Here is a 226,882-nt window from a genome sequence, read left to right as displayed (position 1 = left end):
GGGGGGGGCCCGGGGCCCCCCCTGGGGGGGGGCCCCCGGCGGGCGCCCCGCCCCCCCCACGACCGCATGCTCGGCGGGGGCCGGTGTCAGGCTGCTGGGACGTTTGCCACGCCGTCCGGGAGGAGGCGGCGGCCCAGGATCTTGTTCGAGTAGCCCGTGCGGTCCAGGTACGGGGTGATGCCGCCCAGGTGGAAGCCCCAGCCGGAGCCGAGGATCATGCACAGGTCGATCTGCGACGGGCCCGCGACCACGCCCTCGTCGAGCATGAGCCCGATCTCGTGGGTGAGCGCCGTGAGCACCGCGTCGAGGACGCCGGCCTCGTCCAGGGCCCCCTCGCCGCCGGCGGTCCCGTCGCCGAAGACGGCCTGGACCGCCGGGTCGACGGGCCTGGGCATGCCCTTGGGCGCGTCGAGCACGACGGGGACCTGCTCGTCGACGATGCGCTGCAGCCCGCCGGAGACCGGGAACCGGTCGCCGAGATCCTCGCGCAGCGACGTGAGCACGTGCAGGCCGACGGCCGGGCCGACGAGGTCGAGCAGCGCGAAGGGCGGCATGGGCAGCCCGAGCGGCGCGACGGCGCGGTCCGCGAACTCGACCGGCGTGCCGTTCTCGACCGCCTCCATGATCGTGCCCATGAGCAGGATGAGCAGCCGGTTGACGACGAACCCGGGGCGGTCGGCCGCGAGCACCGCGGTCTTGCGCAGCTTCTTCGTCATGGCGAACGCCGTGGCGAGCGCGGCGTCGTCCGTCTTCGTGGTCCGGATGATCTCGACCAGCGGCATCTGCGCGACCGGGTTGAAGAAGTGCATCCCGACGACGCGCTCGGGGTGCGCCAGGTCGGCCGCCATCTCGGTGACCGACAACGCGGAGGTGTTCGTGAGCAGCACTGCCTCGGGGGAGAGGATGCTCTCGAGCTCGGCGAACACCTTCTTCTTGAGGGGCAGGAGCTCGGTCACGGCCTCGATGACGACGTCGCACGCCGCGAGGTCCCCGATCTCGGTCGTGCCGTGCACCGACCCGACGATGCGCGCCGCGACGTCGCGCGACATGCGGCCGGTCCGTACGAGCTTCTCGACGGTCGAACGCACGTAGCCCAGGCCCTTGTCCACCCGCTCCGCGTCGAGGTCGCGCATGACGACCGGCACCTGGAGCCGCTGGGCGAACAGGAGGGCGATCTGCGCGGCCATGAGGCCGGCGCCGACGATCCCGACGCGGGTCACCGGACGCGCGAGCTTCGCGTCCGGGGCGCCCTGGGGACGCTTGCCCTTCGACACGAGCTGGAACGCGTACACGCTCGCGCGCATCTCGTCGCTCATGATGAGGTCCGCGAGAGCGTCGTCCTCGGCGACGAACGCGTCGGCCTTCGATGCCGTGCGTGCGGCGGCGATCAGGTCGAGCGCGCGGTACGGGGCCGGTCGCGATCCCGCGACGACCGCGTCGAGGCGTTCGCGCGTCGCCGCCACGACCGCGTCCCAGACCGGCTGCGGGTCGAGCTCGCGGCGCTCCACCACGACCTCGCCGCGCAGGACCGACTCCGCCCAGCGGATCGAGGACTCGAGGTAGTCGGGAGCGTCGAACAGGGCGTCGACGAGGCCGATCTCGTAGGCCTCCTTGGCTGTGAACGGCTTGTTCGCCGCCGGACGGGTGAGGATCACGTCCATGGCCTTCTCGACCCCGATCAGTCGCGGCACGAGGTACGCGCCGCCCCACCCGGGGACGAGACCGAGGCCGGTCTCGGGCAGGGCGAGCGCGCCGGCGTCGGACGCCACGGTGCGGTAGTCGCAGCTGAGCGCGATCTCGAGGCCGCCACCGAGCGCGAGGCCGTTGACGAACGCGAACGTCGGGACGCCGGTCTTCTCGCGCAGGTCGCCGAGGATCGTGTACGCGGCGTGCCCGGCTCGGCCGAGACCGAGCGCGTCGTCGCGCGTCGCGACCGCCGCGGCCTGGGTCAGGTCGGCACCGGCCGCGAGGAAGTACGGCTTGCCGGTGACCGCGACCGCGACGATCTCGCCGTCCGCCGCGCGGCGCTCGACGCCCTCCAGCGCGGTGCGCAGCTCGGCCAGTCCCCGCGGACCGAGCGTCGTCGGCTTGGTGTGGTCCAGGCCGTTGTCGAGCGTGATCAGCGCGAGCGTGCCCGTCCCGCCGGGCAGCACGACGTCGCGCACGAGGGAGTGCGTGACGCGCTCGCCGTGCGCCGGGGCGGAGTCGCCGCCGTCCGACGACGTGGTGACGGGTGCGATGGTCTGGTCGGTCTTCGTGGTGTTCTCGCTCACGATCAGTTCTCCCCGTCGGTCGCGGTGGACGTGTCGGCGCTGGTGTGGCCGGAGTAGTCGGCGTGGTGCGGGTTCTCCCAGACGACCGTGCCGCCCATGCCGAGACCCACGCACATCGTCGTCAGGCCGTAGCGGACCTCCGGGTGCTGGGCGAACTGGCGTGCGAGCTGGGTCATGAGGCGCACGCCCGACGACGCGAGGGGGTGGCCCATGGCGATCGCCCCGCCGTACTGGTTGATCCGTTCGTCGTCGTCGGCGAGGCCGAAGTGGTCGCAGAACGCGAGCACCTGGACGGCGAACGCCTCGTTGATCTCGAACAGGCCGATGTCGTCGATCGTCAGTCCGGCGGACTCGAGCGCGCGCTCGGTCGCCGGCACCGGGCCGAATCCCATGATCTCGGGGTCCACGCCCGCGTACGAGAACGCCACGAGGCGCATCCGCACGGGCAGGCCGAGCTCGTCCGCCACGTCGCCCGCCGCGAGGAGGCACGCGGTCGCGCCGTCGGTCAACGGGGAGGCGTTGCCCGCCGTGACCCTCCCGCCCGGACGGAACGGGGTCTTGAGGTCGCGGATCGCGTCGAGGGTGGTGCCGGGGCGCGGCAGCTCGTCGGCGGTGGCCAGGCCCCAGCCGAGCTCGGTCGACCGGGTCGCGATCGGTACGAGGTCGGGGGAGACGTCGCCGTTCGCCAGGGCCTTGGCGTACTTGGCCTGGCTCGCGACACCGTACGCGTCCGCCCGCTCCTTGGTCAGGTGCGGGTACCGGTCGTGCAGGTTCTCGGCGGTCGCGCCCATGACGAGCGCGGAGGAGTCGACGAGCTTCTCCGCGACGAACCGCGGGTTGGGATCCGCTCCCTCGCCCATGGGGTGGTGCCCCATGTGCTCGACGCCACCCGCGACGACCACGTCCTGCGCGCCGACGGCGACGTTCGCGGCGGTCGTGGTCACGGCGGTCATCGCACCCGCGCACATCCGGTCGATCGCGAACCCGGGGACCGACTTCGGCAGTCCCGCGAGCACCGCGACGCTGCGGCCGAGCGTGAGGCCCTGGTCCCCCGTCTGGGTGGTCGCGGCGAGAGCCAGCTCGTCGATGCGCTCGACGGGCAGCTCGGGCCGACGGCGCAGGAGCTCGCGGATCGTCTTGACCGCGAGGTCGTCGGCGCGGGTCTGTGCGTAGATCCCGTCCGGGCGTGCCTTGCCGAACGGGCTGCGGACCCCTTCGACGAAGACGACGTCGCGGACCGGTCGGTGGCGCGAGGCCTGGGTGCGAGGTGCGGGGGTCGTCGGTGCGGGCGCGCCGGCGGCGGCACGCGTGACGGGGTCGGCCACGGTCATGGCATCTCCATCCGTTCGGGGGCCCGGCCCGGTGGCCGGGTGCAGATGGTCGGGACGGCGGCGTCCGGAGCGGTGCCGCTCAGGGGATACACGCTACCGCGGGTACCAGGAACATGCTACGACACGAAGAGACCCGGTATCGCCGCGTGGCGATACCGGGTCTCAGGTGGAGGGTGAGGACGACTCAGCGACCGCCACGCAGTCGGCGCACGACCTTCTTCGCGGTGGGCAGGCCCTTGTTCCAGGCCGAGTACCACACCGAGAACGGCACGTCGATGCTGCCGACGAGCTCGTCCTCGTGGCTCGCGAAGCCGCGCTTGAACGTCGAGATCCCGTCGTTGAGGAGCCCGTTCACGTCGTAGCGCACCACACCGCGGTCACGCATCGACCGCATGGCGTGCCACTTGAGACCGTAGTTGGCCCGCAGCCGCTGCCCGTCGTCGTCCATCCCGCCGTACAGCTCGAACGAGGTGCGCGCCGACGCGGCGAACCACACGAAGGCCACGGGCCGGTCGTGCGGGCCGTCCTCGACCGTGCGGGCGAACGCGGCGAAGACGGGGGAGTGCTCCCCGAGCTCCGAGGCGACCAGGCGGTAGTAGTCGTCCCCGTGCAGCCCGAACCCGGCGCGCTCGGCCGTCGCGCGGTAGATCGCCAGGCACGCGTCGAGCTCGTCCGCCGTCGTCACCGGGCGGAACTCGAGGTCCTCGCGCTGGGACTTGCGCACGTACTGGCGGGTCTTCTTCGCCATGTCCGCCATGAGCGCGTCGTCGTCCTTGCGCAGGTCGAGGATGAGCGTCGTCGGGTACAGGACCGGGTTGACGGCCGGGCGCGAGTCGGGGACGTGCAGGGCCGTGCCCGCGTCCCAGTCCGGCTCGAGCGTGACGCCGACGCCGCCGACGTTCTCGCGGCACCACGTCACGACCGCGTTCGTCACGGCCGAGCGCACCGCGTCGTCGGTCGTCCCGTCCGCGTCACCGCGGACGACGGGTCCCCGGGGCACGTAGCTCAGCGCCTTGAACTGCGCCGGTAGGGGCCGGGCGAGGACCTGGGCGAGGCCCACGAGAGCGCCGTCCGCCGCGACGACACGTAGCCGGTGCGGTCGCCACGAGCCGGCGCCCTTGACCTCTCCCCAGCCCCAGAGCTGCAGCGGGTGGCCGCCGAGGTCGAGCACGTCCGCGTCCCAGGCCTCGCGGTCGGTGACGGTCCGGATCGTCAGGTTCGTCTGGTGCACGGCGACGACCCTACCGGTCGACGGCGGCCGCGAACGCTGCTGCGAGACGGTCGGCCAGCAGGTCCACCTGCCACGGCCGGGCGCCGCGACCACGCAGGAAGCTGCCGATGCCCGCGGCGTCGGCAGGCACGGGCGGGGACCAGCACAGGCGCCGCAGCGCGTCCGGCTGGAGGAGGTTCTCCACGGGAGTGCCGACCTCCTGGGACAGCTCCTGCACGACGGCGCGGGCGCCCTCGAGCCGCGCGGCGGCGGCCGGGTCGCGGTCGGGCCAGGCGCGCGGGGGCGGGGGCGCGTCGGTGCGCGGTCCGCGCAGCGTCGGCACGGATCCGGCAGGCAGTGCCAGCGCCTCGTCGATCGCGCGCTGCCAGTACGCGGCGCGGCGACGGGTGCCCTTGCCAGCGAAGGCGGGGACGAGGAGGAGCTGTCCGACGGTGCGAGGGAGGGCGTCGGCCGCGGCGACGATCGCACGGTCCGGGAGCACGCGCCCGGGTGCGATGTCCCGGGCTCGGGCGTTCGCGTCACGCGCTTCCCACAGGCTGCGCACCACGGCGAGCTTGCGCTGGTCGCGCAGCGCGTGCGCCCCGGACGTGCGCCGCCAGGGCTCGACCCGAGGCGCGGGGGGCGGCGCCGTCCGCACGGCCTCGAACTCCTGGGCGGCCCACTCCGCCTTTCCTGCCTCCTCGAGGCGCCGGGCGAGGATCTCGCGGAGCGGGATCAGCACCTCCACGTCCAGGGCGGCGTAGCGCAGCCAGGCAGCGGGCAGCGGTCGCGTCGACCAGTCGACGGCCGAGTGCTCCTTCGCGAGTCCCAGCCCCAGCAGCTCGGCGACCACGGCTGCCAGGCCCACGCGCTCCAGCCCGAGGAGCCGGGCCGCGAGCTCCGTGTCGAAGACGCTCGCGGGCACGATGCCCTGCTCGGCCAGCCCGGGCAGGTCCTGCGACGCCGCGTGCAGCACCCACACCGCGTCGCCGACCGCACGTCGCAGCGGGGACAGGTCCGGCACGCCCACGGGATCGATCAGCGCGGTCCCGGCACCCTCGCGCCGGACCTGGACGAGGTACGTGCGCTGGCCGTACCGGTAGCCCGACGCGCGCTCCGCGTCCGCGGCGACGGGGCCACGGCCCGCGGCGAAGGCGTCCACGACGCGCGCGAAGGCGGCATCGGTGTCCACGACGGGCCCGACGCCGTCGGAGGGCTCGGTGAGCGGGACGACGTCCTCGCGCTCCGAGGTCGTCGGGGTCTCGTCGAGAGGAGCCTTGTCCGCGGGGGACGGTGCGGGAGCTGCGGCCGGACTCATGAGCCCACGGTAGGGCGTCGGGCGGGCAGCGCGGTGACCCCGTCCGGGAGCGGGGGGAGACCCGCGGCCGTGCACAGCAGGACGGACCACGCCGCCAGGTGCGCACCGAGGTCGGTGGAGTCCGCGGTCCACGACGCCCGGATCTCGAGCTCGACGTCGTCACGTCGTCCTGCGAGGGCGCCGAAGCTCTGCGAGACGGTCCGGGTCACTGTGCCGCCCTCGGCGTGGGTCGACGCGCCCGCGTCGTGGACGGCCTCGTCGAGCCAGCTCCACGCCACGCGGGCGAGCATCTCCTCGTCGGCCATCTCCGGCTCGAGGGTCGCACGGACCAGCGTGACCACGCGGAAGCGGCCCTGCCAGGCCTCTTGGCCGCCCTGGTCGTACAGGAGGACGAACCGGCCCGACGCGAGCTCCGGGTCGCCGTCGCCCTGCCCGCCGACCTCGCCCGTGAGCGCGGCCGAGAACGGCGCCACGCGACGCGGTGCCGGGACCTCCTGCAGGCGCACCTCGGGCCGGACGCGCTGCGCCCCGATCGAGTCGAGCGCCGCGCGGAACTCGGCCGGGACGTCCGTCGTGCGCGCGCTGGTCACCCGACCACCGTACGAGCGTCGGCAGCGGCAACCGCGCAAGCGGGGTCGGGCGCGTCGAGCCGTCACCGAATCGTGACCGCATGGTGGCCACGTCGGGGGTCCGCCGGGGCGCACGACTAGGCTGTGCGTGTACCCGTACCGATCCTCGAGGAGCAGGCAGACAGATGGCAGCACGCGCACAGATCGGCGTCACCGGACTCGCGGTCATGGGCCGCAACCTCGCACGAAACTTCGCTCGGCACGGCTACACCGTCGCGGTGCACAACCGCACGTACGCGAAGACGGAGTCGCTGATCGCCGAGGCCGGTCACGAGGGCGACTTCGTCCCCTCGGAGTCGACCGCAGACTTCGTCGCCTCGCTCGAGCGCCCGCGCAAGGTGGTCGTCATGGTCAAGGCCGGCGCCGCGACCGACGCGGTCATCGACGAGCTCGTGCCGCTGCTGGAGGAGGGCGACATCGTCGTCGACGCCGGCAACGCGCACTTCCCGGACACGATCCGGCGCGAGCGTGCGCTGCGCGAGCACGGACTGCACTTCGTCGGCTCGGGCGTCTCCGGCGGCGAGGAGGGCGCCCTCAACGGCCCGTCGATCATGCCCGGTGGCACGCGCGAGTCGTACGCGAGCCTCGGCCCGATCCTCGAGGACATCTCGGCGAAGGTCGACGGCACGCCCTGCTGCACGTACATCGGGCCGGACGGCGCGGGCCACTTCGTCAAGATGGTCCACAACGGCATCGAGTACGCCGACATGCAGCTCATCGCCGAGGCGTACGACCTGCTCAAGCAGGGGCTGGGTGCCTCCGCCGCGGAGATCGGGAAGATCTTCGAGGAGTGGAACACGGGCGACCTCGAGTCGTTCCTCATCGAGATCACGGCCGACGTGCTGCAGCACGTCGACGCCGAGACCGGTCAGGCGTTCGTCGACGTCGTGCTCGACCAGGCGGAGCAGAAGGGCACCGGCCGCTGGACGGTGCAGAACGGGCTCGACCTGGGGGTGCCGATCACCGGCATCGCCGAGGCCACCTTCGCCCGCGCGTTGTCCGGGTCCGTGCCGCAGCGCGAGGCCGGGCGCGCGGCGCTCCCCGCCGAGACCCAGGGCTGGGACGTCAAGGACCGGGCCGCGTTCGTCGAGGACGTGCGGCTCGCGCTCTACGCCTCGAAGGTCGTCGCGTACTCGCAGGGCTTCGACCAGATCGCCGCGGCGTCGGCCGAGTTCGGGTGGGACATCGACCGCGGCGCGATGGCGCGCATCTGGCGGGGCGGCTGCATCATCCGTGCCCGGTTCCTCAACCGCATCACCGAGGCGTACGAACGCGACGCGCAGCTCCCGCTGCTGCTCGCCGACGAGTACTTCACCGGTGCGGTCGGCAACGGGCTCGCCGCGTGGCGCCGCGTCGTCGCCGGCGCGGCGCAGAACGGAGTCCCGACGCCCGCGTTCTCGTCCTCGCTCGCCTACTACGACGGTGTGCGCGCCGAGCGGCTTCCCGCGGCGCTCGTCCAGGCGCAGCGCGACTTCTTCGGTGCCCACACCTACCGTCGGGTCGACAAGCCCGGCGTGTTCCACACCGAGTGGTCGGCCGACCGGAGCGAGACGCGCGAAGGCGACGCGTGAGCCGACGCGTCCTGCGCCCGGCCGTCGTCCACCCGATCATCCTGGGTGGCGACGCCGGCGCGTACAGCCTCGCGCGTGCGTTCCACGAGGCGTACGGGGTGCGCTCGACGGTCGTCTCGATCGTCTCGACCCGCAACATGCGGTACTCGACGATCCTGACGAACGTCGTCGAGCCCGCGCTCGACGACCCCGACGTGATGGTCCGCACGATCCGGGAGGCCGCGGCACGGAGCAAGGCTCCCGCGATGGTCGTCACGTGCACCGACTGGTACGTCCGTGCGCTCGCCCAGCACCGGGACCGGATCGAGGACGTGGCGGTCGTGCCGTACACGGACGTCGAGCTGCTCGACCGCGTGATGGACAAGGAGCGGTTCTCCCGGCTGTGCGTCGAGCTCGGTGTGCCGCACCCCCGCACGGTGGTGCGGCACGGCGGCGACGAGGTGGGGGAGCTCGACCTCCGGTTCCCGATCATCGCCAAGCCGGGGGACAACGTCGCGTGGCACCACACGCAGTTCGCGGGCAAGCGCAAGGTCCACGAGCTCGCGGACCGCGACCAGCTCGCCCGGCTGCTGCGGACGGCCGGCGAGGCGGGCTACCGGGGCGCGTTCGTCGTCCAGGAGTTCGTGCCCGGCAACGACTCCCAGATGCGCATCATGACGACCTTCTGCGACCAGGAAGGTCAGGTCCGGATGGCGCACGGCGGGCACGTGCTGATCGAGGAGCACACACCCGGGACCCTGGGGAACCCCGCCGCGATCCTCACCGGACCGCTGCCCCAGATCGAGGCGGACGCACGTCGGCTCGTGGAGCACCTCGGCTGGACGGGGTTCGCGAACTTCGACATCAAGGTCGACCCCCGCGACGGCACGGGTCACTTCTTCGAGCTCAACCCGCGCACGGGCCGCTCGAACCAGTACCTGACCGCGAGCGGGATCAACCCGGCCATGTACTGGGTGGGCGAGCACCTGCAGGGCGGGCGTGTGCCGGATCCCCGCCGGGTGTCGGTGCTCTACCGGATCGTGCCCGGGTTCCTGCTCCGACGCTACCTGCGTGCGGCCACGGACCCGGCCCTCGCTCGGCGGGTGCGCAAGGTCCGGCGCGTGACGCACCCGCTCAAGTACAGCGCGGACCGCTCGGTGCGCAGGGACCTGTGGGTCCGGCTCTCGGAGCTCAAGCAGGTGCGCAAGTTCTCCCGCTACTACCCGGTCTCGGCCGCGCGGCGCGCCGCTCACGCGCAGACCGCGGCCGCCACCACCGCAGCCGGCGCGAGCGACCGTGGTTGACGACCGGTCGGACCGTCGCGAGCGACCGCCGGTCGGGGTGATCGGAGGAGTCGGTCCGCTCGCGACCGCCTACTTCCTGCAGCTGGTCGTCGGGCTCACCGAGGCCGAGCGGGACCAGGACCACCTCGACATGGTCGTCCTCAACCACGCGACGATCCCGGACCGGACGGAGTTCGTCCTCGGCCGGTCCGACGAGGATCCCGGACCCGTGCTCGCGCGGGACGCACGGCGCCTCGAGGCGTTCGGCGTCTCGTTCCTCGTCATGCCGTGCAACACGGCGCACTACTTCACGCAGCAGGTGCTCGATGCCGTCGACGTGCCGTTCCTGTCGATCATCGACACGACCGTGGCGGCCGCGCGCCGACGCGTCCCGGGCCTCGCGGCGGTGGGTCTGCTCGCGACCGCGGGGACGGCGGCGTCCGGCGTCTACCAGGACGCGTTCGCCGCGCACGACGTCACGACGCTCGTGCCGGACGAGGACGACCAGGCGCTCGTGACCCGGATCATCTACGAGCAGGTCAAGGCCGGCCGGCCCGTCGACCTCGAGACGTTCCGTGCCGTCGCGGGGCGTCTCGTCCAGCGGGGAGCGGGGGTCGTCGTGCTGGGGTGCACCGAGCTCTCCGTGGTCGCGGTCGACCACGGGCTCCTCGCGGAACCGGTCTACCTGGACTCGATGGACCAGCTCGCGCGCGCGACCATCCGCCGCGCGGGCCACCGCGTGCGCGGCTGACGTCAGCCGAGCTCGCTGGTGCCCGAGTAGAGGTGCAGCACGGGAACGTGCAGCTCGTCGCGGGCACGCGACGCCCAGTCGGTGTGGAACGTGTCCTCGACCGCGTGCGGGTAGGTCACCACGACGACCTCGCGCGCGGAGTCCGTCGCGACCGCGGCGCGCAGCGCGGGCAGCGGGTCGTCCTGCGTCACCACGCCGTCCGCCTCGCGGCCCGCGTCGCGCAGCTCGCGGACGCTGTGCTCGAGCTGCTCCGCAGCCGTGTCGTGCGCCTGCTTCGGGTTCGGCTCGCGCCGCAGTACCTCGTCCCACGCGTCCTTGAGCTCACCCACGCTGAGGTGGTCGATGATGCTCGTCAGCACGTTCTGCTCGGTGTCCGCGGGAACCAGCACGCGGTAGGCGAGCGTCTCGCCCTCGTGCAGCGCCAGGATGTGCTGGATGTCGGCGGGGTTGAGCGTGTCTTCGGTCAGGACGAGGATCGTGTCGGTCACGCAGGTCAGCCTAGCGGCACGAGCCAGCGCGCGAGGGTCGTCCCGGCGGGAGAGCCCGGGCGGTCCTGCGGGCCGTGCAGCAGGTGCGCCAGACGCGCACCGTGCGGGTGCGCCGGCCCGGGCCGCCCTGCCCGACCGCCCGGTCGGTCGGGGTCGGATCCCGCGACGATGCGTCCTGGACCCCTCCCGACGACGGTCGGGCTCGTCGTCACGCAGAGCTCGTCGACGAGGTCATCGCGCAGCAGGGCACCCAGGAGCGTCGGTCCGCCCTCGGCGAGCACGCGCGTGAGCCCGCGGCGCGCCAGCGCGGCGAGCGCCCCGGCGAGGTCGACGGCACCGTCGTCGTCGGCGACCAGGACGCGGTCCGCGGGCAGGACGGCACGTGCGGCGTCGGCACCCGCCCTGCCGGTCAGCAGGAACGGCGGCCGGTCCGCGGCCACCAGGGCGGCGGGCACGCTGCCCGTCCGGGACACGAGGGCGAGCTCGAGCGGTGCGTCGCGCAGGTGGTCGAGGCCGCGCGGTCGGTCCAGCGCCGTGTAGCCCTCGGCCCGCGCCGTGCCGGCACCGACGACGACGACGTCGGCGAGAGCGCGCAGCACCCGGAAGACGCGCCAGTCCGCGTCGTCGTTGATCGAACCCGAGCGGTGGTCCGCTCCCCACGCGGCGCCGTCGACGCTCGCGACCATGTTGGCCCGGACCATCACCGGGCCGCGGCCCGACGCGGGGTAGGCGTACAGCGCAGCGAGAGCCTCCTCGCGTCGATCCGGGTCGATCCGGCGCGGGGCGGGGAGCAGGACGTCGAGCGGTGGCAGGTCGTCCCGCCCTGCCGGGGACGCCGGTCCGGCGGGAGGTTGCGTGGCAGAGGTCACAGCCGCCACCGTAACGGCAGGCGTAGGCTGGCTCCTCGTGACATCCGCGCCCGCAGCCGTCGGTTCCCTCGCGGCCGCCGTGCCCCACGTGCCGCCCGCACGCCTGCTCGCCGACCTCCTGCCGCCACGGCACTTCGCCGACGCCCGCTTCTCGACCTACCGCGCGAGCCCGCAGCACCCGAGCCAGGCCGCGACCGTCGCCCGGCTCGAGGAGGTCGCGGCAGTGATCGCGAAGCCGGTGCGCAAGGGGTTGTTCGCGCGCCGGACGTCAGCGCCGGCGGTCTACATGGACGGTGGGTTCGGAGTCGGCAAGACCCACCTGCTGACGTCCCTCGCCCACGCCGTCGGGCTGGACGTGAGCGCCTACGGGACCTTCGTGGAGTACACGAACCTGGTGGGCGCGCTCGGATTCCGGGCCACGGTCGACGCGCTCGCGTCGAAGAAGCTCGTGTGCATCGACGAGTTCGAGCTCGACGACCCGGGCGACACCGTGCTCATGTCGCGTCTCCTGCGTGAGCTCGCGGACCACGGCGTGGCGCTCGCCGCGACGTCGAACACCCTGCCCGACGCGCTCGGCGAGGGGCGGTTCGCGGCCGAGGACTTCCTGCGCGAGATCCAGGCCCTCGCGGACCGCTTCGAGGTCCTGCGCGTCGACGGAGAGGACTACCGGCACCGGGCGGTCGTCACCGACTCCGCGCCCCTGCCCGGGTCCGCGATCCGTGCGGCCGCGGGCTCCGTACCGGGAGCGACGCTCGACGCGTTCGACGACGTGCTCACCCACCTCGCTCGCGTGCACCCGAGCCGCTACGGCGCGATGCTCGACGGCGTCGAGCTCGTCGCGCTCACGGGGGTGCACCCGGTCGCCGAGCAGGCCACCGCGCTGCGCCTCGTCGTCCTGGTCGATCGTCTCTACGACCGTGACGTGCCCGTCCTGCTCGCCGGCGGGGGTGAGCACGGTCTCTTCACGGACGAGATGCTGGCCGGCGGATACCGGAAGAAGTACTACCGGGCGCTGTCCCGCCTCGGTGCGCTCGCCGAGGACGGTCGCGCACTCGTCGGCTGAGCGTGCGGGCTCAGGTGGCCGCGAGCCTCCGCTTCTCGACCTCGACGTCGAACGTCGCCGGAGGCCAGCCCAGGTCGAGCCGTCGCAACGCGTCGAGCAGCAGCTCGCTGACGGCGAGACGAGCGAACCACTTGCGGTCCGCCGGCACGACGTGCCAGGGCGCGACCTCGGTGTTCGTCCGGTCCAGCATCGCCTGGTACGCGTCCTGGTAGTGCGGCCACAGCGAGCGCGCGTCGACGTCGTTCGGGTCGTACTTCCAGAACTTGTCCGGGCGATCCAGCCGTTCTGCCAGGCGCTCGCGCTGCTCCTCGTAGGAGACCATGAGCGCCACCTTCACGATCGGCGTGCCGGACGCGACGATCTTCTCCTCGAACCGGTTGATCTCGTCGTACCGCTTCTCCCACGTCTCGGGCGGTACGAGGTTCTCGACGCGGGCGACGAGCACGTCCTCGTAGTGCGAACGGTCGAACACACCGATGTAGCCCGGCCGGGGCAGGGAACGGCGCACGCGCCACAGGAAGTGGTGGCGGCGCTCCTCGGCGGTCGGCGCCGCGAACGAGCGGTGCGCGACCCCCTGCGGGTCGACGAGGCCCACGACGTGGCGCACGATCCCGCCCTTGCCGGCGGTGTCCATGCCCTGCAGCACGAGCAGCACCGAGCGCGAGCCGCCGCAGCGGCCCTCGGCGAAGAGCCGCTCCTGCAGCTCCGACAGCTCCGCGCCGTGCGCGGCGACCGCGGCCCTGCCCGACGACTTGTCCCCGGTGAAGCCGGGCGTCGACCGGCGGTCGAACGACGCGACGTCGAACCCGTCCGGGACGCGGAGTACCTGCGCAGCAGGCGACGCCCATCCGGGCGAGCCGGCGCCCCCCGCACTCGTCGCCTTCTTCGCCGGCCTGCTCTTCCTCTTCTTCGCGCTGTGGGAGGCCATGGGCGTGAGCCTAGTCAGCGCCAGGCGAGGACCGCGACAGAACGCGCCGGGAGCTCGACCGACCGACCGTGCACGGTCGTGCGCTCGTCCCACGCCGCGACCAGCCGCGGCGTACCGCCCAGGTCGAGCCGGACGGTGCGGTCGACCGCGCCCAGGTTCACGGCCACCGCGACCGTGCGCCGGTCGACGACGAACGCCGGTCCGTCGCCGGGGCCGTCGACGCGATGCTCCTCCGCGGCGGCGTCGTCGCCGGGCCCGCCCGGACCGTGCACGCGCACGAGGGACAGGTCCCCGGACCGTACGTCCGGGCGCGACCGCAGCGCGATCAGCGTGCGGTACCACTCCAGCAGCCGTGCGTGCTCGCCGACGTGACGCTGCGACCGGTCGAGGACGCTCGCGTCCCGCGTGGCGCGGTCCTGCGGGTCCGGGACGGCGTCGCCCCCGTCCCACCCGTGCCCCCCGAACTCGGCGGCCCTCCCCTCGCGGATCGCCTGGGCGAGGTCCGGGTCGTCGTGGTCCGTGAAGTACTGCCACGGCGTGGAGGTGCCCCACTCCTCGCCCATGAAGAGCATGGGCGTGAACGGAGAGGCGAGCACCAGCGCGGCCGCGATCGCGAGACCTCCGGCGTCGAGCGTGGCCGACGGCCGGTCGCCCCGGGCGCGGTTGCCGACCTGGTCGTGGTTCTGCGTGCACACGACGAACGCGTGGCCGTCGGTCCCGGGCGGCACCGGTCGGCCCCAGTCCCGGGCGCGGAACGTCGACCAGGTGCCGTCGTGGACGAACGCTCCCGTCAGCGCCTTGCGCAGGACCGCGACCGAGCCGAAGTCCACGTAGTACGCGTGGCGCTCGCCGGTGAGCAGCGCGTGCACGGCGTGGTGGACGTCGTCCGCCCACTGGGCGTGCATGCCACGGCCGCCGACCTCGGCGTCCGTGATCGTCGTGGGGTCGTTCTCGTCGGACTCCGCCACGAGCGTCAACGGGCGCGCCAGCTCCTCCTCGAGCCGGGCGACCGCACGCGACAGCTCGACGAGCAGGTGCGTGGGCGAGTCGTCGACGAGCGCGTGGACGGCGTCGAGGCGCAGCGCGTCGACGTGGAAGTCGGTGAACCAGCGCAGCGCGTTGCACAGGATCCACTCGCGGACCTCGCGGTTGCCCGAGCGGTCGAGGTTGACCGCCGACCCCCACGGCGTGGAGTGGGCGTCGGTGAAGTACGGGCCGAACTCCGGCAGGTAGTTCCCGGAGGGGCCGAGGTGGTTGTGGACGACGTCGAGCACCACGGCCAGACCGCGAGCGTGCGCGGCGTCGACGAACCGCTGCAGGGCGCGTGGCCCCCCGTAGGGCTCGTGCACCGCGTACAGGTGGACCCCGTCGTAGCCCCAGCCCCACGTCCCGCCGAACGCGGCCACCGGCATGAGCTCGACCGCGCCCACACCGAGATCGGCGAGCTCGTCGAGGCGCTCGATCGCGGCGTCCAGCGTGCCCTGGTCGGTGAAGGTCCCCACGTGCAGCTCGTAGAGGACCTCGCCGCGCACGTCCCGTCCTGCCCACGCGGCGTCGGACCACGCGAAGGCCGGGTCGAACGTGCGGCTCGGCCCGTGCACGCCGTAGGGCTGGCGCGGGCTGCGCGGGTCGGGCCGTCCGGGTCCGCCGTCGATCGAGTAGCCGTAGTCCGTCCCGGGCTCGAGCTCGTGGTCGTACCCCCACCAGCCCGGCACGTGCGCGCCGACGAGCCGCAGCCCTTCGCGCCGGGAGCCGTCGAACGTCGCGGACCCCTGCTCGGGCAGCAGGAGGTCCACCGTGCGGGCGGCCGGCGCCCACACGACGGGGCGCGGGCCGGGCACGGGGATCTCGGGTGTGCCCTGGGGCTCGGGTGCCTGCGTCATGCGACGGTTCCTTCGGCTGTGGACGGTCCGGTCGTGGCGGATGTCGTGGACGTCGCGGCGGCGGGGCCGGGGACGAGCAGCGCGACGGGCAGGTCGGCGAGCAGGTCGGCGAGAGCGACGGTGCCCGCCGGGTGGTCGCGTCCGGTGAGGAGGTCGTGCCAGCCGACGGACGGGCCGGGGGAGGGGAGCGCGACGACGTGGTCGCGCCAGCCGCCGAGACGGCGCACGGTGCCGTGCAGGCGCGTCGCGATCGTCACGACGCGCGGGACCCCCGCGGCCGTGCGCGTGAAGGCCAGCGCGCACGGGGAGGAGACGGCGACGGGGACGTACCCCGCGTCCGGTCCGACGAAGGCCTCGGGCGCGCTGCGCCGCAGCCGCAGCGCGCTCGTGGTGACGAGCAGCTTCTCGTCCGCGAGCGTGCGCGCACCGGCTCCCTCGTCGAGGCGCTGGAGCCGGTCGCCGAGGACGTCCACGGCGACCGGGCGGCGGTTGTCCGGGTCGACGAGGGTGGGGCAGTAGGTCTCGCTGCCCTGGTAGACGTCGGCGACGCCCGGCGCCGTGAGCTGGGCGAGCTTGATGCCCAGGCTCGCGGCCCGCAGCTCCTCGGCATGGTCGCGCGACCAGGCGTCGAACGCCGCGAGGACCGAGGGGTCCGCGAGAGCGCGGCGTGCGAGCTCGGACACCGCCTGCTCGTAGGCGTCGTCCGGGGCGGTCCACGACGTCGCCACCTTCGCCTCCCGCAGCGCCTTGCGCAGGTAGTCGACGAGCCGTTCCGGGTCGACGGCGCGCTGGCCCGGCCCCGGTGCGCCCGTCTCTCCGCCGCTGCCCGTACCACCGGCAGGGTGCGGCAACCACGTGCCCGCCACCGTCTGCCAGAGCAGGTTCTCGGCCAGGCCGTCGACGAGAGCGCTGCGATAGGACGCGCTCGCGGCACGGACCTCGCCCACGAGCGCCGCCCACCCCGTCGCGTCCTCCGAGAGCACACCGAGGGCCGCGCGGGTGTCCTCGCCGCGCTTCGTGTCGTGCGTGGACCCCGCGGTGAGCGCGAGCGGGCTCAGCCGGGAGCAGCGCTGGGCGAACGCGTGCCAGTCGTGCAGGCCGAGGCTGAAGTGGTCGGGCTCGCCACCGACCTCGCACAGGCTCGAGAGCTCCGTCCAGCGGTAGAACGCCGTGTCCTCCACGCCCTTCGCGGTCACGGCGCCGCACACCTGCTGGAACCGTACGACGAGCTCGTCGCGGCGTGGTTCGCGCCGTCGCCCGGCGCTGCCGACCTCGCGGCCCAGCACCAGGTCGACGACGACGTCCAACGTCTCGCCGCGCTGTGCGTCGAGCCGGGCGCGGGCGCGGTCGGCGGCGTCGTGCACGGCCCGGACGGCCTCGTGGCGCGGTGCGACGCCCGGCTCGACGTACGCGCGGTACCGGTCGAACGCGACGAGCAGCTCCCGCAGGCACTGGTGCAGTCCCCGCCACGTGTGGTCGCGCAGGCGCGGGTCGTCGTGGCAGACGGCGGCCGCGAGGTCCGTCAGCCGGTGCACCTCCGCGTAGAGCGGCCCCTCGACGACCTCGCGCTTCGCGTCCTCCACGACCCCCGCGAGCCCGTCCACCGACGGGCCGACGAGGCGCGTCATGACACCGTCGAGCCCTGCTCGCCCGCCCGCGTCGACGAAGAGCTGCTGGAGGCGCCACGCGACGTCGTACCCGGTCGTGCCCACCGTGGCCCAGTCGGACGGCAGCTGCTCGTCGCCGGCGAGGATCTTCTCGACCACGACCCACGCGTGGTCCGTGCGGTCCGCGAGCCGCTCCAGGTACTGCGCCGGGTCGGCGAGACCGTCCGGGTGGTCGATCCGCAGCCCGTCCACGATCCCGGTGCGGACGAGGTCGAGCACGAGGGCGTGCGTCGCCTCGAACACGGCCTCGTCCTCCACGCGGAGCGCGACGAGGGTCCCGACGTCGAAGAAGCGCCGGTAGTTCAGCTCTTCGTCGCCGACCCGCCAGTACGCGAGGCGGTAGTGCTGCCGTTCGACGAGCTCGGCGAGCGGCAGGTCCTGCGTGCCCTCGCGCACCGGGAAGACGTGGTCGTAGTACCGCAGGACGGCCGTCGTGGCACCCGGTCCCCGCTCGTCCCCGGGCACCTCGATCTCGTCGAGGACGAGCTCGCCCGCGGCGAGCGCGTCACCGAGCCGCATCCCGAGCACCGGCATGAGGACCGCGCCCTCGCCCGCGGTCCAGTCGACGTCGAACCACGACGCGTAGGGCGAGGAGGCGCCCTGCGCGAGCACCGACCAGAGCGCGCGGTTGTGCCACGCCGGGGTCGGTACCGCCATGTGGTTCGGCACCACGTCGAGGACGATCCCCAGCCCCGCCTCGTGCGCGCGCCCGGCGAGGGCCTCGAGGCCCGCCCTGCCCCCGAGCTCGGCGCTGACCCGTGCGTGGTCGACCACGTCGTACCCGTGCGTCGAGCCCGGGGCCGCCTGCAGCACGGGGGAGAGGTAGAGGTGCGTCGCACCGAGCGCGGCGAGGTAGTCGACCTGACGTGCGGCGTCGTCGAACGTCAGGTCGGGCCCGAGCTGGAGGCGGTAGGTGGAGACCGGTGTCTCGCGCGTCCGGGTCATCGCAGCGGCGGGCGAGTCAGGACGATCACGCTGCGGCCGGTCACCGTGATGGTGTCGCCCGGCAGGAGCGAGTCGCCGAGGTTCGTCGTGCTGTCGGTGTCGAGCACCACGGACCACTCCCTGCCGTAGCCGGCGGGAGGGATCGTGAAGTCGAGCACGTCGTGGTGCGCGTTGAGCATGAGGAGGAACGAGTCGTCGACGATCGGCTCGCCACGCCGGTCGGGCTCCGGGATCGCGTCACCGTTGAGGAAGACCATGACCGATCGGGCGTAGGAGTGGTCCCAGTCCTCGGCGTCCATCCGCGAGCCCGTGATGTCGAGCCACTCGATGTCCGGCAGGTGCTCGGGGTCGGACGCGGTGTCGCTGTCTCCGCGGCCCGCGAAGAAGCGCCTGCGGTGCAGGACCGGGTGGTCCCGGCGCAACCAGACGACGCGGCGGGCGAAGTCGAGCAGCGCACGGCGTTCCGCCGCGCTCGGGTCGAGGGTCGTGTCGTCGTCGTCGTCGTCATCGGACGCGGCGTCGTCCGGCTCCGTGGGCGCGGGGTCGTCGTCCAGCACGCCGCGCCAGTCCATCCACGTGATCTCGTCGTCCTGGCAGTAGCCGTTGTTGTTGCCGCGCTGGGTGCGCGCGATCTCGTCCCCGTGCGCCAGCATGGGCACACCCTGCGAGAGCAGGAGCGTCGTGAGGAGGTTGCGGCGCTGGCGGGCGCGCAGGGCGAGGACCTCGGGGTCGTCCGTCGGGCCCTCGACGCCCGAGTTCCACGAGCGGTTGTGGTTCTCGCCGTCGTTGTTGTCCTCGCCGTTCGCCTCGTTGTGCTTGTCGTTGTACGAGACGAGGTCGTTGAGCGTGAACCCGTCGTGGGCGGTGACGAAGTTGATGGAGGCGATGGGCTTGCGGCCCGAGTGCTCGTAGAGGTCCGACGAGCCGGTGAGCCGGCTCGCGAACTCGGGCAGGGTCGAGGGCTCGCCGCGCCAGAAGTCGCGCACGGTGTCGCGGTAGGCGCCGTTCCACTCGGTCCACAGCGGGGGGAAGCCGCCCACCTGGTACCCGCCCGAGCCGAGGTCCCACGGCTCGGCGATGAGCTTGACCTGGGAGATGACCGGGTCCTGCTGGACGATGTCGAAGAACGCCGAGAGGCGGTCCACCTCGTGGAACTGGCGTGCGAGGGTCGCCGCGAGGTCGAAGCGGAACCCGTCGACGTGCATCTCCGTCACCCAGTACCGCAGCGAGTCCATGATGAGCTGGAGCACGTGCGGCGAACGCATGAGGAGCGAGTTGCCGGTCCCCGTGGTGTCGAAGTAGTGCGCCTCGTCCCCGTCGACCAGCCGGTAGTAGGCCTTGTTGTCGATGCCGCGGAAGCTCAGCGTGGGGCCCAGGTGGTTGCCCTCGGCCGTGTGGTTGTACACGACGTCGAGGATCACCTCGATGCCTGCCTCGTGCAGCGCCTTGACCAGTGACTTGAACTCCATGACCTGCTGCCCGCGCGTGCCGTAGGCGGCGTAGCCGTTGTGCGGGGCGAAGAACCCGATGGTGTTGTAGCCCCAGTAGTTCGACAGCCCCTTGGCGACGAGGGTCGGGTCGTTCACGAACTGGTGCACCGGCATGAGCTCGACGGCCGTGACGCCCAAGGTGACGAGGTGCTCGATCACCGACGGGTGGGCCATGCCGGCGTACGTGCCGCGCAGCTCGGCGGGTACGTCGGGGTGACGCATGGTCATGCCCTTGACGTGCGCCTCGTAGATCACGCTGTCGTGGTAGTCGCGGTTCGGCGGGCGGTCGTGGCCCCAGTCGAAGAAGGGGTTGACCACCACGGAGACCATCGTGTGGTCCGCGGAGTCGTCGTCGTTGAGCGAGGCGGTGGACGGGTCGTCCGTCGTGGACGCTGCCCCGTCGCCGTCCTCGTGCGCGTCGCCCTCGGAGCGGTCCGCGTCCTCCGGGTGGTCGAACCGGTACGAGAAGAGGGCCTCGTCGCCGTCGATCTGCCCCTCGATCGCCTTGGCGTACGGGTCGAGGAGGAGCTTCGCCGGGTTGCACCGGTGGCCGTTCGCCGGGTCGTAGGGGCCGTGCACGCGGTAGCCGTACCGGGTGCCGGGGCCCTTGCCGGGGACGTAGACGTGCCAGACGTGCGCGTCGACCTCCTCGACCTCGATCCGCCGCTCCGTGCCGTCGTCGCGCAGGAGGCACAGCTCGACGCGGTCGGCGACCTCCGAGAAGAGGGCGAAGTTGGTACCGGTGCCGTCGTACGTCGCGCCGAGCGGATAGGAATGGCCGGGCCAGGTCTGCATGTGACTGAGGATTTCATGGTCCGCGGGCCGCTGTCGCCGCAGGAGCACGCACCGCTGCGCAGAACCGACCCTCGGGGCAGCCGATCCCTGTAATAGTGTGCCAAGCGGAGACGGTCCCGGGCGTGCAAGTCACGCTCGTGACTGGTAGACCCGTGCCATGAGCACCGACGACCCTGCGCAGAGAGATGACCTCAACGAGTCCGACATCGCCTCGGCCCGGTTGTCGCCGCCCACGAGGCATGTGGACCGGCATGGTGACGGGGACGGCGCGGAGCAGGGCGACGAGCACGGTGACGGGCACGGTGACGGGCACGGCGACGTCCTGACCGGTGGCGATGCGAAGCGGGCGCCGCACTCGCTGTCCGAGGCGGAGCGCCGGCCCATGACCGGCGACTCGTCGGGCACCTCGTGGGACGACCCGGACGAGCTCTAGGCCCGGAGCGGGCCGGCAGGCTCAGCGCAGCGGCGCCCTTCCGCCCGGCCCGGGCGGGACGAGACGAGGCATCCCGGCGGGCGCGACCGCACTGAGCGCCAGGTAGCGGGCCTCGGCCCGGTGCAGGCGGATGTGCTCGTCCACGGTCCAGTCCGGACCGTTGGTCAGGACCATGCCGCACGAGCAGTCGATGCGCACGCCTCCGTGCCCGTCCTCGTGGAGCTGGCCGATCGTGGCGTGCGCGGCGCGCGCGACCGACTTGGCGCGGCGCATGGTGGCGCTCACCGGTGGCGCCCCGCTCGTCGGGCCGGCGGCGTTCGGGGACTCGGGTGCTCGGGGTTCCACGGCGACCAGCCTAGGGTCGGTGGCGGTGGTGGAGCACCGGGAGCGCCGTCACGCAGGTCCCGTGGCCTCGACCAGCGCGGCGAGCAGACCGGGGCCGTGCCGCTCGAGCTTCACGGCGCCGACGCCGCTGATGCCGCCGAGCGCGTCGAGCGACGTCGGGCGCCGCGCGGCGACCTCTCGCAAGGTCGCGTCGTGGAACACGACGTAAGCCGGCACGCCCTGCTCCTTCGCGACCAGGGCCCGCCACGACCGCAGTGCCTCGAACACCGCGGCACCCTCGACGGACAGCTCGGCCGCGGCGGACGAGCGTGCGCGAGGAGCACGTGTCCTGGCCACCGTGCTGGACTCGCGGCGCAGGCGGACCTGCCGCTCGCCCCGCAGGACGGACGCGCTGTCTGCCGTGAGGCGCAGCGTGCCGTAGCCGTCGGTGTCGACGCCGAGGAGCTCCGCCGCGAGGAGCTGGCGCGCGACGCCCCGCCACGCGCCGTCGGACAGGTCCGTGCCCACGCCGAACGTGCTCAGCGACGTGTGGCCCAGCTGCGTGACCCGCGGGGTCGCCTTTCCCCGCAGGATGTCGACCAGGTGTCCGACGCCGTATCGCTGCCCGCGCTGATCGAGGCGCACGACGGTCGACAGGAGCTTCTGCGCCGCGACCGTGCCGTCCCAGGACTCCGGCGGGGTCAGGCACGTGTCGCAGTTGCCGCACGGCTGCGAGGCCTGACCGAAGTAGTTGAGCAGCTGGACGCGGCGGCACCCGACGGTCTCGCACAGCGCCAGCATCGCGTCGAGGTGCGCGGTCAGGCGGCGCTTGTGCGCGGCGTCGCCCTCGGAGGTGTCGATCATGCGCCGCTGCTGGACGACGTCCGCCAGGCCGTAGGCGAGCCACGCGGTCGACGCCAGCCCGTCGCGCCCCGCGCGACCTGTCTCCTGGTAGTAGCCCTCGACCGACTTGGGCAGGTCGAGGTGCGCGACGAACCGGACGTCCGGCTTGTCGATCCCCATGCCGAACGCGATCGTCGCGACCATCACGACGCCCTCCTCGCGCAGGAACCGGGACTGGTTGCGGGCGCGCACCTGCCGGTCGAGGCCGGCGTGGTAAGGAAGGGCCGTGACCCCGCGCTCGACGAGGAACTGGGCGGTCTGCTCGACCGAGCTCCGTGACAGGCAGTAGACGATGCCCGCGTCGCCCTCGTGCTCGGTCCGCAGGAGGTCGAGGAGCTGCTCGCGGGGCTTGTCCTTGGGGGCGATCCGGTACTGGATGTTGGGCCGGTCGAAGCTGGCGACGAAGTGCCGCGCGTCCTCGAGCTGCAACCGCTCGGCGATCTCGGCGTGGGTCTGGTCGGTCGCCGTGGCCGTCAGCGCGACCCGCGGGACCTCGGGCCAGCGTTCGTGCAGCATCGACAGCCGGAGGTAGTCCGGGCGGAAGTCGTGCCCCCACTGCGAGACGCAGTGCGCCTCGTCGATCGCGAACAACGCGACCGTGCCGCGGTCGAGCAGCTCGACGGTCTCGCGCACCCGCAACCGCTCGGGCGCCAGGTAGAGGAGGTCGAGCTCGCCCGCCAGGTACGCGTCCTCGACGGCACGACGCTGATGGGGCTGCTGCGTCGAGTTCAGGAACCCCGCCCGCACGCCGAGCGCCGAGAGCGCGTCCACCTGGTCCTGCATGAGGGCGATGAGAGGTGACACGACGACCCCGGTGCCCTCCCGGACGAGCGCCGGCACCTGGTAGCACAGCGACTTCCCACCCCCTGTGGGCATGAGGACGAGCGCGTCGCCGCCGCGGACGACGGTCTCGACGACGTCTGCCTGCTCGCCGCGGAAGGCGTCGTACCCCCAGACGTCGTGCAGCACGGCCGAGGCCGCCGCGACCGCAGCCTCGGGTGCGAGGACCTGCGCGACGGCGCGCGGGACGTCGGGTCGCGGTGGCAGCGCAGGCCGGTCGCGCGGCGGTGCGGAGGACGGTTCGGGCTCAGGGGGCGGGGCCTGGCCGAACGGGTCGAGAGGGTCGAACGGCGGTTCGTCGTACGCGGGGTCGAACGGGGGCAGGTCGTCGTCCGGTCCAGAGGTCACGCGATCAGACTACGAGGCGGGACCGACGTCGTCGGTCCCTCGTGGACCGTGCGGGCAGGGAGCGGACCGGGACCCGGGGCGGACCGTTCTAGACGGACCCGGCGGTCTCGTGCTCGTGCGCGATCCCGAGGGCGTGCGCGCGCTCGTGCTCGCGCTCCGCCGCCTCGCGCGCGGCGATGCGCGCCCGCACCTCCTCGCGACGCAGCGGCGGGACCGTCGTCGGGGGCTGACGACGCTCGGGCAGCTCGCCGAGCAGGCGGGCCACGATCGCGGCGACCTCGTCCACGGCGCGCTCGAAGGGCTCCTGCGTCGCGGTGCTCGTCCTCTGGATCCCGGTGACCTTGCGGACGAACTGGCGGGCGGCGGCCTCGACCTCCTCCTCGGTGGCGGGAGGCTGCAGGCCGCGCAGGGTCGTGATGTTCCGGCACATGCTCCGACCGTACGCCGGGCCGCGCCGCCTCGGGAAGGTCCGGCGCGGCAGACTACGACCGTGGACCCGCTCGCCCGACTCCTCGCCGACCCGCCCGAGCTGCCGGTCGGGCAGCACCTCGACGAGGTGCTCGCGGCCGTGCGCGCGGCCGGGGCCGTCGTCGTGCAGGCACCGCCCGGCACGGGCAAGACGACGCTCGTCCCGCCGGCGCTCGCGGCCGCGCTGGAGGGGCGCGTCGTCGTCACCCAGCCGCGCCGGATCGCCGCGCGGGCCGCGGCGCGGCGCCTCGCGTCGTTGCTCGGCGAGGAGCTCGGCGGCACCGTCGGGTACACCGTGCGGGGAGAGTCGCGGACGTCGCGGCGCACCCGGGTGGAGATCGTCACGACGGGCACGCTCGTGCGCAGGCTCCAGCGCGATCCCGAGCTGCCGGGCGTGGCCGGGGTCGTCCTGGACGAGGTGCACGAGCGGCACCTGGACGACGACCTCGCGCTCGCGCTGCTCGCCGACGTGCGCGAGAACCTGCGCGACGACCTCGCGGTCGTCGCGATGTCCGCCACGGTGGAGGCCGACCGGACCGCGACGGCTCTCGGCGGGAGCACCGGAGCGGGCGGACCACGGGTGCCGGTGGTGCGGGTCGAGGGCGGGCTCCATCCCGTCGACGTCGTGTGGTGCCCCGCACCCGGGGCGCGCACCGACGCGCGGGGCACGTCGTCGGCGTTGCTCGACCACGTGGTCGCGACCGTGCGCCGCGCCCTGGGCGAGCGCGCGGGCGACCTCCTGGTGTTCGTCCCGGGTGCGCGCGAGGTGGACATCGTGTCGCGCCGTCTCGCCAGCGTGGACGCCGACGTGCGTCCGCTGCACGGTCGGCTCCCGCCACGCGAGCAGGACCGCGCGCTCGAGGTGGGCCCGCGGCGCCGGGTGGTGGTCTCGACGGCGGTCGCGGAGTCGTCGCTCACGGTGCCGGGCGTGCGGGTCGTCGTCGACGCCGGGTTGGCGCGCGAGCCGCGGACCGACGTGCGCCGCGGGCTGCCGGGCCTGGTGACGGTCTCCGTCAGCCGGGCGGGAGCGGAGCAGCGCGCGGGACGTGCCGGGCGCGAGGGGCCGGGGGCCGTGTACCGGTGCTGGTCCGAGGGCGACCACGCGCGCCTCGCGCGGCATCCCGAGCCCGAGATCCGCACCGCGGACCTCACCGGGTTCGCGCTCGAGCTCGCGTGCTGGGGTAGTCCCGACGGCACCGGGCTGGCGCTCCTGGACCCGCCGCCGGAGGCCGCCTACGCCGCGGCACGCGCGGTGCTGCACGGGCTGGGCGCCGTCGGCCCCGCCGGTGTCACGGCGCTCGGACGCCGCATCGCGGCCGTGCCCGCCGACCCACGTCGCGCGCGCGCCCTGCTCGACGCCGTCCCCGAGGTCGGCCCGCGGCGCGCGGCCGAGGTGGTGGCGCTGCTGTCGGAGGACGTGCGCGTACCGGGCGCGGACCTGCCCGCCGCGCTGCGAGCGGTGCGCCGCGGCGGGCCCGGCACCGGTGCATGGGCGGCGCAGCGCGACCGGCTGGAGCGCGTCGCGCGCGACGTCGCGGGAGCGGCCGCGAGACCGACGACGGGGCCCACCGCGGGGGAGCGACCGACGGACGACGCCGCCGTCGGGCACGTCGTCGCGCTCGCGCACCCGGACCGCCTCGCCCGCCTGCGGCCCGGCGGCGAGACGTACCTGCTGGTCTCGGGGGCGGGTGCGCGGCTGCCCCCGGGCTCGCCGCTGCAGGGGACGCCGTGGCTCGCGGTCGCGGACGTGGACCGCGCGGCGGGCCGGGCCGACGCCGTCGTGCGGTCCGCCGCACCGGTCGACGAGGCGACGGCGCGCGCCGCCGCGGTGGCCGAGCTGCGCACGTCCGGCGTCGCGGAGTGGTCGGGCGGGCGCGTGCGCGCCGCCCGGGTGACGTCGCTCGGCGCGATCGAGCTCGCGCGCGAACCGTGGCGGGGACCGCCCGGGGACGTGGTGGCGGCGGCCGTGCGCGACGGGCTGCGCCGGGACGGGATCGCGAGCCTGGCGTGGTCCGACGCCGCGACCCGGCTGCGCGACCGCCTCCGGTTCCTGCACGGCGCGCTGGGGGAGCCGTGGCCCGACGTCGGCGACGGCGCGCTGCTGGACGGTCTCGACGCCTGGCTGGGACCCGACCTGCCCGCCGTCGCGCGGGGTCGGGGCGTGGAGCTCGCCGGCGCGCTGCGCCGGCTCCTGCCGTGGCCCGAGGCCGCGCGGCTCGACGCGCTCGCGCCTGAGCGGCTCGAGGTCCCGAGCGGGTCCCGGGTGGCGGTGAGCTACGCCGAGGACCAGCCGGTGCTCGCGGTGCGCCTGCAGGAGACGTTCGGCTGGACCCGCACGCCCCGGGTCGCGGACGGGCGCGTCCCGGTGCTGCTCCACCTGCTCTCGCCGGCCGGTCGTCCGGCCGCGGTCACCGCCGACCTGGCGTCGTTCTGGGTGCAGGGCTACCCGCAGGTGCGCGCGGAGCTGCGCGGCCGGTACCCCAAGCACGCGTGGCCGCAGGACCCCACGACGGCCGAGCCGCTGCGGGGCACGCCGAGGCCGCGGCGTCGCGACTGACGGTCAGGCGAACCGGGCGGAGATCGCGACCGACTCGTCGACGTCGAGCCGGACGTCCGCGAGGCGGAGGCCTGGAGGCAGCTCGGCCGCGAGGTCGACCGTCCGGCCGCGCGCCTCGTCGACGTGGTTTCGCGCCACGAGCAGGGCCGCGGCCACGACCGGGTTCCGGCTCGTCAGGCTCAGCTCGCGCACGGTGAGGACCAGGTGCTCGTCGACGTCGACGGCGATCCGTGCCCGGATGCTCGCGGAGAGGATCCTCTTGCGCACGCGCGCGAAGCCGCCGGCGGTGGCGGCACGCGGACCGGCGGAGTCGACCTGGACGTCGAACGACGTGAGCACGAGCCCGCCGGTCTCCTGCAGGGTCTTCTCGATCAGCCGGCGCGCCGCCGCGATCAGGTCCCGCTGCGGCGCGGTGACACGCACGAACCCGCGGACGAGCTCACCCGACCCCGTCGCCCCGGGGTCCACGAGCTCGACGCCGAGCGACCCGTCCGCGCCCTCGACCCAGCGGAACCGGACGTCGTCGGCGTCGACCACGACATCCACGGGGACGCCCTCGACCGTGACGGGGTGCGCCTCGATGCGCAGGTGGCGGAGCGTGCCGTCCTCGCGCCGGGCGGCGGGATCGATGAGGTCACCCACGGGCACGGGCGGGAGCGTCGTCTCGGTGGGCCGGCCGCCGCCGGACGTGGTCCGCACGACCAGCCCGGAGAGGTCGACGTCGAGCGCAGGGACGTCCGGACCGTCCACCGTCGCGTGCACGCGCAGCCGCTCGACGTGCGCGACGTCGGGATGGGCGTGCTCGACGAACGCGTCGCGCAGACGCACGGCCAGCTCCGGGCCGGTCGAGGGCCGGGGCGCGCGGCCCAGGGGAAGGACGTCTGTCCCGTCGTCGGTGGGGACGTCGGTCGCGGTGCCCTCGGCGGGTCGTTCGTCGGCCATGCCGGGGAGACTAGCGGACGGCTCGGCGTGCCGGCCGGCGACGACGAAGGCCGCCCCGGGACGGCGTCCGGAGCGGCCTCGGGCCGTGCTGGTGGGCGATACTGGGATCGAACCAGTGACCTCTTCCGTGTCAGGGAAGCGCGCTACCGCTGCGCCAATCGCCCGTGGTGCTGATGCTGCTCGCGAGGTGGAGATGGGATTCGAACCCACGTATACGGCTTTGCAGGCCGCTGCCTCGCCACTCGGCCACTCCACCACGAGACCGTCGCCCTGACCGCTCCCGCAGGAGACGGCCGGGGCGAGATCTTCGAGCGGATGACGGGATTCGAACCCGCGACCCTCACCTTGGCAAGGTGATGCTCTACCAGCTGAGCTACATCCGCGCGGCCAGCACTGAGGCTCGATCGACGTGTGTCGGGAACCCCGGCGTCCCGGCGCGTGGAACATACTAGCCGACTTCCGGTGCGGACCGGGCATGCGTCCGGGAGCGCGAGAGGCCGCCCCGGAGTGCTCCGGGGCGGCCTCTCGCTCAGTGCTGGTGGGCGATACTGGGATCGAACCAGTGACCTCTTCCGTGTCAGGGAAGCGCGCTACCGCTGCGCCAATCGCCCGAGGGTGGTGCTGATGCTGCTCGCGAGGTGGAGATGGGATTCGAACCCACGTATACGGCTTTGCAGGCCGCTGCCTCGCCTCTCGGCCACTCCACCGCGACCGGACCGTGGTGGGTCCGAGGATCCACCAGAGTACGGCTCCGAGCGGATGACGGGATTCGAACCCGCGACCCTCACCTTGGCAAGGTGATGCTCTACCAGCTGAGCTACATCCGCGCGACCAGGACTCGTCGTGGACCCCCGAATGCGCATTCGTGGTGTCCCCGGCGTTCCGGCGCGTCCCAGACATTAGCCGACGGTCGCGCCCGCCGTCCAACCGGCGTGCGCCGGGTCGGTAGCGTGGAGCCGTGCCCCGACCAGGAACGACGCGATCGCGCCCCGGAGTGGCCCGGTTCGGCGGTCGCGCCGCCCGTGGAGCCGTCGAGTGCGTCGACCTGTACCGCGAGCCGGAACGGCTCGTCGGCGACGGGCCCTGGTTCGTCGTCGTCGACTTCGACGACCCTGCGCGCGGGGGGCGGGCGCGGGCGTGGCGGTTCGAGGAGCGGGTGGACGTCTCCGAGCCGCCCGACGACGGCCCCGCGGGCTGGCAGGGCCCGTCGCCCGACGCGTGGTCGAGCTCGCTCGACCGGTCCGCCTACGAGGCCGCGGTCCGCGAGGTCCGGGCCCGCGTGCACGAGGGGGACGTCTACCAGGCCAACGTCTGCCGCGTCCTGTCCGCCCCGCTCGACCCTCCCGGGAGCGAGCCCGACGCGCCGGCGCTCGCGCGGCGTCTGGCCAGCGGAAACCCCGCGCCCCACGCGGGCGTGCTGCACGTGCCCGCGGGCACCGGGGTCGACCCCGTGTGGGTGGTCAGCGCGTCACCCGAGCTGTTCGTGCGGCTGGAGGGCGGGGTCCTCACGTCCGGCCCGATCAAGGGCACGTCTCTCGACGCGGCCGGTCTGGGCGCGAAGGACCGTGCGGAGAACGTCATGATCACCGACCTCGTGCGCAACGACCTGCAGCGGGTGTGCATACCCGGGACGGTCGAGGTCACCGACCTCCTCGCGGTCGAGGAGCACCCCGGTCTGGTGCACCTGGTCAGCCGCGTCGCCGGTCGGGTGCTGCCCGACGTCCTCGCCGCACCGGACCGCTGGGCGCGCCTGCTGGGTGCGACGTTCCCACCGGCCTCGGTCTCGGGCGCGCCCAAGTCGTCCGCGCTGCAGATCATCTCCGCGCTGGAGACCGCCCCGCGTGGCCCGTACTGCGGGGCGATCGGGTGGGTCGACGGGGACGAGGCAGAGCTCGCCGTCGGGATCCGGACGTTCTGGTGGTCGGACGGCGTCCTGCGGTTCGGCACCGGCGCGGGGATCACGTGGGGGAGCGAGCCCGCGCGCGAGTGGGAGGAGACCGAGCTCAAGGCGCACCGGCTCGTCGGGCTGGCGTCGGGCAGACTGGACCCATGAGCGAACCGAGTGCGGGCTCCGAGCACGCCGCGCCGCCCGAGAACCTCGTCGTGTGGGCGGACGGCCGCCTCGTCGGGCCGGGCGACGCGAGCCTCAGCGCCGTCGACCACGGGATCACCGTCGGGGACGGCGTGTTCGAGACCTGCGCCGTCTTCGACGACCACGCGTTCGCGCTCACCCGCCACCTGCGCCGGCTCGCGCGGTCGGCGGCCGGCCTAGGACTCGAGGCGCCGGACGAGGTGCTCGTGCGCGACGGCGTCGCGCAGGTCCTCGCGGAGGCGCGCACCCGGGCCGACGCCGGGGGCGGAGAGGTCGGCCGCCTGCGGATCACCGTCACGGCGGGCATCGGGCCGCTCGGGTCCGGCCGGACGCCCGGCGCGCAGACCGTGGTCGTCGCGGCGGGACCGGCGAAGATCGTGGCGCACGGACGCGCCGTGCGGTCCCCGTGGACGCGCAACGAGCGCTCGGCCGTCGCCGGGCTCAAGACGACGTCGTACGCCGAGAACGTCGTCGCGCTCGCCGACGCCGTGGCGAAGGACGGCGACGAGGCCCTCCTCGCGAACACCGCGGGCGAGCTGTGCGAGGGGACCGGCGCCAACGTGTTCGTCGAGCGCGCCGACGAGCTCGTCACGCCGCTCCTGTCGTCCGGGTGCCTCGCCGGCATCACGCGCGAGCTGCTGCTGGAGTGGGCGGACGAGGAGGGCCTGCCCGTGCGCGAGGCGCGCCCCGGAGAGCTGCCGTTCGGCGTGCTCGACGAGGTGACCGAGGGTCGCGCGAACCTCCTGCTCACCGGGTCCGTGCGCAACGTCCAACCCGTGACCTGGCTCGACGGCGTCGCCCTCCAGGCCGGGACTGTCTCGCTCGCCGCGCGCGAGCTGTTCGAGCGCCACCGCCGGGAGCGCCTGGACCCGTGAGCCGGGCCGTCGACGACCACGTCGGGCCGCCGGAGGCGCGAGAGCGCGCGGGTTTCTCGTTCCGGTCCGGTTCAGGCTAGTATCGTCCACGCACTCGGGCGATTGGCGCAGTGGTAGCGCGCTTCGTTCACACCGAAGAGGTCACTGGTTCGAACCCAGTATCGCCCACCGAGCATCACCGCAGGTAGGAGGCCGTTTCCGCAGCAGCGGGAACGGCCTCGTCCGTCTCCCGAGCGTGGCGGACATCTCCGCCAGCCTCCTTGCCGGCCTCCGCGACGCGGCCCCTGCTGGACCACCGGCCTGGGCCGGACCACGTGCTACGCGTGCTCGCCCCGGTCATCGGTGTGAGGGTGTCTGCCATGACGTCGGAGCGCACCGCGACCGAGGGCGACGTATCCGACGTCGTGCCCGGTCGCGACGACCGTGGGGCGCCCGAGTACCGGGACGTCGTCGTCCGGGTCGACGTCGGCGACCTGCGCACCGTCCTCGTGCTGGCTGGCACGGTCCTGCTGGGCCTGCTGCTGTCCGCCGTCGCGGACCGCACGTCGGTCGGCATCGCGCTCGACGCGCGCGAGGTCGCCGGTCACGTGCCGTCCCTGGTCTCGCTCGTGCTGGCCCTCGTGGCCGAGTCCGTCGTTCTGGTCAGCGCGGTGGTGACCCCGGTGGTCCTCGCGGTCCGAGGCCGGGTGCGGCTGCTCCTCACCGGGGCGCTGGCGATCGTCGCCGCCCTCGCGGCCTTCTCCCTCGTGCACGGGGCCGTGCTCTCCCGGCACGCGGCGCCCGACGTCGGGAACCTCTACCCAGACCTGGGCGACGTCGGTCCGGGCCTCGGCTCGGTCGCGGGGCTCGCGGCGGTGCTCGCGGCGCTGCGCCCGGCCCGGAGCTGGGCCAGGGCCTGGTGGTCGCTCGTCGCCCTGCTCGTCGTCCTGGATGCGATCCTGCGGCCGTCGGGTCCCCTCGACGCCGTGCTCGCCGTCGGCGTCGGTGGACTGGTCGGGCTGCTCGTCACCGTGGCCGTCGGTCGCACGCGCCGCGAGCTGACCGCGGAAGGCGTGCGCGTCGCGCTGGGGGCGGGCGGGCTCCAGGTCACCGACGTGCGTGCTCCCGCCGCGGGCGCCCACCACGGCACCTTCGAGGCGCGGACGCCCGGTGGGCCCGTCGTCGTCACGGTGACGGACCGCCGGTCCTGGCAGCGCGAGCGGGTCGGTCTCGCCTACCGCCGGCTGCGGCTGCGCACCGGGGTCGACGAGGAGGGTTCGGCGTCCCCGACGCGTGCGGTGGCGCTCGAGGCGCTGCTGCGCCTGCTCGCCTCGACGCACGACGCGCACGTGCCCGCGGTCCGTGCCGTGGTGCGCGCACCCGAGGGAGAGGCGCTGCTGGCCTGCGACCTGGTCGACGGTCGCCCGCTGGACGCCGTCGACCCGGCGGAGCTGACCGACGACGTGCTCCGCGCGGCCTGGGTCGAGGTCGCGCGCCTGCGCGAGGCGCGGGTGGCGCACCGGGAGCTCACGCTGCGCCATCTCCTCCTCGCACCGGACGGCACGGTGTGGGTGACCGACCTCGAGCACGTCGAGCCCGGCGCGCCGGACGCCGTGCTCGCGGGGGACGTCGCCGAGCTGCTTGCCGCGACGAGCGCGGTCGTCGGACCAGGGCGTGCGGTCACCGCCGCACAGGCCGTCCTCGGCCCTGCTCCGCTCGCGGCTGCGGTGGGGCGGCTGGTGCCCGCCGCGCTCACCGCGGCGACCCGGGCGCTGCTCAAGAAGACCGGGACCACGCTGGAGACCGTGGCCGCCGAGACGTGCCGCGCGACCGGGGTGGCACGACCCGCCTACGAGAAGATCGAACGATTCAAGCCACGGACCCTGGTGGCGGCAGCCATGCTGGTCGTGGCCGTCTACCTCCTCGCGCCCCAGCTCGCGGACCTCCCGAGCCTCGTCGACGCCGTCCGTGACGTGGACCCGGTCTGGCTGATCCCGGTCCTCCTCGCCTCCGCCGCCACCTATCTGGGTGCCGCGCTCGGACTGGCAGGGGGGACGCCCGGACGGGTACCCGTGGGGCAGGCCTCTGCCGTCGCGCTGGCGGCGTCCTTCGTGGCGACGTTCGCCCCGCCCGGTGTCGGACAGGTCGGCCTCAACGTCCGGTACCTGCAGCGACGCGGGTTCGCCACACCGGTCGCGGTGTCCGCGTCGGCCGCCAAGGAAGCGGCCGTGCTGTGCGTGCACCTCACCCTGCTCGTGACCTTCGCGCTGTGGGCCGGCAGCACCGACGCGCTGACCCGCGAGCTCGACAGCCTCCCGTCGGGCCGAACGCTGGCGATCGTCGGTGCGGGCCTCGTCGTGGTCGTCGGCGTCGTGCTCCTCCTGCCGGCCGTGCGCCGGCTCGTCCGCCGGACCGTCGTGCCGGCGGTCCGGTCGTCCGTCACCGCGATGCACGACGTCGTGTCGAGCCCGGCGAAGATGGTGGCGCTCCTCGGCGGAGTCGTCCTGCTCCCGCTCGGCTACGCCGTGTGCCTGTACTTCTCGGTGCGGGCGTTCGGCGGGGACACGACGTTCGTGGCCGTCGCCCTCGTCTCCCTCACCGCGGGACCGTCGCCACCGCGGCGCCGGTGCCGGGAGGCGTCGGCGCGGTGGAGGCGGTGCTCGTCGCGTCGCTGACCGGCGTCGGGCTGGACGCCACGACCGCGCTCGCGGCGGTCGTGCTGTACCGGCTCGCGACGTTCTGGCTCCCGATCGCGCCGGGTGCCGTCGCGTTCCGGTCGCTCACGCGCCGCGAGGTGCTCTAGCCGAGCGTGCGGCGCACGGACGACCCGGCACAGCGGCACTGCGTGCGACGTCCCGGCCGCGCACCTACGGTCGTCCCCAGGGTCGGACGGACCGACCGGACGCCCGACAGAAGGAGCGCCGTGGCCTACCGCGAGGACGAGCGCACGCTGAGCGCCCCGGACGACTGGTCCGTGCCGGACCCCGGGCTCGAGGGGACGACCATCGTGCGCCCTGAGCCGGTGCACCTCGACGCCCTCTACTACGACACCGCGGACCTGCGGCTGCTCGCGCGGGGTGTCACGCTGCGGCGTCGGACGGGTGGTGCGGACGCGGGCTGGCACCTCAAGCTGCCCGCACCCGGCGACGCACGGGACGAGATCCGACGCGCGCTCGGCGACGACGACGCAGAGCTCCCTGCGACTCTCCGCGACGCCCCGGTCCCACCGGCCGGGCTCGTGGGTCTCGTGGTGGGGGTGACCCGGAACGAGCCTCTCGTGCCCGTCGGACGGATCCGCACGGTGCGCTCCCTCGTCGTGCTGCACGGGGGACCGGCCGACGGTACCGACAGCGGGGAGCAGGGCCCGGCGCTCGTCGAGATCGCGGACGACCGGGTCTCCACGGAACGGCTGGCCGTACCCGCCGGCCACGCGGGGGGCGACGAGGCCCCGGCCGGTTCGGCGGGCGGACGCGCCGACGCGTGGCGCGAGATCGAGGTGGAGCTCCTGCCCACCGGTCCCACGGACAGGCACGGCGACGGGGACGGGGGGAGGCTGCTCGACGACGTCGTCGACGTGCTCGTCGCGTCGGGGGCGCGCCTCGAACGGAGCAGCCCGAAGCTCGCCCGCGCGCTCGCGGTCGCGACCGCAGAGCGTGGCGACGGGCCGGGAGACGTCCCGGCCGCGCGCGACGACGCGACGGCGGGTGACGTCGTCGTGCACCACCTGCGCGAGCAGGTCGACGCTCTGCTCCGCTGGGACCCCGAGGTGCGCCGGGACACTCGCGACGCGGTGCACAAGTCCCGCGTCGCCGCGCGCCGCCTGCGCAGCGCGCTCGCCACCTTCCGGCCGCTGCTCGACCGCGACGTCACCGAGCCCGTGCGCGCCGAGCTGCGGTGGTGGGGGCAGGTGCTCGGCGAGGCGCGCGACGCCGAGGTGGCGCGCGACCGCGTCCGGGTGGTCCTCGACGGCACGCCGGACGAGCTGGTCGTCGGGCCGGTGCGGGCGCGCGTCGTCGACGAGCTCGACGCGCGCTACCGGGACACGCAGCGGGCCGCCGTCGAGCAGATGGGTCAGGAGCGCTACCTCGCCCTCCTCGACGCGCTGGTCGTGCTCGCGGGCGACCCGCCGCTGTCCGCAAGCACGGCCGACCCGGCCGACCCGGCTCGGACCGTCCTGCCGCCGCTGGCCCGCAAGGCCTGGAAGCGCGCGCGCCGCCGCGCGCGCGCCGCCGACGCGGCCACGGGGGAGCGGCGCGACGAGCTGCTGCACGACGTGCGCAAGGCCGCGAAGCGGGCCCGGTACGCGGGCGAGGCGATGGCCCCGGCCCTGGGCGAGGACGCGGCCCGCTTCGCGTGCCGGTTCGAGACGGTGCAGGACGCGCTCGGGGAGCACCACGACGCCGTCGGGCTCGCCGGCACGCTGCGCCGGCTCGGGATGCAGGCCAACCTGCGGCGGGAGAACGGGTTCAGCTACGGACTGCTCGTCGGCGTCGAACGGCAGCGCGCGCAGTCGGCGCTCGAGGACTACGAGACGGCCTGGGAGAGGGCGGGCCGCAGACGTGTCAGACGTTGGACGTCGTCCTGAACCTCGTCGCGCGTCCCCGGAGCCACCGCCGTAGCGTGGGGACGGCGGGACGCCCGTCCCGCTGGAGTGCGACGGACAGGAGTTGTCATGTCGGAGCAGGCAGGTGGCGACAGCGGTCTCGGCGGCCTCGTCGACAAGGCGAAGGACCTCGCGAGCGACGAGCGCATCGACCAGGTCGCGGGTGCGATCAAGGGCGTGGCACCGGACTCGGTCGACGAGCAGGTGGACGCGCTCGCAGACAAGGCGAAGCAGGCCAACGACCGGTAGCCCGACACCGCAGGGACGCGACCGGGTCCGGTTCGTCCCGCGGCCTCGGGTCGGTACGATCAAGGGGCGCCGTCGACGACGGCGCCCCTGCGCGCGCCCGCGGCACCCGCCCCGGTCGGCCAGGACTGCAGATCGAGGGCGCCGTCACGGCGTCCCTCCCACCCGCGAGGAGCACCCTGTGTCGGACGTCGTCCAGCCGCCAGCCACCACCGTCCCCGAGTCCGGGACCGTCACGGTGGAGACGGCCACGACGGGCACCGAGCTGTTCGCCGGTCGCCGCGAGGTCGTCGTCGTGCGCGTGGACGGCGTGCTCAAGGACCTCGACACCGTGCTCGCGCCGGGGGACGTCGTCGAGCCGGTGACCATCGACTCCGCCGACGGGCTCGCCGTGCTGCGCCACTCGGCCGCGCACGTGCTCGCCCAGGCGGTGCAGCAGATCAACCCCGCGGCCAGGCTCGGGATCGGTCCGCCCATCACCGACGGCTTCTACTACGACTTCGACGTCGAGACGCCTTTCACGCCCGAGGACCTCAAGGCGCTCGACAAGGCGATGGCACGCATCATCAAGGAGGGGCAGACCTTCCGACGCCGCGTCGTCACCGAGGACGAGGCGCGCGCCGAGCTCGCGGACGAGCCCTACAAGCTCGAGCTCATCGGGCTCAAGGGACCTGGCGTCGCGGACGCCGCAGAGGGTGCGGCGGTAGAGGTCGGTGGCAGCGAGCTGACGATCTACGACAACGTGCGCGGCGCCGGTCGCGAGAGCGAGACCGTGGTGTGGAAAGACCTGTGCCGTGGTCCGCACCTGCCCACGACGCGACTGATCGGCAACGGTGTGCAGCTCATGCGCTCCGCCGCGGCGTACTGGCGCGGGTCGGAGAAGAACCCGCAGCTGCAGCGCGTCTACGGCACCGCGTGGCCCAGCAAGGACGAGCTCAGGTCCTACCTCGAGCGGCTCGCCGAGGCCGAGCGCCGCGACCACCGCCGGCTCGGCAACGAGCTCGACCTGTTCTCGTTCCCCGACGAGATCGGCTCCGGTCTCGCCGTCTTCCATCCCAAGGGCGCCACCGTGCGCATGGAGATGGAGGCGTACTCGCGCAAGCGGCACGTCGAGGCCGGGTACTCGTTCGTCAACAGCCCGCACATCACCAAGGCCAAGCTGTTCCAGGTCTCGGGTCACCTCGACTGGTACTCCGAGGGCATGTACCCCCCGATGCACCTCGACGAGGAGGTCGACGACGACGGCAACGTCAAGCGGGCGGGCCAGGACTACTACCTCAAGCCCATGAACTGCCCGATGCACAACCTCATCTTCGACGCGCGCGGCCGCTCCTACCGCGAGCTGCCGCTGCGTCTGTTCGAGTTCGGGACCGTCTACCGGTACGAGAAGTCCGGCGTCGTGCACGGGCTCACCCGCGCTCGCGGCTTCACCCAGGACGACGCGCACATCTACTGCACGCGCGAGCAGATGCGCGACGAGCTGACCTCGCTGCTGGGGTTCGTGCTCGACCTGCTCAAGGACTACGGGCTCGACGACTTCTACCTCGAGCTCTCCACGCGCGACCCGGAGAAGTCGGTCGGCGAGGACGCGGCGTGGGAGGAGGCGACCCGCACCCTCGAGGAGGTCGCCACGGCGTCGGGCCTCGACCTCGTGCCCGACCCGGGTGGCGCCGCGTTCTACGGACCGAAGATCTCGGTCCAGGCGAAGGACGCGATCGGTCGCACCTGGCAGATGTCGACGATCCAGCTCGACTTCAACCTGCCCGAGAAGTTCGACCTCGAGTACACGGCGGCCGACGGGTCGCGCCAACGCCCCGTCATGATCCACCGTGCGCTGTTCGGTTCGATCGAGCGGTTCTTCGCGGTGCTCCTCGAGCACTACGCGGGCGCGTTCCCGGCCTGGCTCGCCCCCGTCCAGGTCGTCGCGGTGCCGGTCGCGGAGCCGTTCAACGACTACCTCGCCGACGTCGTCGCGCAGCTCGCGGCCCAGGGCATCCGGGCCGAGGTGGACTACTCGGACGACCGGTTCGGCAAGAAGATCCGCAACGCGAGCACGCAGAAGGTGCCGTTCGTGCTCATCGCGGGCGGTGAGGACGCCGAGGCCGGCGCCGTGTCGTTCCGGTACCGCGACGGACGCCAGGACAACGGCGTGCCGGTCGCGGAGGCGATCGAACGCATCGTCGCGGCAGTCCGCGACCGCGTGCAGGTCTGACACGACGGTGCGCGACGAAGCCGCCACCAGCGCGTCCGACGGTCCGGCGCCCGACCCCACGGTCGAGGCGCCGGACGCCCACCCGCGCTTCGACGACGGGCTGGACCGTCTGTGGACCCCGCACCGCATGGTGTACATCGGCGGGAAGGACAAGCCGGCCGACGACACCACCGGCCAGTGCCCCTTCTGCCGTGCTCCGTCGATGTCGGACGAGGACGGTCTGATCGTCGCGCGCGGCGACACCGCGTACGTCGTGCTCAACCTCTACCCGTACAACCCGGGACATCTCATGGTCGTCCCGTACCGCCACGTGTCGGACTACACGGAGCTCAGCGAGACGGAGACGGTCGAGGTGGCGCACCTGACGCAGACCGCGATGCGCGTCGTGCGCGCGGTGTCGGGACCGGACGGGTTCAACCTCGGCATGAACCAGGGGACCGTCGCGGGCGCCGGCATCGCCGCGCACCTGCACCAGCACGTCGTCCCGCGCTGGTCCGGGGACGCGAACTTCCTGCCGATCGTCGCCCAGACCAAGGCCGTGCCGGAGCTCCTCGCGGACACCCGGTCGAAGCTCGCGGCCGCGTGGCCGCGGCCGGCGGAGGGGCACGCCTGATGTTCGGTCGCCTGCGAGCCCTGACGACGGCCCTGTTCACCCCGCTCGCCGCACTGCTCCTCCGGCTGGGCGTCAGCCCCGACGCGGTGACGATCACGGGCACGCTCGGGGTCGTCGTCGGCGCGCTGTGGCTCTTCCCGACGGGGCACCTGTTCGCCGGGACCATGGTCGTCATGGTCTTCGCGTTCTCCGACGTGCTCGACGGGGTGATGGCGCGCCGCGCGGGCCGGTCCGGGCCCTGGGGCGCGTTCCTGGACTCGACCCTCGACCGGATCGCCGACGCGGCGGTCTTCGTCGGCCTCACCCTGTGGTTCGTCCACGCCGACGACCCGCGGCTGACCGGCGGCACGGCGGCGTGGGGGACCGGTGCCGCGCTCGCCTGCCTCGCTCTCGGCGCGGTCGTGCCCTACGCGAGGGCGCGGGCGGAGAGCGTCGGGATGACGGCGAACGTGGGCATCGCCGAGCGCGCCGACCGGCTCGTGGTGGCGCTGGTCGCCGCCGGGCTCGTCGGCCTCGGGGTCGTCCCCGTCGTCCTCGTCGTCGTGCTCACCCTGCTCGCCGTCGCGAGCGCCGTCACGGTCGTGCAGCGGATGGCGGTCGTGCGGCGTCAGGCGCTGGCGCAGCTACCGGGACCCGGAGCACCCGGGGGCGACCCGGGCGGCTCCTCCGACACGACGGAAGGGACACGCTGAGGATGGGGCTCGACACCGGCAAGGCGTTCACGTTCGCGTGGCGCAACGCGCGCAGGGTGCCCGACCCGCTGCTGCGCGGGCTGTTCACCGCGGTCGCGGACGTGGCGTGGCTCGTGCACGGTGGCGGCGTCCGCCAGCTCGAGGCGAACCTCGCCCGGGTACGACCCGGGCTACGACCACGGGAGCTGCGCAGGCTCTCGCGCGCAGGGATGCGCTCGTACATGCGCTACTACCGCGAGGCGTTCACGCTCCCGGCCGCGACGCCCGAGCAGATCGCGGCCCGGGTACGCGTGGAGGGCGAGGCGGACCTCCGCGAGCACCTCCGCGGCGGCCGCAGCCCCGTCCTCGCGCTGTCCCACCAGGGCAACTGGGACCTCGCGGGCGCGTACGCGACGCGCCACCTCGCACCCGTCCTGACCGTCGCCGAACGGCTCGAGCCGGAAGAGCTCTTCCAGGAGTTCCTCGCGTTCCGGACCTCGATCGGGCTCGAGATCCTCGCCCTCGGCGACGGCGACGTGTTCCGCGACCTCGTGCGCGGGGCGAGCCGTCCGGGGAGGATGATCCCGCTCCTCGCCGACCGTGACCTCACCGCGCGCGGCGTCGAGGTCGACCTCTTCGGCACGCGCGCCCGCGTCGCCGCGGGCCCGGCGGCGCTCGCCGTGAGCACGGGGACGCCGCTCCTGCCCGTGGGGATCCACTACGAACGGCTGCGCGGTGCCCGACGCCGCGCCGCCGGCACGACCTGGGGCATCGTCATCCGGTTCTTCCCCCGGATCGAGATCCCCGCGGGGGTCACGCGGTCCGAGCGGGTCGCCGCCGCGACCCAGGGCTGGGTCGAGGTGCTGAGCGGAGCGATCCGCGAGCACCCCGAGGACTGGCACATGCTGCAGAAGGTCTTCGTCGAGGATCTCGATCCGGCCCGCTACGCCCGCACGCGCTCGGTCGCCGGCGAGGCCGCGAGAGCGACGCCCGACCACCCGGAGCCGGTCGCATGAGCCTGCGGGTCGGTATCGTCTGCCCCTACTCGTTCGACGCGCCCGGCGGTGTCCAGTTCCACGTGCGCGACCTCGCGGAGGCGCTCCTCGCCCAGGGCCACCACGTGTCGGTCCTGGCACCCGCGGACGACGACACCCCGGTCCCGGACTACTTCGTGTCCGCCGGGAGCGCGGTCCCCGTGCGCTACAACGGCTCCGTCGCCCGGGTCGCGTTCGGCCCGCGGATCGCCGGGCGGGTCCGGCGCTGGCTCGAGGCCGGCCGCTTCGACGTGCTGCACCTGCACGAGGCCGTGAACCCGTCGGTGTCGATGGTGGCGCTGTGGATCGCGCAGGGCCCGATCGTCGCGACGTTCCACACCTCGATCGTGCGCTCGCGCGCGCTGCAGGTCGCCTACCCGCTCGTGCGCCAGTCGCTGGAGAAGATCGGTGCGCGGATCGCGGTCTCCGAGGACGCGCGCCGCACGCTCGTCGAGCACATGGGCGGGGACGCGGTCGTCATCCCGAACGGCGTCTACGTCGACACGTTCGCCGGGGCTGCGCCGGACGCGCGCTGGCAGGGCAGCGCCGAGGCGCCGACCATCGCGTTCCTCGGCCGTCTCGACGAGCCGCGCAAGGGCCTGCCCGTGCTCACCGCCGCGATCCCGCGCATCCTCGAGCAGGTCCCCGGCGCGCGGTTCCTCGTGGCCGGGCGCGGCGACGACGGCCGGGAGGAGGCGATCGCCGCCCTCGGCGAGCACGCTGCCTCGGTCGAGTTCCTCGGCGGGGTGAGCGACGAGGAGAAGGCGAGCCTGCTCGCCTCGGTGGACCTGTACGTGGCGCCCCAGACCGGGGGCGAGAGCTTCGGCATCGTGCTCGTCGAGGCGATGAGCGCGGGCGCGTGCGTCGTCGCGAGCGACCTGGGTGCGTTCCGGCGGGTCGTCGACGACGGTGCGGCCGGTGCGCTCTTCCCGGTCGGCGACGGCGCTGCGCTGGCGCGCACCGTCCTGGACCTGCTGGCCGACCGCGCGCGCCGCGACGAGTACCGAGCCCGTGCCGCCGAGTTCGTGCGCCGCTTCGACTGGTCCTCGGTGACCGCGGAGATCCTCGCCGTCTACGAGACGGTGCTGGCGGCGTCGGAGGCGGTCATCCCGGTCCACGAGGACCCGCGGGCGAACCGGGGACGCCGGCTCGGCCGCGTGCGTGTCCCGCGGGGCGCGGGTGCCGACGAGGACGTCCGCGCATGAGCTGGTCGGAGATCGCGATCGTCGTCGTCGCTGTCCTGGCCGTGGCCGGCTGGGCGCTGTGGGTCGCCGCCTCGCGCCTGGACCGGCTGCACCGCAAGGTGATGGCTTCACGCCTCGCGCTCGACGCGCAGCTCGTCCGGCGTGCCTCCGCCGCCGTCGACCTCGCGGCCTGCGGGGAGCTCGACCCTGCGAGCTCGGTGCTCCTCGCCGAGGCTGCGCACGCCGTGCTCGACGACGACGCCGACGCGCGCCGGCTCGCGCAGAGCGTCCCCGGCCTCGTCGACCCGAAGGGCCGACCTGCGCGTCTGCTCCTCGGCGGGATGGCGCCGTCGCGTGCCCTCGCCGAGTCGGACCTGTCCGCGACCCTGCGTTCGGCCCTCGAGGATCCCGACGACGTCGCGGACCTGCGCGGCACCGACTCCGGCGACGAGCTCCTGGCCAACCTCGCCTCGGCGTGGTACCGCGGCCAGCTCGCCCGCAGGTTCCACAACGAGGCTGTCGCCCAGGCGCAGTGGGTGCGGCACAAGTGGTGGGTGCGGCTGTCGCGGCTCGCCGGCCACGCGCCCATGCCGACGACCGTCGAGATCGACGACGCCTGGCCGCCCGGGCTCGGGAGGCCTGCCGAGCTCGCGGCCGGGCAGGCCTGACCGACCTCCGCCCGGTAGTCCTCGCGGCACTAGGATGAGATGCGGCGCGCACGGTCGTGCGCGCTCCTGATCCGAGAGTGCGAGGTACCGGTGACCAACGTGTCCGACCAGAACGTCCCTGCCGAGAACGCCACCGCGGGCACCCCGACGACGTCGGAGCGTGCCGACCGCGCGGCCGTGGGCACCGCGAAGGTCAAGCGCGGCATGGCCGAGATGCTCAAGGGCGGCGTCATCATGGACGTGGTCACGGCGGACCAGGCCAAGATCGCCGAGGACGCCGGCGCCGTCGCGGTGATGGCGCTCGAGCGAGTCCCGGCGGACATCCGCGCCCAGGGCGGCGTCTCGCGCATGTCCGACCCCGACATGATCGACGGCATCATCGAGGCGGTGTCCATCCCGGTGATGGCGAAGGCTCGCATCGGTCACTTCGTCGAGGCCCAGGTGCTGCAGTCCCTCGGGGTGGACTACGTCGACGAGTCCGAGGTCCTGACGCCGGCCGACTACGCGAACCACATCGACAAGTGGCAGTTCACCGTGCCGTTCGTGTGCGGGGCGACCAACCTCGGCGAGGCTCTGCGTCGGATCACCGAGGGCGCCGCGATGATCCGGTCCAAGGGCGAGGCGGGCACGGGCGACGTCTCCAACGCGACGACGCACATGCGCACGATCCGCGGCGAGATCCGCAGGCTCACCTCGCTCCCCGAGGACGAGCTGTTCGTCGCGGCGAAGGAGCTCCAGGCGCCGTACGAGCTCGTCAAGGAGGTCGCCGCGGCCGGCCGGCTCCCCGTCGTGATGTTCACGGCCGGCGGCATCGCGACACCGGCCGACGCGGCGATGATGATGCAGCTCGGCGCGGAGGGCGTGTTCGTGGGTTCCGGCATCTTCAAGTCGGGGAACCCGGCGCAGCGGGCCGCGGCGATCGTCAAGGCGACGACGTTCTACGACGACCCGGACGTGCTCGCGAAGGTCTCGCGCGGGCTGGGCGAGGCGATGGTCGGCATCAACGTCGACGACATCCCCGTCCCGCACCGGCTCGCCGAGCGCGGCTGGTGAGGTGAGCGACCGGACGTCCGCGCCGTCGTCCCTGGGCCCCGACTGGGTGCCCGGGGGCGACGGTCTGTACTTCCGGCGCGGCGCGCGCGTCCTGCTGCTCGACGACGCGGACCGGCTCCTGCTCGTGCGCGGGCACGACGTGGACCAGCCCGAGCGCACCTGGTGGTTCACGGTGGGTGGCGGGATCGAGGCGGGGGAGTCCGACGTGGCGGCGGCGCTGCGCGAGCTGGCCGAGGAGACGGGCATCGCTCTCGCTCCCGCGGACCTCGTGGGACCCGTCCTCACCCGCAGCGCCGTCTTCGACTTCTTCCGGCAGTCCTGCCGTCAGGACGAGGTGTTCTTCCTCGCCCGGCTCCACGGCACGCACGGCGGCGAGCAGGGGCTGAGTCGTGCGGGCTGGACCGACGTCGAGCACGAGGTCGTCGACGAGATGCGGTGGTGGTCCCTCGACGCGTTGCGCGAGGTGCAGATCGAGGTGTTCCCCGCCGGGCTCCCCGAGCTCGTGGAGCCGCTGCTCGGCGGGTGGGACGGTGTCGTGCGGTCGCTGGGCGAGGCGCGAGAGTGAGGGTTCACGGATCCCTGCCGCCGCCGGACGACTCAGTCTCGCGACGTGGCCGGGGCGAGGCGTGGCGTCGCGGTCGTCCCGGTCGACGCGGCGTGCCCGGCTGACGGGCCGGGCCCGGGAGGAGCGGCGAGCGCCGCCAGCACGGTGCGATGGGTGAGCCACCCGACGAGGTGGTCCTCGTCGTCGACGACCGCGCCGCCGTCGTCGTCCGGATGCCGGCGCAGGGCGTCCAGACCCTCGCGCAGGGTCGCGCCGCGCGAGACGCGCGCGACGTCGTCGAGAACCGTCGCGACCGTCGCGCGGTCCACCTCGTCGTCGAGCTCCAGCTCCTGCGCCGCGAGATCCGCACGGAGCTGGCCGAGCAGGCGCCCGTCGCGGCCGACGACGGGCAGCGCCGACCGTCCGCCCGCGAGGAGGGTGCGGACGGCCGCGGCGAGGTCGTCGTCGGGGCCCACCGGTGCGGGGGCCGGTCGCATGACGTCCGAGACCCGCACGTCGCCGAGGACCCGGTCCGCGGGGTGCTGGTCGAGCGCGATCCCGCGGCGGTGCAGCTTGAGCGTGTAGACGGTGTCGACCGAGAGCAGCCGGCTGGTTCCGGTCGCCAGCACCACGGCGAGCATGAGGGGCAGGATGATCGTGTACTCGCCGGTGAGCTCGAACAGCATGACGACGGCCGTGATGGGTGCCCGTGCCGTCCCCGCGAACACCGCGCCCATCCCGACGACGGCGAACGCCCCGGGAGACGGGACGAGCCCGGGAGCGACGAGCTGGGCGGCCTGGCCCACCGCGGCACCGAGCATCGCTCCGATGAAGAGCGACGGGGCGAACACCCCGCCGGAGCCGCCGATGCCGAGCGTGAGGCTCGTCGCGACGACCTTGCCGGCAAGGAGCAGCACGAGCATCCCGACGACGAAGGACCCGTGCATGGCCCCGGACAGCACCGGGTAGCCGACCCCGTAGAGCTGCGGCAGCGCCAGGAGCAGCAGCCCGAGCAGCAGGCCCCCGACTGCGGGCCGTGCCCACTCGGGGCCGCGCCAGATCGCGTCGCACAGGTCCTCGAACCAGTACAGGATCCGCACGAACCCGATGCCGACGACACCGGCCAGCACGCCGAGCACGGCGAACAGCAGATACGTCAGGGGGTCGTCGACCGTGAAGGCCGGCAGGTCGAGGAACGACTCGTCGCCGATGATCGCGCGAGCGACCACGGACGCGGTGACCGACGAGAGGACGACGAGACCGAACGCGCGGGCGGAGAAGTCGCGCAGGATGAGCTCGAGCGCGAACAGCACTCCGGCGACCGGCGCGTTGAAGGTCGCGGCGATGCCCGCCGCGCCACCCGCGGCGACCAGGGTGCGGAGCCGGTCGGCCGGCATGCGGGCGAGCTGTCCGACCGAGGAGCCGAGGGCGGAGCCGATCTGCACGATCGGCCCCTCGCGCCCGACGCTCCCGCCGGAACCGATGCACACCGCGGAGGCGAACGCCTTGACGGCAGCGACCCGCGGACGGATCCGCCCGCCGTGGTGCGCGACGGCGAGCATGACCTCCGGGACGCCGTGCCCTCGCGCCTCGCGGGCCCAGCGGTAGACGACGGGGCCGTAGACCAGGCCGCCGACGGCGGGGACCAGGACGATGAACCACGGGCCGAGCCACGGGACGCCCGCATGGCCGGGATGGGTACCGATGCCGGTGGCCGCGAGATCCGTCGTGCCCGTGAAGAGCAGGGTGGCGTGGGTGATGAGCCAGCGGAAGCCGACGGCGCACACGCCCGTCACTGCCCCGACGACGACCGAGAGCACCACCGCGGCGCCGGTGCCCGTGCGCGCGTCGTCGAGCAGGTGGTCCCGGGCGCGACGCAGCGCGAGGAGTGTAGGCATACAACGAGTGTAGGGGTGCAGCGGCAGTGACCGTGCCTCCGGATGGATAGGCTGGGGGCATGGACGAGGACGTGCGCGCCACCCGGTCGCCGTGCGACGCGCAGCCCGACGAGGTGTCCGCCACGACCGTGCTGCACGCCTCCCGCGGGCTGCTCGGGGTCATCGCGCGGTCCGTCGCCGAGGCGCTCGACGAGGTGTCGCTGCCCCAGCTGAGGGTGCTCGTCCTCCTGTGCTCCGCCGGACCGCTGCGCCAGGGCGCGGTCGCCGAGCACCTGGGGGTGCACCCGTCCACGTTCTCGCGCAACGCGGAGCGGCTCGTCGCCGGAGGATGGGTTCGCCGCGCGGACGACCCGCAACGCAGGCACGGGGTCCGCCTCGAGGTCACCGAGCAGGGGCGCGCGCTCGTCGAGCGGGTCAGCGCGCGGCGACGCGACGCGATCGCCGAGGTGCTGGCGCGCGTGCCGCAGGAGCGGCGTCGGGCCATGGCCGACATGTTCGAGGAGTTCAGCCTCGCCGCGGGCGAGCCCGACCCGAGGGACATGCAGACCCTGGCCCTGTGAGCTCGCTGCCGGGTCGCGGCCCGAGCCGTCGGGCGACGACAGGTCAGCGGCGCCCGACGACGCGCCAGACGATGCCCCCGAGGAGCAGCCCGAAGCCGACCATGCCACCGCCGACCGCCACGAACCACAGCAGGATCGTCCCGCCGATCGTCGCGAAGAAGCTCCCGAACCGCCAGCCCTCGGTCACCACGAAGCTCCCGGATCCCGACGCCGTCGGAGCGGCGACCGAGACGCTGCACGTGCCGTCGTCCGGCGCCGTCACCTGCGCGACCGTCGTGGCCGAGTAGGTGCCCGCACCCGACGACCCGGAGACCGCGGCAGCAGAGACGGCGACCTCGACGCCGTCGCACGCGACCGTGACGTCCTCCCGGTCGAACGCCGCACCGCCCGGGCTCGTCACGGACCAGACCGCGTACGGCTCGCCGCCGGTGACCTCGACCTCGACCTCGCCGGGCACCGGCCCGGCGGCGAGCGCCTCGGAACCGGGTGCGCCGTCGCCGTCGATCACGCCCGTGGGGAGCGCGCGCCAGAAGAGCGTGCCGGCGACCACCCCTGCGGCAAGGGCGACGACGAGCAGGGCCGCGCCCACCCAGATCAGCACGGTCGCACCCCGGGGTGCGCGTCGCGGGCCGGCCGCGGGCTCGGGACGGTAGGGATCGGCGGGTCGAGCCACGTCCGCGAGGCTAGCAAGAAGGGGCCTCCGAGAGTCGCACGTATGATCTCCCCTCGTGACGACCACGATCGGAGTCCTCGCGCTGCAGGGAGACGTGCGCGAGCACCGCGCCGCGCTCGAGTCGGCCGGCGCCCGGACCACGGCGGTACGACGCCCCGAGGAGCTCGCCGCGCTCGACGGTCTCGTGCTGCCGGGCGGGGAGTCCACGACCATCGACAAGCTGCTGCACGTCTTCGAGCTCGCCGCGCCGCTGCGTGACCGGATCGCCGCGGGCCTGCCCGTGTACGGGTCGTGCGCGGGGATGATCCTGCTCGCCGACCGGATCCTGGACGGGACCGCCGACCAGCGGACCCTCGGGGGCCTCGACGTGACGGTCCGCCGCAACGCGTTCGGACGTCAGGTCGACTCGTTCGAGACCGACCTCGCGTTCGACGGGATCCGGTCGGCGCCGACGCCCCACGCGGTCCCGTCCGTGCACGCCGTCTTCATCCGGGCGCCCTGGGTCGAGGACACGGGACCGCAGGTCCGCGTGCTGGCCCGGATACCCGCGGCGGGCACACCGGGGATACCGGAAGCGGCCGCCGGTAGGATCGTCGCAGTCCAGCAGGGATCGCTGCTCGCCACCTCGTTCCACCCGGAGATCTCCGGGGACGCGCGGGTGCACGAGCTGTTCGTCAAGATCGCGAAGGGGTAAGAACGCATGTCAGGGCACTCCAAGTGGGCCACGACCAAGCACAAGAAGGCGGCCATCGACGCCAAGCGTGGCAAGCTCTTCGCAAAGCTGATCAAGAACATCGAGGTCGCCGCGCGGACCGGTGGCGGTGACCTCGCGGGGAACCCGACGCTCTTCGACGCCGTGCAGAAGGCCAAGAAGTCGTCCGTCCCCAACGACAACATCGATCGCGCGGTCAAGCGCGGCTCCGGCGAGGGCGCGGACGCCGTCGACTACCAGACGATCATGTACGAGGGCTACGGCACCAACGGTATCGCCGTGCTCGTCGAGTGCCTCACCGACAACAAGAACCGGGCGGCGGCGGAGGTGCGGACCGCGTTCACGCGCAACGGCGGCAACCTCGCGGACCCGGGCTCCGTGTCCTACCTGTTCTCCCGCAAGGGACTCGTCGTCGTGCCCAAGGCCGACGGCGTGACCGAGGACGACGTCATGCTCGCGGCGCTCGACGCGGGGGCGGAGGACGTCACCGACCAGGGCGAGGTCGTCGAGGTCCTGTGCGAGGCGACGGACCTCGTCGCCGTGCGCACCGCGATCCAGGAGGCGGGCATCGAGTACGACTCCGCCGACTCGATCTGGCACCCGTCCCTGCAGGTCGAGGTCGACGCCGACGGCGCCCGCAAGATCCTGCGCCTCATCGACGCGCTCGAGGACAGCGACGACGTGCAGAACGTCTACGCGAACTTCGACGCGTCGGACGAGGTCATGGCGGAGCTCGAGAACGACGAGTAGCTGGTCGCCTGAGGCTGTCGGTCGGCAGTCGCCGGGGCGTGGAGCGGGACGAGCCGGTGCGCGGTCTTCCATCCGCGCCGCTCGTTCCTCGCGGCGCTCCCGCCAGGCCCACCACGACCGCGCACCGGCTCGTCCCGCTCCACTCGGTCGGGCGCGTGTCCTTGCCGCGTGGCGTGGAAGCTCTCTCGTTCCTCGCGTGAAATGGTGAGGGTGTGCGCGTGCTCGGAGTGGACCCTGGACTGACCCGGTGCGGTGTGGGGGTCGTCGACTCGCTGCCGGGGCGTCGTGCGGAGATGGTGGCCGTGGGCGTGCTCCGGACGGAGCCGGAGGTCAGCGTGGACCTGCGGCTGCTGCGGATCTCCGAGCGGCTCGACGCGTGGCTCGACGAGCACGTGCCCGACGTCGTCGCGGTCGAGCGCGTGTTCGCCCAGCACAACGTGGGGACCGTCATGGGGACCGCCCAGGTCGCGGGGCTCGCGATGGTCGCGGCCGCACGGCGGGGCGTCCCTGTCGCGCTGCACACGCCGAGCGAGGTCAAGGCCGCGGTGACCGGGAGCGGTCGCGCGGGCAAGGAGCAGGTGCAGCGCATGGTCACGAGCATCCTGCGGCTCGCCGAGGCACCGCGGCCCGCGGACGCCGCCGACGCGCTGGCGCTGGCGATCTGCCACCTGTGGCGTCCCTCCGGCGCGCTGCAGGGCGGGGAGCGTCACGAGCTGACGCCGGCCCAGCGTGCGTGGGCAGCGGCCGAGGCCACGGCGCGCCGCGGTCGCGGGTAGGACGTGTCGGGTCCCGTGGCTAGAGTGGGTCGTCGTACACCTGTTCGCACCCGTCGATCGGAGAGCACCGCGTGATCGCATCGCTGAGCGGGACCGTGACGAGCGTCCAGCTCGACCGCGCCGTCCTCGACGTCGCCGGGGTCGGGTACCTCGTCCACGCCACCCCCGCGACGTTGTCGACGCTGCACGTGGGGGAGACGGCCCGGGTGGCGACCACCCTCGTCGTGCGCGAGGACGCGATGACGCTCTTCGGGTTCGTCGACGACGACGAGCGCGCGGTCTTCGAGCGCGTCCAGACGGTGAGCGGGGTCGGCCCGCGGCTCGCACTGGCCATGCTGGCCGTGCACACCCCTGACGCCCTGCGCCGTGCCGTGGCGGGCGAGGACATCGCGGCCTTGATGCGGGTACCGGGGATCGGGCGCAAGGGTGCGCAGCGCATCGCTCTCGAGCTCGGTGACAAGCTGGGGGTGCCGGCGGGTGCGCCTGCGGCGGCCGACGGCAACGGCCGAGGGGACGCTCCGGCCGCCGAGGACCGGAGCGAGCAGGTCGTCGAGGCCCTCGTCGGGCTCGGCTGGAACCCGAAGGCGGCGCAGGACGCGCTCGCCACGGTCCTGCGGGAGGCGGGGGTCGACTCCGTCGAGACGAGCGAGGTCGCGGGTGCGCTGCGCGCGGCGCTGCGTGTCCTCGGCGGACCCAGGAGCTGACGCGTGGGTGACTTCGACCGGGTCGGGATCGACGGCGGTGCCGCGGACGGCACGGACTTCTCCGCCGAGTTCGCCTCCGAGCGCATCGTGGCGGCGGGTGCGGACGAGCTCGAGCGGGCCGCCGAGGCCGCGCTGCGACCGCGGCGGCTCGACGAGTTCGTCGGGCAGTCGGTGGTGCGCGACCAGCTGTCGCTGGTCCTGCAGGCGGCGCTCGCGCGCGGCAACGCCCCGGAGCACGTCCTGCTGTCCGGCCCGCCCGGACTGGGGAAGACGACGCTCGCGATGATCATCGCGAGCGAGCTCGGCGCGTCGCTGCGCGTCACCTCCGGTCCGGCGATCCAGCACGCGGGTGACCTCGCTGCCGTCCTGTCGTCGCTCGAGGAGGGCGAGGTCTTGTTCATCGACGAGATCCACCGCCTGGCCCGGCCCGCGGAAGAGCTGCTCTACATGGCGATGGAGGACTTCCGGGTCGACGTCGTGGTGGGCAAGGGCGCGGGCGCGAGCGCCATCCCGCTCAGCCTCCCGCCCTTCACCGCCGTCGGTGCGACGACCCGTGCCGGGCTGCTGCCCGCGCCGCTGCGCGACCGGTTCGGCTTCACCGGGCACCTCGACTTCTACTCGGCGGACGAGCTGGAGCGTGTCCTGGTGCGCTCCGCCGGGCTCCTCGGGGTCGTGCTCGATCCCGACGCGGCGAGCGAGATCGCCGGACGGTCGCGTGGCACGCCACGCATCGCGAACCGGCTCCTGCGCCGTGTGCGGGACTGGGCACAGGTGCGCGGCGACGGCGGCCTCGACCTGCGCGCTGCCAGGGCCGCGCTCGAGGTCTACGAGGTCGACCCGATCGGGCTGGACCGGCTCGACCGGGCGGTCCTCACGGCGCTCTGCACGAGGTTCGCCGGAGGGCCGGTGGGGCTGGCCACGCTGGCCGTCACCGTGGGCGAGGAGTCCGAGACGGTCGAGACGGTGGCCGAACCGTACCTCGTGCGCGAGGGGCTGCTCGGGCGGACGCCGCGCGGCCGCGTCGCGACCCCCGCGGCATGGGCGCACCTCGGGCTCACCCCGCCCCGGGCGGAAGGCACGTTGTTCGACGGTTGAGAGGCGCTCCGTGGTCCCCGTCACAGAGCACCGCCGACAGGCCCTAGACTGGTGCAAATCCGAGCGGGCGGAACTCCGCGGCGAGATGGCTCGTTGGTGAACCGTGCGCGCACCCCTAGACTGCCGCGCAGATCCCGCACAGAACAGGACACGTGAGACCTCGTCATGGACTTCAGCTTCATCCTCATCCTCGTGCTCGCCGCCGGCGCGATGTTCCTCATGACCAACCGCACCCGCAAGCAGCAGCGTGAGGCGCAGAACTTCCGCTCGCTCCTCGCGCCGGGCCAGGAGGTCATGACCGGGTCCGGCATGTTCGGCACCATCGTCGAGGTCGACGAGGAGGCGGACATCATCACGATCGAGTCCACGCCCGGTGTCCAGTCGCGGTGGTTGCGGGCCGCGATCGCCAAGCGCGTCGACGAGCCCGTCGAGGAGACCGAGGAGGGTGACCTCGAAGCCACGGGCGACGAGGCCACGACCTCCGCCTACGGGTCCGCGGCGAGCATCTCCTCCGGCACCTCGGACGGTGCCGAGGACGTCGTGGTCCCCGACGACCTGTCCGGCCTGAGCGACGACGCCGGGAAGGGCGACGAGCGCGACGGGAGCGGTCGACGGGACGAGGGCACCGACAGCACGAAGTGACCATCCGTCGGCCGCACGAGGTCGACGACTGACGCGGACAGCAAGGCAGCTGCCCCCGCACGCGCACGAGAAGAGACGGACAGTTGGCCACCACCACACGACGAGCGAGGCCCGTACGGACCCTCGTCACCCTGGGCATCCTCATCATCGTCCTCTTCGGGGCCCTCTTCGCAGGGACGAAGCTCGACCCGAAGACCGAGGACAACCCCGAGGGTGCGAGTCTCACGCCGGGACTGGCGCTCGACCTCGAGGGCGGCACGCAGATCGTGCTCAAGCCCGTCACGACGGACGACTCCGAGGTCACGACCGAGACGATCAACCAGGCGATCCAGGTCATACGCCAGCGGATCGACGCCCAGGGCGTCTCCGAGGCCGAGATCACGCGCCAGGGACAGCAGAACATCGTCGTCGGGATCCCCGGACAGCCGAGCCAGGAGACGATCGACCTCGTCAGCACGTCGGCGCAGATGCGGTTCCGTCCGGTCCTGACCGTCGGCGCGCCGACGGCCACCGCGGCGGAGTCGGACGACGAGTCGGCGGACGCGACCGAGGAGTCGGCGGACGCGACCGAGGAGTCGGCCGACGCGACCGAGGAGTCGGCCGACGCGACCGAGGAGTCGGCCGACGCCACGGACGAGTCTGGCGAGCCCACGGACGAGACCACGACGGACGACGCGACCGAGGGCGGCGACAACGCTGCGGCCGCTCCCGAGAACCCGAGCGACCTGGCGCAGATCACGCCGGAGCTCCAGGAGCAGTTCGACGCGCTCGACTGCACGCTCCCGGAGAACCGCGTCGGGGGCGACAGCGGTCCGACCGACAGCCCCTTCGTGTCGTGCTCGGAGGACGGCCTCGCCAAGTACATCCTCGGTCCGGTCGAGATCGAGGGAACCGACATCTCGAACGCGAGCTCGGGGCTCCGGGTCGGCCCGAACGGTGCGGTCACCAACGAGTGGGTCGTCAACATCGAGTTCGACGGTCAGGGCACGGCGGCGTTCCGCGACGTCACGACCCGCCTGGTCTCCCTGCCGAGCCCGCAGAACCAGTTCGCGATGGTCCTCGACGGGCTCGTGATCTCCGCTCCCGTGGCGAACGACCCGATCCCGGACGGCAAGGCCGAGATCTCGGGAAGCTTCACCCGGGAGTCCGCCGCGACGCTCGCCAACCAGCTGAACTTCGGTTCGCTGCCGCTGACGTTCGACGTGCAGAGCCAGGAGCAGATCTCGGCGACGCTCGGGTCGGACCAGCTGCAGAAGGGTCTGCTCGCCGGCGCCATCGGTCTGCTCCTCGTGGTCATGTACTCGCTCGTCCAGTACCGGGTGCTCGGTCTCGTCACGGTCGCGTCCCTGGTGATCGCGGGCCTGGTGACCTTCGGCGTGATCGACGTGCTCTCGTGGGCCATCGGGTACCGGCTCTCCCTCGCCGGTGTCGCCGGCCTCATCGTCGCGATCGGCATCACCGCGGACTCGTTCATCGTGTACTTCGAACGCATCCGCGACGAGCTGCGTGACGGACGAACCCTCGACCAGGCCGTGGACAAGGGCTGGGAGCGTGCGCGCCGGACGATCCTGGCGTCCGACGCCGTCAACTTCGTCGCGGCGATCGTGCTCTACTACCTGGCCGTCGGCGGGGTGCGCGGGTTCGCCTTCACGCTCGGCCTGACGACCCTCGTCGACCTCGTCGTCGTCTTCCTGTTCACCCACCCGCTCATGAAGCTCCTCGCCCGCACGAAGTTCTTCGCGAACGGACATGCGGCGTCGGGTCTCGACCCGCGCCGACTCGGGGTGGAGAGCCTGCGCTACGCCGGCCGCGGTCGCGTCACGACGGGCGCGCCGTCGCGCTCTGCGACAGCCACGTCCGAGGTCGACGCGCTCGACGACAGCGGCCTCGGCACGCAGGCGTCGCCGGGCGATGCCCCGACGGCACCGGTCCGGGAGACCGTCGGCGCGAGCGTCGGAGCGAGCGGGGACGGTCCGCGCATGACGATCGCAGAGCGTCGTGCCGCTCAGCAGCGGGCAGCGGCAGCGGAGCCACCCCCGGACACGGACGACATCGCGGACGCGCCAGCCGCCGACGGCGAGAACGAGGAGAAGCGCTGATGGCCATCGGTTTCGCCCAGTGGGGCAACGATCTCTACACCGGACGCCGCTCCTACAACATCGTGGGGAACCGCAAGCGGTACTTCGTCGCGGCGATCGTCGCGGTGGTGCTGTCGCTCGGGATCATCGGGCTGCGGGTCGCCGGCGACGGGCTCAACCTCGGCATCGAGTTCCGGGGCGGGTCGGAGTTCACGGTCTCGGGCGCGAGCGACGCGGACGAGCAGGTGGCGGTCGACGCGGTCGCGCAGATCGCGCCCGAGGAGGTCCCGCGCGTCTCCGTCGTGGGGACCGAGGGCGTGCGCGTCCAGACCGCGCAGCTCAGCCAGGACCAGGTGCAGGAGGTCCGTTCCGCCCTCGCCGACGCCTATTCCGTCCCCGTGGACGACGTCACGAGCTCGTACATCGGCCCGTCGTGGGGACAGGACGTCTCGCAGAAGGCGGCGCTGGGACTCCTGGTCTTCCTCGTCCTGGTGAGCCTCGTCATGACGATCTACTTCCGCAACTGGCGCATGGCGGCGGCTGCGGTCATCGCGCTCTTCCACGACCTCGTGCTCACGATCGGCATCTACGCCCTGATCGGCTGGGAGATCACCCCCGCCACCGTCATCGGTCTGCTGACGATCCTCGCCTACTCGATCTACGACACCGTCGTGGTGTTCGACAAGGTCCGCGAGAACACCGCGGGCGTCGTGAACCAGACCCGCAGCACGTACGCCGAGCGAGCGAACCTCGCGGTCAACCAGACGATGGTCCGCTCGATCAACACCTCGGTCGTCGCGCTGCTGCCGGTCGCGTCGATCCTCTTCATCGGCGCCTTCCTGCTGGGTGCCGGGACGCTGCGCGACATCTCGCTCGCGCTGTTCGTCGGCATGGCGGTCGGCGCGTACTCGTCGATCTTCCTCGCCACGCCGCTCGAGGTCACGTTCCGCGAGCGGGAGGCCGCCATCCGGGAGCACACGGCCAAGGTCACCGAGCAGCGCGCCGCACGCCTCGCCGAGGTGGGGGACGCGGGTACCGAGGACGCAGTCCTGGCCGCTGCCGGTGTCGCCGAGGGTCACCGCCAGCTGCAGCCGGGCTCGCACCAGGGTGCGGCGGCGCAGCCGCGCCGCAAGCGCTCCTCCCGGTGATCGACCGGTGAGCGAGTCACGGTCGGCCGAGGCCGGGTGGCTCGTCCCCGAGACCGACGGCGTCCGCGCCGTCGGTCTCGGTGCGCTCGACCCGGCGCAGACGGAGCGTCTGCTGGCCCTCGTGCGCGCCGTGCCGGACTACCCGGTCGCGGGAGTCACGTTCCGCGACATCACCGGGCTCCTCGCGGACGGCGTCGCGTTCGGCCACGTCGTGGCGGAGCTCGCCCGTGCGGCGCAGGGCTGGGGCGGGATCGACCTGGTCGCGGGGATGGAGGCGCGCGGGTTCCTGCTGGGCGCACCGATCGCGACGAGCCTGGGCGTGGGTTTCCTCCCGCTGCGCAAGGCGGGAAAGCTCCCACCACCCACGGAGTCCGTGAGCTATGACCTCGAGTACGGCACCGCTGCCCTCGAGCTGCGGTCGGGAACACTTCCGGTGGGTGCGCGTGTTCTCGTGGTGGACGACGTGCTCGCCACCGGTGGCACGGCGGCCGCAGGAGTCGACCTGGTCGAACGCTCCGGTGGCGTCGTGGTCGGCCTGGCGTTCCTCATGGAGCTCGCCGACCTGGGCGGACGGGCACGGCTCGCAGGCCGCGAGGTCGCCACGCTCCTGCACGTGGAGTCGTAGGATTGCCTCTCGGCCGGAGCACCGGCCGTCGCACGGCCAGGGGCACGAACGTGAGGGAGGCGCGCATGAGTGAGGACACGCGGGCACCGCGCGCGCCCAAGGACCCGGACGCGGTGAACCAGCGGACACCAGGACCGCAGCCGAACCCGACGCGTGGGGTGCGCTCGCGCCTGGCGCGCTTCGGCGCGCGGCCGGCCGGCAGCCCCGCTCTCGAGCCGGTGCTGCAAGCCGTGCGGACCCAGCACCCCAGGTCCGACCTCACGGTCCTGGAACGGGCCTACGAGACCGCCGAGCGAGCGCACCGCGGTCAGCTGCGCAAGAGCGGCGACCCGTACATCACGCACCCGGTCGCGGTCGCGACCATCCTCGCCGAGCTGGGCTTCGACGGCTCCACGCTCGCTGCGGCGCTCCTGCACGACACGGTCGAGGACACCGAGTTCTCTCTCGACCAGCTGCGCGGCGAGTACGGCGACGAGGTCGCCATGCTCGTCGACGGGGTGACGAAGCTCGACAAGGTGACCTACGGGGACGCGGCACAGGCGGAGACCGTGCGCAAGATGGTCGTCGCGATGGCGCGCGACATCCGGGTCCTGGTCATCAAGCTCGCCGACCGGCTGCACAACGCGCGGACGTGGAAGTATGTCTCGTCGTCGTCCGCCGAGCGCAAGGCCCGCGAGACCCTGGAGATCTACGCCCCGCTCGCGCACCGGCTCGGGATGAACACGATCAAGTGGGAGCTCGAGGACCTGTCGTTCCAGGCCCTGTACCCGAAGGTGTACGACGAGATCGTGCACCTGGTGGCGGAGCGCGCACCCGCACGCGAGGAGTACCTCGCGGTGGTGCGTGACCAGGTCACCGCGGACCTGCGGACCGCCAAGATCAAGGCGGCGGTGACGGGGCGGCCCAAGCACTACTACTCGATCTACCAGAAGATGATCGTCCGCGGCCACGACTTCGCCGAGATCTACGACCTCGTCGGTGCGCGCGTCCTGGTGGACTCCGTCCGCGACTGCTACGCCGCCCTGGGCGCGCTGCACGCGAGGTGGAACCCGGTCCCCGGGCGGTTCAAGGACTACATCGCGATGCCCAAGTTCAACATGTACCAGTCGTTGCACACGACGGTCATCGGACCGGGCGGCAAGCCGGTGGAGATCCAGATCCGCACGCACGAGATGCACCGTCGTGCCGAGTACGGGGTCGCCGCGCACTGGAAGTACAAGGAGACCGCGAAGCAGGGCACCCGGTCGGACAAGGTCGACCCGGCCGCGAGCGACATGAAGTGGTTGCGTCAGCTCGTGGACTGGCAGCGGGAGACGGCCGACCCCGCGGAGTTCCTCGACTCGTTGCGCTTCGAGATCGGCGGGGCCGAGGTCTACGTCTTCACGCCCAAGGGCGACGTCATGGCGTTGCCAGCGGGCTCCACCCCCGTGGACTTCGCCTACTCGGTGCACACCGAGGTCGGTCACCGGACGATGGGCGCGCGTGTCAACGGACGTCTGGTCCCGCTCGACTCGACGCTCGAGACGGGTGACGTGGTCGACGTGCTGACCTCGAAGTCCGAGACCGCGGGGCCCAGCCACGACTGGCTGGCGTTCGTGAAGTCCCCGCGTGCGCGGAACAAGATCCGCCAGTGGTTCTCCAAGGAGCGTCGCGAGGAGGCCGTCGAGCACGGCAAGGACGCGATCGCGAAGGCGATGCGCAAGCAGAACCTGCCGATCCAGCGACTCCTGTCGCACGAGGGGCTGGTCGCGCTCGCCAACGAGATGCGGTTCGACGACGTCACGGCGCTCTACGTCGCGATCGGCGAGGGGCAGACGTCGGCTGCGAACGTCGTCTCGAAGCTCGTGCAGTCCATGGGCGGCGACGAGGGGACCGTCGAGGACGTCGCCGAGACGGCTCGCCCGGGGCAGACCGCCCGGCGGGTCCGCACGGGCGACCCCGGGGTCATGGTCAAGGGCGTCGACGACATCTGGGTCAAGCTCGCCAAGTGCTGCACCCCGGTGCCGGGCGACGAGATCATCGGGTTCGTCACACGCGGTCAGGGCGTGAGCGTGCACCGCGTGGACTGCGGGAACGTCGTCGGCCTGCGCAACCAGCCCGAGCGGATCGTCGACGTCTCCTGGACGGCGGGCAACAACACGATGTTCCTGGTCCAGATCCAGGTCGAGGCGCTCGACCGCTCCAGGCTGCTGTCCGACGTGACGCGGGTGCTCTCCGACTACCACGTGAACATCCTGTCCGCCAGCGTCTCGACCTCGAACGACCGCGTCGCGCTGTCGAGGTTCGTGTTCGAGATGGCCGAGCCCGGGCACCTCGCCCAGGTGCTCAACGCGGTGCGCAAGGTCGACGGGGTCTTCGACGTGTACCGCCTGACCGGGTCGCGCGAGGAGCACCACCCGGCGCTCTCGGTCTGAGGCCGCCCGCCGTCGGTGTCGGCGGTCGTTCGCGCGCCGCAGGAGCCGGTGGCAGCATCGGAGCCATGGACCTGCCCGTCATGCCGCCGCTGCTGCCGATGCTCGCCAGGCCCGCCCCGGAAGTGCCGGAACCGGACGCCACGGCCGCCGGGTACGTGTACGAGCCGAAGTGGGACGGCTTCCGGGCGATCGTCTACCGCGACGGTGCCGAGGTCCGCATCGACAGCCGCAACGCGCGACCGATGGAGCGCTACTTCCCGGAGGTCGTCGACGCGGTGCGCGCGGCGCTCCCGGAGCGGTGCGTGGTCGACGGCGAGATCGTCCTCGCACAGGACGGTCGCCTCGAGTTCGAGGTGCTGAGCCAACGGATCCACCCCGCCGCGTCGCGGGTGCGTCTGCTCGCCGAGCAGACGCCCGCGAGCCTCGTCGTCTTCGACGTCCTGGCGCTCGGGGACGACGACCTGACCGCGCTGCCCCTCGGGCGCCGTCAGGAGGTGCTCGACGGGCTCGGCCTCGACGGGCCGCAGGTCCACGCGACACCGCGCACGCGTGACGTCGGACTCGCACGGCAGTGGTTCGACCAGTTCGAGGGTGCCGGGCTCGACGGTGTGGTCGCCAAGCCTCTCGACGGGACCTACCAGGCGAACAAGCGCGCGATGCTCAAGATCAAGCACGGGCGGGAGGCGGACGTCGTCCTCGCGGGGTACCGGCTCCACAAGTCGTCGACCGTCGCGCAGCCGCTGGTCGGCTCGCTCCTCCTCGGCCTGCACGACGACGAGGGCCGGCTCCAGTTCGTCGGCGTCGCGGCGTCCTTCCCCATGGCGCGCCGTGCCGAGCTCGTCGCCGAGCTCGCACCGCTCGTCGTCGAGCCGGGGACCTCGCAGGCCGACGACCACCCCTGGTCCGGGTGGGAGAACCCCGCCGGTGAGCGGATGCCCGGCGCGGTGTCCCGGTGGAGCGCGGGAAAGGACCTGTCGTTCACACCGCTGCGGCCCGAGCGTGTCCTCGAGGTCGCGTACGACCACATGGAGGGCGCACGGTTCCGGCACACCGCGCGGTTCCGCCGCTGGCGCGACGACCGGGATCCGGCGTCGTGCACGTACGCCCAGCTCGACGAGCCCGTGCGCTACGACCTCGGGGGGATCCTGCCCGGTGCACCCGGCGTCGCCTGATCCGGCCACGCCGCTCGACCAGCCCCGCGATCGCGGGAACCCACACCGTCAGTCCGTGGGCCGGTCCTTGTCGCGCGAGGGCTGCACGCGCTTCGGCTCACCCGGCATCTTCGGGTACTCCGGGGGGTACGGCAGGTCCCCGAGCCCGTGGTCGGCCTCGTCCTGCCGAGAGAGCTCGAGCGCGGGCTCGAGCGAGGCGCCGGGCTCGGTGCGGTCGGCGCGGAGCGGGGCGAACAGGTCGCCCACCGTGGAGTACCGCGCCGGCATCGTCAGGACGTCGAAGTCGTCCGGGTGGACGTCGGCCAGCTCGTCCCAGCGCAGGGGGGCGGAGACGGTCGCCCGGTCGTTCGCCCGGATGGAGTAGGCGGAGGCGATGGTGCGGTCGCGTGCCATCTGGTTGTAGTCGACGAAGATCTTCGAACCTCGCTCCTCCTTCCACCACTTCGTGGTGACCTGGTCGGGCAGGCGTCGTTCGAGCTCGCGCCCGATCGCGATCGTCGCCCGACGCGCGGCGACGAAGTCCCACTCCGGGGCGACGGGCACGAACACGTGGATGCCGCGTCCCCCGGAGGTCTTGGGGTACCCCGGGAGGCCGAGCTCGTCGAGCAGCTCGTGCAGGTGGGGCGCGACCCGTGCCGCGTCCTCGAAGTCCGTGCCGGGCTGCGGGTCGAGGTCGATGCGCAGCTGGTCGACGGCTTCCACGTCGCGACCGAGCACGGGCCACGGGTGGAACGTGAGGGTACCGAGGTTGGCCGCCCACGCGACGACGGCGAGCTCGCTCGGGCACACCTCGTCCGCGGTGCGTCCGCTGGGGAACGCGATGCGCGCCGTGCGCACGTAGTCCGGTGCACCCCGAGGTATGCGCTTCTGGTAGAACGCGTCACCGCTGTTGTCCGTGCGCGTGCTCATGCGCGCGCCGGGGAACAGACCCTTCGGCCACCGCTCGAGCGTCGTCGGCCGGTGGAGCAGCGCCCCGAGGATCCCGTCCCCGACGGACAGGAAGTACCGCACGACGTCCAGCTTGGTCAGGTCCCGGGTCGGGAACACGACCCGGTCCGGGCTCGTCACGCGGACGGTGCGGCCCTCGACCTCGAGCTCCACGGGCGGGGTCTTCGCACTGGCCATACGCGCCAACCTAGACCGACTCCGTCCCCTCTGCGAGCAGGCGGGTCAGAACCCCTCGTGCCGCGTCGCGTCCCTGCCACCGGTAGCGGAGCTCGAGCGTACGCAGCGCGAGACCGACGTCGAGGCGGCAGGTCCTCCGCAGCCCGCGCAACGCCGGCAGCGCCGCGTCGCGACGGACGCGGCTCGCGATGTCGATCGCGGTGCGCTGGACACCGGTGACCTGGACCCCGGCGACGAGCACGGTCTCGTCGGCGAGGACGGTGGCCTGTCGCGGCGCGCGACCGCTCACGGGAGGAGGCCGGTGCATCCCGGGCGGGTACAGCACGTCCAGGGACGACGGGGCGCGGGTCCCGGCGAGCACCCACGCCGCACCGAGGCCTCCGAGCACCGTGCGTCGTGGGACGAGGTCGCGCACGGCGAGGGCACGCAGGGTGGACGTCACGGGGACCGCGGACGTCGTGGCCACCTCGCCCCACAGCCGCACGAGCGCACCCTCGTGCTGCAGGGTCTGGAACGCGGCGGCCCCGCCCACGTCTCGCGGGTGCACGAGCAGACCCACCTCCGGGACACCGGGGTCGAGGAGCCGCGCGAGCGGCGGGTACGACGCCGGGGGGTCGGGGCGCGCTCGTGCCGTGTCGGCGGGGGCGGTGGTGGCGGTGCTCACCCGCACACCGTGCCGCATCGCGGTGCGCACGCGAAAGGGGCCGCCGCTCGCCTGTGGACGAGCTGCGGCCCCCGGTCCGGGGCGGACGTCAGGTCAGCCGCGCGCGTCGTGCGCGGCGCGCTCGACCTGTTCGAGCCACGACCGACGTGCCGCCAGCGCGGTCTCGAGGTCCGAGACCGCACGCTCGTCACCCGCGTCCCGGGCGGTCCGCAGCTCTGCCTCGAGGTCGGCGATCGCCGACTCGAGCTGGGCGGCGGCACCCTCCGCGCGAGCGCGCGTCTCCGGGTTGGACCGTGACCACTGCGACTCCTCGGCGTCGCGGACGGCGTTCTCGACGGCGCGCAGGCGACCCTCGACCCGCTGCAGGTCGCCGCGCGGGACCTTTCCCGCGGCCTCCCAGCGGTCCTGGATGTCGCGGAGCGCGGATCGCGCCGCGCCCAGGTCCTTGACCGGGACCAGGGCCTCGGCCTGGGCGAGGATCTTCTCCTTCACCTCCAGGTTGGCGGCGTACTCGGCGTCCGTCGCGGCGTTCGCCGCGTCCCGGGCCTGGAAGAACGTGTCCTGGGCCGAGCGGAACCGGGCCCACAACGCGTCGTCGTCCTTGCGGTTCGCCCGCCCCGCGGCCTTCCAGCGGGCCATGAGGTCGCGGTAGGCGCCGGACGTGGGCCCCCACTCCGTGCTCGAGGTCAGCGCCTCCGCCTCGGCGACGAGCTGCTCCTTCTCGACCTTCGCCGAGGCGTTGCGCTGCTCGAGCTCGGCGAAGAAGTGGCGCCGCTCCCGGTCGAACGCGGTGCGAGCGTGGCTGAACCGCTTCCACAGCGCCTCCTCGCTCGTCCGGTCGACGCGGGGTCCCTGCCGCTGTGCCTCCTTCCACCTCGCGAGGAGGGAACGCAGCTCCTCGCCGGCCGGACGCCACTGCATGCGAGCCGGGTCGGTCGCGGCGATCGCCTCGGCAGCGACCACGATCTCGGTGCGTGCCTCCAGAGCCGACGCCTTGGCGGCGGCGCGCTCGGCCTCGAGCTGCGCACGCCGGCCGGCGGCCGCCTCACCGAGCGAGGTCACCCTGCCTCGCAGGGCGTCCAGGTCGCCGACGGCCGCAGGCTCGGCGGTCTCCTGGGCGAGCCGTGCGAGGGTCTGGTCGATCTCCTTGACGGAGAGGTCCGTGCTCGTCAGGCGCGTCTCGAAGAGCGCGACCTTCGCCTGCAGGTCGAGAAAGCGACGGACGTACAAGGTCAGCGCCTCGTGCGTCTCGACGCCGGGGAACTGGCCGACGACCCGCTCGCCCGAGCTCTCGCGCACGAACACGTTGCCCTCGTCGTCGACGCGACCGAACCCTTCGGCGGCCTTCGCCGCGGCGGAGTCGTCGGCCAGGGCAGGGACGTCCGGTGTCGTCGGCACGGTGGGGGCGGTCGCCGTCCCGCCGGACGGCGCCGGCTTGCGCGGCGGGTGCGGGATCGCGGCCGGGGTGGGGCGCGGGCCCGGACGGGGTGCAGGCCGCGGTGCCGGTGCCGGGGACTGCGCCTGCGCACCGGGCTCCGTCTCCGGATCCGCCGCGGCGGTCTCCTTCGGCTCCGTCTCCGGCTCGGCAGCTGCGGTCTCCTCCGGCTCCGCCTCCGCGGTCGGCTCCGGCGCGGCCTGCGTGCCCGCCGCGTCCGGCTCGAGAATCTCCGGCGCGGCAGGCTCCGGCGCGGCAGGCCCGGGCACGGCGGGAGAGCTCGCCGGGTCGGCGGTGTCCGCGGTGTCCGCGGCGTCGGCATCGGTGGTGGAGGCGGTGCCGGTCGGCTCGACGTCCGTGGCTCCGGTGTCGGCGGACTCGTCGACGGTGCTCGTCGTCGCGGTCTCCGGTGTCGCCTCCTCGGTGGTCGCGACCCGTTCGGCCTCGCCCGACTCGGCCCGCGGTGCAGCGGGCTCGTCGGCCACCTGCGCCTGCGCCTGGTTCTCGGCGTTCTCGCTCACTGGGTCTCAACTCCTTCGATGGTGACCGGGGTGGCGGGGGAGCCGTCGCCGGCCCCGTCCGTCGTCCCCGCGTCAGCGACTGCCTGGACGGTGTCCAGGCCGGACGTGATGGTGCCGAGCACCGTGTATCCACCCGCCGCGTCGGACGGGATGGTCGAGTCCTCGTAGACGAGGAAGAACTGGGACCCCATCGACTCGGCGTTGCCGCCCTGGCGCGCCATGGCGACGGTCCCGGCCGGGTACACGTCGTCGGACGGTGCGTTCTCGATCGGGCCGAACGAGTAGCCGGGGCCTCCCGTGCCCGTGCCGGTCGGGTCGCCGCACTGGAGCACGTAGATGCCGGACGTCGTCAGGCGGTGGCACGAGGTCCCGTCGAAGTAGCCCGCCTCGGCGAGCGAGACGAAGCTCGCGACGGCCTGCGGAGCGGCCGCGCCGTCGAGCGTGAGGTCGATCTCGCCCACGCTCGTGGACAGCATCGCGTCCCAGTCCCGCCCCTCGGCGGCGGAGGCGGGGGGCAGCGTGTACCCGCCCGTCGGGTCAGCGGGGTCCTCGCCGGCGCCGGTGGTCGTGTCCGACCCGCCCGACGGCGAGCCGCCCGGGTCGGTGTCGGACTGCGACGCGGACAGCGCCCACCACACGACGAGCGCGACGAGGGCGGCCGCGCCGACGACGCCCGCGACCGTCCAGGCACGCTGGCGCCTGGCACGCAGCCCGGCCTGGTGGGCGGCCCACTTCTCCTGGCGCCGGCGCTCGGTCTCGCGCTCCTGCTTCTTCGTCGGCAACTCTGCTCCCTCGTCGTGCGCCGTCCTGGCGCGCACAGCGGACCAAGATGGTGACCCGGTCGGTACCGGACAGTCTAGGCATCGAGAGCCGCACCGCCCCGCGGATCTGCGCCTCGCAGGTCACGTTCCGGTATCGACAGGCGCCCCGATAGGCTCCCGGTCATGACCGTGCACCTCGTCGTCGCGTCCGTCTTCGGCACGAACTGCGCGGTGCTCGTCGCCCCCGACCGACAGTGCGTGGTGGTCGACGCCGGCGCCGGTGTGGCGGACGCGGTGCTCGAGCTGGTGGAGCAGCACGGCCTGGAACCGCGGGCGGTGCTCGCGACGCACGGGCACGTGGACCACACGTGGGACGCGGCGGTCCTGTGCGAACGTCTCGACGTGCCGTTCGTCCTGCACGCGGCCGACGCGTACCGGCTCGCCGACCCGTTCGGGACGATCGAGCACCGTGCGCCCGGACAGCGGGACGCGTCCGACGCGCTGGTCTCGGGCCCGCTCGGCGCCGCGCTGCGCGAAGCCGGAGCGCGTCCGCAGGACTATCGCGAGCCCGGCGTCGTCGAGACGTTCGACCTCGGACCGGGCCAGCGGCACGAGCTCGCGTGGGGCGGCCTGCGCCTCACCGCCGTCGGGGCGCCGGGGCACACCCAGGGGTCGACGCTCTACCTGCACGGGACGCCCGGCGCCGGGCTCGTGCTCAGCGGTGACGTCCTGTTCGCGGGGTCCGTCGGGCGCACCGACCTGCCCGGCGGGGACGGCGCGACGATGGCCCGGACCCTGCGGGACGTCGTCGGGCGCCTCGATCCGGGCTGGGACGTGCTCCCGGGGCACGGGCCCGCGACCACGATCGCGCACGAGCGCACGTCCAACCCGTTCCTCCTGCCGGCCTGAGCACGAGGGCGCGCCCGCTCCCGATTGCCCGTCCGGGCGTGGCGTCTGGAAGGATCGGGTCCCATGGCCAGGCCCACACCTCTCTCCGGATTCCCCGAATGGCTGCCCGACGGACGGATCGTCGAGCAGCACGTCCTCGACACGCTGCGCCGGACCTTCGAGCTTCACGGGTTCGGCGGGATCGAGACGCGGGCCGTCGAGCCGCTCGAGCAGCTCCTGCGCAAGGGCGAGACGTCCAAGGAGGTCTACGTCCTGCGTCGCCTGCAGGAGGACGCCGAGGGGGGGCAGGCACGCAGCAGCAAGGCCGACAAGCAGCTCGGCCTGCACTTCGACCTCACGGTCCCGTTCGCGCGCTACGTGCTCGAGAACGCCGGGCACCTCGCGTTCCCCTTCAAGCGTTACCAGATCCAGAAGGTGTGGCGCGGTGAGCGCCCCCAGGACGGGCGGTTCCGCGAGTTCGCGCAGGCGGACATCGACGTCGTCGGTGCCGGCGACCTCCCGTACCACTTCGAGGTCGAGCTGCCGCTGGTCATGGCCGAGGCGTTGGGCGCGCTGCGGGACATCGGCGTCCCCGAGGTCCGCGTGCTCGTCAACAACCGGCGAGTCGCGGAGGGCTTCTACCGGGGGCTCGGGATCGACGCCGTCGACGACGTGCTGCGCCAGATCGACAAGCTCGACAAGGTCGGACCCGAGAAGGTCGCCGCGCTGCTCGTCGCCGAGGCGGGGACGACGCCCGACCAGGCCGAGGCGTGCCTCGCGCTCGCGGCGATCAGCGGGAGCGACGGCACCGTCGTCGACCGTGTGCGGGCGCTCGCGGCCGACCGCGGTGTCGAGAGCGAGCTCCTCGAGACCGGTCTCGCCGAGCTCGGCGCGCTGATCGAGGCGGCGAGCACGCGTGCGCCGGGCGTCGTGGTCGCGGACCTCAAGATCGCGCGAGGACTCGACTACTACACGGGCTCGGTCTACGAGACCCTGCTCGTCGGCCACGAGCAGCTCGGGTCGATCTGCTCGGGCGGCCGGTACGACACGCTCGCCTCCGACGGTGCGAGCACCTACCCGGGCGTCGGCCTGTCGATCGGGGTGTCGCGCCTCGTGTCCCGCCTGCTGTCCGCGGGGCTCGTGCGCGCGACGCGGTCGGTTCCGAGCGCCGTCGTCGTGGCGGTGTCGAGCGAGGAGACGCGGCCCGCGTCGGACGCGGTCGCGACGACCCTGCGCGCACGCGGCATCCCCGTCGAGGTCGCGCCGGCGGCGGCGAAGTTCGGCAAGCAGATCCGCTACGCCGACCGGCGCGGCATCCCGTTCGTCTGGTTCCCCGGCGCCGGGACGGGAGGCGACGGCACGGTGGAGGCCGAGCCGCACCCCGACCAGGTCAAGGACATCCGCTCGGGCGACCAGGTCGAGGCCGACGCCGCGACCTGGGCCCCGCCTGCCGAGGACCTGTGGCCACGAGTGGTCCCGGCGACGCACTGACCGCTTGCGCCGACGGGGGCCGGCACGATCCGCGCCGCGGAGGAGGGGTGATGACCGACGTCGTCGAGCTCGCACTGCCCTTCCGCGGGACGTGGCGTGTCGGGAACAGCCCGGCCCGGCGCGTGCCCAGCCACGGCACCCACCTGTTCGCGACCACGTACGCGATCGACTTCGTCGCGGTCCGCGACGGACGCTCGGCGAGCGTGCGGGACTGGCGCACGGCCCTGGGCACGGAGCCGCCCGACCGGTTCGTCGGTTTCGGCGTGCCCGTGCTGGCACCGGCGCCCGGCCGGGTGGTGGCCGTCCACGACGGCGAGAGCGACCACGAGGCCCGGCGCTCGCCGTCGGCCCTGGTCGGGTACGCGCTCACCCAGGCGGCACGAGCCCGTGGTGGTGCGGGCGCCCTCGCCGGCAACCACGTGATCGTCGAGCTGGACCTCGGACGCGACGGCGTCCGGGCGTTCGTGGTGCTGGCGCACCTGCGGGCGGGCTCGCCGGTCGTCGCGGCGGGGGACCGGGTGGTGACGGGCCAGCAGGTCGGCGCGTGCGGGAACTCTGGGAACTCGACGCAGCCGCACGTGCACGTGCAGGCGATGGACGGCATCGACCCGTTCTCGGCGCACGGCCTCCCGATCGTCTTCACCGCCTTCCGGACGTGGTCGCGTCGCCGCGGCGCACCCGTCGTGGTGGACCGGGGCGTGCCGGGTGAGGCGGACGTCGTCGAACCGGTCTGACGATCGGTGACCTGGCCGGTCGCCCGGCAGCACGTCCTCGCGCCTCACGCGGTCAGGCGACCGATGCCGGTCAACCACCCCCCGTACGCTCCGGCCACGACGACGGCGCCGGCCAGGGCCAGGACGACGACCGCGGCCACGACGTCGCCGCGCGCGAGCGGGACCGGCCGTGCGGTGGTCCGCGGTCCGGAGCCGAGACCGCGCGACTCGAGCGCGACCGCGATGCGCTCGGCGCGCCGGATCGCACCGACCAGGAGGGCGAACGCGGCCGTCGCGAGCGCACGCGGGGACCGGGGGAGGTGTCCTCGCCGCCGCCGGGGATCTCGCACGGCCTGGGCGCAGCGGACCGTGTGCCACACCTCGGGCAGCTCGGTCAGCAGCCGGTGCGCCGCGAGCACCGCGAACGTCCACGACGCCGGGAGCCGCGCGTGCTGGTGCAGGCTCGTCATGAGCCGGACCGGTTCGGTGGTCAGGACGAGCGTGACGGACAGCATGCCGACGAACAGGGTGCGCAGCGCGAGGCAGAGGCCGAGGGCGAGGCCGTCCGCGCCGACCGTGAACGGCCCGAGCGGGACCTGCTCCCCGCCCGGACGGGTCACGACGTTGACGACGAGCAGGCTCGTCCCGAACACCAGGAACGGGACGTGGGCGAGCGCCGCGGTGCGCACCGGCACCCGCCCCAGCACGAGCAGGGCGCCGAGGGTCAGGACGTAGCAGAGCGCCGGGGTGACGGGGTCGGTGACGAGGAGCGCCGCGGTGGAGAGCACGAGCACCACCGCGAGCTTCACCGTCGGGTTCCACCGCTCGAGCGGGGTCATGACGTGCCCGACGCGTCGGCGTGCGCGCGGGCGCGCCCCGGGCCCCCGGTCGGACCGCGCGCGCCGGTCCCGTCGAGCTCCCGGTCGAGCACCGTGCCGAGCGCGCGCACGCCGACCCCACGAGCCCGCCCCGTGCGGACCCACCAGTCGAGCAGCGGTGGGCGGGCGAGACGGGCACGCGCGCACAGCCCGTCGTCCGACAGCACCTGCGCGACCTCGCCCTCGGCGACCACCCGACCGCCCACGACCACCGCGACCCGGTCGGCGACCTGCGCGACGAGCATCAGGTCGTGCGTGACGAGACCGACGGCGGTGCCGACGTCCGCGAGGCCGCGCAGCACGGCTGCCGTGGCGCGGGTCTGCGCGCCGTCGAGACCGAACGTCGGCTCGTCCGCGAGCAGGACGCCCGGGTCGAGCACGGTCGCGGTCGCGAGCGACAGCCGACGCTGCTGCCCGCCCGAGAGCCGGTACGGGCTCGCGTCGGCGTGCGCGGTGAGCCCGAGCTCGGCCAGCGTGCGCTCGACCCGCTCCGCCGGGGCGTCGAGGCCCGCGAGGCGGACCGACCACGCGACCTCGTCGCGCACCGTGCGCGCGAGGAGCTGGTGCTCGGGGTTCTGGAAGACCATGGTGACCGGGACGTCGGTACGCGTCGTGACGCTGCCCGTCGTGCGCTCCAGCCCGGCGAGACCGCGCAGGAGCGTGGACTTGCCACCGCCGTTCGGTCCGACGACGGCGACCAGCACGCCGGGTTCGAGGTCGAGGTCGACGTCGTGCACGACCGCCTCCCCCCGACGGTGGACGGTCAGTCCGCGGGCGGTCAGGGCCGTCGCCGACGGTGTCGTCGGTGTCCCGGCAGGTCCCGTGCACGGGACCCGCACGGGGGAGTGCGGTGCGCCCGGCCGGCCGGCCGCTCTCGCCACGAGCCAGTCGTCGGTGCGCGGGTCCTCGAGCGGGCCGGGTGCCCCCGCCGCCTCGAGGTGCACGTCGAGCGGGAGCCGGCACCCGAGGTCGAGCAGGGCGTCGCAGTGCGCGCGCAGCACCGCGGCCGTAGGGCCGTGGGCGAGAACGCGGCCCGCGTGGTCGAGGACGAGGGTCGCGTCGGGCAGACGCCCGAGCTCGTCGAGGCGGTGCTCGACGACGACGACGCTGCGGGCGGCGACCTCTCCCGGGGCCGGACCGGGGACCGGTCCGACGAGGGTGGTGACGAGTCCGCCGACCTCGCGGGCGCCCGCCGGGTCGAGCAGCGACGTCGGCTCGTCGAGCACGAGCAGGTCCGGGTCGGTGACGAGCGCCGCGGCGAGCGCGACCCGCTGCGCCTCCCCGCCCGAGAGCTCGTGCGTCGCGCGGTCGGCGAGGTGCGTGGCGCCGACGGCGCGGAGCGCGCGGTCCGCACGCTCGTCCATGCCGGCGACGTCGGCCCCGCGGTTCTCGAGCGCGAACCGCAGCTCGTCCTCGACGACGCCCAGGCACAGCTGGTCGCCCGGGCTCTGCTGGACGAGCCCCACGCTCGCGGCGAGACGGGGGACGGGTACCTCGCGCGGGTCCTGCCCGACGACGCTCACCTCGCCCGCCACGACGCCCGGCAGCGTCTGCGGGACCACGCCCACGAGCACGCGCAGGAGCGTCGACTTGCCGCACCCCGACGGCCCGACCACGAGCAGGCTCGAGCCGGCCGGGACGACGAACCCGACGTCGTCGAGCACGGCTGTGCGGTCGTGGCCCACGTCGACGGTCAGCCCCCGGGCCCGGACGGCGTCAGCCACGACGTACCGTGCGGCGCGTGCTGCTCGGGTCGGCCGTGCCGACGGCGAACGCGTCGAGGGCTCCCGTGCGCGCGAGCGCGTCGCCGAGCAGGCGCGCGGCGATCCCGCACAGCACGACGCACGAGACGACCTGGACCGCGAGGCGCAGCCCGGCGTAGTCCTGGCCGAGCCATCCGTAGCGCACGGCGTTGAAGCCGAACGTCACGACGGCGGCGCTCACGCCCGAGGCGACGAAGACCCACCACCCGTACCGGCGGTAGCGCGCGAGCGCGAACGGCAGCTCCGCGCCCGCGCCCTGCACGAGGCCCACGAGCAGGAGCATCGGGCCGACGGGCGAGGCGAGGAACACGACCTCGACGAGAGCGGCGAGCGTCTCGGCGAGGATCCCCGCACCGGGCTTGCGGACGATGTACGTGGCGAGCGGTCCGACGACGATCCATGCTCCTGCGAGGACGTTCGACGCGAGGTCCGCGAGCGGTCCCATCGCGAGCTGCAGCGGCGCCCAGAGCTGGACGAAGGCCCAGTAGACGAACCCGAACACGACGCCGAGAACGGCGATCAGGACGGTCTCGTGGAGGGTGAGGCCACGCCGCCTCCGGCTCGTGGGGGGAGCGGTCGGCGCGCAGGTGTCGGGCTGGGACATGCGGTTCCCTTCGTCGTGCCCCGGAGCCGAGGGTGCACGACGACGCGTCCCGCCCCTGCGCCCGACGAGCCCGGTGCGCGGTCGCGCGGGCACGGCACGGCGCAGGGACGCTGACGTCGGCCCTGCTCCCTTCGCTGGTACGAACCAGATCAGGTTCCACGGGTCTGCTGGCAGGACGGGTGTCCGGCCGGCACTCTCAGCGCTCGTGCGCTCCCCGGGGGCGTTCGAGCCGACCCTAGGGCCTAGTCCACGAGAGGACAATCCCGGCGTCTCACGTACCGGGACGTACCGCCGTGGAGCGGGAGGGCTGGTTATCCGGCCCGGATCGTCGTGACAGCGCCTGCAGCCGCCCCTGGGAGCCGAGCAGCACCTCGTTCCTTGACACCCGTTCGAACGCCTGTTCGAATGGGTGCGTGCGATGGGACGGACAGGCGATCGGTGCCGACGACGGCGCGCTCCCGGGGCTGGAGCGCGTCGGTCTCGTGCGCAGCGTGCGCACGCCCGAGTTCGCGGGCATCACGTTCCACGAGGTGACCGCGAAGAGCGCGCTGTCGAAGGTCCCGGCGATGTCGCGGATGCCGTTCCGCTGGACCGTCAACCCGTACCGTGGCTGCTCGCACGCGTGCACGTACTGCCTGGCGCCGACGACGCCCGTGCTGATGGCCGACGGCACGCACCGCCCGATCGGCGATCTGCGCGCCGGCGACGAGATCATCGGGACCGAGTCGCACGGTCACTACCGGCGCTACGTCCGCACGTACGTGCTCGACCGCTGGGAGACCCGCAAGCGCGCGTACCGCGTGACGCTGGCGGACGGGACCCGGATCGTCGCGAGCGCGGACCACCGGTTCCTGACCGAGCGCGGCTGGCGGCACGTGGTCGGGGGCGCCGGTCGGCGTGCACACCTCGCGCTCGGTGACAGGGTGGTCGGCCCCGGGCGGCGAGGACTGCGGGAGCTCGCGGGGTCCACGGGCGGTGCCGCGGACTCCGCGAGGCTCCTCGGGCAGGCCGTCACCGGAGGGGACGGGCTGCGCGTCGAGGCGCTCGAGGCCCTCGGGGGCGTCGACGACCTCGTCGGGCTCGTGGACATCACGACCGGGACCCGCGACTTCGTCGCCGACGGGGTCGTCTCGCACAACTGCTTCGCCCGCCCCACGCACGAGTACCTCGACCTCGACCCGGGCGAGGACTTCGACCGCGAGGTCGTGGTGAAGGTCAACGTCGACGACGTGCTGCGCGCCGAGCTGTCGAAGCGGTCGTGGGTGCACGAGCCGGTCGCGCTCGGCACGAACACCGACCCGTACCAGCGGGCGGAGGGGCGCTACCGGCTCATGCCCGGGATCATCGGGGCGCTCGCGGAGTCGCGGACCCCCGTCTCGATCCTCACCAAGGGCACGCTCCTGCGCCGCGACCTGCCGCTGCTCACCGACGCGTCGTCGCGCGTCGAGGTCGGTATCGGCGTGTCGCTCGCGCTCCTCGACCCCGGGCTCCAGGCCTCGGTCGAGCCCGGTACGCCGACGCCGCGGGCGCGACTCGACCTGATCCGCGCGGTCCGCGACGCCGGGCTGCCGTGCGGTGTCATGGTCGCGCCCGTCCTGCCCTGGCTCACCGACTCCACGCGCGCTCTCACCGAGCTGCTCGACGCCGTGCAGGACGCGGGCGCCACCGGCGTGACGGTGCTCCCGCTGCACCTCAAGCCGGGTACGCGCGAGTGGTTCATGACCTGGCTCGGACGCGAGCACCCGCACCTCGTCGCCGGGTACGACCGCGTCTACGGCCGGGGAACGTACGCGTCCACGGCCTACCGCTCGTGGCTCTGGGACCGCGTGCGCCCGATGCTCGAGGCGCGCGGGTTCGCCGTGCCCGGTCACCGCGGTCCGGTCGGCGTCGAGGGGCGGTTCCCCGGCGTCGAGGGGCGGTTCCGCAGCGGCGAACCGGGCGGGCTCGGCGGGCGCACCCCGGGCACGCTCCCGGTCGACGGCGTGTACCCGGAGGGCAGCCTCGCGCGCGGGCGGCACGACGCCCCCGGTCGCGGGGCGCTCGCCGGTATGCCGGTGGACGGAGGCGGGCTCGACGTCGCCGGCGCCGGGGCCGAGCAGGTCCTGTTCTGACGGTGCCTCCCTCGATGACGCTCCCGCCCTCGGGACGAGGGACACCTTGCCGGGGGTGCGCGGTTCAGCCGACCGGCGCGACCCGCAGGATCTCCGTGCGCGCGATCGCGCGGTCCCGGACGTCGAGCCGGGCGGTGCGCTCGGGGTCGGCCAGGTACGCGGCGAGGGCGTCGTCGTCGGGCAGCTCGATGACCTGGACCTCGCAGGGCTCCCAGGCGTGCTCGGCGGCTCGCTCGAGGGAGGTGGCGGCCTCACCGGCGACGTTGCGCACCCGCGAGACGACGCGGCCGCCGTGCCGGGGGACGAGGGCGAGGACCTGCGACTCGTAGTCGGTCAGCAGGTCGGACTGGCCGGGGTGGGACCACAGCAGGACGCACAGGGTGAGTGGCACGACGGGCTCCGAACGGTAGGGGATCGTGACCGGCGTCGCCCCCGGACCAGGGCGGACGACCGCACCCCACTGTCTCCCGAACGCGGGTCAGTCGTCCGCGAGGCGCGCGGGGAACCCGCCGGTCGCGACCGGGCCCCACCGGTCGATCGTGATCCGCACGAGCGCCTTGCCCTGCGCGACCATCGCGGCCCGGTACTCGTCCCAGTCGGGGTGCTCCCCGCTGATCGACCGGAAGTACTCCACGAGCGGCTCGAGCGCCTCGGGCAGGTCGATCACCTCGGCCGTGCCGTCGACCTGGACCCACGCGTCGGAGAACCTCTCGCCCAGGGACAGCAGCGACGCCCGGGCGTTGCGGCGCAGGTTGGCCACCTTCGCCCGCTCCGGGTACGTCGACACGACGACCCGCCCAGCGGCGTCGACCCCGTACGTGACCGGGCTGAGCTGGGGCGTGCCGTCGGCCCGCGCCGTGACGAGGATGCCGTCGTGACGCGTGCGCAGTAACTCCTCGAGCTCGTCGCGCTCGACCCTGCGGTTGGTGGCGGCGGTGCGGGCCACGGGTGCCTCCTCGTTCGGACGGGACGGGTACGCGACGACCCTATCGTCGTCCCGGTCCCGGTCCCGGTCCCGGTCCCGGTCCCGGTCCCGGTCGCCGCTCGCACGACCCGGTCAGGGGGCGGCCTCGAACGCGCGGCCGGCGGGGGTCGCGACGGGGCCCGGCAGGTACAGCCCGGTTCCCCGCACGCCCTCCGTGGCGGGCAACCCGAACCAGGCGTACCGCTGCACGTAGTCGAGGTCTGCCAGCATGTCGGCCGCCTCGGTGAGGAACGCCGCCTGCTCGACGTCGCTCGCGTGCCGCACACCGTGCGAGAAGTCGATCAGGGCGAACTCGGTGAGCCAGATCGGCTTGCCGTAGCGGTCGTGGACCGCCTCGAGATAGTCGCGGAGCTGCGCCGTGGCGCGGCCGGCGTCGAAGTCCCCGCCATACCAGTGCAGGGTGACGAAGTCGACGCGGTGACCGCGCTCGGACGCGCCCCGCATGAAGCGGTCGAGCCAGCCACCTTCCTGGTCGCCGCCCCACGCCACCGCTGGGCTGCCCAGCGCCTGCCCCGTCGACTCGAGCCGCGGCCACAGCTCGAGCGCCTCCTCGACGCTCATCTCGGCCTGACCGTCCAGGTCCGGCTCGTTGAAGCCGAGGAGGTACGGACCCTGCCGCCCGGCGCGCGCGAGACTCTCGTCGGTGACCTGGTCGCGCCCCCAGACCATCGGGACGAACTCCGCGCCCGAGGTCAGGCCCGGCCCCGGGTCCGTCCCCCACGTGTAGTACCAGCCGGCTCCCGAGGCCGTCAGTGCGGGCGCGGCGTCGGCGAGCTCCCACACCGCGACGCCCTTCTTGCCCGACGGCGGCGCGATCGTCCGCGCAGACGGCGCCGCGGCGTCCTGGCTCGTGTCCTTCGCCGCGTCGACTGGGCCGTCGGCGGCGGTGGGCCGGGCCGGCTCGACCTCGACGACGCCTCGTTCTGCCGGTTCGGCGTCGCCGGTCAGGATGAGCGGGTCGGGCTCCCAGGCCGACGCCTCGGGACGGGCCGACGCGGCCGTGGGCACCACCGGTGTGGCCGCGGGGCACCACGTCGAGGTGCGCCGCCGACGTCGGGCCTGCGGAGGGGACGCCGGTCGACGTGGACAGCAGGCCGGCGAGGCTCCCGGGCGGGACCAGCAGCGGGAGTCACGCGAGCAGACGCTCGGGAGCCGCGGTGCGGTCCAGCGCACCCGCGCAGCGCGGACAGCCCCGCACGTGGCGAGCGAGCCGCTTGCGCCACATCGGGCTCGGGGTGCCGTCCCACCGGCGGGCCGCGTCGTCGAGCCCGGCGCAGGGCGGCGCGGTCTCGAGGGCGGCGACGATCGCGAGCCCGGTGGACAGACGTTCGCGCATGCGCTGGACCCGGACCGCGGCGTGGCGACGCTCGACGTCCAAGGACCGTGCCAGCTCCGTACGGGTCAGCTCGCCGCTCGCCTCGAGCCACCACAGCGCCAGCACGTCCCGGTCCTGCGGATCGAGCCAGCGGGTCGCCTCCGCGATCCGGCGCCGCTGACCCTCGAGCAGGAGCTGGTCGATCGTGGTCGTCACGAAGTCGCCCGCCGGGTCCCGTTCGACGTCGGCGGCGACGAGCTCCGCCAGGTGCGCGCGCTCGTACCGGCTGCGCCGCATCCAGTCGCGCACCTGACGCACCGTGATCGCGACCAGCCACGACCGGAACGACTGCTCCTGCTCCAACGACCCGATCCCGCTCACGACACGCAGGACCGACTCCTGGACCACGTCGTCGGTGTCCGGGTGCCCGTCGAGCGCACGCCCGACGACGTTGTACACGAGGGGCAGCGACTGGGCCACGAGCAGGTCGAGCGCCCGCGCGTCGCCCGCTCGCGCGGCCACGACCACGTCCACCGGGACGTCCGGGGTGCCTCGCGAGCTCGGTGCCATGTGTCGTCTCCTTCGTCCTTCGTCCTTCGTGTGCGCGGCACCCTGCAGCGTGCCCGCCCCGGGCAGGTGCCCCCGGAGCAGGAGACGCGCGAGAAGGGCGACGACAACACTCATCCGCTCACCCGGAGCACCGATCCGCTCACCCGGGGCCCGGGGCGAGCACTAGACTCGTGCGGACGCGCACCCCGCCGTGAGCGTCACCCCACCTGCACCTCATGGAAGGAACCTCTCCGTGCTCCGCACCCACACGGCCGGCTCACTGCGGGCCGAGCACACCGGTCAGACCGTCACCCTCACGGGCTGGGTCGACCGGCGCCGCGACCACGGAGGAGTGGCTTTCATCGACCTGCGTGACGCGACCGGCATCGCCCAGGTCGTCGTCCGCGACGAGGCCGTCGCGCACCCGCTGCGCAACGAGTTCGTGCTCCAGGTGACCGGAGAGGTCTCCCGCCGGCCGGACGGCAACGAGAACCCGAACCTGCCGACGGGCCAGGTCGAGCTCGTCGTGAGCGACGTCGTCGTGCTGAACACCTCCGACGCCCTGCCCTTCCAGGTCTCCACGGCGCTCGCGGACACCGAGACGATCGGTGAGGAGGCGCGCCTGGCGCACCGCTACCTCGACCTGCGCCGGCCCGCCCCGGCCCACGCGCTGCGCCTGCGCGCCAAGGTCAACCGAGCTGCGCGCCGCGTCCTGGACGAGCAGGACTTCGTCGAGATCGAGACCCCGACGCTCACGCGCTCGACGCCCGAGGGCGCGCGCGACTTCCTCGTGCCCGCGCGCCTGTCGCCCGGCTCGTGGTACGCGCTGCCGCAGTCGCCGCAGCTGTTCAAGCAGCTCCTCATGGTCGCGGGCATGGAGCGCTACTACCAGATCGCGCGCTGCTACCGGGACGAGGACTTCCGGGCCGACCGGCAGCCCGAGTTCACGCAGCTCGACGTCGAGATGAGCTTCGTCGAGCAGGACGACGTCATCGCGCTCGCCGAGAAGATCCTCGTCTCGCTGTGGGAGCTGATCGGGTACACGATCCCGACGCCGATCCCGCGCATGACCTTCCACGACGCGATGCGCCTGTACGGGTCGGACAAGCCGGACCTGCGCTTCGGCAACCCGCTCGTCGAGCTCACGGACTACTTCGCCCACACGCCGTTCCGCGTGTTCCAGGCGGAGTACGTCGGCGCTGTCGTCATGGCGGGCGGGGCGTCGCAGCCGCGTCGGCAGTTCGACGCGTGGCAGGACTGGGCCAAGCAGCGCGGCGCGCGCGGCCTCGCGTACGTGACGTTCGCCGAGGACGGGACGCTGGCCGGACCGGTCGCGAAGAACCTGTCCGACGCCGAGCGCGAGGGGCTCGCGGCGGCGACCGGCGCGCGGCCGGGCGACGCCGTGTTCTTCGCCGCGGGCAAGACGTCCGACTCGCGAGCGCTCCTCGGAGCGGCCCGCCAGGAGATCGCGAAGCGGACCGGTGCGATCGACGAGGACGCGTGGGCGTTCGTCTGGGTCGTCGACGCACCCCTGTTCAAGCCGACGGGTGAGGCCGCCGACGACGGGGACGTCGTGCTCGGGAGCTCCGCGTGGACGGCCGTGCACCACGCGTTCACGTCGCCGACGCCCGAGTGGATGGACACGTTCGAGCAAAACCCCGGCGACGCGCTCGCCTACGCGTACGACATCGTGTGCAACGGGAACGAGATCGGCGGCGGGTCGATCCGTATCCACCGCCGCGACGTGCAGGAGCGCGTGTTCGACGTCATGGGCATCGGCGCCGAGGAGGCGCAGGAGAAGTTCGGGTTCCTGCTCGACGCCTTCGCGTTCGGGGCGCCGCCGCACGGCGGCATCGCGTTCGGCTGGGACCGCATCGTCGCACTGCTCACGCGGTCGGACTCGATCCGCGACGTCATCGCGTTCCCCAAGTCGGGCGGCGGGTACGACCCGCTCACGCAGGCGCCCGCACCGATCACGCCCGCCCAGCGCAAGGAGGCCGGCGTCGACGCGAAGGCGGCGCCGACGGGCGAGCCGGGCAGCCTGCCCGCCGCCTCGGCGTAGCAGCGCCGGCTCCGGGGGCGGCCGGACGTCGACGACGCACGGGCGCGCCGCGCCGGGCTGAGCCCGGCGCGGCGCGCCCTTTCGTCGGTCTCCGGCGGACGCAGCCGGGCTCAGTGGGTGAGCGAGACCTTCGAGTGGAGCCGTCGCAGGGGCCGCGGCGCCCACCAGGTGGCCCGGCCGAGGACCGTCATCGTCGCGGGGACGAGCAGCATCCGGACCAGGGTCGCGTCGATGACGACGGCGATCGCGAGCGCGAAGCCGACCTCCTTGATGACGAGCATGTCCCCGAACACGAAGCCCGCGAACACCACCACGATGATCGCCGCCGCGGAGGTGATGATCCGGCCGCTGCGCTGCAGTCCCACGCGGATCGCCTCGTCGTTCGGGCGCCCGTCGTCGACGAGCTCCTTGACTCGCGCGAGCAGGAACACCTCGTAGTCCATCGCCAGGCCGAACGCGAACGCCACGACGAGGGCGATCACGTAGGTCTCGATCCCGCCGACGGCGGTGAAGTCGAGCAGGGACTCGAGGTGCCCGTCCTGGAACACCCAGACGAGCACGCCGAGCGCCGCGGCGAGCGAGAGCGCGTTCGTCACCAGCGCCTGCACCGGGACCACCACGGAGCCGGTCATGAGGAACAGCAGCACGAACGCGGCGACGACGACGATCGCGACCGCCCACCACACGCGCTCGGCGAGCGCGTCGACGAAGTCGACCTGGCCGGCGGCCTGGCCCGTGACGTAGACGTCGAAGCCTGCGTCGAGGTCGCGGATCTGGCGGACCACCGAGACCGCCTGCTCGCCTCCCGCGTCCGCGTCCGCCACGTGGACACCGATGACGCTGGCCGTGCCGGTGGTCGTCGCGAGGTCGACCCGGGTCACGTCGTCGAGCGAGGCGACGTCGGCGTCGGCCCAGGCCTGAGCGTCCTCCGGCGTCGCCTCGGCCACCACGATCACCTGCGGACCGGCGCTCGAGGGATACTGTGCCGCGAGCTCATCGACGAACTCGCGCTGGGGCGCGTCGGTCGGCAGCAGCTCGATGCCGGAGTTGCGCATCTGCAGCCCCGCGAGCGGCAGGGCGAGGACGCCGAGCGCCACGACCGTGCCGAGCAGCACCCACCAGGGGCGCCGCTGCACACGTGTGGCGAGGCGGGAGAAGGCACCCTCGTCCGACTCGACGTCCGCCGTGCTGGCGAGCACCCGACGCACGCCCGGTACCCGCCCGAGCAGGCCCGGGCGTGCGAGGCGACGTCCGGACATGACGAGCAGCGCCGGTACGAGCGTCAGCGCCGTGGCGACCGCGACGAGCACGATGGCGAGCCCGCCCGCTCCCACCGAGCGCAGGATGTCCGGGCGGAAGACGAGCAGGCTCGCGATCGAGACGGCGACGGTCACCGCGGAGTAGGCGACGGTGCGCCCTGCGGTCCCCATCGTCCGGACGAGCGCTTCCTGGACGACGCCGTCCCCGCGGCGTCGGCGCAGCGTCGGGTTCTCCCCGCTGTCCAGCAGGCGGTGCAGCTCCTCGCGGAAGCGCGAGACGATGAGGAGCCCGTAGTCGATCGACAGACCCAGGCCGAGCACGGTGACGACGTTGACGATCGACGCGTCGACGTCGAGCAGGTAGGTCAGTCCCAGGAGCGCGCCGAGACCCACCCCGATGGATGCGAGCGCACCGGCCATCGGCATGGCCGCGGCGAGGAAGCCGCCGAACACGAGGATCATCACGAGCAGGGCGATCGGGAGCGCGATGACCTCACCGGTGCGCAGGTCCTGCTCGACCTGGTCCGTGATGGCGTCCACGATGAGCGTGTTCGACCCCACGAGGCCGGTCGCGTCGGCGGCAGCCTCGGGGGCGGCGGACGCGAGCTGGTCGGGGACCGCCGTCAGCTCCTCGACGACCCGTTCCGCGACGGCGGTGGACTCGTCGCTCTCCAGGTCGGGGCGCAGCGTCACGACCGTGAGGAAGCCGTCGCCGTCCTGGGCGACCAGCGGGCCCGCGGCAGGGTCCTCCACGCCGTCGGGCAGGACGTAGGCGTTGATGACGCTCTCGACACCCTCGATCCCCGCGACCGTCGCGTTGACGTCCTCCATGGCCGCCGCGACGTCCGCGTCCGCAGGATCCGCGCCCTGCACGAGGAGGGTGATCTCCGGGCCGCCCTCGGAACCGTCGGCGAGGATCTGGTCCGCCTTCTGGGAGCCCGAGCCCGGGATGGCGGGCGCCCCGGTGGTGACGCGGTCGAAGAGCCCTTCCCCGTGCACGCCGAAGAGCGCCATGGCGATGCCGAGGGCCGTCAGGACGAGCCAGACGAGCACCGAGAGACGGGGATGGCGGGCGACACGGCGGCCGAGGCTCGAGAACACGAGCGTCAGCATCCCATCCGAGGTCCTGCCGTGTCAGATCGCGCAGCGCGCGGCCCACGACCTTCACCCGACCTCCCCGAGCACGGTCACGGCCGTCTGCGTGGGCGGCGGTGCGTAGTCTCGTCGCATGCCCACCGCGTCCACCGGCGACCTCTTCGGCGGCGACCTGTTCGCCGCCGCGTCGTCCGGCACCCAGGGAACGCCGCGCCCCGGCCCCGGCGCGCCCCTCGCCGTGCGGATGCGGCCCGCCGGCCCGGACGAGGTCGCCGGCCAGGGCCACCTGCTCGTGCCGGGATCGCCGCTGCGCCGTCTGATCGAGCCCGGCGGTCCCGGTGACGCCTCGCGAGCGGCTCCCGGGTCCGTCATCCTGTGGGGCCCGCCCGGCACGGGCAAGACCACGCTCGCCTACCTCATCGCGACCGCGTCCGGCCGGCGTTTCGTCGAGCTCTCCGCCGTGACCGCCGGCGTCAAGGACGTGCGTACCGTCGTGGAGGACGCCCGCCGTCGCCTCGCCACCGGCGGCGAGGAGACGGTCCTGTTCATCGACGAGGTCCACCGCTTCTCCAAGTCCCAGCAGGACGCGCTCCTGCCGAGCGTCGAGAACCGCTGGGTCACGCTGGTGGCGGCCACCACCGAGAACCCGAGCTTCTCCGTCAACTCGCCCCTGCTCTCGCGCTCCCTGCTGCTCACGCTGCGGCCGCTGACCGACGACGACGTCCGCACGCTCGTCCGCCGGGCGGTGTCCGACGAGCGGGGCCTGGGCTCTCTCGTCACGCTCACGGACGAGGCCGAGGACCACCTCGTCCGCCTCGCCGGCGGCGACGCGCGCAAGGCGCTCACCGTCCTCGAGGCCGCTGCCGGCGCCGTCCTGTCCGCCGCGCCGGACCGGGCCTCGGTGGCCGAGGTCGACCTGGAGGCCGTCGAGCGCGCCGTCGACGTCGCCGCCGTGCGCTACGACCGCGACGGAGACCAGCACTACGACGTCGTGTCCGCGTTCATCAAGTCGATGCGCGGTTCCGACGTCGACGCGTCGCTGCACTACCTCGCCCGGATGATCGCCGCAGGCGAGGACCCGCGCTTCATCGCGCGGCGGATCGTCATCGCGGCCGCCGAGGACGTCGGACTGGCCGACCCCTCCGCGCTGCAGACCGCCGTCGCGGCCGCCCAGGCCGTCCAGCTCATCGGCATGCCCGAGGGGCGCATCGTGCTGGCCGAGGCCGTCGTGCACCTCGCCACCGCCCCCAAGTCCAACGCCGCCTACCTCGGGATCGACGCGGCGCTCGCGGACGTGCGGGCCGGCAAGGGCGGGCACGTGCCGTCCCACCTGCGCGACGCCCACTACCCGGGCGCGAAGCAGCTGGGCCACGGGACGGGCTACCGGTACGCGCACGACTCTCCTCATGCCGTCGCACCGCAGCAGTACCTGCCCGACACCCTGGTCGGCTCGAGGTACTACGCGCCGAGCGACCGCGGCTTCGAGCGCCAGGTCGCCGACCGCCTCGCCCGTGTCCGCGAGATCCTCGACTCGGCCCCGGCTCCCGCGAGGGGGACGGCACCCGGGGTGGGGTAGACTTGTCAGGTTGCCTTGTGGCGACCACCTGGGACCTTGGCCCGACCTCTCGACGTGAGCACACGTCCGGGACGTCCTCCATGGCTGGTCCCGCACCCCGATCGCTTCTCGCGGACGGGGTGTGACGTCAGAACCCGAACGACAGGAAGAGATACCGCTGTGACCGCTGTCAAGCGCTCGCGCCGCCAGGTCCGCCTGAGCCGCGCACTGGGCATCGCCCTCACCCCCAAGGCCGTCAAGCACTTCGAGAAGCGCCCGTACCCCCCGGGCGAGCACGGCCGGGCCCGCCGCCGCACCGAGTCCGACTACGCGGTGCGCCTGCGCGAGAAGCAGCGTCTGCGCGCGCAGTACATGCTGCGCGAGAAGCAGATCGCCCGCGCGTACGAGGAGGCTCGCAAGGACTCCGGCCTGACCGGTGAGGCGCTGGTCGAGATCCTCGAGTCGCGTCTCGACGCGGTCGTGCTGCGTGCCGGCTTCGCCCGCACGATCCTGCAGGCCCGCCAGGCCGTCGGCCACCGCCACATCCTCGTGGACGGCAAGATCGTGGACCGCCCCTCGTTCCGGGTGAAGCCGGGCCAGACCATCCAGGTCAAGCCGAAGAGCCAGACCATGACGCCGTTCCAGGTCGCCGCCGCCGGTGCGCACCGCGACGTCCTGCCGGCCGTCCCGGGCTACCTGGACGTCCAGCTCGAGAAGCTCAGCGCGACGCTGACGCGTCGCCCGAAGCGCGCCGAGGTCCCCGTGACCTGCGAGGTCCAGCTCGTCGTCGAGTACTACGCTCGCTGAGTCCCGCTCCGAACGCCTCGTTCGCCGACCCGTCGGCGAGCGGGGCGTTCGTGCGCCCGGGGTCGCCGGCGTCGCGCGCGTGCGACCCGTGCACGCACCAGGCGACCGGGCGGGGTACGGGTAGGGTTTCGCCAGGTGTCCCAGCAGCCCAGAGCACGTGGAGGAAGAATGTCCGTGGGAGATGTGGCCGGCCTCGTCGCGGCCATCGCGTTCGTACTGCTCGTCGGGCTGCTCGCGGTGCCGCTGGTCAAGCTCGGCAGGGTCCTCGACGAGGCGCGCACGAGCATCAAGGAGGTCACCGACCACTCGGTGCCCATCCTCGACGAGGCCGCGACGACGGTGGCCACCACGAACAGCCAGCTCGTCAAGGTCGACACCATCACGACCTCGGCCGCCCAGGTGAGCGAGAACGTCTCGGCGCTCACCGGGTTGTACGCGGCGACGTTCGGCGCGCCGCTGGTCAAGGTCGCCGCGTTCACCTACGGCGTCCGGCAGGGCCTCGCGCGCGCGTTCGGGCGCAAGCCGTCGGCCGGAGAGCGCTGATGCGTCGCGTCTTCTGGGTCGGGGTCGGCGTCGCGATCACCGTCGTCGTGGTGGTCCGCGGCAAGCGCGTCGTCGCCCGCCTGACCCCTGCGTCCGTCGCCGACCGCGCCACCGCACGCGCCGACGAGATCGGAGGACGCGCGCTGCAGGCCGTGCGCGACTTCCGCACCGAGTTCGTCGTGGCGCGCGACGAGCGCGAGCGCGAGCTCCTGGCCGCCCTCCTGGCCGAAGGGCAGGAGGATCCCGAGGCGGTGCGTCGGCGCCGTGCCGCGGGACGTCACACCCGGCCCGTGGCGGACGACCCCGCGACGGACGTGGACGACGTCGAGGAGCTCCTCGGCTACTCCTTCTGACCTGCCCCCACCTCACCTCAGCACCCGAAGGACATCATGCGCACCGCCGAGATCCGCAAGCGCTGGCTCGACTACTTCGCCGGCCACGACCACACGGTCGTCCCGTCGGCCTCCCTCGTCTCGCCGGACCCGTCCACCCTGTTCACGATCGCGGGGATGGTGCCGTTCATCCCGTACATGACGGGTGAGCAGACGGCGCCGTGGGCGCGAGCGACGAGCGTGCAGAAGTGCGTGCGCACCCTGGACATCGACGACGTGGGCAAGACCACGCGGCACGGCACGTTCTTCCAGATGAACGGCAACTTCTCCTTCGGGGACTATTTCAAGGAGGGCGCGATCGGGCACGCCTGGGACCTGATCACGCGCTCGCAGGACGACGGCGGGTACGGGTTCGACCCCGACAGGATCTGGGTCACCGTCTACCACGACGACGACGAGGCGATCGAGCTGTGGAAGAAGGTCGCCGGCCTGCCCAACGAGCGCATCCAGCGCCTCGGGATGGACACGAACTACTGGTCCACGGGGGCGCGCGGGCCGGCCGGCCCCTGCTCGGAGATCTTCTTCGACCGCGGCCCCGCGTACGGGCCCGACGGCGGCCCCGCCGTCGACCTCGCCGGCGACCGGTTCCTGGAGATCTGGAACCTCGTCTTCATGCAGTACGAGCGTGGTGACGGCGGGGACAAGAGCGGTTTCCCCATCCTCGGCGAGCTCACGAAGAAGAACATCGACACCGGCATGGGTCTCGAGCGGGTCGCGTTCCTGCTGCAGGGCAAGGACAACCTGTACGAGATCGACGAGGTCTTCCCCGTCATCGCGGCGGTCGAGGCGCTGTCCGGCAAGACCTACGGCGCCGCGCTCGACGACGACGTGCGCATGCGCGTCGTCGCGGACCACGTGCGTTCGGCACTCATGATCATCAGCGACGGCGTCCGTCCGTCGAACGAGGGCCGGGGGTACGTGCTGCGCCGCCTGCTGCGCCGGTCGGTGCGCGCGATGCGGCTGCTCGGTGTGGACGACCCGGCGCTGCCCGCGCTGTTCCCCGTGAGCCGCGACGCGATGGCCGCCTCCTACCCGGAGGTCGCGACCGACTTCGAGCGCATCTCGTCGATCGCCTACGCCGAGGAGGACGCGTTCCGACGCACGCTGGCGTCGGGGACCACCATCCTCGACACGGCCGTCTCCCGGGCGAAGAGCAGCGCGGGCACCGGGGGAGTCCCCGTGCTCGGGGGCGACCAGGCGTTCGCCCTGCACGACACCTACGGTTTTCCCATCGACCTCACGCTCGAGATGGCTGCCGAGCAGGGCGTCCAGGTGGACGAGAAGGCGTTCCGCTCGCTCATGACCGAGCAGCGCACGCGGGCGCGCGCCGACGCGCTGGCCAAGCGGTCCGGCGGCGTCGACACGGCCGCCTACGAGTCGCTCTCGGCCGACCTGTCCGCACCGGTCGAGTTCCTCGGCTACACGGAGTCGACCGCTTCCGTGCGGGTCGCGGGCCTGCTCGTCGACGGTGCCCCGACCCCGGCGGCGACGGCCCCGGCGGACGTCGAGGTCGTGCTCGACCGCACGCCCTTCTACGCGGAGGCGGGCGGGCAGCTCGCCGACCACGGCACGATCGTGCTCGACGGCGGCGCCACCATCGAGGTGGATGACGTGCAGCGACCGGTCAAGGGCCTGTCCGTGCACCGGGGGCGCCTCGTCGAAGGCACCGCGGCGCTGGGCGACCCGGGGACCGCGACCATCGACCGCGACCGTCGCAAGGCGATCAGTCGCGCGCACTCGGCGACGCACATGATCCACAAGGCCCTGCAGGAGTCGCTCGGCAAGGACGCGACCCAGGCGGGCTCGGAGAACGCACCGAGCCGGATCCGCTTCGACTTCCGCCGCTCGTCCGCCGTGCCGGGCGGCGCGCTGTCCGAGATCGAGGAGCGCGTCAACACCCAGCTCGCGGAGAACCTGGACGTCACCGACCAGCTCATGCCGATCGCCGAGGCGCGCGCCATGGGTGCCATGGCGCTGTTCGGGGAGAAGTACGGCGACACGGTCCGTGTCGTGTCCATCGGCGGGGACTGGTCGCGCGAGCTGTGCGCGGGCACGCACGTGCAGCGCACGGGCCAGCTCGGCCTCGTGACGCTGCTCGGCGAGTCGTCGATCGGCTCGGGCGTGCGCCGCGTCGACGCGCTCGTGGGGGACGGCGCGTACGGGTTCCAGGCCAAGGAGCACGCGCTCGTCGGCCAGCTCACCGGTCTGCTCAACGTGCGCAGCGACGAGCTCCCGGACCGGGTGGGATCCATCGTGTCGCGGCTCCGCGACGCCGAGAAGGAGCTGGCCCAGCTGCGCCAGGCGCAGCTGTTGGCGGCGGCGGGTTCGCTCGCGTCGGGCGCCGAGCGCGTCGGCCCCGGCCGCGTCGTCGTGCACGACGCCGGCGAGGTCGCCTCGGCGGACGACCTGCGCGCGCTCGCGCTCGACGTGCGGGGTCGTCTCGGCGAGTCCGAGGCGACCGTCGTCGCGGTCGGGGGCGTGGCCAAGGGGCGTCCGCAGGTGGTCGTCGTGACGAACGCGACCGCGCGTGCGGCCGGCGTGCGTGCGGGCGTGCTCGCCAAGGGAGCGGCGCAGGCCCTCGGCGGTGGCGGCGGCGGCAAGGACGACATGGCCCAGGGTGGCGGCACCGACGTGGCCGCGCTGGGCACCGCGCTCGCGGGTGTGCGGGACGCGGTCGCGGGTGCGTGACGCGGTGACGACGCCGGACGTGCCCGGCGAGGCGCCCACGTCGTTGCCGCGGGGTGCGCGCCTCGCGGTCGACGTCGGCACGGTCCGCGTGGGGCTGGCCGCGAGCGACCCCGACGGCCTCGTCGCCACGCCGGTGGAGACGCTGGCCCGGGACGCGCGGGCGGGCGCCGCCGTGCCGGCGGACGTGGCACGGCTCGCGGCGGAGGTGGACGAGCGCGGTGCGCAGGTCGTGTACGTCGGCCTGCCGAGGCACCTGTCCGGATCGGAGGGCTCCGCTGCCGAGGACGCGCGGGCGTACGCTGCGAAGGTGGCGCGCGTGATCGCGCCGGTCCCGGTCTTCCTCGTCGACGAGCGGATGACGACCGTCAGCGCCCACCAGGCTCTGCACGCGGCCGGACGGGGCAGCAGACGGCATCGCAGCGTCGTGGACCAGGCGGCAGCCGTTATCATTCTGCAATCTGCTCTGGACGGCGAGCGGGGCGCGGGGGCGCGCGCCGGAGAACGTGTACACCTGACGGGAGACCAGCGACCGTGACCGACCTGTTCGACCGGCCCACCCTCGACGGCGAGGCGCCGAGCCGCTCCTCGCGCGCCGACCAGCGTGCCCGCCGCGCCGCGAAGAAGCGGCGTGCGAGGCGCCGACGCCGCACGCTCGCGGTCGTGCTGATCTCGTTGCTGGTCGTGGGGGGCGCGGGGTACCTCCTCCTGACGAACGCGACGAACCTGTTCGGGTTCGACAACCCGGTCGCGGCCAAGGATTACGCCGGTCCGGGGACCGAGCCGGTCGACGTGGCCATCGAACCGGGCTCGACGGGCAGGGAGATGGGCCAGACGCTCGTCGACGCGGGCGTCGTGGCGAGCACGGCGGCGTTCGTGTCCGCGTTCGAGGGCAACCCCGAGGCGGGGACCATCCAGGCGGGCACCCACACGCTGCTGCGCGGCATGCCGGCGAAGGACGCGGTCGCGCGCCTCGTGGCGAACGACAGCAGGGTCGAGACCCGCATCACGATCCCCGAGGGGTGGACCGCCGACCAGATCCTCGAGCGGGCCTCGTCCGTCACGGGTATCCCTGTCGCCGACTTCGAGGCGGCGATGGAGGACACCGACGCCACCGGTCTCCCGGCGGAGGCCGACGGCAAGTACGAGGGATGGTTGTACCCCACGACGTACGTCCTCGAGCCGGACGAGGTCAACGCGACGGGCATCGTCCAACGCATGGTGAACCAGACCACGCTGCAGCTCGACGAGGCGGGCGTCGCGCCCGAGGATCGCGAGACGGTCCTGAACAAGGCCGCGCTCATCGAGCGGGAGGCGAAGTACGCGCCCGACCGGCCGAAGATGGCGCAGGCGATCCAGAACCGGCTCGACACCGGCAAGCCGCTCGAGATCGATGCTGCCGTGGCCTACGGGCTCGGCAAGTCCGGCACCGAGCTGACGCGCGCCGACACCGACGACCCCGACAACCCGTTCAACACCTACGAGCACACGGGGCTGCCGCCCACGCCGATCGCCAACCCCGGGATGGAGTCGATCGAGGCCGTCATGAACCCCGAGCCCGGGGACTGGATCTTCTGGACGGCGGTCAACCTCGACACCGGCGAGACGAAGTTCGCCTCGACCTTCGAGGAGCACCAGCAGAACGTCGCCGAGCTGCGGCAGTGGCAGGACGAGAACGACCGGTGAGCGCCCTCCCGCCACGCCGAGCGGCAGTGCTCGGTCACCCCGTCGCGCACTCGCTGTCCCCGCTGCTGCACCGCGCCGCCTATGTGGCGCTCGGCCTCGACGACTGGCGCTACGACGCGCTCGACACGACCGAGGAACAGCTCCCCGACCTGGTGCGTTCGCTCGACTCCTCGTGGACGGGCCTGAGCCTGACGATGCCCCTCAAGCAGACCGTCGTCCCGCTGCTCGACCACGTCGAGCCGCTCGCGGGCATCGTCGGCGCCGTCAACACGGTCGTGGTCCAGCCGATCGGGCCGGGCCGTCCGACGCTCGTCGGCGCGAACACCGACGTGCACGGCCTGGTCGCGTCGTTGCGCGAGGGGCTCGCGGACGGGGCGACGGTGGGCTCCGCCGTCGTGCTCGGCGCCGGGGCGACCGCCGCGTCGACGCTGGCGGCGCTCGCCGAGCTCGGCTGCGCGGCGCCGACGGTGCTCGTCCGCTCGCTCGGACGCACCGGTGCGCTCCAGCGGGCGGCGCACCGGATGGGCGTCGAGCCGCGGTTCGAGGTCCTGGACCCGGCCTCGGTCGGGCTGCTCGCCCGGCTGGCATCGGCCGACGTGGTCGTCTCGACCTTGCCGTCGCGCGCTGCCGACCCCCTGGCCGACGTGGTGGCCGCCCCACATCCGGGGACCGGTCCGTTCTCCGGTGTCCTGCTCGACGTCGTGTACGACCCTCGTCCCACGGCGTTGTCCGCCGCGTGGTCGAGCGCCGGCGGGGTGGTCGTCGGCGGTGAGCGCATGCTCCTGCACCAGGCGGCCGAGCAGGTGCGGCTGATGACCGGCCGTCCCGCGCCGCTCGTCGCGATGGACGCCGCGCTGCAGACTGCGCTCCTCGCCGCCTGAGTCCGAGCAGGTCAGGTCAGCGCGTAGGCAGAGACGACTGTCGGTCCGACGACGGCTCCCAGCGCTCCGCCGAGCACCATGAACGGGCCGAACGGCACGGCGGTCCTCCGGTCGGCCCGGCGGCTCGCGAGCAGGACCAGGGACCACACGCCGCCCAGCAGGAACGGGAGCAGCAGCCCGACGGCGAGCTCGGCCCAGCCGAGGCCGGCGAGGGCGGTGCCGAGCGGGCCGGCGAGCTTGACGTCGCCGAACCCGAGCCCCGGCGGGTACGCGAGCCGGAGGGCGGCGTAGGCACAGAAGGCGACCGCGCCGCCGAGCGCCGCCCGGCCGAGCGTCGTCGGCGTGCCGTGCACGAGCGCACCGAGCGCGAGCAGCACCAGGACCGCGACCCACGACCGCAGCACGAGCACGTCCGGGAGCCGGTGCGTGCGCGCGTCGATCACGGCCAGGAGCGCCCCGGCCACCGCCACGAGCACGAGCGCTGCCGCTGCCCCGACGCCGGGTACGCCTGTCATCGCGCACCACGCGCCCGTGGCGAGCGCGGCGCCGACCGCGAGGACCAGGCCCGTCCGGCCGGCGATCCGGGCCTCGGAGCGCACGCCACGGCGCGCGGGCGCGTCGCCGTCCGCCGTCGACCCGCCCGCTCCCGGCGGCATGGCTGCCGCTGCCGCTGTCGCCGCTCGGTCCGACCTGGTCCCGTCCCCCACGCGGGCACCGTAGCGCGGGGGCCCCGGGTGCGCCGACGTCGTCCACAGCCCACCCGTTCGCGGACAGGTCCGCACCGGGGCGCCGGTCCGTACTGCGGGCGCCCGACGGACCGGGCGCGCCACCGTGGGAAGATGACCGACATGCTGCGTTGGTTGACCTCGGGAGAGTCGCACGGCCAGGCCCTGGTGGGGATCCTGGAGGGACTGCCGGCGGGGGTGGGGCTCACGACCGCCGACGTGCAGGCCGCGCTCGCGCGTCGCCGCCTCGGCTACGGCCGCGGGTCGCGGCAGAAGTTCGAGCAGGACGAGCTGCGGATCCTCGCGGGCCTGCGCCACGGCGTGACCCAGGGCGGCCCGCTCGCGCTCGAGATCGCCAACTCCGAGTGGCCCAAGTGGGTCGACGTCATGTCCGCCGACCCGGTCCCGCCCGAGGCGCTCGTCAAGGACGCGGGGACCGGCGACGTGCGGGAGATCGCGCGCAACCGCCCGATCACGCGGCCCCGGCCGGGCCACGCCGACCTCGTGGGCATGCGCAAGTACGGGTTCGCCGACGCCCGGCCCGTCCTCGAGCGCGCCTCGGCACGCGAGACTGCGACCCGCGTCGCGCTCGGCACGGCCGCGGCCGCGTTCCTGGAGCAGGCGCTCGGCGTGCGCATGGTCTCGCACGTGGTCGCGATCGGCCCGGTCGAGGTGCCCGACGACGCGCCCGTCCCCGGTCCGGACGACGTCGCCCGCCTCGACGCCGACCCCGTGCGCTGCTCCGACCCCGCGACGTCCGCGGCGATGGTCGCGGAGATCGACGAGTGCCAGCGGGCGGGGGACACGCTCGGCGGCGTCGTCGAGGTCCTCGCGTTCGGCGTGCCGTCCGGCCTGGGCACGTACGCGCAGTCCGACCGTCGCCTCGACGCGCGCCTCGCCGCGGTGCTCATGGGCATCCAGGCGATCAAGGGCGTCGAGGTCGGGGACGGGTTCCGCACCGCGCGGCGTCGGGGCTCGGTCGCGCACGACGAGATCGAGCGCGGCGACGACGGCCGCATCCACCGCCGTTCCAACCGCGCCGGCGGTGTCGAAGGGGGCATGAGCAACGGCGAGGTCCTGCGCGTGCGCGCCGCGATGAAGCCCATCTCGACGGTGCCCCGCGCCCTCGCTACCGTCGACGTCGCCACCGGGGAGGCGGCCACGGCCCAGCACCAGCGGTCCGACGTGTGTGCCGTCCCGCCCGCCGCCGTCGTCGCCGAGGCGATGGTCGCGCTCGTCCTCGCCGAGCAGGCGATCGAGAAGTTCGGCGGGGACTCGCTCGCCGAGGTCCGGCGCAACGCCGCGGCGTACCTCGACGCCATGCCGGAGCTGCAGCGCTGATGACCCCCGTCGCACCCGGCACCCGGCCGGTCGTCGTCCTCGTCGGTCCGCCGGGCAGCGGAAAGTCCACGGTCGCGCGCCACCTCGCGGAGGACCTCGGCGTACGTCAGCGCGACACCGACGCCGACGTCGAGCGGGTCGCGGGCAAGCCCGTCGCCGACATCTTCGTCGAGCACGGCGAGGCGCACTTCCGTGCGCTCGAGCGCGAGGCCGTCACCACCGCGCTGGCCACGCACGACGGCGTGCTCGCGCTCGGCGGCGGCGCCGTCCTCGACGAGTACACCCAGACGGCGCTCGCCGCGTACGTGGCCCAGGGCGGGGTGGTCGTGTTCCTCGACGTCAGCCTCGCGCACGCCGCACCTCGCGTCGGGTTCAACCAGTCGCGCCCGCTGCTGCTCGGCAACCCCCGCTCGCGCTGGGCCGCGCTGATGCAGGAACGCCGACCGGTGTACGAACGGGTCTCGACCCTGCAGGTCGTCACCGACGCCCGCACCCCCGCCCAGGTCGCGGCCGAGGTGCGCTCGCACCTGGCAGCGCCCACCCCCGCCACGAACCAGGAGGACCACGCGTGAGCGAGCACCCCCCCGCACCTGCGGACGGATCGTCGTCGGGCCAGGACGCCACCCGCGTGCGCGTGGCCGGCGACCAGCCCTACGACGTCGTGATCGGCCGGCACCTGCTCGGTGAGCTGCCGTCCCTGCTCGGTGACGGCGTGCGCCGCGTGCTGGTCGTGCACCCGGCGGCGCTCGCCTCGACGGCCGAGGTCGTCCACGAGGACCTCAAGGCGTCGGGCTACGAGGCGTACGTCGCCGAGGTGCCGGACGCCGAGGAGGCCAAGACGGCTCAGGTCGCCGCGTTCTGCTGGGGCGTGCTCGGCCAGGCCGACTTCACGCGCACGGACGCGATCGTCACGGTGGGCGGGGGAGCGACGACCGACCTCGGCGGTTTCGTCGCCGCGACCTGGTTGCGCGGCATCCGCGTGGTCCACGTCCCGACGACGTTGCTCGCGATGGTCGACGCCGCGGTGGGCGGCAAGACCGGCATCAACACCGCGGAGGGCAAGAACCTCGTCGGGTCGTTCCACCCGCCCGCGGGCGTGCTCTGCGACCTCGCGGCGCTCGAGTCGCTCGGGCGGTGGGACTTCGTCGCCGGTCTCGCGGAGGTCGTCAAGACCGGCTTCATCGCCGACGAGCGCATCCTCGAGCTCGTCGAGCAGCACGCCGACGCCCTGCGTGCGTGGGGTACCGCGCCCGCGAGCGACGAGACGTGGGCGGTCGTGGCCGAGCTGGTCGAGCGCTCGGTCGCCGTCAAGGCACGCGTCGTGGGGGAGGACCTCAAGGAGTCCGGCCTGCGCGAGATCCTCAACTACGGGCACACCCTCGGGCACGCCGTCGAGCTCACCGAGCGCTACCAGTGGCGCCACGGCGCCGCGGTGTCGGTCGGCATGGTGTTCGCGGCCGAGCTCGCGCGCCTCGCGGGCAAGCTGTCCGACGACGTCGTCGAGCGGCACCGGCAGATCCTGGGTTCCCTCGGGCTCCCGCTGACCTATCGCGGGGACCGGTGGGAGCGGCTGCTCGGTGCCATGCGCCGCGACAAGAAGACCCGCGGGGATGTGCTGCGCTTCGTCGTGCTCGACGACGTGGCACGCCCGACCCGGCTCGAGGGCCCGGACCCCACGCTGCTCGCCGCCGCGTACGCCGAGATCTCCGCGGACGCGCCGACGGGCCGTGGTCCCGTCGCGCTCTGAGCCGATGACCGGCGAGCCCCCTGTCGAGGACGCGCCGCTCCCGGATCCCGACCTCGAGCGGCTGCGCCGCCAGGACGAGCGGGGGCCCCTGTTCCTCGTGGTCCTGCTCGCGACGCTGGGACTCGGGTCCGTCGTGGTCGCCGTGCTGCTCCCCGGCCCGGCCCGGCCCGCCGCCGCGGTCTTCGCGGCGTTGTTCCTCGGGTTCGGCGCCGGCTGGTTCGTGCGGTGGGCGGGCACGCGCCGGCACTGGCGGCGTGCGGTCGACGCGGTGCCGGTGGTGCGCTGGACGGGCACCGGCCGGGGCAGTCCCGAGACGACGAACCGTGCGACGGTCGTCGAGCTGTCGGCCGAGCTCGTGCCGGTGCCGTTCGCGCGGTTCCTGCACGCCGAGCTCGTCCCGCCGCGCGCGCTGAAGGGACCGGTGACGGTCGAGATCTTCCGGCTCGACGAGGACGGGCGGGGTGGCGGCCCGGCACGGTTCTCTGCGCAGGGGCGGGTCCGCTGGGCGCGGACCGTGCGGCTGAGCGACGAGGAGCGGCCGCCGCGCCGCGCGCCCCGCCGCCCGACGCCGGACCTCTCTCCCCATTCCTGACGACACGACCCGCCGGACGCGCCGCGGCCGGTGGCCGCCAGGTCACGGTCCTGTCCCGAGTGGCTAGGCTCGCCCCATGACACGCGTTCTTGTCCTCAACGGACCCAACCTCGGCCGGCTCGGCGTCCGCGAGCCGGAGATCTACGGCTCGGCGTCCATGGCCGACCTGCGACGGTCCGGTGCCGCGTGGGGCGAGGCGCTCGACCTGGAGGTCGAGGTCCGCCAGACCGACGACGAGTCCGAGCTCGTGGGCTGGCTGCACGAGGCCGTGGACGCGCGCGCCCACGTGGTGCTCAACCCGGCGGCGTTCACGCACTACTCGTACGCGGTGCGCGACGCCGCGGCGCAGGTCACGACGTCGGGACTGCTGCTGGTCGAGGTGCACCTGAGCAATCCCGCCACGCGGGAGTCCTTTCGCCACCACTCGGTCGTGGGCGCGGTCGCCACGGGCACCGTCGCGGGATTCGGGTTCGACTCCTACCGCCTTGCGCTGGAAGCCGTCGCGGCGCGTCTCGCGGCCTGATCCACGATCAACCTCCCCGCCTAGATCGGTGGCTATCAAGCTGCAAGGCTTGATGATGCTCTATCAACCATGTAGCCTTGATGCATGTTCGTGCTCACCGTGGACCAGCGCGCCAGCACCGGTCGACCCGACCGCGTGCCCGGGCTGCTGCGCCACGTCGCCGGCCGGCTCTCCGGGCGTCCCGGCGTCGTGCTCGGTTTCGAGCGCACCGTGGGTGACGAGGTCCAGGGCGTGCTCGACGACGCCACGACCGTCGTCGACCTGGTCCTCGACCTCCTGCGCGACGGCGGATGGAGCGTGGGCCTGGGCATCGGGGCCGTCGACGAGCCGCTGCCCGCGGTGTCCCGCGAGGCGTCCGGCGAGGCGTTCGTCCACGCACGCGACGCCGTCGAGCAGGCCAAGTCCCGCTCCGCGACGGAACCGGTGGCCGTGCGCGGCGGCCGGGCCGGGGGAGGGGACGAGGTCGAGGCCCTGCTGCGCCTGCTCGCCGCGGTCGCCGCGCGCCGCACCGCGAACGGGTGGGAGGCGGTCGACACGCTCGCGCGTGTGGGTGGCAGCCAGAAGGATGTGGCACGTCTGCTCGGCATCAGCGAGCAGGCGGTGAGCCAGAGGCTGCGCTCCGCGCTCTGGTCCGAGGAGACGGGGGCGCGACCCGTCGTCGCCAGACTGCTGGGGGAGGCCGACGCGTGACGATCGAACCGGTGACCGTGCTGTGGACCGTGCTCGTGTGGGTGGTGGCGCTCGCGGTGAGCGTGCTCGCGGGAGCGCCCGTCACCCAGGGAGTCCTGCGCGCCGCCTCGCGGCCCGGACGGCCCGGACGGCCCGGACGGCGCGCCGTCGACCCGGCCGCGCTGCCCGTGCCGCCGCCGCCCGCGACCGGGACGATCGGGGCAGAGGCGGTCGAGGCGTTGCGGGGCGGCACGTGGATCGGCCTGCTCGAGCGCTTCGCGATCACCGGGTGCCTGCTCGCGGGATACCCCTCCGGTATCGCGTTCGTCGTCGCGATCAAGGGGCTGGGGCGCTACCCGGAGCTGCGCGAGCACCCGGTCGCGTCGGAGCGGTTCGTCGTCGGCACGCTCGCGTCGATGACGTGGGCGGCGCTCGTCGGGGTGATCGCCGACGCCGTGCTCGGCGCACTCCGGTAGGATCGACGAGGCCCGTCTGCCGCTCCGCCCCTCCTCGTGCGCCGCACGTCCTCGCGGACCCGCGCACCGCAGTGCGCGATCCTGCGTCGCTCGACCTGGCTGAGCCTCGACAGGACGGGCCCCGAGACCCTGCGACAGGAAGACGAACGTGGCGACGACCAACGACATCAAGAACGGCACCGTGCTCCGGATCGACGGCCAGCTGTGGACCGTGATCGAGTTCCAGCACGTCAAGCCCGGCAAGGGTGGCGCGTTCGTCCGGACGAAGATGAAGAACGTCACGTCCGGCAAGACCGTCGACCGGACCTTCAACGCGGGACTGAAGATCGAGACGGCGAACGTGGACCGCCGCGACTACCAGTACCTGTACATGGACGGGGCCGACTACGTCTTCATGGACACCGACACCTACGACCAGATCATGATCACCCCGGAGGTCGTGGGCGACGCGAAGAACTACATCCTCGAGGGCCAGAACGTCCTGGTCGCCACCAACGACGGCCAGCCGCTGTACGTCGAGCTGCCCGCCTCGGTCGTGCTCGAGGTCACCTACACCGAGCCCGGTCTGCAGGGCGACCGTTCGACGGGTGGCACCAAGCCGGCGACGCTCGAGACGGGCGCGCAGATCCAGGTTCCCCTGTTCCTCGAGCAGGGCACCAAGGTCAAGGTCGACACGCGCGCCGGGTCGTACCTCGGCCGCGTGAACGACTGACCGGGCGACCGAGAGACAGCCGACTGACATGGCCGCACGCACCAAGGCGCGCAAGCGCGCGCTCGACGTCCTCTTCGAGGCGGAGCAGCGCCAGGTGGACCCGACGACGCTCCTCGCCGAGCGCGTCGCCGACCCGGGCGCGGCGCAGACCGCGCTCCCGCAGTACGCGGTGGAGATCGTCGAGGGCGTGCTCGAGCACCGTGACCGCATCGACGAGCTGATCCAGACCTACTCGCACGGGTGGACCCTCGAGCGCATGCCGTCCGTCGACCGGGCGCTGCTGCGCATCGGCGGCTGGGAGATCGTCTACAACGACGACGTCCCCGACGTCGTCGCGATCGACGAGGCGGTCGACCTCGCGCGCGAGCTGTCGACCGACGACTCGCCGTCGTTCGTCAACGGCCTGCTCGCGCGCATCACCGAGATGAAGCCGACGATCACCGCCTGACCGAGGGCCGGGAGCGCCCCGCGGGCGCGGCGTCGTGCGCCGGGTGTGACCGACGCCGCGTCCGACGGGCGGACGATCATCGCTCCCGGTCGCCCCGCGCGAGTAGGGTGGACCCGTCAGACATCCTTTAAGGCCCGTCCGGTGAGGCGGGGAAGGAGGTCGCCGAGCATGAGCTCAGGCGCTGCTGTGCCCGCATCCCGCCCATCGCCCGCCCCGTCGACGTCGCCGACCGGGACCGTCGTCCTGACGGCGGCGGACATCTCCCGTGCCCTGACCCGCATCGCCCACGAGGTCGTGGAGCGCAACAAGGGCGCGACCGACCTCGTGCTGCTGGGCATCCCGACGCGCGGCGTCCCCCTCGCGCTCCGGCTCGCCGAGCGCCTGGCCGCCATCGAGTCGGCCAACGACCCCGCCGTCACCCCGCTGGATCCTGCGACGCTCGTCGGCGAGCTCGACGTGACGATGTACCGCGACGACCTGCACCGGCACCCGACCCGCAGCATCGGCGCGACCCGCCTGCCCGCGCAGGGCATCGACGGCAAGGTCGTCGTGCTGGTCGACGACGTCCTGTACTCCGGTCGCACCATCCGCGCTGCGCTCGACGCGATCAGCGACCTCGGTCGTCCGCGGGCGGTCCAGCTCGCGGCGCTCGTCGATCGCGGGCACCGCGAGGTGCCGATCCGCCCCGACTTCGTCGGCAAGAACCTGCCCACGTCCACGAGCGAGCGGGTGCGGGTTCGGCTGAGCGAGGTCGACACCACCGACGGCGGCGCGCCGCAGCCGGACGCCGTCGTCATCCTCGGCGCCTCGGCCGGCACCGCGAGGGAGGCCCGCGCATGAGGCACCTGCTGTCCACCCAGGAGCTGACGCGCACCGAGGCGATCCGCATCCTCGACACGTCCGCGCAGATGGCGGCCACGCAGTCGCGCGAGATCAAGAAGCTGCCCACGCTGCGCGGTCGCACCGTCGTGAACCTGTTCTACGAGGACTCGACGCGCACCCGCATCTCGTTCGAGACGGCCGCGAAGCGCTTGTCCGCCGACGTCATCAACTTCTCCGCCAAGGGGTCGAGCGTGTCCAAGGGCGAGTCGCTCAAGGACACCGCCCTGACCCTGCAGGCCATGGGCGCCGACGCCGTGGTGGTGCGCCACCAGGCGTCGGGAGCGCCGCACCTGCTCGCGCACGCCGGGTGGCTCGACGCCGCGGTGGTCAATGCCGGCGACGGCACGCACCAGCACCCGACGCAGGCGCTGCTCGACGCCTACACGCTGCGCCGGCACCTGTCGGGGACCGGCCTCGAAGGGCCCGCCGGCTCCCGGCCGGACGACGCGGCCGCGCTCGGCGCAGACCTGGCCGGGCGGCACGTGGCGATCGTCGGGGACGTCCTGCACTCGCGCGTCGCGCGGTCCAACGTGCACCTGCTGCACACCCTCGGGGCGCACGTGACGCTCGTGTCGCCGCCCACGCTGCTGCCGGTGGGCGTGGGGTCGTGGCCGTGCGCGGTGTCCTACGACCTCGACGGGACTCTCGCCGGGCACGGGCACCACGGGGGCGTCGACGCCGTGATGATGCTGCGCGTGCAGCGTGAGCGCATGAGCGGCTCGGGCACGGGCGGGGGCGCGTTCTTCCCGAACCCGCTCGAGTACGCGCGCAAGTACGGGCTCGACGCGCGGCGCCTGCGCCTGCTGGACGAGCACGCGATCGTCATGCACCCGGGCCCCATGAACCGCGGGCTCGAGATCTCCGCGCAGGCGGCGGACTCGTCCCGTGCCGTCATCGTCGAGCAGGTCGCCAACGGCGTCGCGGTGCGCATGGCCGTGCTCTACCTCCTGCTCGCCGGCACCGAGGACACCCGGACGGCGACCGACACCACCATCGAAAGGGCCACCACCTCGTGACCAGCGCCGAGACCACCACGTACGTCCTGCGCGGCGCACGCCCGCTGGGCGGCGACCCCGTTGACCTCGTCCTGGCCGACGGCGTGGTCGCCCGCGTCCTGCCGGCCGGAGCAGCGCCCGCGGACGACGCGACCGTCGTCGTCGACGCGACCGGCCTCGTCGCCCTGCCCGGCCTGGTCGACCTGCACACGCACCTGCGCGAGCCGGGCCGCGAGGACGCCGAGACCATCACCTCCGGCACGCGCGCCGCCGCCGCGGGCGGCTTCACCGCGGTCCACGCGATGGCGAACACGACCCCCGTCGCAGACACCGCGGGCGTCGTCGAGCAGGTGTGGCGCATCGGTCGCGACGCCGGCTGGGTGGACGTGCACCCGGTGGGCGCCGTGAGCGTCGGGCTCGCGGGCGCACAGCTCGCCGAGCTCGGCGCCATGGCCGACTCCGCGGCCCGCGTGCGCGTCTTCTCGGACGACGGGAAGTGCGTCGCGGACCCCATCCTCATGCGTCGCGCGCTGGAGTACGTCAAGGCGTTCGACGGCGTGGTGGCCCAGCACGCGCAGGAGCCGCGCCTGACCGAGGGCGCCCAGATGAACGAGGGCGTCGTGTCCGCCGAGCTCGGCCTCGCGGGCTGGCCCGCGGTCGCGGAGGAGGCGATCATCGCGCGCGACGTGCTCCTCGCCGAGCACGTCGGCTCGCGCCTGCACGTGTGCCACCTGTCCACCGCCGGGTCCGTCGAGATCGTGCGCTGGGCCAAGGCGCGCGGGATCGACGTCACGGCGGAGGTCACGCCGCACCACCTCGTCCTGACGGACGACCTCGCGCGCGGTTACGACCCCACCTTCAAGGTCAACCCGCCGCTGCGGACCGCGGCCGACGTCGAGGCCGTGCGGGCCGGCCTCGCCGACGGCACGATCGACATCGTCGCGACCGACCACGCGCCGCACACGCGCGAGGACAAGGACTGCGAGTGGGCCGCCGCCGCGTTCGGCATGACGGGGCTGGAGACCGCGCTGAGCGTCGTGCAGGACACCATGGTCGACACCGGCCGCATCACGTGGGCCGACGTCGCACGCGTGCTGTCCGCCGCGCCGGCCCGGATCGGCCGCATCGAGACCGGCCCGAGCGCGCAGGGCCGGCCCCTCGCCGAGGGCGAGCCCGCCAACGTGACGCTCGTCGACCCGGCCGCGCGACGGGTCGTCGACGGGGCCGAGCAGGTCACGGGGAGCGACAACACCCCCTTCCAGGGCCGCGAGCTGCCCGGCCGGGTCGTCGCGACGTTCCTGCGCGGCCGCGCGACCGTGCTCGACGGCGAACCCGTCGACCCCGCGGAGGTGGGCGCGTGAGCATGCCCGTCCCCGTCGCGGTCGGCCTGTGGGTCGTCCTCGGTGTCGTGCTGCTCGCACTCGTGCTGACCGGCCGGCGCCGGCTCGCGCGCCGCACGCGCGGTATCGTCCCGGCACCACCGGCCGTGCCGGGCGAGGCCGACCGTGGCGCCGTCGTGCTCGACCCGGTCGACGCGCTGTACGTCGTGAGCACCCTCGCGGGCGACTGGCTCGCCCGCGTCGGCGCCCACGGGCTCGGCGACCGGTCGCGCGCCACCGTCACCGTGCACGACGACGGCGTGCACGTCGCACGCGCGGGGGCACCCGACCTGTGGATCCCCGCGGACGCCGTGCGCGCCGGCGCCCTCTCACCCGGCATGGCCGGCAAGTTCGTGGGCAAGGACGCGATCGTCGTCGTGACCTGGCAGGTACCGGGCGACCCGGTCGCGGCCACGGGTACGGCGGCGTCCGACGCACCCGAGCCCGTGCGCCTCGACACCGGCCTCATGCCCCGACACCACGACGACGTGCCCCGCCTGCTCGCCGCCCTCCAGGACCTCGCAGACCCGACCGACAAGGAAGACCAGTGACCACCACCGCAAACCCCGACCGGGCCCTGCTCGTCCTCGAGGACGGCACGGTGCACAGCGGACGCGCCTACGGCGCGCGCGGCACCACCGTGGGCGAGATCGTCTTCAACACCGGCATGACCGGTTACCAGGAGACGCTCACCGACCCGTCCTACCACCGCCAGATCGTCGTGATGACCGCGCCGCACATCGGCAACACCGGCGTGAACGACGAGGACCGGGAGTCAGGCCGGATCTGGGTCGCCGGGTACGTCGTGCGCGACCCAGCGCGTCGCGCGTCGAGCTGGCGCTCGCAGCGGAGCCTCGACGACGAGCTCGAGGACCAGGGCGTCGTCGGCATCAGCGACGTCGACACCCGCGCCCTCACCCGGCACCTGCGCGAGCTCGGCGTCATGCGCGCCGGCATCTTCTCCGGCGACGCGCTCGTGCGCGACGGGCGGGCCCGCACCGACGAGGACCTCGTCGCCGAGGTCCGCCGGGCGCCCGCCATGTCCGGCGCCGACCTCGCCCAGGAGGTCAGCACCGACACGGCGTACGTCGTCGAGCCGGTCGAGGGCTCGACGCCCGACGGCACGCCGGTCGCGACCGTCGTCGCGGTCGACCTGGGCATCAAGTCGATGACCCCGCAGCGGCTCGCGGAACGCGGCGTCCGGGTGCACGTCGTGCCGGCCGCGGCCACGAACGAGCAGATCGACGCCCTCGAGCCGGACGGCGTGTTCTTCTCCAACGGCCCCGGCGACCCCGCCGCGGCGACCCACGAGGTGGAGCTCCTGCGCGGTGTGCTGGACCGGCGCACACCCTTCTTCGGCATCTGCTTCGGCAACCAGATCCTCGGCCGCGCCCTCGGCTACGGCACGTACAAGCTCGCCTACGGCCACCGGGGCATCAACCAGCCGGTCATGGACCGGCGCACCCGCACCGTCGAGGTCACGGCGCACAACCACGGCTTCGCCGTCGACGCCCCCCTCGAGGGTGAGTCCACGGCCCCGCACGACGACGGCCGCTACGGACGCGTCGTCGTCTCCCACGTCGGGCTGAACGACCAGGTGGTCGAAGGGCTCGAGTGCCTCGACCTGCCCGCGTTCTCCGTCCAGTACCACCCCGAGGCCGCGGCGGGCCCCCATGACGCCGCCTACCTCTTCGACCGCTTCGTCGAGCTCATGACCAGCAAGGAGAACTGACCCGTGCCTCGCAGAACCGACATCTCCAGCGTCCTGGTCATCGGGTCCGGTCCCATCGTCATCGGCCAGGCCTGCGAGTTCGACTACTCCGGCACCCAGGCGTGCCGCGTGCTCCGGGAGGAGGGCCTGCGGGTCATCCTCGTCAACTCCAACCCGGCCACGATCATGACCGACCCCGAGTTCGCCGACGCCACCTACGTCGAGCCCATCACGACCGAGGTCCTGACGTCGATCATCGCCAAGGAGCGCCCCGACGCGCTCCTGCCCACCCTCGGCGGGCAGACGGCTCTCAACGCGGCGATCGCCCTCGACGAGGCCGGCGTGCTCGAGCAGTACGACGTCGAGCTCATCGGCGCGAACATCCCCGCCATCCAGAAGGGCGAGGACCGCCAGCAGTTCAAGGACGTCGTCGAGGTGTGCGGCGGCGAGTCCGCCCGCTCGGTCATCGTCCACACGGTCGACGAGGCCGTCGCGGCCGCGGACGAGCTCGGCTACCCGATGGTCGTGCGCCCGTCCTACACGATGGGCGGTCTCGGCTCCGGCTTCGCCTGGGACGAGCCGCAGCTGCGTCAGATCGTCGGCCAGGGCCTGCACTACTCGCCGGTCACCGAGGTTCTGCTCGAGGAGTCCATCCTCGGGTGGAAGGAGTACGAGCTCGAGCTCATGCGCGACAAGCACGACAACGTCGTGGTCGTGTGCTCGATCGAGAACGTCGACCCCGTCGGCGTGCACACGGGCGACTCGATCACGGTCGCGCCCGCGCTCACCCTTACCGACCGCGAGTACCAGAAGCTGCGCGACATCGGCATCGCCGTCATCCGTGAGGTCGGCGTCGACACCGGCGGGTGCAACATCCAGTTCGCCGTCGACCCCGACACGGGCCGGATCATCGTGATCGAGATGAACCCCCGCGTGTCGCGGTCGTCGGCGCTCGCGTCCAAGGCGACGGGCTTCCCGATCGCGAAGATCGCCGCGAAGCTCGCCGTGGGCTACACGCTGGACGAGATCCCGAACGACATCACGCAGGTCACCCCGGCGTCGTTCGAGCCCACGCTCGACTACGTCGTGGTCAAGGTGCCGAGGTTCGCGTTCGAGAAGTTCCCCGCGGCCGACGACACGCTGACCACCACCATGAAGTCGGTCGGTGAGGCCATGTCGCTCGGGCGCAACTTCACCGAGGCGCTCGGCAAGGCGCTGCGCTCGATCGACAAGTCCGGGTCGACGTTCCACTGGGACGGCGAGCCGGTCGCGGGCGCGGAGCTGGACGCGCTCCTCGAGCGGATCGCCCGGCCGACCGAGAACCGGCTCATCGGCGTCCAGCAGGCGCTGCGGGCCGGGGCGAGCATCGAGCAGGTGTTCGACGCGACCAAGATCGACCCGTGGTTCCTCGACCAGGTCCAGCTCGTCAACGAGGTCGCGGCCCGGGTCGCGGGAGCGCACGCGCTCACCGAGGACGTGCTGCGGGAGGCGAAGAAGCACGGGCTGTCCGACGTGCAGGTCGCGCGGCTGCGCCGGATGGGCCCGGCGGGCGAGGCGACGGTGCGCGAGGTGCGCCGCGCCCTGGGGGTGCGTCCGGTGTACAAGACGGTCGACACGTGCGCGGCGGAGTTCGCGGCGCGCACGCCGTACCACTACTCGACCTACGACCGCGAGAGCGAGGTGGCCCCGCGCGAGCGCGAGGCCGTCATCATCCTCGGGTCCGGGCCCAACCGCATCGGGCAGGGCATCGAGTTCGACTACTCGTGCGTGCACGCCGCGCTGACCCTGCACGAGCGCTACGACACCGTCATGGTCAACTGCAACCCGGAGACGGTCTCGACCGACTACGACACGTCGGACCGCCTGTACTTCGAGCCGCTCACGTTCGAGGACGTGCTCGAGGTCTACGAGGCGGAGCTCGCCGCCGGTCCCGTCAAGGGCGTCATCGTCCAGCTCGGTGGCCAGACCCCGCTCTCGCTCGCCCAGCGCCTGGCCGACGCCGGTCTGCCGATCCTCGGCACGAGCCCGGAGGCGATCGACGCGGCCGAGGACCGCGGCGTGTTCGGGCGCGTGCTGGCCGACGCCGGCCTGCCCGCTCCCGCGTTCGGCACCGCCCGCACGCTGGACGAGGCGCGCGACGTCGCGACGGGCATCGGCTACCCGGTGCTGGTGCGGCCGTCCTACGTCCTGGGCGGGCGCGGCATGGAGATCGTCTACTCGGTCGAGCAGCTCACCGAGTACGTCGAGCGCGCCCTGGTCGCCGCGGCGGCCGACGAGCGCAATGCCGGCGGGCTGCTGCCCGCGCCGCTGCTCATCGACCGCTTCCTCGACGACGCGATGGAGATCGACGTCGACGCGCTGTTCGACGGCGCCGAGATGTTCCTCGGTGGCGTCATGGAGCACATCGAGGAGGCGGGCATCCACTCGGGCGACTCGGCGTGCGTCCTGCCGCCCGTCTCCCTCTCCGAGGCCGAGATCGAGCGCATCCGCCGCTCGACCGAGGCGATCGCGCGGGGCGTGGGGGTGCGCGGGCTGCTGAACGTGCAGTACGCGCTCGTGTCCGACGTGCTCTACGTGCTCGAGGCGAACCCGCGTGCGTCGCGCACGGTCCCGTTCGTGTCCAAGGCCACGGGCACGTCGCTCGCCAAGGCCGCCGCCCGGGTCATGGTGGGGGAGAGCATCGCCGACCTGCGCGCCGAGGGCATCCTGCCCGCGACGGGGGACGGTGGGACGCTGCCGCTCGACGCGCCGATCGCCGTCAAGGAGGCCGTGCTGCCGTTCAAGCGGTTCCGCACGACGGACGGCACGGTCGTGGACACGGTGCTCGGCCCGGAGATGCGGTCGACCGGCGAGGTGATGGGCTTCGACGTCGACTTCCCGCACGCGTTCGCGAAGTCGCAGGCGGCCGCCTTCGGCGGTCTGCCGACCGCGGGCCGGGTGTTCGTCTCGGTCGCCGACCGCGACAAGCGCTCGATCGTCTTCCCGGTCAAGCGCCTCGCGGAGCTCGGGTTCGAGATCCTCGCGACGGGCGGCACGGCGAGCGTGCTGCGCCGCAACGGCATCGCGTCACGCGTGGTGCGCAAGTTCTCCTCCGGCCGGGGCCCCGACGGCGAGCCGACGATCGTCGACCTCATCACCGACGGGCAGGTGGACCTCGTGGTCAACACCCCGTCGGGGCAGGGGGCTCGCGCCGACGGGTACGAGATCCGGGCCGCCACCACGGCTGCGGACAAGCCGATCGCCACGACGATCGACCAGCTCGCCGCAGCGGTGCAGGGCATCGAGGCGGTCCTCGCCGGACCGTTCGAGGTCGCGAGCCTGCAGGAGCACATGGCGGCGGGAGCGGGCGAGTGAACGAGCCGTTCGGTGCACGCCTCGCGGCCGCGATGGACGACCACGGGCCGCTGTGCGTGGGCATCGACCCGCACGCGGGCCTGCTCGAGGCCTGGGGCCTGCCGGACGACGCCGAGGGCCTGCGCACGTTCGGCCTGCGGGTCGTCGAGGCCGTCGGCGGCCGGGTGGCCGCGGTCAAGCCGCAGGCGGCGTTCTTCGAGCGGCACGGTTCTCGCGGGCTCGCGGCGCTGGAGGACGTGATCGCGGCCGCCCGCGCCGCAGGGACGCTCGTCGTCGTCGACGCCAAGCGCGGCGACATCGGGTCGACGATGGCCGCGTACGCCGAGGCGTTCCTCCGGGACGGCTCGCCGCTCGCGGGGGACGCCCTGACGGTGTCTCCGTACCTCGGTTTCGGGGCCCTCACGCCAGCCGTCGACCTGGCGCTGTCGTCGGGTCGCGGTCTGTTCGTGCTGTGCCTGACCTCCAACAAGGAGGGGCACGAGGTCCAGCACGCCCGGACGGTCGCCGACCGTGGCACGGGTGGTGGCACCGGCGAGGCGGGTGCCAGCGTGGCCGCGACCATGGCTGCGCACGCGGCATCGCTCAACGCGGACGCCGACCCGCTCGGATCGATCGGTCTCGTCGTCGGCGCGACGATCGGCGACGCCGCGGCAACCACGGGCACCGACCTGGCCGCCGTCAACGGGCCGCTGCTCGCGCCCGGTGTCGGCGCGCAGGGAGGCGGCGCCGCAGAGCTCGCCGCGGTGTTCGGTGCGGCGCGCCGTCAGGTGCTCGCGTCGTCCTCGCGCGGCGTGCTGCGCGCGGGCCCGGACGTCGGCGCGCTGCGGGCGGCGGCGCGGCTCGCCGCCGCCGAGGCGTCGGCGGCGCTGCGCCGGTCCGCCGCGTAGCGGCACGCGGACGCGCCTGACACACTGCCGTCCATGAGCAGCGCACCCGACCCGACCGGCGCGAACGTCCATCCTGCCGCCGCCGGGGGTACCGGTTCACGCGCTCCGGGAGCGATCGACGTCCCGGGCACGTGGAACGCGCGGGACGTCGGCGGGCGCGCGGTGCCGCGGGGCTCGGACGGCCCGCTCGCGACCGGGGTGCTGCTGCGCACCGCGAGCCTGGCCGGCCTGACGGCGCAGGGTGGCCAGGTGCTGTCGGCCCTCGGTGTGAGGACGGTCCTGGACCTGCGGGGCGAGCACGAGGTGCGGCGCGACGGCGCCGACGCCGTTCCCGGCGGGATCGAGGTCGTGCGGCGAGCGATGGACCCGGCCGTCGGCGCAGGGCGCGCAGCGGGATCCGCCGAGCGGGACCGCGCACCGTCCGCGGACCCGGGAGCGCTGATCGCGGGTCTGGTCGACGCTCCCGACCCGGCCGCCGTCGCCCGCTCGATGATGCTGGGCGTGTACGCGACGTTCGTCACGGACCCCGGGATCCGCGCGACCGTGGGCCGCGTGCTCGCGGACGTCGCGCAGGCGCCGGGCACGAGCGTCGTGCACTGCTCGGCGGGCAAGGACCGCACGGGGTGGGTGGTCGCGCTCGTGCAGCACGTGGTCGGCGTGGCCGAGGCGGACCGGATGGACGAGTACCTGGCGAGCGCTGCAGCGGTCGACGGGCTGGCGGCGACGCTGCCGCCGATCCCCGGGCTGGACCCGACCGCGCTGGCGCCGTTGCTCACGGTCGAGCCCGACTACCTGACCAGCGCGTGGGAGCTCGCGAGCCGCGAGCACGGAGGGATCGACGAGTACCTGGTGTCCTGCGGCGTCACCGCCGAGGTCCGCGACGCGCTCGTGCGGCGGTTCGTCGCGGGCTGATCCGTGCGACGCGCGGGCCGTTGTCGTTGCCGGATCGCTCGAGGATCGCTAGTTTCGAGGGGTCGGTCCACTGCGTCGCTGCTGGTCCACCCGGTGCGAAGGCACCTGGCGCGACGCCCCGGCCCGTGCGCGGCCCATCCGCCTGACGACGAGTAGGTGACTTTCGTGGCACTTCCATCCCTGACCCCGGAACAGCGAGCGGCGGCACTCGAGAAGGCCGCGGAGGCCCGTCGTGTGCGCGCCGAGGTGAAGAACAGGCTCAAGTACTCCCAGGGGTCGCTCAAGGAGGTCATCGAGCGCGGCCAGAACGACGACATGATCGGCAAGCTCAAGGTCGTCGCGCTGCTCGAGTCCCTGCCCGGCGTGGGTAAGGTGAAGGCCCGGGCGATCATGGAGGAGATCGGGATCGCCGAGACACGTCGTGTCCGTGGTCTGGGCCCGCACCAGTCCGCGGCCCTCATCGAGAGGTTTGGCTGACATTTCCGCGCACTCTCCCGCGCCGACGCCCCCGGGCGTCGGCGCCCACAGTTCTGCCCACCCCGCGGCGTCCGAGGTGCCCGCCCGGCTGACCGTCCTGGCCGGGCCGACGGCGGTCGGCAAGGGCACGGTCTCCGCCGACGTGCGCGACCGCTACCCGGAGGTGTGGTTGTCGGTGTCGGCGACCACGCGGGCGCCCCGGCCCGGCGAGGTCGACGGCGTCCACTACCGGTTCGTCGGCACCCAGGAGTTCGCGCGGATGGTCGCCGACCACGAGCTGCTCGAGTGGGCGGTGGTGCACGGTCGCAACAGCTATGGCACCCCCCGCCGCGAGGTGGAGAAGCGGCTGTCCACCGGTGTCCCGGCGCTCCTCGAGATCGACCTGCAGGGCGCGCGGCAGGTGCGGGCGTCCATGCCGCAGGCGCGGTTCGTGTTCCTCGCGCCGCCGAGCTGGGACGAGCTCGTGCGGCGCCTGGTCGGCCGTGGCACGGAGGACGCGGAGGAGCGCGAGCGGAGGCTCGCGACGGCGCAGGTCGAGCTCGCGGCGGAGGCGGAGTTCGACCACGTGATCGTGAACGACGACGTGCACCGCGCGACCGACGAGCTGGTCCGGATCATGGGGTTGACGCCGAGGCCGGTGCCGAGCGAGTAGGATGGAGGGTCGGTGCGTGGTGCATGCGTGTCGCGCGCGCCACCGGCGTGCACAGTCGGCCGGCCCGCGAGCCGCTCGCCCGCGCCACCGAGATCCGCTGCAGCGTCGGGCTGCAGAACCGAGACCACCCACGGAGCTGAACGTGTCCGGAACCGTCGCCGCCCCCGAGGGCATCACCGACCCGCCCATCGACGACCTGCTCGAGCACGTCGACTCGAAGTACGCCCTGGTCATCTACTCGGCCAGCCGTGCGCGCCAGATCAACGCCTACTACTCGCAGCTGAGCGAGGGCCTGCTGGAGAACGTCGGCCCGCTGCTGGAGACCCGGCACCAGGAGAAGCCGCTGTCGATCGCGATGCGAGAGATCAGCGCCGGGCTGCTCACGATCGAGAGCATCGAGCCCGCCGAGGGCTCGCAGGACTGAGAACGAGACGCCGCGTCCCTGTCGGGGCGCGGCGTTCGTGCGTGAGGAGATCGGATGCGCATCGTCCTCGGCGTCAGCGGTGGTGTCGCCGCCTACAAGGCCGTGCTGCTGCTGCGGCTGCTGCGTGAGCAGGGCCATGCGGTGCGTGTGGTGCCCACCGCGGCGGCGTTGCGGTTCGTGGGCGCGCCCACGTGGGAGGCGCTCTCGGGCGAGCCGGCGACCGACCAGGTCTTCGAGGACGTCGAGTACGTCCCGCACGTCGCCCTGGGCCAGGGCGCTGACCTCGTGGTCGTGGCCCCCGCGACGGCCGACCTGCTCGCGCGCGCGGCGACGGGCCGTGCGGACGACCTGCTGACGTCGACCCTGCTCACGGCCCGGTGCCCGGTCGTCATGGCGCCGGCGATGCACACGGAGATGTGGGAGCACCCGGCGACCGTCGCGAACGTCGCGACGCTGCGTGCACGAGGTGTCCACCTGATCGAGCCGGCGACCGGCCGGCTCACCGGCGCGGACTCGGGGCCGGGCCGACTGCCCGAGCCGGCGGAGATCGCGCGGTTCGCGCTCGGGGTCGCGCGGGTCCCCGGCTCGACGGCGGGTGGCGCGGGTGCGCCGGTCGCGCAGGACCTCGCGGGCCGGCGGGTCGTCGTCTCGGCCGGCGGGACGCGTGAGCCGATCGATCCGGTGCGCTTCATCGGGAACCGGTCGAGCGGTCGCCAGGGTGTCGCTCTGGCCCAGGCGGCCCGGGAGCGGGGTGCGCACGTGACGCTGGTGGCGGCGAACCTGACCGTGCCGGTCCCGCCCGACGTGGCCGACGAGGTCGTGGAGGTCGAGACGACGGCCGAGCTGCGCGACGCCGTGCGCGGCGCGGCGGCCGGCGCCGACGTGGTGGTCATGGCCGCCGCGGTGGCCGACTTCCGTCCGGCGAGCGTTCCGGGCGCGAAGATCAAGAAGGTCGCCGGCTCCGAGCCCGCGCCGATCGCGCTCGTGGAGAACCCGGACGTGCTCGCCGAGCTCGCGCGGCACCGCCTGCGCGACTCCCAGGTCGTGGTCGGGTTCGCTGCGGAGACGGGTGACGACGCCGGATCAGTCCTCGAGCACGGCCGGGCGAAGGCACGTCGCAAGGGCGCCGACCTGCTCGCCGTGAACGCGGTGGGCAGCGGGATCGGGTTCGGCACCTCGATGAACGACGTCACGTTGCTCGACGGCGCGGGGGGCGTCGTGGCGGCGGCGAGCGGGACCAAGCGCGAGGTCGCGGACGCGATGTGGGACGCGGTCGTCAAGCACGCGCTACCGTCGACCGGTGACGTGTCGACCGGGTGAAGTGTCACATCTCGCCTGATGGATGCTTCTGTTCAGCAAGCAAGACAGTAGGCTGTGCGGCATGGCAGATCTGCGTCTCTTCACGTCCGAGTCGGTCACCGAGGGGCACCCGGACAAGGTCTGTGACCAGATCTCCGACTCGATCCTCGACGCGCTCCTGACGCAGGACCCGTCGTCGCGCGTCGCGGTCGAGACGATGGTCACGACCGGTCTCGTGCACGTCGCGGGCGAGGTGACCACGGAGGCGTACGTCGAGATCCCGCAGATCGTGCGCGACGTCGTGCGGCGCATCGGGTACACGTCGTCGGCCATCGGGTTCGACGGCGACTCGTGCGGGGTGTCGGTCTCGATCGGCCAGCAGTCGCCGGACATCGCGCAGGGCGTCGACAAGAGCCTCGAGGAGCGGGACGACACGGACGCGCCCGGCGCGGGCCACGACCCGTTCGACGCGCAGGGTGCGGGCGACCAGGGACTGATGTTCGGCTACGCGAGCGACGACACGCCGAGCCTCATGCCGCTCCCGATCTGGCTCGCGCACCGCCTCGCGGAGCGGCTCGCGCTCGTGCGTCGCGACGGCTCGGTCGCCGGCCTGCGCCCGGACGGCAAGACCCAGGTCACGGTCGGGTACGACGGCGAGCGCGCCGTGAGCCTCGACACCGTGGTCCTGTCGACCCAGCACGACCCGGACGTCGTGCAGGACACGCTGCGCGCGGCCGTGGCCGACGAGGTCGTGGCACCGGTGCTCGCCGCGGCCGGGGTGGACCTGGACACGCGCGAGACCCGGCTCATCGTCAACCCGACGGGCACGTTCGTCATCGGCGGCCCGCAGGGCGACGCCGGCCTGACGGGCCGCAAGATCATCGTGGACACCTATGGGGGCATGTCCCGCCACGGTGGCGGCGCGTTCTCCGGCAAGGACCCCTCGAAGGTCGACCGCTCCGCGGCGTACGCGATGCGGTGGGTCGCCAAGAACGTGGTCGCGGCCGGCCTCGCCCGGCGCTGCGAGGTGCAGGTCGCGTACGCGATCGGCAAGGCGCACCCGGTGGGCCTGTACGTCGAGACGTTCGGGACCGAGACGGTGCCGTCCGAGCGGATCACGGCCGCCATCCGTGAGGTGTTCGACCTGCGGCCCGCCGCGATCATCCGCGACCTGGACCTGCTGCGCCCGGTCTACGCCGCGACCGCGGCGTACGGGCACTTCGGGCGTGAGCTGCCCGGGTTCACGTGGGAGCGCACGGACCGCGTCGAGGACCTGCGCTCGGTCGTGTGACCGGTCCGCGACGCCGAGATCGCCGCAGGGTGGTGCGGGTGGCGCGTGGTTCGATGTGCGGGTGAACCAGAGCGTCGAGTCCGGTGACCCGGTCCAGCCGGTCCAGCCGGTCCAGCCGGTCCAGCCGGCACTGCCGGGCGTCGACGCCCCCGCGCCGTCGCGTCGTGCCCCGTCCACGCCCGAGGGCCCGCCGCTCGCGGATCGGCTGCCGGTCGCCCAGGTGGCACTCGTCGTCTCGCCCCCGCACCTGGACCGCACGTTCGACTACGCGGTCCCCCAGGAGATGTCCGACGCCGCGCAGCCGGGCGTGCGCGTCAAGGTGCGGTTCGCGGGCCGGGACGTCGACGGCTTCGTCCTCGACCGCGTCGAACGCTCGACCCACGAGGGGCGGCTCGTGCGCCTGCGCCGGGTCGTCTCGCCGCAGCAGGTCCTGACCCCGCACGTGGCACGCCTGGCCCGCGCGGTCGCCGACCACTACGCGGGGACCTTGTCCGACGTGCTGCGCCTCGCGGTGCCGCCACGCCACGCCCGGACCGAGCAGGCGCTGACCGACGTCCTCGCGACCGGTCCGGTCGGCCCGCCCCCGTCCGGGTCCGGCGACGTCACCGGGACGTCGCCGTGGACGGCCTACCGCGCGGGCGCCGCGTTCTGCTCCCACCTCGCCGCCGGCGGCGCGCCCCGCGCCGTGTGGACCGCGCTGCCCGGTCTCGCGCCTGCTGACGTCGTGCCCCCGGCCCTCACGGAGACTCCTTCCACGACGACGCACTGGGCCGCCGCGATCGCCGCCGCGGCGCGTGCCACCCGGCTCGGCGACCGCGGCGTGCTCGTCGTCGTACCGGACGCCCGCGACGTCGACCAGGTCGTCGACGCGCTGGCACGCGCCGGGATGCCGGCCTGGACCGCGAAGAGCGGGGGAGAGGTCGTGCGGCTCACCGCCGACGAGGGCCCCGCGGCCCGCTACCGCGCCTTCCTCGCCGTCCTGCACGGGCACGCGCGCGTGGTCGTCGGAACGCGCGCGGCGGCGTTCGCGCCCGTCGTAGACCTCGGGCTCGTCGTGTGCTGGAACGACGGCGAGGACCCCCTCGCCGAGCCGCGTGCCCCCTACCCGCACGCCCGCGAGGTGCTCGCGCTGCGCAGCGAGCACGAGGGTGCGGCGTTCCTTCTCGGATCGCACGGACGCACGGTCGCCGCACACGCCCTCGTCGCCCGACAGTGGGCGAGATCGCTCGCCGCGTCGCGTGACGTCGTACGGACCGCGGCCCCCCGGGTGCGCGCGCTGACCTCGGTCGAGCTCGCCGCCGAGGGGCCCGGTGCGGCAGCCCGGATCCCCTCGGCCGCGTGGCGCACCGCCCGCGCCGCGCTCGAGGACGGTCCCGTGCTCGTGCAGGTACCGCGCGCGGGCTACGTGCCCGTCGTGGCGTGCGTGCGCTGCCGCACCCCCGCCCGCTGCACGGCGTGCCACGGCCCGCTGAGCCTGCCCGACGCACGCTCCGCACCGCAGTGCGCGTGGTGCGGGGCGCTCGCCGGCGGTTGGTCGTGCCCTGAGTGCCACGCCGACGGGCTGCGCTCCGTACGGGTCGGCTCGGAACGCACGGCGGAAGAGCTGGGCCGCGCCTTCACCGGCGTGCCGGTGCGGGTGTCGGGCGCGAACGCCCCCGGCGGCGTCCTCGCGAGGGTCGCAGCGACGCCGACTCTCGTCGTGGCCACCCCCGGGGCCGAGCCGGTCGCCGAGGGCGGCTACACCGTGGCCCTCCTGCTCGACGCGGCGGTCTCGACCGCGCACGTCGGCCTCGACGTCGCGCAGGACGCGCTCGCACGCTGGCTCGCCGCCGCAGCGCTGGTACGATCGGCGACCTCAGGCGGGCAGGTGCTCCTCGTGGGGGACGCCGCACCCGCGCCCACCAACGCTCTCGTCCGCTGGGACCCCGCCGGGCTGGCGGACCGCGAGCTCGACGAGCGCGTCGAGCTCGCCCTCCCGCCCGCTGTGCGCGTCGCCGCCCTCACCGGAGACCGCACCGCCGTCGCCGCCGTGCTCGACCGCGTCCACCTCGCGACTCCCGAGACCGTCCTCGGCCCCGTCGAGCTCGACCCGGGAACCAGACAGCCGCGCGCGGCGACGACCGTGAGCGCCGAGCTGGTCGGCACGACCGCACCCCCCGTGCGTACCGTCGTCCGTGTAGCGCACCGCGACGGGCGCCGCCTCGCGCACGAGCTCGCCGCCTCGGTCGCCGTCCGCTCGGCACGCCGCGAGCCAGGCAGCGTGCGCGTCCAGCTCGACCCCAAGGAGATCCTGTGACCGACACCCAGCAGCCGACCGGACGCACGATCGACGCCGTGCTCTACGACTTCGGCAACGTGCTGGTGCACTGGGACCCGTACCGCGCCTACGACGGGCACGACGACCGCGCACGGGTCGAGGCGTTCTTCGCCGACGTCGACTTCCCGGCACTCAACCACGGACGGGACGCCGGCGGGACGTGGGCGCAGGCGCGCGAGCAGGTCGCCGCGTCCCATCCCCAGCATGCCGACCTCGTCGACAGGTACGTCGCCGGGTTCCCCGCCACGCTCACCGGACCGGTCGACGGCTCCGAGGACCTCGTGCGCGAGCTGCGCGAGCTCGGGCTCGGCCTGTACGGGCTGACCAACTGGTCCGCCGAGCTGTTCGAGCACGCCGCGCCCGCAGCACCGGCGACCACGCTCATGGACGACGTGCTCGTCTCGGGCCGCGAGGGGATCGCCAAGCCGGAGCCCGCGGTCTTCGAGCTCGCCCTGCGGCGGTTCGGGCTCGACCCGCACCGGACCCTGTTCACCGACGACAGCCCCACGAACATCGACGCCGCCGCCCGGACCGGCCTGCGCACCCACCTGTTCCACGACACCCCCGGGCTGCGGGCCGCGCTCGCCGACCTCGGCGTCCCGGTCCACCAGGACACCTAGACTCGAGCCCATGCGCCTGCTGTTCGCCGGGACCCCAGACACGGCGGTCCCGTCCCTCGACGCCCTCATCACCTCCCGCCACGACGTCGTCGCCGTCCTCACCCGAGCGGACGCACCCGCCGGCCGCGGCCGCAGGCTCACGCCCAGCCCCGTGCGCGTCCGCGCCGAGGAGGCGGGCATCCCCGTGCTGACGGACCGGCCGCGCGGCGACGAGTTCCACGCCCGGCTGCGCGGCCTCGACGTCGACGCCGCCCCCGTCGTCGCCTACGGCGAGATCCTGCGCCCCGACGTGCTCGACGTCCCCCGCCACGGCTGGGTGAACCTGCACTTCTCCGTCCTGCCCGCCTGGCGCGGCGCCGCACCGGTCCAGCGCGCCGTCATCGCCGGCGACGAGGTCACCGGCGCCACCACGTTCCTCATCACCGAAGGTCTCGACTCCGGACCCGTGCTCGGCACCACGACCGAGACCATCCGGGCACGCGACACGTCGGGCGACCTCCTCGGCCGCCTCGCGCTCTCCGGTGCGGACCTGCTCGTCGCCACCCTCGACGCCCTCGAGGACGGGGCCCTGCAGCCCGTCCCGCAACCCGCCGACGGTGCGAGCGTCGCACCCAAGCTCACGCCCCCCGACGCCCAGGTCCACTGGGACCACCCGGCACTCGCGGTCGACCGGCTCGTGCGCGGGTGCACTCCCGCGCCGGGGGCGTGGACCACGGTGGTCGACCCCCGGACAGGCTCCGTGGCGCGGCTCGGACTCGGCCCCCTCGTGCCACGGGCCGACGTGACCGACCTCGCTCCCGGGCAGGTTCGTGCCGGGAAGAAGGAGGTCCTCGTCGGCACGGCGACGCACGCGGTGCAGCTGGGCGACGTCGCCCCGGTCGGGAAGAAGCACATGAGTGCCGCCGACTGGGCCCGCGGAGCACGGCTCCCCGAGGACCTCGTCCTCGGCGCAGGCAGCACAGGCAGCACCGACCACACTCACGAGACGGACACCCCATGAGCACCCGCAGCGACCGACCCGACGGCTCCGACGGGCACAGCGGGCACGGCGGGCACGGCGGGCACGGCGGGCACGGCGGTGCCCAGGACCGCGGCCGCCGGCGCGACGCGCACCACGACGAGCGTCGCGACCCGCGCGGCCGTCAACGCGGCGCCGCACGGGCCCGGGGCGAGCAGGTGCGCAGCAACGTCGCGCCCTCCGAGCGTCGCAAGGGCACCGACCCCGCCCGCACCGCGGCGTTCGACGTCCTGCGCGAGGTCGAGGGCTCCGACGCCTACGCCAACCTCGTCCTGCCGCCGCTCCTGCGCGAGCGCGGCATCCGCGGCCGCGACGCCGGGTTCGCGACCGAGCTCGCGTACGGGACCCTGCGACTGCGTGGGCGGTACGACGCGATCCTCGCCCGCTGCCTCGACCGGCCGCTCGACCGCCTCGACCCGCCCGTGCTCGACGCGCTGCGCCTCGGCACCCACCAGCTCCTCGCCATGCGCGTCCCGCAGCACGCCGCAGTCTCCGAGACCGTCGGCCTCGCCCGCGCCCGCACCGGCGCAGGAAGCGCCCAGCTCGTCAACGCCGTCCTGCGCCGTGTCGCACGCACCCCGCTCGACGACTGGCTCGCCCAGGTCGGGCAGGACGCGCCGGACCCGCTCGCCGCGCTCGCCACGACGCAGTCCCACCCCGTCTGGATCGCGCGTGCCCTGCGCGACGCGCTCGCAGGCAACGGCCGCGACCCCGGCGAGCTCGAGGCGCTCCTGCGCGCCGACAACGACGCGCCCCGCGTCACCCTCGTCGCACGGCCCGGACTCGCCGACCCCGACGACCTCGCCGCCGACGACCGCGTCCACCCGGCGCGCTGGGCGCCCACCGCGCTGCTCCTCGACACCGGCGACCCCGCCGCCTACGGCGCCGTGCGCGACGGCCGCGCCGGTGTCCAGGACGAGGGCAGCCAGCTCGTCGCCCTCGCCCTCGCCGCCGCACCCCTCGACGGCCCCGACGCCCGCTGGCTCGACCTGTGCGCCGGCCCCGGTGGCAAGGCTGCGCTCCTGGGCGCGCTCGCCGCGCAGCGCGGCGCCCGGCTCGTCGCCAACGAGGTCCAGCCCCACCGCACCCGACTCGTCGAGAAGGCGCTCGCGGCAGTGCCTGCCGAGGCGGTCGAGGCCGTGCGGACGGGCGACGGTCGCGCCGTCGGGCAGGACGAGCCCGGCGTCTACGACCGCGTCCTGCTCGACGCGCCGTGCACGGGTCTCGGCGCGCTGCGCCGCCGCCCCGAGTCGCGCTGGCGGCGCACGCCTGCCGACCTCGCCACGCTCACCGGACTGCAGCGCGGGCTCCTCGCCTCGGCGCTCGACGCGGTGCGACCCGGGGGCGTGGTGGCCTACGTGACGTGCTCGCCGCACCTCGCGGAGACCCAGGTCGTCGTCGACGACGTCGTGCGTCGACGCGACGACGTCGAGCGGATCGACGCCCCCGAGGTGGTCCGGGGTGTCGTGCGGCCCGAGGCGCGCGAGGCCGTCGACCTGGGGGAGCGGGGGGACGTCCAGCTCTGGCCCCACGTCCACGGGACCGACGCGATGCACCTGACGCTCCTTCGCCGAGTGTCGTGATATCTGGACACCGGGAGCGCGTCGCGATAACCTGGCAAAGTCTGCCTGACAGAGAAAGCTGACGCCTGGGGAGTCGCCGTATGGACGATCCGCTGTGGACCCGACCGCGCAACCCGACCGATCTCGGCCGATTCGTCAGCCGGGTGCGCCGCCGCCGGGGGGTCACCCAGGCGAGCCTCGCCACGGAGCTGGGAATCACGAGGCAGTACGTGTCGGAGCTCGAGAACGGCGTGGACAACCTGTACGTCCAGCGGCTCTTCGAGATCTTCGACGAGCTCGACATCGATGTCCGCCTCGAGGAGCGCGCATGACCCCCGACCTCGACGCGTGGCTGTACGGGACCCGGGTCGCGGACCTGCGCCGGCTGCCCGATCGCGCGACGCCCCACGTCGAGCTCCGCTGGGCCTCCGCCGCGCTCGCCCGGTGGGGGGTCGGGACCCGCGTCCTGTCCCACCTGCTCCCGACCACGGCACCCGCCGACCTGCCGCCGCACCCCGCGAAGGTCGCGGCCTGGCTCGACGGCCTGCTGCCCGAGGGGCGCACGCGCGAGCAGATGGCGCTGGACGCGGGCATCGATCCCGACGACTCGGTCGCGTTCCTCGCGCGGTACGGCACGGACACGGCGGGCGCGCTCGTGCTCGTCCCGCACGGACAGGACCCGAGCGCGCCGGACGCCCTCGCGCCGGAACGGCTCGACGACGCCGGTGTGGCGCGGCTGCTGCGCGCGGCCGTCGCTCGCTCGGGCGGTCGCGGGCGCAGCGCGCACCTGACGAGCTCGTTGCCGGGCATGGAGCCCAAGATCACCCTCGCCAGGGACGAGCGCGGCTGGACGCGGCCTCGCGGGACGGCGCCCACGACCCACATCCTCAAGGTCGCCCGGCCCTCCGACTCGCCCACCGCCGACCTCGTCAACACCGAGGCGGCCAGCCTGGACCTGGCCCGACGCGTCGGCCTCACCACGGTCGACGCCTTCGTCACCGAGCTCGACGGCGAGCGCTGCATCGTCGTCTCCCGCTACGACCGGGTCACGGGCCCGGGGGGCATCCGAAGGATCCACCAGGAGGACGCGGCCCAGGCGCTCGGCATCAACACACGCGACCCGGAACGCAAGTTCCAGCACGGTCGGGCACTGCCCTCCCTCGCCCGCATCGCGCGCGTCCTGCGCGACGACGGCACGCGGCCCGACCCGCTGCTCGCTCTGACGACGTTCAACCTCGCGATCGGCAACACCGACGCGCACGCGAAGAACGTCTCGTTGCTGCGGCGCGACGACGGGACGGTCCGGCTCGCCCCGGCCTACGACGTGTCCATGCACCTGCACCACGCGCACGCCTCGCGGGTCTTCGCCATGGACGTCGCCGGCGAACGCGACATGGACGAGATCTCCGGCGAGCACCTCGTGACCGAGGGGACCTCCTGGGGCGTGCCCCGGCGCCGGGCGTCCCGGGTCGTCGCGCGTACCCTCGACGATCTCGCGACGGCGCTCGGCGAGATCGACCGGTACGCGCACCCCGGCGTCGGGCGTCAGGCGTGGCGCACCGTCACGGAGCGCACCGCCGCCCTGCGCTCCGGCGTCGACCGGTAGGGGCGCCCGCGACGCGGGGAGATCGGCAGGTTCACGGCGCGAACGGTCATCCCGGGAGCGGAGCGGGGCCTCTAGGCTGAGTCTCATGGCCGCCCTCATCGCCCCGAGCATCCTGTCCGCCGACTTCGCCAACCTCGAGCGCGACCTGAACGCGATCTCGAGCGCCGACTACGCGCACGTCGACGTCATGGACAACCACTTCGTGCCCAACCTCACGTTGGGCCTGCCGGTGTTCGAGCGCCTCGCCCAGGTGTCGCCGATCCCGATCGACGCCCACCTCATGATCGACGAGCCGGACCGGTGGGCGCCCGCGTACGCCGAGGCCGGCGCGGCGTCGGTCACGTTCCACGCCGAGGCGGCGGCCGCGCCGGTCCGCCTTGCGCGCGAGCTGCGTCGGCTGGGCGCGCGTGCTGGAGTGGCGCTGCGGCCTGCGACCCCGGTCGAGCCCTACCTGGACCTGCTCTCCGAGATCGACATGATCCTCGTCATGACGGTCGAGCCCGGATTCGGGGGCCAGTCCTTCATCGACGGCACCCTGCCCAAGATCCGGCGTGCCCGTGCGGCGGTGAGCGAGGCGGACCTCGACGTCTGGATCCAGGTCGACGGGGGAGTGTCCCGCGCCACGATCGAGCGCGCGGCCGATGCGGGCGCGAACGTCTTCGTCGCCGGTTCCGCCGTGTACGGGGCACAGGACGTCCCGGCGGAGATCGAGACCCTGCGCGACCTGGCGAGCGCGGCCTCGCACGCACACTGACACGGTCTGACAAGGCCTGACACGGCCGGGATGGTCGCCCCACGTGATGCCCGCACAATAATAGTGTGCCAAGCGCACACTCTCCAGGTGACCACCGAAGAACCAGCCCAGACGGCACGCCCCACAGCAGCTCGACGGTTCCGGCGAGAGGGGAGCAGGCTCGGTCCCGGGACTGTGGCATCCTGAGATCTAGCAGTACGCATTCACGTGCTCCGGGGTCGGTGCAATTCCGAGCCGGCGGTGACAGTCCGCGACCCGCGCCGACGCGCGGTTGACCTGGTGGAACTCCGGGACCGACGGTGAAAGTCCGGATGGGAGGTAGTACGTGGCGGCGTCGTCCCGCGCTGGCTGAGACCAGGGTGGGGTCGGCGTCGTGGTGTCGTGACGCTCCCTCACGGGACGCCGCCCGCCCTCACCCCGGAGCCGTGCTCACGGGACGGAGGACGATGGGCGACCGGCACGGCGGGCGCGACGAGGAGTCGTGGACCCACCTGACGATCGACGGCGCGATGTCGCGCGCGCTCGAGCTGGCGGCTCTGGGTCCCGTGCGCGGTCCCAACCCGCAGGTGGGCTGCGTCCTGCTCGCCCCATCGTCGGGCGACGGCGTCGGGAGGGGTGCGGGCACAGGGCGGGCCGACGACCCGCGTCCTCGCCGAGTGCTGGGAGCGGGCTACCACCGTGGTGCCGGGACGCCCCACGCGGAGGCCGCGGCCCTGGCCGACGCGAGGAGGCGCGGCGCGAACGTGCGGGGCGCGACCGCCGTCGTGACGCTCGAGCCCTGCAACCACACGGGACGGACCCCGCCGTGCGCGGTGGCGTTGTACGACGCGGGCGTCGCCGAGGTGCTGCACGCCGTGGCCGACCCGAACCCCGCCGCCACCGGGGGAGCGGCATGGTTGCGCGGGCACGGCGTCCGGGTCGAGGGCGGGCTGCGAGCGCCCGAGGGCGAGTCCTTGCTCCGCGTGTGGCTGACGGCGCTCCGGCGCGGGACCCCGTTCGTGACGCTCAAGACGGCGTCGAGCCTCGACGGGTACGTCGCTGCGGCGGACGGGTCGAGCCGGTGGATCACGGGTGCCGAGGCGCGGGCCCACGCGCACGGGATCCGCGCGCAGGTGGACGCGATCGTGGTGGGGACCGGCACGGTCGTGGCGGACGATCCCGCCCTCACGGCGCGCGAGCGGGGCGTGGACGGCGTGGTGCGGCTCGCGGAGCACCAGCCGCTGCGCGTGGCCGTAGGACGTCGTGACGTCCCTCCTACGGCCAGGCTGCGCGGGCCAGGTGGTGAGCTCGTGCAGGTGCGGTCCCACGATGTCGGTGAGGTCCTCGCGGCGCTGGCGGGTCGCGAGGTGCGGCACGTGCTCGTCGAGGGCGGCCCGGTGCTGTCGACGGCGTTCCTGGCCGCGGACGCGGTGGACGAGCTGCACGCGTACGTGGCGCCGGTGCTGCTGGGGTCGGGGCGGCGCGTCGTCGGCGACCTGGGAGTACGGACGGTCGCTGCTGCGCGGCGGTTCCGGACCGTGGAGGTGCTGCGCGTCGGTGACGACGCGCTGACGGTGTCGAGGTGGGTTCGATGAAGGGTAGGGAAGTCTGAATGTTCACGGGGATCGTCGAGGAGATGGGCACGGTGCGCGAGATCGCGTTCCCGGGAGGTGCGGACGTGGACGCGGTGCTGACCGTCGAGGGTCCGCTGGCGTCGTCGGACGCGGCGCTCGGCGACTCGATCGCGGTCAACGGGGTGTGCCTGACCGTGGTGGGTCTGTCCGGGGACGGGACGTTCGCGGCGGACGTCATGCCGGAGTCGTTGCGGCGCACGGCGTTGGCCGACCTGGCACCGGGTGCGCGGGTCAACCTGGAGCGTGCGGTGCGGGCGGACGCACGGCTCGGAGGCCACGTCGTGCAGGGACACGTCGACGGGGTCGGTGAGCTCGTGAGCCGGTCGCCGGGTGCGCGGTGGGACGACCTGGTGTTCTCGGCGCCACCCGGGCTGACGCGCTACGTCGCGGAGAAGGGCTCGATCGCGGTGAGCGGTGTGTCGCTCACGGTGACGCACGTGGACGACGAGGGGTTCGGCGTCTCCCTCATCCCGACGACGCTCGGAGCGACGATCCTCGGTGCGCTGGTCCCGGGAGACCGGGTGAACCTCGAGGTCGACGTCCTGGCGAAGTACGTCGAGCGTCTGCTGTCCGCGGGTGCGGCAGGAGATGCAGGAGCGGTGTCGTGACGGGCGTGCGGACAGGATCGGTCGAGGACGCCCTGGCGGCGATCCGTGCGGGCCGGCCGGTGCTGGTCGCGGACTCGCCGGACCGCGAGGACGAGGCGGACGTGGTGTTCGCGGCGCGCGAGGTGTCGGCGGAGTGGGTGGCCTGGACGATCCGGCACTCCTCCGGGTACCTGTGCGCGCCGATGCCCGCGGACCGTGCGGACGCGCTCGAGCTGCCGCTGATGGTTCCGCACAGCCAGGACCCTCGTCGCACCGCGTACACGGTGACGGTCGACGCCGCGACGGGCGTCACGACGGGGATCTCCGCCCAGGACCGGGCCCGGACGCTGCGGGTGCTGGCGGACCCGGCGTCGGGCCCCGTGGACCTGATCAGGCCGGGTCACGTGCTGCCGCTGCGTGCCGTGCCGGGCGGCGTCCTGCACCGGGCGGGTCATACCGAGGCGGCGGTCGACCTGGTCCGCCTCGCGGGGGCCGGCGAGGTCGGGGGGATCGCCGAGCTGGTGCACGACGACGGCACGATGATGCGTCTCGAGGACGCCGCAGACCTGGCCGAGCGGGACGGCCTCGTGCTCCTGACGATCGCGGACCTGGTCGCGTGGCGGCGTCTGCACGACCCCGTGGCCGCGAGCGCCGACGCGTCGGTGCCCGAGCCGGGTGGCCGGCCGCTCGCACGCCGGGTGCACCGGACGGGGGAGGCGGACCTGCCGACGGAGCACGGTCGGTTCCGGGTGATCGGGTACCGGGACCTGCGCACGGGTGCGGAGCACGTGGCGCTGGTGGCGGCTGCGACGGGTGCGCGTGCGGATGCTCCGGTGGTGCGGGTGCACTCGGAGTGCTTGACGGGGGATGCGTTCGGGTCGTCGCGGTGCGACTGCGGTCCGCAGCTGCGGGCGTCGATGGCGCGGGTCGCGGCGGAGGGCGGAGCGGTGGTGTACCTGCGGGGGCACGAGGGTCGGGGGATCGGTCTGCTGGGGAAGATCGGTGCGTACGAGCTGCAGGACGCGGGCCTGGACACGGTGCAGGCGAACATCGAGCTGGGGTGGCCGGCGGATCGTCGGGAGTACGGTGCGGCGGCGGCGATCCTGGTCGAGCTGGGGCTGCCTCGGGTGACCCTGCTGACGAACAACCCGGCGAAGGTGACGGGTCTCGTGGCGCACGGGGTGGAGGTCGCCGCGACGGAGCGGCTGGAGGTGGGCCACGGTGCGCACAACCATGCGTACCTGGTGACGAAGAAGGTGGCGATGGGTCATCTTCTGGAGACGGTCGAGGCCCCGGTGGTCTCGGGTGAGGAGGAGCGATGAGCGGGCACGGTGCGCCGGAGATCCGGGTGGATGGTTCGGGGCTGCGCGTGACGGTGGTGGCGGCGAGCTGGCACACCGAGGTGATGGACGGGCTGCTGGCGGGTGCGCGGCGGGCGTTGGCGGCCGCGCACGTGGCGCACGTGAGCGAGGTGCGGGTGCCGGGTTCGTTCGAGCTGCCGGTGGCGGCGGTCCGGGCGGCGGAGGCGGGCGCGGACGCCGTGGTGGCCCTCGGTGTGGTGATCCGGGGTGGGACGCCGCACTTCGAGTACGTGTGCTCGGCGGCGACGACGGGTCTGACGGACGTGAGCGTGCGCACGGGGGTCCCGGTGGGGTTCGGGGTGCTGACGTGCGACGACGAGCAGCAGGCGTTGGACCGTGCGGGGCTGGCGGGTTCGCGCGAGGACAAGGGCGCCGAGGCCGCCGAGGCGGCGGTGGCGACGGTGGTGGCGCTGCGGTCGTTGTGAGCTCGTGCCCGGTGGGCGGACCCCGGTCCGTTCTGCGGGCACGGCCGGATACCCTGGCTCGTGTGAAGACGTTCGAGTCCCTGTTCGCCGAGCTCTCGGAGAAGGCCACGACGCGACCCGCCGGTTCCGGCACGGTCGCGGAGCTGGACGCCGGGGTGCATGCGATCGGGAAGAAGGTCGTCGAGGAGGCCGCCGAGGTGTGGATGGCGGCCGAGTACGAGGGCGACGTGAAGACCGCGGAGGAGATCTCCCAGCTGCTCTACCACCTGCAGGTGCTCATGCTCGCGAAGGGCCTGAGCCTGCACGACGTGTACGAGCATCTGTGAGCGGCTCGCCCGCTCGTCCCTGCGTGCCCGTCGTCGTCGTGCTCCTACCGTCCTGATCGAGGTCCTGTCATGCTGCGTATCGCCGTCCCCAACAAGGGGTCCTTGTCCGAGCCCGCCGCCGAGATGCTGCGCGAGGCGGGGTACCGCCAGCGTCGGGACACGCGCGAGCTGGTGCTCGCGGACCCCGACAACGACGTCGAGTTCTTCTTCCTGCGGCCGCGCGACGTCGCGGTGTACGTCGGGGCGGGCACCGTCGACGCCGGGATCACCGGTCGCGACCTGCTGCTCGACTCCGGTGCTGCCGCGGACGAGCACCTCGCGCTGGGCTTCGCCGGCTCGACGTTCCGTTTCGCGGCGCCCGCCGGCACCATCACGACGATCGACGGCATCGCCGGGCGCCGCGTCGCCTCGTCGTACAACCTGCTGGTGCAGCGCTACCTCGCCGACCAGGGTGTCGAGCCGGCGGCGATCGTCCACCTGGACGGAGCCGTCGAGAGCTCGGTGCGGCTCGGGGTCGCCGACCTCATCGCCGACGTCGTCGAGACCGGCACGACCCTGCGCGCCGCGGGGCTGGAGGTCTTCGGCGAGCCGATCCTGCGCTCCGAGGCCGTGCTCATCACGCGCCGAGGCGCCGAGGACGCGGCGGGCCTCGAGGTCCTGACGCGCCGGCTCCAGGGTGTCCTCACCGCCCGCCAGTACGTGCTGATGGACTACGACGTGCCCGTCTCCCTGGTCGAGACGGCCGTCGCGCTCACGCCGGGCCTGGAGTCGCCGACGGTCTCGCCGTTGCACGACCGCGAGTGGGCCGCCGTGCGTGCCATGGTTCCGCGCAAGCAGACCAACCAGGTCATGGACGCGCTCTACGATGCCGGGGCGCGTGCGATCCTCGTCACGTCGATCCACGCCTGCCGCCTCTAGCGTCGCAGCGCACGAACCCGGCCGGTGCGCCAGGCAGGGCGTGTGAGACGGTGACGTCATGAGCAGCACCAGCGCTTCGGGGCCCGCGGCGCGCGGCGACCGTCACGACGACCTGTCCCGGGTGTTCCGCCCGCGGTTCGGTGCGGGCGCGGCGTGGGGCACGGGCGCGGTCGTCGTCGGGGGCTGCGTCGTGGTGTGGTTCACCGCCACCGGACCGCTGGGCTCGGACTGGGTGAACAGGCTCTCGCTCGTCGTCTTCGCGCTGTTCACGGTGTGGCTGCTGTGGCGTCTGGGCGGTGTGCACGCCGTGCCGTCGCCCACCGGCCTGCGGGTGCGCAACGTCATCTACACGCGGGAGCTCGACTGGGCGGAGATCGTGTCCGTCCGGTTCGGCAGCGGCGACGCCTGGGTCCGTCTCGACCTCGCCGACGGGTCGACCCTCGCGGTCATGGGCGTCCAGCGTGCCGACGGGCCGCGGGGGGAGGCCGAGGCACAACGCCTGGCAGCCCTCGTCCAGGTGTACGGCGAGGCACCGGAGGAGCACCGGCCCTAGGACGGGCGAAGGCCCCGTCCGCTCGATCGAGCAGACGGGGCCTTCAGCGTGCGAGCGTGGTGCGTCAGAACGCGGCGCGCTGGCGCGGCTTGCGCTCGTCGTGCCGGCCGGACGGACCGTGCGTCGGGCGCGGCCGGTCGCTCTTCGGTGCGGGCCCGCGACCACGCACCGACGGCGCGCCCTCGTCGACGCGGATCCGCAGCGCGCGACCGGCGACGCGGGCGCGCCCCAGCTTGTCGAGCGCACCCGGGTCGAGCGGCGTCGTGATGTCGACGAGCGAGAACGTCGGGAAGATGTCGATCTTGCCCACGTCGGACCCGTCGAGCCCGCCCTCGTTGGTCAGCGCACCGACGATCCCGCCCGGCAGCACACCGTCCTTGTGGCCCACGGCGAGGCGGTACCGGGTACCGACGGCGTCGCGGCGGATGCCTCGACCACCGGTCTCGCGGCCCGGCCGGTCACCACGACCGGGACGGTCGCCGACACGGTCGGTGCGGCGGGCCTTGGCCTGGTCACGCGCCTGGGCGCGCTCCGCCTCGAACCGCTCCTGCTCCTCGCGGGCACGCGGGCCGTCGTCGCCCACCGCGAGCGCCACGAGTGCGGCAGCGAGGTCGACGGGGTCGACGTCGTGCTCGGCGGTGAAGGTGCGGATCAGGTCGCTGTACAGCGAGAGCCGACCGGCCTCGCGGCGCTCGGGCACCTGGGTGAGCAGTGCACGCGCCTTGTGCGCGGACACGTCCGCGGGGGAGGGGATCTCGATCTCCTCGAGCGAGGCGCGGATGGTGCGCTCGATCTGGCGCAGACGACCGCGCTCGTGGGGGGTGACGAAGCTCAGGGCCTCGCCGGAGCGCCCGGCACGGCCGGTGCGGCCGATGCGGTGCACGTACGCCTCGGGCTCGCCCGGCAGGTCGAAGTTGACGACGAGGCCGATGCGCTCGACGTCGAGGCCGCGGGCCGCGACGTCGGTGGCGACGAGGACGTCGAGCGCGCCGGAGCGCAGGCGCTCGACGATCTTCTCCCGGTCCTTCTGCGCGACGTCGCCCGAGATGGTGGCGGCGGACACACCGCGCTCGACGAGGGCGGAGCCGACCTCCTCGGCCGCGCCACGGGTGCGGGTGAAGACGATCGCGGCATCGGCGTCCGACGTGGCGAGGACGCGGGCGAGCGCTCCGGTCTTGTGCCGGAACGGCACGACGGCGTACGTCTGGCGCACGGAGGTGACGGTCGAGGACTGGCGCGCGACCGCGATCTCGACAGGGTCGTTCAGGTGCTCGGCGGCGACGCGGCGGATCTGCGGAGGCATGGTCGCGGAGAACAGGGCGACCTGACGCTGCTTCGGGGCGTACGCGAAGATCTTCTCGACGTCCTCGGCGAAGCCCATGCGCAGCATCTCGTCGGCCTCGTCGAGCACGAGGAAGCGGACGTCGTCGAGCACGAGCGTGCCGCGCTCGAGGTGGTCGATCATGCGGCCGGGGGTGCCGACGACGACCTGCGCGCCGCCCTGCAGGGCCCGCTGCTGCGGCTGGTAGGGGGAGCCGCCGTACACCGCGACGACGTTCAGCCCGGGAAGGTGCGTGGCGAACGACTCGATCGCCTCGGCGACCTGCATGGCGAGCTCGCGCGTCGGGGTGAGGACGATGGCCTGGGCGCGGCGCTGCGCGGGGTCGATCGACGCGAGCAGCGGCAGGCCGAACGCGGCGGTCTTGCCGGTGCCGGTCTGTGCCACTCCCGTGATGTCGCGCCCGGCGAGCAGCGCAGGGATGGCCTCGGCCTGGATGGCCGACGGCGTGACGAACCCGAGGTCGCGCACGGCGGCCTCGAGCTGGGCCGGCAGGCCGAGGTCCGCGAACAGCGGGCCCTGGGGGACCGCGGCGGTGGTGGGGGTGGAGTCGTCGGACTGGTCGAGGGCGCGCGTGGGCGCAGCGACGTCAGTAGTCATGAAGAGGTGAGGACCGTTTCGTCTCGGGGTGTTGGAGGCCACGCAGGCGCCGGGTCGGCTCCTGCTGGTCGCACTCCCGAACACACCTGGCCGGCGATGACCGGCCATCTCACAGAACACGCGGGACGAGCGACGAACTCCAAGGGATCGCGTCATCTTATCCCAGGTGCTCGTCCGGGTGGTCGTGGCCACGTGGTGACGTCGCTCACCCGCAGGGCGTGGGCGGCGGCACGCCCCGCCCGCCGGTACATAGGATGGGCGCAGCGGACATCGGGCCGCGGCCCGTCTCGACGACGGGCGTGGCGGCGAGTCGGGCGGTGGGCGTGGCAGCAGGGCAGCAGGTCAGCTCTCGTGTCCTGACCGTCCCGAACCTCATCAGCCTGCTGCGGCTGCTGCTGGTTCCCGTGTTCGCGGTCCTCATCGTCCAGGAACGCGACGTGTGGGCGCTCGTGGTGCTCGCCGCCTCGGGCGCGTCGGACTGGCTCGACGGGTTCCTGGCGCGACGCCTGGACCAGGTCAGCCGGATCGGGGTGATGCTCGACCCGGCGGCCGACCGGCTGTTCATCCTGGTCACGCTCCTCGGGCTGGCGTGGCGTGACGTCGTGCCCGTGTGGCTCGTCCTGCTCATCGTCGGCCGGGACGTGCTGCTCCTGTGCCTGATGCCGGCACTCGCGCGCCACGGCTACGGTCCGCTGCCGGTGACGTTCATCGGCAAGGCGGGCACGTTCGCGCTGCTGTACGCGTTCCCGCTCCTCCTGCTCGCCGAGATGCCCGGTACGGTCGGGGACGTCGCCGCGGTCGCCGGCTGGGCCTTCACCGGCTGGGGGGTGGGCCTGTACTGGGTCGCCGGGGCGCAGTACGTCCGTCAGACCCGCGCGCTCGTCGCGGCCGATCGCAAGGAGGCGTCGTGACGCAGGACCCGCCCCCCGTGCGCCGGGCCCGGGTGGACGCCTCGATGACGCTGCTGAACGAGGTCATGCACCGTCCGCTCGACCCGGGGTACGCCGAGGCCGCCGCGCGCCGGGCGTCGGGGGAAGCCCCGAGCCGTACCGCCCCGGCGCGGGTTCTCGCGCTCGCCGTCCTGGCCGTCGTGCTCGGTCTGATCACGACCGCCGCGGCCGTCGACCTGCGAGCGCCCCAGCCGGACGTGATCGCGGCGCGTGACGTGCTCGAGGACGAGATCCTCGCCCGCCAGGCCGACACCGACGGGCTGACGGACAGCTCTGCGCGGCTCAGCGCAGAGATCGAAGGTCTCCAGGAGGACGCGCTGGAGGGTGCCGACGGCGGGGTGCTGGCCGACGTGGCGCAGGAGGGTGCTGTCACGGGCGCCCGCGCCGTCGAGGGGCCGGGCGTCGTCGTCACGCTCGCCGACCCCGACACCGGGCTCGCACCGGGTGAGGCCGTCGACCCGGAGTCGCGGGTCCAGGACTCCGACCTGCAGCGGGTCGTCAACGCCCTGTGGGCCGGCGGGGCGGAGGCCGTCGCGATCGACGACCAGCGACTGGGCGGTCTGACGGCGATCCGCAGCGCCGGCGACGCGATCCTCGTGGACCTGCAACCCATCACGAGCCCCTACCGCGTCGTGGCGATCGGTGACCAGGACGGGATGCAGGCTGCGCTCGTCCGCTCGGGCGTGTCCGACCTGCTGCGCGTCCTCGGCTCGCAGTACGGCATCCAGTCGAGCGTCATCGACCAGAGCTCGCTCGAGACACCCGGGCGGGCGGAGACGACGCTGTACTTCGCCACGGCCACACCGGCGACCGTAGAATCCGACTCGTCGACCACGACCGACCCGGGCGCGCCGGCGCCCGGTGGACAGGACGCCCCCGGTACGGAACCAGGTCAGGAGAACGCGGGATGATCGCAGTCGTCGGACTCGTGGTGGGGATCGTCGCCGGCCTGGTGCTGCAGCCGACCGTCCCCGTCTACCTCCAGCCGTACCTGCCGATCGCCGTCGTCGCAGCGCTCGACGCGCTCTTCGGCGGGCTGCGGGCCATGCTCGACGGCGTGTTCGACGACAAGGTGTTCCTCGTGTCCTTCCTGTCGAACGTCGTGGTCGCAGCCCTCATCGTGTTCCTCGGCGACCAGCTCGGCGTCGGCAGCCAGCTCTCCACGGCGGTGGTCGTCGTGCTCGGCATCCGCATCTTCTCGAACGCCGCCTCGATCCGGCGCCACATCTTCAAGGCATGACCGTGCCCGAGCCCCACGACGACGCCGACCGCCCCGACGAGGCGGAGGACACCTCGACCGCGACCGGCGCCCCGGGCAGCGCGCCCGAGAGCGTACCGCTCCGTGCCTCCGACGAGCCGACGGCCGGCAGCGACAGCACGGACCGCACCGCCGAGGCAGACGATCGCGCAGACGACGGTGCTGACATGCCGGACGAGCGCGAAGCCCGGTCCGACGCCACCGATGACGTCACCGCGCACGACGGAGCTGATCCCGCGTCCGCGGGTGCGCAGGACGACGAACCGGACGAGGAGCACCACGACGAACCCGACGTGGAGGACGACGAGGCGCCACGCACGGACGAGCTGCCGGCGCAGGCGCCCGACGACCCGATGGTCGAGGCGCAGGCCGAAGAGCCCGACGAGGAGCAGGGCGACGCAGCGGGCGACCGCCCCGGCACGGCTCCGGTCGGCGGCGAGCACGCGCCGCCGGGCGCGCGCCACGCCGTTCCCGAGACACCTGCTCCGGGCGGGCTGCGGGCGCTGGGCAGCGCCCTGCGGCCGCGCGCGAAGCGGTCGCAGGCCGTGGTCGGGGTGCTGTGCGCGCTGCTCGGCTTCGCCCTCGTGGTGCAGGTGAGCCAGACGCAGGAGGACCAGCTCTCGTCGCTGCGGCAGAGCGACCTCGTGCGGCTGCTCGACGACGTCACGCAGCGCTCGGAGGAGCTGGAGGACCAGGTGAGCGACCTCGAGGCGACTCGGGACGAGCTCCAGTCCGGCTCGGGACGCCAGCGCGCGGCGCTGGAGGTCGCGGAGCAGCAGGCGCAGACGCAGGGCATCTTGTCGGGCCGGCTCCCGGCGCAGGGCCCCGGGGTGCGGATCGACGTCGCCGAGGGCGACCGAACGCTGCGAGGGTTCGCGATGTTCAACGTGCTCGAGGAGCTGCGCAACGCCGGCGCGGAGGCCATGCAGGTCAACGGGGTCCGACTGGTGACGAGCAGCTACTTCGAGGACTCGGACGAAGGACTGGTGGTGGACGGCCAGGTCATCACCTCCCCGTACCGCTGGACGGCGATCGGTGACCCGTCGACGCTCGAGACGGCGCTCGAGATCCCGGGCGGTGCGATGGCGTCCCTGCGTTCGGACGGCGCCCGCACCACCATCACGCAGGAGGACGGCGTCACGGTCGACGCGGTGCGTGAGCCCGCGGACCCGCAGTACGCGACGCCCGCACCGGTCGACTCCGACGACTGAGCCGACCGGTGGTGCACTGCCCCCGGGCAACGTCTTCCGTGGCGGCGAGCTCGCGGGGTAGGTTGGTCTGCACCGTCCCGTGGGTCGAGCGGCGTGCGTCGTGACCTGCGGGTGTAGTAGTTTTCGCACGGGCAGCGCAGGTGCGGCACGCGGGCCCGCAACGGTCCCGAGAGTCGCCGAGGAGGCAACATGACAGTCCCAGGTGGTCCTGCTGAGCCGCACCGGGCCGGAAGCGACACCACGATCAACTTCGGGCGCATCGAGGTCGTGCCCGACGAGGGCGTGCAGCCCGGCGGTCTCAGTCCCGAGGAGCAGGCTGCCGTGTCCGCACTGCCGCGGCACTCGGCGCTGCTCATCATGCAGCGCGGCCCGGGTCAGGGTTCGCGGTTCCTGCTCGACGACGAGCGCACCGTGGCCGGGCGCTCCGAGCGCGCGGACATCTTCCTCGACGACGTCACGGTCTCCCGCAAGCACGCCGAGTTCGTCCGCGAGGGAAACCAGTTCGTCGTGCGTGACGTCGGCTCGTTGAACGGCACCTACGTCAACCGCAACCGCATCGACTCCCACCTGCTCGCGACCGGGGACGAGGTGCAGATCGGCAAGTACCGGCTCACGTTCCACGCGAGCCGGCAGTCGGTCGAACCGACGAACGGACCGGCCACGGCACCGTGAGCGCCACCGGCGGCGCGGCGCGCCCAACGCCGTTCGAGCGGGACGACCAGGAGGACGCCGCGCAGCCGTGGCCGCGCGGCATCTCCCGCCGGGCGTCCATGCGCATCTCGGACGTGCTGCGCGACCTGCGTGCCGAGTTCCCCACGGTCAGCCACTCCAAGCTGCGCTTCCTCGAGGAGCAGGGACTGATCGAACCCGTGCGGACCGCGGCCGGCTATCGCCAGTACAGTCCGGCGGACGTGCAGCGCCTGCGGTTCGTGCTCCTCGAGCAGCGTGACCGCTACCTCCCGCTCAAGGTGATCAAGGAACGTCTCGCCGCGCTCGACGCCGGTGCGGACGACGACGTCGCCGAAGCGCCGGGTCCGCGTCTCGCCGTCTCGGGCGAGGAGCCCCCCGTCGCCCCCGCGCGCCGCCGGTACACGACGCGGACGCTCGCCACGGCCACGGGTGTCGACCACGAGCTGGTCGAGGGGCTCGTCGGGGCGGGTGTGCTCCGCACCTCGCCCGGAGGTCAGCTCGACGCGTCGGCGGTCGACATCGTCGTCCTGGCCGCCGGGCTCGCGGAGCACGGCATCCAGCCACGCCACCTGCGGTCCCTGCGTGGCGCTGCCGACCGGCAGGTCAACCTCGTCGAGCAGGTCGTCGCCCCGCTGCGCAGCCAGCAGTCCGCGTCGGCACGCGCGCAGGCGGCGACGACCGCGTCCGAGGTGGGAGAGCTGTGTGCACGGCTGCACACCGCATGGGTGCGCCAGGGCGTCGCAGACCTGGGCACCTGAGAGCCCGGCGCGTCCGGTCGCGACGGGCATCGCATCTCCTGACGGATGCTCCGGTGCGACGTACCGTTGACAGGTGAGCGACGACGTGCCGATGGTCCCCGTGGACGTCCTCGGCGTGCGCCAGCAACGACGTGACCAGGAGATCGTCGTCCTCCTGCACGACGGTGCGTCCGACCTCGTGGTCCCCATCGTCATCGGGCCGCGCGAGGCGAGCGCGATCGCGATGGCCCAGGCCGGGCTCCCCACGCCCCGCCCCATGACCCACGACCTGCTGCGCGACGTGCTCGAGGCCGTGCACGTGCGCCTCGAGCGCGCCGAGATCGTCGCCCTGGACGGCGGCGTGTTCTTCGCCGAGCTCGTGCTGAGCAACGGGGCGCGACTCGACTCGCGCGCGTCGGACGCGATCGCCCTCGCCGTGCGCACCACCAGCCCCGTGCTGTGCTCCGCAGAGGTCGTCGCGACCGCCGGGGTCGAGGTCGTGGACGTCGCGCAGGAAGAGGAGGTCGAACGGTTCCGCGACTTCCTCGACCACGTGACACCGGACGACTTCACCGCCGATGACTAGCGACCGGACGGCAGAGCTCGCCGCCCGAGGAGGCGACACGCCCCGCGCGTCGGGGCCTCAGTCGTTGACGACCCCCCGCGGCGCCCATAGCGTGGAGAACGACATCATCCAGGAGGCGACAGTGAACAGCAGCGGTGGAGCGAGCGTCGGTGCGGGCGCGGCGATCCCGCAGGGCGCGCAGGGTCTCCTCTTCGGGGAGGACATCACCGAGCAGGACACCACCACCGGCTACCGGGGCCCGACGGCGTGCCGCGCCGCCGGGATCACGTACCGCCAGCTCGACTACTGGGCGCGCACCGGACTGGTCGAGCCCACGGTGCGGCCGGCGACCGGGTCGGGGACGCACCGGTTGTACAGCTTCCGGGACATCCTCGTGCTCAAGGTCGTCAAGCGGCTCCTCGACACCGGGGTCTCCCTCCAGCAGATCCGCAGCGCCGTCGAGCACCTGCGCGAGCGCGGCGTCGACGACCTCGCCCAGATCACGCTCATGAGCGACGGCGCCAGCGTGTACGAGTGCACGTCGCCCGACGAGGTCGTCGACCTCGTCCAGGGCGGCCAGGGAGTGTTCGGCATCGCCGTCGGCAGGGTCTGGCGCGAGGTCGAGGGCACGCTCGCCGAGCTCCCCACCGAGTCCCTCGACGACCGCGCCCCCACCCCGGACGTGACCGACGAGCTGGCCCGTCGACGTCAGGCACGGTCCGCCGGCTGACCGGCCCGCGCCGGGACCGCTGTGCAGCACGGCTGTGCAGCACGTCACAGCAGCCACGTGATCGGGCGCAGCACGAGCGTGGGAGGATCGGGCGGTATCTGAGCGTCGCCGCAGCGCGCAGCCGGGCGGCCGCACGATCCGACGGATGGAGTGCCAGTGTTCTCGAAGGTCCTGGTCGCCAACCGCGCGGAGATCGCCGTCAGGGCGTTCCGCGCAGCCTACGAGCTCGGGGCCCGCACGGTCGCTGTGTTCCCCCGCGAGGACCGCAACAGCGAGCATCGGCTCAAGGCCGACGAGTCCTACCTCATCGGGCAGGACGGCCATCCCGTCCGCGCCTACCTCGACATCGACGAGATCGTGCGTGTCGCCCGCGACGCCGGCGCGGACGCCGTCTACCCCGGATACGGGTTCCTCTCGGAGAACCCCGACCTCGCGCGGGCGTGCACGGACGCCGGGCTGACCTTCGTCGGCCCGCCCGCCGACGTGCTCGAGCTGGCGGGCAACAAGGTACGGGCCCTGCGAGCGGCACGCGAGGCGGGCATCCCCGTCCTGGACTCGAGCGAACCGTCCGACGACGCCGACACCCTGCTCGCTGCCGCCGACGAGGTCGGCTTCCCGGTCTTCGTCAAGGCCGTCGCCGGCGGCGGTGGGCGGGGGATGCGCCGCGTCGACACCCGCGACGAGCTGCCCGAGGCCCTGGCCGCCGCGATGCGCGAGGCCGACGGCGCGTTCGGCGATCCCACGGTGTTCCTCGAGCGCGCGGTGCTGCGTCCCCGCCACATCGAGGTGCAGATCCTCGCGGACGGCACCGGCGACGTCGTGCACCTGTACGAGCGCGACTGCTCGCTGCAGCGCCGCCACCAGAAGGTCGTCGAGATCGCCCCCGCCCCGAACCTCGACCCTGCGATCCGCGACGCGCTGTGCGCCGACGCCGTGCGCTTCGCCCGCCACATCGGGTACCAGAACGCCGGGACCGTCGAGTTCCTCGTCGACACCGTCGGCGAACGCGCCGGCAAGCACGTGTTCATCGAGATGAACCCCCGCATCCAGGTCGAGCACACCGTGACCGAGGAAGTCACCGACGTCGACCTCGTGTCCGCCCAGATGCGCATCGCGTCCGGCGAGACGCTCGTCGACCTCGGGATCCGCCAGGAGACGGTGCGCGTCAACGGCGCCGCGCTGCAGACCCGCATCACGACGGAGGACCCCGCGAACGGTTTCCGCCCCGACACCGGGCGCATCATCGCCTACCGCTCGCCCGGGGGCGCCGGCGTCCGGCTCGACGGCGCCACCGCCACCGCGGGTGCGGTCGTCTCCGGGCACTTCGACTCCATGCTCGTCAAGCTGACGTGCCGCGGGCACGACTTCCCGACGGCGGTACGCCGCGCCCGTCGCGCACTCGCCGAGTTCCGCATCCGTGGCGTGCGCACCAACATCGCGTTCCTGCAGGCCGTGCTCGCCGACCCGGAGTTCGTCGACGGGAACGTCGCGACGTCGTTCATCGACGAGCGCCCCGAGCTGCTCGAGGCTCGCGAGAGCGCCGACCGCGGCACCCGCCTGCTCGCCTTCGTCGGCGACGTCACGGTCAACCGCCCGCACGGTGCGCCCCCGCGACCGGCCGCCGTGTCGCCCGCCGGCAAGCTGCCCGCGCTCGACCTGTCCGTGCCCGCCCCGCCCGGCTCGCGCCAGGAGCTGCTCGAGCTCGGCCCGGAGGGCTTCGCACGTGCACTGCGTGCGGAGGATCGGCTGCGCGTCACCGACACGACGTTCCGTGACGCCCACCAGTCCCTGCTGGCCACGCGCGTGCGCACCCACGACCTCGCCGCCGCGGCCCCGTACGTGGCGCGCGCCACCTCCGGCCTGTGGTCGGTCGAGGCGTGGGGCGGTGCCACGTACGACGTCGCGCTCCGGTTCCTCGGCGAGGACCCCTGGGAACGGCTGGCGACCCTGCGCGACGCGATGCCCAACCTCGCGATCCAGATGCTCCTGCGCGGCCGCAACACCGTCGGGTACACCCCGTACCCGACGCGTGTCACGAGCGCGTTCGTCGAGGAGGCCGCCCGCACCGGCATCGACGTGTTCCGCATCTTCGACGCCCTGAACGACGTCGACCAGATGCGCCCCGCGATCGACGCCGTCCGGGCCACGGGCACGAGCGTCGCCGAGGTCGCGCTCTGCTACACGGGCAACCTCCTCGACCCGGCCGAGGACCTGTACACCCTGGACTACTACCTGCACCTCGCCGACCGCATCGTCGGCGCCGGCGCGCACGTGCTCGCGATCAAGGACATGGCCGGGCTCCTGCGCCCGGCAGCCGCGACCCGGCTCGTGAGCGCGCTGCGCCAGCGGTTCGACCTGCCCGTGCACCTGCACACCCACGACACCGCGGGCGGGCAGACCGCCACGCTGCTCGCCGCCGCGGCCGCCGGGGTCGACGCCGTGGACGCCGCGAGCGCCGCGATGGCCGGGACCACGAGCCAGCCGTCGCTGTCCGCGCTCGTCGCGGCGCTCGAGCACACGGAGCGCGACACCGGGCTGTCGCTGCAGGCGGTCGCGGACCTGGAGCCGTACTGGGAGGCGGTGCGGCGTACGTACGGTCCGTTCGAGTCCGGTCTGCCGGGGCCCACCGGTCGGGTCTACGAGCACGAGATCCCCGGTGGCCAGCTGTCGAACCTGCGGCAGCAGGCGATCGCGTTGGGGCTGGGGGACAAGTTCGAGCAGATCGAGGCGATGTACGCGGCGGCGGACCGCATCCTGGGGCGCCTGGTGAAGGTGACGCCGTCGTCGAAGGTCGTCGGCGACCTCGCGCTCCACCTGGTCGCCGCCGGTGCGGACCCGGGCGAGTTCGCGAGCGACCCGCAGGCGTTCGACGTGCCGGACTCCGTGGTCGGGTTCCTCGGCGGTGAGCTGGGCGACCCGCCCGGTGGGTGGCCCGAGCCGTTCCGCTCCCGCGCGCTGGAGGGTCGGGCGAGACCCGCCGGACCGACGCCGCTGTCGCCGGAGGACGAGGCCGATCTCGTCGAGGCGGGCTCGGTGCGACGCCGCCGCCTGAACCGGTTGCTCTTCGCGGGCCCGACGAAGGAGTTCGAGCAGGTGCGGGAGACCTTCGGCGACGTGTCCCTGCTGGAGACCCCCACCTACCTGTACGGGATGGAGCCCGGTGACGAGATCTCCGTGCGCCTCGAACGGGGCGTGCGCCTCCTGGTCGGTCTGGAGGCGATCGGTACGCCGGACGCGCAGGGCATGCGCACCGTGATGTTCACCCTCAACGGTCAGCTGCGCCCCATCCAGGTGCGCGACCGCGGCGTGGACGTGGCCGCGGGGACGGTGGAGAAGGCGGACCCGACGCAGCCGGGGCAGGTGGCGGCACCCTTCGCGGGGGCCGTGACGCCGGTGGTCGCGGTCGGCGACGCCGTCGCGGTCGGGCAGACGGTCGCGACCGTCGAGGCGATGAAGATGGAGGCCGCGATCACCACCCCGGTCGCCGGCACCGTGCAGCGGGTCGCGATCGGCGCGGTCCAGCAGCTCGAGGGCGGGGACCTGGTCGTCGTGGTCGGGTAGCAGGTTCGGACGAGGGAGCAGGTATGCGAGTCACTTTCCACGGTCACGCGTGCGTGGCGATCCGGCAGGAGGGCACGACGGTCGTCGTGGACCCGGGTGCGTTCGCCGACGCGGGTACGGCGCTGCGCGGTGCCCGTGCCGTGCTGGTCACGCACGAGCACCCGGACCACGTGGACCCCGCGGCGCTCGGCGCCGCGCTGGCGACCACGCCCGAGCTCGAGGTGTGGGCGCCCGGTGCGGTGGTCCGGCTGCTGCAGGGGACGCTTCCCGACGGCGCGGCGGCGCGCGTGCACGCCGTCGCGCCGGGCGACGGGCTCGAGATCGGTGGGGTCGCCGTCACGGTGGGTGGCGGGCAGCATGCCGTGATCCATCGCGACGTCCCGCGGATCGCGAACCTGACCTACCTGCTCCGCGCGGACGGTGCCACGGTCTACCACCCGGGGGACTCGTTCGACCTGCCCGGCGCGACGACCGGGCGTGAGCACAGGCTCGACGTGCTGCTCGCGCCGGTCTCGGGCCCGTGGCTCAAGATGTCCGAGACGATCGACACGGTGCGGGCGGTCGACCCGTGGATCGTGGTCCCGATCCACGACGCGCTGCTGTCCGACGCCGGGCTGGGTTCCGTCGACCGGTTGCTGGGCGCGGCCCGCACGGGCGGGAGCTACGACTACCGGCGGCTCACGGTGGGGGAGTTCGTCGAGATCGGGCGTGCGAGCACGGCTGCGGCTGCCCACGACGTGCTGCGCGACCACCCCGAGTACGCGGAGGTGGCGCTCCTCGAGGAGGACGAGACCGTGCCGCCGCGTCCCGAGGAGGAGGCCGCGGACGCCGCGCGCGAGTGAGGTCCCGGCAGCGGTCGAGGAACCGCGCCGAGACCGTCCGTCAGGTCGCGTCGGTCAGAGCAGCGGGCGCAGCGGCCTCAGGGTGATCTCGCTGAGCTTCGCCACGACCGACCGGCCGCTCCACTCCTCGAGCGTGAGCTCGCGCGAGTTCGACAGGTCGACGTCGTACACGTCCTGCATCTGCTGGGCGACGGTGTCGTCGGTGATCTCCAGGTTGACCTCGTAGTTGCCCGTCAACGAGAGCCGGTCGATGTTCGCGGTGCCGATCGTGGTCCAGCGACCGTCGATCGTGGCGGTCTTCGCGTGCACCATGGCGTTCTGGTAGAGGTGGATGCGTACCCCGCCCCTGAGCAGGGCCGTGTACAGGCCACGGGCGAGCCAGTCCGCCAGGACGTGGTTGGAGCGCTCCGGGACGAGGACCCGCACGTCGACGCCACGCGCGGCGGCCATGAGGAGCGCAGCAAGGATCTCGCGGTCGGGGATGAAGTAGGCCTGGGTGATGTAGATGTGCGAGCTGGCCCGGTCGATCGCGTCGAGGTACATCCCGCGGATGGGGAACACGAGGTGTGCGGGTGCGTTGCGGGCGGCCCGCAGTCGCGGCTCCCAGTGCACCGACCCGGGATCCTGCAGCAGCGGCTGGTCGGGGGCACGGTTGTTGTTCCAGAAGTCGACGAACGCGTTGCGCAGCTCCCACGTGCTCGGCCCCTCGAGCCGCACGTGCGTGTCTCGCCACTGCGTGGCGTAGAGGGTCGCGATGTTGTAACCGCCGACGAAGCCGATCTCGTCGTCCACCACGAGGATCTTGCGGTGGTCGCGACCGGACTTGCGGACGTTGAGCATGAGGATCCCGGGCCGGAAGACCGGGTACCTGATGACCTGGATCGGCTCGGGCAGGTCGAAGAAGGTGCGCGGGACCACGAGGTTGGCGAAACCGTCGTAGATGACGAAGACCTGCACGCCGCGCTCGCTCGCCGCCACGAGCGCGTCCTTGAACTGGTTGCCGACCTCGTCGCTCTTCCAGATGTAGGTCTCGAGGAGTATGCACTGCTCGGCGCCCTGGATCGCGGCCAGCATGTCGCGATACAGGTCTTCGCCGTAGGTGTACAGCGTCGTGGTGGTCCGTACGAGCTCCGCAGACACCGGCGGGCCGTGCGGGAACGTCGGCTCTGCCGTGTTGCGGCGCTTGCGCAGCGTGTCGGCGGCGACGAGCACGGCGGCGACCGCGAGCGGGGCGGCGACGGTCACGACCAGGGCGCGCGAGGCGATGCGCCGGGCATTGCGCCACGTGGCGTCGGAGAACAGGTGCACGCCCCTCACCGTAGCGGTCGACGCGGTCGGCGCACGACGTGCACCCGCCGGCCCACCGGGGTGAAGAATCGTCAGTGCGAGCGCAGCGCCCGGATCAGCTCTGCCTTGCGCATCGAGGACCGACCCTCGATCCCGATCTCGGCGGCGCGCTCGCGCAGCTCGGCGACGGTCCAGTCGTCGTAGTCGCCGGACCGGCCACCCTTGCGGCCCACCGAGCGGCGGGACGACCCGGCGGCTGCGTTCGCGATGCGCGCGGCCTTCTCCTTCGAGCTGCCTTCGTCGCGCAAGGACTCGTACAGCTCAGGGTCCTTCACGCTCGGACCTGGATCACGTTCGGGCACGGCTGCCTCCTTCGTCGTCCACCTGGTGCGGTGCGTCGAGGCCAGGCTCACGCGCACCGCGTCCGCTCGCATCCGGACACGGCTTCACACCCGCAGACACCACGTCACCGGTAGACGACGAGGCGACCCGTGGCGGGGTCCGCGTGCACGAGGTGGCCGTCCACGGTGCCGAACCCGCCCGTGTCGCCGTCGACCTGCTGGTCCCACAGCACGGAGCCGTCGGCCAGGTCGAGCGCGACGATCCTGGCGGACCGGGTCATGTCCCCGGCGGCGACGACGAGGGCCGCGACATGACGGTCCGTGAACGCGGCGACGACCGAGTCGGCGACGCCGAGGTCGTCCCGCTCCCACGTCCACGCGGTCGCGCCCGTGGCGAGGTCGACACCGCGGACCACCCAGCCCAGGTCCAGCACCGCGACGCCGTCCGCGACGACGGCCACCTGGACCACGTCGCCGCTCGCCGTCCACCGCTCGTTGCCGCGCGTGTCGAGCGCCTGCACACCTCCCGGCACGGACAGCAGCCGCGTCGGGTCCGCGGTACCGTCGGTCGCGAGCGGCACGAGCGGGCGGCCGGGCACGATCCGCTCGGTCGCTCCGTCGTTGCGCACGACCTGCGTGCTCTCGACCGCACCGGTCGCCGACGCCGCCGTCGTGCGCAGGTACGTCCCGGCCGCGGTCGGCACCACCTGCAGGGTCGCGGGCGCGGCGGTGTCGTCCACCCGCGTGCCGTCCACGTCGAAGTAGGCGCTGATACGGCACCCGCGCACCACGAGAAGACCCTGCTCGACGTCGGCCGCCGCCGTCCCCGCGACCTGCGGACGGCACAGGTCGACGCGGGCGACGTCGTCGGGCGCCACGGTCCGGACCCAGCGGACACCGGCGTCCTTCGCGTCCTGCAGCATGACGGTCGCGGTGCCGCCGGTGCGGTCCCAGCGCAGGACGCTGGCGCCCGGTCCGGGCACGGCGTCGCCCCCGACGTCACCGAGCGGCACGCTCGACGTCACCTGCCCGTCGGCGGTCACGACCCAGGCCCGTGGCGACATCCGGTCGCCGACCAGGCACACCAGCTCTGCGGGCGAGGATCCGACGTCCTCCGGTGCGGGGCCGCACCGGGGTCCGCCCCCGGACATCCCGACCTCCCACCCCCGTCGACCGGTCGCGACGTCGAGGCCCACCAGGCGCCCGTCCTGCACCGTCACGAGGGTGTCCCCGAGTGCCCAGGCGCGCCCCTCGTCCGTCTCGGACTCCCACGCGGGCCGAGGAGGGGTCGCGAGCGACGTCACACCACCGTGCGAGTCCGCGAGCGCCCGGTCGCGCGACCACGACTGGGCGAGGCTGCTCGCGACGAACGCCACCACGACGGCGGTGGCCACCGCCGCGGTGAGGACCGCGGTCCGCCGGACGGGGCGGCGACGGGGCGACGACCCGGTGTCGTCGGCCGGCGTGCCGCGGGCAGGGGACCGGTGCCCGTCCTGCGGGACCGGCTCTCCACGCTCTCGAGCGCGAGCCGGTGGGACCCGTCGGCTCGCGGCGTCGTCGCCATACGCCCACGGTACGCAGTTCAGCGCCCGCCGGGTACGGTCCCGTTGCCCATGGCCCCGGCGAGCGGGTGGGCGCGGATCGCCGCTGCCAGCTCTCCCTCGATCCGGTCCAGGTACACCCCGGTGGTGGCGATGGACGCGTGCCCCAGGAGCTCGGCGACGACCTTGACGTCCCACCCGGCGGCGGCGAGCAGGGTCGCCGTGGTGTGCCGCAGGGCGTGGGGCGTCGCGTCGCGCCGGTAGGGGTCGGGTACGCGCTCGAGCGCGCGGCGCAGCAGCGCGCGCACGGCCTGGGCGTCGATGCGCCGGCCGCGCCAGGACAGCAGCAGGGCCCGGCGCGCCTCGCGATCGCCCGGCCGCCGGGCGGCCAGGACGGGGCGCAGGTGGTCCAGGTAGTCGTCCAGCGCGTCCGCGAGCGGGTCCGACAGCGCGACCGTGCGCACGTGGCCGCCCTTGCCGTGGATCCTCCAGCGCGTGTCGCCCGGCTGTCGGGAGAAGTCGTCGACGTCGGCCCGCACCAGCTCGGACACGCGCGGACCCAGGACGAGCAGCAGCGCGACGACGAGCCGGTCGCGCAGGTGCAGGTCGTGGTCCCGGCGCGCTGCTTCGTCCGACGGCGGTTCGCCGGCCATGGCCAGCAGCGACCTCGCCGATCCTGAGGACAGCGCGGTACGCGCCACCCGGAGCCCGTCGCGCGCCCGGACCGGGGGAGCGGCCCACTGCATCGGGTCGGCCTGCACCCACCCCTCCCGCGCGGCGTAGGAGAAGAAGCGCGTCAACGACTGACGGAACCGGTTGACCGTCGACGTCGCGCGCCCCGACCCGCCGGGCTTGCTCTCCGCGGCGGTGTACCGCGCGTCGGGCGTGATCTGGTAGCGCAGCAGGGCGTCGTCCACGTCCTCGCCCGTCACGTCGTCCAGCACCCGTACCGGGCCGACGAGCCGCGCGAACTCGCGCACGTCGCGCTCGTAGCTGCGTCGCGTCGTCGCCGACAGCACGCCACGCACGGTCTGCGCCGCCACCGAGGCGAGGTACCGGTCGACCGCGTCCGCGACCAGGACCCGGTCGAGGTGCGGCGGGGCGACCATCCGAGCGGGCTCCCTCCGTGCAGACTGGCAGACGCACCGGCCGTGCGAACCGGGCATCGGGAGCATACGAGACGCCACCGACACCCGGCCGGCAGCCCGCAGGATGCTGTTGCCGCGGTACCGACCGCTCGTGAGAACACGTCTCCGCCTGATCGGCGGACGGTCCGGCGTCGGCAGGTACGGGGGAGTGGTGGCGGACCGCGTCGGCAGCATCGGACCGGCATGCACCACACCGACCGATCGTCCGTCGGGCGGGCCGGATCGGTTTCCGAGCGGGCCGGCAGACGAGCTGCGAGCGGACGGAGAGAGGGCACGTACCGCGGTCGATGCCGCGTCAGCGGGCCTGCCGGCCTGACTCTCACGCTGCATGACTGAAACCACGGTGTTGACCTAAACACAATGGTGTGAACCGTATGTCCGTTCATGCTAGCGCAGCCGATGTGGCGACGTTGCTGCTGGGCCCGGCCGGCCCGCCCGACGGCACGACTCGACCCGCATCTGCACGGAGGGCTCGTCGGGGCGGTGTCAGGCCTGGTGGGCGGGAGCTCGCACGGGGGAGATCGTCCGCCAGACCCATACGGCGGCCGTCGCCGTGCCGACTGCAGCCGCTGCGGCGCACGAGGCCACGACGTAGACGACGACGAGCGGGATCATCGCCAGCACGGACAGGATCAGGACGACAGCACGTACCCAGCCGCTGGGACGTTGTGCCGATGGCATGCTGACGGACATGAACGGCGTCTTCGCGACGAGCCGGATGTCGGGCGCCTCACGGGCACGCGTGCCCGCAGGGCGCGTCGCGCGCGGACCGAGGGTGCTGGTCGTGCCGGCCGGACCTTCGTCGGCGGTGAGCAGGTGCATGCATGAGGGGAGACCATGACCTCTGGCCCTGATGCGGGAGCGCCGTTCCGTTCGGCCATAATGACATAATGTACATTATCGGCGCCGCAGAACTGCAGTGCGCACCTTGCCGGTTCGGGACGTTCCGCGACGGACCGTGACGGACGCTGAGCGCGCAACGAAGCGCCCCGCCCCCATGCGGACTACTCGATGATCTCTATCGGGGTGAAGGGGTTCTTTGCGCAACCGATATTCGGGTCGACGTCGCAGATCGTCGTGGCGCCCTGAAGTCTGAGGGACACCTCGGCCGTGCCGATCGGGATGTCGTTCGGGACACGGACGGTGCCCTGAGCAGACCCGTCACTGTCAGGGTCCAGGGATCCGAGACTCGTCGAGTAGCGGCTCATGTCTGGGTCGTTGTCGGGCACCTCGGAGGTGATCGCGACCTCGTACCGAGCGCCGGCCGGGATGCTCGGCTCGCAGTCCACATCGCCTTCGCGCCCAGCGGTCTCGACCTGCAGAACATCGCCAGGTGCCACACTCTGCGGCGTCACGACCGGGTCCTCGGGCTGGCAGTACGCCGTCGGATCGACAGCCTCAACGATCGAGCAACCCGATGTTGCCGTCAGAGCGACCCCGACGACGATGGCAAGGCGTAGCACCCGCACCGCCCGGGGGGATGCTCCGTCGTGAAGGGCGGGCCCGTGCCGTGTCACGATCTCGCGTTCTGTCACAGGGCGACCCTAGCGAGGAAGGATGCCGCTGAGGACTGCCTCACTCCCCCGGACGAGCGACGATCACTCGCAACACATACCCAGCCCCCAGCGACCCGTCGGCGACCCAGCCCTGGTACTTCTCGCGCCTGCCTGGCTCGCCGAGGTAGTGCGGACATGCACTCGCACGGACGAATCCGAGACCATCGTCCAGCGGAGCGAGCGGGCCGAACGGATCCGTGGACGATCCGTCGAACCAGTAGTTCATCCCCGCGCTGATCCCGGCGAGGATCACCCCGTTCGCCGCGGCCTCCGCCAGGATCTCCGGCAGCCCGTGGAGGCGCCAGACGGCGAGGAGGTTGGCGGTCGACCCGCCGCCGACGTCGATGACGTCCTGCTCGAGCAGCATCGTCGGCTCGACGTAGCGCCACGGTTCATGACAGAACAGCGACAGCACCGAGGGCTCTGCGCGGCCGGAGAACGCCGCCACGAAGCGCTGGCAGTATCCGTCGCCGTCGCCGCTGGCGGTCGGGACGAAGCACACGCGCGGTCGATCCTTGCCCGTGAGCTCCAGGAGGAGGTCGTCGATCGCCGGCGTGCCGTCGTCGGACATCGAGAAACGCACAGGACGGAGGCCCGGCCGCAACGTGGCACGCGGTTCTTTCCCGACGGCGTGCGCCTCGACCTCGATCTGGTCGAGGAGCGCACGTTCGACAGCGGGTTGATCTACGCGCGGTACCGGACCCGCCGAGCACGTCCCCACGCACGGACCGCACCCCCCACCCACTCCCCTGGCGTCCCTGCGACGGCGCTGTGCGGTCGCGCTCACGGAGTCGTCCGGCGGCACGATGCGCGCTCGCGGCTTACGGTGACGGCATGGACTACGACGAGTTCGCACAGGCCATGCGCGCGGCGTCGGACGCGCACGAGGCCGGACGGTCCTCCGAGGCCGTGGACACCTACCGGCGACTGCTCGACGACCCGACGCTGGCTGACGTCGACAAGGCGATGGTGGCGGTCAACCTTGCCACCGTGCTGAGCGCCGTGGGTGCCCCGAACTCCGAGATCGAAGGGGTCTACGACCGGGGGATCTCCGTCGAGTCCCGGTGGATGCGCGGGTTCGCCACGGAGTCCAAGGCGGTCTGGCTCGCCGGTCTGGGGCGTGTCGACGCCGCCCGGCGGGTCTATCAGTCCCTGCTGGGCCAGGGCTGGGCGTCGATGAGCGATCGCCACCGGTGGGCGTCCAACGTGGAGAAGCTCTCTGCCTGACCGGGACTGACCAGGTGCCGGTCGGCCGTCCGGACGCCGCAGCTCACGCGGTGGATGTGGCGCTGACGTAGGCCGCGAGGTGCTTGCCGGTGAAGGTCGTCGGGCGGTCGACGAGGTCGCCGGGAGTCCCTTCGAAGACGACGCGCCCGCCGTCGTGCCCGGCGCCGGGACCGAGGTCGATGATCCAGTCGGCGTGCGCCATGACGGCCTGGTGGTGCTCGATGACGATGACGGACGTCCCGGCGTCGACGAGGCGGTCGAGGAGGCTCAGGAGGTTCTCGACGTCGGCCAGGTGCAGGCCGGTCGTGGGTTCGTCGAGGACCAGGACGTTGCCGGCCTCGCCGAGGTGGGTGGCGAGCTTGAGGCGCTGGCGCTCCCCTCCGGACAGCGTGGTCAGGGGCTGGCCGAGGCCGAGGTAGCCGAGGCCGACGTCGTCCAGCCGGGCCAGGATCGTCGCGGCGGCGGGGGTGCGGGCCTCGCCCTCGGCGAAGAACGCGTAGGCCTTGGCGACGGGCAGGGCGAGGACCTCGGCGATGGACAGGCCACCGAGCGTGTGCTCGAGCACCTCCACCTTGTACCCGGTGCCGCCGCACTCCTCGCACGGGGTGGACACGGTCTCCATGAACCCGAGCTGGGTCTCGATCACGCCCGCGCCCTTGCACGCCGGGCACGCGCCCTCGGAGTTCGCGCTGAACAGGGCCGGCTTGACGCCGTTGGCCTTGGCGAACGCCTTGCGGATCGGTTCGAGCGCCCCGGTGTACGTGGCGGGGCTGGAGCGTCGCGACCCCTTGACGCCGCTCTGGTCGATCGTGACGACACCCTCGCGGGCGCTGATCGACCCTTCCACGAGCGAGCTCTTGCCGGACCCGGCGACGCCCGTGACGACGACGAGCACGCCGAGGGGCACGTCCACGTCGACGTCCTGCAGGTTGTTCGACGACGCGCCGCGGACCTCGAGGGTGCCCGTGGGCTCGCGCACGGCGTCCTTGAGACGGGCGCGGTCGTCGAGGTGGCGTCCGGTGACCGTGCCGGAGCCGCGCAGGCGGTCGACGGTGCCCTCGAAGGTCACCTCTCCCCCGGCGGTGCCGGCGCCGGGGCCGAGGTCGACGACGTGGTCCGCGGTGAGGATCGTCTCGGGCTTGTGCTCGACGACGAGCACGGTGTTGCCCTTGTCGCGCAGCCGCACGAGCAGGTCGTTCATACGGTCGATGTCGTGCGGGTGCAGGCCGATCGTGGGTTCGTCGAACACGTAGGTGACGTCCGTCAGCGCGGAGCCGAGGTGGCGCAGCATCCGGATGCGCTGCGACTCCCCGCCGGACAGCGTCCCGGACGGACGGTCGAGGCTGAGGTACCCGAGGCCGAGGTCGACGAAGGACGCCAGGTTGTCCCCGAGCGCGGTGACGACGGGCGCCATCTGCGGGTCGTCGAGCTCGCGGATCCACTCGGCGAGGTCGGTGATCTGCATGGCGCACAGGTCGGCGATGTTCACGCCGCGGATCTTCGCCGAGCGCGCCGCCTCCGAGAGCCGCGTGCCGCCGCAGTCGGGGCACGACGCGAACACCGCGGCCCGTTCGACGAACGCACGGATGTGCGGCTGCAAGGAGTCGACGTCCTTGGTGAACATCGACTTCTGGATCTTGGGGATCAGGCCCTCGTAGGTGACGTTGATGCCCTTGGCCTTGATCTTCGTCGGCTCCTTGTACAGCAGGTCCTCGCGCTGCTTCGCGGTGAACTCGCGCACCGGCTTGTCCGGCGGGTAGTAGCCGGACTCGGCGAAGGTGGCGACCATCCACCCGTCCGCGGTGTACCCGGGGACGAGGATCGCGCCGTCGAGCAGCGACCTGTCCTCGTCGACGATCGCCGACAGGTCGAGGTCGGACACGCTCCCCCGGCCCTCGCACCGCGGGCACATGCCGCCGTGGTAGATCGCCTCGCGCACGATCGTCTTCTCCCCCGTCGCCGACGTCATGACGCCGCTGGCCTTGCGCGCGGGGACGTTGAACGAGAACGCGGGCGGCGGCCCGACCTGCGGGTCGCCGAACCGGCTGAACAGCACGCGCAGGATCGCGTTGGCGTCCGTCACGGTGCCCACGGTGGAGCGCGGGTTCGCGCCGAGACGGTCCTGCCCGACGACGATCGCGGGCGTCAGGCCCTCGAGCAGGTCGACGTCGGGCCGGTCCAGGCTCGGCATGAAGCCCTGCAGGAACGCCGGGTACGTCTCGTTGATCAGGCGCTGGGACTCGGCGGCGATCGTGTCGAACACGAGCGAGCTCTTCCCGGAACCGGACACTCCGGTGAACACGGTCAGGCGCCGTTTGGGGATCTCCAGGTCGACGTCGCGCAGGTTGTTCTGGCGTGCACCTCGGATGCGCAGGACGTCGTGGGTGTCGGCGGTCGCCGGGTCGCTCATCGTGTCTCTCCCAGAGGGTGTCGTCGTGCAGTCGGGTGCGGGATGCGGATGCGAGTCTCGGACGGGTCGGCCGGTCAGCCGACGCCCTCGTCGACGATCCGCCACGGGTCACCGTCCGCGTCGCGCACCAGCAGGTATCCCCACGTCGTGGCGCCCTCGGGCATGGATCCGTCGCCGTGGAACGGGCGCGTGTCCAGGTCGAACGTCACGGGGACGTACGTGACCTCCTGGTCGGGCGAGTGGCCTGAGTACCGCGGGTCCTCGACCGTCGGCTCGCCGACGTGCACGTCCGTGAGGGCGGCGAGGTCGGCGCACCACGTCGGCTCGTCGCCGGGGGTCCGCAGGGCCCCGGCCGTGGCGCAGTCGTGGCCCGCCAGCGCCCGGGTGTAGGCGTCGACGACCTGCTCGGGCGGTGCGTCGTCGGGCGGCATGGCCACGGGAGTGACGGGTGGGGGCGCGGTGACCACGACGACGGTCGTCGCCGCCGCGAGGGTCGCGGCGGCGACGAGCGTCACGACGGCGGTGCGTCGGGCTGTGGGCACGTGGTGGTACTCCCGGGATCAGGGGACCTGGTCGATGCGGACCATGTTGCCCGCGGGGTCGCGGAAGGCGCAGTCGCGCACGCCCCACGGCTGCTCGGTGGGTTCGGAGACGACCTCGGCGTCGGCGGCCTGGAGCGTGGCGAACGTGGCATCGAGGTCGTGGGTGGCGAGGATGATCGACTGGTAGGCGCCCTTGGCCATGAGCTCGAGGACGGTGCGTCGTTCGGCGTCGGTGACGCCGGGGTCGGCTGCGGGCGGGGTCAGGACGAGCCGGACGTCGGGCGCGGACGGTGCGACGAAGGTGAGCCAGCGCATGGTGCCCTGGCCGACGTCCTGCGTGAGCTCGAAGCCGAGCAGGTCGCGGTAGAAGCCCAGGGAGGCGTCGGGGTCGGTGTGCGGGAGGAACGTCGTGTGCAGGGTGATGTCCATGGCTCTCACGCTAGGTGCACCCCCACCGCGGGCGCTTCTCGATTCCTGATCGGTCGCGTGACCTCCTTGGTCACGCAGGACGGCAGCTCGCCCGCCCCCGTCGTCCGGGCCCGGCGCGCGTACTCGCTGGGTGACATGCCGACGAGCTCGGTGAAGCGCGTGCTGAACGTGCCCAGGGAGGAGCTGCCGACGGTGAAGCAGACGTCGGTCACCGACAGGTCGCCACGGCGCAGCAGGGTCATGGCTCGTTCGACGCGCCGCGTCATGAGGTAGGAGTAGGGCGACTCGCCGTACGCACGCCGGAACTCGCGGCTGAGGTGCCCGGCGGACAGGTGCACGCCGCGCGCGAGCTCCTCGACGTCGAGCGGGCTGGCGTGCTCGCGGTCGATCCGGTCGCGGACACGGCGCAGCAGGACGAGCGTGCGCAGGTGCGCCTCCAGGTGCGCGTCGTCGCCGCTGCTGCTGGTCACAGGTCGATCGTAGGGTGCCCCTCCCCCACGGTGCACGAGATTCTCGTAGGGTGCCCTGGTGGATCTGCAGGAGATGGTGGCCTACGTCCGTGCGCACGGTGACGGCGTGGTGTCGACGATCGGGCCCGACGGCGCGCCGCAGTCCGCGTACCTCGCGTTGACGGCGACCGACCGTGGCGAGCTGGTCCTGGACGCGCGGACCTCGTCGCGCAAGGTGGCGAACCTGCGGCGCGACGGGCGGGGGCGGTCGTGGTCGGCGGTGCGGACGGCACGACGCTGCAGGCGCAGGGCGTGGCGGACGCGCCGCGGGGGGCGGACCGCGAGCGGTGCGCGGCGGCCTACGCCGCCGCGTTCCCACAGTTCGCGGGGTCGTTGGCGGACGAGGGGATCGTCCTCGTGCGCGTGGCGCTGTCCTGGGCCCGGCACGGCGACTTCCGCGCGTCGGTGCCGGTGGTGTCCGACGTGCCCCTCGATGGCTGAGGCGGTCCGGGGCGGCGCCGTCCTGACCTTCCGCTCGGGCGGGGCGGACGAGTCCCGACCTGCGCGTCAGCCTCCGGGCAGCAGGTCCTCGAAGTCGGCGACGGATGCGAACGGGTCGTGCACCGCCGCCGGTCCGCGGGCGGCGACCCGCTCGGCGAGCTCGCGCCCGGCCCGCGCGATGCGGCCGGCGAGCCCGCCGCCGTCGTCGCCCTCCCCCGCCGCCCAGTCGTCGGTCGCGGCGAAGACCGAGGTGGGCACGACGTCGGCCCGCAGGTACGTCAGCAGCGGCCGCAGGGAGTACTCGAGCGCCAGGGAGTGGCGCGCGGTGCCGCCCGTGGCGCCGAGCAGCACCGGGACGCCCGACAGCGCGTCGCGGTCCAGGACGTCGAGGAACGACTTGAGCAGGCCGGAGTACGTGGTGGTGAACAGCGGTGTGCTGATCACGATCGCGTCGGCCGCGTAGAGGCGGTCCAGGACGTCCGCGAGCTCGCCCGTGGCGAACCCGGTGAGCATCGCGTCGACGACCGCGTGCGCCAGGGGCCGCAGCTCGACCGTCTCGGCGCTCGCGGCCACGCCTCGCGCGTGCAGGTCGGCCACGGTCGCCGCCGCGAGGCGGTCGGCCAGCAGTCGCGTCGAGGAGGGCTCGGACAGGCCGGCGGAGACGACGACGACGCGCCGCTGCGACCCGGTCATGCGAGGCTCCCGGCCGTCGTGCCCGCGGTGTCGGCCGTGTCGGCCGTGTCCGACGCGCTGGCCGTTGCGTCCCGGTGCGCGGCGACCCGCTCGGCGTGGCTGGGTGGCCCCGCGGGCACGTGCGCGGGGCGCGCGGCCTCCGCCTCGCGGCGCAGCACGGGCACGACCTCGCCGGCGAGGAGGTCGATCTGCTCCAGGACGGTCTTGAGCGGCAGGCCGGCGTGGTCCATGAGGAACAGCTGGCGCTGGTAGTCGCCCACGTCCTCGCGCATCGCGGCGTACCGGTCGATGACCTGCTGGGGCGAGCCGACGGTCAGCGGGGTCTCGCGCGTGAAGTCCTCCATGGACGGCCCGTGCCCGTACACGGGCGCGTTGTCGAAGTAGGGGCGGAACTCGTCCCATGCCTTCTGGGAGTCCTTGCGCATGAACACCTGCCCGCCGAGCCCGACGATCGCGGTGTCCGCGGGGCCGTGGCCGTGGTGCTCGTAGCGCTGACGGTAGAACCGGACCATCTGCCGGGTGTGGTGCAGGGGCCAGAAGATGTTGTTGTGGAAGAAACCGTCACCGTAGTAGGCGGCCTGCTCGGCGATCTCCGGGCTGCGGATCGATCCGTGCCACACGAACGGCGGGACGCCGTCGAGCGGGCGCGGCGTCGAGGTGAAGCCCTGCAGCGGGGTGCGGAACTTTCCCTCCCAGTCGACGACGTCCTCGGTCCACAGCCGGCGCAGCAGGGCGTAGTTCTCGACCGCGAGCGGGATGCCCTGGCGGATGTCCTGGCCGAACCACGGGTACACCGGGCCCGTGTTGCCGCGACCCAGCATGAGGTCCGTGCGCCCGTCGCTGATGACCTGGAGCATCGCGTACTCCTCGGCGAGGCGCACCGGGTCGTTGGTCGTGATGAGCGTCGTGGCGGTGGACAGGACGATGTTCTTCGTCACACCGGCGAGGTAGCCGAGCATCGTCGTGGGCGAGGACGGGACGAACGGCGGGTTGTGGTGCTCGCCCGTCGCGAAGACGTCGAGACCCGCCTCGTCGGCGTGCCGTGCGATGGTGAGCATCGCCCGCACGCGGGCCGTGTCGCCCGGGACGGCGCCGGTGCGGGGGTCGGGGGTGACGTCGCCGACGGAGAAGATGCCGAACTGCATGGGGGTCGCTCCTGGTCTGGTACCGCCCGCCGGTTCCGCGGCGGGTACGCGCTCGTCAACCGGTCGAGCGCACGGTTTGTTCCACGGCGTGCGCCCGTCGTCGCGTGCGGGTGACGAGTTGCGCGCCCGTGGCGAACCCGGGAGCCTGGTCCCACCACGCTGCGGGGGGACGTTCACCGGACCTTCACGACGCGGTGGAACAACGCCCGGCGACCTGGCGTTCCACTCGGTGGAAGCGGCTCGGCGCCCGGTATCACGGGTGCGGCCCATCTCACCCTCGACGACCTCCTGGAGGACACATGCCTGACCGTTCCCTGCGCGGGATGAGCATCGGATCGAAGAGCATGGAGTCGGACGCGGGCGTCGACTTCGCTCCTCGCTTCCAGGCGCACTACGACTGCCCCAACGGGCACACGATCATCCTGCCGTTCTCGACCGACGCCGAGGTGCCCCCGGTGTGGGAGTGCCGCTGCGGCGAGGAGGCCCTGCTGCGGGACGCGGAGCGCCCCGAGCCGAAGGCGGGCAAGCCCGCCCGTACGCACTGGGACATGCTGCTGGAGCGCCGCACAGTCTCCGAGCTCGAGGAGCTGCTCGACGAGCGCCTGGGTCTGCTGCGCGCGGGCAAGCTGCGCCGCGGCGCCTGAGGCGCACGCCCTGCACGACGCGAGGAGGCCCGGACCGTCATGGTCCGGGCCTCCTCGCGTGTCCGGGCGGGGCGGACGCCGGGTCGGCGCGGGCGGGCACCACCAGACCCCGTGACCGCTCAGCCGCGCGGACGCAGCTGTTCGACGCGTCGTCGGGCACCCCACGCGGTGACCTTCCACAGCGCCTCGGTGACGATCGCGCGGCTCATCTTCGACCGCCCGGCCGTGCGCTCCACGAACGTGATCGGCACCTCGACGACGCGTCCGCCGCCGCGGGCGACGCGCCAGGCCATGTCGACCTGGAAGCAGTACCCGTGGGACTCGACGCCGGCGAGGTCGATCGCGCGCAGGGTCTCGGCCCGGTAGGCGCGGAACCCTGCGGTCGCGTCCTGCAGGTGCAGCCCGAGCGCAGCGCGCACGTAGGCGTTGCCACCCCGCGAGAGCGCCGCGCGGTGCCACGGCCAGTTCTCCACCCGCCCGCCGGGGACCCAGCGCGACCCGATCACGAGCTCGGTCGGTCGGTCTCCCGCCGGTGCCGGGTCGTCGAGCGCCGCGAGCAGGCGGGGAAGCTGCTCGGGCTGGTGCGACCCGTCCGCGTCCATCTCGACGACGATGTCGTACCCGCCGTCCAGCGCCCAGCCGAAGCCCGCGACGTACGCCGCACCGAGACCGTCCTTGCCGGCGCGGTGCAGCACGTGCACCGCGGGGTCGGACGCCGCGGCCGCGTCGGCGAGGTCCCCGGTGCCGTCCGGGCTGGCGTCGTCGACGACGAGGACGTGCGCGTGCGGTACGGCCGCGCGCAGGCGCGCGAGCGTCGACGGCAGGGTCAGGGCCTCGTCGTAGGTGGGGACCACCACCAGGACGCGCTGCGCGGGCAGAGGCGTCACGGTGCCGCGCTGCTGGTGGAAGGGTCCTCCGGCGCGTCCGGTGCTTCCGTCGAGTGGTCGGTGGCGGTGGCGCGGCGGCGGGCCCTGGTCCCCGTTCCGATGCCCGTGGCGAGCAGGCCCAGCGTCAGGACGAGGACGGTCATGGCCGGGGCGTAGCCGGCCCGCACCGCCGGGGTCAGGCTCGTGCGCAGCGGCAGGGACGCGACGAGCTGGTCCGGGGTGAACAGCGCGGTCGACTGCAGCAGCGTCCCGTCCGGGGCGACGACGCCGCTGACGCCGACGGTGGAGACCTGGACGGTGGCGCGCCCGGTGGTGATGGCCCGCAGCCTCGACATGGCGAGCTGCTGCGTGGACTCTGCCGTGTACCCGAAGGACGCGTTGTTCGTCTGCACGACGAGGACCTGCGCCCCGGCGTCCACGGCGTCGCGCACGAGCGTGTCGTAGGCGACCTCGAAGCAGATGACGACGCCGAGCGGAACGGTGCGTCCCAGGCGCGGCGAGGCGAGGTCGATCACGCCCGTCTCGGTGCCGGGCAGCATGTCGGTCGTGACGCGGTCGACCTCCGCGGAGAAGAGCCGCACGAAGGAGCGCAGCGGGATGTACTCGCCGAACGGTGCGGGGTGCTGCTTGGCGTACCGGTCGACCACGCCCGCGCCGGGTTCCCACAGCAGCGACACGTTGTACCGGCCCCCGGTCGGCGGGTACTCCTGCGCCCCGACGAGGATCGGCGCGCCCACGTCGGACGCGGCGGCGTCGATGCCCGCGGCGACGTCGGGGTTGGTCTGCGGGTCGAGGTCGGAGCCGTTCTCCGGCCACAGCACGACGTCGAGGTCACCGGCCTCGACCTGGTCGAGCAGCGCGACGGTGCCCTCGAGGTGGTTGTTCAGGACCACGGCACGGTTCGCGAACGAGCCCAGGCCGGGTTCGTCCACGTTGCCCTGCACGGCCCCGACCTCGAGCGTGCCGGCCTCGGCGCGCGCGTCGAGCGGGACGAGCGCTGGGGTGGTCGCGAGGACCACGGCGAGCAGGACGGGGACCGCGACCGGCACCCCGGTACGCGGCCGCACGACGACTCGACCGGCGTCGGGCGGCGGGGTCGTGGCGTCGGCCGGGCCCGGGGCCAGTCGCAGGACGGCGACGGCGAGCAGCGCGCCCACGAGGGCGACGAGCAGCGAGACCAGCACCTCGCCGCCGAGCGGGGCGGCGTGCGCGAGGGGCGAGTCGACCTGGGAGTACGCGACCCGTCCCCAGGGGAAGCCGCCGAACGGGACCTCGGTGCGGGCCTGCTCGGCGCCGACGAACAGCACGGCGAACGCGACGGCCTGGGCGAGCGGGCGGGCCCGCAGCCACGGCCACCGGCGTGCCCACACCCATGCCGCCCCGAGGGCCGCGACGAACGCGGCCTCCATGAGCGACAGGGCGAGCCACGGCACGGTGTCGGTGGCCTCGTTCGCCCACCACAGGTGCACGAGGAAGAACGACGCGCCCCACGCGAACCCGACGAGGGCGCCCCACCACGCGCGGTCGGCCCGCAGGGCGACGAACAGGGCGCCGACCCCGACGAAGGCCAGCGGCCACCACCCTCGTTCCGGGAACGCGGCGTCGGTCGCGAGCCCACCGGCAACGGCAAGGACGAGCGACAGGACCCGCCAGGTCGGGCTCGGCGACCGCGGACGCGCGGGGGCGGGGTCGGACGTCGGCACGGGTGCACAATACGCCACGAGCGAGGTGTGACGGTCGGCCCGCGCGCCCTTCGGCCCGTACCCCGACGCCACGAGCGGGGCACGTTTTCTACTGAGCGCGCGGGACCGACCCGCTGCCCGGCGAAGCACGCGCAGGGGTCGTCGGCGGTGGCAGATCCCCCAGCGGCCGCGTGGGCCGGAACACCCTGCCGAACCTACCCCCCCAGACCGAGGTGTCAAGCGGTAGCGCTCTCAGCCCAGCTCGTCGTGCAGCACGACGCCCGCGCGCACGCTCTGCACGCACACCGGTCGCGCGACGTCCGTGCCGAGCTCGGGCAGCAACGGCTGCCCCGCCCGGGCGTCGGTGCTCCACGACGACGTGGTGCGCCCGAGCGCGCCCTGCACGACCAGGTGCTCGGCCTGCCACACGGCCAGGTGCGCGGGCGCGCCCACGCGCAGCTGGCCCGCCCCCGTGTGGTCCAGGCCGGCGATGCGCCACCCGCCGCGCGTGTGCGCCCGGAACGCGGCCCGTGCCGAGACCTGCTGGTCCGGGTCGACGTGCGACATCGCGGCCAGGACGCCCGCCCACGGGTCGAGGCGGGTGACCGGGGCGTCCGAGCCGAACGCGAGCGGGATGCCGGCGCCGGCGAGGTCCGCGAAGGGGCTCAGGCCCTCGGCGCGCACCGCACCGACCCGCGCGGCGTACATCCCGTCCGGCCCGCCCCACGCCGCGTCGAAGCCGGGCTGCAGGCTCAGGCTCACCCCGAGCAGCAGCAGCGTCGCCATCGCGGCCGCGTCGACGAACAGGGCGTGCTCGACCCGGTGCCGGGCGGCGCGCACCGACGACATGCCGTGCACCTCCGCCGCGACCTTGAGCCCCAGCACCAGCTCGTCCATGGCGCGGTCCCCGATGACGTGGAACCCGCCCTGCGTGCCCGCGGCCGCGACCGCGGACAGGTGGTTGCTGACCTGCTCCGCGCTGAGGTACAGGGCACCGCGCTCCCCCGGCTCCGGCGCGTCCTGGTATGGGGCCCGCATCGCCGCGGTGCGCGACCCGATCGAGCCGTCCACGTTGAGGTCTCCCCCGATGCCGGTCAGGCCGGGCAGGTCGGCGAGCAGGGCGCGGGCGTCGTCCACCGTCACGCACAGCTCGCCCCGGTAGCCCACGACGTGGGGCAGCTCGCTCGACGCGTCGCCGGTCATCGTCAGGAGCTCGCGCAGGCCCGCGCGCGTGTCGATGTGCGGGGCGCTCATCTCGTGCACCGAGACGATGCCGGCACGCGCCGCGGCGTCGAGCGCCCGCCGGTACAGCTCGGTGCGCCGCGCCGGTGACACCTGCCGGGCCGCGTCGCGCGCCACGTGGTGCGCCTCGCCCGTGACCCAGCCCGAGTCGTCCCACCCCGCGTGCTGCGAGAGCCCGTACCGGTCGGCCAGCGCGCTGGAGACCACCGCGGAGTGCACGTCGACCCGCGCCGCGTACACCGCGCGCCCGCCCCCCGCACCGTCGAGCTCCGTGCGCGTGGGCCGCCGGCCCTCGGGCCACGTCTGCTCGTCCCAGCCGAACGCGAGCACGACGTCGTCCTCCCCCGCGTCGCGGGCGGCGGTGGCGACCGCATCCAGCGCGCCCGCGAGCGAGGTCACGCCGGCGCTCGCGGACAGGTCGACGCCGACGAGGGCGAGCCCGGTCTCGAAGAGGTGGACGTGGGAGTCGACGAAGCCGGGGGCGACGAGCGCCCCGTCGAGCTCGACGACGCGGTCGGCGCGGGCGGCGAGCCCGTCGGCGGTGTCGTTCGCGCCGATCCAGGCGATCGTCCCGTCGTCGATGAGCAGCGCCTCGGCGAAGGGGTCGGTCGGGGAGTGGATCACGCCACCGCGGTACAGGGTTGAGGCCACAGTCCTTCACGATACCTCCCCACCTGCGAGGTTCGTCCCGCGGGTGGCCGCGGTTCAGACGCTCGAGTAGGCGACGACCCCGCGCCGGACCTTGTCGATCGCCTGGATGGCGGTGCGGCGCAGGGCCGGCGTCGGTGCGGCGCCGGCGAGCTGGTCCAGGACGTCGATCACCTGCTTGCACCAGCGCACGAAGTCCCCCGCTGCGATCTCCGAGCCGCGCAGCACGGCATCGAGGCTGCGACCGGCGGCCCAGCGGTGCACGGCGGCGACGAGTCCGAGGTCGAGCTCGCCCGTGGCGTCGAGGCCGTGGTCGCGCTCGAGGTCGTCGACCTGCGACCACACGCGCACCGTCTCGTCCAGGGCACGGGCGAGGCGCCCGTCCGGTCCGCCCGGCACGTAGGGCTCGGCGCCGTCGTCGCGGCGCGCGGAGTACACGCACGTCGACACGGCGGCGGCGAGTGCGGGTGCGTCGAGCTCGTCCCACACGCCGCGGCGCAGGCACTCGGCCACGAGCAGGTCGTTCTCGGCGTACAGGCGCCGCAACCACTGACCGTCGGACGTGACGGTCAGCCGGTTCCCGGCGGCCGCCGCCGCTGCTGCCCCCTCACCGGTCTCGGCGTCGACGAGCTCGCCGACCGTCCCGCCCTCGGCGGGCGAGCCGTCGCGCAGGTATCCGAGGGTGCGCAGCACGTCGCACGTGCGGTCGAACAGCGTGGCGATCGAACCGGTGCGACCCTGCACGCGGCGCACGATCTGGTCGTGCTCCTTCTTCAGCTTCTCCCAGCGCTCCGCCCACCGGGCGTGGTCCTCGCGGTCGGGACAGCCGTGGCACGGGTGCTCGCGCAGCTGGGCGCGCAGCCGGCTCAGCTCGGCGTCGTCGGCGGCGGCCGCACGGGCGCGGGGGGCCTTGCCGGGGCGCTGACCGGGCTCGTCGAGCGCGCCGAGCGCGTTGCGCAGGCTGGACGCGAGGTCGCGTCGCTGGGCGGGGACGCGCGGGTTGAAGGTCTTGGGGATGCGCACGGTCGCGACGGTGCGGATGCCGCCCGGGGCGTCGGCGACGGTGAGCTTCTTGACCTGGCGGTCCTGCGTGAGGACGGTGGGTCGCGGACCGTCGAACCCGGCCCCCTCCCCCCGCTCGAGCACGACGACGTACCCGGCCCGCCGGCCCGACGGGACCTCGACGACGTCTCCGGGCCGCAGCCGCTCGAACGCGGCGACGACCTCGGCGCGGCGCGTGCGGGACGCCGCGCGCGACAGGTCCTTCTCGCGTGCCGCGATCCGGCGCCGCAGGCCGGCGTACTGCGTGAAGTCGCCCCGGTCGCACGTCATGGCCTGGGCGTACCCCTCGAGGGCCTCGGCGTGCGCCTGCGCCTGCTTCGCGAGCCCGACGACCCCGCGGTCGGCCTGGAACTGCGCGAACGACGTCTCCAGCACCTCGCGCGCCCGGTCCCGACCGACCTGCGCGACGAGGTTGACCGCCATGTTGTACGTGGGGCGGAAGCTCGAGCGCAGCGGGTACAGCCGCTTGGACGCCAGGCCGGCGAGGTGCACCGGGTCGAGCCCGGCGTGGTCGACGACCACCGCGTGCCCCTCGACGTCGATGCCGCGCCGCCCGGCCCGCCCGGTGAGCTGGGTGTACTCCCCCGGTGTGACGTCCACGTGCGCGGTGCCGTCCCACTTGACGAGCTTCTCCAGCACGACGGACCGGGCGGGCATGTTGATGCCCAGCGCGAGGGTCTCGGTGGCGAACACGACCTTGACCAGGCCGCGGCTGAACAGCTGCTCCACGGTCTCCTTGAACACGGGCAGCATCCCGGCGTGGTGGGCGGCCACGCCGCGTGCGAGTGCCTCGGCCCACGTCCAGTACCCGAGCACGTCGAGGTCCTCGGGCGGGATGGCGGCGCTGCGTTCCTCGACCACGCTCCGGATCTGCGCCTCCTCGGCGGGTGAGGTGAGCCGCAGCCCGGCCGTCAGGCACTGCGCGACCGCGCCCTCGCACCCGGCGCGGGAGAACACGAAGTAGATGGCGGGCAGCAGCGCGTCGGCGTCGAGCGAGTCGACGACGGCGAACCTCGCCGGGGTGCGGCGCGCCCCGAGGCGGTCGGGGTGGACCCGGCGGCCGCCGCGACCCCGGTAGCCCCGGTCCCCCCCACGACCGGGCCCGCCCCTGCCGCCCGGACCGGACGCGCCGGTGCGCGGCGCGGCGCGGAACGCGGCGAGCAGGTCCGGGTTGATCGGTGGGTTGACGCCCGGGTTCGTCGGGTCGACGTGCCCCGCGTACAGGTCGAGCAGGTCGGCGCCGCCGACGTGCGGGCCGCGGGCGTGGACGGGGCCGGCCGGGTTCGCGGTGGGGTTGGCGGACGCGACGAGCACGTGCTGCCACAGCGGGACGGGTCGGCGCTCGCTGACGACGACGGCGGTGTCGCCACGGACCATCTCGAGCCAGTCGCCGAACTCCTCGGCGTTGGACACGGTCGCGGACAACGAGACGAGCTGGACGTCGTCGGGCAGGTGGATGATCACCTCTTCCCACACGGGTCCGCGGAACCGGTCGGCGAGGTAGTGGACCTCGTCCATGACGACGAACGCGAGCCCGTCGAGGGTGGGCGAGCCGGCGTACAGCATGTTGCGCAGGACCTCGGTCGTCATGACGACGACGGGCGCGTCCCCGTTGAGGGTGGTGTCGCCGGTCAGGAGGCCGACGTCGTCGGGTCCGTAGCGGCGGGCGAGGTCGGCGTACTTCTGGTTGGACAGCGCCTTGATGGGGGTGGTGTAGAACGCCTTGCGCCCGCCGGCGAGGGCGAGGTGGACGGCGAACTCGCCGACGACGGTCTTGCCGGCGCCGGTGGGTGCGGCGACGAGCACGCCGCGGCCCTCCTCGAGCGACTGGCAGGCCTGTTCCTGGAACGGGTCGAGGGGGAAGTCGAGGATCTCGCGGAAGTCGGCGAGCTGGGTGCGGGACGCCTGCTGGCGCGCGCGGGAGGCGGCGTAGCGGGCGGCGGGCGAGGAGGCGTCCGTCATGCGTCCAGCCTACGGGCCGCGGGCCGGGCCGACGCGGGCTCAGCCGGGGGTGAGGACCCCCAGCGCGCCCGGGACGACCTCGACCCGCACGGGCAGGGGCCCGAGGTGCTCGCCGTCGGCGTAGGCGTGGGGGGCGGGTGCGCCGGCCGCGGTGGGTTCGAGGAGGACGACGCGGGCGCGCAGGACGCCGACGCCCGGGTCCTGCAGGTGCCGGCCGGAGTACATGCCGGGGAAGATGCGCGCGGCGCCGAGGCGGGTGAAGGGCCCGGCGACGACGACGTCGAGCAGTCCGTCGTCGATCGCGGCGTCCGGTGCGATGCGGATGCCGCCGCCGATGCGCGGTCCGTTCGCGACGGCGACGAGGGCGCCGGGCGACTCCCACACGAGCTCGGGGCCGTCGGGTCCGGGTGCGGCGCGCAGCGGGACCCCGGCGAGCTCCGAGATCGGTTCGTCGGGCGCGCCGCCCTGGGCCGGACGGACCCCGCCGAGGGTGATGCGGTAGCCGTAGGGGCGGTACCGGGTGATCTCGCGCAGCGCGGAGCGCGCGTAGCGGGCGCGGCCGCGCGGCCACGTCGAGGCGTTCGCGTGGGCGTTGACGGCGGCGTCGACCCCGGCGGACAGCACCCCGGCGTACCAGCGGGGCTGCGGCAGGTGCGCGGCGGTGACGCGGGCCGCGTCCACGGCGTGCACGTCGTGGCGCCCGCACGCGTCGAGGAGCGCGTCGATGCACGGTCGGGGTCGGCCGGTCGGCAGGCCCAGGGCGTGCGCGAAGTCGTTCCCGGTGCCGACGGCGACGACGCCGAGAGGGACACCGGTCGCGGCGACGGTGTTGACGCCGAGGTGGACCATCCCGTCGCCGCCGACGACGACGAGAGCGTCGAGCCGAGGTCGTCCGCGGCCGTCGACCGCGGTGCGCGCGCTCTCCTGGGCGAGGGCCAGGGTCGGTGCCGACAGGTCGAGGACGTGGTGCCCGGCCGCGCGCAGCGCCACGAGCGTCTCGGTCCCGGCGTACCGCCCGCGACCGCGCCCGGCGGTGGGGTTGACGACGAGCCCGACGGTGCTCATGCCCGTTCACCGCGCCGTGGACGGCGCCCGGTCAGCGCAGGGATCACAGGGCGAGCCGTGCCGCCTCGCGCTTGTCGGCGCGACGGTCGTGCAGGTAGGCGATCCCCAGCGCACCGAAGTACAGGGCGCAGATGGGCAGGGCCACGAAGATCATCGTCAGGGCGTCGGGGGTGGGAGTCATGACCGCGGCGAACACGAACGCGATGAGCACGGCCCACCGCCATCCCTTCGCGATGCTGGCCGCTCGCAGCAGCCCGGCGAAGTTGAGCACGACGAGGATCACAGGCATGACGAACGCGATCCCGAACGCGAGCACGAGACGCATGACGAAGCTCAGGTAGCCCTGTGCGTCGGCGAGGTTGGACGCCCCGTCGGGCACGAACCCGGCCAGGATCGTCACGGCGTGGGGCAGGACCCACCACGCGAGGAGGGCTCCGCCGAGGAACAGCGGGACCGACGCGCCGAGGAAGCCGAACGCGTAGCGGCGCTCCTTCGACGTCAGGCCGGGCGTGATGAACGCCCACAGCTGGTAGAGCCACCACGGGCAGGACAGGAACACGCCGAGGAACAGGGAGACCTTGATCTGCATGTCCAGCGCGGACGCCAGGCCGGAGAAGTTGAGGCGGATCAGCTTCCCCTGCTCGCGCGCGGCCTCCTCGAGGGGTGCCTGCAGCGCCGCCAGCATGGGCTGGTAGACGAACCACGCGACGAGCGCGCCGAGCACGAGACCGATCGAGGTGAGGAAGAGTCGCTTGCGGAGCTCGAGCAGGTGCTCGCGCAGGGGCATGCGCCCCTCGGGATCACGGGGTGGACGTGCCACCGATCACCTCTGCGGGGCGTCGTCCGACGGCGACGTCGACGACCCTCCGGGCACGGTCGGTGACCCTGTGCCGTTCGTCGGGGTACCGGGTGCTGCGGTGGTGGTGGTGCCGTAGGGCGCGGCCTCGTCCTTCGCGGCGTGCCCGTCGTCGTCCTTGTCGTCGCGCAGGTCCTTGACCTCGCTCTTGAAGATCTTCAGCGACTGCCCGACGCTGCGTGCCAGGTCCGGGAGGCGGCGCGCGCCGAAGAGGAGCAGGACCACGACGACGAGCACGATGATGTGCCAGGGCTTCAGCATGCCCATGGGTTACTCCTCCTTGAGGACCGAGGTACGACGTGCTCCGAGTCTACGCGTTGAACACGCGCCACCGTGCCCACACCTTCTCGTCGCGCCGGCGCCGCACGACCCGGCGCTCCGCCCGTTCGCCACGCAGCGCGGCGACGCGTGCCTGGAGCACCTCCGGGTCGTCGAACAGGGTCGGCCCCGTCGACGGGGCCGACTCGGCCTGCTGGCGGGACAGCTCGTCGACCCGTGCGCCGAGCTCGGACGCGACCTGCGAGGCGCGCGACAGCTCACGGCCCAGCGCCTTGAGGGACCGCCACAGCCGACGGCCCAGGAAGAACGCGCCCACGAGCGTGCCCACGACGAGCAGCGTCCACACCCAGAACCACATGCCGCCCACCCTATCCACCCGAGGCCGGTGGCAGGTCGGCGTACGCGGCCAGCGCGCAGCGCGCGGCGTCGCGCACGTCGTCGACCAGGGACGCGGGCTCGACGGACAGCACGTGCCGGGCACGCGCGAGCAGGAGCTGGCGCAGCCACACCGGGTTCGTCACCCGCAGGCGCACCTCGAACGCCCCGCCCGGCAGGTCCCGCACCGACTCGACCGGCACCTGCTCGGCCACGGCGCGGGCCGGGCTCGCGAACGTGATCGTCGCCAGCGGTGCGTCGCCGGTCGGGGTGAAGTCCACGTCGGGGTCGACGTCGTGCCCCTCGACGGGCGTGTCCAGCTCGACGGCGTCGAGGATCCTGTCGACCCGGAACGTGCGCCGCCCCTGCGCACGGTGGCACCACGCGAGCAGGTAGGCGTGCTCGTCCTGGGTGTGCAGGCTCACCGGGTCGATCTCGCGCTCGGACTCCTCGTCGGACGCGGTGACGTACCGGATGCGCAGCCGGTGCCCGGCGGCCAGCGCGGACGAGACCACGGCGACGACGCGGGGCTCGCCCTCGGGCGCGAGCCGCACGTCCAGAGCCGCCGCGGCCTCCCCGGTCGCACCCGTGAGCTTGGCCAGGACGGACTCGACGACGCCCGCACGCTGCGGGTCCGCCTGGACGGCGCCGGTCTCGCGCATGGCACGCAGCGCGGCGACCAGCGCCACCGCCTCGCGGGTGCCCAGGCGCAACGGCCTGGTCATGCCCCGGGCCTCGGTGAGGCGCACCACGCCGCGCTCGATCGAGTCGGCGTCGAAGTCGATGAGGTCGTCCGGCCAGTACCCGGGCGTACCGGAGACCCACAGGGCGTCGACGTCGTCGAGGACCTGGCGCTCGCTGACCCCGAACCGGTGCGCGAGATCGCCCACGGGCACCGGCCCGGCACCGTCCAGGAACGCGACGATGCCCAGGAGCCGTACGAGCCGGTCGTCCGCGCGCTCAGCCACCGGTCGCCTCCCCGGACCCGTCGGCCGCGACCTGCGCGCCGAGCGTCGACGCCTCGCGCAGCCGACGCACGACGACGTCCCGCAGCTCGGGCGGACCCAGCACGAGCACCGCGTCGCCGTAGGCCACGACCTCGTCCGCCAGCGCCGCGCGCACCGAGTACGGCACCTCGAGCACGTCGCGGCCCGGGGTACGTCCACGTTCGCCCGGTTCCGACGCCGCCATCGGCCCCACGAGCGTGCCCCGCACCCGCAGCGCCGCGGCCCGCTCCGGCACGACCGCGAGCCAGGCCACGCCGCCGGACCGCCCAGCACCCAGCAGCGCGTCGACGTCGACCTCCGCGGGTACCTCGAACGCCTCGCGCGGGCCCGTCGCCCGCACGCGCCCCTCGACCCGGCTCAGCCGGTAGGAGCGCGGTGCCCGACGGTCCTCGTCGAACCCGACGACGTACCACCCGCCGCGCCGCGCCGCGATCCGCCACGGCTGCACGCGGCGCACCCGTACCTCGCCCGTGCTCGCGGCCCGGTACGTGAACGACACGGCCCGCCGCGCGGAGATCGCCTCCAGCAGCGTCGAGTACGCCTCCCCGACCGCTCGCACCCGCGGGACCAGTCCCGAGACCGCGTCCATCGCGGTCTCCCCCGCGCCCGCCGCGCGCAGCTTCGTCAGCGCGCGCGAGATGTCGGTGCGCAGGGTCTTGTCCTGCCAGAACTGTGCCGCCAGCGCCAGCACGCCCAGCTCCGCGGGCGTGAGGTCCACCGGGGGCAACGCGTACGCGTCCTGGTCGATCCGGTAGCCCACCTCGTCCGCGTGCCCACCCGCGTCGACCGTCACGATGGGGATGCCCAGCTCGCGCAACGTGTCCTTGTCCCGCTCGAACATCCGCTCGAACGCGTCCGGCGACGGCGCGTCGCCATACCCTGCGACACCGGTGCGGATCTGCTGCTTCGTCATCGACGCGTTCGTGTTCACCAGGGCGATCACGAGGTTGAGCAGCCGCGCAGCCGGGTTCGCCGACGACGCCGACGAGGCGGACGGGGCCGGGACCGGCGCGGGGGCGGGAGCAGCAGCGGTGGACATTGGGCCCAACGCTAGCGCTCGATAGGGTGTGCGGCGTGATCACGTGGCGAACAGCACGGGTGGTGTCGCACGGACGCGCCTGGACCGGCGCGCAAGAACTCACCGTCGAGCTCGATGACCCGCTGCCCGGGACGAACGACCCCAGCAGCCCGGACGCACGCGCCGTCGCCCCCGGGGTCACCGTGCGCGCCCTCGCCTACACCGACCTCGTCGCCACGCCCGACGTCGACGCCACCGTGCTCCTCAACGTCTCGGCCCTCGCCCGCGGCCTCGGCACCGGAGGCTACGCCCTCGTCGTCGGCCCCGCCGCACCCGGGACGCCCCTGCCGCCCGACCCCGCGCCCGGGCCCGGCCACCTCGTCAAGGCCCGGTACACCCCCCTGCAGGCCCTCGTCCTCGGCGTCGACGAGCAGGAGTCGCCCCACCACGACACCCTGCGCGGCGCCGACGACCTCGACCACCTGCCCGTCGTCGTCGCCGACCTCCACTCCGCCCTGCCGGCCGTCGTCGCCGGCGCCCGCCACGCCGCGACGCTCGCCGGCAGGCCCGCACCCCGCATCGCGTACGTCATGACCGACGGCGGCGCCCTGCCCGCCGCGTTCTCCCGCACCGTCGCCACCCTGCGCGAGTCCGGGTGGATCGACACCACCATCACCGTCGGGCAGGCGTTCGGCGGGGACCTCGAGGCCGTCACCGTGCACACCGGGCTCCTCGCCGCCCGTCACGTCACCCACGCCGACCTCGTCGTCGTCGCCCAGGGCCCCGGCAACCTCGGCACCGGTACCCGGTGGGGCTTCTCCGGCGTCGCCGCCGGGGAAGCGGTCAACGCCGCCGCCACGCTCGGCGGCCACCCGGTCGCGTCCCTGCGGGTGTCCGGCGCCGACCCGCGCGACCGTCACCGCGGCGTCTCGCACCACTCCCTCACCGCGTACGGGCGTGTCGCCCTCGCGCCGGCCGACGTCGTCGTGCCCGCACCCACCCCCGACCTCGGACGCCTCGGCACGTGGGGCGCCGACCTCACCCGGCGCATCACCGAGCAGGCCGACACCCTGTGCGCCCCCACCGGCCGCCACCACCGCGTCGACGTCACCGCCGACGCCGCTCTGCTCGCCGCGCTGCGCACCACCCCCGTGCGCCTGTCCACCATGGGCCGCGACCTCGACGCCGACCCCGCCGCCTTCCTCACCGCCGCCGTCGCCGGCATCCACGCCCACCGGCTGCTCCCGTGACCGAGCCACCCCCACGGCACCAGCCCCTCCGGGACCGGCGCCCGGGTCCGCGCCGGCTCGTCCTCGTCGCCGCCCTCACGCTCGCCGCGCTCCTCGCCGCCGCCGCCTCGACCCCCTGGCGCTGGACACCCCCCGACTGGCTCCGCGGCGCCCCCGTCGCCCCACCCGGCTCCGACGTAGCCACCGCTCCCCCGACCCCCGCACCCACCCCCGAGCCTCCCGCACCCCCTCCCGAACCCGGCGGGCTCTCCCTCGGCGACTACCTCCTCGCGATCAGCGCCCTCGTCGCACTCGTCGCCCTGCTCGCACTGTTGCGCATCCTCGCCCGCAACCGGACCGCAGCCCCCCGTCGCGCCCCCGTCACCGCCACCCCGGGCGCGACCAGCACCCACACCGACGCCGACGCGGTCCTGCCCCACCTGCGCGACGCCGTCCGCACCGCACACGACGAGCTCGACCCCGACGTGCCCCCGCACGACGCCATCGTCGCCGCCTGGGTCACCCTCGAGAACGCTGCGGCGCTCGCGGGCGCGGAGCGCGACCCCGCGCAGACACCCACCGAGTTCGCCACGCGCGTGCTCGAGCGCACGCCCGCCGACCCCGCCGCCGTCACGCGGCTGCGCGGCCTCTACCACCGGGCCCGGTTCCGCGACGGCGGCGTCGACGCGCACGACGTCGACACGGCGCGTGCTGCGCTCGCGCGGATCGCCACGGACCTCAGCCTCGAAACCGTCGGGACCGCCGACATCGCCAGCTCTGACGGCCTCGCCGCCGCCGGCCCGTCGTCCGCGCACGACGAGCGACCATGACGTCACCGCGCACGCGGTGGAGCACGCTGGACGCGCGGACACGCCGCGCCGCCGCGCCGACGCTCGTGGTCCTGGCAGCCGGTGCCGCGGCCGTCATCATCGGCGCCTCCTGGGAGCACGTGCTGATGCTCTGCGCCGTCGCGGTCGCTGTCGCGCTGCTGTGGTTCCGGGTCGACCACGGCGGCGACGCCACGTGGTCACGACCCCCGGACGTCGCGCGCGAGGGTGCACGGCGGGACGTGTCCGAGCTCGGCTGGGCGATCGTCGGCCGGGACGGACGGGTGCGCGAACGCGCGGCACGGCGCGTCCTCGCCCTCGCCGAGCACCAACTCGTGCGCCACGGCGTCGTCGACGGCCTCGAGACCCCCGAGGCCCTGGACGCCGCCGCCCGCCTCCTCGGTGCACGCACGTCCGCCGGGCTGCAGCGGGTCGCCGCCGGCGGCCAGACGCCCACACCGCGAGAGCTCCAGAGCTGGCTCGACGCGATCGAACGACTCGCCCCCACCCCCCGGACCACCCGCCACGAAGGGACACCCCGTTGAGCGACGCCCTGACACCCGAAGCCGCCCCGAGCGCGGCCGAGGCACTCCCCGTGACCGAGATCGCAGCCCGCGGGCGGCGGATCCTCGACGAGGTGGCGACCGTCGTCGTCGGCGTGCGCGGCACGCTCACCCTCGCGCTCGCGGCCGTCCTCGCCGGCGGGCACGTGCTGTTCGAGGACGTCCCCGGACTCGGCAAGACGCTCGCGGCGCGCAGCCTCGCCCGCACTCTCGGGCTCGAGTTCGCCCGCCTGCAGTGCACGCCCGACCTCCTGCCCTCGGACATCACCGGCTCGTCCGTGTTCGACCCCGCGACCAGGACCTTCGAGTTCCGGCCCGGCCCGGTCTTCACCGGCATCTTCCTCGCCGACGAGATCAACCGCACCGCGCCCAAGACCCAGTCGGCGCTGCTCGAGTCGATGGCGGAGCGGCAGGTCACCGTCGAGGGCACCACCCGCCCGCTGCCACGACCGTTCCACGTCATCGCGACGTCGAACCCCGTCGAGTACGAGGGCACCTACCCGCTGCCCGAGGCGCAGCTCGACCGGTTCATGGTCCGGCTCGCGTTCGGCTACCCCGGGCGCGACGACGAGCGTGAGGTCCTGCACCGCCGCGTCGCGCGCCGTCACGACGAGCCGACCGTCGCCCGGGTCGTCGAGCCACGCACGGTGCTGGCGATGCAGGCCGGAGTCGAGGCCGTCGACATCGACGGGGACGTGCTCGGGTACTGCGTCGACCTCGCCGCCGCGACCCGCGAGAGCTCGGCGCTCGAGGTCGGGGCCTCACCCCGCGGCTCCCAGAACCTCGCCCTGCTCGCGCGCGCCGTCGCCGTCCTCGAGGGCCGCGACTACGTGCTGCCCGAGGACGTCAAGCGCGTCGCCGTCCCGGTCCTCGCCCACCGCCTCACGCTCACGCCCTCCGCCTGGGCGGGTGAGACGCGACCCGAGTCGATCGTGCGGTCGCTCCTCGAGAGCGTCGCCGGTCCGGCCACCGTCGGCGGACCGGCGGCAGTCGGCGGCCAGGGATGACGTCGCTCGGCACCGCGGGCACCCAGGCGCCGGTGTGGCGCACGACGACGACGTTCGCGTCCGGGGTCGTGCTCGGTGTCCTCCTGCTCGGGACGGGCCTGGTCGCGGGTCGGGCCGACGTCGCGCTCCTCGGGGTCCCGGCGATCCTGAGCGCGGCCTGGGGGTGGGCGCACCGGCCCGTCGGCACCGTGACCGCGGGGATACGCCTTGACCCCGACGCGCCGCTCGGCGTGCTCGGCGCGACGCTCCGGCTGGACGCCCCGCCCGGTGCGGAGATCGTGCGCTTCCGCGTGCTCGGGCCCTCGCGCCTGGAGACCGAACGCGTCGTGGCGACCACGTCCGGTGAGCGCGAGCTCGCGCTCCGCATGCCGTCCGCTCGGACGGGTGTCGAGGACACCTTCCGCGTCGACCACGTCGCGTACGGTCCGGAAGGGGTCGAGGAACAGGGTCCCGTCGTGACGACAGGTCCCCGACGCCTCGTCCTGCCGCAACCCGTCCCCCTGCGCCGTGTCCCGCTCGCGTCCCGGCTCCGGGGCCTGTCCGGCCCCCACACGTCCCGTCGTCCCGGCGACGGGACCGAGCTGCGTGACGTCGACACCTACCGGCCCGGTGACAGCACGCGCCGCATCGACTGGCGCACCACGGCACGGCGCTCCCCCGGTCTGGACGCCCTGTCCGTGCGCCGAACGTTCGCCACTGCCGAGGCGACGGTAGTGCTGGTCGTCGACTCGCGGGACGAGGTCGGTCCGGACCTCGCCACGTGGGGCGGCGTCGGATCCCAGCGCCCGGACGAGCCCACGTCCCTGGACCTCGCGCGCCACGCCGCGGCGTCGGTCGCGCAGGCGGTGCTCGACGGCGGCGACCGCGTCGCGCTCGACGACCTCGGGCGGGTGCGACGCCCCGTGCGCCCCGGCGCGGGGCGCCGGCACCTGCGCCGTGTCCTGCACGCGCTCGCGCTCGCCCGGCCGGCGGGCGACCCGACGGCACGCCACCGCCCCCCGCAGGTTCCCGCCGGGGCGGCGGTCTACCTCTTCTCGACGCTCCTCGACGACGAGGCGCCCCGCCTCGCGCGGGAGTGGCATCGGGCCGGGTACGTCGTCGTGGTCGTGGACACCCTGCCGCCCGTGACGGTCGCCGCGGCGTACGACCGCGTCGTGCTCGCCTGGCGCATCACTCGGCTGGAACGGGAGGACCGGGTCGACACGTTGCGCGCCGAGGGGATCGAGGTCGTGCGCTGGTACACCCCGGCAGATGCCGGCACCACCGGCGGGGGCGGTACCGCTGCGCGCGGCGCGTTCGAGGTCGCCGCGGCGCGCCACGAGCGTCGGGCAGGTCGCGGCGGGGCCGCACCGCGCGAGGGTGCGCGATGAGGATCCTGAGCCGGCTCTGGACGGTCCCGCACGGGCGGATCGCCGACGCGGCGCCGCTGCGGATCGACGTCGAGACGGCTCGTACCGTCAGCGGGTTGCAGGCACGCGTCGCGCTCCTGCTCGCCACCACCGGGCTGCTCGGGACCGCGCTCAGGGACTTCGCCGCGGTGGCGGGCGTGTCCTGGGGGCTCGCAGCCGTCGCGGGCCTGTACGTCGCGGCCTTCCCCAGGACGTCGGCCCCGCACGTCGTCATCGCCGTGGCCGGGCTCGCACTGCTCGGACAGGACGGCCCCTTCGACCCCGTGGCACTGGCCCTCGTCGCGCTCACCCATCTGGTCCTGCGCCTGTCCTGGTGGAGCGCGCACCTCCCGCTCGATGCACGGGCCGAGGTGCGCGCCGTCGTGCCCGACGCCCGGCGCCTCGTCCTCGTCCAGACCGCGGTGCAGGCCGTCGGTGTCGTCCTGTGGCTCGTCTCCGGCGGGCCGGGGATTCCCTTCGTCGCGGCACTGGGCGGTGTCGCGGTCCTCGCCCTCACCCTCGTCGTCCTGCCTCGGGACTGACGCGCACGGCTCCCGGTCTCGCGTCGTCGCGTCTCGTCCTGCGAGCACCGCGGCGACGGACCAGGATGAGACGTCCGAGCAACCACCGAAAGAGGAGGCGCGCCCATGGCCGCTCAGAAGGACCTGCCGAAGTACACCGTCCCGTCCCTCACGCCCGAGGAGGGCGCGAAGGTGGCGGCGATCCTCCAGGAGCGTCTGCACGCCCTCAACGACCTCCAACTGACTCTCAAGCACATCCACTGGAACGTCGTCGGTCCGCACTTCATCGCGGTGCACGAGATGATCGACCCGCAGGTCGACGCCGTACGAGAGATGGTCGACGCGATCGCCGAGCGCATCGCGACCCTCGGTGTCTCGCCCAAGGGCACGCCCGGGGCCATCGTCTCGGGCCGTTCCTGGGACGACTACGACCTCGGTCGGGCCTCGACCATCGCCCATCTCGGCGCGCTCGACGAGGTGTACGTCGGCGTGATCACCGCGCACCGCGAGGCGGCGACGGCGACCGAGAGTCTCGACACGGTCACGAACGACCTGCTGATCGGGCACCTGCACGACCTCGAGCTGTTCCACTGGTTCGTGCGCGCGCACCTCGAGTCCTCCGGCGGTTCGCTCTCGACCGGCGGCGCGAGCACGGAGACCGGCGCCGCGGCCGCAGCGGAGAAGAGCGCACAGGGCAAGCCCTGACCGCACTCTCCCACCTGAGCCGGGTGGGTCGCGGACGACCGACGCCACGAGGAAGGGCACCCCGCACCTGTGCGAGGTGCCCTTCCTCGTGAGCGGGTGCCCTATGGGCTGCTCTGCGGTTGTCGTGCGTGGAGGTCGTCATGGTGTTGGCAGGTGCTTGGCACACTATTATTAGCGGAGTATCGACACTCACCGACGCAGCACCACGAAGACCTCAGGGCTCCCGCGCGGTCTCACCCCCGAGCACGAGGTCTGCTGCCAGCGACTCCTCGCGCTCCGCCTCCGTGCCCAGACCTGGACCTTCTCCCCCACCCGGTCCTCCCGGACCGGATGCCCCGACCCACGCGCGGCGCACCTGCTCGAACCGCGTCGGCAAGGGTGACCGCACTCCCCCGTAGCGCGCGTTCGTCCGGTGCACGAACCGCCGCCACGACAGGACCAGGCCCTGCTTCGTGATCGGCAGGCCGCTCGAGACCGTGACGCCGTTGTCGTGGGTGTGGTGCACCGTCAGCAGGAGCGCGCGAGGGACGGAGCCCTCGAGGTCCGCCGCGAGCTCCTCCCGCACGACCATCCAGCGCCGCAGCACCACGACGACGCTCGCCGGCACGACGTGCTCACGCACCGTGCGGTGCTTGCCGTGCGCGAGCACCACCCGCCCCTGGCCCGCCCGTGCCGTCTCGGGGCCCAGGTCGATCGCATCGACCGCACAGCGCAGCAGGTCGGAGTAGCGCGCACCCGTCGCGCGCGTGAGCCCGACGATCACGGCCAGACGCACCGTCTCGGGCTTGGCCGCCTGGACCATCGCCTCGGTGGCGAGCAGTCTCCACACCCACTCGGCCTCGTCGAGCGACACGGTCGGACGGGGATAGCGGGTAGTGCTCGTGCCGGTGCTGTCATCACGTGCGATGCTCACGGCGGGATCCTACCGCTTGGCACACTATTACGACTCAAACGCGCCGAGAAGTGAGGGACCGTAGGGTTGGTCGGTGAGCAGGAGCGAGCTTCCGTCGACCGTCGCGGAGGCCGTCGGGCACGGCCGGCGCGCCCGTGCTCGACGTCCTGCGCCGCCACTCGGTCACCGACGTCGTCGCCGTCGTGACGCGCTGGTTCGGCGGCGTGCTCCTGGGGACGGGCGGACTGGTGCGCGCCTACTCGTCGGCGGCCTCGGGCGCGCTCGACTCCGCCCGTCTCGTCCGCCGCGGCGTCCGGACCGAGGTGACGCTCGAGGTGCCGCACGCGGAGTCGGGCCGCCTGCACGGAGTGCTGCAGGCCTGGGCGTCGTCGCACGACGCCGTCCTCGCGGGCGTCTCCTACGACGAGGTCGCCCGGTTCTCGCTCCAGGTCGCGCCCGCCGTCCTGGACCGGTTCGACGCCGACGTCGCGGCGGCGTCCGCCGGGACGCTCACGGCTCGCCGGGGCGAGGAGCGCGTCGTCGACCTCGACCGCTGACCAGCGACAGGCGACGGGCACCCGTCGCTAGTCGCTCACCCCGTCCGGTCCGACGACCGTGCCGTCCGGCACGCGCGCCGCACCACCCCGGTCGGTCAGGCTCGCGTCCGCGACCACCGCCACGGACGCGCCGAACGTCCAGTCCCCGCGCACCGTCAGGGACTGTGCGCCGCGCAACGACGGGGCGCCGTCGTCGAACCTCGCCTCGAAGCCCGCGACCGACTTGTAGTACGCCGGGTCGAGGTCGACGAGCGGCGCGTCGGTCTGCGCGACGAACCGGTACGCGTCGTCCAGCTCGTACACGTCCGAGCGCAGGACGAGCAGGTCGTTCGTGGTCTTCACGGGCAGGAACCGGTCGCGACCCACCTCGATGGCGACCGCGCCGCCGAACACCTCGACCGCCGCGCCCATCGCGGACTCGATCTGCACGACCTCGGGTGACGACGCATCCGTCGGGTCGACGGTCTTGGTGTTGCGGATCAGCGGCAGCTCGAGCACGCCGCCCGTGCGCTCGAGCTCGGCCGCGAGCGCCTCGAGGTCGAACCAGAGGTTGTTGGTGTTGAAGTACCGGTGGCGCGAGATGTCGGCGGCGGCGTCCGTGTCGGCGTCGAGGGTCTGGGCGGTCTCGCGCAGGACGATGCGGCCGTCGCTGCGCCGCACGACGAGGTGCCCGCCCTTGCGGTCCGCGGGCGTGCGGCGCGCGACCTCCGCGGCGAAGGGCGCGCCGGAGGCCGCGAACCAGCCCGCCATGGTCGCGTCGGGCGCGGCGCCGAGGTTGTCGGAGTTGGAGATGCTCGCGTACCGGTAGCCGGCGTCCCGGAGCGCTTGGAGGGCGCCGGAGGCGTAGAGGGCGGTGTACAGGTCGCCGTGGCCGGGCGGGCACCACTCGAGGCCGGGGTCGGCGGGCCAGTCGACCGGGGTGAGGTCGTCCGCCCGGAGCTTGGGCTCGCGGTTCTGCAGGAAGTCGAGCGGAAGCCCGTCGACGGCCAGGTCGTCGTAGGGGGCGAGCGCGGAGAGGGTGTCGTCGCGGGTGCGGAAGCTGTTCATGAGCAGCAGCGGCAGCGTGGCGCCGGTCGCGCTCCGTGCGGCACGGACCTGCGCCACGATGACGTCGAGGAAGGTGAGGGGGCCGGGGTGCTGCGGGTCGGTGTCGCGCACGGGCAGCAGCGACTTGGCGCGGTCCATGCCCATCGACGTGCCGAGGCCGCCGTTGAGCTTGATGATCGCGGTGCGTTCGAGCGCCGCTCGGGCCTGGTCGTCGGGGAGGTCGATCTCGTCGCGGCGTGCGACGTCGGTCAGGGGCTCGACGTCGGACTCCGCGATCATACCGGTCTCGCCGGACTCGAGGAGCCGGTAGAAGCGGGAGAAGACGTCGATCGCGGCGGGTGCTACCCCGGCGTCGCGCATGCGGTCGATGGACTGGTTCAGGCCGGTGCTCGTCGACGGGCTGCTCATGGCTCGATGCTAGGGCGAGCGGTGGGATCGCGCGCCGACATGTCGGGTGAGACGCGGGTCACATGCCTACGGTGGGAGCGTGGACGACGGCGGGCCGACCACGGTCGGCGACTGGTTCGGCACGTGGTTCTGGGCGGGTGACTACGACGTCGCGCGCGAGGTGCTGCAGCGCGGCACGGCGGCCCTGCTCGCGGTGGCGTTCGTCGTGGTGGTGCGCCAGTGGCGCCCGCTGCTCGGTGCGCGCGGGCTCACCCCTGCTGCGGTGGTGGTCGGTCGGTCGTCGTGGCGTGACGCGCCGAGCGTGCTGCGGTGGCGGGGCTCCGACGGGTTCGTGGTCTCGCTGGCCTGGGGCGGGGTGGGCCTGTCGTGCCTGCTCGTGGCGGGCCTACCGCAGCGGGGGGCGTGGTGGGTGACGACGCTCGCGTTCCTCGCGCTGTGGGTGGTCTACCTGTCGGTGGTGAACGTCGGCGGTCGGTTCTACGGGTTCGGGTGGGAGTCGCTGCTGTGCGAGGTGTCGTTCCTCGTCGCGTTCCTGGGTTCTGCCGGTGGGTCCGCCGCTCCCCCGCTGCTGGTGCTGCTCCTGGCCCGGTGGTGCCTGTTCCGGGTGGAGCTGGGTGCGGGCCTGATCAAGGTCCGCGGCGACCGCGCGTGGCGGGACCTGACGGCGTTGGACTACCACCACGAGACGCAGCCGTTGCCGGGTCCGTTCTCGTGGCACGCGCACCGGGCGCCGCGGTGGTGGCACCGCGTCGAGGTGGCCGGGAACCACGTGACGCAGCTCGTGGTGCCGTTCGCGTTCTTCGCTCCGCAGCCGGCCGCGAGCGTCGCCGGGGCGGTCGTGGTGGTGACACAGCTGTGGCTGGTCGCGACGGGGAACTTCGCGTGGCTCAACTGGCTGACGATCGTGCTGGGCGCGGCGCTGGTGAGCGACGGCTCCTGGGCGTGGGTGGGTGAGCGGCTGGGCGTCGTCCCGGCGCCCGGCGCCGCGACGGGGGTGCCCGACGTCGCGGGCGGGCCGGGCGGTCCCTCGTCGCTGGTCGTGGTGGCGCTCGGCGCCGCCGCCCTCCTGTTGGTGCTGAGCTACCGCCCGGCCCGCAACCTCGTGGCGCGGCGTCAGCTGATGAACGCGAGCTTCGACCCGCTGCGCCTCGTGAACGCCTACGGGGCGTTCGGGACGGTGTCGCGGCGTCGGGACGAGGTCGTGGTGGAGGGGTCGGTGGCCGCCACGCCCGGGTCGGGCGACTGGGTCGAGTACGCGTTCCGGGGGAAGCCGGGTGACGTGCACCGTCGACCGCCGCAGGTGGCCCCGTACCACCTGCGGCTGGACTGGCAGATGTGGTTCCTCGCCCTGGGCTCGCCGGGGACCCGGTGGTTCGAGGTGCTGCTGCTGAGGTTGCTGGAGGGTGATGCGAGCACGCTGCGGCTGCTGGGTGCGGACCCGTTCGCGGGCGTGGCGCCGCGGTGGGTGCGCGCGCGCCTGTTCCGGTACCGGTTCTCGACGCGTACGGAGAGGCGCGCCTCGGGGGCGTGGTGGGTGCGGCACGAGCTCGCGGTGCTGGTCGACCCGGTGGACCTGGCTCGGCTGCGATCGCTGCTCGGTCCCGTGGCGTGAGCGTCCTGCTGTGGCTCGGCGCCGCTCGACGCGGACCGTCGCTCGACGCCGACCCGGGGCCGTCTACTCGAACCGCGACGGGTCGCCCGCACCGACGCGCACGACCTCGGGGACGCCGTCGGACACGTCGACGACCGTGGTGGGCTCGCTGCCGCGCTCCCCGCCGTCGACCACCGCGTCGACGAGGTGGTCGAGATCTTCCTTGATCTGCCACCCGTCGGTCATGGCCTCGGACGAGCCGGGCATGATGAGCGAGCTCGAGAGGATGGGTTCGCCGAGTGCGGCGACGATCGCCTGGGCGACGGCGTCCTCGGGGATGCGGACGCCGACGGTCCGCTTCTTGGGGTGGGCGAGGCGGCGTGGGACCTCGGAGGTGGCGCGCAGGATGAACGTGTACGGCCCGGGTGTGGCGGCCTTGATGGCCCGGAACGCGGAGTTGTCGACCATGACGAAGTGGCCGAGCTGCGCGAAGTCCGCGCACACGAGCGTGAAGTGGTGCTTGTCCCCGAGGTTGCGGAGACGACGGATGCGCTCGGTGCCGTCCCGGTTGTCCATGCGGCACCCGAGTGCGTAGCCGGAGTCGGTGGGGTAGGCGACCAGGGCGCCGTCGTCCAGCATCGCGACGACCTGCGCGATCGCGCGGGGCTGGGGGTTGTCAGGGTGCACGTCCAGGTACCGGGCCATGCGTCGAGCCTACGACCGGGTCGGTGGTCCCGGCACGCGATCCGAGCGATGCCGACGCCGGGTCGAGAGCGAGTCCCGTCCTCGAGGTGCTCCCCGACCGGCTTGCTGCCGCACGCGAGCGGGGATCTCCGTCGTGGTGCTCAGGGGGCTGCTGCGGCGAGGACGCGGCGCAGCTCGGCGGGGCTCGCGTTGCCGCCCGTGCACACGACGCCGACGCGGCGGCCGGAGAACCGGTCGGGGTCGGCGAGGACGGCGGCCAGACCGGCCGCTCCGGCGGTCTCTGCCACCGTGCGTGCGCCGGTGAGGAACAGGCCTGCGGCGTGGTCGATCGCGTCGTCGGTGACGAGGACGAAGTCGCCGAGGTGCTCGCGGAGCACGGCCTGGGTGAGGGCGAACCCGCAGCCCGTCGCGAGCCCCTCGGCGCGGCTGGTGATCGGTCGGTTCACGAGCTCGCCGGTCTGCCAGGAGTCGTGCGCCGCCGGCGCGGCGTCGGACTGGACCGCGATCACCTCGAGGTCGGGTGCGAGCGCGCGTGCGACGAGGCACGCGGCCGCCGCACCGCTGCCCCCACCGACGGGCACGACGACCACGTCGAGGTCGGGAGCCTGCTCGAGCAGCTCGAGGTAGGCGGTGGCGACACCGGCCACGAGGTGCGGCTCGTTCGCGGCGCTGACCAGGCGCGCGCCGGTGCGGCCCGCGAGCGCCGTCGCGTGGGCCCGGGCGTCGTCGAAGGTGTGCCCGTGCAGGACGAGGTCGGCGCCGAGGTCGCGGACGGCCGCGGCCTTGGTCGGGTTGGGGTCGGTGGGCATGACGATGGTGCAGGGCGTGCCGGTGGCGCGGGCGGCGTAGGCGACGGCCTGGGCGTGGTTGCCGGTGGAGAACGCGACGACGCCCCGGGCGCGCTCGGCGGGGGTGGTGCGCAGCAGGAGGTTGAGGGCGCCGCGGACCTTGAACGCGCCGGTGGGGAGGAGGTTCTCGTGCTTGACGACGACGTGGGCGCCGGTGGCGGCGTCGAGCGGTGCGTAGCTGCGGACCGGGGTGGTCTCGAGGTGGGGCGCCAGGGTGCGGCGGGCGTCGAGGACGTCGCGCAGGGTCGGCGGCACGAGGGTGTCCCCGCTCGCCGGCGTCGCCGCCGGGGAGGGGGTGACGGCCGGGCGCGTCGCCGTGGGCTGCGTCGCGGTCGTCGGCGCTGCGTTCGAGGTCATGGTGTCCACGATCCTCCCGGCGGACCGATAGGTCCAATGCCTGTTATCGGTGAATGCATCGACCTGGTCTATGTGTTGCTAGCGTGGCGGCGTGGACCTGACGCGATTGCGAGTGCTGGCGGCGGTGGCGCGCGAGGGATCGGTGACGGGTGCGGCGCGGGCGCTGCACTATGCGCAGCCCTCGGTGAGCCATCACCTGGCTCGGCTCGAGGCGGAGGTGGGGGTCCCGCTCGTCGAGCGCGCGGGGCGGGGTGTGCGTCTCACCCCGGCCGGGGTGCTCCTGGCCGGCCGCGCGGAGGAGATCCTGGGCCGGGTGGGCGCGGCGCGCGAGGAGGTGGAGGCCCTCGTGGGTCTGGCGGCCGGTCGGGTCCGGCTCGCCGCGTTCCCGTCGGCCCTGGCGACGCTGGTGCCCGACGTCGTGGCCCGCCTCGCCGCGGAGCATCCCGGTCTGGGCGTCGGTCTGGTCGAGGCGGAGCCGCCGGAGGCGCTGGCGGCGCTGCGCCGCGGGGCGGTCGAGGTGGCCCTGGTGTTCGAGCACGACCGCTCCCCCGCAGACCTGGAGGGTCTGGTCGCGGTCCCCGTCCTCGAGGAGCCCCTCCACCTGGTGACGTCCCGCACCCAGGACGCGTCGCTCGACCTGACGCTCCTGTCCGACGCCGAGTGGATCGCGGGCTGCGACCGGTGCCGCGCCGATCTCGTGGGCCGCTGCGAGCGCGCCGGGTTCACGCCACGCATCGCGTTCGAGACGGACGACTACGTCGCGGTCCAGTCCCTGGTCGCTGCCGGTGCGGGCGTCTCGCTCCTGCCTGCGCTGGCGCTGCGTGCCCATCGCGACCCGCGCGTCCGGGCTCGGGTGCTGCCCGGTGCTGGACGCCGCGTGCTGGCCGTGACGTACGGGGACAGGCCCCCGCCCGCGGCCCGGGCGGTGCTGGCGGGGCTGACGACCCCGGCGGCGGACTGACGCCGGGACGTCGGTCCGCTCACGCCATCGAGGCCTGCCAGGCCGCGTGCAGCTCGGCGAACCGCCCGTCCTCGGTCGCGACGAGCTCGTCCGGTGTGCCGTCCTCGACGATGCGGCCGTCGGCCATGACGAGGACACGGTCCGCGATCGCGACGGTCGACAGGCGGTGGGCGATGATGATCGCGGTGCGGTCGGCGAGCAGGGTGCGCAGGCCCTCCTGCACGAGCCGCTCCCCCGGCAGGTCGAGCGAGCTGGTCGCCTCGTCGAGCACGAGCACCGCGGGGTCCGCGAGGAAGGCCCGCGCGAACGACAGCAGCTGCCGTTGGCCGGCCGAGACGCGCCCGCCGCGCTTGTTGACGTCGGTGTCGTACCCGTCGGGCATGCGCAGGACGAACTCGTGGGCACCTACCGCCCGGGCTGCGGCCTCGATCTCCGCCTGGGTGGCGCCCGGGCGGCCGAGCGCGATGTTCTCCCGCACGGTGCCGCTGAACAGGTAGGCCTCCTGGGTGACCATGACGACGGCGCGGCGCAGGTCGCGCGACGCCAGGTCGCGCACGTCGGTCCCGTCGAGCCGGACCGCCCCCGCGCTCACGTCGTAGAACCGGGCGACGAGCTTGGCCACGGTGGACTTGCCCGCCCCGGTGGTGCCGACCATCGCGACCGTCTGCCCGGCGGGGATCTGCAGGTCGAGGTCGGGCAGGACGGTGCGGCCCGTGCCGTAGCCGAACCGCACGTGGTCCAGGTGCAGCGCACCGCGCGCGTCCGGGAGCGGGGCCGGGTCGTGCGGCTCGGCGACCGTCGGCTCCTCCTCGAGGAGACCCGAGATCTTCTCCAGGGCCGCGGACGCGGACTGGAAGGAGTTGTAGAACATCCCGAGCTGCTGGATGGGGCCGAAGAACCTCTTGGTGTAGAGCAGGACGGCGGCGAGCACGCCCACGTCCATCGCGCCGTCGAGGACACGCCACCCGCCCACGGCGAGCGCGACGACGACGGTCACGTTGCCGATGACGACGAGACCGGGGTCGTAGCGGCCGTTGAGGCCGAACGTGCGGGCGTTGGCGGCGCGGTAGTCCTCCGTGAGTCCGGCGTAGGTGTGCGCGTCGGCGGACTCGCGACGGAACGCCTGGACCGCGCGCACGCCGGTCATGGTCTCGACGAAGTGGACGATCAGTCGCGCGGAGGCCACGCGCGAGGCGCGGTAGAACACCTGGGACCGCTTCTGGAACCAGCGTGTGAGCAGCGCCGCGGGCACCACGGCGACGGCGAGCACGAGCCCGCTGGTGGGGTCGAGCAGGAACAGGCCCACGGCCGTGAAGGTCATGAACAGGACGCTGGACACGACGCCGGTGAGGCCCCCGTCGAGCAGCTCGCGCAGCGCGTCGAGGTCGGACGTCTGGCGGGAGATGATCCGGCCCGACGTGTAGGACTCGTGGAACTCGAGCGACAACCGCTGGGTCTGGCGGAAGACGCGACGGCGCAGGTCCAGCAGGACGGCCTGGGCGATGCGGGCGGCCGCGCGCACGTACGCACCGATCGCGATCCCGGCGGCGAGCGCGGCCAGGACGTAGAGCACGCCGACCACCACGAGCGGCGCGGCGTCGCCGTCGCGCAGCGCGGGCAGCGCCCGGTCGATCCCGGCCGCGATGAGCGCAGGTCCGGCGACCTGGCCCGCGGTCGAGACGACCACGAGGACGGCCGCCCCCGCGAGCGCCTTGCGGCGCGCGCCCAGCAGGTCGCCCAGGAGCGCACGCGACCGTGCGCGCACGACGCGGTTGCGGTCCCGACCGAGCTGGGAGTCCTCCTCGCCCGCGACGCCCCGCTGGGACGTGTGTGCCGTGGGCGCCGTGGGTACGGTCGCGTCGGTGGCCGCGGTGCGGTCTCGGGTGCTCATGCGTGCTCCGTCCGGCCCGGGGCGGGCGCCGGTTCGTCGTCGTGCTCCCCGAGGCCGTGCGCCGCGGCGTCCGCCTCGAGGTTGGAGATGACGTGCCGGTAGTGCGGGTCGTGCGTCAGCAGGTCGTGGTGCGTGCCCACGGCTGTGATGCGCCCGTCCTGCAGGACCGCGACCCGGTCCGCGAGGGCGACCGTCGAGGGCCGGTGCGCCACGACGAGCGACGTCGTCCCGGCCAGCACCTGCCGCAGGCGCTTCTCGACGGCCTCCTCCGTCGCGACGTCGAGTGCCGAGAGGGGGTCGTCGAGGACCAGGACGCGGGGCCGGGCGGCGATGGCCCGGGCCAGCGCGAGGCGCTGCCGCTGCCCCCCGGACAGGCTCAGCCCCTCCTCGCCGATCGTGGTGTCGACGCCGTGCGGCAGGTCGTGGACGAACGCCGCCTGCGCGACGTCGAGCGCCTCCGCGAGGAGCGCCTCGCGCGCGGGCGGGTCGAGGCCCTCGGGGGCGCCGAGCAGGACGTTGTCGCGCACCGACGCGGAGAACAGCGTGGAGTCCTCGAACGCGACGGCGACGTGGGTGCGCAGCTCGTGGCGGGCCAGGTCGCGCACGTCGACGTCGTCGAGCAGGACGGACCCGTCGGTGACGTCGTACAGGCGCGGGACGAGCATCGCGAGCGTGCTCTTCCCGGATCCGGTGAGGCCGACGAGCGCCGTCGTGGTACCGGCCGGGAGGGTGAGGTCGACGTGGTCGAGGACCGCGTCGGGGGCGTCGTCGTACCGGAAGGTCACGTCCCGCAGCTCGACGTCGCCGCGCGGGGAGTCGAGGTGGGTGGGTGCCGCGGGGTCGGTGAGCGTGTTCGGGGTGTCGAGCACCTCGAAGTACCGGTCGACGGCGGTGCGGGCGTTGAGCGTCATGGACAGCGTCATGCCGAGGTCCACGACGGGCGTGTTCACGACGGCGGCCGTCGCGAAGAACGCGACGAGCGCACCCACGCTGATCTGCCCGTTCGCGGCCTGGACCACGCCCACCACGAGCGCGACGCCGAGCGTGAGCTCGGGGATCGCCGTCAGGGCCGAGGTCACGGTCGACTGGGTCGAGGCCTTCGCCATCTCCGTGCGCCGCAGGCGGTCCGCCTGGTCGGTGAACGCGTCGAGCGCGTCGCGGCCGCGGCCGAACGCCTTGAGCACCCGGATGCCGTGCACGGACTCCTCGACCGTCGTGGCGAGGTCGCCGGACTGGTCCTGCGACAGCCGCGAGATCGCCCGGAACCGGCGCGAGAAGCGGAACGCGATGACGGTCACGGGGATCGCGCCGGCCAGGTAGACGAGCCCGAGCACGCCGCCCGTGACGATGAGGATCGAGACCCCGACCAGGATCGTGGTGGTCGAGACCACGAGCGTCGGCAGCCCGAAGACGAGCCAGCGTCGCAGCAGCCCCAGGTCGCTCATCGACCGCGACAGCAGCTGGCCACCGGCCCACCGGTCGTGGAACGCGACCGGCAGCTCCAGCAGGTGGCGGTACAGCGCGTCGCGCATGCGCGCCTCGACGTGCGTGCCGGGCAGCATCACGAACCCGCGTCGAACCGCGATGAACATCGCCTCGAGCAGACCCAGCCCCGCCACGAGGGCGACCGCACCCGCGAGCGCACCCGTGTCGTGCTCGGCGGCGCCGGCGGCGAGCGGACCGTTGACGACGCGTTCCAGGACGCGCGGGATCGCGAGCGCCGCCAGGCTCGCGCACAGCGCCGCCACCATGCCCGCGACGAGGCGCGGGAGCGCCGGACGCGCGAACGGGTACAGGCGAGCGAGCGCCGACACGGTCGACGGGGCGTGCCGCGAGGTGGTGCCGCCGCCCGACGTGGCGGGCGTGGTCGGGGCCGCGGGTGCGGTGGACGACGAAGGCGGGGGCGCGGACGAGGATGCGGGCACGGGGTGGCGACGACCTCTCGGACGGGACGGGGATGTCGCCATCCTGCCACCGCCCGCCCACACCCTCGGCGCGCCGTCGGGCAGCGCACCGGGACCGCCGGGACCCGCGGCGGGGCCCCGCGCCGGGGCCTGCGGCGCGACCCCCGGGCCCCGGCCCGGCTCAGGGTGCGACCGCGACCTCCGGCGCCGCGAGGACGAGCAGCACGACGCACAGCGCGGCGACCAGCATGGACAGCACGAACGGCGCGCGGGAAGCCGGCCGCAGGACGCCGAGGGCTCCCGCGGCAGCGGCGGCCACGAGGGCGAGCGCGCCGACGGTCCACGCCGCGACACCGGGCGAGCCGGTCGGTGCGAGCACGACGACCGCGACCGCCGCACCCAGCACGAGGGGCGCGAGCACGCTCGACCGGCGCCGGCCGAGGCGGTGCGGCAGACCACGGACCCCGGTCGCGACGTCGTCGTCCAGGTCGGGCAGGGTGTTCGCCACGTGTGCGCCGCACCCCAGCAGCCCGGCCGCGAGCGCCACCCAGCCGGCGGGCACCCGGTCCCCGGGAGCGGCGAGCACGACGAACACCGCCAGCAGCGCGAAGGAGACCGCGTACGGCACCCAGGACCACACGGTCGCCTTGATCCCCGCGTTGTAGGCCCACGCGCCCGCGACGGCGACGAGGTGCACCAGGCCCGGCACGACGCCGGTCGCGAGCGAGGCCACGACGCACAGGCCCAGCGCGGTCAGCGCCGCCGCGCGCAGCGTCCCGGCGCGGACCACGCCCTGCACGACCGGCTTGTCCGACCGGCCCACGGCGAGGTCGCGTGCGGAGTCGAGCCAGTCGTTGGACCAGCCCACCGACAGCTGTCCCGCGAGGACGGCCGCGACGACGAGCGCGGTCGTGGGAGCACCGGCCCCGATCGCGGCGGACAGCGCCCCGGCGAACACCGTCACGAACGCCGTGGGCGCGGCGTGGCTCGCGACGGCCAGCCCGCCCAGCCCCCGCAGCGCGTGCGGTCCGGCGCCGGGGCGGCCCGGTGCCCCACGGCCGTGACCAGCGGCAGGATCCGGCGGCGTCGGCATGCGCGAACGCTAGCAGCGCGGCCCGGCGCCGGCCTGGTCCCCGGCCCGGCGCCCGCGCGGCCGCTCCCCCGCGCGGGCGGCGCGCGGCGGTGGGACGATGCGGACATGTCGCGCCTCGTCGCGGTCGGGACCGCGCTGCCCGACCATGCCCACAGCCAGTCGGAGATCTGCGACGTCATCGCACCGCTCCTCACGCAGGACCCGGTGCGCGTCGCGCTGACGCGGCGGCTGCACACCAACGCGGGCGTCGCGCGCCGCCACCTGGCCCTGCCGCTCGACCGGTACGCCGGGCTGACGACGTTCGGCGCGTCCAACGACGCGTTCCTGCGCGTGGGCGCCGACCTCGCCGAGGAGGCCGCGCGGCGGGCGCTCGACGACGCGGGCCTCGAACCGAGCGACGTCGACCACGTGCTCGTCACGTCCGTCACGGGTATCGGCGCGCCGTCCTTGGACGTGCTGCTCGCGCAGCGCCTCGGCATGCGCACCGACGTGCGGCGCACGCCGTCGTTCGGGTGGGGGTGCGCGGGGGGCGCCGTCGGGCTCGCGCGCGTGGACGACCTGCTGCGGGGGCGCCCCCGTGACGTCGCGCTCCTCGTGGCCGTCGAGCTGTGCTCGCTGACGCTGCAGCACGGCGACGACTCGACGGCGAACCTCGCGGCGTCCGGCCTGTTCGGGGACGGGGCAGGAGCGGTCGTCGTCGTCGGGGACGAGCACGCGCTCGCCCGCCCGGCGCCCCGTGCGCCGGCCCGACGCACGGCGCGCGTGGTGGACTCGCGCTCGACGCTGCACCCCGGCACCGCGGACGACCTCGGCTGGCGGGTGGGCGACGCGGGGTTCCAGGTCGTGCTCTCGCCACGCCTTCCGGAGCTGGTCGGCGCGCACCTCCTGGGCGACGTCAAGACCCTGCTCGTCGAGCACGACCTGACTCCCGACGACGTCGCGACATGGGTCGTGCACGCCGGTGGTCCGCGGATCATCGACTCCGTGCGCGACGCGCTCGGCCTGGCGGAGCAGGACGTGCACGCGAGCCGGACGTCCCTGCGCGAGACCGGGAACCTGTCCTCGGCGTCGGTCCTGCACGTCCTCGCCGCGACGCTCGCGACGTCGACCGCACCGCCGGGGTCGGCCGCGGTGCTCATGGCATTCGGCCCGGGCGTCAGCACCGAGCTCGTGCTCCTGCGCCTCGACGGGGTCCCGACCGCCCTGCGGGCCGTCGCATGAGCCTCGCCTGGTACGTCGCGCTCGTCGGCGCGACCGCCCTCGAGCGCGTCGTCGAGCTCGTCGTGTCGGCGCGCAACGCACGCTGGTCGTTCGCGCGCGGCGGCGTCGAGTCCGGGCGCGGGCACTTCCCCGCCATGGTGGCCCTGCACACGGGCCTGCTCGTCGCGTGCGTCGGCGAGGCGTGGCTCGCCGACCGGCCGTTCCTGCCCTGGCTCGGCTGGCCCATGCTCGCGCTCGTCCTGGCGAGCCAGGGCCTGCGCTGGTGGTGCATCGCGACACTGGGCCCGCGGTGGAACACGCGCGTCGTCGTCGTGCCCGGCCTCGACCTCGTCGCCCGCGGCCCCTACCGCCGGCTGCGCCACCCGAACTACGTCGCCGTCGTCGTCGAGGGGTTCGCGCTGCCGCTCGTGCACACGTCCTGGGTCACCGCGCTCGTGTTCACCGTGCTCAACGCGGTCCTGCTCGCCCGGTTCCGCATCCCCGCCGAGGAACGCGCCCTCCTGGCGGCACGCGGCACCGGCGGCGCGTCCACCGAGGCAGCCTCCGCCCCCCGCACCGGACCGCGGTGAGCCCGGCCGCCGGGGAGCAGGTCGACGTCCTCGTCGTGGGCGGCGGGCCGGTGGGCCTGGCCGCGGCGCTGCACGCGCGCCGCGCCGGGCACGACGTGCTCGTCCTCGACCGGCGCGCGGGGGCCGTCGACGGCGACCTGGACAAGGCGTGCGGCGAAGGGCTGCTGCCCGGCGCGCTGACCGCGGTGCAGGCCCTCGGCGTCGACCCCCCCGGCCACCCGCTGACCGGCATCAGCTACCGCGACGCCACGCGCCACGCCGACCACGCCTTCGCCGCCGGGACGGGACGCGGCGTGCGACGGACCGCGCTGCACGCCGCACTGCGCTCGCGAGCCCTGGACGAGGGCGTGCTCGTGCGGCGCGCCGGGGTGCGGGACCTGCGCCAGGACCCCGGCGGCGTCGACGTCCGCCTCGAGGACGTCACCGTGCGGGCACGCCACGTCCTCGCGTGCGACGGCCTGCACTCGACCGTGCGGCACCACCTCGGCGTGGACCTGCCGCCGGGCCGCGCACCGGCCCGGTACGGGATGCGGCGCCACTACCGCGTCGCGCCGTGGTCCGACCTCGTCGAGGTGCACTGGGGTGCGCACACCGAGGCGTACGTCACGCCCGTGGCGGACGACCTGGTCGGCGTCGCCGTCCTCGGTCCCCGCGGCACCGGACCGGACCTCGACGCGTTCGGCGAGCTCGCGGACCGCCTCGCCGGCGTCCCCTCCGTCGGCCAGACCCTCGGGGCGGGTGCGCTGCGCCAGCGGACCCGGCGCCGCGCCGTCGGGCACGTGCTCCTCGTCGGTGACGCGTCGGGGTACGTCGACGCCCTCACGGGCGAGGGCGTGCGCGTCGGCCTCGCCCAGGCCGAGGCCGCCGTCCGCCACCTCGAGGACCCCGCCGCCTACGAGCGCGCGTGGAAGCGCGTCACGCGCGACTACCGCCTGCTCACGTCCGGCCTCGTCACCTGGGCGCAGAGCCCGCTGCGCCGCGCGATCGTGCCCCTCGCCGCCGCGGCCCCGCCGCTGTATGCCCACATCGTCGAGCGCCTGGCCCGCTAGTCCCGGTCGAGCGCCGCCCACGAGCGCTCGTGCAGCGCGAGGGCACCGGAGCGGTCCAGGAACGCCAGCCGCGCGTCCTTGTCCCCCACCCGGGCGCACGGCCCGAGGGTGAACCCCGACGCCAGCAGCCGGCGCAGCGCCGCGTCGTTCGCCGCGTCGGGCTCGACCACGACCCGCCGCGCCGCGGTGCCGCACACCACCAGCTCCACCAGCGCGACGCCCAGCACCGTCCAGACCGGCGCGCGCCGCGGACCGCGGGCACCGAGGAAGAAGTGCACGCCCACGTCACCGTCCTGGACCGCGTAGGCCGCGCCGACGGGATCGTGGGCGGGGTCGTAGGTCTGCAGGAGCGCCACCGGCCGGGAGTCCCAGCGCACCAGGAACGCGTGGTGCGTGGGCAGGGACGCCACGTACGCGTAGAGCTCCCGCAGCTCGTCGCGGCTCAGCCCGGCGAGCCCCCAGAAGCTCGCGCGCGGCTCGTTCACCCAGGCGTGCACGACGTCGAGGTCCCCGGCGGGGTCGAGCGCGTGCACCTCGACACGCCCGACCGGCAGGTCGAGCCGGAGCACGAGCCGGCCTGGCTCCCCGGTGCGCAGCAGGACCGCGGGGCCCGGCGCCGCCGGCGCGGTGACCTCCTCCGGGGCGGGCGGGACGACGTCCGCGGGCGTCGGGGTCCTCGTGACGTCCTGGGACGCGGCACTCATCGGATCTCCTCACGGGTCAGCGCGGACCAGTCGATGACGACCGGCACGGTGCGGGCGTGCGCCCAGTCGGCGTGCTGGTCGGCGAAGTGGGGCGAGCGCGGGTCCCCGCTCGCACCGAACGGCACCCCCCAGCGGCTCGCGTCGCGGTCGGCGAGGTCCCAGACCCAGCGTGCGACGGAGCCGCGCACGCACGTGTCGCTCACCCCGGGCGTGCTCGCCGTGCAGCGCACGGTGTCGGTGTCCCCGGACAGCGGCACCGACGACACCCGCGGCACCGAGCCCGGGTCGAGGCCGGGCACGTCGAGCAGGACGTGCAGCCCGAGCACCTGGTGCCCCGCACCCCAGCGGGTCCCGACGTCGGTCCCCGGTCCGGGCACGCGCCCGTCGAACGTCGCGTCGTCGTCCGCCACCGCAGCCGCAGCCACGACGTCGGCGAGCGCCGCCCACGCCTCGGCCCGGCCGTCGATGTCGAGCACGGTCGAGCCGAGCAGCGCGGGCAGCGCGTCGCCCACGCGGGCGACGACCGAGAGCCAGGGCGCGAGGACGGGGTCGAGGCCGTGCGGCGCGTGCAGCGGCGCGAGGGCCGGGTGCGCCGCCACGCGGCGCACCAGCGCGGACCGCCAGGCCGCGTAGAGACCGGCGTCGAGGCTGTCGGCGTCCATGTGCCGGTCCCACGCGCGCAGGCGGCCGGCGGCCCGGGCGAGCGCGTCGTCCGGCACCGCCGTCGCTGTCTCCGGGTGCTCGTCCAGCCACGCCAGGAGCGCGGGGGCGCTGCCGAGGTGCGAGTCGCCGTGCACGCGCCGCTGGTCCCCGGGCCCGAGGGGACCGGCGTCGTCGAGCAGCGCGCGGACGCGCTGCGCGCGGTGCGGCGGGGCGTAGGTGTGGCCGAACGCGATCTCTGCGCGCGCGGGCCGTTCGTTCGCGTCGACGGCCACGGTCTCCACGACGACCGGTGCGGGCAGCGTGGTCCACGGTCGCGGCCGCGCCGCCTCGCTCCAGGCGGGCACCGCCAGCCTCCGCTCCGCGGGGTCGCGGTCCGGGACACGGCCCGCGGTGAGGCTGAGCACGGTGTCCCGGTCGGCGGCGAGCACGCGGTTCACCGGCTCGACCCACCCGGCGAACGCTGCCGCGACGTCGTGCGCCGAGCGGGACCGCAGCAGCTGCCGCCACGACGCGACGCCCAGGTCGGCGTCGACCCGCGCCGCGAGGCGCAGCGCGTAGGTACGGTCCGCGTCCGCGGGGTCGGGGCCGCCCGTGACGACGACGCCGCGCGCCGTCTCCCACGTCTCGACCCGGTGCGCGACGCCGCCGCCCGCTGCGCGGACACGGACGGTGGCCGTCGCGGTGCGGACCCGCTCGGGCCCGTCGGGCCCGAGCGCCTCGACGTCGCCGCCGGGGGTGCGGGTCAGCCGCTCGGCCAGGACGTCGACCTGGTGGGCCAAGGCGTTGGTGATCCCCCACGCGGCGGGGCCGGTGTGACCGAAGTGCGGGACGCCGGGCACGCCGGGAAAGGCGAGCCCGACGACGTCGTACGCGTCGCACGCCAGGCGCACCTGCTGGTAGACGCCCGGGAGCTCGAGGAGGCGGTGCGGGTCTCCCGCGAGCAGCGGCGCACCGCTCGTGGTGCGGCCGCCCGCGAGCGCCCAGGCGTTGGAGCCCGCGGTGGGGCCGCCGTCGACGGCGAGCAGGTCGAGGACGTGGTCCACGCTGACGTCCGGGTGCTCCGTGGCGACGGCGGCGCCGAGGGTGCGTGCGGCGTGCTCGCGCCACAGGACGTGCCCGAAGCCCGAGAACAGCACGTGCGCGACGAGGAAGACGCCGAGCGGCGCCCACGACGGCCAGGGCTCGTGCGGGGGCAGGTGGCCGCCGCCGGGCCACGAGGGGTCGGCGAGCACGTGCATCTCGGGCACGTCACGCCCGCGCTCGAGCCCCTCGTTCACGCCGGCCGTGTAGGCGTCGACCCAGGCACGGTCGTCTGCGGCCAGGGCCGCGTACGCGCGGCGGGCCGTGTCGGCGAGGCGCACGCGGTGGGCGAGCCGGTCCCAGGGCAGGCCCGCCTCCCCGAGCCGTTCGGCGAGCCGGCCCTCGGCGCGCCACCGGTCGACCTCGATCTGCCAGCCGCGGTCGAGCGCGGTGACGTACCCCTGTCCGCGGGCGAGCTCGAGCTCGTGGTCCGCGCGCACGTGCGGCACGCCCCACGCGTCGCGGTGGATCTCGAACGTCCCCGGTCGACCGCTCACGGCCGGTGCCCCCGCGCGACCGGGTTGGCGAGCGTGCCCGCGTACAGCAGGGACGCGGACTGGTCGGCGAGGTCCACCATCTGCAGCGTGTTGCGCAGCTGGAGCCGGTTCAGGCACGAGTGCGCGAAGCGCTGGGCTCGTAGGTCGACCCCCGTGGCGAGGTCCGGGTGGTCGGCGCGGTGGTCGTCGAGGCAGTCCGCGACCAGGGCCCAGAACCGGTCCTCGGCGAGCACGCCGTCCCCGGCGAGGATCGCGGCGAGGTGGCGCAGCACGCCGTCGAACACGTCGGTGAAGATCGCCAGCGCCTTCTCGGTGTCGTCGACGACGGCACGCACGCGCTCGATCTCGGGCGGCAGCCCTCGCTCGCCGAGGACCACGACCTCCTCGCCGACGTCCTTCATGATCGTGCGCACCACGACATGGTCGCGCAGGACGAGGATCAGGTTCTCGCCGTGCGGCATGAACGCGAGGTCGTGCGCGAGCAGCGCGTGCGCGAGCGGACGCAGGTACGCGCGCAGGTAGGACCGGACCCAGTCCGCGGGGTCGAGGCCCGACGCGCGCACCAGCGCGGTGGCGAACGCGGCGCCGTGGGCATCACGGTGCAGGAGCGAGGCCATCGTCGCGAGCCGCTCGCCCGGTGCGGTGCGCGGCACGGGGCTCTCGCGCCACAGGGCGGCGAGCATCTTGCGGTGCGGCGACGGCGTGGCGGTGCGGTGGTAGACGTCCCCGGTGTACCCGACCGACGCGAGCTCGCGCAGGATCGAGAACCCGGTGGCGCCGAGCTCGGGGTCGGACGCCACCAGGTCCGCGACCCAGTCGTTGATCGCGGGCGTCGCACGCATGTAGGCGGGCGACAGTCCGCGCAGGAACCCCATGTTCTGGACCGCGAGCGCGACCTTGACGTAGTGGCGCTCGGGGCGTGTGAGGTTGAACAGGGTGCGGATCGACTGCTGCGGCTGGTACTCGTCGGCGCCGAGCCCGACGGGCACGAGGTCATCGCGCGCGACGTCGGGCGCGAACGTGATCGACACGCGGTGCTCCCACTGCCACGGGTGCACCGGCAGGTACAGGTAGTCGGCCGGGTCGAGGCCTCGGTCGGCGAGCCGGTCGGCGAATGCGGCGCGCTCGTCGGCGGTGAGCTCGCGGCCGTGGTGCGTCGCCTCGTCGAGTCCGGCACCCAGCGCCAGGTGGGTGTGCGCGCGGCGCGCGGCGAGCCAGACCAGACGCACCCGCCCGCCGTTCTCCGGTGCGTACGCGCGGTACTCGGCGAGCCCGAACCCGATGCGGCCGTTGTTCGCGACGAAGCCCGGGTGCCCCTCGGTCATCGCCGCCTCGACCTGCTGGAACGACGCGTCGAGCAGGTCGGTCGCGCTCGGCCCGCCGGCCCGCTCGTCCCGCTCGAGCTTGGCGGTCGCGCTCGCGAGCGTCGAGGAGACCTCCTCGAGGTAGGTCGCGAGCAGCTCGTCGGGGACGCGCAGGTCGGGCTGGAGCTCGACGACGAGATCGAGGGCGTCGACGCGCACCTCGCGGTCCGCTGCGGCCGCCGCAGGGCCCGCACCCGGGGTGCGGGACCCGCCGAGCACGACCCGGCGGATCGAGGCCTCGTCGAGCACCCAGTGCTCGAGCGCGAAGCGTCGGGCCGTGAAGCGGTACTCGACCGCTCCGCCCGCGACGGGCAGGACGTACCGCCCGGGGCCGTCGGCCGTGGCCGGCCCGACGACGGTCCGCGGCGCGAGCAGCCGCTCGTGCGTGAGCTCGGCGATCGTCTTCGCGACCAGGTGACGGTGCGCACGGTCGGCGAGCGCCGGGCGCAGGTGCGGCGCCGGGTCGAGGCCGTCGCCGAGCGGGCTCGCGTCGAGGTCGGCGCGTGTCGCCACCGCGAGGTGGGCGCGCTTGCCCGCCAGCTCGACCTCGCGCAGGACGCGGAACCCCGCGGCGGCGTTCTTCGCGGCGATCGCGGTGTTGCGCACGTCCGGCTCGACGACGACGCGGCGCGCGCCGCGCCCGCCCGCGGCCCGGTCCGCCAGGCAGAACCGCACGACAGCGCTCATGACGGCGGACGTGAAGCCCCGCCGCGGGGCGCCGTCGTCGGTCGGGGGCCCGACGAGCAGGTGCATGCCCACGTCGCCCGCCTCGAGCAGCTCGACGGCGGCGGGGGCGTCCGCGAGCGTGACGCGCGCCGGGTCGTACGTCTCGACGAGGAACGCGGGTTCGTCGTCGACGCGCCCGAGCCAGGCGTGCTGGCGCGGGTCCGCGGCGACGTCCGCGAGGTAGGTGCGCACGGCGTCGACGTCCAGGTCGCCCATCTGCCAGAACGCCGAGCGGGGGTGCGCGAGCCAGCGCTGGACCAGGGCGGCGTCGCGCACCGCGTCCAGCGGCTCGACGGTGACGTCGGCGCGAGCGTCGCCCAGGCGCACGCGCACGGCGAACGGCACGGGCTCGACGGTCGGCACCACGCTCCGGGTCTCGGTGGTCGTGGTCATCGGGTCTCCTCCCCCGCCCGGGCCGACGCCGCCACGGGCGGCCCGACCGGGCGGGTGTGCTCGTCGTCGGGCAGGCCGAACTGCTGGAACGCGATGCGTTCCTCGACCGGGTAGACCTCGCGACCGGTGACGGTGCGCAGCACGACGGCGTTGCGCCACGCCGCGAACCCGAGGTCCGGGGCCGTGATCCCGTGCGTGTGCTCCTCGCCGTTGAGCACGTGCACGCGCCGCGCGGCGTCGACCGTGTAGTCACGGGCGACGTCGAGGCGGCCGAGCTCGTCGAAGCGCAGGAGGTGGCGCACCGGGTCGAGGAACGTCGGGACCGACGCCGCGTACCCCGTCGCGGCGACGATCGACCGCGTGCGACGCTCGACCTCGCGGCCCAGCTGGGCGTGCCGCAGCCGCAGGACGTAGTCGCCGGGGCCGTCGGGCGTCGACGCCGCCCCCGGCTCGTACCGCGCGGCGACGACCTCGGTGTCGGTCAGGAGCGTCGTGGGGACCGGGCGGTCCAGGCTCAGCCGGTACAGGGTGTCGTAGATCTCGTCGACGAGGTCGCCGCTGATGCCCTTGTAGAGACTGCGCTGCTCGCGCCCGAGGAGCTGGCGCAGCTCGAGCGGCAGGGCGTGGAAGTGGTCGGTGTACTCCGGCGACGTCATCTCGAGCGTCAGCTTCGTGTACTCCATGGGGAAGAACCGCGGCGAGCGCGTCACCCAGTCCAGCCGGTACCCGCCGCCGCCCTCGCGGCCGTGCACGCCGTCGAGCAGGTCGCGGTACACCTCCGCGGCCGACTGCCCGCTGCCCACGACGGTGACGGACCCGCTCGCCGCGAGCGACGCGCGCTGCGGCACGTACTGCGCGCTGTGCACGAGCGGGCCGGCGCCGGGGTGCTCGCCCGCCGCGACCTGCGCCGCGAGGTCGCGCAGCGCGGGCGGCAGGACCGGGCTCGTGCCGACACCGAGCACGACGTGCCGGCCCCGGTGCTCCTCGCTGCCGACGACGGCGCCGTCGGCGTCCAGCACCTCGGCCCGCACCACGAACGCGTCCGCGGCGTCGTCGTGCGTCACCGCCACGACGCGCCGCGACCAGCGCAGCGACGGCAGCGCGGCGGCGACCCACCGGCAGTACGCGTCGTACTCGGCGCGCAGCGGGTAGAACGACTCGCGGACGTAGAACGGGTACAGCCGTCCCGTCGCCTTGAGGAACGCGAGGAACGAGTACGGCGACGTCGGGTCGGCCATCGTCACGAGGTCGGCGAGGAACGGGACCTGGATCGTCGCGCCCTCGATCATCATGCCCGGGTGCCAGCGGAACTCCGGCGCCTGGTCGCAGAAGACCGCGTCGACGTCCGCGAGCGGCGCGGACAGCGCCGCGAGGCCGAGGTTGAACGGCCCGATGCCGACGCCGACGAGGTCGTGCACGGGGGCGGCGCTCATCGGCCCGCCCCCGTGTCGTCGCTGAGCATCTCGTCCTGCTCCACGAGCGCCTGCGCGGTGGTCCGCACGAGGTCCAGGACGCGCCGCACGTCGGCGAGCGTGACGGCAGGGTTGAGGAGCGTGAGCTTGAGGCACGGCACGCCGTCGATCACGGTCTTCGCGACCAGCGTCCGCCCGGACTCGAACAGGACACGGCGCACGAGGGGCACGAGCCGGTCCGCGTGCTCCGGGGCGAGCCCGGCGGGCTCGTACCGGAACAGCACGGTCGACAGGTCCGTCCGCCCGACGACGCGCAGCTCCGGGTCGTCGGCGAGGTCCGTGTGCACGGCCGCGGCGAGGTCGCACACATCGTCGACCATCGCCCCGATCCCGTCCGGGCCCAGCGCGCGCAGCGTCGCCCACAGCTTGAGCGCGTCGAACCGCCGCGTCGTCTGCAGGGACTTGTCGACCTGGTTCGGCTCGGCGTTCTCGCGGGGGTTCAGGTAGTCGGCGTGCCACGCGACGCGCGCGAGGTCGCGCGGGTCGCGCACGAGGAGCGCGCTCGCGGACACCGGTTGGAAGAACGCCTTGTGGTAGTCGACCGTCACGGAGCGGGAGCGCTCGATCCCGGCCAGCAGGTGGCGCCGCGTCCGGGACACGAGCAGGCCGCACCCGTAGGCGGCGTCCACGTGCAGCCACACGCCGGCGACGTCGCACGCGTCGGCGACGGCCGCGAGCGGGTCGACGCACCCGCGGTCCGTGGTCCCGGCGGTCGCCACGACCGCCATGACGACGTCGCCCGCGGCGTCCACGTCGGCGAGCGCGCCTGCGAGCGCCTCCGGGTCGAGGCGCCCGTCGCCATCGGTGCGCACCGCCATGACGGCGTCCTCCCCGAGACCGAGCAGGAACGCAGACCGCTCGACGCTGAAGTGGCTGGACGCGCTCGTCAGCACGCGCAGGCGCGGCAGGACGCTCCCCCGTCCCGGTGCGCCGCCCACGAGCTCGCGCTCGATCGCGTGCTCCCGGGCGAGGAACAACGCCTGGAGGTTGGACTGGGTACCGCCGGACGTGAAGACGCCGTCCCCGGCGGGGTACCCCACGCGCGCGGCGGTCCAGGCGACGAGGCGGCGCTCCATGAGGGTCGCCACGGTCGACTGGTCGTAGGTGTCCACGGACGTGTTGATCGCGGCGAGCATCGCCTCCGCGCCGACCGCGGGCAGCACGACCGGGCAGTTCAGGTGCGCGGCGTAGGCGGGGTCGTGGAACCACACCGCGTGGGTCGCGTACAGCTCCGCGGTCTCGCGCAGCGCGGCGGTGGTCCCGGCTCCGGGGGCGTCCAGGTCGACCGCGTCGACGAGCGCCCCGAGCTGTTCGCGGCTCGCTCCCGACCACGGCTGGGTCACGGCCGCGAGGCGCGCGGCGACGTCGTCGACGACGTCGTGCAGCGTGCTCGCGTAGGTCGCGGCGCCCGCGCTCGTGAGCAGGCTCGTCGTGTCCGCGCGCTGGTTCGCGGGCACGACGAAGGGACGTGCTGAGGGCATGACAGAGCTCCTCGGTGCAGGGTGAGGCCCGGGCACCCGCGGCATCCGGGTCGTGTTCTAAGGATTGGCTTGCCTAACCTAGCGCAGATCGTCCTGCGGTCAAGTGTGTCCATGCCCTCACGTGACCACCGACATCTCCGACCGCAGCCCCACGACAGGAGAGTCGATCAGGACAGGACCACGCGACGTGGGAGGTCCTGGCGGAACCCCGGTCCTGCACAGCGGAGTACCGGCAGAACCTTCCGTCGTCGCCGGACGGCGCCTACCGTCGAGAGCACGACCACGAGCCCGGTACCCGCCCCGCCGCGATCAACCCCGACGACAACAGCTCCGGCACCCACGAGCTGACCCCCGCCGCCCGCCGCCGCTGACCAGCACCTTCCCACCACAGCTCTCCTGCACCAGGTCTTGCCACACCACAGAGATCTCACACCCACAGAGAGGCACCGCGTACTTCCATGCGAGCCACCTTCATGTACGGCGCCGGCGACGTTCGCGTCGAGACCGTCCCGGACCCCGTCCTCCAGCAGCCCACGGACGCGATCGTCCGCGTCGTGCGCGCGTGCGTGTGCGGGTCGGACCTGCACCCGTACCACTCCATGCCCGCGTCCCAGCAGGGCAACCCGATGGGCCACGAGCTCGTCGGCGTCGTCGAGGAGACCGGCAGCGCCGTGACGAACGTCCGGAGGGGCGACTTCGTCGTCGCGCCGTTCGCGTTCTCCGACAACACCTGCGTGTTCTGCCGCGAAGGCTTCCAGACCGCCTGCCCCCAGGGTGGCTGGTACGGCTCCCCCGAGACCGGAGGCCTGCAGGCAGAGCTCGCCCGCATCCCGCTCGCGGACGGCAGCCTCGTCGTCGTGCCCGACGTCGACCCCGCCACCGCCGACGACGGCCTCCTGGCGTCGCTGCTCTCGCTCTCCGACGTCTACCTCACCGGGCACCACGCCGCGTTCATGGGCGAGGTCGGGCCGGGCACGACCGTCACGGTGGTCGGCGACGGTGCGGTCGGGCTCTCCGCCGTGCTCGCGTCGAGGCAGCTCGGCGCCGAGCGGATCATCCTCATGGGCCGCCACACCTCGCGTACGGACCTCGGCCGCGAGTGGGGCGCGACCGACGTCGTCGCCGAGCGCGGGGAGGACGGCGTCGCGAGGGTCATGGACCTGACCGACGGCGAGGGCTCGCACGTCGTGCTCGAGGCCGTCGGGCTCATGCCCGCCTACGAGCAGTCCTACGGCATCGTGCGACCCGGCGGGATCATCTCGCGGGTCGGCGTCCCGCAGTACGAGAAGGCGCCGGTCGGGTTCGGCTCGCTGTTCGGCAAGAACGCGCGCCTCGCCGGCGGCCCCGCTCCCGTCCGCGCCTACCAGGAGGCCGCGATCGGGCAGGTCCTCGCGGGCGAGATCGAGCCGGGCAAGGTCTTCGACGCCGTCCTTCCGCTCGACGACACCGCCGAGGCCTACCGCCTCATGGACAGCCGCGAGGCCCTCAAGGTCGCCCTGCGACCCTGACCGCCCCGCCGGACGACACCGACCACCTCTATACCGTGGACGTGACGCCCGCGGCGGATTAGCCTGCAGAGCGTCGGGCCGGGGCGGTGACGCACCGGCCCCGGTGGCGCGTGAAGGAGCGGACCGGATGAGCGAGGTCGTGATCTACAACCTGGGCAGGACCCAGGTGCTCGGCCGTGTCACGCTCCGCCACGCCATCCGTATGCTGCACCGCCGGGTCGCCGAGGTCTTCGAGTCCGTCGAGGGCGAGACGTTCGGCCCGTACCAGCGTCCCCGGTCGGTCGAGCTCGTGCGCTACGTGCACACCAAGTGGGTGTACGAGCGCCAGGGACGTGTCCCCTACTCGCGCGCGTCGCTGCTGCGCCGCGACCGCGGCCGCTGCGCGTACTGCGACGGGACGGCCACGACGATGGACCACGTCGTGCCCCGCTGCCAGGGTGGCGCCACGACGTGGCTCAACGCCGTCGCGGCGTGCGAGCCGTGCAACGCGGTCAAGGGCGGGCGCACGCCCGAGGAGGCCGGCATGCGGTTGCTGCGCAGGCCGTACGAGCCGGCGTTCCGCGACCTGTACCCCCGCGGCTCGGCCCCGGGCCCGCACGGGCGTGCGGTGCCCTGACGCGATCAGTCCGCGAGCGCCGCCCGCAACCGCTCCTCGGCCCGTGCCACGGACCGGTCGGCGCGCGAGGCCTGCGGGCGAGAGGTCAACCGCCGCGGGCCCGTCCACGTCGCGACCCACCAGGCAGGGCGGCCCGGCACCGGTGATCCCGTGGCCCGACCCCTCCGCCGCGCGGACGTCCCGATCCCGTCCTGTCCACGCTCTCTCCCGGCAGGCGGAAGGAGCCTGCCATGGCCACGATCCGGGTCGGGACGTTCAACGTGGAGAACCTGTTCGAGCGCCCGCGCGCCATGAGCGGGCAGATCGGGGCCGGCGGCAGCACCGTGCTCGACGCGCACGCCCGGCTCGGGGGTCTGCTCGAGGAGGAGCTGTACACCCCGGACGTGCGCGAGCAGATCCTGGCCCACCTCGCCACGCTCGGTCTGCTGCGGTCGGACTCGGCGGCCCTCGCGGTGCTCCGCCAGGTACGAGGCCGGTTGCTCAAGCGCACCGGCTCGCTGTCCGCCGGCACGGCCGAGACGCGGGTCGTGGCGAGCGGGCGGGGCGACTGGGTCGGGTGGGTCGACCTCGTCAAGGACCGCGTGGACGAGCTCGCCATGGCGCACACCGCGCGGGTCATCGCGGACGTCGACGCGGACGTGCTCGCCGTGGTCGAGGCCGAGAGCCGCGTCGCGCTCAAGCACTTCACGGACGCCGGCGTCGTGACCCGGACGGGTCGCCCCGTGTACCCGCACGTCATGGTGATCGACGGCAACGACGACCGCGGGATCGACGTCGGGCTGCTCACCACGAAGCGCGCAACCCTGCGCGACATCCGCACGCACGTCGACGACCGCGACAGCAGCGGGCGGCTGATCTTCGGCCGCGACTGCCCGGAGTACGCGGTCGAGACGGCAGGCGGGACGCGCCTGACCGTCCTCGTCAACCACTTCAAGTCGAAGGGGTACGGCACGCAGCGCGAGTCCGACGCGACGCGCCGACGGCAGGCGTCCCGGGTCGCGGCGATCTACCGCGACCTGCGGGCGCGGGGGCAGGAGAACGTCGTCGTGGTGGGCGACCTCAACGACACCCCGGACTCGGTGCCGCTGCGTCCGCTCCTCGAACGCACCGACCTGCGCGACGTCACCACGCACCCCGCGTTCGTGGGCGACGGCCGGCCGGGCACGTACGCCAACGGGACCGCAGGACAGAAGATCGACTACGTCCTGCTCTCCCCTGCGCTGTTCGAGCGCACCGTCGGCGGCTCGGTGTTCCGGCGCGGTGTGTGGGGTGGCACGAACGGCACCCTCTTCGAGCACTACGACACGATGTCAGCACCCCAGCACGCCGCGTCCGACCACGCCGCGCTCTACGCCGACCTCGACGTCGCCTGAGGCAGGCTCCCACGTCGCACTGAGCACCCTGTCCCACCAGGGCGTCTTGGGCGTGGGCGAGGGCTCGCTCAGCTCCTGCCAGAACCTCGCGGTTCCTCGACCTCCCCGTGGTCAACCTGTGCTGCACCTACGGGGCTCTCGTGGTTGGACGGAGACCTCCCGCCCACGACGGCTACTGCCCGCTGAGCTGACGCAGAAAGTCAGAGGTGCTCAGCGGCGCCCCGGTCAGCGGCGTGGGGGAGTCTGACCGGATGCCGTCCACCACCACCGGGAGCAGTCGCCTCCAGAGCCGGGGGTGGGTGCCGCCGAACGTTTCGATCACGTGAGTCATCGCCGACATCAGCACGCCGACGTCGGTCGCGGTGAGATCGGAGCGGATCGTCTGCTGCTCCCGACCGCGCTGCAGGAGGGTGTCGATACACCTTTCCACCCTGCTCTGTACGGCACGGGCGTCGGGCTCCGAGTCGGGTACCCAGCGCAGCAGGGTGGCCAGCGCTCGCTTGCTCGACTGCGGTTCGAGAACTGCCGCGAAGAAGTCGAAGAAGCCGGTGATCGCGTCATCGGATCGGGCTGCACGTTCGGCCGCCGCGAGCATCGTCTCCATGGTCTCGGCGAGCACCGCTTGCGCCAGCACGTACTTGTTCGGGAAGTGCCGATATGCCGTGCCGACGCCGACGCCGGCCCGGCGGGCGATGTCGTCGAGGGTCGGGACAGGGCCAGTGGCGTCGAACAGCTCAGCTCCTGCGGCGATGAGCGCCGCCCGGTTGCGCATCGCGTCCTTGCGTCGCGCACGTTGATTGGTCGGCGGAGTTGTCGGGTGCGCGTTCACGAGGCTCCTCGGGGCACGGCTGAATCGGAGGTGGACCTCCGCTATGCTAGCTTTTTCGTAACGGAGACGTATCTCCGGAACAGAGGATGAAGGAGATCGACCGAGATGACGACGAACAAGACCTGGTTCATCACCGGCGCATCGCGCGGGCTGGGCGCCCAGTGGGCGAGCGCTGCGCTGTCCCGCGGAGACCGGGTGGCCGCGACCGCTCGCTCGATCGGGTCGCTGGACTTCCTCGTCGAGGGCTACGGCGACCTGGTGCACCCGCTAGCGCTCGACGTGACTGACGAGACCGCGGTGCACCAGTCGATCGCGGCCGCAGTGGAGGCGTTCGGTGCGATCGACATCCTGGTCAACAACGCCGGCCAGGCCGTGATGGGAGCCATCGAAGAGGTCACCTCCGCGCAGGCGCACGCGCAGATGGAGGTCAACTACTTCGGTGCGCTCTACGCGTCGCAGGCGGTGCTTCCCGCCATGCGTGCCCGGCGCAGCGGCCGGATCATCCAGATCTCGTCGATGGGCGGAGTGGTGTCGCTGCCCACCATGGGCAGCTACCACGCCACCAAGTGGGCGCTCGAGGCGCTCAGCCAGGCGCTGAGCGGTGAGGTGGCTGAGTACGGGATCCACGTGACCCTCGTCGAGCCGCTCACCTTCCCGAGCGAGCTCGGATCCGCTGCGCCACAGTTGCCCGAGTACGACAACGCGCGCGCCGGCGTCATGGCGGGCTTTGCCGGCACCGGCATCGCACCGGGCGACCCCGCCGCAGCCGGGCAGGCGCTCCTGGCCGTTGCCGACGCCGATAATCCGCCGCTGCGCGTGCTGTTCGGCGCGAACGGGCTGGCGCTCATCCGTCCCGAGCTCGAGCGTCGGCTCGCGCTGTGGGAGGAGTGGGATCACCTCGCACAGCTCTCGCAGGGCACCCCGGCGGCCTGATCCAGGTCGCCCTCGGCGCCGCGAGGCCGCTTCACGAGTCCAGGCTGTGTCGCGGTCAGGGACGCCGACCGTCGACGTCCATGAGACGTCGGCACCGGCGGCAGGGTCTCGCGCGAGGTCCTGCCGCCGGTTCGGCCGTCTCAGCTCACCGTCGTCACCCCGTAGTTCCGACGACACGCTCACCGACGGTGTGCACGACGACGACCTCCGGGTCCCACGGCACGAGGTCGTCGACGGCGTCCTGCAGCCGGCTCACCGAGGGCAGATCGTTCGGCGTGCGGACCGAGACCACGAGGTCGGTACCGTTCCACGACACGTCGTCCACGGTGGCGTCCGGGTCGTCCGCCAGCCACGCCTCGGCCGCATCCCGTGTCTGGCCGGCCCACAGGTCCGCGAGCGTGGCCTGGACGGTGTTGGCGACCATCGGGATCGCCACGACCAGCAGCGCGACCGCCGCGGCGAGGTAGGCGCGCCGCCGCCGCGGAGTCGGGTCGGCGAGGCGGCGCGCGCGGGCGGCGTCGCCCGCGTACCCGGCACCGGTGAACACGACAGTGGACGCGATGACCAGCGCGACGACGTTCGAGCAGAACAGCAGCAGCGCGCCTGCCGCGAGCGACGGCGCACCCGCGCCGAGGCACACCCCGACCACACCGAGGGGCGGGACGAGCGAGATGGCGATGGCGATGCCCGGCAGCACGTCGGCCAGGTCCTTGCGCGCGAGGGCGATCGAGCCGGCGAACCCTGTCGCGAACGCGGCGACGAGGTCCAGCAGCCCGGGCGACGTGCGCCCCGTCACCTGCGAGTTCGCGAGGACGCTCGTCGTGTCCGGCACGACGAGCGCGACGAGCCACCCCAGCGCGACGACGGCAGCGAGCCCCGTCACCACGTACAGGACCGAGCGACCCACCAGGCGGCCCTGACCCGTGACGACTCCCAGCCCGATGCCGAGGATCGGCGTCGAGAGCGGCGCGATGATCATGGCCCCGATCACCGTCGCGGTCGAGTCCGTGACGACGCCGCAGACGGCGATGAGGCCCGAGAGCAGGAGCATCGCCCAGAACGCCGAGCGCTTGGCCCGTACGTCGCCGGCGTCGAGGTCGAGCCGGTCGGACAGCTCGTCGAGCCCCCGGCGCTGGGCGGGCGGGACGAGCACGCCGAGGAACCGGCGCCGCGCGCCCGGCGGGAGTCGCAGTTCGCCGGGGACCGGCACGACGGGCGGCGTGGACTGCGTGGCCATCTGGGGCCTCCGAGAGGTGCGGGCCCGGTGGGGCGTCCCCCGCGGGCAGGACCCCGCGGCGAGGACAGTATGCCCTGCCCGCAGGCTCGCGGCCGCCGGGTGGAGGTCCGCGGTGCGGCGTGTCCAGCCGTGCGGACGACCGCCGACCGGAGGGTTCGGCGCGGCCGGCTCAGCCCCGGTCGGCGGCGAGCCGATCCATCGCGTCGATGCTCGCGGCGACGACCTGTGCCTGCGCGTCGTCGCGGGTGATGGTCGGCGTCCCGTCGCCAGGCTGTGGCCCGTAGTCGGCGAAGAACCCGTGCACGCCACCGACGACCTCGACGAACGTCGCGTCGCCGGGCAGGTCCGCGCGCGAGGCCTCGACGGCGTCCGGTGTCGTCAGTCCGTCGCGCGACCCCCACACCGACGTGACCTGCAGGTCCGCGCCGCTGATGTCACCCGCCGGGTAGGACCCGTGCAGGAGCAGCGCGCCGACGACGTCCTCGTGCCCGGCGGCGTACGACGACGCGACGACCCCGCCGAGGGAGTGGCCGCCCGCCGCCCACCGGTCCACGTCGTCGAACCCGGCGATCGCCGTGCCCGACTGGCCGGGCCAGGCGACGGCGATCCCGAGCGGCTCCTTGAGCGCGACCACGACGTAGCCGGCCTCGGCGAGCGGACGCAGCACGTGCGCCGCGGCCCGCACGTCGACCCGGGCCCCCGGGGAGTACACGAGACCCGTCGCCGCCGCGTCGTCGCTGGGCACGAACGCGACCCAGCCCGCCGTCTCCAGCACCTCCACGGTGGCGGAGCTCTCGAGGTCCGCGAGCGCCCGGTCGGTCGCGGGGAAAGGCCGGACCCACACGACGGCGGCGGCGATCCCGACGAGCAGGACCACGCACGCACCCTCGCCGATGCTCGACCACACCCGGCGACCACGCTCGGGCGCATCGCAGGGGTCCCGGCGTCGCCGGGCACGCCGGAGCGTGAGTGCTACCAGCACGAGGCCCGCCCCGGCGCTCGTCGCGAGGAGCGCGCCGAGCGCCCAGTGCTGGTGCCGGACGACGTCGCCCGTCGTCGCGAGGACCCAGGCCGGAGCGGCGAGCAGGGCGAGCGCCACGACGAGCAGCAGGATCGTCCGGGCCGGGCGGACGGTCCGGCTCCGTGCAGGGTCCTGCGGAGAACGGTGCTCGGCCGCGATCGTCGGCTCCTCGGTCGGGTCCGACGCCGGCGTGGTCATCGGTTCTCCCGTCCTCGACCGCGGCGAGGTCGCCGTGGGATCCGCCGGTCACGCTAGCAGCCGACCTCCGGCTCCCGGTCGACCCGCGGCCGATCACCCTCGAGGATGGACGCGACGATACCGTGGCGCGGAGGTGGGCAGGTGGACTGGTTCACGGTGCACGTCGTCGACACCGGTCGTTCGCCCGCGCTCGCCGCGCTGGTCGGGTTCGTGGTGACGTTCGTCGTCGTGCGGTCGGTGACGCGCCGGATCCGGGCGCGGTCCTCGACCGAGCAGGAGCCCGCGCCGACCGGGGCACGGCCGCGCCGGCGCCTCCTCGGCGACCTGACGATCGGTGGCGTGCACGTGCACCACCAGGTGTGGGGCATCCTGCTCGTGCTCCTCACCGGGATGCTCCAGTTCCGCTACTCCCCCGGGCACCCGTGGACGGAGCTCCTCGCCCTCCTGTTCGGAGCGGGCGCTGCGCTCGCGCTCGACGAGTTCGCGCTGTGGTTCTACCTGGACGACGTGTACTGGAGCGAGGAGGGGCAGCGGTCGATCGACGCGATCCTCGTCGGCGGCGCGCTCGGGGCCGCGCTGCTGTTCTCGGGCTCGCCCGTCGGGGTCACGACAGACGCGTCGTCCGGCGGCTCGTCCTTCTGGACGCTCTACACGGTCGTCGTCGTCGCGCACCTCGCGCTCGCGTTCGTGTGCCTGCTCAAGGGCAAGCTCGCGACCGGGCTGATCGGCATCGTCGTGCCGCTGGTCGCGACCGTCGGGGCGATCCGGCTCGCCAAGCCCTCCTCGTTCTGGGCACGGCGGCGGTACGCGGGACGTCCCGGCCGTCTCGCGCGGGCACGCCGTCGCTTCGGCCCGCAGTACTACGCCCGCAGAGCGCGGGTGCGGGCCGCGCTCGGCGGGCGCGCCTCCGGTCCACCGGAGGATCAGCCCTGACCGACGCGGCACCGGGGCAGGTGCCGGACCCGTGTCCTTCCCCACACGGGCCCGTCGCGCATCCGGGTCCTGGGCCCCTCCGGGGCCGGACTAGGCTCGTGGGATGGCTACCTTCTCCGCCGTGACCCGCCAGCACATCCTCGCCGCGATCGCCGAGTACGACGACCGCGGGGCCCAGAACTTCCTGGGTGTCTACGGGTTCACGCGGACGGTCCGGGAGTCGCTCGAGCACGAAGGCCACGAGTACGACGCGCGGGCGGTCCTCGGCGTCGCGCACAAGTTCGCGACGGGCCGCACGGCCACGGCCGACGAGCTGGCGGGCAGCACGGTCGACGCCGTGACGATCCTGCGCAAGCGTGGGTTCGACGCGACCGGACCTGTCACCGCGCCGCCGGCTCCGGCACCGCGCGCGCGCCGCGCCGCGCCGTCCACGCCTCGGGCACCTCGCACGACGGCCGCGCGCCGCACGTCCGAGCCGGAGCGGCCGGCGCCCGTGTGCCCCACGTGCTTCATGACGCTCCCCGCCACGGGCGTCTGCGACACCTGCGGCTGAGGCCTTCGGCGCGTCGACGGCCCGTCGCCGGGCGGTCGGACGATCCCGGGCCGCATCACCGGGCGGCGTCGTCCCCTCCCTCTCCGTAGGAGCGCCGTGCTCCGCCCACGACGGGGCCACACGCGCCGTGGATCGAGGAAGGAAGATCCGATGGCCGAGAAGAAGACGACGGGGAGCGGATCGTCGGGCTCCACCCGCAGCAGACGCACGACGTCGGGCACCAAGCCGCCACCGGGCAAGCACCCCGCGTGCGAGCAGGCCACCGGACCGGTCGGCGGGACCGCGCTGGTCGACGGGTACGGCTTCGCGTCGTTGCCCATGGTGTGGGCAGAGGTCGACGGGCTCGCGGTCGTCGAGGGCGACATCGTCATCGGCACCGTGGCGCAAGCCCAGGCGCGCGACGTCGCCACCCTCACCTCGGACGAAGAAGGTGCGGAGATCCTCCAGGCCGTCGGGATCAGCGGCGCGCAGTTCCGCTGGCCGAACGGGGTCATCCCCTACGAGATCGATGGTGGCCTGTCCAACCCGTCCCGCGTGCACAACGCGATCGCGCACTGGCACGCCAAGACCCCGCTGCGCCTCGTCCCCCGCAACGGCGAGAGCGACTACGTCCGGTTCGTGGACGGAGGCGGCTGCAGCTCGGCCGTCGGACGCCGCTCGAGCCGGCAGGACATCACGCTCGGCTCCGGCTGCACCGTGGGCAACACCATCCACGAGATCGGGCACGCGTTCGGCCTGTGGCACGAGCAGTCGCGGGAGGACCGCGACGCGTTCGTGCAGGTGAACTGGGTGAACATCGAGTCGGGCAAGGAGCACAACTTCAACCAGCACATCAGCGACGGCGACGACCTCGGCGCCTACGACTACGGCTCGATCATGCACTACCCCACCACCGCGTTCTCGAAGAACGGGCAGCCGACGCTCGTGCCGATCGGCAGCGTCCCCGCGGGCACGGTGATCGGGCAGCGCGACTCCCTGTCCGCCGGCGACGTCGCCGGGCTGAAGGTCATGTACCCGGGCCTGGCCTGGCCCAAGACGACGTTCAAGGACAACGTCAAGGAGCCCGTGCTCGACCCGGTGACCACGATCAAGGAGATCCTGCGAGAGTCCGTCAAGGAACCGGTCCGCGAGGTCGCCAAGCCGCTTCGCGACCCGGTCAAGCCGCTGCGCGACCCGGTCAAGCCGCTGCGCGACGTGCAGCCGACCATCCGGGAGGTCGTCGAGCCGCTCCGGCCCGGAAGCCTCGTGATCAACCCTGCGCTCGGTCGCTCCCTCCCGTTCGTCCTCGGGCGGGACAGCGACTTCGTCAGCCGCTACCAGGCGGCCGTCGCGCAGCAGAACGGCATGGACCAGGACGGGACGACCGGCCTGACCGCGGCAGATCTCGCCGTCGCGCTCGCGGAGATCACCACCGCGCTCGAGGCGGTCCGTGAGTCCGTGGCGGCCCTCGCCGAGCAGGCCGCCACCGAGGCCGGGATCTGACGGTGATCCTCGTCGTCAGCTTTCCTCAGGACGACCACACCGCCGTCGTGGTCGAGCGCCTGCGGGCGCTCGGCCACGACGTGGTGCTCCTGGACACGTCGACCCTCGGGTCCACCACGTCCCTCGAGCTCGGCCACGCCACGGGCGTCCCCGCGGACCTCCGGCTCGTCACGCCCGACGGAACCCACGACCTGCGGCACGCGACGACCGGTTGGTGGCGGCGGCTGCGCGGAACACCCGTGGACCCCTCGATCACCGACCCGGCCGCGGCCGAGTTCGCGAGCAGCGAGCTCGCGGAGGTCTTCGAGGGCGTGGTCGCCGCCCTCCCGCTGCGGTGGGTCAACGACCCGACCTCCGACGCCGCGGCGCACCACAAGCCCTGGCAGTGGGCGGTCGCCGCGGACCTGGGCCTCACGCTGGCGCGCACCGTCGTCACGCGCGACCCGGCACGGGCACGGGAGTTCGTCGCCGCGACGGGCCCGGGTCGGGTCGTGACGAAGGCGTTCATCGCCCGGGCGGACGCCTGGCGCGAGACGCACGTGCTCGACGATGCCGACGTGGAGCGCCTCGACCAGGTGCGGTTCGCACCGACGATCCTCCAGGAGTACGTCCCGGGCGTGGACCTGCGCGTCACGATGGTCGACGGAGAGGCGTTCACCACCGAGATCGACGCGACCGGCACCAGCCTGCCCAGCGACATGCGCATGGTGCTCGACGAGGCGGCGGTCCGCCCGATCACGCTCCCCGACCACGTCCTGCGCCGGGTGCGGGCGCTCATGGACCGCCTCGGGCTCGTGTACGGGGCGGTGGACCTTCGGCGCCGGCCGGACGGGGAGCACGTGTTCTTCGAGGTCAACCCGGCCGGGTTGTGGCAGTTCTGCGAGGACCTCACCGGACTGCCGATCACGGACGCCGTCGTCACGACGCTCGCACGTCGCGACCGTGCGATGGTGGCAGCATGAGCACGCTCTTCGGCACCGTCACCGTCCCGGACGACGCTGCGGCCGGCGTCGCGACCGTGCACGTGTCGGTCGAGGACACCACGCTCCAGGACGTCTCCTCCGTCCGGCTCGCGGAGGTGGTGCTGCGGGGTGTGGACGTGGTCGCAGGCGGCCACCTCGCGTTCGCGATCGACGTCGACGACGTCCCGGCCGACGCGACGGTGCGCGTCCACGTCGACCGCTCGGGGGACGGCGACCTCGCCACCGGGGACCTGCTCACCGTCCGGTCCGTCCCGGCCGCCACGCTCGGCACCTCCGCGCAGGACGCGGGCGAGGTCCCCGTGCGGACGATCTGAGCCCTCCGCAGGTGAGCACCGCGGCGGAGCCGGCTCGCCATCGGCGTCCGCGACCGCTGCGGCCGCTCCGGCCGCCCCTCGCCCCGAGGGCGTCCGACCCCGTGCGAGCGGGTGCGCGCGGTGTGAGACTTCCGGCACCTCCTCGGCGCCGTCGAGGCAGCGGTGAGCACGACGCAGCAGGTGGTAGTGCGGATGGCGAGATCGACCGGCCCTTCGGGGCTGCGTGCCCGTCTGGGCGGGTTCGTCCCCGGTGACGTGGTGCGCGTGGCGGCGCTGGTCAGCGTCGTGGTCGCGTTCCTCGCGCTCGGCGGGGTCGCGGCCGCCCTGTTCCTGCTCGTCCTGGGCGGAGTCGTGATCCCCCGCGCGCTCGGCGCCCCGACCGTGCTCGACGTCGCGTACGGCCTCGCGCTGCTCGTCGCCGCGTGGGCCGCGCAGCTCGACTGGTACCGCGCGCTCCCCTGGCTCGACCTGCCCGTGCACGCCGCGTGCACGGGACTCATCGCGGTCATGTCCGTGGTGCTCGTCGTCCGACGCGGTGTGGTGCCCGGTCCCGAGGTCGCGGCATCCGGCGGCCCGCGCCTCGCCACGGTCGTGCTCACGACCGGCCTCGGCGCGGTGGTCGCGATCCTGTGGGAGATCGGCGAGTGGGCCGGGCACACCTACCTCGACGACCGCATCGGCGTCGGCTACACCGACACGGTCGTCGACCTCGCCGCAGGGCTGGTCGGGTCGGCGCTCGCGGGCTTGGTGCTGACGACGCGTCCGCCCGCGGGCGGACGCCGATGAGGCCCGACGACGCGCTGCGGGTCTCCGTGGTCATCCCCGTCCGCGACGACGCCGTCGCCCTGGACCGTTGTCTCGCGCTGCTCGCGGGCCAGACGGTCGCGCCGCTCGAGGTGGTCGTCGTCGACAACGGGTCGTCGGACGGCTCGGCCGCCGTCGCGCACCGGTGGGGCGCCACCGTCGTGCACGAGCCGCGCGTCGGCATCCCGTCCGCCGCGGCCGCGGGGTACGACGCCGCGAAGGGCGAGATCATCGGCAGGCTCGACGCGGACTCGCGACCGGACCCCTACTGGGTCGCCACGATCGTCCGGCGCATGACCAGCGACCCGGACCTCGACGCACTGACCGGGACCGGGGTCTTCCACGACCTGCCGCGCGGGCTGCGGACCGTGGTCTCCATCGCCTACCTGGGCACGTACTACGTCCTGGGCCTGCTGGCGCTCGGGCACACCGCCCTGTGGGGCTCGTGCATGGCGGTGCGCACCACGACGTGGTCGGCGGTGCGCGAGCACGCGGTGCGCGACGACGCCGAGGTGCACGACGACCTCGACCTCGCGTTCCGGCTCGGCGCTCGCCGCACCCCGCGCCTGGACCGGGGCTGGCGCGTGGGGTGCTCGGCACGGTCGCTGCGCGGACGGCTCCAGCGTCGGCGGCGCATGGACCGCGCGTGGCGGACGTTACGACTCAACTGGGCGGTCTCGCCGCCGTGGGAACGGTGGCGCGACCGCTGGAGGTAGTCCGTCGCCGCAGCCGTCGTCGTGCTCGGCGGGCCCTGCCGCGTACCGGGCGGCGAGCGGGCGCGACGCCTCGTAGCGTGGGCGGGACCCGTACCCGACGCGAAGGCGATCCTCCATGAGCCCCACCCGGCAGCACGACGTCCTCGTCCTCGGCGGCGGCAACGCGGGACTCTCCCTCGCCGGCCGCGTCCGACGCGACGGCTGCCGTGACGTCGCGGTCGTCGAGCCCGAGGACGTGCACCGGTACCGCCCGCTGCTGTCGTACGTCGCCGCGGGCATGGCGACGCTCGACGACCTCTCGCGCCCGCAGGACGACGTCGTCCCCGACGGGGTCGTGCGGTACGCGGACCGCGTGGTCTCCGTCGACCCCGAGCGCTCGGTCGTGCGCCTCGCGGGTGGCACCGAGCTCGGCTACGGCGACCTCGTGGTGTGCCCGGGCTCCGAGGTCGACTGGGACGCCGTGCCGGGCAGCGAGGAGGCCGTCGGGACTCCGTCCGCGTCGACGAGCTACCTGCCGGAGCTCGCGGCCACGACGTGGTCGATGCTCTCGTCGCTCACCGCCGGACGCGCGGTGTTCTTCCTCTCCGCACGGCACGTGCCCTGCTCTCCCGTCGGGCTCAAGCCGCTCTTCGTCGCCACCGACCACTGGCGCCGCACGGGCGTGCTGGGTGCGATCGACGTCGAGCTCGTCGTGGAGGCGCCGCGGCTCGTCGACGACCCGCGCGCCGACCGCGAGCTGCGGGCCGCCGCCGAGGACTACGGCGTGCGGGTACGCACGAGCACGACGCTCGAGTCCGTCGACGCCACCGACCGCACCGCACGCCTGCGCTCGCACCACGGCCTGGACACGACCCACTACGACGCGCTCTACCTCGCTCCCCCGCACCGCGCACCGGGCTGGATCGCGGACAGCGGCCTTGCCACCGCGGCGAGCGACGGCTTCGTCGCCGTGGACACCCGGACGCTCCAGCACGTGCGCCACCCGCGCGTCTGGGGCCTCGGGGACGCCGCGGCGGTCGACACCATGCCGTCCGGCGGTGCGCTGCGCCGCCAGGTGCCCGTCGTGGCGCGCAACATCCAGGCGCGACGCAGGCGCACCCCGATGCGCCACTACGACGGCTACTCCGTCGCGCCCGTCACCACGTCGCGCCGCAAGCTCCTGCTCGCCGAGTTCGACCGCGACGGGGTCCCCGAGCCGACGTCGCGGCTCGTGGACCTCGCCCGTCCGCGCGCGAGCCTGCTCCTGTTCGACCGCTACCTGCAGCCGACGATCTACTGGCGTCGCCTCCTCCAGGGCAAGGTGTCCTGAGCCGCCGCGTGCGGCGCCATGGTCGAGCGACCCGGCGCAACGCCCACCAGGGCCAAGACCCGCGGCTGCTAGCCTGGGCACGTGGATATCGAGGTCGACAGACTCTAGCCACCGGGCTGCCGGTGGCCCTCACCCAGCGTCGGCGCGCACGAGCGCGCCCCTCGGTGATGGCCCCTGCCCTCGTCACGGTCCCCCGGACCGACGACGCACTCCGGTCCGCGACCCTCCCGGCGCTCGTGATCGCTCTCGATCGCTCTCGGGGACTTCGTCGCGGACGGCGCGGCCCAGCCCGGCCGACCCGTCCATCACGTCGCCGACCTCGCCGTCACCGGCACGAGGAGCACCACGCATGTCCTCGAGATCCGCCATCACCTTCCGAGACCTGACCTTCGAGTGGCCCGACGGGACGGTCGCGCTCGACCGGCTCAACGGCACGTTCACGACCGGGCGCACCGGCCTCGTCGGCCGCAACGGCGCCGGGAAGTCCACCCTCCTGCGCCTGATCGCCGGCGTGCTGGCGCCGACCTCCGGCCGGATCGACGTCGTCGGCGACGTCGGGTACCTCCCCCAGACGCTCACCCTCACCGACACGACCACCGTCGCCGAGCTGCTCGGCGTCGACCACGTGCTCTCTGCCCTGCGCGCGATCGAGGCGGGCGACGTCGACCAGCGGCACTTCGACGCCGTCGGCGACGACTGGGACATCGAGTCCCGCGCCGACGAGGCGCTGCACGACATCGGCTTCGGCGCCGCCGACCTCGACCGGCGTGTCGGTGAGGTCTCGGGCGGCGAGGCGATGCTGATCGCGATCACCGGCCTGCGCATCCGACGACCAGCCGTCACGCTCCTCGACGAACCGACGAACAACCTCGACCGGCCCACCCGCGCCCGGCTCGCCGGGTTCGTCGACACCTGGCCGGGCACGCTCGTGGTCGTCAGCCACGACCTCGAGCTCCTGGAGCACATGGACGCCACGGCCGAGCTGCACGCGGGCACCGTCGAGGTGTTCGGCGGACCGTACAGCGACTGGGCGGAGCACCAGGAGAACGAGCAGGCGGCCGCGACGCAGGCGGCACGCACCGCGCAGCAGGCGCTGAAGGTCGAGAAGCGCCAGCGCGTCGAGGCCGAGACCAAGCTCGCCCGCCGCGAACGCACGGGGAAGAAGACCCAGAGGGACGGCGGGATCCCCAAGATCCTCGCGGGCGCCCGCGCGAGCAAGGCGCAGGCCTCAGCGGGCTCGATGCGCACGACCCTGGACGACAAGGTCCAGGCCGCGCAGGCCGTCGTCGACGCGGCGGACGCGAGGGTCCGCGACGACGAGCACATCCATCTCACCCTGCCCGACCCGGACGTGCCCCGCGGTCGCCGGCTCGCGGAGATCCACGACGGCGAGCGCACCGTCGTCGTCCAGGGTCCCGAACGGGTCGCGCTCGTCGGGCCCAACGGGTCCGGGAAGACGACCCTGGTCGAGCAGCTCGTCCACGCGGGCGAGCAGGCTCCCGGACGCCCGTACGGGACGCTCCTGACGGACCGGGTCGGGTACCTGCCGCAGCGGCTCGACGCGCTCGACGACGCCCGCAGCGCCCTCGAGAACGTCGGCGACGTCGCTCCGGGGACACCGCCGGGGACGGTGCGCAACCAGCTCGCCCGGCTGCTGCTGCGCGGGAGCGGCGTCGACCGGCCCGTCGCGACGCTCTCCGGCGGTGAACGCTTCCGGGTGTCTCTCGCGCGGCTGCTCCTCGCCGATCCGCCCGCCCAGCTGCTCGTCCTCGACGAGCCGACGAACAACCTGGACGTGGCGAGCGTCCAGCAGCTCGCCGAGGCCCTCGACGCCTACCGGGGCGCGCTCCTGGTCGTGAGCCACGACCACCGGTTCCTGGACCGGCTCGGTATCGATGCCGTCCTCGAGCTGGACCAGGGCGGCCGGATCCACCGACGCGACGGGCTCGGCGGGTAGCACCGCCGCCCCGTCCGCGTGAGCGCTAGTCCCGATGCTGGACGATGTTGACCACGGTGCCGTCCGGAGCCCGGACGAAGAACCGGGTGACACCCCAGGGCTCGGTGGTCACAGGATGCACGATCTCGTACCCGCGACTGCGGGCCTCGTCGAATGCAGCCTCGACGTCGTCCACCTTGACCGAGACCACGGGATTCTCCTGAGCGGTCGCATCACGGGTGACGAGCTGGACGTTCGCCCCCGACTCCGGCGAGGTGAAGCGGGCCACCCAGCCCAGGTCGAACTCCTCGTCGCTCAGGCCGAGGTACTCCGCGTAGAAGTCCTTGGCGGCGTCGATGTCGGCCACCGGGATGTCGGCGATCACGCTGATGACACGCACGGTTCCTCCTCGCAGCGGGTCTCTCTTCGGAACATCGTCTCAGGCCGACGCGGCGCCGGCCGTGCGGACCGCTGGGGCTCATCGGGGTGGTGCGTGGCCGGTCGAGGCGGCGTCCGCCACCTCGCGGTCCTTGGGCCGCGCGAACCGCGCGGGCAGGTCCTCGCCGTCCCACACCTGGATCGCCCTCCAGATCGACGCCGCGACCGGGACGGCCAGCACTGCCCCGGTGAGGCCCGCCAGGACGGTGCCGGCGGTCAGGGCCACGAGGATCACCAGCGGGTGCAGCCGCAGGGTCCGCCCCATCACGACCGGCTGCAGCAGGTCGCCCTCGAGCTGGTTGACCGCGACGACGATGGCGACCACGATCAGCGCCTCGAGCGGCCCGAGCGCCACGAGCGCGACCAGTGCCGAGAGGATCCCGGCCAGCGTCGCCCCGACGAGCGGGATGAAGGCCAGCAGGAACACCAGCACCGCGAGCGGGATGACCAGCGGTACCCCGACGATCGCCAACCCGATCCCGATCGCGACGGCGTCCACCGCCGCGACGATCGCGGTGCCGCGCACGTAGCCGCCGAGCGTGGTCACCGTCGCGTCGCCGATCCGCCGTCCTCGCTCGTACCGCGGGCCGTCGAACGGACGCAGGAGGAACTCCCAGATCTGCGGTCCGTCCTTGAGGAAGAAGAACAGCACGACGATCATGACCAGGAAGCCCGCGACGAAGTCGACGGTCTGGGAGACGCCGGCGATCGCACCCGCGCCCACGGCGTCGGACTGGAGCAGTCCCACGAGTGAGTCCCGCACCGACTGGATCTGTTCGTCGGTGATCTGGAACGGCAGGTCCTGGACGAAGGCCTGGAGCTCGTCGAAACCCTCGATGGCCTGGTCGCTGAGCCGCGACCACTGGTTCACGACGGCGGCAGCGACCAACCAGACGACCCCGGCGAGCAGGGCCACCAGCGCGACGAGCGAGAGCACCGTCGCCAGGAACGACGGCACGCCCTTGCGACGCAAGAGGCTCACGAGCGGCGAGATCGCCGCGGCGAGCACCAGCGCGAGGAGCACGGGGATCACGATGAGTGTCAGGCGGGTCACGGCGAACACGGCGACGGCGCCCAGGGCGACGATCGCGAGCACCTGGACCGACCGCGTACCGGCGCGACCGACACCGTCCGCCCACAACGCGGAGACCCCCGGAGGCGGGCTGGGCGCGGGCTGCCGGTCGTCCGCCCGCTGACTCTCGCGCACCTTCGCTCGTCGCGTGCCCAGCCCCATCGTGACTCCCTCTCGTCGGACGTGCCCTGGTCAGGCTGTCACGGCCTGCTCCCCCTCGCTGGGTGCAGGGCCGGCGTCGTCACGGGTCGTGCGCGGATCGGCCCCGGTCGCCCGGGCGCCTCGGCAGTCCTACGGTGACGGTGACCGCGCGTCGACGGGACGCTGGTCGCACCCGCGGACGAAGGGCCTGCCATGACCGAGCGCGCCGAGCACCTGAAGGAGGATCCGCTGGCGGCGGTCCTGTCGGCGGTGAGCACGCCGTCACCCCTGGACACCCCGCTCGGACGGTTCGAGCTCGTGGACGGTGTCCCGACGCCGGAGTCCGTCGAGCGCCTGTACGCGTCGCTCGACCTCGTGCGCGGCATCGAGGCATACCTCAGCACGATCCCCGGCGCATCGCTGGTCGCGATGCGCCAGGGCTTCCGCAGCCTCGGCCTCGTGCGGTCGACACAGATCGGCTACACCGAACCCCGCGCCGACTCGAACGGCGTCTTCCTCACCGCCAACACGGAGACGACGTACGGGACGTTCTTCTTCGACCTGCACGAGACGGGGCCGTTCGTCATCGAGCCGCCGCAGCAGTCGCTGTGCGTCGTGGACGACTTCTGGTTCCGGTACGTCGCCGACATGGGTATCGCCGGACCGGACCGGGGAGAGGGCGGTCGGTACCTGTTCCTCCCGCCGGACCACGACGGCGGCGTCCCGGACGGCTACCACGTGTACCGCACGCCGACCTTCACCAACTGGGTCGTGCTGCGCGCGCTGGGCGGCGTGCCGGCGATGAGAACGACGCGCGTCTACCCGCTCGCGGACGTCGACGACCCGCCGGAGACGGAGTTCGTGAACATCGCCGGCGCCCGAGTCAACACGGTCCACGCCAACGACGCATCCTTCTTCGACGAGGTCGCCGAGATCGTCGCGGAGGAACCGCCGGGCGCCCTCGACCCGGAACGCGCGGGCCTGCTGCGTGCCGTGGGCATCCAGCACGGCCGGCCGTTCACGCCGAGCCCAGAGCGTCGCGCGACGCTCGACACCGCGGCGCGCACCGCCGCGGCGATGAGTCGCGCGCTGGTGTACTCGCCGCGCGACCCCGAGGCGCCGATCGCGCCCGGGTCGCGCTGGCTCAACGGGTTCCTCGGCGGCTCGTACGAGTTCCTCGCCGACGGTGCGCGCCTGCTCGACGCCAGGACCCAGTTCCACTTCCTCGCGACGGTCATCACTCCGGCCATGGCGCACGCCCAGGTGGGTGCAGGCTCCGCCTACGCCTACACCGCGCACGACGCGGCCGGCGCGGTCCTCGACGGTGCCCGCACGTACCGGCTCGTGCTGACACCGAACCCACCGGCAGAGAACTTCTGGGCCGTCGACATCTACGACACCCAGACCCGGTCGCTCCTGCAGACGTCCGACCCGCACCCGAGCGTCATGAGCCTCACCGGGACCGTCGCGACGGAGGACGACGGGAGCATCGTCCTGTGGTTCGGCCCGGAGCCGCCCGAAGGACGCGAGCGCAACTGGGTCGAGACCGCGCCCGGGAAGTCCTGGTTCCCCCTGCTGCGCCTGTACGGGCCGCTCGAGCCCTGGTTCGACAGGACGTGGCTCCCCGGCGACCTCGAGCTGGTCGAGAGCACGCGCGGCTGACCTGGAGCCGCGACGAGTGCGCGACCACGTCCACGCCTCAGTCGTCGCCGTCGAACAGCCCGCCGTCGAGCAACCAGTGGTAGCGCAGGCGCAACGCGCGTTCGGTGCTCGCGAGCAGGGTGGCGACCACGAGCGCGACGTTGACCGTCGCGGAGAGGTGGACCGGTGAGGTGAAGGTGCCGACGTCCTCCGCGACGGGCGGGATGTGCGAGATCTGCTCCACGAGCTGGGGGACGCCGAGGACCAGCGCGGCGACGAGGACCGACCAGGTGACGAACCCGATCGTCCTGCTCATCCCTGGGTGCTCGCGTTCGAGGCGGGCGCGGCGCCCCTCGGCGGAGGCCGGGTCCGGGACGAGCTGGCGTGCCGGGCCGCCGTCGTCCGGGACGACGTGACAACGCTTCAGCCCGTAGCCGCTGGTGACCACCTCGATGGCGCCGCCCGTGACCGGGAACTCGGCCGGGAGCTTGGACGTCGCCTCGTGCCGACCGTCCCGGTACAGCCGCGCGCGCACCTCGCCGTCATCGGAGTCGCCCCAGAGCCGGACATCGACGGACCACGTCTGCGGTCGCCCGTCCTCGCCGGCGAGCCGGAGATGGAAGATGGTGCGCGAGAACAGCTGCCACCACCGGAATCGCGGCAGGGAGTGACCGTCACCGGGCTTGAGGCGCCGCGCGGCGCGCTGACGCTTCCAGTTCGAGAGCACTCACGGCACGGTAACAAGCCGCGCCGAGATGCGCCGTTCGTCCCCGCCTCGGGTGACCTGTCCGTCCCGATCAGGGCCGGTCAGGGCTGCCGCTCGACCCGGTAGCGGTGGAGCACGATCCTCGACGCGAACGTCCGGGTCTCGACCAGGCGGAGGTCGACGTGCCGCTCACGCTGCGGGAAGTATGGGGTGCCGCCGCCGACCAGCACCGGGTGGACCATCGCGCGGTACTCGTCGATCAGGTCCAGCGCGGCCGCCTCGGCGGCGAGGGTCGCACCGCCGATCGCGATGTCGCCCTCCCCCGGCCCGTCACGCAGCCGAGCGACCTCCGCGGCCAGACCACCGGTGGCGAGCCGGGTGTTGGTGCCCTTCACCGCCGACAGCGTCGTGGAGAAGACGATCTTCGGCACGGCCTTCCAGAGCTCGGCCCACGTGCGTTCCGCCTCGCCGAACGACGCGACCTCGTCAGGTTCCTCCCAGTAGAGCATCGTCTCGTACAGCCGACGTCCGAGCAGGTGAGCCCCGACGTCGCGGAGCTCGTCCGTGAAGTGCTGGAAGACGTCGTCGTCGGGAGCGGACCAGTCGAACCGCCCGTCGGGGTCGACGATGTAGCCGTCCGCCGACATTCCCATCGAGTAGGTCACGTCGCGCATCGCACTTCTCCTTCGATCGGGTGCATGACGACCAGACCGGCGGCAGCGACGAAACTCGTCGGTCTCACCGTGCTGCGTGACGCGGCGCCGCGTCGTCGACGGCGAGGTCCTGGGTGCCGAGCACGCCGAGCAGCCGGATCTTCTCGGCCGACGCGCTGCCCGGCGTCGCCGTGAGGACGAGCAGCGCCTGCAGCTGGTCCTCGGTGAGGAGCACCTGGCAGTCGATCTCGATCTCGCCCACCTCGGGGTGCACGAGCACCTTGTGGTCGGTGAAGCGCCGCGCGACCTCCTGCCGCGCCCACAGCTCGACGAACTCCGGGCTCGTCCGCCCCAGCGCCGTGACGAGATCGCCAGCGCCCGACGCCGGCCCCAGCGTCCCGAGCGCGGCCCGCAGGCTCGCGACGAGCGCCCTCCCCTGCCGCGCCCGGTCGTCGGCCGGGTAGACGGCGCGCGCGGTCTCGGGGTGGGCGAACCAGCGGTAGATCTCGCTGCGCTCCCACCCGGTACGCGCGGTGGCGTCGCCGTAGAGGGCGCGCGCGAGGTCGTTCTGCACGAGCGTCCGTCCGAGCGGGTCGAGGATGAGCGCCGGGGTGTCGGAGAGGCGGTCGAGCACGCGCTGCAGCGCGGGGGCGACGTGGCCGGTGTCGACCGTGCGGTCCGGGACGCCGTGGCCCGCAACGCGGTAGAGGTAGTCGCGCTCGTCGTCGGTCAGGCGCAGCGCGCGGGCGATCGACGCGAGGATCTGCGTGCTCGGCTGCGGGCCGCGCTGCTGCTCCAGGCGCGTGTAGTAGTCGGTCGACATGAGCGCGAGCTGCGCGACCTCCTCGCGGCGCAGCCCCGGTGCCCGACGCCGCAGCCCGGGTCCCAGCCCGACGTCGCCCGGCTGCAGCGCCTCGCGGTGGCGGCGGAGGAAGTCGGCGAGCGCGGCACGGTCCATGCGTCCCATCGTCCGGGCTGGGCGCGGCCCGTGCCAGGGATCGCCGGTCCCCCGTTCGACCGTCTCTGCCGCGGCGGCGGGAATCCGTCGAGGATCGGGGCATGGACATCACGAACAGCACCGTCTTCATCCCCGGAGCGACGAGCGGCATCGGCCTCGCGCTCGCCGTCGCGCTCCACGAGCAGGGCAGCACCGTCGTCGTCGGCGGGCGGCGCGCCGATCTCCTCGAACAGATCGCGACCGAGCACCCCGGTATCGACACCGTGCGCATCGACACGACCGACCCCGAGAGCATCGCGTCGGCCGCGAAGGAGGTGCTCGAGCGCCACCCCGACCTCGACACGCTCGTGGCCATGGCCGGCATCATGCGCGTCGAGGACTGGCACCACCCCGAGGGCTTCCTCGCGACCGCCGAGGAGACGTTCACGACCAACGTGCTCGGCCCGATCCGCCTCGTCGGCGCCTTCGTCGAGCACCTGCAGACGCGCCCGCACGCCACGATCGTCACCGTGTCGTCCGGCCTCGCGTTCGCCCCGCTCAAGGCGACGCCGAGCTACGACGCCTCCAAGGCCGCGATCCACATGCTCAGCGAGGCGCTTCGCCTCCAGCTCGCCGACACGAGCGTCCGCGTGACGGAGCTCGTACCGCCTTCCGTCGCGACCGACCTCATGCCCGGCCAGCGCGAGAGCTCGTTCGCCATGCCGCTCGACGAGTTCGTCAGCGAGGTCGTCGACCTGCTGCGGACCCAGCCGGACGCGTACGAGATCCTCGTCGAGCGCGTGAAGTTCCTCCGCCACGGCGAGGCGCGCGGCGACTACGACCAGGTCGTCGCGACGCTCAACGCTGCGGACTCGCACGGCAGCTGAACCGCATAAACGGCTGGATCAGCGGCCATGGGAGCGCGAGCGTCTTCTCGCGAGGGAGTGGGCACTCACGCTGCAGTCAGCATCGGTCATACCGAACCGAGAGCGCGCTGATCTGGCCCGCCGTTAGGAGCCGTCCAAGCAGGCGCCAGACGCCGTCGAGATCCCACCCGGTCGCGCGCGGCAACCACCAGTTCATCGGCGCGTAGGCAGTTCATAACCGAACCACAGCACTGTGCCGAGCTTTGGTTCGACGTGGAAGTCACGCCAAGGCCGAACTCACACGAAACCGATCCGTGGCAGCATGATGTGGCACTCGCACGCTGAATCGAGCACTAGAGTATCGACGAAGCCGCCAACTCCAATGGTGGGCCACCCAAGTAGTCGAGTGTGAACAATGTGCCGATCCTGGGCAACGCGGGACCAAGGCTCACGGCATCAATTTAGCAATTGCGCGCCGCAGGAAGCGTCCGATCGCCGACTGCATAGACGCAAACCAAGGCAACGCGAGTAAAATCAAAGACAGGATCGTGATGGAGACCGAAAGGATTTGCGATCCGCTCGCCCGAAAGATACCAAGACCGAATCCGGCGCTTCCTGCAACTGCGAGAGCCGCGGTAAAGACTATCGACGGCTGGCCGAGTGCACTCAATAACATGTCGAACCGCCAGAGCGGCGGAATTTCGCCAGTGTGGGGCTCTGGCGGCCGTTGCTTCGCAATCCGCCGCTTGAAGAGTCTTTCTCGCCGTTCAACCGGGAGCTGGGCACTTACCTCCCAAATCCGATCTTCGAAACGCTTGTCATAGTGCGGGCGCAGATGAGCGGGGATTCTGAACTGTTCCTCGTACTCGCCTAGCAGTTGCCGGTCGAGCATGGAGCTAAGCTCAGTGTATCGAATGGCGAGAATAGAAACCACTCCTACCATGAGCGCACCCAAACCTATAAGCAGGTAAAGTGCAGTGTCTACATTTTGGCCTAGGCCGATCCATAGCGCGACTTCAGTCGCGATGGAGGTCGCGACCACCTGCCACGTTCGCGAGTCAGCTTGCTGGTGACGTGCCAAGAGCGCTGCATAGGTCGCTCGCAGATCTTCCGCATCGCTACTAGGTTGTGGCGCAGGACCAGCCGTCATGGGTAGGAGTCTGACACAGATCGATCGATGCTAGTCGGGCGAACTCTTGAGGAGTCGGAACGCCTCGATTGTGCGCCCTACGCGCCGTCGAGCAGTCGCATACGCACTGGGTCCTCGCTACGCACGGTCGTCGTCCCCAACTTGGACAGCATCCTCGGCGATGGACGTTCATGATCCGCGCGCGATCAGGCGTCCGCGACCGCACGCGCTGGGTTGACGAACCTGTTTAGAACAGCGGCCAAGGGACGGGAGGGGTGTCTCCCGATGGAGCTGGGAAACCTGCCGCACTGAGCAACCGATCACACCGATCCGCGAGCGCCGTGACCTCGTCCGCCGTCAGGAGGCCAGCCAGCCGGCGTGGCAGTTCGCCGCCGAGTTCCGGTCCGAGGTCCGCCCGAATGCGCGCGACGCCCGCTAGCTCGTCTGTACTCAGGCTCGCCCCGACCCAGCCCCAGAGCACGGTCCGCAGCTTTGGCTCGACGTGGAAGGTGACGCCGTGGTCGACGCCGAGGCGGCGTCCGTCCGCCAGGGGCAGGACGTGCCCGCCCTTGCGGTCGGCGTTGTTGACCACGGCGTCGAACACCGCCATGCGGCGCAGGGCCGACGTGTCCTCGTGCACCAAGGTCACGGGCCGGTCGTCCTCGTCGACGCCCTCCAGCACCGTCCGCACGCCGTGTGACGGCACCGCGTCCGTCGGGACGACGTCGACCGGTGACTGCGACAGGTCCACGTCCTGCCAGAGCTGCACCATCCCCGGACCCGACGGCCCGTCGCGCAGCCACGTGCGCGGCACGATCCCCCAGCCGAGCGACTCCGAGACCAGGTAGGCGGCCACCTCCCGGCCGGCCAGGGTGCCGTCCGGGAAGTCCCACAGCGGGTTCTCTCCGGCCACGGGCTTGTACACGACGTCGACGGCACCGATCCGGGCCCGGAACGTCGCGTTCGAGGCGACGCGGATGCGTCCGACGATCTCGAGCGACGCCTCGTCGAGATCGGCGTCAGGCGACGTCACGCGTCGTCGGGCAGCACGCACTCGTGCCCGTCGGCGTCCATGGGCTGACCGCACCGTGGGCACAGCGGGCGGCCGGAGCGGACGACGACGCGGGTGCGCTGCGCGAACGCGCGCGCCGTCCCGACGGGCATCCGGACCACCAGCACCTCGGCGGGCTCGGGCTGGTCGTCCTCCTGGTCGGGCTCGTCGCCCTCCACCAGCGGGTACGCCTCGACGACGACCTGCGCCGTGCGCGGGTCCCAGCTGAGCCGCATCGACCCCGCGCGAAACTCCTCCTCGACCGGTTGGTCCAGGGGGTCGTCGTCGATCAGCTCGGCGGGCACGTCGGCGGGGATGCTGTACCGGTTGTCCGGGTCCGCCATCAGCTCGTCGAGCAGGCGCCCGATCGTCTCAGCCAGGACTGCGGACTGCTCTTTCTCCAGGGCGACGCTGGCCGTGCGCGTGCCCGAGCGTGCCTGCAGGTAGAAGGTGCGGGACCCGGGCATCCCGACGGTCCCGACGACGACGCGGTCGGGCCAGTCGAACTCATGGACGAGAGTGGGCATGCCCTCACTCTACGAGCGCACGCGCCCTCCGTCAGGACGTCTCCGACTCTCTCAGGAGGACTGCGGGGCGTCCCGGTCGTCGGAAGGTCCCGGCCCGGCGCCACCCCCGACGGGCGCGTCACCGACCGGCGCGGCCACGCGCAGCCACGACAGGTCACCGAAGTCGGTGTTGGTCGCCACCACCTCCGGCCGGTGCGGGCCGTACCGCACGATCGAGACGGACGCCGGCCCGACGCTGATCCGCTGGAACAGGTCCAGGTGCATGCCCAGCGCGTCGGCGAGCACGGACTTGATCACGTCACCGTGCGAGACCGCCGCCCAGATCGCACCAGGGCCGTGCTGCGCGTCGACCTCGGCGTCGTGCCGCCGGATCGCGGCGACGCTCCGGGCCTGCATCGCCGCGAGCGACTCGCCGCCGGGGAACGTGGCGGCCGACGGCTGCGTCTGCACGACCTTCCACAGTGGCTCGGCGGCCAGGTCCTTCAGCGAGCGACCCTGCCACTGCCCGTAGTCGCACTCCGTGATGCCCTGGTCGGTCGTCGACGCCGGCGTGTCAGCCTGGTGCTCCAGGAGGATGCGCGCGGTCTGCCGGCACCGCTCCAGCGGACTGGTGACGACTCGGTCCAGCGGCACGCCCGCCATACGCTCGGCCGTCCGGAGCGCCTGCCCACGACCGACGGCGTCCAGGCGCACTCCCCCGGCGCGCCCGGCGAGGATCCCGCCGGCGTTCGCGGTGGTGCGGCCGTGGCGGACGAGGAGGACTGTGGGCATACCCCGAGCCTAGGCCGCGGCGGACCCTGCCGACGCCCGGACGAGGCCCCGTGCCGAGGTGCTGGGCGAGGAGCCAAGCCTTCTGGTTCACCGCGACGCGATGCGCGGGGTGCGTGGGGGTTCGGGGAGCTCGGCGAGCGGGTTGTCCTCGACATAGGCTCAGGCGTGTCGAACGGTGCGGGAGCTCCCCGGCCGAGATTCGAGGAGGACAGTTGACTCACCGCGTTCAGGGTGTCGTCGCGCGCAGCAAGAACGCGCCGGTCACCGTCGAGACGATTCTTGTCCCGGACCCCGGCCCGGGTGAGGCACTCGTCACAGTCCTCACGTCCGGGGTGTGCCAGACCGACAAGCACTACGTCGCGGGGGGTGTGAGCGACGACTTCCCGTTCCTCCTCGGCCACGAGGCGACCGGGATCGTCGAGGCCGTCGGCGACGGTGTGAGCGAGGTCACGGTGGGCCAGAAGGTCATCCTCAACTGGCGTGCCGTGTGCGGGCAGTGCCGCGCGTGCCGCAAGGGGCAGCCGCAGTACTGCTTCGACACGCACAACGCCACGCAGAAGATGACGCTCGAGGACGGCACGGAGCTCACCGCGGCGCTCGGGATCGGGGCCTTCGCGGAGAAGACGCTCGTCGCCGCGGGGCAGTGCACCCCGATCGACGGCGACCTGGCGGACGAGCAGAACGCCGCCGTCGGGCTCCTGGGCTGCGGCCTGATGGCGGGCATCGGCGCGGTGCTGAACACCGGTGAGGTCGAGCGCGGCGAGTCCGTCGCGGTCTTCGGCTGCGGTGGCGTGGGCACGGCAGCGGTCGCCGGCGCGAGGCTCGGCGGTGCGACGACGATCGTCGCCGTCGACGTCGCGGACGACAAGCTCGAGACGGCCCGGAAGCTCGGCGCGACCCACACCGTCAACTCGACGACGGAGGACGCGGTCGCCCGGATCCGCGAGATCACCGGTGGGTTCGGCGCCGACCTCGTGGTCGACGCCGTCGGCATCCCCGCGACCTACCGCCAGGCCTTCGAGGCCCGCGACCTCGCCGGCCGCGTCGTCCTCGTCGGTGTGCCTGAACCGGGCACGACCATCACGCTCCCCCTCGACGAGATCTTCGGTCGTGGCGGCTCGCTCAAGTCCGCGTGGTACGGGGACGCGCTGCCGTCGCGCGACTTCCCGATGCTCGTCGACCAGTACCGGATGGGCCGCCTCGACCTCGACGCGTTCGTCACCGAGCGCATCGGTCTGGGCGACGTCGAAGCGGCGTTCGACAAGATGTCCAACGGCACCGTGCTGCGATCGGTGGTCGAGCTGTGAGCGCACGGATCGAGCACATCGAGACGTCCGGCGTCTTCACGCTGGACGGTGGTTCGTGGGACGTGGACAACAACGTCTGGATCGTCGGCGACGACGAGGAGTGCCTCGTCATCGACCCCGCCCACGACGTCGACGCGATCGTCCAGCAGGTCGGCGAGCGACGCGTCGTCGCCATCGTGCTCACGCACGGCCACGACGACCATGTCTCGGAGGCGCTGGAGGCCGCGTCGCGCCTCACTACCTCGACGTACCTGAACCCGGCCGACCTCGCACTGTGGCACCGCGCGCACCCCGACCACTCCCCCACGCACGAGCTGTGGGACGGCGACACGATCGCGGTCGCGGGGCTCACCGTCGAGGCGATCCACACTCCCGGCCATACCCCTGGCTCCACATGCCTCTTCATACGCGAAGGGCTCGACACACCGGTGCTCTTCAGCGGTGACACGCTGTTCCAGGGCGGCCCCGGCGCGACCGGCCGGTCCTTCTCCAACGAACGCGTCATCAAGGACTCGATCCGACGTCGTCTGCTCACCCTGCCCGCAGGAACCGTCGTCTACACCGGCCACGGGCCGACGACCTCTGTGCGCGACGAGTCCGCCTCGCTCTGAACACCGGACTCCGGGTGGTCGATACCGCCCGGAGCCGAGTCGGGGAGCGTCGTCCCGGTCGCGAACTCGACCGCTGCTGGCTCGCCGCACGGCCAGGTGATCACGTCACCTGCTCCTCGTCCAGGACCTCGACATCCGCGTCGTCGACGCCCCCACCGACGAACTCCTGCGCGAGCTCGTCCTCGACCCCACCAAGGACTAACAACCCACCGGACGCCCATCCGGACCCGCACCCGGAAAACAAACGGCCGGACCTACAAGAACGTAGGTCCGGCTGTCCGGGATGTCCTGCGACATCGCACGGTCGGGCTGACAGGATTTGAACCTGCGACCCCTTGACCCCCAGTCAAGTGCGCTACCAAGCTGCGCCACAGCCCGTGGCTGGATCCCCGGGGTCGGTTCCGTACGAACTTCCGTACCGTCCGGACCCCGTGAAGCCTCGGATACTCTACCCCATCCGCGTCGGCTCCAGCGCACCGTTTGCCCCGGTCGGGGCTGTGCGGTCGCTCTCGTCTGCGGTCGCCGGAACGGCACTCCGCTCCCCCGTCGGCAGGTGCGCCCGCCAGGCGAACGCGACGACTACCAAGCAGACGAGCGCGATGACGAGCCCGCCGAGGAACATCTGCGGGTACGTCCACCGCACGGACAGTGCCGCGAGCGCCACGGGCACGCAGAACCCGAGGTAGGTCAGCGAGTAGTACACCGCGGTGAGCCCGGCGAGGTCGTCGGGCCCGGCGATGCGCTGCACCTCACTGAGCCCGGCGACCAGGGCGAGCCCGTACCCGGCTCCGAGCACCATCGCGGCGGCGAGCGCCGTGACGAGGTCGAGGCGCGCGCTGGCGAGGGCGCCGAGCCCCATGCCGACCACGACGATCGACATCGCGACGACGGACGCCCGCGCGCTGTGCCGGGTGTCGATGAGCCGGCCGAGCACCTGGATACCGACGCCGCACCCGAGCCCCAGCACGGTCATGAGACCGGAGAACGCGATGGGCGAGCTCCCCGCGCTCGACGAGACGAGTCCCGGCAGCACGGCGTACGCGCTGCCTGCGCACCCGAACACCCAGGGTGCGACCGGAACGACGACGCGCAGGAACCGTCGGTGCGCGACCGCGGGCACGCGTAGGTCGTCGCGCAGCCGGCCGCGACCCGCGCCGTCGGGCATCGAGGCCGCGACCGCACGGGTCTCGGGGACGCGCAGCACCCACACGCCCGCCACGGCCGCGAGCGCCCCGTGCAGGAGATAGGCGGTGTGCGTCGGCCAGGGCGCCCACTGCGCGAGGGCCGCGGCGACTCCGGCCCCGACGAGGAACCCCAGCGTGAGGGAGAGGCCCGCGCGCCGGGCGCCGGAGGCGCCGTCACCCGCGCCGGACTCGCGCGCCGCGGCGTCGCTGAGCTCCTTGACCCACGTCGTCCCGACGGCCATGACGAGACCGAGCGCCACCCCGCACAGCACGCGCCCGACGGCGAGCAGCGCCGCCGACTGCGCGCCCGCGGCGAGCACGAGCGACCCGGCGAGCGCGACCGGCGCGGCGGGCAGGAGCAGGGGCCTGCGCCCGTACCGGTCGGACAGCGGCCCGCCGAGCAGCAGTGCGGGCACGATGCCGAGCACGTACGCGGCGAGCAGCGCGTCGACGGTCACGGCCGAGAAGTCCCCCACCTCCCGGTACATGACGAGCAGCGGCGTGAACTCGTTGCCGCCCCACGCGACGGCGGCCATGACCAGCGCGACGGGCAGCCACGCCCGGTGCCCGACGCGCGGGTTCCCCACCCGGGCCGTCCCGCCGGGGTCGGTCCGGGTCGGGGTCGCGGCGCTCACAGGCCGGTCCGCGCGTCGTCGAGGTGGCGCTGGATCCGGCGCTTGTAGGTGCGGGTGTCGCGGGCCTCGAGCGCGTCGACGAGCGCGGAGTGCCCGACGACGAACGCCGCGGCGCGGCCCTCGCTCCGGCGGACGCTGTGCGCGACCATGCGCTGCTGGCGCTCGCGCAGGCTCGTGTGGAAGGCCGTGAGGAGGTCGTTGCCACCGGCGGCGACGATCTCGGCGTGGAACCTCGCGTCGAGGGTGGCGTACTCGGCGACGTCGCGGTCGGCGACGGCGGCCTCCTGGGCGACGACGAGGTCGCGCAGGAGGGCCACGAGCGCGGTGAGCTCGCTGTCCGGGAGACGCGCGACGCCGAGCGCCGCATGGGTCTCGACGAGGAGCCGGGCGTCGAGGACGTCGTCCACCTCGCCCGGTGCGATCGGCACGACGAGCGCCCCACGCTTCGGGTACAGGCGCAGCAGCCCCTCGGCCTCGAGCCGCAGGAACGCCTCGCGCACGGGCGTGCGGCTCACGCCGAGCTGGTCGGCGATCTCGCCCTCGCTCGTCATCGACCCGCCGGGCAGGCTCCCGTCCAGGACGAGGCGCTTGACGTGGCGGAAGGCCTGCTCCGTGGCGGAGCCGCTGGTGGTACGTGGCATAGATACATGATGCATCTGTCTGGCGCACGAGAGGGGCCCGTCTGACGCGGCGGCCGCATGATCCTTGCCACACGCCGAGGAGTCCGAGGCAACCCGGGGCATTTCATCCGCTGGCCCGGTGGCTCCGGCGTCGGCACGCTGCTACGGTCGGCGCTGACAACGCTATCAACCTCGATGGTGAGGCACGCGCGGACACGGTCGTCCGACGCTCCGACCGCGTGCACGCCAGGAATCAGGTGCTCCGATGACGCCGCATCGCCCCGCTACGCTCCTCGCCCTCGCGACCAGCCTCGCCCTCACCGGAGGCCTCGCCACCGCCGCCCCGGCGTCGACGGCAACGGCCGAGATCGCGGCGGCACCGACCGTCCAGGCCGTCGAGCCTGCCGCTGCACCTCAGGTCGACGAGGCCGACGACGACGGCTGGTTCACCAGCTGGGCGCAGTCCCAGCAGCGCGTGTCGGGCAAGAACTTCGACAACCAGTCGATGCGCATGGTCACGCGACTGACCCAGGGCGGCGACGCGGTGCGGATCCGCCTGCAGAACCAGTACGGGACGCGCCCGCTGATCATCGACCAGACGTCCCTCGCGGTGAGCGCGGGCGGCCCGGCGATCGTCGACGGCACGAGCCGCGTGCTGACGTTCGACGGCGCCGAGAGCGTCACGATCCCCGTCGGCGGCGAGGTGTGGAGCGACCCGACGAGCATCGAGACGACGGCCCAGCAGGAGCTCGCCACGACGTTCTTCTTGGCGCGCCCGACGGTCGCGAGCCTGCACGACCGCGCGGGGCGCAACAACTACGGCGCGGCTGCGGGCTCGGGCAACCGCAACGGCGAGCTCTCGGGCGCGTCCTTCACCGAGAACCTGCCGTGGACGTACTTCGTCAGCGCGGTCGACGTCTACGACACCGATCTCGCCGGGACGATCGTCGCGTACGGCAGCTCGGTGGTCGACGGCGTGGGCAGCGAGAACTGCGGTCCTGGCTGCGACGCGTTCGGCCAGGACAAGCGCTGGACCGACGAGCTCGCGCGCCGCGTCGTCGACGAGCTCCCCGCGTCCGGGCAGCTCGCCGTCGTCAACGCGGGCATCAGCGGCACGACGAGCGCTCCCGCGTGCGGCGGCGGCGGTCTCGACGGGGTGTCGCGGCTCGACCGTGACGTCCTGGCGCTCAGCGGCGTGACCGGCGTCATCTTCTACTACGGCACCAACGACCTCGCGAACGGGTGCTCCGCGAGCGCCATCCTGTCGAGCTACCGGCTGATCTTCGACCAGCTCCACGACGCAGGCATCAAGGTGTACGTCACGCCCATCACCCCGCGCCCCGGGTACACGAACCTCATGAACGAGTACCGCGCGACGGTCAACGACTTCGTCCGTGAGGGCGGCGACTGCAGCGGGACGTGCGACGGCGTGCTCGACTTCGACGCCGTCCTGCGCGACCCCGCGAACCCGAACTCGATCCTCCCGGCGTACGACACGGGCGACGGGGTCCACGCCAACGTCGCCGGACAGAAGGCGATCGCCGACTCGATCTCGCTCGACCTGCTCGCCTCGGCCGGCGCCCCGGTGCTGACGTCCGGCATGCCGGGCGGGACCGTCGTCGGCGAGCCGTACTCGTTCACCCTCACCGCCTCGGGCTACCCGGCGCCGACGTTCGCCGTCACGCGCGGAACGCTGCCGCCCGGCCTGAGCCTCGACACGACGACCGGCGAGATCAGCGGGAGCGCGACGACCGCCCTCGCGTACCGCTTCACGGTGACGGCGAGCAACGGCGTGGGCGACGACGCCTCGGCGTCGTACACGATCTACGTCAGCCCGGCCTGGGCCACCCCGGCGATCACCACGCAGGTCGAGCCGCGCTGCCTCGGCGGGCGGCCGTACCTCGCGGTGCGCGTGACCAACGACGAGGACGTGCCCCTCGACGTCGAGGTCGCCACCGCGTACGGCGCCAAGACCTTCGCGGACGTCGCCGCGGGCTCGAACGCCTACCAGGCGTTCGCCGCCCGCGACGGGCTCGCCGCGGGCACGGTGACCGTCACCGCGAGCGACGGTGACGACGACGGCGAGGCGTCGCAGACCGTCGCCCACCAGGCCCTCACCTGCTGACCGGAGCCCGGGACAGCACTTCCGACAGAGCCCACGCGGACTCGGCGGCGACGGGTCAGTCGGTCCGCGTGGCGCTCCGCAGCGGACTGCCGAGGATCCTGGCGATCCGCTCGACCTCGTCCGTCAGCCCGTCCGGCGCCGGGCGCGTGTCGTCGAACCACCGGGTCTCGAGAGCGTCGCCCCGGACCGCCCACGTGCCGGCCACGACTCCCCCGACCACGGCGAGGTTCGCCCCGCGGCTCACCGCCTGCCGCTGCGCGGACGGGACGACGTGCGCGTCCGCCGTCCCGGGCCCCAGGACCCACTGGTCGTGGCCAGGAAGGAGGCGCACGCTCGTCGACGGCTCGGTCGCCGCCAGCTCCTCGGCGTGCTCGCGCAGCACGGTGGCGAGCTCGCCGTCCACGTCGACGTCGGCGAACCGGCCCGCGAGCTCGTGCCACCAGCGCCGGACGCGGGCGCGGCCCGCGCCGAGGCCCTCCCCGAGCCAGTACTGCGCGTGCGCCGGCGTCACCGGTCCGTACGTGCCGACGTAGGCCAGGAGCGCGTGGTGACCCGCGGCGTCCAGATCGGGCCAGGGCGTCCAGCGCGGGTTCGCGTCCAGGCGCACGAAGGTCACCTCGCCGTCGCGGGACGGACCGAAGGACATGTCGCCCTGCCACACGAAGGGCTTGAGGAACGTGTGCGACGCGTCGGTGAGCGCGTCGCCCAGGTGGGCGTAGGCGGCGTGCCGCGTCACGGCCGTCGCCAGCTCGTCGCGCGTCAGCGGCCCGTCGGCGAGCGCGTCACGCACGGCCTCCCGCAGGCCCGGCCAGTCCCTCGGCTCCAGGCGGTAGTACGTTCGCCAGCTCGTGCGCTCCCACATCCTCCCGGCCGCGCGCACCGCGAGGTACGCCCCGCCGTCCTGCGGTGTCACGAGGTGCGTCGCGCCACGGAACGCGTAGACCGCGAGCAGCTCGCCGGCCGCGAGCGCCTGCGCTACCTCGCCGGGACGGGACGTCGTCTGCCGCACGCGGACCGCCAGCTCGGCGTCCGACGCCGCCGGCACCGCGCCCAGGCGACCGACGACGACCGCCACCGGCTCCTCGCCCACCGGGTCGAGGAGCTGCCGTCGCAGTCGCCACGCGAGGGCCTGCGGCCACGTCACCTGCACGACAGCAGCCTAGACCGGGCAGCTCCAGCGCGCGGGAACACCCCTGGGGACGACAGAAGGGCCGCGCGGAAGCACGGCCCTTCTGAGGTGGCGTCCTCCGCGCGAGCACGGAGGACGCGCGATCACGCGGTCTGGATGTTCGTCGCCTGCGGGCCCTTGGGGCCCTGGGTGACGTCGAACGTGACGCTCTGGTTCTCCTCCAGCGAGCGGAAGCCGGTGGCGGCGATCTCGCTGTAGTGGGCGAACACGTCGGCCGAGCCGTCGGACGGGGCGATGAAGCCGAAGCCCTTCTCGGCGTTGAACCACTTGACGGTGCCTGTAGCCATGATGTCTTCTCTCGTTGATGCGACCGGCCCGCGAACACGGGCTCGGTTGTCGTGCCTCGCAAGGCGTTGACGGTGGTGGGGGCGGGAGTCCGCCCGGTCGGCACGCGGGGCGGCGAGATGCCGGTGCGCGTGCTCGAGTGCCGCGACGACGGTCAGCGGCCGCGTGTAGCGGTCGTGGACGTGGAAGCCGTCGGGGCGTCGGGTGACCAGACCGGCGTACTCGCCGTTCGACGTCGCGACCCACAGGTCGTCGTCGGCATGGCGCAGCACGAGGTCTGGTCCGGATGCACCCGGGACAGCAGTGGTCTCGGGTCGTTCAAGGATGGTGGAGGTGATGTCTCTGCTTTCGCTCCGCGCTCGGTGGGCGGAGATCGTCGACGGCAGCGTCTGCTGCCTGGGGCGCGCACGGCCTTGCTCCGATGCTGAGGACCGAAGTACGTCGCGGGAGAACAACCCTGCGACATGAGCGCGACCTCCACGATACACCAGGCCTCGTCGGTCGGCCCAGCGCGGGCTCCGCACCCGTCCCGGTCAGGAGGGATCACCGCGCCCGGGGCCGGTCCGCGTGAACGTGAGATGCGTGACGCCGCTGGGCGAGGAGACCGCCTCGACCGCGTAGTCGTCCTCCAGGCCCTCGAGCCCGTCCCACACGCGCACGCCGCGCCCCAGCACGATGGGCACCTGGACGAGGTGCATGTGGTCGACGAGACCCGCAGCGACGAAGTCGCGGACGACGCTCGGCCCACCGCCGATCCGGACGTCCTGGCCGCCGGCAGCTGCGCGTGCCTCCTGGAGCGCCGCTGCCGGCGACGCGGCGAGGAAGTGGAACGTGGTGCCGCCCTCCATCTCGAGCGACGGTCGCGGGTGATGGGTGAGCACGAACGTCGGGGTGTGGAACGGCGGGTTCGGCCCCCACCAGCCGGTCCACCCCGGGTCGTCCTGCCAGCCCGGCGGCCCGAACTTGTGGGCGCCCATGATCTCGGCGCCGATGCCGTCCTCGTGGCGCACGGCGAACGCGTCGTCGACGCCGGCGGTCCCGCCGGCGTCCCAGAACCGGGTGGCGAACATCCACTCGTGGAGCCGCTGGCCGGCATGGCCGAACGGAGCCTCGAGGGACTGCGGCTCGCCGGTGGCGAAGCCGTCGAGGGAGATGGACAGGTTGTGGATCCGCGTCAGCGACATGAGGGGCCGACCGGCCGGGTCCCCGATTCTCATCGCGCGCCCGTCTGCGAGGTCGGAGTCCGGGCTCGACGCACGGAGCGACTGGGCCTTACATGCAGGAAACGATCGGGAAACAGCCTCCTGTGAGCATCGCTCCTGGCGACGCACCCTCCGACGGGTGCGGTGCAGCCGCTCCAGGAAGGAACCGCTCCCCCATGACCCACGCCACCACGCGCCGTCGGGCCCGACGACGCGTCGCGCTCGCCGGCGGCCTCGCGCTCGCCGCGGGCCTGCTGACCACCCAGGCGGCGCACGCCGCCCCGTCCGTCGCGCAGGTCGCGGTCGACGCGCCCGCGGAGGCCGAGATCGGCGCCGAGATCGACGTGACCGTCGCCGTCACCGACGCGGCCGACCTCTACGCCTACGACCTCGCCGTCTCCTACGACCCCGCCCTCGTCGCGTTCGTCGAGGACAGCGCGGTCACGCCGGACGGCGGGTTCTCCGACACGTCCGACGACGGCGCCGGCACCCTCGCCGTCGCGCACACGCGCCTCGGCGCCTCCCCCGGGCTCGAGGGCGACGTCACGCTCGCGACCCTGACGTTCACGACGCTGTCCGACGGCGCCGCGACCTTCGCGGTCCCCGTCGTGTCGATCGTCGG

Annotated in this window: 209 protein-coding genes, 8 tRNA genes and 2 riboswitches (1 of these 219 only partly in view); of the genes, 127 read left to right on the top strand and 90 right to left on the bottom strand. The window is 73.6% G+C overall.

The genetic code is table 11. The annotated features are described in order from the left end of the window. Nucleotides 1-86: 86 nt before the first annotated feature. The 5 genes from IF651_RS02650 to IF651_RS02630 all read right to left on the bottom strand — a co-directional run bounded on the left by IF651_RS02650 (nucleotide 87) and on the right by IF651_RS02630 (nucleotide 6,722). Nucleotides 87-2,240, bottom strand: a complete 2,154-nt coding sequence (locus tag IF651_RS02650; protein ID WP_191827605.1) for a 3-hydroxyacyl-CoA dehydrogenase NAD-binding domain-containing protein — start codon at nucleotides 2,238-2,240, stop codon at nucleotides 87-89. 35 nt (nucleotides 2,241-2,275) lie between these two features. Then, the gene (locus IF651_RS02645; RefSeq protein WP_191827486.1) at nucleotides 2,276-3,604 is read right to left on the bottom strand and encodes a thiolase family protein; all 1,329 of its coding nucleotides are present in this window, start codon (nucleotides 3,602-3,604) and stop codon (nucleotides 2,276-2,278) included. Nucleotides 3,605-3,788: 184 nt separating this feature from the next. After that, nucleotides 3,789-4,835: a lipid II:glycine glycyltransferase FemX gene (locus IF651_RS02640; RefSeq protein WP_338403718.1), complete on the bottom strand. Its 1,047-nt coding sequence runs from the start codon at nucleotides 4,833-4,835 to the stop codon at nucleotides 3,789-3,791. A gap of 10 nt (nucleotides 4,836-4,845) precedes the next feature. After that, a complete protein-coding gene (locus tag IF651_RS02635) occupies nucleotides 4,846-6,132 on the bottom strand; it encodes an HRDC domain-containing protein (protein WP_191827485.1) in 1,287 nt (428 codons plus the stop codon). Then, a complete protein-coding gene (locus IF651_RS02630; RefSeq protein ID WP_191827484.1) occupies nucleotides 6,129-6,722 on the bottom strand; it encodes a DUF3000 family protein in 594 nt (197 codons plus the stop codon). The genes IF651_RS02635 and IF651_RS02630 overlap by 4 nt, the downstream gene beginning before the upstream one ends. A 164-nt stretch (nucleotides 6,723-6,886) precedes the next feature. Here IF651_RS02630 and gndA point away from each other — a divergent pair, with 164 nt between their 5' ends. The 3 genes from gndA to cuyB are packed head-to-tail and all read left to right on the top strand — an operon-like array spanning nucleotide 6,887 to nucleotide 10,345. Further along, nucleotides 6,887-8,332 (top strand): NADP-dependent phosphogluconate dehydrogenase, encoded by a 1,446-nt coding sequence (gene gndA, locus IF651_RS02625; RefSeq protein WP_191827483.1) that lies wholly within the window; start codon nucleotides 6,887-6,889, stop codon nucleotides 8,330-8,332. After that, on the top strand, nucleotides 8,329-9,615 hold the full coding sequence (locus IF651_RS02620) for a carboxylate--amine ligase (RefSeq protein WP_191827482.1): 1,287 nt from the start codon (nucleotides 8,329-8,331) through the stop codon (nucleotides 9,613-9,615). The genes gndA and IF651_RS02620 overlap by 4 nt, the downstream gene beginning before the upstream one ends. Nucleotides 9,616-9,652: 37 nt before the next feature. Further along, entirely contained in the window at nucleotides 9,653-10,345 is a 693-nt protein-coding gene (gene cuyB / locus IF651_RS02615) for a cysteate racemase (protein ID WP_338403717.1), read from the top strand. A 2-nt stretch (nucleotides 10,346-10,347) separates the two neighbouring features. Here cuyB and IF651_RS02610 read toward each other — a convergent pair whose 3' ends face one another. Together IF651_RS02610 and IF651_RS02605 are read right to left on the bottom strand one after the other, a co-directional pair. Continuing rightward, nucleotides 10,348-10,833: a hypothetical protein gene (locus IF651_RS02610; RefSeq protein WP_191827480.1), complete on the bottom strand. Its 486-nt coding sequence runs from the start codon at nucleotides 10,831-10,833 to the stop codon at nucleotides 10,348-10,350. A 5-nt stretch (nucleotides 10,834-10,838) separates the two neighbouring features. Beyond that, nucleotides 10,839-11,702, bottom strand: a complete 864-nt coding sequence (locus IF651_RS02605) for a dihydrofolate reductase family protein (protein WP_338403716.1) — start codon at nucleotides 11,700-11,702, stop codon at nucleotides 10,839-10,841. A gap of 37 nt (nucleotides 11,703-11,739) precedes the next feature. Between IF651_RS02605 and zapE the strand changes: the two genes are divergently transcribed. Next, a complete protein-coding gene (zapE, locus tag IF651_RS02600) occupies nucleotides 11,740-12,765 on the top strand; it encodes a cell division protein ZapE (RefSeq protein WP_191827479.1) in 1,026 nt (341 codons plus the stop codon). A 10-nt stretch (nucleotides 12,766-12,775) separates the two neighbouring features. On the opposite strand, the gene IF651_RS02595 is transcribed toward zapE, so the two are convergent. From IF651_RS02595 to glgX, 4 genes are read right to left on the bottom strand one after another with little or no spacing between them, the layout of a single operon-like run. Further along, nucleotides 12,776-13,693 (bottom strand): PPK2 family polyphosphate kinase, encoded by a 918-nt coding sequence (locus IF651_RS02595; protein ID WP_191827478.1) that lies wholly within the window; start codon nucleotides 13,691-13,693, stop codon nucleotides 12,776-12,778. A gap of 14 nt (nucleotides 13,694-13,707) precedes the next feature. Next, nucleotides 13,708-15,576: a malto-oligosyltrehalose trehalohydrolase gene (gene treZ / locus IF651_RS02590; protein WP_191827477.1), complete on the bottom strand. Its 1,869-nt coding sequence runs from the start codon at nucleotides 15,574-15,576 to the stop codon at nucleotides 13,708-13,710. Next, nucleotides 15,573-18,188 (bottom strand): malto-oligosyltrehalose synthase, encoded by a 2,616-nt coding sequence (gene treY / locus IF651_RS02585; protein ID WP_191827476.1) that lies wholly within the window; start codon nucleotides 18,186-18,188, stop codon nucleotides 15,573-15,575. Before treY ends, treZ begins: the two co-directional genes overlap by 4 nt. Then, a complete protein-coding gene (gene glgX, locus IF651_RS02580) occupies nucleotides 18,185-20,473 on the bottom strand; it encodes a glycogen debranching protein GlgX (RefSeq protein ID WP_191827475.1) in 2,289 nt (762 codons plus the stop codon). Before glgX ends, treY begins: the two co-directional genes overlap by 4 nt. Nucleotides 20,474-20,630: 157 nt before the next feature. On the opposite strand from glgX, the gene IF651_RS02575 reads away from it, so the two are divergent. Further along, nucleotides 20,631-20,906 carry a hypothetical protein gene (locus IF651_RS02575; RefSeq protein WP_191827474.1) on the top strand — a complete coding sequence of 92 codons (276 nt, stop codon included), beginning with the start codon at nucleotides 20,631-20,633 and terminating at the stop codon, nucleotides 20,904-20,906. Nucleotides 20,907-20,927: 21 nt separating this feature from the next. On the opposite strand, the gene IF651_RS02570 is transcribed toward IF651_RS02575, so the two are convergent. The 3 genes from IF651_RS02570 to IF651_RS02560 form a co-directional block, all read right to left on the bottom strand. Then, nucleotides 20,928-21,251: a hypothetical protein gene (locus IF651_RS02570; protein WP_338403715.1), complete on the bottom strand. Its 324-nt coding sequence runs from the start codon at nucleotides 21,249-21,251 to the stop codon at nucleotides 20,928-20,930. 48 nt (nucleotides 21,252-21,299) lie between these two features. After that, entirely contained in the window at nucleotides 21,300-23,321 is a 2,022-nt protein-coding gene (gene recQ / locus IF651_RS02565) for a DNA helicase RecQ (RefSeq protein ID WP_191827473.1), read from the bottom strand. 88 nt (nucleotides 23,322-23,409) lie between these two features. Beyond that, nucleotides 23,410-23,751 carry a DUF2277 domain-containing protein gene (locus tag IF651_RS02560; RefSeq protein WP_191827472.1) on the bottom strand — a complete coding sequence of 114 codons (342 nt, stop codon included), beginning with the start codon at nucleotides 23,749-23,751 and terminating at the stop codon, nucleotides 23,410-23,412. Between the two features lie 60 nt (nucleotides 23,752-23,811). On the opposite strand from IF651_RS02560, the gene hrpB reads away from it, so the two are divergent. Continuing rightward, on the top strand, nucleotides 23,812-26,346 hold the full coding sequence (gene hrpB, locus IF651_RS02555; RefSeq protein WP_191827471.1) for an ATP-dependent helicase HrpB: 2,535 nt from the start codon (nucleotides 23,812-23,814) through the stop codon (nucleotides 26,344-26,346). Nucleotides 26,347-26,349: 3 nt separating this feature from the next. On the opposite strand, the gene IF651_RS02550 is transcribed toward hrpB, so the two are convergent. From IF651_RS02550 to IF651_RS02520, 7 genes are all read right to left on the bottom strand, one after another. Further along, a complete protein-coding gene (locus IF651_RS02550; protein WP_191827470.1) occupies nucleotides 26,350-27,288 on the bottom strand; it encodes a hypothetical protein in 939 nt (312 codons plus the stop codon). Nucleotides 27,289-27,377: 89 nt separating this feature from the next. After that, nucleotides 27,378-27,452, bottom strand: a tRNA-Val gene (locus IF651_RS02545). Nucleotides 27,453-27,473: 21 nt separating this feature from the next. Then, a tRNA-Cys gene (locus tag IF651_RS02540) sits at nucleotides 27,474-27,544 on the bottom strand. Nucleotides 27,545-27,598: 54 nt separating this feature from the next. Beyond that, nucleotides 27,599-27,671, bottom strand: a tRNA-Gly gene (locus tag IF651_RS02535). A 153-nt stretch (nucleotides 27,672-27,824) separates the two neighbouring features. After that, nucleotides 27,825-27,899 (bottom strand) — tRNA-Val (locus tag IF651_RS02530). A 25-nt stretch (nucleotides 27,900-27,924) separates the two neighbouring features. Further along, nucleotides 27,925-27,995 (bottom strand) — tRNA-Cys (locus IF651_RS02525). Nucleotides 27,996-28,042: 47 nt separating this feature from the next. Continuing rightward, nucleotides 28,043-28,115 (bottom strand) — tRNA-Gly (locus IF651_RS02520). 131 nt (nucleotides 28,116-28,246) lie between these two features. On the opposite strand from IF651_RS02520, the gene IF651_RS02515 reads away from it, so the two are divergent. From IF651_RS02515 to IF651_RS02445, 15 genes are all read left to right on the top strand, one after another. Next, complete coding sequence (locus IF651_RS02515) at nucleotides 28,247-29,341, top strand: chorismate-binding protein (RefSeq protein WP_191827469.1); 1,095 nt, start codon at nucleotides 28,247-28,249, stop codon at nucleotides 29,339-29,341. Then, nucleotides 29,338-30,255 (top strand): aminotransferase class IV, encoded by a 918-nt coding sequence (locus tag IF651_RS02510; protein WP_191827468.1) that lies wholly within the window; start codon nucleotides 29,338-29,340, stop codon nucleotides 30,253-30,255. Before IF651_RS02515 ends, IF651_RS02510 begins: the two co-directional genes overlap by 4 nt. A 96-nt stretch (nucleotides 30,256-30,351) precedes the next feature. Then, nucleotides 30,352-30,423 (top strand) — tRNA-Val (locus tag IF651_RS02505). Nucleotides 30,424-30,614: 191 nt separating this feature from the next. Further along, complete coding sequence (locus IF651_RS18120; RefSeq protein WP_191827467.1) at nucleotides 30,615-32,909, top strand: lysylphosphatidylglycerol synthase domain-containing protein; 2,295 nt, start codon at nucleotides 30,615-30,617, stop codon at nucleotides 32,907-32,909. Continuing rightward, nucleotides 32,882-33,037, top strand: a complete 156-nt coding sequence (locus IF651_RS17940) for a hypothetical protein (protein WP_191827466.1) — start codon at nucleotides 32,882-32,884, stop codon at nucleotides 33,035-33,037. The genes IF651_RS18120 and IF651_RS17940 overlap by 28 nt, the downstream gene beginning before the upstream one ends. A 120-nt stretch (nucleotides 33,038-33,157) precedes the next feature. Continuing rightward, nucleotides 33,158-34,819, top strand: a complete 1,662-nt coding sequence (locus tag IF651_RS02490) for a CHAD domain-containing protein (protein ID WP_191827465.1) — start codon at nucleotides 33,158-33,160, stop codon at nucleotides 34,817-34,819. Nucleotides 34,820-34,906: 87 nt separating this feature from the next. Continuing rightward, nucleotides 34,907-35,086: a hypothetical protein gene (locus tag IF651_RS02485; protein ID WP_191827464.1), complete on the top strand. Its 180-nt coding sequence runs from the start codon at nucleotides 34,907-34,909 to the stop codon at nucleotides 35,084-35,086. Nucleotides 35,087-35,264: 178 nt separating this feature from the next. Further along, on the top strand, nucleotides 35,265-37,295 hold the full coding sequence (gene thrS / locus IF651_RS02480) for a threonine--tRNA ligase (protein WP_191827463.1): 2,031 nt from the start codon (nucleotides 35,265-35,267) through the stop codon (nucleotides 37,293-37,295). Between the two features lie 7 nt (nucleotides 37,296-37,302). Next, nucleotides 37,303-37,908 carry an HIT family protein gene (locus tag IF651_RS02475; protein WP_422110429.1) on the top strand — a complete coding sequence of 202 codons (606 nt, stop codon included), beginning with the start codon at nucleotides 37,303-37,305 and terminating at the stop codon, nucleotides 37,906-37,908. Then, nucleotides 37,908-38,600, top strand: a complete 693-nt coding sequence (gene pgsA / locus IF651_RS02470) for a phosphatidylinositol phosphate synthase (RefSeq protein ID WP_191827462.1) — start codon at nucleotides 37,908-37,910, stop codon at nucleotides 38,598-38,600. The genes IF651_RS02475 and pgsA overlap by 1 nt, the downstream gene beginning before the upstream one ends. Nucleotides 38,601-38,602: 2 nt before the next feature. Beyond that, nucleotides 38,603-39,595 carry a phosphatidylinositol mannoside acyltransferase gene (locus IF651_RS02465; protein WP_191827461.1) on the top strand — a complete coding sequence of 331 codons (993 nt, stop codon included), beginning with the start codon at nucleotides 38,603-38,605 and terminating at the stop codon, nucleotides 39,593-39,595. 2 nt (nucleotides 39,596-39,597) lie between these two features. Next, nucleotides 39,598-40,818, top strand: a complete 1,221-nt coding sequence (locus tag IF651_RS02460) for a glycosyltransferase family 4 protein (protein ID WP_191827600.1) — start codon at nucleotides 39,598-39,600, stop codon at nucleotides 40,816-40,818. Continuing rightward, entirely contained in the window at nucleotides 40,815-41,465 is a 651-nt protein-coding gene (locus tag IF651_RS02455) for a hypothetical protein (protein ID WP_191827460.1), read from the top strand. Before IF651_RS02460 ends, IF651_RS02455 begins: the two co-directional genes overlap by 4 nt. Nucleotides 41,466-41,642: 177 nt before the next feature. After that, nucleotides 41,643-42,518 (top strand): pyridoxal 5'-phosphate synthase lyase subunit PdxS, encoded by an 876-nt coding sequence (gene pdxS, locus IF651_RS02450; RefSeq protein WP_191827599.1) that lies wholly within the window; start codon nucleotides 41,643-41,645, stop codon nucleotides 42,516-42,518. Between the two features lies 1 nt (nucleotide 42,519). Continuing rightward, the gene (locus IF651_RS02445) at nucleotides 42,520-43,083 is read left to right on the top strand and encodes an NUDIX domain-containing protein (RefSeq protein ID WP_191827459.1); all 564 of its coding nucleotides are present in this window, start codon (nucleotides 42,520-42,522) and stop codon (nucleotides 43,081-43,083) included. A 32-nt stretch (nucleotides 43,084-43,115) separates the two neighbouring features. Here IF651_RS02445 and IF651_RS02440 read toward each other — a convergent pair whose 3' ends face one another. Next, a complete protein-coding gene (locus tag IF651_RS02440) occupies nucleotides 43,116-44,960 on the bottom strand; it encodes a chloride channel protein (RefSeq protein WP_191827458.1) in 1,845 nt (614 codons plus the stop codon). 59 nt (nucleotides 44,961-45,019) lie between these two features. Between IF651_RS02440 and IF651_RS02435 the strand changes: the two genes are divergently transcribed. Then, nucleotides 45,020-45,520: a MarR family winged helix-turn-helix transcriptional regulator gene (locus IF651_RS02435; RefSeq protein ID WP_241743967.1), complete on the top strand. Its 501-nt coding sequence runs from the start codon at nucleotides 45,020-45,022 to the stop codon at nucleotides 45,518-45,520. 43 nt (nucleotides 45,521-45,563) lie between these two features. Here IF651_RS02435 and IF651_RS02430 read toward each other — a convergent pair whose 3' ends face one another. Then, nucleotides 45,564-46,193, bottom strand: coding sequence for a hypothetical protein (locus IF651_RS02430; RefSeq protein WP_191827457.1), 630 nt, complete (start codon nucleotides 46,191-46,193; stop codon nucleotides 45,564-45,566). A gap of 55 nt (nucleotides 46,194-46,248) precedes the next feature. Here IF651_RS02430 and pdxT point away from each other — a divergent pair, with 55 nt between their 5' ends. The 11 genes from pdxT to IF651_RS02375 all read left to right on the top strand — a co-directional run bounded on the left by pdxT (nucleotide 46,249) and on the right by IF651_RS02375 (nucleotide 58,309). Continuing rightward, nucleotides 46,249-46,887 (top strand): pyridoxal 5'-phosphate synthase glutaminase subunit PdxT, encoded by a 639-nt coding sequence (gene pdxT, locus IF651_RS02425; protein WP_191827456.1) that lies wholly within the window; start codon nucleotides 46,249-46,251, stop codon nucleotides 46,885-46,887. A 6-nt stretch (nucleotides 46,888-46,893) separates the two neighbouring features. Beyond that, complete coding sequence (locus IF651_RS02420; protein ID WP_191827455.1) at nucleotides 46,894-47,655, top strand: YebC/PmpR family DNA-binding transcriptional regulator; 762 nt, start codon at nucleotides 46,894-46,896, stop codon at nucleotides 47,653-47,655. A gap of 212 nt (nucleotides 47,656-47,867) precedes the next feature. Further along, a complete protein-coding gene (gene ruvC, locus IF651_RS02415) occupies nucleotides 47,868-48,431 on the top strand; it encodes a crossover junction endodeoxyribonuclease RuvC (protein WP_191827454.1) in 564 nt (187 codons plus the stop codon). Nucleotides 48,432-48,502: 71 nt separating this feature from the next. Next, nucleotides 48,503-49,135 carry a Holliday junction branch migration protein RuvA gene (gene ruvA / locus IF651_RS02410; protein ID WP_191827453.1) on the top strand — a complete coding sequence of 211 codons (633 nt, stop codon included), beginning with the start codon at nucleotides 48,503-48,505 and terminating at the stop codon, nucleotides 49,133-49,135. A gap of 84 nt (nucleotides 49,136-49,219) precedes the next feature. After that, a complete protein-coding gene (gene ruvB / locus IF651_RS02405; protein ID WP_422110433.1) occupies nucleotides 49,220-50,230 on the top strand; it encodes a Holliday junction branch migration DNA helicase RuvB in 1,011 nt (336 codons plus the stop codon). Between the two features lie 165 nt (nucleotides 50,231-50,395). Then, nucleotides 50,396-50,872 carry a preprotein translocase subunit YajC gene (gene yajC, locus IF651_RS02400; RefSeq protein WP_191827452.1) on the top strand — a complete coding sequence of 159 codons (477 nt, stop codon included), beginning with the start codon at nucleotides 50,396-50,398 and terminating at the stop codon, nucleotides 50,870-50,872. Between the two features lie 83 nt (nucleotides 50,873-50,955). Then, nucleotides 50,956-52,971 (top strand): protein translocase subunit SecD, encoded by a 2,016-nt coding sequence (secD, locus tag IF651_RS02395; RefSeq protein WP_191827451.1) that lies wholly within the window; start codon nucleotides 50,956-50,958, stop codon nucleotides 52,969-52,971. Then, a complete protein-coding gene (secF, locus tag IF651_RS02390) occupies nucleotides 52,971-54,098 on the top strand; it encodes a protein translocase subunit SecF (RefSeq protein WP_191827450.1) in 1,128 nt (375 codons plus the stop codon). Before secD ends, secF begins: the two co-directional genes overlap by 1 nt. Nucleotides 54,099-54,105: 7 nt before the next feature. After that, nucleotides 54,106-54,723 (top strand): adenine phosphoribosyltransferase, encoded by a 618-nt coding sequence (locus tag IF651_RS02385; protein WP_422110428.1) that lies wholly within the window; start codon nucleotides 54,106-54,108, stop codon nucleotides 54,721-54,723. A 65-nt stretch (nucleotides 54,724-54,788) separates the two neighbouring features. After that, complete coding sequence (locus IF651_RS02380; protein WP_191827449.1) at nucleotides 54,789-57,137, top strand: RelA/SpoT family protein; 2,349 nt, start codon at nucleotides 54,789-54,791, stop codon at nucleotides 57,135-57,137. A gap of 65 nt (nucleotides 57,138-57,202) precedes the next feature. Then, nucleotides 57,203-58,309: an ATP-dependent DNA ligase gene (locus IF651_RS02375; RefSeq protein WP_191827448.1), complete on the top strand. Its 1,107-nt coding sequence runs from the start codon at nucleotides 57,203-57,205 to the stop codon at nucleotides 58,307-58,309. 48 nt (nucleotides 58,310-58,357) lie between these two features. On the opposite strand, the gene IF651_RS02370 is transcribed toward IF651_RS02375, so the two are convergent. From IF651_RS02370 to IF651_RS02355, 4 genes are all read right to left on the bottom strand, one after another. Beyond that, on the bottom strand, nucleotides 58,358-59,434 hold the full coding sequence (locus IF651_RS02370) for a DNA polymerase domain-containing protein (protein ID WP_191827447.1): 1,077 nt from the start codon (nucleotides 59,432-59,434) through the stop codon (nucleotides 58,358-58,360). A gap of 10 nt (nucleotides 59,435-59,444) precedes the next feature. Next, the gene (locus IF651_RS02365) at nucleotides 59,445-60,098 is read right to left on the bottom strand and encodes a hypothetical protein (RefSeq protein ID WP_191827446.1); all 654 of its coding nucleotides are present in this window, start codon (nucleotides 60,096-60,098) and stop codon (nucleotides 59,445-59,447) included. Nucleotides 60,099-60,191: 93 nt separating this feature from the next. Next, nucleotides 60,192-62,054 (bottom strand): DUF349 domain-containing protein, encoded by a 1,863-nt coding sequence (locus IF651_RS02360; protein WP_338403714.1) that lies wholly within the window; start codon nucleotides 62,052-62,054, stop codon nucleotides 60,192-60,194. Continuing rightward, nucleotides 62,051-62,836 carry a peptidylprolyl isomerase gene (locus tag IF651_RS02355; RefSeq protein WP_191827445.1) on the bottom strand — a complete coding sequence of 262 codons (786 nt, stop codon included), beginning with the start codon at nucleotides 62,834-62,836 and terminating at the stop codon, nucleotides 62,051-62,053. Before IF651_RS02355 ends, IF651_RS02360 begins: the two co-directional genes overlap by 4 nt. A 162-nt stretch (nucleotides 62,837-62,998) precedes the next feature. On the opposite strand from IF651_RS02355, the gene IF651_RS02350 reads away from it, so the two are divergent. The 3 genes from IF651_RS02350 (at nucleotide 62,999) to IF651_RS02340 (ending at nucleotide 65,928) form a co-directional block, all read left to right on the top strand. Then, nucleotides 62,999-63,724 carry an MBL fold metallo-hydrolase gene (locus IF651_RS02350; protein WP_191827444.1) on the top strand — a complete coding sequence of 242 codons (726 nt, stop codon included), beginning with the start codon at nucleotides 62,999-63,001 and terminating at the stop codon, nucleotides 63,722-63,724. A 63-nt stretch (nucleotides 63,725-63,787) separates the two neighbouring features. Next, nucleotides 63,788-65,194 carry a histidine--tRNA ligase gene (hisS, locus tag IF651_RS02345; RefSeq protein WP_191827443.1) on the top strand — a complete coding sequence of 469 codons (1,407 nt, stop codon included), beginning with the start codon at nucleotides 63,788-63,790 and terminating at the stop codon, nucleotides 65,192-65,194. A gap of 50 nt (nucleotides 65,195-65,244) precedes the next feature. Then, nucleotides 65,245-65,928, top strand: a complete 684-nt coding sequence (locus IF651_RS02340) for a M23 family metallopeptidase (RefSeq protein WP_191827442.1) — start codon at nucleotides 65,245-65,247, stop codon at nucleotides 65,926-65,928. Nucleotides 65,929-65,972: 44 nt separating this feature from the next. Here the strand turns inward: IF651_RS02340 and IF651_RS02335 are convergent, their stop codons facing one another. From IF651_RS02335 to IF651_RS02325, 3 genes are read right to left on the bottom strand one after another with little or no spacing between them, the layout of a single operon-like run. Then, nucleotides 65,973-66,746, bottom strand: coding sequence for an energy-coupling factor transporter transmembrane component T family protein (locus IF651_RS02335; protein ID WP_191827441.1), 774 nt, complete (start codon nucleotides 66,744-66,746; stop codon nucleotides 65,973-65,975). Further along, on the bottom strand, nucleotides 66,743-68,509 hold the full coding sequence (locus IF651_RS02330; protein WP_191827440.1) for an ATP-binding cassette domain-containing protein: 1,767 nt from the start codon (nucleotides 68,507-68,509) through the stop codon (nucleotides 66,743-66,745). The genes IF651_RS02335 and IF651_RS02330 overlap by 4 nt, the downstream gene beginning before the upstream one ends. Continuing rightward, the gene (locus IF651_RS02325) at nucleotides 68,502-69,152 is read right to left on the bottom strand and encodes an ECF transporter S component (protein ID WP_191827439.1); all 651 of its coding nucleotides are present in this window, start codon (nucleotides 69,150-69,152) and stop codon (nucleotides 68,502-68,504) included. Before IF651_RS02325 ends, IF651_RS02330 begins: the two co-directional genes overlap by 8 nt. 107 nt (nucleotides 69,153-69,259) lie before the next feature. Then, nucleotides 69,260-69,379: riboswitch (TPP riboswitch) on the bottom strand. A gap of 66 nt (nucleotides 69,380-69,445) precedes the next feature. Between IF651_RS02325 and IF651_RS02320 the strand changes: the two genes are divergently transcribed. Next, nucleotides 69,446-71,263: an Rv2578c family radical SAM protein gene (locus IF651_RS02320; RefSeq protein ID WP_422110427.1), complete on the top strand. Its 1,818-nt coding sequence runs from the start codon at nucleotides 69,446-69,448 to the stop codon at nucleotides 71,261-71,263. A gap of 64 nt (nucleotides 71,264-71,327) precedes the next feature. On the opposite strand, the gene IF651_RS02315 is transcribed toward IF651_RS02320, so the two are convergent. From IF651_RS02315 to IF651_RS02300, 4 genes are all read right to left on the bottom strand, one after another. Beyond that, nucleotides 71,328-71,654 carry a DUF1330 domain-containing protein gene (locus tag IF651_RS02315; RefSeq protein ID WP_191827437.1) on the bottom strand — a complete coding sequence of 109 codons (327 nt, stop codon included), beginning with the start codon at nucleotides 71,652-71,654 and terminating at the stop codon, nucleotides 71,328-71,330. 87 nt (nucleotides 71,655-71,741) lie between these two features. Next, the gene (locus tag IF651_RS02310) at nucleotides 71,742-72,209 is read right to left on the bottom strand and encodes a TIGR03618 family F420-dependent PPOX class oxidoreductase (protein ID WP_191827436.1); all 468 of its coding nucleotides are present in this window, start codon (nucleotides 72,207-72,209) and stop codon (nucleotides 71,742-71,744) included. Nucleotides 72,210-72,320: 111 nt separating this feature from the next. Further along, nucleotides 72,321-73,256, bottom strand: a complete 936-nt coding sequence (locus tag IF651_RS02305) for a glycosyl hydrolase (protein ID WP_206715093.1) — start codon at nucleotides 73,254-73,256, stop codon at nucleotides 72,321-72,323. Between the two features lie 121 nt (nucleotides 73,257-73,377). Then, complete coding sequence (locus IF651_RS02300) at nucleotides 73,378-74,133, bottom strand: RNA polymerase sigma factor (RefSeq protein WP_191827434.1); 756 nt, start codon at nucleotides 74,131-74,133, stop codon at nucleotides 73,378-73,380. A 232-nt stretch (nucleotides 74,134-74,365) separates the two neighbouring features. Here IF651_RS02300 and aspS point away from each other — a divergent pair, with 232 nt between their 5' ends. Beyond that, nucleotides 74,366-76,174 carry an aspartate--tRNA ligase gene (gene aspS / locus IF651_RS02295; RefSeq protein WP_191827433.1) on the top strand — a complete coding sequence of 603 codons (1,809 nt, stop codon included), beginning with the start codon at nucleotides 74,366-74,368 and terminating at the stop codon, nucleotides 76,172-76,174. Between the two features lie 110 nt (nucleotides 76,175-76,284). Here aspS and IF651_RS02290 read toward each other — a convergent pair whose 3' ends face one another. Then, a complete protein-coding gene (locus IF651_RS02290; protein ID WP_191827432.1) occupies nucleotides 76,285-78,546 on the bottom strand; it encodes an MMPL family transporter in 2,262 nt (753 codons plus the stop codon). 115 nt (nucleotides 78,547-78,661) lie between these two features. On the opposite strand from IF651_RS02290, the gene IF651_RS02285 reads away from it, so the two are divergent. The 8 genes from IF651_RS02285 (at nucleotide 78,662) to IF651_RS02250 (ending at nucleotide 87,077) form a co-directional block, all read left to right on the top strand. After that, nucleotides 78,662-80,104 carry a replication-associated recombination protein A gene (locus IF651_RS02285; protein WP_191827431.1) on the top strand — a complete coding sequence of 481 codons (1,443 nt, stop codon included), beginning with the start codon at nucleotides 78,662-78,664 and terminating at the stop codon, nucleotides 80,102-80,104. Nucleotides 80,105-80,263: 159 nt separating this feature from the next. Next, complete coding sequence (gene rpsD, locus IF651_RS02280) at nucleotides 80,264-80,890, top strand: 30S ribosomal protein S4 (RefSeq protein ID WP_191827430.1); 627 nt, start codon at nucleotides 80,264-80,266, stop codon at nucleotides 80,888-80,890. Nucleotides 80,891-81,058: 168 nt separating this feature from the next. After that, the gene (locus tag IF651_RS02275) at nucleotides 81,059-81,433 is read left to right on the top strand and encodes a DUF948 domain-containing protein (protein WP_191827429.1); all 375 of its coding nucleotides are present in this window, start codon (nucleotides 81,059-81,061) and stop codon (nucleotides 81,431-81,433) included. Further along, the gene (locus IF651_RS02270; protein ID WP_191827428.1) at nucleotides 81,433-81,786 is read left to right on the top strand and encodes a hypothetical protein; all 354 of its coding nucleotides are present in this window, start codon (nucleotides 81,433-81,435) and stop codon (nucleotides 81,784-81,786) included. The genes IF651_RS02275 and IF651_RS02270 overlap by 1 nt, the downstream gene beginning before the upstream one ends. 36 nt (nucleotides 81,787-81,822) lie before the next feature. After that, nucleotides 81,823-84,513 (top strand): alanine--tRNA ligase, encoded by a 2,691-nt coding sequence (gene alaS, locus IF651_RS02265; RefSeq protein WP_191827427.1) that lies wholly within the window; start codon nucleotides 81,823-81,825, stop codon nucleotides 84,511-84,513. A gap of 4 nt (nucleotides 84,514-84,517) precedes the next feature. Continuing rightward, nucleotides 84,518-85,048 (top strand): Holliday junction resolvase RuvX, encoded by a 531-nt coding sequence (gene ruvX, locus IF651_RS02260; RefSeq protein WP_338403713.1) that lies wholly within the window; start codon nucleotides 84,518-84,520, stop codon nucleotides 85,046-85,048. After that, the gene (mltG, locus tag IF651_RS02255; RefSeq protein ID WP_191827426.1) at nucleotides 85,045-86,196 is read left to right on the top strand and encodes an endolytic transglycosylase MltG; all 1,152 of its coding nucleotides are present in this window, start codon (nucleotides 85,045-85,047) and stop codon (nucleotides 86,194-86,196) included. Before ruvX ends, mltG begins: the two co-directional genes overlap by 4 nt. Further along, the gene (locus tag IF651_RS02250; protein WP_191827425.1) at nucleotides 86,193-87,077 is read left to right on the top strand and encodes a shikimate dehydrogenase; all 885 of its coding nucleotides are present in this window, start codon (nucleotides 86,193-86,195) and stop codon (nucleotides 87,075-87,077) included. Before mltG ends, IF651_RS02250 begins: the two co-directional genes overlap by 4 nt. 11 nt (nucleotides 87,078-87,088) lie before the next feature. On the opposite strand, the gene IF651_RS02245 is transcribed toward IF651_RS02250, so the two are convergent. Beyond that, complete coding sequence (locus IF651_RS02245) at nucleotides 87,089-87,784, bottom strand: prepilin peptidase (RefSeq protein ID WP_191827424.1); 696 nt, start codon at nucleotides 87,782-87,784, stop codon at nucleotides 87,089-87,091. Nucleotides 87,785-87,925: 141 nt separating this feature from the next. Here IF651_RS02245 and aroC point away from each other — a divergent pair, with 141 nt between their 5' ends. From aroC to IF651_RS02065, 36 genes are all read left to right on the top strand, one after another. Then, nucleotides 87,926-89,143, top strand: a complete 1,218-nt coding sequence (aroC, locus tag IF651_RS02240) for a chorismate synthase (protein WP_191827593.1) — start codon at nucleotides 87,926-87,928, stop codon at nucleotides 89,141-89,143. Beyond that, nucleotides 89,143-89,715, top strand: coding sequence for a shikimate kinase (locus IF651_RS02235; protein ID WP_191827423.1), 573 nt, complete (start codon nucleotides 89,143-89,145; stop codon nucleotides 89,713-89,715). Before aroC ends, IF651_RS02235 begins: the two co-directional genes overlap by 1 nt. A 56-nt stretch (nucleotides 89,716-89,771) precedes the next feature. After that, nucleotides 89,772-90,890, top strand: a complete 1,119-nt coding sequence (gene aroB, locus IF651_RS02230; protein WP_191827592.1) for a 3-dehydroquinate synthase — start codon at nucleotides 89,772-89,774, stop codon at nucleotides 90,888-90,890. Between the two features lie 4 nt (nucleotides 90,891-90,894). Further along, complete coding sequence (locus IF651_RS02225) at nucleotides 90,895-91,482, top strand: hypothetical protein (RefSeq protein ID WP_191827422.1); 588 nt, start codon at nucleotides 90,895-90,897, stop codon at nucleotides 91,480-91,482. Between the two features lie 76 nt (nucleotides 91,483-91,558). Beyond that, on the top strand, nucleotides 91,559-92,005 hold the full coding sequence (locus IF651_RS02220) for a type II 3-dehydroquinate dehydratase (RefSeq protein WP_191827421.1): 447 nt from the start codon (nucleotides 91,559-91,561) through the stop codon (nucleotides 92,003-92,005). Nucleotides 92,006-92,089: 84 nt separating this feature from the next. After that, on the top strand, nucleotides 92,090-92,695 hold the full coding sequence (locus IF651_RS02215; protein ID WP_191827420.1) for a helix-turn-helix domain-containing protein: 606 nt from the start codon (nucleotides 92,090-92,092) through the stop codon (nucleotides 92,693-92,695). Then, nucleotides 92,692-93,150, top strand: a complete 459-nt coding sequence (locus IF651_RS02210) for a hypothetical protein (RefSeq protein ID WP_338403711.1) — start codon at nucleotides 92,692-92,694, stop codon at nucleotides 93,148-93,150. The genes IF651_RS02215 and IF651_RS02210 overlap by 4 nt, the downstream gene beginning before the upstream one ends. Before the next feature lie 148 nt (nucleotides 93,151-93,298). Then, the gene (gene efp, locus IF651_RS02205; protein WP_191827419.1) at nucleotides 93,299-93,862 is read left to right on the top strand and encodes an elongation factor P; all 564 of its coding nucleotides are present in this window, start codon (nucleotides 93,299-93,301) and stop codon (nucleotides 93,860-93,862) included. A gap of 28 nt (nucleotides 93,863-93,890) precedes the next feature. Continuing rightward, complete coding sequence (gene nusB, locus IF651_RS02200; RefSeq protein ID WP_191827418.1) at nucleotides 93,891-94,310, top strand: transcription antitermination factor NusB; 420 nt, start codon at nucleotides 93,891-93,893, stop codon at nucleotides 94,308-94,310. Nucleotides 94,311-94,478: 168 nt separating this feature from the next. Then, nucleotides 94,479-95,150, top strand: a complete 672-nt coding sequence (gene pyrR, locus IF651_RS02195; protein WP_191827417.1) for a bifunctional pyr operon transcriptional regulator/uracil phosphoribosyltransferase PyrR — start codon at nucleotides 94,479-94,481, stop codon at nucleotides 95,148-95,150. Further along, nucleotides 95,147-96,208: an aspartate carbamoyltransferase catalytic subunit gene (locus IF651_RS02190; protein ID WP_191827416.1), complete on the top strand. Its 1,062-nt coding sequence runs from the start codon at nucleotides 95,147-95,149 to the stop codon at nucleotides 96,206-96,208. The genes pyrR and IF651_RS02190 overlap by 4 nt, the downstream gene beginning before the upstream one ends. Beyond that, the gene (locus IF651_RS02185) at nucleotides 96,205-97,548 is read left to right on the top strand and encodes a dihydroorotase (RefSeq protein ID WP_191827415.1); all 1,344 of its coding nucleotides are present in this window, start codon (nucleotides 96,205-96,207) and stop codon (nucleotides 97,546-97,548) included. Before IF651_RS02190 ends, IF651_RS02185 begins: the two co-directional genes overlap by 4 nt. Before the next feature lie 2 nt (nucleotides 97,549-97,550). After that, nucleotides 97,551-98,117 carry a PH-like domain-containing protein gene (locus IF651_RS02180; protein WP_191827590.1) on the top strand — a complete coding sequence of 189 codons (567 nt, stop codon included), beginning with the start codon at nucleotides 97,551-97,553 and terminating at the stop codon, nucleotides 98,115-98,117. Next, nucleotides 98,114-99,298 (top strand): glutamine-hydrolyzing carbamoyl-phosphate synthase small subunit, encoded by a 1,185-nt coding sequence (gene carA, locus IF651_RS02175; RefSeq protein WP_338403710.1) that lies wholly within the window; start codon nucleotides 98,114-98,116, stop codon nucleotides 99,296-99,298. Before IF651_RS02180 ends, carA begins: the two co-directional genes overlap by 4 nt. Before the next feature lie 3 nt (nucleotides 99,299-99,301). Next, nucleotides 99,302-102,631 carry a carbamoyl-phosphate synthase large subunit gene (gene carB / locus IF651_RS02170; RefSeq protein ID WP_191827414.1) on the top strand — a complete coding sequence of 1,110 codons (3,330 nt, stop codon included), beginning with the start codon at nucleotides 99,302-99,304 and terminating at the stop codon, nucleotides 102,629-102,631. Nucleotides 102,632-102,663: 32 nt separating this feature from the next. Continuing rightward, complete coding sequence (gene pyrF, locus IF651_RS02165) at nucleotides 102,664-103,518, top strand: orotidine-5'-phosphate decarboxylase (RefSeq protein ID WP_191827588.1); 855 nt, start codon at nucleotides 102,664-102,666, stop codon at nucleotides 103,516-103,518. 33 nt (nucleotides 103,519-103,551) lie between these two features. After that, entirely contained in the window at nucleotides 103,552-104,430 is an 879-nt protein-coding gene (locus IF651_RS02160; RefSeq protein ID WP_191827413.1) for a tyrosine-protein phosphatase, read from the top strand. A gap of 165 nt (nucleotides 104,431-104,595) precedes the next feature. Continuing rightward, nucleotides 104,596-104,907, top strand: coding sequence for an integration host factor, actinobacterial type (gene mihF, locus IF651_RS02155; RefSeq protein WP_191827412.1), 312 nt, complete (start codon nucleotides 104,596-104,598; stop codon nucleotides 104,905-104,907). 76 nt (nucleotides 104,908-104,983) lie between these two features. Next, nucleotides 104,984-105,559 carry a guanylate kinase gene (gene gmk / locus IF651_RS02150; protein WP_191827587.1) on the top strand — a complete coding sequence of 192 codons (576 nt, stop codon included), beginning with the start codon at nucleotides 104,984-104,986 and terminating at the stop codon, nucleotides 105,557-105,559. 142 nt (nucleotides 105,560-105,701) lie between these two features. Then, entirely contained in the window at nucleotides 105,702-105,983 is a 282-nt protein-coding gene (rpoZ, locus tag IF651_RS02145; protein ID WP_191827411.1) for a DNA-directed RNA polymerase subunit omega, read from the top strand. A 54-nt stretch (nucleotides 105,984-106,037) separates the two neighbouring features. Then, on the top strand, nucleotides 106,038-107,303 hold the full coding sequence (gene coaBC, locus IF651_RS02140; RefSeq protein WP_191827410.1) for a bifunctional phosphopantothenoylcysteine decarboxylase/phosphopantothenate--cysteine ligase CoaBC: 1,266 nt from the start codon (nucleotides 106,038-106,040) through the stop codon (nucleotides 107,301-107,303). A gap of 61 nt (nucleotides 107,304-107,364) precedes the next feature. Next, nucleotides 107,365-108,573 (top strand): methionine adenosyltransferase, encoded by a 1,209-nt coding sequence (gene metK / locus IF651_RS02135; protein ID WP_191827409.1) that lies wholly within the window; start codon nucleotides 107,365-107,367, stop codon nucleotides 108,571-108,573. A gap of 61 nt (nucleotides 108,574-108,634) precedes the next feature. After that, a complete protein-coding gene (locus IF651_RS02130; RefSeq protein WP_191827408.1) occupies nucleotides 108,635-110,869 on the top strand; it encodes a primosomal protein N' in 2,235 nt (744 codons plus the stop codon). Continuing rightward, nucleotides 110,866-111,510: an HAD-IA family hydrolase gene (locus IF651_RS02125; RefSeq protein WP_191827407.1), complete on the top strand. Its 645-nt coding sequence runs from the start codon at nucleotides 110,866-110,868 to the stop codon at nucleotides 111,508-111,510. Before IF651_RS02130 ends, IF651_RS02125 begins: the two co-directional genes overlap by 4 nt. A gap of 10 nt (nucleotides 111,511-111,520) precedes the next feature. Further along, entirely contained in the window at nucleotides 111,521-112,510 is a 990-nt protein-coding gene (gene fmt / locus IF651_RS02120; protein ID WP_191827406.1) for a methionyl-tRNA formyltransferase, read from the top strand. Further along, nucleotides 112,507-114,111 carry an RsmB/NOP family class I SAM-dependent RNA methyltransferase gene (locus IF651_RS02115; RefSeq protein ID WP_191827405.1) on the top strand — a complete coding sequence of 535 codons (1,605 nt, stop codon included), beginning with the start codon at nucleotides 112,507-112,509 and terminating at the stop codon, nucleotides 114,109-114,111. The genes fmt and IF651_RS02115 overlap by 4 nt, the downstream gene beginning before the upstream one ends. 80 nt (nucleotides 114,112-114,191) lie before the next feature. After that, nucleotides 114,192-114,422, top strand: a complete 231-nt coding sequence (locus IF651_RS02110) for a helix-turn-helix transcriptional regulator (protein ID WP_191827404.1) — start codon at nucleotides 114,192-114,194, stop codon at nucleotides 114,420-114,422. After that, the gene (locus IF651_RS02105; protein ID WP_191827403.1) at nucleotides 114,419-115,696 is read left to right on the top strand and encodes a HipA domain-containing protein; all 1,278 of its coding nucleotides are present in this window, start codon (nucleotides 114,419-114,421) and stop codon (nucleotides 115,694-115,696) included. The genes IF651_RS02110 and IF651_RS02105 overlap by 4 nt, the downstream gene beginning before the upstream one ends. An 85-nt stretch (nucleotides 115,697-115,781) precedes the next feature. Further along, nucleotides 115,782-116,450, top strand: coding sequence for a ribulose-phosphate 3-epimerase (gene rpe / locus IF651_RS02100; protein ID WP_191827402.1), 669 nt, complete (start codon nucleotides 115,782-115,784; stop codon nucleotides 116,448-116,450). A gap of 203 nt (nucleotides 116,451-116,653) precedes the next feature. Then, nucleotides 116,654-116,779: riboswitch (FMN riboswitch) on the top strand. 117 nt (nucleotides 116,780-116,896) lie between these two features. Next, nucleotides 116,897-118,024 carry a bifunctional diaminohydroxyphosphoribosylaminopyrimidine deaminase/5-amino-6-(5-phosphoribosylamino)uracil reductase RibD gene (ribD, locus tag IF651_RS02095; RefSeq protein ID WP_241744037.1) on the top strand — a complete coding sequence of 376 codons (1,128 nt, stop codon included), beginning with the start codon at nucleotides 116,897-116,899 and terminating at the stop codon, nucleotides 118,022-118,024. A 17-nt stretch (nucleotides 118,025-118,041) separates the two neighbouring features. Continuing rightward, nucleotides 118,042-118,671: a riboflavin synthase gene (locus IF651_RS02090; RefSeq protein WP_191827401.1), complete on the top strand. Its 630-nt coding sequence runs from the start codon at nucleotides 118,042-118,044 to the stop codon at nucleotides 118,669-118,671. Continuing rightward, a complete protein-coding gene (gene ribB / locus IF651_RS02085; protein WP_191827400.1) occupies nucleotides 118,668-119,972 on the top strand; it encodes a 3,4-dihydroxy-2-butanone-4-phosphate synthase in 1,305 nt (434 codons plus the stop codon). The genes IF651_RS02090 and ribB overlap by 4 nt, the downstream gene beginning before the upstream one ends. Next, complete coding sequence (gene ribH, locus IF651_RS02080; RefSeq protein ID WP_191827399.1) at nucleotides 119,969-120,436, top strand: 6,7-dimethyl-8-ribityllumazine synthase; 468 nt, start codon at nucleotides 119,969-119,971, stop codon at nucleotides 120,434-120,436. The genes ribB and ribH overlap by 4 nt, the downstream gene beginning before the upstream one ends. A 62-nt stretch (nucleotides 120,437-120,498) precedes the next feature. Beyond that, on the top strand, nucleotides 120,499-120,762 hold the full coding sequence (locus IF651_RS02075) for a phosphoribosyl-ATP diphosphatase (RefSeq protein WP_191827398.1): 264 nt from the start codon (nucleotides 120,499-120,501) through the stop codon (nucleotides 120,760-120,762). 69 nt (nucleotides 120,763-120,831) lie between these two features. After that, a complete protein-coding gene (gene hisG / locus IF651_RS02070) occupies nucleotides 120,832-121,680 on the top strand; it encodes an ATP phosphoribosyltransferase (protein ID WP_191827397.1) in 849 nt (282 codons plus the stop codon). A 58-nt stretch (nucleotides 121,681-121,738) separates the two neighbouring features. Continuing rightward, nucleotides 121,739-122,233 (top strand): PH domain-containing protein, encoded by a 495-nt coding sequence (locus IF651_RS02065; RefSeq protein WP_191827396.1) that lies wholly within the window; start codon nucleotides 121,739-121,741, stop codon nucleotides 122,231-122,233. 64 nt (nucleotides 122,234-122,297) lie between these two features. On the opposite strand, the gene IF651_RS02060 is transcribed toward IF651_RS02065, so the two are convergent. Further along, nucleotides 122,298-124,172: a DEAD/DEAH box helicase gene (locus IF651_RS02060; RefSeq protein ID WP_191827395.1), complete on the bottom strand. Its 1,875-nt coding sequence runs from the start codon at nucleotides 124,170-124,172 to the stop codon at nucleotides 122,298-122,300. A 323-nt stretch (nucleotides 124,173-124,495) separates the two neighbouring features. Between IF651_RS02060 and clsA the strand changes: the two genes are divergently transcribed. From clsA to IF651_RS02010, 10 genes are all read left to right on the top strand, one after another. After that, nucleotides 124,496-125,083 (top strand): cardiolipin synthase ClsA, encoded by a 588-nt coding sequence (gene clsA, locus IF651_RS02055; RefSeq protein WP_338403708.1) that lies wholly within the window; start codon nucleotides 124,496-124,498, stop codon nucleotides 125,081-125,083. Next, nucleotides 125,080-126,033 carry a DUF881 domain-containing protein gene (locus IF651_RS02050; RefSeq protein ID WP_338403707.1) on the top strand — a complete coding sequence of 318 codons (954 nt, stop codon included), beginning with the start codon at nucleotides 125,080-125,082 and terminating at the stop codon, nucleotides 126,031-126,033. The genes clsA and IF651_RS02050 overlap by 4 nt, the downstream gene beginning before the upstream one ends. Continuing rightward, a complete protein-coding gene (locus IF651_RS02045; RefSeq protein ID WP_191827393.1) occupies nucleotides 126,030-126,362 on the top strand; it encodes a small basic family protein in 333 nt (110 codons plus the stop codon). Before IF651_RS02050 ends, IF651_RS02045 begins: the two co-directional genes overlap by 4 nt. Continuing rightward, complete coding sequence (locus tag IF651_RS02040; protein ID WP_241743966.1) at nucleotides 126,359-127,591, top strand: DUF881 domain-containing protein; 1,233 nt, start codon at nucleotides 126,359-126,361, stop codon at nucleotides 127,589-127,591. The genes IF651_RS02045 and IF651_RS02040 overlap by 4 nt, the downstream gene beginning before the upstream one ends. A gap of 189 nt (nucleotides 127,592-127,780) precedes the next feature. Further along, nucleotides 127,781-128,263 (top strand): FHA domain-containing protein, encoded by a 483-nt coding sequence (locus IF651_RS02035; RefSeq protein WP_191827392.1) that lies wholly within the window; start codon nucleotides 127,781-127,783, stop codon nucleotides 128,261-128,263. Next, the gene (ftsR, locus tag IF651_RS02030; protein WP_338403706.1) at nucleotides 128,260-129,039 is read left to right on the top strand and encodes a transcriptional regulator FtsR; all 780 of its coding nucleotides are present in this window, start codon (nucleotides 128,260-128,262) and stop codon (nucleotides 129,037-129,039) included. The genes IF651_RS02035 and ftsR overlap by 4 nt, the downstream gene beginning before the upstream one ends. 91 nt (nucleotides 129,040-129,130) lie before the next feature. Then, nucleotides 129,131-129,604 (top strand): bifunctional nuclease family protein, encoded by a 474-nt coding sequence (locus IF651_RS02025; RefSeq protein WP_191827582.1) that lies wholly within the window; start codon nucleotides 129,131-129,133, stop codon nucleotides 129,602-129,604. 121 nt (nucleotides 129,605-129,725) lie between these two features. After that, entirely contained in the window at nucleotides 129,726-130,313 is a 588-nt protein-coding gene (locus IF651_RS02020) for a MerR family transcriptional regulator (RefSeq protein WP_338403704.1), read from the top strand. 156 nt (nucleotides 130,314-130,469) lie between these two features. Further along, the gene (locus IF651_RS02015; protein WP_191827390.1) at nucleotides 130,470-133,874 is read left to right on the top strand and encodes a pyruvate carboxylase; all 3,405 of its coding nucleotides are present in this window, start codon (nucleotides 130,470-130,472) and stop codon (nucleotides 133,872-133,874) included. A gap of 23 nt (nucleotides 133,875-133,897) precedes the next feature. Then, complete coding sequence (locus IF651_RS02010) at nucleotides 133,898-134,716, top strand: MBL fold metallo-hydrolase (protein WP_206715090.1); 819 nt, start codon at nucleotides 133,898-133,900, stop codon at nucleotides 134,714-134,716. A 54-nt stretch (nucleotides 134,717-134,770) separates the two neighbouring features. Here the strand turns inward: IF651_RS02010 and IF651_RS02005 are convergent, their stop codons facing one another. The 7 genes from IF651_RS02005 to IF651_RS01975 form a co-directional block, all read right to left on the bottom strand. Continuing rightward, the gene (locus tag IF651_RS02005; protein WP_338403703.1) at nucleotides 134,771-136,024 is read right to left on the bottom strand and encodes a phospholipase D-like domain-containing protein; all 1,254 of its coding nucleotides are present in this window, start codon (nucleotides 136,022-136,024) and stop codon (nucleotides 134,771-134,773) included. A gap of 71 nt (nucleotides 136,025-136,095) precedes the next feature. Beyond that, nucleotides 136,096-136,365 carry a DUF7218 family protein gene (locus IF651_RS02000; protein ID WP_191827389.1) on the bottom strand — a complete coding sequence of 90 codons (270 nt, stop codon included), beginning with the start codon at nucleotides 136,363-136,365 and terminating at the stop codon, nucleotides 136,096-136,098. A gap of 104 nt (nucleotides 136,366-136,469) precedes the next feature. Beyond that, a complete protein-coding gene (locus IF651_RS01995) occupies nucleotides 136,470-137,738 on the bottom strand; it encodes an outer membrane protein assembly factor BamB family protein (protein WP_191827388.1) in 1,269 nt (422 codons plus the stop codon). A gap of 188 nt (nucleotides 137,739-137,926) precedes the next feature. After that, nucleotides 137,927-138,994: a tyrosine-type recombinase/integrase gene (locus IF651_RS01990; RefSeq protein ID WP_191827387.1), complete on the bottom strand. Its 1,068-nt coding sequence runs from the start codon at nucleotides 138,992-138,994 to the stop codon at nucleotides 137,927-137,929. A gap of 525 nt (nucleotides 138,995-139,519) precedes the next feature. Then, nucleotides 139,520-139,855 (bottom strand): hypothetical protein, encoded by a 336-nt coding sequence (locus IF651_RS01985; RefSeq protein WP_191827386.1) that lies wholly within the window; start codon nucleotides 139,853-139,855, stop codon nucleotides 139,520-139,522. A gap of 182 nt (nucleotides 139,856-140,037) precedes the next feature. Continuing rightward, nucleotides 140,038-140,568, bottom strand: coding sequence for a hypothetical protein (locus IF651_RS01980; protein WP_191827385.1), 531 nt, complete (start codon nucleotides 140,566-140,568; stop codon nucleotides 140,038-140,040). A gap of 40 nt (nucleotides 140,569-140,608) precedes the next feature. Further along, nucleotides 140,609-141,160: a Type 1 glutamine amidotransferase-like domain-containing protein gene (locus IF651_RS01975; RefSeq protein ID WP_191827384.1), complete on the bottom strand. Its 552-nt coding sequence runs from the start codon at nucleotides 141,158-141,160 to the stop codon at nucleotides 140,609-140,611. A gap of 263 nt (nucleotides 141,161-141,423) precedes the next feature. Here IF651_RS01975 and IF651_RS01965 point away from each other — a divergent pair, with 263 nt between their 5' ends. Then, on the top strand, nucleotides 141,424-141,816 hold the full coding sequence (locus tag IF651_RS01965) for a hypothetical protein (protein WP_191827383.1): 393 nt from the start codon (nucleotides 141,424-141,426) through the stop codon (nucleotides 141,814-141,816). 43 nt (nucleotides 141,817-141,859) lie between these two features. Here the strand turns inward: IF651_RS01965 and IF651_RS01960 are convergent, their stop codons facing one another. The 4 genes from IF651_RS01960 to IF651_RS01945 all read right to left on the bottom strand — a co-directional run bounded on the left by IF651_RS01960 (nucleotide 141,860) and on the right by IF651_RS01945 (nucleotide 145,667). Then, nucleotides 141,860-144,226: an ATP-binding cassette domain-containing protein gene (locus tag IF651_RS01960; protein WP_191827382.1), complete on the bottom strand. Its 2,367-nt coding sequence runs from the start codon at nucleotides 144,224-144,226 to the stop codon at nucleotides 141,860-141,862. A 74-nt stretch (nucleotides 144,227-144,300) separates the two neighbouring features. After that, on the bottom strand, nucleotides 144,301-144,768 hold the full coding sequence (locus IF651_RS01955) for a hypothetical protein (protein WP_191827381.1): 468 nt from the start codon (nucleotides 144,766-144,768) through the stop codon (nucleotides 144,301-144,303). An 18-nt stretch (nucleotides 144,769-144,786) separates the two neighbouring features. After that, nucleotides 144,787-145,197 (bottom strand): VOC family protein, encoded by a 411-nt coding sequence (locus IF651_RS01950; RefSeq protein ID WP_191827380.1) that lies wholly within the window; start codon nucleotides 145,195-145,197, stop codon nucleotides 144,787-144,789. A 5-nt stretch (nucleotides 145,198-145,202) separates the two neighbouring features. Continuing rightward, nucleotides 145,203-145,667, bottom strand: a complete 465-nt coding sequence (locus tag IF651_RS01945) for a helix-turn-helix domain-containing protein (RefSeq protein ID WP_191827379.1) — start codon at nucleotides 145,665-145,667, stop codon at nucleotides 145,203-145,205. A 249-nt stretch (nucleotides 145,668-145,916) separates the two neighbouring features. On the opposite strand from IF651_RS01945, the gene IF651_RS01940 reads away from it, so the two are divergent. Continuing rightward, on the top strand, nucleotides 145,917-146,147 hold the full coding sequence (locus IF651_RS01940) for a hypothetical protein (protein ID WP_191827378.1): 231 nt from the start codon (nucleotides 145,917-145,919) through the stop codon (nucleotides 146,145-146,147). A 66-nt stretch (nucleotides 146,148-146,213) separates the two neighbouring features. Here the strand turns inward: IF651_RS01940 and IF651_RS01935 are convergent, their stop codons facing one another. Then, entirely contained in the window at nucleotides 146,214-146,840 is a 627-nt protein-coding gene (locus tag IF651_RS01935; protein WP_191827377.1) for a CE1759 family FMN reductase, read from the bottom strand. Beyond that, nucleotides 146,837-147,985: an LLM class flavin-dependent oxidoreductase gene (locus tag IF651_RS01930; RefSeq protein WP_191827376.1), complete on the bottom strand. Its 1,149-nt coding sequence runs from the start codon at nucleotides 147,983-147,985 to the stop codon at nucleotides 146,837-146,839. Before IF651_RS01930 ends, IF651_RS01935 begins: the two co-directional genes overlap by 4 nt. 299 nt (nucleotides 147,986-148,284) lie before the next feature. On the opposite strand from IF651_RS01930, the gene IF651_RS01925 reads away from it, so the two are divergent. Then, complete coding sequence (locus tag IF651_RS01925) at nucleotides 148,285-148,629, top strand: RNA polymerase-binding protein RbpA (protein WP_191827375.1); 345 nt, start codon at nucleotides 148,285-148,287, stop codon at nucleotides 148,627-148,629. A 119-nt stretch (nucleotides 148,630-148,748) separates the two neighbouring features. Here the strand turns inward: IF651_RS01925 and IF651_RS01920 are convergent, their stop codons facing one another. From IF651_RS01920 to IF651_RS01875, 10 genes are all read right to left on the bottom strand, one after another. Then, the gene (locus IF651_RS01920) at nucleotides 148,749-149,516 is read right to left on the bottom strand and encodes a polyprenol monophosphomannose synthase (protein WP_338403702.1); all 768 of its coding nucleotides are present in this window, start codon (nucleotides 149,514-149,516) and stop codon (nucleotides 148,749-148,751) included. Further along, nucleotides 149,513-151,219, bottom strand: a complete 1,707-nt coding sequence (gene lnt / locus IF651_RS01915) for an apolipoprotein N-acyltransferase (RefSeq protein ID WP_191827374.1) — start codon at nucleotides 151,217-151,219, stop codon at nucleotides 149,513-149,515. The genes IF651_RS01920 and lnt overlap by 4 nt, the downstream gene beginning before the upstream one ends. Before the next feature lie 231 nt (nucleotides 151,220-151,450). After that, a complete protein-coding gene (locus tag IF651_RS01910) occupies nucleotides 151,451-153,091 on the bottom strand; it encodes an amidohydrolase family protein (RefSeq protein WP_191827373.1) in 1,641 nt (546 codons plus the stop codon). A 54-nt stretch (nucleotides 153,092-153,145) separates the two neighbouring features. Continuing rightward, nucleotides 153,146-156,112 carry a DEAD/DEAH box helicase gene (locus IF651_RS01905; protein WP_191827372.1) on the bottom strand — a complete coding sequence of 989 codons (2,967 nt, stop codon included), beginning with the start codon at nucleotides 156,110-156,112 and terminating at the stop codon, nucleotides 153,146-153,148. Nucleotides 156,113-156,151: 39 nt separating this feature from the next. Further along, on the bottom strand, nucleotides 156,152-157,177 hold the full coding sequence (locus tag IF651_RS01900; protein ID WP_191827371.1) for a diacylglycerol/lipid kinase family protein: 1,026 nt from the start codon (nucleotides 157,175-157,177) through the stop codon (nucleotides 156,152-156,154). 43 nt (nucleotides 157,178-157,220) lie between these two features. Further along, complete coding sequence (tatC, locus tag IF651_RS01895) at nucleotides 157,221-157,964, bottom strand: twin-arginine translocase subunit TatC (protein ID WP_191827579.1); 744 nt, start codon at nucleotides 157,962-157,964, stop codon at nucleotides 157,221-157,223. A 36-nt stretch (nucleotides 157,965-158,000) separates the two neighbouring features. Then, on the bottom strand, nucleotides 158,001-158,300 hold the full coding sequence (gene tatA, locus IF651_RS01890) for a Sec-independent protein translocase subunit TatA (protein ID WP_191827370.1): 300 nt from the start codon (nucleotides 158,298-158,300) through the stop codon (nucleotides 158,001-158,003). A 43-nt stretch (nucleotides 158,301-158,343) separates the two neighbouring features. After that, nucleotides 158,344-158,670: a hypothetical protein gene (locus IF651_RS01885; RefSeq protein ID WP_191827369.1), complete on the bottom strand. Its 327-nt coding sequence runs from the start codon at nucleotides 158,668-158,670 to the stop codon at nucleotides 158,344-158,346. A gap of 10 nt (nucleotides 158,671-158,680) precedes the next feature. Then, complete coding sequence (locus tag IF651_RS01880) at nucleotides 158,681-159,655, bottom strand: WYL domain-containing protein (protein ID WP_191827368.1); 975 nt, start codon at nucleotides 159,653-159,655, stop codon at nucleotides 158,681-158,683. Next, a complete protein-coding gene (locus IF651_RS01875) occupies nucleotides 159,648-160,733 on the bottom strand; it encodes a helix-turn-helix transcriptional regulator (protein ID WP_191827367.1) in 1,086 nt (361 codons plus the stop codon). Before IF651_RS01875 ends, IF651_RS01880 begins: the two co-directional genes overlap by 8 nt. A gap of 35 nt (nucleotides 160,734-160,768) precedes the next feature. On the opposite strand from IF651_RS01875, the gene IF651_RS01870 reads away from it, so the two are divergent. From IF651_RS01870 to IF651_RS01840, 7 genes are all read left to right on the top strand, one after another. After that, a complete protein-coding gene (locus tag IF651_RS01870; protein WP_191827366.1) occupies nucleotides 160,769-161,962 on the top strand; it encodes a DUF3866 family protein in 1,194 nt (397 codons plus the stop codon). Beyond that, nucleotides 161,959-162,771 (top strand): DUF4129 domain-containing protein, encoded by an 813-nt coding sequence (locus IF651_RS01865; protein WP_191827365.1) that lies wholly within the window; start codon nucleotides 161,959-161,961, stop codon nucleotides 162,769-162,771. The genes IF651_RS01870 and IF651_RS01865 overlap by 4 nt, the downstream gene beginning before the upstream one ends. Continuing rightward, nucleotides 162,768-163,313 (top strand): hypothetical protein, encoded by a 546-nt coding sequence (locus IF651_RS01860; RefSeq protein ID WP_191827364.1) that lies wholly within the window; start codon nucleotides 162,768-162,770, stop codon nucleotides 163,311-163,313. Before IF651_RS01865 ends, IF651_RS01860 begins: the two co-directional genes overlap by 4 nt. A gap of 50 nt (nucleotides 163,314-163,363) precedes the next feature. Beyond that, nucleotides 163,364-164,338, top strand: a complete 975-nt coding sequence (locus IF651_RS01855; protein WP_338403701.1) for an AAA family ATPase — start codon at nucleotides 163,364-163,366, stop codon at nucleotides 164,336-164,338. Further along, nucleotides 164,335-165,708: a DUF58 domain-containing protein gene (locus tag IF651_RS01850; RefSeq protein ID WP_191827362.1), complete on the top strand. Its 1,374-nt coding sequence runs from the start codon at nucleotides 164,335-164,337 to the stop codon at nucleotides 165,706-165,708. The genes IF651_RS01855 and IF651_RS01850 overlap by 4 nt, the downstream gene beginning before the upstream one ends. Further along, nucleotides 165,705-166,268, top strand: coding sequence for a hypothetical protein (locus IF651_RS01845; RefSeq protein ID WP_191827361.1), 564 nt, complete (start codon nucleotides 165,705-165,707; stop codon nucleotides 166,266-166,268). Before IF651_RS01850 ends, IF651_RS01845 begins: the two co-directional genes overlap by 4 nt. 105 nt (nucleotides 166,269-166,373) lie before the next feature. Beyond that, the gene (locus IF651_RS01840; RefSeq protein WP_191827360.1) at nucleotides 166,374-166,952 is read left to right on the top strand and encodes a Dps family protein; all 579 of its coding nucleotides are present in this window, start codon (nucleotides 166,374-166,376) and stop codon (nucleotides 166,950-166,952) included. A gap of 214 nt (nucleotides 166,953-167,166) precedes the next feature. Here IF651_RS01840 and IF651_RS01835 read toward each other — a convergent pair whose 3' ends face one another. Beyond that, complete coding sequence (locus tag IF651_RS01835; RefSeq protein ID WP_338403700.1) at nucleotides 167,167-167,865, bottom strand: hypothetical protein; 699 nt, start codon at nucleotides 167,863-167,865, stop codon at nucleotides 167,167-167,169. Between the two features lie 134 nt (nucleotides 167,866-167,999). Here IF651_RS01835 and IF651_RS18115 point away from each other — a divergent pair, with 134 nt between their 5' ends. Beyond that, on the top strand, nucleotides 168,000-168,401 hold the full coding sequence (locus IF651_RS18115) for a YigZ family protein (RefSeq protein WP_191827359.1): 402 nt from the start codon (nucleotides 168,000-168,002) through the stop codon (nucleotides 168,399-168,401). Nucleotides 168,402-168,428: 27 nt separating this feature from the next. Here IF651_RS18115 and IF651_RS01825 read toward each other — a convergent pair whose 3' ends face one another. Next, nucleotides 168,429-169,856, bottom strand: a complete 1,428-nt coding sequence (locus IF651_RS01825) for a UTP--glucose-1-phosphate uridylyltransferase (RefSeq protein ID WP_191827358.1) — start codon at nucleotides 169,854-169,856, stop codon at nucleotides 168,429-168,431. Between the two features lie 79 nt (nucleotides 169,857-169,935). On the opposite strand from IF651_RS01825, the gene IF651_RS01820 reads away from it, so the two are divergent. After that, nucleotides 169,936-171,468, top strand: coding sequence for a lipase maturation factor family protein (locus IF651_RS01820; RefSeq protein WP_191827357.1), 1,533 nt, complete (start codon nucleotides 169,936-169,938; stop codon nucleotides 171,466-171,468). Between the two features lie 63 nt (nucleotides 171,469-171,531). On the opposite strand, the gene IF651_RS01815 is transcribed toward IF651_RS01820, so the two are convergent. Both IF651_RS01815 and IF651_RS01810 read right to left on the bottom strand, forming a co-directional pair. Further along, nucleotides 171,532-172,152, bottom strand: coding sequence for an L-threonylcarbamoyladenylate synthase (locus tag IF651_RS01815; RefSeq protein WP_191827356.1), 621 nt, complete (start codon nucleotides 172,150-172,152; stop codon nucleotides 171,532-171,534). 140 nt (nucleotides 172,153-172,292) lie between these two features. Beyond that, nucleotides 172,293-173,357, bottom strand: coding sequence for a threonine ammonia-lyase (locus IF651_RS01810; protein WP_191827355.1), 1,065 nt, complete (start codon nucleotides 173,355-173,357; stop codon nucleotides 172,293-172,295). A 91-nt stretch (nucleotides 173,358-173,448) separates the two neighbouring features. Here IF651_RS01810 and IF651_RS01805 point away from each other — a divergent pair, with 91 nt between their 5' ends. After that, nucleotides 173,449-174,318 carry a LysR substrate-binding domain-containing protein gene (locus tag IF651_RS01805; protein WP_191827354.1) on the top strand — a complete coding sequence of 290 codons (870 nt, stop codon included), beginning with the start codon at nucleotides 173,449-173,451 and terminating at the stop codon, nucleotides 174,316-174,318. A gap of 19 nt (nucleotides 174,319-174,337) precedes the next feature. On the opposite strand, the gene IF651_RS01800 is transcribed toward IF651_RS01805, so the two are convergent. From IF651_RS01800 to IF651_RS01790, 3 genes are all read right to left on the bottom strand, one after another. Continuing rightward, a complete protein-coding gene (locus tag IF651_RS01800) occupies nucleotides 174,338-176,209 on the bottom strand; it encodes an ABC transporter ATP-binding protein (protein ID WP_191827353.1) in 1,872 nt (623 codons plus the stop codon). After that, a complete protein-coding gene (locus tag IF651_RS01795; RefSeq protein ID WP_241744029.1) occupies nucleotides 176,206-177,960 on the bottom strand; it encodes an ABC transporter ATP-binding protein in 1,755 nt (584 codons plus the stop codon). Before IF651_RS01795 ends, IF651_RS01800 begins: the two co-directional genes overlap by 4 nt. A gap of 334 nt (nucleotides 177,961-178,294) precedes the next feature. Next, entirely contained in the window at nucleotides 178,295-179,206 is a 912-nt protein-coding gene (locus tag IF651_RS01790; protein ID WP_191827351.1) for a UbiA family prenyltransferase, read from the bottom strand. A 105-nt stretch (nucleotides 179,207-179,311) separates the two neighbouring features. Here IF651_RS01790 and IF651_RS01785 point away from each other — a divergent pair, with 105 nt between their 5' ends. The 3 genes from IF651_RS01785 to IF651_RS01775 are packed head-to-tail and all read left to right on the top strand — an operon-like array spanning nucleotide 179,312 to nucleotide 182,045. Continuing rightward, on the top strand, nucleotides 179,312-180,427 hold the full coding sequence (locus IF651_RS01785; RefSeq protein ID WP_191827350.1) for a type III polyketide synthase: 1,116 nt from the start codon (nucleotides 179,312-179,314) through the stop codon (nucleotides 180,425-180,427). Further along, nucleotides 180,424-180,996, top strand: coding sequence for an isoprenylcysteine carboxyl methyltransferase family protein (locus IF651_RS01780; protein ID WP_191827349.1), 573 nt, complete (start codon nucleotides 180,424-180,426; stop codon nucleotides 180,994-180,996). The genes IF651_RS01785 and IF651_RS01780 overlap by 4 nt, the downstream gene beginning before the upstream one ends. Continuing rightward, nucleotides 180,993-182,045 carry an FAD-dependent oxidoreductase gene (locus tag IF651_RS01775; RefSeq protein WP_191827348.1) on the top strand — a complete coding sequence of 351 codons (1,053 nt, stop codon included), beginning with the start codon at nucleotides 180,993-180,995 and terminating at the stop codon, nucleotides 182,043-182,045. Before IF651_RS01780 ends, IF651_RS01775 begins: the two co-directional genes overlap by 4 nt. Here IF651_RS01775 and IF651_RS01770 read toward each other — a convergent pair. From IF651_RS01770 to IF651_RS01750, 5 genes are read right to left on the bottom strand one after another with little or no spacing between them, the layout of a single operon-like run. After that, nucleotides 182,042-182,749, bottom strand: coding sequence for a GNAT family N-acetyltransferase (locus tag IF651_RS01770; protein WP_191827347.1), 708 nt, complete (start codon nucleotides 182,747-182,749; stop codon nucleotides 182,042-182,044). The genes IF651_RS01775 and IF651_RS01770 overlap by 4 nt on opposite strands. Beyond that, nucleotides 182,746-184,989: a penicillin acylase family protein gene (locus IF651_RS01765; RefSeq protein ID WP_338403699.1), complete on the bottom strand. Its 2,244-nt coding sequence runs from the start codon at nucleotides 184,987-184,989 to the stop codon at nucleotides 182,746-182,748. Before IF651_RS01765 ends, IF651_RS01770 begins: the two co-directional genes overlap by 4 nt. Next, on the bottom strand, nucleotides 184,986-187,472 hold the full coding sequence (locus IF651_RS01760) for a GNAT family N-acetyltransferase (protein ID WP_191827346.1): 2,487 nt from the start codon (nucleotides 187,470-187,472) through the stop codon (nucleotides 184,986-184,988). The genes IF651_RS01765 and IF651_RS01760 overlap by 4 nt, the downstream gene beginning before the upstream one ends. Further along, nucleotides 187,469-188,905: a lysine N(6)-hydroxylase/L-ornithine N(5)-oxygenase family protein gene (locus tag IF651_RS01755; protein ID WP_191827345.1), complete on the bottom strand. Its 1,437-nt coding sequence runs from the start codon at nucleotides 188,903-188,905 to the stop codon at nucleotides 187,469-187,471. The genes IF651_RS01760 and IF651_RS01755 overlap by 4 nt, the downstream gene beginning before the upstream one ends. After that, complete coding sequence (locus IF651_RS01750) at nucleotides 188,902-190,425, bottom strand: pyridoxal phosphate-dependent decarboxylase family protein (protein WP_191827344.1); 1,524 nt, start codon at nucleotides 190,423-190,425, stop codon at nucleotides 188,902-188,904. Before IF651_RS01750 ends, IF651_RS01755 begins: the two co-directional genes overlap by 4 nt. A 458-nt stretch (nucleotides 190,426-190,883) precedes the next feature. Here IF651_RS01750 and IF651_RS01745 point away from each other — a divergent pair, with 458 nt between their 5' ends. From IF651_RS01745 to IF651_RS01735, 3 genes are all read left to right on the top strand, one after another. Next, nucleotides 190,884-191,933, top strand: coding sequence for a zinc-binding dehydrogenase (locus IF651_RS01745; RefSeq protein ID WP_191827343.1), 1,050 nt, complete (start codon nucleotides 190,884-190,886; stop codon nucleotides 191,931-191,933). A gap of 127 nt (nucleotides 191,934-192,060) precedes the next feature. Continuing rightward, nucleotides 192,061-192,549: an HNH endonuclease gene (locus IF651_RS01740; RefSeq protein WP_191827342.1), complete on the top strand. Its 489-nt coding sequence runs from the start codon at nucleotides 192,061-192,063 to the stop codon at nucleotides 192,547-192,549. A gap of 230 nt (nucleotides 192,550-192,779) precedes the next feature. Then, a complete protein-coding gene (locus IF651_RS01735) occupies nucleotides 192,780-193,922 on the top strand; it encodes an endonuclease/exonuclease/phosphatase family protein (protein WP_194719716.1) in 1,143 nt (380 codons plus the stop codon). 172 nt (nucleotides 193,923-194,094) lie between these two features. Here the strand turns inward: IF651_RS01735 and IF651_RS01730 are convergent, their stop codons facing one another. Further along, the gene (locus IF651_RS01730) at nucleotides 194,095-194,751 is read right to left on the bottom strand and encodes a TetR family transcriptional regulator (RefSeq protein WP_191827341.1); all 657 of its coding nucleotides are present in this window, start codon (nucleotides 194,749-194,751) and stop codon (nucleotides 194,095-194,097) included. Between the two features lie 105 nt (nucleotides 194,752-194,856). Between IF651_RS01730 and IF651_RS01725 the strand changes: the two genes are divergently transcribed. Beyond that, nucleotides 194,857-195,684 (top strand): SDR family NAD(P)-dependent oxidoreductase, encoded by an 828-nt coding sequence (locus tag IF651_RS01725; RefSeq protein ID WP_191827340.1) that lies wholly within the window; start codon nucleotides 194,857-194,859, stop codon nucleotides 195,682-195,684. A gap of 154 nt (nucleotides 195,685-195,838) precedes the next feature. Here IF651_RS01725 and IF651_RS01720 read toward each other — a convergent pair whose 3' ends face one another. Continuing rightward, nucleotides 195,839-196,921 carry a TIGR00341 family protein gene (locus IF651_RS01720; protein ID WP_191827339.1) on the bottom strand — a complete coding sequence of 361 codons (1,083 nt, stop codon included), beginning with the start codon at nucleotides 196,919-196,921 and terminating at the stop codon, nucleotides 195,839-195,841. A 169-nt stretch (nucleotides 196,922-197,090) separates the two neighbouring features. Then, on the bottom strand, nucleotides 197,091-198,140 hold the full coding sequence (locus IF651_RS01715) for an alpha/beta hydrolase (protein WP_191827338.1): 1,050 nt from the start codon (nucleotides 198,138-198,140) through the stop codon (nucleotides 197,091-197,093). A gap of 141 nt (nucleotides 198,141-198,281) precedes the next feature. On the opposite strand from IF651_RS01715, the gene IF651_RS01710 reads away from it, so the two are divergent. The 9 genes from IF651_RS01710 to IF651_RS01670 all read left to right on the top strand — a co-directional run bounded on the left by IF651_RS01710 (nucleotide 198,282) and on the right by IF651_RS01670 (nucleotide 207,191). Beyond that, complete coding sequence (locus IF651_RS01710) at nucleotides 198,282-199,073, top strand: hypothetical protein (RefSeq protein WP_191827337.1); 792 nt, start codon at nucleotides 198,282-198,284, stop codon at nucleotides 199,071-199,073. Between the two features lie 103 nt (nucleotides 199,074-199,176). Further along, nucleotides 199,177-199,626 (top strand): ScoMcrA-related endonuclease, encoded by a 450-nt coding sequence (locus IF651_RS01705; RefSeq protein WP_191827336.1) that lies wholly within the window; start codon nucleotides 199,177-199,179, stop codon nucleotides 199,624-199,626. Nucleotides 199,627-199,776: 150 nt separating this feature from the next. Beyond that, nucleotides 199,777-201,108: a M12 family metallopeptidase gene (locus tag IF651_RS01700; RefSeq protein ID WP_191827335.1), complete on the top strand. Its 1,332-nt coding sequence runs from the start codon at nucleotides 199,777-199,779 to the stop codon at nucleotides 201,106-201,108. 2 nt (nucleotides 201,109-201,110) lie between these two features. Further along, nucleotides 201,111-202,070, top strand: a complete 960-nt coding sequence (locus IF651_RS01695) for an MvdC/MvdD family ATP grasp protein (protein ID WP_191827334.1) — start codon at nucleotides 201,111-201,113, stop codon at nucleotides 202,068-202,070. Continuing rightward, a complete protein-coding gene (locus IF651_RS01690) occupies nucleotides 202,067-202,405 on the top strand; it encodes a hypothetical protein (protein ID WP_191827333.1) in 339 nt (112 codons plus the stop codon). Before IF651_RS01695 ends, IF651_RS01690 begins: the two co-directional genes overlap by 4 nt. Nucleotides 202,406-202,597: 192 nt before the next feature. After that, nucleotides 202,598-203,191, top strand: a complete 594-nt coding sequence (locus tag IF651_RS01685) for a DUF2238 domain-containing protein (RefSeq protein ID WP_191827332.1) — start codon at nucleotides 202,598-202,600, stop codon at nucleotides 203,189-203,191. Beyond that, nucleotides 203,188-203,925: a glycosyltransferase family 2 protein gene (locus IF651_RS01680; RefSeq protein WP_191827331.1), complete on the top strand. Its 738-nt coding sequence runs from the start codon at nucleotides 203,188-203,190 to the stop codon at nucleotides 203,923-203,925. Before IF651_RS01685 ends, IF651_RS01680 begins: the two co-directional genes overlap by 4 nt. Before the next feature lie 115 nt (nucleotides 203,926-204,040). Further along, the gene (locus tag IF651_RS01675) at nucleotides 204,041-205,234 is read left to right on the top strand and encodes an NAD(P)/FAD-dependent oxidoreductase (protein ID WP_191827330.1); all 1,194 of its coding nucleotides are present in this window, start codon (nucleotides 204,041-204,043) and stop codon (nucleotides 205,232-205,234) included. A gap of 349 nt (nucleotides 205,235-205,583) precedes the next feature. Beyond that, on the top strand, nucleotides 205,584-207,191 hold the full coding sequence (locus IF651_RS01670) for an ABC-F family ATP-binding cassette domain-containing protein (protein ID WP_191827329.1): 1,608 nt from the start codon (nucleotides 205,584-205,586) through the stop codon (nucleotides 207,189-207,191). A 25-nt stretch (nucleotides 207,192-207,216) separates the two neighbouring features. Here IF651_RS01670 and IF651_RS01665 read toward each other — a convergent pair whose 3' ends face one another. Then, nucleotides 207,217-207,570 (bottom strand): VOC family protein, encoded by a 354-nt coding sequence (locus tag IF651_RS01665; protein ID WP_191827328.1) that lies wholly within the window; start codon nucleotides 207,568-207,570, stop codon nucleotides 207,217-207,219. Between the two features lie 78 nt (nucleotides 207,571-207,648). Then, nucleotides 207,649-208,842, bottom strand: coding sequence for an AI-2E family transporter (locus IF651_RS01660; RefSeq protein ID WP_191827327.1), 1,194 nt, complete (start codon nucleotides 208,840-208,842; stop codon nucleotides 207,649-207,651). Between the two features lie 192 nt (nucleotides 208,843-209,034). On the opposite strand from IF651_RS01660, the gene IF651_RS01655 reads away from it, so the two are divergent. After that, entirely contained in the window at nucleotides 209,035-210,483 is a 1,449-nt protein-coding gene (locus IF651_RS01655) for a DUF1254 domain-containing protein (protein ID WP_191827326.1), read from the top strand. A gap of 37 nt (nucleotides 210,484-210,520) precedes the next feature. On the opposite strand, the gene IF651_RS01650 is transcribed toward IF651_RS01655, so the two are convergent. The 3 genes from IF651_RS01650 to IF651_RS01640 all read right to left on the bottom strand — a co-directional run bounded on the left by IF651_RS01650 (nucleotide 210,521) and on the right by IF651_RS01640 (nucleotide 212,779). Next, nucleotides 210,521-211,189: a hypothetical protein gene (locus tag IF651_RS01650; RefSeq protein ID WP_191827325.1), complete on the bottom strand. Its 669-nt coding sequence runs from the start codon at nucleotides 211,187-211,189 to the stop codon at nucleotides 210,521-210,523. Between the two features lie 80 nt (nucleotides 211,190-211,269). Continuing rightward, nucleotides 211,270-211,842 (bottom strand): dihydrofolate reductase family protein, encoded by a 573-nt coding sequence (locus IF651_RS01645; RefSeq protein WP_191827324.1) that lies wholly within the window; start codon nucleotides 211,840-211,842, stop codon nucleotides 211,270-211,272. Nucleotides 211,843-211,906: 64 nt separating this feature from the next. Then, the gene (locus IF651_RS01640) at nucleotides 211,907-212,779 is read right to left on the bottom strand and encodes a helix-turn-helix transcriptional regulator (protein ID WP_191827323.1); all 873 of its coding nucleotides are present in this window, start codon (nucleotides 212,777-212,779) and stop codon (nucleotides 211,907-211,909) included. Nucleotides 212,780-212,880: 101 nt separating this feature from the next. Between IF651_RS01640 and IF651_RS01635 the strand changes: the two genes are divergently transcribed. After that, the gene (locus IF651_RS01635; protein WP_191827322.1) at nucleotides 212,881-213,645 is read left to right on the top strand and encodes an SDR family oxidoreductase; all 765 of its coding nucleotides are present in this window, start codon (nucleotides 212,881-212,883) and stop codon (nucleotides 213,643-213,645) included. A 427-nt stretch (nucleotides 213,646-214,072) separates the two neighbouring features. Here the strand turns inward: IF651_RS01635 and IF651_RS01630 are convergent, their stop codons facing one another. From IF651_RS01630 to IF651_RS01615, 4 genes are all read right to left on the bottom strand, one after another. Next, complete coding sequence (locus IF651_RS01630) at nucleotides 214,073-214,774, bottom strand: hypothetical protein (RefSeq protein ID WP_191827321.1); 702 nt, start codon at nucleotides 214,772-214,774, stop codon at nucleotides 214,073-214,075. A 226-nt stretch (nucleotides 214,775-215,000) separates the two neighbouring features. After that, nucleotides 215,001-215,786 carry an SCO1664 family protein gene (locus IF651_RS01625; RefSeq protein WP_191827320.1) on the bottom strand — a complete coding sequence of 262 codons (786 nt, stop codon included), beginning with the start codon at nucleotides 215,784-215,786 and terminating at the stop codon, nucleotides 215,001-215,003. Further along, nucleotides 215,783-216,331 carry a DUF3090 domain-containing protein gene (locus IF651_RS01620; protein WP_191827319.1) on the bottom strand — a complete coding sequence of 183 codons (549 nt, stop codon included), beginning with the start codon at nucleotides 216,329-216,331 and terminating at the stop codon, nucleotides 215,783-215,785. Before IF651_RS01620 ends, IF651_RS01625 begins: the two co-directional genes overlap by 4 nt. Before the next feature lie 51 nt (nucleotides 216,332-216,382). Next, nucleotides 216,383-217,102, bottom strand: a complete 720-nt coding sequence (locus IF651_RS01615) for a histidine phosphatase family protein (protein ID WP_191827318.1) — start codon at nucleotides 217,100-217,102, stop codon at nucleotides 216,383-216,385. A gap of 212 nt (nucleotides 217,103-217,314) precedes the next feature. Here IF651_RS01615 and IF651_RS01610 point away from each other — a divergent pair, with 212 nt between their 5' ends. After that, a complete protein-coding gene (locus IF651_RS01610) occupies nucleotides 217,315-218,409 on the top strand; it encodes an S-(hydroxymethyl)mycothiol dehydrogenase (RefSeq protein ID WP_191827317.1) in 1,095 nt (364 codons plus the stop codon). Next, nucleotides 218,406-219,020 carry an MBL fold metallo-hydrolase gene (locus IF651_RS01605; protein WP_191827316.1) on the top strand — a complete coding sequence of 205 codons (615 nt, stop codon included), beginning with the start codon at nucleotides 218,406-218,408 and terminating at the stop codon, nucleotides 219,018-219,020. The genes IF651_RS01610 and IF651_RS01605 overlap by 4 nt, the downstream gene beginning before the upstream one ends. Nucleotides 219,021-219,324: 304 nt before the next feature. On the opposite strand, the gene IF651_RS01600 is transcribed toward IF651_RS01605, so the two are convergent. The 3 genes from IF651_RS01600 to IF651_RS01590 form a co-directional block, all read right to left on the bottom strand. After that, a tRNA-Pro gene (locus tag IF651_RS01600) sits at nucleotides 219,325-219,398 on the bottom strand. Between the two features lie 70 nt (nucleotides 219,399-219,468). After that, nucleotides 219,469-220,839: an MFS transporter gene (locus IF651_RS01595; protein ID WP_338403697.1), complete on the bottom strand. Its 1,371-nt coding sequence runs from the start codon at nucleotides 220,837-220,839 to the stop codon at nucleotides 219,469-219,471. Continuing rightward, entirely contained in the window at nucleotides 220,836-221,480 is a 645-nt protein-coding gene (locus IF651_RS01590; RefSeq protein ID WP_191827315.1) for a GntR family transcriptional regulator, read from the bottom strand. Before IF651_RS01590 ends, IF651_RS01595 begins: the two co-directional genes overlap by 4 nt. A 244-nt stretch (nucleotides 221,481-221,724) precedes the next feature. Here IF651_RS01590 and IF651_RS01585 point away from each other — a divergent pair, with 244 nt between their 5' ends. Next, nucleotides 221,725-223,584, top strand: a complete 1,860-nt coding sequence (locus IF651_RS01585; protein WP_191827314.1) for a GDSL-type esterase/lipase family protein — start codon at nucleotides 221,725-221,727, stop codon at nucleotides 223,582-223,584. Between the two features lie 55 nt (nucleotides 223,585-223,639). On the opposite strand, the gene IF651_RS01580 is transcribed toward IF651_RS01585, so the two are convergent. From IF651_RS01580 to IF651_RS01570, 3 genes are all read right to left on the bottom strand, one after another. Continuing rightward, complete coding sequence (locus IF651_RS01580; protein ID WP_191827313.1) at nucleotides 223,640-224,734, bottom strand: DNA glycosylase AlkZ-like family protein; 1,095 nt, start codon at nucleotides 224,732-224,734, stop codon at nucleotides 223,640-223,642. Nucleotides 224,735-224,856: 122 nt separating this feature from the next. Then, nucleotides 224,857-225,060 (bottom strand): cold-shock protein, encoded by a 204-nt coding sequence (locus IF651_RS01575; RefSeq protein WP_191827312.1) that lies wholly within the window; start codon nucleotides 225,058-225,060, stop codon nucleotides 224,857-224,859. A 531-nt stretch (nucleotides 225,061-225,591) separates the two neighbouring features. After that, nucleotides 225,592-226,242 carry a dihydrofolate reductase family protein gene (locus tag IF651_RS01570; RefSeq protein WP_191827575.1) on the bottom strand — a complete coding sequence of 217 codons (651 nt, stop codon included), beginning with the start codon at nucleotides 226,240-226,242 and terminating at the stop codon, nucleotides 225,592-225,594. Between the two features lie 194 nt (nucleotides 226,243-226,436). Here IF651_RS01570 and IF651_RS01565 point away from each other — a divergent pair, with 194 nt between their 5' ends. Then, a protein-coding gene (locus tag IF651_RS01565) for a cohesin domain-containing protein (protein ID WP_191827311.1) crosses the window boundary here: on the top strand, nucleotides 226,437-226,882 show its 5' portion. 322 nt of this gene lie beyond the right edge of the window; the window shows 446 of its 768 coding nt (coding positions 1-446); its start codon is at nucleotides 226,437-226,439; its stop codon lies beyond the right edge, outside the window.

The sequence above is a fragment of the Cellulosimicrobium arenosum genome (assembly GCF_014837295.1).
In the GTDB taxonomy this organism is placed as follows: Bacteria; Actinomycetota; Actinomycetes; order Actinomycetales; family Cellulomonadaceae; genus Cellulosimicrobium; species Cellulosimicrobium arenosum.
Note: the sequence above shows the minus strand (reverse complement) of the source record. Positions and strands in the feature narration are given on the sequence as shown.

What these genes read in the sequence shown, in the direction of transcription:
- IF651_RS02645 (WP_191827486.1), bottom strand. Translation starts at nt 3,604, where the DNA reads ATGACCGTGGCCGACCCCGTCACGCGTGCCGCCGCCGGCGCGCCCGCA.
- IF651_RS02635 (WP_191827485.1), bottom strand. Translation starts at nt 6,132, where the DNA reads ATGAGTCCGGCCGCAGCTCCCGCACCGTCCCCCGCGGACAAGGCTCCT.
- gndA (WP_191827483.1), top strand. Translation starts at nt 6,887, where the DNA reads ATGGCAGCACGCGCACAGATCGGCGTCACCGGACTCGCGGTCATGGGC.
- IF651_RS02595 (WP_191827478.1), bottom strand. Translation starts at nt 13,693, where the DNA reads ATGGCCTCCCACAGCGCGAAGAAGAGGAAGAGCAGGCCGGCGAAGAAG.
- treZ (WP_191827477.1), bottom strand. Translation starts at nt 15,576, where the DNA reads ATGACGCAGGCACCCGAGCCCCAGGGCACACCCGAGATCCCCGTGCCC.
- treY (WP_191827476.1), bottom strand. Translation starts at nt 18,188, where the DNA reads ATGACCCGGACGCGCGAGACACCGGTCTCCACCTACCGCCTCCAGCTC.
- glgX (WP_191827475.1), bottom strand. Translation starts at nt 20,473, where the DNA reads ATGCAGACCTGGCCCGGCCATTCCTATCCGCTCGGCGCGACGTACGAC.
- IF651_RS02575 (WP_191827474.1), top strand. Translation starts at nt 20,631, where the DNA reads ATGAGCACCGACGACCCTGCGCAGAGAGATGACCTCAACGAGTCCGAC.
- IF651_RS02560 (WP_191827472.1), bottom strand. Translation starts at nt 23,751, where the DNA reads ATGTGCCGGAACATCACGACCCTGCGCGGCCTGCAGCCTCCCGCCACC.
- IF651_RS02550 (WP_191827470.1), bottom strand. Translation starts at nt 27,288, where the DNA reads ATGGCCGACGAACGACCCGCCGAGGGCACCGCGACCGACGTCCCCACC.
- IF651_RS02510 (WP_191827468.1), top strand. Translation starts at nt 29,338, where the DNA reads ATGAGCGAACCGAGTGCGGGCTCCGAGCACGCCGCGCCGCCCGAGAAC.
- IF651_RS18120 (WP_191827467.1), top strand. Translation starts at nt 30,615, where the DNA reads ATGACGTCGGAGCGCACCGCGACCGAGGGCGACGTATCCGACGTCGTG.
- IF651_RS02485 (WP_191827464.1), top strand. Translation starts at nt 34,907, where the DNA reads ATGTCGGAGCAGGCAGGTGGCGACAGCGGTCTCGGCGGCCTCGTCGAC.
- pgsA (WP_191827462.1), top strand. Translation starts at nt 37,908, where the DNA reads ATGTTCGGTCGCCTGCGAGCCCTGACGACGGCCCTGTTCACCCCGCTC.
- IF651_RS02465 (WP_191827461.1), top strand. Translation starts at nt 38,603, where the DNA reads ATGGGGCTCGACACCGGCAAGGCGTTCACGTTCGCGTGGCGCAACGCG.
- IF651_RS02455 (WP_191827460.1), top strand. Translation starts at nt 40,815, where the DNA reads ATGAGCTGGTCGGAGATCGCGATCGTCGTCGTCGCTGTCCTGGCCGTG.
- IF651_RS02440 (WP_191827458.1), bottom strand. Translation starts at nt 44,960, where the DNA reads ATGCCTACACTCCTCGCGCTGCGTCGCGCCCGGGACCACCTGCTCGAC.
- IF651_RS02435 (WP_241743967.1), top strand. Translation starts at nt 45,020, where the DNA reads ATGGACGAGGACGTGCGCGCCACCCGGTCGCCGTGCGACGCGCAGCCC.
- IF651_RS02420 (WP_191827455.1), top strand. Translation starts at nt 46,894, where the DNA reads ATGTCAGGGCACTCCAAGTGGGCCACGACCAAGCACAAGAAGGCGGCC.
- yajC (WP_191827452.1), top strand. Translation starts at nt 50,396, where the DNA reads ATGGACTTCAGCTTCATCCTCATCCTCGTGCTCGCCGCCGGCGCGATG.
- secF (WP_191827450.1), top strand. Translation starts at nt 52,971, where the DNA reads ATGGCCATCGGTTTCGCCCAGTGGGGCAACGATCTCTACACCGGACGC.
- IF651_RS02380 (WP_191827449.1), top strand. Translation starts at nt 54,789, where the DNA reads ATGAGTGAGGACACGCGGGCACCGCGCGCGCCCAAGGACCCGGACGCG.
- IF651_RS02375 (WP_191827448.1), top strand. Translation starts at nt 57,203, where the DNA reads ATGGACCTGCCCGTCATGCCGCCGCTGCTGCCGATGCTCGCCAGGCCC.
- IF651_RS02370 (WP_191827447.1), bottom strand. Translation starts at nt 59,434, where the DNA reads ATGGCCAGTGCGAAGACCCCGCCCGTGGAGCTCGAGGTCGAGGGCCGC.
- IF651_RS02350 (WP_191827444.1), top strand. Translation starts at nt 62,999, where the DNA reads ATGACCGTGCACCTCGTCGTCGCGTCCGTCTTCGGCACGAACTGCGCG.
- hisS (WP_191827443.1), top strand. Translation starts at nt 63,788, where the DNA reads ATGGCCAGGCCCACACCTCTCTCCGGATTCCCCGAATGGCTGCCCGAC.
- IF651_RS02340 (WP_191827442.1), top strand. Translation starts at nt 65,245, where the DNA reads ATGACCGACGTCGTCGAGCTCGCACTGCCCTTCCGCGGGACGTGGCGT.
- IF651_RS02335 (WP_191827441.1), bottom strand. Translation starts at nt 66,746, where the DNA reads ATGACCCCGCTCGAGCGGTGGAACCCGACGGTGAAGCTCGCGGTGGTG.
- IF651_RS02325 (WP_191827439.1), bottom strand. Translation starts at nt 69,152, where the DNA reads ATGTCCCAGCCCGACACCTGCGCGCCGACCGCTCCCCCCACGAGCCGG.
- IF651_RS02300 (WP_191827434.1), bottom strand. Translation starts at nt 74,133, where the DNA reads ATGGCACCGAGCTCGCGAGGCACCCCGGACGTCCCGGTGGACGTGGTC.
- IF651_RS02290 (WP_191827432.1), bottom strand. Translation starts at nt 78,546, where the DNA reads ATGCTGACGCTCGTGTTCTCGAGCCTCGGCCGCCGTGTCGCCCGCCAT.
- IF651_RS02285 (WP_191827431.1), top strand. Translation starts at nt 78,662, where the DNA reads ATGCCCACCGCGTCCACCGGCGACCTCTTCGGCGGCGACCTGTTCGCC.
- IF651_RS02275 (WP_191827429.1), top strand. Translation starts at nt 81,059, where the DNA reads ATGTCCGTGGGAGATGTGGCCGGCCTCGTCGCGGCCATCGCGTTCGTA.
- IF651_RS02270 (WP_191827428.1), top strand. Translation starts at nt 81,433, where the DNA reads ATGCGTCGCGTCTTCTGGGTCGGGGTCGGCGTCGCGATCACCGTCGTC.
- alaS (WP_191827427.1), top strand. Translation starts at nt 81,823, where the DNA reads ATGCGCACCGCCGAGATCCGCAAGCGCTGGCTCGACTACTTCGCCGGC.
- aroC (WP_191827593.1), top strand. Translation starts at nt 87,926, where the DNA reads ATGCTGCGTTGGTTGACCTCGGGAGAGTCGCACGGCCAGGCCCTGGTG.
- IF651_RS02235 (WP_191827423.1), top strand. Translation starts at nt 89,143, where the DNA reads ATGACCCCCGTCGCACCCGGCACCCGGCCGGTCGTCGTCCTCGTCGGT.
- IF651_RS02225 (WP_191827422.1), top strand. Translation starts at nt 90,895, where the DNA reads ATGACCGGCGAGCCCCCTGTCGAGGACGCGCCGCTCCCGGATCCCGAC.
- IF651_RS02220 (WP_191827421.1), top strand. Translation starts at nt 91,559, where the DNA reads ATGACACGCGTTCTTGTCCTCAACGGACCCAACCTCGGCCGGCTCGGC.
- IF651_RS02215 (WP_191827420.1), top strand. Translation starts at nt 92,090, where the DNA reads ATGTTCGTGCTCACCGTGGACCAGCGCGCCAGCACCGGTCGACCCGAC.
- nusB (WP_191827418.1), top strand. Translation starts at nt 93,891, where the DNA reads ATGGCCGCACGCACCAAGGCGCGCAAGCGCGCGCTCGACGTCCTCTTC.
- pyrR (WP_191827417.1), top strand. Translation starts at nt 94,479, where the DNA reads ATGAGCTCAGGCGCTGCTGTGCCCGCATCCCGCCCATCGCCCGCCCCG.
- IF651_RS02190 (WP_191827416.1), top strand. Translation starts at nt 95,147, where the DNA reads ATGAGGCACCTGCTGTCCACCCAGGAGCTGACGCGCACCGAGGCGATC.
- IF651_RS02180 (WP_191827590.1), top strand. Translation starts at nt 97,551, where the DNA reads ATGCCCGTCCCCGTCGCGGTCGGCCTGTGGGTCGTCCTCGGTGTCGTG.
- pyrF (WP_191827588.1), top strand. Translation starts at nt 102,664, where the DNA reads ATGGACGACCACGGGCCGCTGTGCGTGGGCATCGACCCGCACGCGGGC.
- IF651_RS02160 (WP_191827413.1), top strand. Translation starts at nt 103,552, where the DNA reads ATGAGCAGCGCACCCGACCCGACCGGCGCGAACGTCCATCCTGCCGCC.
- coaBC (WP_191827410.1), top strand. Translation starts at nt 106,038, where the DNA reads ATGCGCATCGTCCTCGGCGTCAGCGGTGGTGTCGCCGCCTACAAGGCC.
- metK (WP_191827409.1), top strand. Translation starts at nt 107,365, where the DNA reads ATGGCAGATCTGCGTCTCTTCACGTCCGAGTCGGTCACCGAGGGGCAC.
- fmt (WP_191827406.1), top strand. Translation starts at nt 111,521, where the DNA reads ATGCGCCTGCTGTTCGCCGGGACCCCAGACACGGCGGTCCCGTCCCTC.
- IF651_RS02115 (WP_191827405.1), top strand. Translation starts at nt 112,507, where the DNA reads ATGAGCACCCGCAGCGACCGACCCGACGGCTCCGACGGGCACAGCGGG.
- IF651_RS02110 (WP_191827404.1), top strand. Translation starts at nt 114,192, where the DNA reads ATGGACGATCCGCTGTGGACCCGACCGCGCAACCCGACCGATCTCGGC.
- IF651_RS02105 (WP_191827403.1), top strand. Translation starts at nt 114,419, where the DNA reads ATGACCCCCGACCTCGACGCGTGGCTGTACGGGACCCGGGTCGCGGAC.
- rpe (WP_191827402.1), top strand. Translation starts at nt 115,782, where the DNA reads ATGGCCGCCCTCATCGCCCCGAGCATCCTGTCCGCCGACTTCGCCAAC.
- ribD (WP_241744037.1), top strand. Translation starts at nt 116,897, where the DNA reads ATGGGCGACCGGCACGGCGGGCGCGACGAGGAGTCGTGGACCCACCTG.
- IF651_RS02090 (WP_191827401.1), top strand. Translation starts at nt 118,042, where the DNA reads ATGTTCACGGGGATCGTCGAGGAGATGGGCACGGTGCGCGAGATCGCG.
- ribH (WP_191827399.1), top strand. Translation starts at nt 119,969, where the DNA reads ATGAGCGGGCACGGTGCGCCGGAGATCCGGGTGGATGGTTCGGGGCTG.
- hisG (WP_191827397.1), top strand. Translation starts at nt 120,832, where the DNA reads ATGCTGCGTATCGCCGTCCCCAACAAGGGGTCCTTGTCCGAGCCCGCC.
- IF651_RS02065 (WP_191827396.1), top strand. Translation starts at nt 121,739, where the DNA reads ATGAGCAGCACCAGCGCTTCGGGGCCCGCGGCGCGCGGCGACCGTCAC.
- IF651_RS02060 (WP_191827395.1), bottom strand. Translation starts at nt 124,172, where the DNA reads ATGACTACTGACGTCGCTGCGCCCACGCGCGCCCTCGACCAGTCCGAC.
- IF651_RS02045 (WP_191827393.1), top strand. Translation starts at nt 126,030, where the DNA reads ATGATCGCAGTCGTCGGACTCGTGGTGGGGATCGTCGCCGGCCTGGTG.
- IF651_RS02040 (WP_241743966.1), top strand. Translation starts at nt 126,359, where the DNA reads ATGACCGTGCCCGAGCCCCACGACGACGCCGACCGCCCCGACGAGGCG.
- IF651_RS02035 (WP_191827392.1), top strand. Translation starts at nt 127,781, where the DNA reads ATGACAGTCCCAGGTGGTCCTGCTGAGCCGCACCGGGCCGGAAGCGAC.
- IF651_RS02025 (WP_191827582.1), top strand. Translation starts at nt 129,131, where the DNA reads ATGGTCCCCGTGGACGTCCTCGGCGTGCGCCAGCAACGACGTGACCAG.
- IF651_RS02010 (WP_206715090.1), top strand. Translation starts at nt 133,898, where the DNA reads ATGCGAGTCACTTTCCACGGTCACGCGTGCGTGGCGATCCGGCAGGAG.
- IF651_RS01990 (WP_191827387.1), bottom strand. Translation starts at nt 138,994, where the DNA reads ATGGTCGCCCCGCCGCACCTCGACCGGGTCCTGGTCGCGGACGCGGTC.
- IF651_RS01985 (WP_191827386.1), bottom strand. Translation starts at nt 139,855, where the DNA reads ATGCACCTGCTCACCGCCGACGAAGGTCCGGCCGGCACGACCAGCACC.
- IF651_RS01975 (WP_191827384.1), bottom strand. Translation starts at nt 141,160, where the DNA reads ATGTCCGACGACGGCACGCCGGCGATCGACGACCTCCTCCTGGAGCTC.
- IF651_RS01965 (WP_191827383.1), top strand. Translation starts at nt 141,424, where the DNA reads ATGGACTACGACGAGTTCGCACAGGCCATGCGCGCGGCGTCGGACGCG.
- IF651_RS01960 (WP_191827382.1), bottom strand. Translation starts at nt 144,226, where the DNA reads ATGAGCGACCCGGCGACCGCCGACACCCACGACGTCCTGCGCATCCGA.
- IF651_RS01950 (WP_191827380.1), bottom strand. Translation starts at nt 145,197, where the DNA reads ATGGACATCACCCTGCACACGACGTTCCTCCCGCACACCGACCCCGAC.
- IF651_RS01935 (WP_191827377.1), bottom strand. Translation starts at nt 146,840, where the DNA reads ATGACCGGGTCGCAGCGGCGCGTCGTCGTCGTCTCCGCCGGCCTGTCC.
- IF651_RS01930 (WP_191827376.1), bottom strand. Translation starts at nt 147,985, where the DNA reads ATGCAGTTCGGCATCTTCTCCGTCGGCGACGTCACCCCCGACCCCCGC.
- IF651_RS01925 (WP_191827375.1), top strand. Translation starts at nt 148,285, where the DNA reads ATGCCTGACCGTTCCCTGCGCGGGATGAGCATCGGATCGAAGAGCATG.
- IF651_RS01905 (WP_191827372.1), bottom strand. Translation starts at nt 156,112, where the DNA reads ATGACGGACGCCTCCTCGCCCGCCGCCCGCTACGCCGCCTCCCGCGCG.
- IF651_RS01900 (WP_191827371.1), bottom strand. Translation starts at nt 157,177, where the DNA reads ATGAGCACCGTCGGGCTCGTCGTCAACCCCACCGCCGGGCGCGGTCGC.
- tatC (WP_191827579.1), bottom strand. Translation starts at nt 157,964, where the DNA reads ATGCCCCTGCGCGAGCACCTGCTCGAGCTCCGCAAGCGACTCTTCCTC.
- tatA (WP_191827370.1), bottom strand. Translation starts at nt 158,300, where the DNA reads ATGGGCATGCTGAAGCCCTGGCACATCATCGTGCTCGTCGTCGTGGTC.
- IF651_RS01885 (WP_191827369.1), bottom strand. Translation starts at nt 158,670, where the DNA reads ATGTGGTTCTGGGTGTGGACGCTGCTCGTCGTGGGCACGCTCGTGGGC.
- IF651_RS01875 (WP_191827367.1), bottom strand. Translation starts at nt 160,733, where the DNA reads ATGTCCACCGCTGCTGCTCCCGCCCCCGCGCCGGTCCCGGCCCCGTCC.
- IF651_RS01860 (WP_191827364.1), top strand. Translation starts at nt 162,768, where the DNA reads ATGACGTCACCGCGCACGCGGTGGAGCACGCTGGACGCGCGGACACGC.
- IF651_RS01850 (WP_191827362.1), top strand. Translation starts at nt 164,335, where the DNA reads ATGACGTCGCTCGGCACCGCGGGCACCCAGGCGCCGGTGTGGCGCACG.
- IF651_RS01845 (WP_191827361.1), top strand. Translation starts at nt 165,705, where the DNA reads ATGAGGATCCTGAGCCGGCTCTGGACGGTCCCGCACGGGCGGATCGCC.
- IF651_RS01840 (WP_191827360.1), top strand. Translation starts at nt 166,374, where the DNA reads ATGGCCGCTCAGAAGGACCTGCCGAAGTACACCGTCCCGTCCCTCACG.
- IF651_RS01825 (WP_191827358.1), bottom strand. Translation starts at nt 169,856, where the DNA reads ATGAGCAGCCCGTCGACGAGCACCGGCCTGAACCAGTCCATCGACCGC.
- IF651_RS01815 (WP_191827356.1), bottom strand. Translation starts at nt 172,152, where the DNA reads ATGGCCCGGTACCTGGACGTGCACCCTGACAACCCCCAGCCCCGCGCG.
- IF651_RS01810 (WP_191827355.1), bottom strand. Translation starts at nt 173,357, where the DNA reads ATGACCTCGAACGCAGCGCCGACGACCGCGACGCAGCCCACGGCGACG.
- IF651_RS01800 (WP_191827353.1), bottom strand. Translation starts at nt 176,209, where the DNA reads ATGAGCACCCGAGACCGCACCGCGGCCACCGACGCGACCGTACCCACG.
- IF651_RS01795 (WP_241744029.1), bottom strand. Translation starts at nt 177,960, where the DNA reads ATGGTGGCGGCGCTGTGCGCGAGCCTGGCGGCGCTCGCGATCCCGCGC.
- IF651_RS01790 (WP_191827351.1), bottom strand. Translation starts at nt 179,206, where the DNA reads ATGCCGACGCCGCCGGATCCTGCCGCTGGTCACGGCCGTGGGGCACCG.
- IF651_RS01785 (WP_191827350.1), top strand. Translation starts at nt 179,312, where the DNA reads ATGTCGCGCCTCGTCGCGGTCGGGACCGCGCTGCCCGACCATGCCCAC.
- IF651_RS01780 (WP_191827349.1), top strand. Translation starts at nt 180,424, where the DNA reads ATGAGCCTCGCCTGGTACGTCGCGCTCGTCGGCGCGACCGCCCTCGAG.
- IF651_RS01770 (WP_191827347.1), bottom strand. Translation starts at nt 182,749, where the DNA reads ATGAGTGCCGCGTCCCAGGACGTCACGAGGACCCCGACGCCCGCGGAC.
- IF651_RS01760 (WP_191827346.1), bottom strand. Translation starts at nt 187,472, where the DNA reads ATGACCACGACCACCGAGACCCGGAGCGTGGTGCCGACCGTCGAGCCC.
- IF651_RS01755 (WP_191827345.1), bottom strand. Translation starts at nt 188,905, where the DNA reads ATGAGCGCCGCCCCCGTGCACGACCTCGTCGGCGTCGGCATCGGGCCG.
- IF651_RS01750 (WP_191827344.1), bottom strand. Translation starts at nt 190,425, where the DNA reads ATGCCCTCAGCACGTCCCTTCGTCGTGCCCGCGAACCAGCGCGCGGAC.
- IF651_RS01745 (WP_191827343.1), top strand. Translation starts at nt 190,884, where the DNA reads ATGCGAGCCACCTTCATGTACGGCGCCGGCGACGTTCGCGTCGAGACC.
- IF651_RS01740 (WP_191827342.1), top strand. Translation starts at nt 192,061, where the DNA reads ATGAGCGAGGTCGTGATCTACAACCTGGGCAGGACCCAGGTGCTCGGC.
- IF651_RS01735 (WP_194719716.1), top strand. Translation starts at nt 192,780, where the DNA reads ATGGCCACGATCCGGGTCGGGACGTTCAACGTGGAGAACCTGTTCGAG.
- IF651_RS01725 (WP_191827340.1), top strand. Translation starts at nt 194,857, where the DNA reads ATGACGACGAACAAGACCTGGTTCATCACCGGCGCATCGCGCGGGCTG.
- IF651_RS01720 (WP_191827339.1), bottom strand. Translation starts at nt 196,921, where the DNA reads ATGGCCACGCAGTCCACGCCGCCCGTCGTGCCGGTCCCCGGCGAACTG.
- IF651_RS01715 (WP_191827338.1), bottom strand. Translation starts at nt 198,140, where the DNA reads ATGACCACGCCGGCGTCGGACCCGACCGAGGAGCCGACGATCGCGGCC.
- IF651_RS01705 (WP_191827336.1), top strand. Translation starts at nt 199,177, where the DNA reads ATGGCTACCTTCTCCGCCGTGACCCGCCAGCACATCCTCGCCGCGATC.
- IF651_RS01700 (WP_191827335.1), top strand. Translation starts at nt 199,777, where the DNA reads ATGGCCGAGAAGAAGACGACGGGGAGCGGATCGTCGGGCTCCACCCGC.
- IF651_RS01690 (WP_191827333.1), top strand. Translation starts at nt 202,067, where the DNA reads ATGAGCACGCTCTTCGGCACCGTCACCGTCCCGGACGACGCTGCGGCC.
- IF651_RS01685 (WP_191827332.1), top strand. Translation starts at nt 202,598, where the DNA reads ATGGCGAGATCGACCGGCCCTTCGGGGCTGCGTGCCCGTCTGGGCGGG.
- IF651_RS01680 (WP_191827331.1), top strand. Translation starts at nt 203,188, where the DNA reads ATGAGGCCCGACGACGCGCTGCGGGTCTCCGTGGTCATCCCCGTCCGC.
- IF651_RS01675 (WP_191827330.1), top strand. Translation starts at nt 204,041, where the DNA reads ATGAGCCCCACCCGGCAGCACGACGTCCTCGTCCTCGGCGGCGGCAAC.
- IF651_RS01670 (WP_191827329.1), top strand. Translation starts at nt 205,584, where the DNA reads ATGTCCTCGAGATCCGCCATCACCTTCCGAGACCTGACCTTCGAGTGG.
- IF651_RS01660 (WP_191827327.1), bottom strand. Translation starts at nt 208,842, where the DNA reads ATGGGGCTGGGCACGCGACGAGCGAAGGTGCGCGAGAGTCAGCGGGCG.
- IF651_RS01655 (WP_191827326.1), top strand. Translation starts at nt 209,035, where the DNA reads ATGACCGAGCGCGCCGAGCACCTGAAGGAGGATCCGCTGGCGGCGGTC.
- IF651_RS01645 (WP_191827324.1), bottom strand. Translation starts at nt 211,842, where the DNA reads ATGCGCGACGTGACCTACTCGATGGGAATGTCGGCGGACGGCTACATC.
- IF651_RS01640 (WP_191827323.1), bottom strand. Translation starts at nt 212,779, where the DNA reads ATGGACCGTGCCGCGCTCGCCGACTTCCTCCGCCGCCACCGCGAGGCG.
- IF651_RS01635 (WP_191827322.1), top strand. Translation starts at nt 212,881, where the DNA reads ATGGACATCACGAACAGCACCGTCTTCATCCCCGGAGCGACGAGCGGC.
- IF651_RS01630 (WP_191827321.1), bottom strand. Translation starts at nt 214,774, where the DNA reads ATGACGGCTGGTCCTGCGCCACAACCTAGTAGCGATGCGGAAGATCTG.
- IF651_RS01620 (WP_191827319.1), bottom strand. Translation starts at nt 216,331, where the DNA reads ATGCCCACTCTCGTCCATGAGTTCGACTGGCCCGACCGCGTCGTCGTC.
- IF651_RS01615 (WP_191827318.1), bottom strand. Translation starts at nt 217,102, where the DNA reads ATGCCCACAGTCCTCCTCGTCCGCCACGGCCGCACCACCGCGAACGCC.
- IF651_RS01590 (WP_191827315.1), bottom strand. Translation starts at nt 221,480, where the DNA reads ATGCCACGTACCACCAGCGGCTCCGCCACGGAGCAGGCCTTCCGCCAC.
- IF651_RS01585 (WP_191827314.1), top strand. Translation starts at nt 221,725, where the DNA reads ATGACGCCGCATCGCCCCGCTACGCTCCTCGCCCTCGCGACCAGCCTC.
- IF651_RS01575 (WP_191827312.1), bottom strand. Translation starts at nt 225,060, where the DNA reads ATGGCTACAGGCACCGTCAAGTGGTTCAACGCCGAGAAGGGCTTCGGC.
- IF651_RS01570 (WP_191827575.1), bottom strand. Translation starts at nt 226,242, where the DNA reads ATGTCGCTGACGCGGATCCACAACCTGTCCATCTCCCTCGACGGCTTC.